This window comes from Methanobacterium sp., from assembly GCF_016217785.1.
Taxonomy (GTDB): Archaea; Methanobacteriota; Methanobacteria; order Methanobacteriales; family Methanobacteriaceae; genus Methanobacterium.
Map to the genome: position 1 here is coordinate 1 of NZ_JACRGA010000005.1, position 230686 is coordinate 230686.

Below are 230686 nucleotides of genomic sequence, written 5' to 3' on the forward strand. Positions count from 1 at the left end.
TGCTGATACGAAGTTTAGTCCGAGTGGTAGTGTGTCGGTTATGATTATGTTTGTGGCGTTGTCTGGTCCGTTGTTGTGTGTGGTTATGGTGAAGGTTACGTTGTCACCTACGTTGGCTTGATGGTTAGTGGTGTTGTCGGTCTTGGTCACAGAAATTATTGCAGCAGGATCCACATTCAAAGTGGCACTCCTGTTTACAGCATCCTGTGGATAAGTTGACTGGGTCAGTGTTGCGGTGTTGTTGAAGAATCCAGTGCCATTGACAAGGGCGATGATATCAAGATATACGCCCCCTGTAGCTGTTGTTAAGCTCCCTATACTCCATAATCCAGTTGTGTAGTCGTATGATCCTGCGTTGAGTGTGTGTGACTGGTAAACCAGGCCTGCTGGAAGCAGGTCAGAGACATTCACATCAGTGGCTGTATCCGGACCATTATTCTGCACCGTAACTATGAAATGAATCAGATCACCATAGTTTGGAGTGCTATCAGACACTGACTTAGTGAAATCTAAAACTGCCCGCGGTTCTACATTCTGATTAACGGTTACAATTTGATTATCCACCTTGACAGTGAATGTAGCAGGTCCTGAAGATGTTGGTGAGTAAGTAGTGTTAGCCTGACCATTTGAAGTGTACTGTGTTGGGTCAATGAGTCCCCTGGTGGCTGTAAAGTTAGCTTCAACACCATTAGGGATGTATCCTCCAACTGGGTTACCAGCACTGTTCTGGGTAAGGTCACCTATGAACTGTACTGGGATACCATTGTAGATATGATCCGGTACAATCAGGCGTAATATCACCCATGGGTCAGCGTCTACTCCATTGGACACACGTCCAGCAATAGATGGGCTGCTACCTTCAAAGTTGGTACCCCACCAGTTGTTTTCAGCGTTTACACTGATTCCATTGTAATTGGCAATATCAGGTAAGGTGTTATTCAGGATTCGGTTGTAGTTTATCTGGGGTAATGCTATATTGGTTGCTAAGTAAACTGCACCACCGGTACCATTTGTTCCAGCAGCACCTGCATTTCCATTAGAACCACCTTCTCCTGACCCTTTTAAACCTGCAGCTCCTCCATTACCTGGAGTTCCAATGATGTTGTTGGTCAGGTTGTTACTGGTAACACTTAAGTAGGTTCCACTGTGGTAGATACCAGCTCCAGAGCCGGAATTTCCACCGTTTCCACCGTTTCCACCGTTACCTGAAGGAACGTATATGTAATGATAAATCCACCAATATCTCCATCTGTCACTACCCTGACCCCCGTTTCCACCAGTTCCACCGTTTCCACTACGGTTGGATGTTACTGTAGATTCAGTGATGAGTAGATAGTTAGAGTTGAAAATACCTCCACCGTTTCCACCGGCACCTCCTTGGCCACCGTTTCCACCAGTGTATGGTACTGTTCCCAGTTCACCGGAATTTCCACCGTTTCCACCTTCTCCACCGTCACCGGCTTCATTGTCGGAGATTTCGGTGCTGTAAATTTCCAGATGGTTGGTGTTGTAGATTGCTCCACCAGAACCACCAACACCTCCATTATGTCCGGCGTAACCATTACTTAATAATCCATCACTTCCATCAGCTCCACTACCACCGTCTCCAGCGATGTTTTCGTTGATTTGGGAGTCAGTTATGATTGCAGTTCCGGTGTTGTAGATTGCTCCACCGTTTCCACCAGTTCCACCGGTACCTCCAATGATTACTTGGTAACCACCGGCGCCAGCATCACCTGCGAAGTTGTTGTGGATCAGGCAATCGGTTATAGTCATGGTTGCGGTGTTGTAGATTGCTCCACCGTTTCCACCGTTTCCACCATCACCTAATATCACACCGTTTCCACCGTTACCGGCAAGGTTGTTGTACAGTTCGCTGTTGATTATATTGAGGGTTCTGGTACTGTAGATAGCACCACCATCACCTCCTTGGAAACCATTGGAATGAGTGACGGGAACTCCATCAGTACCATCACCAGCGCGGTTGTTGTAGATCTCACAGTCGGTTATGGTTGTAGTTCCGGTGTTGTAGATTGCTCCACCGTTTCCACCAATACCTCCATAATCCCAGGCACCACCATCACCGGCCTGGTTATTTCTCAGGACACAGTCTGTAAGGTAAAGTGTACCTTCATTGTAGATTGCTCCACCATTGTATCCGTCAGGGTGTAGTGTGGTTCCATCAGAGGCATGACCATTTTCAAAGGTGATGTTGTAGAAGTAGACTGTGTAACCTGATGCAATGTAGATCAATCTATCGTTAGATCCTTGAATTGTTGCGGTTCCACCATTGGCTACAGTGAAAATGAGATTTTTGGCTATTGTAAAGTCAGTTAGCGTAAATACTCCATTTTCTTCCAGTTCAATGGTATACATCTGTGTACTGGTACCAGTTGCGGCGTTATTATAGGCCTGCTGGATTGTAGCATAGGAACCTACCAGATTTCCATTGTAATCGTAAAGTTTAGGGTCGGGTAAAGTTGAAGAAGAGTTGTTGGTTGTGTTGGTTTCATTCAAATCTGTTGTCGTGGTGAGGGATGATCCATCAGGTGATCCATCAGCCGCTGAAACAGCTCCCGCAGCTACCAGTGCAAATACTACTGCTACTAAAAGAAGTAAACTTGTTTTTTTGGTTATGTTTTCACCTCCTTTAATTTTTTCTACGCTTAAAATTTAATGCGTTTTTTAACATTTGTTTACTCTGAACATGCTTGTTTACATTAATCATGCATGTTGTTTGAAAACAATTTATGTCTGAATTGAATCAGAATGTCAACATTGTTTTCTCAGAATAATTTTGTATTGACAATATTAAAAGTTTTCTAAATTTTTTTAGTGATTACTATCACAATAAATGGTGAGCAATATCACAATATATATTGGGGTCTGTAAAAAAACCATTTTTTAGTAGGTTAATATGCTCTTATTTAAGTAAAAAATATAGTTGGCTAAATTAATCTCTAATTTAAGTTTTTTGAGTAATTTACTGGAATTTAAAAAGATAAAAATGCAATTTTATGAAAAGCAATTTTATGAAAAGATTAAGATAGAGCTAGTTCTAATGATAATGAAAATTAAGCACATCTAGAGGGTGTTCATAGGTTTTTGAAGAAATTATTTGGTGAAAATAATAAAAGCATTCAAATAAATTCAATCAATAAATTCAATATTCAAATAGAATGAGGATTATAAAAGAGCCTTCGCAGACCTAAGAACATTAAAAACCTATTTTTTATTTTTATGTCCTGTTTTCTCAATATGAATCTACGAAGAAGATCACCCAAACCACCACCAGTTAACACATCCATCAATAAATCACCGTATCTGGGATTATGGATTTGAAGGTTGCTTTCTAAGAATTTCTTAAGATTTTTTCGTCTTAGGAATGCTATAAGTAATGCAGTGATTATTAAAAGAGCCAGTACAACTAAAAACACTCCCCCTGTTCCCCAATTATGGGAATTAGCTATGTTACCAGCCAGTAGGGTGTATGTTATTCCCAGGCCAACACCAAAGGAGTGATTTCCCACTTCCCCCATCATTATCTTTCCCTGATAGTCCAGTGGAGCATATCCCAAACAGGTCACCAGTATAATCAGGGCAGAAGAGTAAGGATTACCTGTGGCCAGATAAAGGAGAATTGCCATAATCAGACTCATTATAATCGCAGTTGACGATGCTGTTCCTGGCTGCATATCTGCAATGTTCATGGGCTGGATCATCAATGCAATGAGGATGGATGCTGGGCCAAAATAGAAATATCCAACTACCATAACCATGAGCATCCCTATACCTCGGGACAATTGACCGAATTCAAAGGGGAGTCCTTTGATTTTTTTTCTTCCAATTATATCATCTAAAAATGCAAATATCCCTATTAAACCTATTAAATAGTTTCCTGGAGGTGGGAAAAATAATAATAGAACTAGAAAAGGGGCAATACCCACAGCGCGGGGTGTCCCCCCACGAATGGAAGTGTAAAGGTTTCCTCCTAATCGGGTGAACAGTTTCTGGAAGATGAAGGTTAAGATAATGGATAGAACAAAAGCAGTTAAGAGCATAATGTCAGAATTCATTCCAGTAATGTTCATTTAAATCTCCATTAAATCTATTCTTCTTCCTCAGATTTGTCAAATGGAATATTACTCTACTTTAACGCATAACGTAATAAAGCAGCCACTCCACCAAGGGCACTGAGCTGTTTTCCACCGTCGTGTTCACTGCTTAAAACCATAACCTTACCCCCCAGGTTCTCAGTAAGGTCCATGATTTTTTCTACATCTCGTTCCCGGAGTAATTCATCAATTACCAGTAACTCTTCCACTGCACCTGCTTCTGCAGCAGTTTTAACTTCTTTTTTCCCATAGGTTACCATGTTGGAAGTTTTACCAATTTCCTCCAGAACACGGGCCATCATCCGTATTTCCTGAGCTATACGTCCTTCAGTAGCCATCTCCTCCAGAATACCCTTCTGCAGTACCTCATGGATTCCTGATCTGCCTCCTGCACCGGTGCTTTCCAGTCGGGAGATGTGGGCAATATCAGGATATTTTTGACTTACAAACTGGTAGAAATCGTTTTTACCAAAACCGGGTCCGGCAATGACCATCCCTTCAATCCCTTCAATCCCTTCAAACTTTCGAATGGTGTTTACGATCTCGTCGTAAAAATTGTTAATCACCTGTTGACGGTTTTTTTGCACCATTCTCTTCCCGGATATCCCTCCAATGATGGGCCCGTAATATTCCACCCCGTACTGGCGCAGGATGCCCATATCGGCATTATCATCCTCTATTACCACCACCAGTGCTTTTGGTATTTTAGAGGCATCTATGGCTTCTTTGATCCGTTTCCGGTGCCAGCGAGACCATCTTTCCTTCTGTATCTTCACAGAATTGTTAAGCTTCAAATCCAGGGTGTGATGAGAACCAAGTGAAACCAGATCTTCCGGTCCCTTCTCAATAACACCTTTTGCCCGGAGTTTCCCTGTATATTTGTGGAAGTTAATGCTTTCAACTCTTATGCCCATGAAAAATGTTTTTTTAATGCCACGGTCACTGCGCAGGCGTTCCCCTGTAGTGTCCTGTATACGGCGGGTGGTTCTGGATGAGACCAGGTCTCCTGGTTCTATGAGATGGGAAAGATGCCAGAGATCATCCAGAGTTTCGGGAAATAACTCTATAATTCCTCTTTTGGCATCCTGGTGAACAATACGCATTTTAGTACCTTTTTTTTGATTTAATATATATCTGAATATTTTTATTTATTTTGAATTAATTTATTTATTTTTTTAAAACTATGAGTAAAATAATTTTTATGAAGTTTTTACCCTCATATTTTCCGTATTTTATGTTTAAATCTTTTTCCTACATCCCTTAATTTCTTGTATCTGACTCATAAGTTTTATTCCCTTAATCATAACTTATATATAAAAGGTATTACATATCATGGGGTGGTGATTATAGTGGACAGCCAGCTAGAAAGCAAGATAAAAGAAACCCTGGAAAATGTTAAACCATGGCAGAGAGTCCCAACGTCTCTTGAAGGAGTGTTTTTGATAAAGGCACCTACAAGAGGTGATCAGGAAAGCATAATGGTTGAAATAAACCCTTTAGATGAGTTTGGACGCCCCATTAAACGTAGGGGAATATTCATACAGCAAAAAATGCAGCTGGAAAGATTTTTAGAGGTGATGCAGAAACCTCGCCTCATGGAATTTTTGGAAACACTGGATTCCATGGCAGGAAGTGCAGGTAAAGAGAAGGTAGGAACACTGGAGATATAATCATGGATAGAAAATCCAAATATTGGATCTTAAAGGATGTTTAATATCTAAGGATGCAGGAGGAGGCTCATTGTAGAATGAAAGATTTACATTAACCATCTGTAAAATGATATGAAAAATTTAATATCCTTCTCCTCATAATAGATAACTCTATGCAGGTAGCGGTTATAGGCGGGACCCGTGGACTGGGAAACTGGATAGCTAATTTTCTTCAAAGAAGGGGATGTCAGGTTACCATCACTGGCAGGAATTCAATGATGGGGGAGACCATAGCCAGCAAAATGGGAGTATCATACACATCTGACAATATAAAAGCGGCATCCCAGGCAAAGGTAGTGATAGTGGCAGTTCCCATTGAAGTTACTCCTAAAACCATAAAAGAAGTAGCCCCGCACCTTCAGAAAGGATCTTTACTGGTGGATGTGACTTCTGTAAAAGAATTACCCGCAGAAATCATGCAAAACCACGCTCCTGAAGGCGTGGAAGTACTTCCCACCCACCCCATGTTCGGTCCCAGAATACGATCCCTGGAAGGACAAGTGATAGTCCTCACGCCTCTGGAGAAGGGGAAATGGTACCCTAAGGTGGTGGAGTTTTTAAATTCAGAACAGGCCAGAATCATGGAGACCAGTCCTGAACTCCATGATCGGATGATGAGTATTGTTCAGGGTTTAACCCATTTTGCCTACATCTGTATTGCCAGTGTCATTGAAAGGATGCAGGTGGATGTTAAAGAATCACGTAAGTTCGCAAGTCCTATCTACAGTCTAATGCTGGATATGATAGCCAGGATTGTAGCCCAGAATCCTTACCTTTGTTATTCTATACAGACACAGAACCGTTACATTCACGAGGTTCATGAAACATTCCTGGAAACATTCCATAACCTCAAATCCATGATAGACCAGGAAAATCAGGATGATTTTGTTAAAGCAATGAGTTCGGCTGCCAAACACCTAAATGATCTGGAAGCATCTCTGGGAAGATCAGACAAGGCCATATCCGCCCTGAATGCAGAGGTAACTACTCTTAAAAATTCGGTGGGATTGGAAGTGGGTTTGCGTCACATGTATTCTGGCAAGGTTCACCTTGGTATTCTGGAATCTTTATCTCCTGATTTTGTGATTTTAAATGAGAACAGCAAGGTTGTGAAACTTAAACTTTCCAACATTGAGGTTCTAAGCTTTGAAGAACTTCAGGCATGGAAGATGAGTAATCTTCCCCTGAAGATCTTTGATGTCTCTGTTGTTTTACCGGGAAGTTCCAAGCCAGAAATTATATCCCAAGCCATTAGTTCTCTGGAGGGTGTAGTTACATCCGAGGTTAAAGATGTTTACCATGGTAGTCAAATTCCTGAAGATAAAAAGAGCATCACCTTCACTTACCAGGTGATCTCCACCGAGTCAAAGAAAATGGTGGAGGGATTACTCACTGGTTTTGGCGGTATAATCCGTTAAAAATTATTTTAATCATTTTTTAGCAGGTAACTCTGGGGATAATGTTTTTTTGTGGGGGATTCTATTTATTTTCCAAGTTTAATTGATGATTTTTTTTAATTCATTTTTCCATAAGTAACATATAACCAAAACCTTTATATATTAGAATCTACAATGTTAAAGTAACATAAGTTAACTAAATACAAAAACGATTTATATTTATTTTTTAAGAGATAAATTATTTTTATTTAAGATATAAAAGAATTTACAGGGGGATTTATTATTAAAAGCGAAGATATGAAACTAAAAGTAGCAGAAGCCTTTTCACAGGCAGATGTTGGTCGATCCATAGCCCGTATAGATCCGGCATGCATGGAAAAGCTCGATCTCCTGGACGGAGATATGATCGAAATTGAAGGTCGAAAACTCACTGCCACCATTGTGGCTTCATCCCAATCGGATATAGGGCTGGGAATCATACGAATAGATGGATACATCCGAAAAAATGCAGGAACATCCCTGGGAGAAGAAGTAACCGTACGAAAAGCCCAGGTTAAAGAAGCACAGAAAGTGGTGCTGGCCCCAGTGGATCAGAAAATCATGATTAGGGGAGATGTTAAAGGAGCATTCCAGGGTAGAGTACTATCCAAAGGAGACATCATAGTAACTGGAATTCGTCAACAGCAACAAACAGCCATGCGCGGAAGCTTATTCGATGAATTCTTCCGGGACACCATGACCGATGTCAGCCCCATGGGGGAACTGAAACTAGCAGTTGTATCCACTAAACCAGCTGGAGCTGTTAAAATCACTGAAATGAGTGATGTGGATGTTCAAACCGATCCAGTGGACGTATCCAAACTGGAAGGAGTGAAAACCCTGGTGGACGTCACCTACGAAGACATAGGTGGCCTCAAAGAGGAAGTGAAAAAAGTCAGGGAAATGATTGAAATACCCCTGAAACGACCAGAACTCTTCGAAAGACTGGGAATATCACCACCCAAAGGAGTTCTGATGCACGGACCACCTGGTACAGGTAAAACCTTACTGGCCAAGGCAGTTGCCAACGAAAGTGACGCTCACTTCATTGCCATACAGGGCCCGGAAATCATGAGCAAATACGTGGGCGGATCCGAAGAAAACCTACGAGAATTCTTCGAAGAAGCAGAAGAAAACGCTCCATCCATAGTATTCATAGATGAAATAGATGCCATTGCCCCCAAAAGGGAAGAAGTATCCGGAGAAACAGAGCGACGTGTAGTTGCTCAGTTACTAACCCTGATGGACGGTCTTAAAACCAGAGGCCAGGTAGTGGTAATTGGAGCCACCAACCGACCCGACGCACTGGACACTGCACTACGTCGAGGTGGAAGATTTGACCGAGAAATAGAAATAGGAGTACCAGATAAGGATGGACGCCGAGAAGTCCTCCAGATACACACCAGGGGAATGCCCCTGGATGAAAAGGTGGACCTTGATGAAATAGCAGACACCACCCACGGTTTCGTGGGAGCGGACCTGGAAATGCTCTGTAAAGAAGCAGCCATGAGAGTCCTCCGCAGGGTGCTCCCGGATATCAAATCCGATGAAGAGATACCCAAAGAAATCCTCAAAAAGATGATCATCCAGAAATCAGACTTCAAAGAAGCTCTAAAAGAAGTCCAACCCTCCGCACTCCGTGAAGTTCTGGTACAGGTACCTGACATCAAATGGGATGATATTGGGGGTCTGGAAAGCGCCAAACAGGAACTTAAAGAGGCAGTAGAATGGCCTTTAAAATATCCGGAAAGTTTCGACAAGTTCGGAGTCAAACCTCCCCGAGGTGTGCTGATATACGGGCCACCTGGTACAGGTAAAACCTTACTGGCCAAGGCAGTTGCCAACGAAAGTAAGGCCAACTTCATAGCTGTCAAAGGACCTGAATTACTCTCCAAATGGGTGGGTGAATCAGAAAAAGGTGTAAGGGAAGTCTTTCGTAAAGCAAGGCAAACTGCACCCACAGTGATATTCTTCGATGAAATAGACAGCATAGCTTCAGCCCGATCAGGTTCCAGCACTGACAGTGGAGTTACCCAGAGGGTAGTAAACCAGCTACTCACTGAAATCGATGGATTAGAAGAACTGCAGGATGTGGCAGTAATCGCCGCCACTAACAGGGTGGATATCATGGACCCCGCACTTCTAAGACCCGGTCGGTTTGACCGACACGTGAAGGTGGATGACCCTGATGAGACCGCCAGACTGGCAATATTCAAAGTACACACCAAAAACATGCCACTGGCTGATGACGTGGACCTGAAATACCTGGCTAAAAACACTGAAAAATACGTGGGTGCCGATATTGAAGCAGTATGCCGGGAAGCAGTCATGCTGACCATGCGTGATGACCTCAAAGCCGAAGAAGTGAAGATGAAATACTTCAAAAAAGCCATGAAAAAGGTCAAAACCGAGGAAAAAGTCGACATGGTACAGTATCATTAGAACATCTACACAGACTAAGTCAGTAAAATCCCCTAAATGGAGGGGATTCCACACCTAAATGGAGGAGATTCCACAAATTCATGGAATCTTTTCCTTTTTTATTATTTCCTTATTTTTCGAACGTAATGGGTTTTCTTCATTTGCATCTACTTGTTTTATTCACTTATTGTTTTTGTTATGTTAATTCCATTTTGTCCTGTTAATTCCATGTTTTTAAATTAAAAAAGTAAATTATTATCATTAAACAGGGAGACTTATTATATGAGAATAGAGAATTAACATTTATAATCTAAATAAGTTTTTTTAATATCAATTTGACATGGGATGTAACGGTGATAACAATGCCTTATAAAGTAAAAGATATGGAATTAGCCCCTCAGGGTGTAAAGAAGATTGAATGGGTCCAGAGGCACATGCCAGTCCTGGAAACCATTAAAAAACGTTTCGAAAAAGAAAAACCCTTTGAGGGAATCACCATAGGCTCCTGCCTGCACCTGGAACCCAAAACCATCAACCTGGGTTTAACACTCCAGGCAGGAGGGGCAGAAGTGGTAATGACTGGTTGTAATCCACTTTCAACACAGGATGATGCCACTGCCGCTGGTGCCAGCCTAGGCCTTAACATGTATGGCTGGAGAGAGCAAACCACCGAAGAATATTACCAGACCATTAACATGGTACTGGATCATAAGCCAGATATCATCATAGATGATGGTGCAGATATGATATTCCTGATCCACCGAAAAAGAAGGGATGTCCTGGATAAGATCAAAGGGGCCTGTGAGGAAACCACTACCGGAATTCACCGGCTGAAGTCCATGCACGCTGATGGGGCTCTTGAATTCCCGGTAATAGCAGTTAACGACGCATACACCAAATACCTATTCGACAACCGTTACGGAACCGGGCAATCAACCTTCGACTCTATAATGGGCTCCACTAACGTACTAATAGCTGGAAAAAACATTGTAGTATGTGGATATGGATGGTGTGGTCGAGGGATCGCCATGCGCGCTGATGGACTTGGAGCCAACGTAATTGTAACTGAAGTTGATCCTATAAGGGCATTAGAGGCACGTATGGATGGTTACAGGGTCATGATAGTCCGTGAAGCAGTTAAACATGCCGATATACTGATTACTGCCACTGGAAACGTCGATGTTATCTCCGGAGATGACTTTAAAGTAATGAAGGACGGATGTATAATGGCCAACTCCGGTCACTTCAACGTGGAGATAAACCGAGAAGACCTGGACCAGATGGCTGTACAGCAGGGAAAAATGAAAGCGGACATTGATGAGTTTGTAATGGATGACGGCCGCAGAATATACCTCCTTGCCGAAGGAAGGCTGGTTAACCTTGCCGGTGAAAGAGGACAGGGACACCCTGCTGAGATCATGGACTTGAGCTTTGCAATGCAGGCCCTATCTGCCGAACAACTGGTGAACACATCAATGGAAGTGGGAGTACATAAAACACCTGACGAGGCAGACCTGCACGTGGCACGACTTAAATTAGAAGCTATGGGCATTGAAATTGATGATCTGACCGAAAAACAGGTTGAATACCTGGAAGGATGGGAACAGGGAACATAATAATATGGAAGTGAGTTTTTTAAAAGAAATTGGTGCTAAAGGAGGAACTTCACGCCTGTTTGCAGGTGGAGTGCACGGTAAGGAAGGTTCAAGCACCATCCATGCCATTGAACCAGCTAAAAATATCCAGGTCAATGAGGGGAGGTTGGTTTTGAGTAATTTCCCTCCCAGCCCCTACATGAGTACTCTGGATCCCCTTTACTACCTTTCTCTTGCAGGCAGCAAACTTATGGGTTTAATACAGAAGAATAAGCCGGATATTTACTTAGAGCTGCACTGCTACCACAGGGATAGTTATTTAAAACTCACGAGAAAAGATAGGAAAGAATTTTTCGGAGTACCGGGTCTGGTGGAACTTGAAAATAGAGTTTTAATTGGTTCTGTTTCTCCCCTTATTCGTTCTGTATTTTTTGATTTAGATGATTTTCCATTTATCCTGGAAATACCATGCAATCCATCGGAAGAATCATTACAAACATGTCACAAAATCATGGAAATACTTGCAGGATCCAGTAACCGTCTAGAAATAATGGAGAAACTAAGCCAGGTTTACCCACAACAGGTTGAAACTTTGAATACTTATTTTAAGGATTATTCCCTGAACTTCCACCCTGCATTTCAGGAAATTAAACAAAAGGCACTGGAAACAGATTTAAAGAATTATCAGGACCTTGAGAAATTAATAAATTATGTGATCAGGGAAGGGAATTTTAAGGTTAATCCCAAACAGATCAAGCAATTAGAAGGTGCATTTCTAATTTTTAATGAATATAACTCATTTAAATGCAATAAAAGAACCATGAACATTTAAAACCTTCTAAATGAACTAATCAGGTGATGATTTTTGGCATACTTTAAAATCATAGACAAAGGAAACGGAATTAACCGGCTTTTTATAGGTGGGGTGCATGGAAGGGAAGGTCTGAGCACTATTAAAGCCCTTCAAGAGATCCAGAATGATGATGTAGATGAAGGGAAACTGGTGATCCACAACTGTGACGTGAGCCTCTACCGGAGCACCCTTGATCCACTTTACTACGAATCCAAGGTTGGTAAAGAAATTCTTTATCTGATTAACTATTATAAACCCCAGATGTACGTGGAAGCGCACTGTTATAAAAAAGAAAGCTATAATAAACTGACCTCTCCTATGAGATGGATCAACGAAGGGGTTCCACCACTCATAGAACTGGGTAAAGGGATACTCTTGGGATCAGCATCCCCCAATATCAGAACCACCCTTTTTACCCGGGATGATGTTTGCATCACACTGGAAATGCCATGCAATCCTTCACAGGATTCTTTAGATGTTTATGGGAAAGTTTTAAGGATATTTGCTGGTTCAAATAGTCGAGATGAAGTGGAAAAAAGAATGAAAGAAGTATACCCTTCTCAGGTGGAAACAGCACGCAAGTATGCCCTGGAATTTTTCGGGGATTATCCCCCATTTTAGGATTTTTTAAGGACTGCTGCTTGATTTACAATTATTATTATTATTATTATTATTTTAATTTCTTCTTTTAATTGCAGTGTTTTTACAAATAGTTTGGGGTCTTTATCTCTCTAAAACCACTGTTCCAGGCTACTCTGGGTAGTTTGCAGTTTTTTGAGTTTATCCACCGCACTCAGCACTCTGTTTTCTGAAAAATCATGTTCTCCACAGAGGAAATCCACAATACCCTGCTCGTCTGCTTTCTGCCATTTCAGATCATAATCTGAATCCACATCATGGTTAAGGAACATGTTCCTTAGGATGTGGGGATCAACATCCAGCTGGATATCCAGTTTTTCCAGGATTTGGAATATGTCTCCATGTTTTTCAATGAGTTTCAAACCCTTTTTTGCTCCAATTCCCTTAATTCCCTGATTGAAATCTGTGCCCACCATAATGGCCAGATCTACCAGTTGTTCACGTGTTATATCCAGGTTTTTCAGGATCTTATCCAGTTCAATGAGTTCGGGGGTGTTCTGAGTTCCGCTGATGGTCAGGTTTTTAACCATGCGGGGGGCTCCGAATAACATGCAATCATAATCCTGGGATGCAACACACCATGCATCTCCACGTGCCACCATATATGATGCCTGGGCCTCTCCTTCCCCTTTAGCCTGGATATATGGAATTCCCATGAGTTTAATGAGTTTTTTGGAACCTTCCACGATTTCCGGGGACATCCGGGATGATCTAACTGCAAATTTTCGGGCATCATCTAAACGCCCTTCTTCCAAAGCTTCTTTCCATTTTCGCTCTGATTCTTCCTTTATTTCCTTTCGTTTTTTCTGGGTTTCTTTTTTAAGGGCACTGGACTGGCCGTCAAAAACGTAGATGGGTTTAATCCCTTTTTCAACAAGAGATGATGTGCGGTATAATATTCCGCTAAAATGAGAAGTTATTCTTCCATTCTGGTCCTTGAGAGGAGTACCGTCAAGCTGACGGATGCTGGAAAGAAACTGGTAAATGACATTGGCTGCATCCAGAGCCACTACTTTACCATCCAGATCCTCAAATCTAATTTCTTCAGGAGATACTATGTCCTTAAACTTCACACCCATACTAATCCAACCCCATTAGATTATGACAATTTAATCACTAAAATATCATTAATTTGGATTTAACTAAACATTATTTGGATTTATATTTCTCTTAAGTTCAATTTATATAATCTTTTTAATTTATTTTTGATAAAATAACGTCAATTTTAATTAAAATGAATTTAATCTTTAAACAGACTATGGGGGAAGGTTTCCATCAGCCAGATGAGCACCTGGTCTTTATGGATTATGTTGTAGGTCCGCCTTAACATAGGGCTGTTGGTTTTAAAGATTTCCACCATTTCTGGTCCTGGTTCTTCCACTGAAACTGATTTTATCTCCCTGCGGGATTCAATGTTATGTTTGCGGAGAATACGGCCAATGGGAATATCTGCCTTGATGAGATCCTCCTTAAAATCATTGTTCAACCTTTTGAGGGGTATCATGGAGATGGCATATATCAGGGGCTGGCGACCCTCAATAACCACCACCCGGTAGTTGATGGTGTCACCAACTTCAATGTCCAGGAGAGAGGCAGCTTCTTCATCTGCTTCCAGGAATTCCTGCACCAGGGTCCTTATATTCACATGCCCCTTAAGAACGTCCAGGATGGTGGTTACCGAGCCATCAGTAGCCAGAAGTATCTTTTGGGCGCTGGAAAGAGTTCCTAAGGTTTTTTCAATCTGTTTTATTCCTTCAAAGATTTTTTGGTCCATTTTTATTCACTAGGATTTCTTATTTCACCGTGAATGGCAGAGTAAGCCACCACCGCCGGGTTAGCCAGGTACACCTCAGATAAAGGATCACCCATCCGGCCCACGAAGTTACGATTGGTGGTGGACAGACACACCTCCCCTGCAGTTAAAACACCCATATGAGCACCTAAACAGGGTCCACATCCAGGGTTTATGATGATGGCTCCAGCTTCCAGGAATGTTTCTATGATTCCTTCAGCTATTGCTGATTGATAAATTCGGCGAGAGGCCGGTGACACGATGAGTCTAACATCCGGATGAACTTTTTTATTTTTTAGCACCTGGGCAGCCTGACGCAGATCCTCCAGCCGACCATTGGTACAGGAACCGATAAAGGCCTGGTCGATACTTTCACCAGAAACCTGAGAAACCGGGTGAACATTATCCACGTTGTGGGGACATGCTACTTGAGGTTCCAGGTCATCCACCTGGAAATGATAAGACCTTTCATAAACAGAATCCTCATCTGAATTGAATATCTGGAAATTATCCACATTCCGCTCTTTTAAATACTTTAAAGTGGCCTGGTTTGGTTCCATTATCCCATTTTTGGCCCCGGACTCCACTGCCATGTTGCACATGGTCATCCTACCAGACACACCCATATCCTGAACTGTGCTTCCACCAAATTCCAGGGAATTATAAGTAGCACCATAGGACCCTATTTTACCGATTATATGGAGGATAAGGTCTTTGGCAGTAACATGTTTGGTTAAAATTCCATCTACTTCAATTTTTAATGCTCCTGGGACCATGAACCAGGTTTTCCCGGTTGCATATACCACTGCCATATCAGTGGCACCCATACCAGTGGCAAAGGCACCAAAAGCTCCGTAGGTGCAGGTGTGGGAATCAGCACCAACCACTACAGTACCTGGTTTGATAAAACCCTCTTCAGGAAGTACCTGGTGGCATATTCCTTCTCCATGGGTGTAAATGTTTTTGATTCCCTGTTTTCTAGCAAAATCCTTGGTTATTCTCTGGAATTCAGCAGAACCAATGTTATTTGCCGGTAAATTATGGTCATAGACTAAGACGATCTTATCCGGATCCCACACCTTGCTGGCGATTTTATTGAAGGTGTTGATGGTGGGAGGTGATGTTCCGTCATGGGTCATGGCCAGATCTACCTGTACCTCAATGATCTCTCCTGGATGAACTTCTGCTGCTCCAGAAGCATTGGCCAGTATCTTTTCAGTGATATTCATAGATAAAACACCATTATATACGAGTAAATATGATTATTTATTCTACCCTTATTTTTGATTAATCGGTAGATTAATTCTGTTTAACAGTTTCATTCCAATTATGGATGTATTAAAAATTAAATGGTCCTCGCACTGAACGCACGATGTCGTTGAAAACGTTATCGTTAATGTATTTTCCTTCTTCCCGTTTTTCCTTTACCATTCCCACAATTTTACACAGTTCATCCTTGGTAACATCGATCCCGCATTCATCCAGTTTGGCCTTCACAGCTCTGCAACCTGAGTGTTTGCCCAGTACGATCCGTCTCTGGTGACCTATGAGTTCTGGGAGGAATGGTTCATAGGTTAAAGGTTCTTCAATAACTGCATCCACGTGTATGCCAGATTCATGTCGGAAAACGTTTTTACCCACAATGGGTTTGTTATCTGGAACTTTCATGTTGGTAAGTTCTTCCACCATCTGGGAAAGCTCATAGAACACGCTAATGTTGAAGTTCAGGTCCACTCCATAGATTAGAAGGAGTGTCATCACCAGTTCCTCCAGGGAGGTGTTACCTGCTCTTTCGCCTATCCCGTTGACTGTGGTGGAAACTGCACTGGCACCGGCCAGTAAACCTGAAATACAATTTGATAGGGCCATTCCAAAGTCATTATGACAGTGTAAAGCTATTTCTATGTTTATTTCCTTTTTTAACTCTCGTACCAGATAATCCATACCCTGGGGGCTTATTGCTCCCACGGTATCGGCTATGTGCACTCGATCAGCACCGTAAATCTCTGCTTTCTTGTAGATATTCTTCAAAAAGTCCAGATCAGTACGTGTTGCGTCTTCTGCTGAGAAAGCTACAAATAGGCCATGATCTTTGGCGTGTTCAATTGAGTTCATACATATATTCAGGGCATCTTCCTGGCTTACTTTAAGTTTATGTTTGAGGTGAAGGGCGGAAGTTCCTAGAAAAGTGATTATTCCATCTACATTACAATCCAGGGCTATGTCGATATCTTCTTTTTTGGTACGGGAAAGGGCTAATATCTTTGCATCCAGATTTTCATCTGCAATGGCCTTCACTGAACGTCTCTCTTCATGGGACACTACGGGGAATCCTGCTTCAATCTGGTGTAATTTCAGTTCATCGAGTTTTCGTGCGATTTGAAGTTTTTCTGGTGTTCTAAGACAGACACCGGGTGTTTGTTCACCATCCCGGAGTGTGGTATCGTAAACAGTGATATTTTCCGGAAACTTTAAATCAACTGACTGGTTAAAGGGACTCACGAAATATTTCAAAACATTACCACCTGTTCTTTTAGATATAATATGCAAAAATGTTGAATTCAATTCAATAATTATATGTGGGAGTTTTAATTTTTTAACACCTGTTTTCCTGGAAAACTATTAATTCCACTGGATTAATCCATGGATATAAAATATCTATAGACTTATCTTGGATCATTATTATTTAAATATAAATGAACTTTTCGTTTTTATCCTCAAATTCTCCGGCTAACATCTTCCGGCTGCCGGTGATAGTGGCATTCCATTGGTTAAACCTTCAATGTTCATATCCTGCTAAAAAAATAACTGTTTTTATGATATTACTGGAATTAAACATTATTTATTCAACATAATTTAATGGAGAGATTTTAATCTAGGAATTATTTGATATTATTTAATGAATATCCATCAATTCCAGGTAAGATCTTCTTTCAAAACCATCTTCTATCCCCATCATTGAATAGGTGGCAAAAATCTCATCCAGTGCTTCTTTGGTGTCCTCACCTTCTTCAATTTCTTTTTCAATCTCCACAAAATTACCCACTCCCTGAACTCCATCCAGGGTTATAATCAGATCATTCATGGTGTAAATAATTCGATTCTTTCGCACTGTTGCCACTGGACGGAAACTGAGGTTTTGGAAAATATCAGCCACTTTATGAGAGTCTTCCACTCCCACTTCGATTTCTTTCCTGGTTTTACTCACTTCATCCATCTTGGCACCCTTGTAGGTTATGAATATTTTTTCTGAAGCTCCACTTATGACTTTTCTTATTCTAAGGGCTTCATCAGTCTGGGCAAAGTCTCTATGAGGTGCGTTAAAATAAAGGTCCTCCTGAAATTCCTCCCCAACTCTCCGGGCACCAATTTTAACCAGTTTCTCTTCTAATGCACCCTGATCTTGGGGTGCGTGGGCTTTAACTTCCACTTCTATCATCTTAAACTCCTAAAAAATAATTTTATATTGAACCTATGCTTTAACCCGGTTCATCCCACTCGTCTTTCTATTGAATTTCTTATATAGATACGGGCATCATCTATCTGGGTCAAATAATTATCAATCATATTCTCTATAAGTTCGTAGGACTTTATTTTAGTATCTCTCTTTTTTAAAATGGATTTCTTCTTTTTTATTCTTTTTTGAATTTCCCGAGAGCTTTTTTTCCGGGCTTCTTCTGGTGAAGGATTCAATTCCTTTAAAAGCGACAAATATTCTTTCCTAATATTCCTAATATCCATCCTAATGTTGTGTCTCATCTTTTTCAAGATGTCTTCATACTCTTCCAGCTCATTAAGGGTTTGCATGGCCATTTCAATGGTCGAAACATCTATTTCCACTCCGTCAATTCCAAGTTCTTCGAGTTGTTGTTGGTAAACTTTGGGCCCAAACATTTGGTGTCACCCTAGATTTATAAAGATCAAGTAAGTCTTGATTATTATGTCACCATATTCTTTAATATGTTTAGTGTGAGCATAGGTTTATTAATGTAGAATATAGATTACACATGATCTGATAATTACTCATTTAATTCTATCCTGATTAATTGGTCTTACCCTCCCTGAGAATGGGGCTCTATTTATAGGGGAGAATATAATTTTTAGGGAGAATAAAAATCATTAGTAAGATCTTTATAAACCTATAATCGGGAAAACTAATATATATGGTCATGAACATACCATAGACGAAAGTGAGATAATGAGTCTTTTTATAAAAAATTGGTAGTATAAAACTAACTATTTTTATGTCCAATTCACGGTCATTTTATATAATTTATATAAAGCCTTTTATAAAAGAATAAAATAGCACATGGTTAAGTAAAGTAACCATGGGAGGATGTTAGATGACAAAAGTTGAAATCAAAGTGGAGAACATAGTGGCTTCCGCAACGCTCGGAAAGTCCGTAGACCTTCCCCAAGTCGCACCAGCGCTGGAAGGTGTAGAATATAACCTTGAACAATTTCCGGGATTAGTCTACAAGCTTAAAGAGCCTAAAACCGCAGCCCTAATATTTGGATCCGGTAAATTGGTGTGCACAGGAGCAAAGTCCATAGAGGACTCTAAAAAAGCAATACACATAGCAGTAGACAAGATGCGCGCCCTTGACCCTGATATACCCCACGAATTTGAAATTAAAGTCCAGAACATTGTCGCTTCTGCCAATCTGGAAAAAACTCTCAACTTAGAGGCAGTAGCCCTCGACCTGGAAAACACCGAATACGAACCAGAACAATTCCCCGGATTGGTTTACCGACTGGGTGAACCCAAAGTAGTATTATTACTATTTGGATCTGGAAAAGTAGTATGTACAGGTGCAAAAACCACAACCGACGCACAGCTTGGTGTAGAAAAAACGAAAGAAAGATTATCTGAATTAGATTTATTATAATTCTATCTTTTTACGTAAATATTTGGTGATCTTTTGATTAAACTTATCGCATTTGATCTTGATAACGTCCTTATAGACGGTGAAGTCATAGACGAAATGGCTAAATTAACTGGAGTAGACGAAGAAATTTCCAAAATAACCAGTCAAGCCATGGAAGGAAAATTAGATTTTGGAACCGCCCTGAAAGAAAGAGTTTCACTCTTGAAAGGAGCATCAGTTGAAGATATCAACAAGGTAATGCTGGAAATCCCCCTCATGGAAGGGGCAAAAGACAGTGTTAAAGAGCTCAAAAAAAGGGGTTACAAAATAGCAACCATAACCGGCAGTTTTGATGTCATTGCCCAGCGCATGAAAGACGAACTTGACCTGGACTACGTGTATTCCAACACACTCCAGGAAAAAGACGGCATTCTTACCGGTGAAGTAACCGGACCACTGGTAGATGGCTCTAAAAAAGAAATTCTCCAGGAACTAATGAAACTGGAAAAAATCTCAGCCGAAGAATGTGCTGCAGTTGGTGATGGTGCCAATGATATTTCCATGCTTGAAGAAGCAGGTCTAGGAATAGCATTTAACGCTAAACCAGTGTTAAAAGAAATAGCAGACGTCATCGTTGAAAATAAGGACCTAAGAGAATTACTGGAAATATTTGATAAAAGTTCTGATAAAAAAGCTTCTAAAAAGGCTGAAGAAGAACCTAAAGAAAGCTTCCCCGAACTTTTATCCAAGAAAAAGGATCTGGAAAAGACCCTTAAAGAACTCACAACCCAAAGAGACAAATTAAATGATGAGGCTAAAGTATTCCGTCAAGAACGGGATGAACTTAACTCCCAGATAAGAGGAAACCTGGACAATGCCCTGAAATACAGGGATGAAAGGGATCAGATTAACCAGGAAGTTAAGAAATATAAAAAACTACGAGATGAAGCCCATCAAGCCTACAAAAAAATGGAATGGACCTCCGGAAGAAGGGAAGCCGTTCAGATTGAGGATGAAATAAAACGTCTGGAAAAAACCATTGAAACCAGAGTTTTAGACATCCGAAAAGAAAATGAACTGGTTAAAAAGGTTACCGATCTCCGTAAGAAGCTTCAGGGCATGCAGGAAGATGAGGAAAGTCGTAGTGAAGCCTTAAAACATAAAGAAGTTTCTGAAACCCACCATGCTAAAGTGGTGGAGTTATCTGACCAGGCACAGGAAACCCATGAGAAAATGCTGGAATACTTCCGCAACATCGATGAAATCCGAAGCCAGGCAGACGCAGCTCATCAGAAATTCATAGAAACCCGGGAAAAGGCAAACAAAGTTCATGATGAGGTTAAAGCCACCTTTGGTAAAATAAGGAAAGCCAACAAAGGCATGGACAAAGTTAAAGCCAAGGAACGAAACGCCGAAGATGAAATCGTGCGTAAGAAAAACTCCGAGGAAAAGGAGAAAGCCGAAGAAATCTACCGTAAGTTCTTAGAGGGTAAAAAAGTTTCCACCGAGGAATTACTCCTCCTACAGAAACACAACATTGTCTGAGACCACCTCAGACACATCCTCCCTATTTTTTTTAATTTTTTTATATTTAATGAATCATTTTATCTGTTAAACATCTGCATTCCTATTAATCTTACATAATTCACTTAATAATCCTGCATTCCCATTAATCGTACATATTCATTAATAATCCTGCATTCCATTTAATTACTATAATTCATTAATCAAATCTAACAGAATATCTATAATTTAATAGAATACTAAATAGGTCTGGTGACTTTAATGGCCCCTAATGATAACTTTCCTAAAGTTAGTAATGATATTAAAATCGCTGCACTTTTAGCAGCCACCATAGCTTCTTTTTTCACACCCTTCATGGGTTCATCGGTTAACATAGCCCTACCAGCTATTGGACTGGATTTCGGTGCAGATGCAATTATTTTGAACTGGGTTACCAACGGATTCCTGCTGGCAGCTGCTATATTTGCAGTTCCCTTCGGTAGAGTGGCAGATATACACGGTATGAAGAAGATCTTCACATACGGAATTATCATATTCACCGTGGCATCACTGTTATGTGCCTTATCCCCCACTGCTTATGCATTGATAGGATCAAGGATACTGCAGGGTATTGGTTCGGCGATGATCTTTGTAACTGGGCTGGCCATAATCAGTTCAGTTTATCCACCCCAGCACAGGGGAAAAGCAATAGGGATCAACGTAGCAGCGGTCTATGTTGGTTTATCATTTGGCCCGGTTGTAGGTGGGTTCATGACCCAGTATCTTGGTTGGAGGAGCCTGTTCTTGTTGATGATACCATTCGGGTTGCTGGTTACAGCCATAGTCTTCTGGAAACTCAATGATGAATGGGCAGCGTCCAAGGGAGAAAAATTCGATTATGTGGGTTCCATACTCTACAGTCTCATGCTGTTTTTGGTGATGTACGGATTTTCCAGTCTACCCCAAATAGATGGATGGGTAATGTTAATCCTGGGTGTTGTTGGATTTTTTGCCTTTATTAGGTGGGAACTTCGGACTAAAAGTCCTGTTTTTAATGTTAGGTTGTTTAAAAATACAGCCTTCACATTTTCCAGTGTGGCTGCCCTTATAAACTACAGTGCCACCTTTGCGGTTACCCTACTTTTGAGTTATTATCTCCAGTACATTAAGGGACTGGAACCACAGACTGCAGGCCTCATACTGGTAGCCCAACCCATAGTCATGGCCATAACCGCACCTATTGCCGGTAGGATGTCGGATCGCATTGATGCTCGACTCATTGCCACCACAGGGATGGCCACAGTCACCCTGGCACTCTTTACATTGACATTCATCGACGGCAACACCTCCATCAATGATATAATTATAGGACTCGCAGTGCTGGGACTTGGATTTGGACTGTTCTCCTCACCCAACACCAACGTGATCATGGGTTCAGTGGAGCGTAAATTCTACGGAGTGGCCTCAGCCACTGTGAGCACCATGCGGCTCATCGGTCAAACCATGAGTATAGGAATAGCCACCCTGGTCTTCGCCCTCTTTATTGGACGGGTACAGATAACACCCAGCCAATACCCGGCGCTACTGGAAAGTATACAGCTATGCTTCGTAGTTTTCACTGCACTGTGCTTTATAGGAGTGTTTGTGTCATGGTGGAGGGGGAATAACAAGGGCTATCAAGAAGAAAAAGATGGGAGATAAAAAAAATACAAGTTAATGTTTCCAAATTTTTTTCAAAAAATCCTATTTTTTTTAAAAAAAATAACTGTTAGGACCAAAAGTGTATTTTATATAATTATTTAAATTCTTTTTAACATGAAAATTAACTACAACAAACCAGTACTGACCTTAATTATAATTGGAATTGGTCTGTGGGTTATCAATGCTTTAGATGTTTATTTAGGGTATTATTATACACATGGAAAAGGATTCCAGATTTTAGGAATCGGTTTGATGGTTATTGGATTGGTAATCTGGATAAAATCCCGTTAAAATGAAGAATGTATTAGGGGGATTGTTTGGTATTCTGTTTGTTCCTAATCTTTGTTTATTTTAACATTCATAATAATTAAAATGGAGTTTATGGACAATTACTCCAAAATCATACTTTTTCAGCTGAATAAATATCAATACCCAAATCTTCGGCCAAAATATCACCAATAGCCACACCAAATGCCTTAAAATGGTCAGTTTGCATGTGGGTATCTAATACTTCCTTGTTTTCCCATTGTTCGACCATCACCAGTGCATCTTCATTTTCAGTACTGGCATATAAGTTATAGTTGATGCAGCCAGGTTCTAAACGGGTTGATTTAATCAAATCATTGGATTTAGAAATAATTTCATTTCTTTTACCTGGTTTAGCAGTTATTGTAGCTGTTACAATGATCATTTGAATTTCTCCTTGAGGGTAATAGTATGCAAATTATTTAGTATTGCAACATTATTTAGTATGCAATACATTAATTGTTTTAATATTTCAAAGGTACTTTATTTGTATGAGTTTATGATCATTATATTTAAACATAGCGATTGTTCTGTTTGTAATGATTAGTAATGGTTTAAAATGGTTTAAATTTCAAGTAAATCTATAAAAAAAATAATAAACACTTATCAAAAGAAATTAATGAAATTCAACTAATAAAATATCGTTTCATTAATTTAATCCTCTTTTTTCATAGAATCCCATAAAATATCTAAATTAGACTGCATCCGCTCCCCTAATGGCATTGCAGGCATTCCTATCCACATTAGAACTGTTCCTACCATGGCAGTCTGGATAAGTAATGAATATTTGTTAGAATCAATATCTTCTCTCAGTATGCCTTGAGCTATACCATCATCAATTACTTCCTTAATGAATTCCAACAAGTTGTAATAGAATTCTGTGTAATTTTTGCTTATTATTTCATATTTCTGAACACCTTCAAACAAAAGGAGGTGTAGGGTCCGGTAATCTATTTTTTCCGCACGTTCCACCAGTTGAGTAGTGGTGTTAATAGTTGAATCGTCTCCTACAATTAACAATATCACAGTTTTTAGTTTTTCTTTGTGTGTGCCCTCAAAATCTCTAATTTGTTCTATGGTGAAATTAAAATAGTTGAAAATGTATTTCTTAATCACTTCGACCAGTAAGGTATCTTTACTATCAAAATGGTAGTAGAATCCCCCGGTAGTAATATCGGATTTTTTTATAATCTCATTCAATGAAACATCAGCAAATCCCTTTTCAAGGAAGAGTAAAAAAGCTGTTTCTAATATCCTCGATTTTGTATCCATAGACACACTTCTTAAAATTATGTAATAATTCCATTAAACCGGTTACGTATTTTATAACCCCGATGTTATAAATTACATTTGAAACAAGTTAATATATTTTCCTTTTTAACCGTACATGAAAAAATAGTAAATAACCTTCTTTTCCCATAATTTCAGGAGATTAATGATAATTTTCGTTAAAAAATGTTATTATAAAGGTTATCACTATAATCATTTTATATAAACCATTATAAATCATTATAAATTTAAATATGTGCTAATTACTTTTAGAAACTTTTATAATCATTTTAAATTAATTTTTATAGTTAATTAGAGTTATTTTTATTAAACTCCTCAATTATAATGCTAATTTATTGTAAATAAGATAATAAAAGTTGAATCAAACTTAAAAAAAAGAGAATACTCTCTATAAATATGTATTATTAATCATTGCAAACAGAACGTTCGCTATGTTTATATAGTATGATCTCTTAAGTGTGAATATTAATTCATTTAGATTCAAAGAGGTGAAGAAAATGAAAGGATTTGCAATGTTGAAAATAGGGGAAGTAGGATGGATAGAAAAGGAAAGACCAAACTGCGGACCAAGAGATGCTATTATTAGACCAACCGCATTAGCACCATGTACTTCTGATGTCCACACCGTTTGGGAAGGGGCAATTGGTGACAGACATAACATGATTTTAGGACACGAAGCTGTAGGTATAGTAGATGAAGTAGGTAGTGAAGTCCAAGACTTCAAAGTTGGTGACAAAGTAATTGTACCGGCAATCACTCCTGACTGGGATTCAGAAGCATGTCAGCGTGGTTTTCCATCACAAACTGGAGGTGCATGTGGAGGATGGAAATACTCCAACTTCAAAGATGGTGTGTTTTCAGAATATTTCCATGTCAATCTGGCAGACAACAACCTGGCAATCCAACCAGAGGGAATGTCCGATGAAGCAGCGGTTATGATCGTCGACATGTTGAGTACTGGATTCATGGGTGCTGAAAACGCAGCAATAGAACTTGGTGCAACAGTAGCTGTTCTCGGTATTGGAGCAGTTGGACTCAGTGCTATAGCTGGTGCAAAACTAAAAGGTGCTGGGAGAATATTCGCTGTTGGAACCAGACCAATCTCGGTTGAAGTGGCTAAAAAATACGGTGCAACAGATATAATCAGTTACAAAGACGGAGACACTGGAGACCAGATTTTAGAAGCAACCGATGGAGTGGGTGTTGACGCGGTAGTAGTAGCTGGTGGTGGTCCTACAATTTTATTAGACGCATTCAAAATGGCAAAAGCAGGATCTAAAATTGCCAACATAAACTACTTCGGTAAAGGACAAGGTGAAGAAGACACCGTACCAATACCTCGTGTAGAGTGGGGATTCGGTATGGCCGACAAAGACCTGATAACTGGGCTATGTCCTGGTGGAAGAACCAGAATGGAAAGACTGGCAGATTTAGTGACCTACAACCGTGTAGACCCAACATTAATGGTCACCCACACCTTCAAAGGCTTCGATAAAATAGGAGAGGCTCTCGAACTCATGAGAGAAAAACCACGCGACCTGATCAAACCAGTCGTCCTCTTGGAATAAACAAAAAAAATTCAATTCTTCCTTTTTTAAAAAACAAAAAAATGGAGTGTTAAAAATGGAGATAGCAATAATTGGTGGAACTGGTGGACAGGGTTTGGGAATAGCAATACGATTTGTACAAGCTGGAGAAGATGTTATAATCGGTTCAAGAACATTAGAAAAAGCTCAAGTAGCAGTAGATAAAGTTAAAGACCTTTTAGGGGATGTAGAAAATCTGAAAGCTGCTGAAAATGCTGATGCTGCAGCAGAAGCAGAACTACTCGTTTTAACTGTGCCATTAGCAGCACAAAAATCAACTTTACTCTCAATCAAAGAAGGTGCACAGGGTAAAACATTATTGGACGCGACTGGACCTTTAGAATCAGCTATCGGAGGGTCCCCCATAACCTATCTGGATCTTTGGGATGGTGCAGCAGCAGAAAGATCAGCAAAAATCCTGAAAGATGCCAATGTGATCTGTGCATTCAACAATATCAGTTCAGCGGCTCTAATGAATTTCACAGAACCAATAGACTGTGACTGCCTAATTTCAGGGGATGACGTAGATTCTAAAGTAGTGGCCACAGAATTGATAGAAAAAATTCCCGGTGTAAACGTTATTGACTGCGGACCACTGGAACGGGCTAAAATCATAGAAAAAATCACCCCGCTCCTAATTGGACTAAACATCCGAAACAAAACCCAATTCGGAGGAATAAGAATCACAGGATTAGGCAAATAACCCCCTAGTTATTCAACTCATGGAGGTAACAATGAAATTAGAAAACAAGGTGGTACTGGTTACGGGTGCAAGTTCAGGGATACGGAATGAAATTGCCAAACTCATAGCAAAGGAAGGTGCATCTGTTGTTGTGGTCGCCAAGAGGAACGAAAACCTGGAAAATCTTGTCAAACAAATAGAAACTAATGGGGGGCAAGCCATCACTGTTGAAGGAGATCTTAACCCCGAAGAAAAGATGCAAACTGCATTCAACGCTGCTTTAAGTAAGTTTGGGAAACTGGATATTGTCATTAACAGTGCAGGAATAGCAGATATAATTGCTCCAGTTGCGGATATGGGTGAAGGTATCTGGGAAGTTGATCTTAAAGTTGATTTAACCGGAGCCATTTAAACATTTATTAAAAAATTTAAAGACATATTATTCACTGGGTTGGAATACCTGTCCTTAAACAGGAACCCCAATGAATAGTCAAGTATTTCCATTTTCGCCTCCGACGATGCCAAATATTCGGGCAGTTTATGACCACCGCTTAAACTTGGAATACTTCCATGGCTAAATATAAAATGATAGGGCATTTAAATCATTCCCCGCTCAAATGTATCCCTTGATGCCCTATTAACTATTAAAATGTGTTTAAAGTTATATAAGGAATTTACGATATAAATTTACCTTAAAATTTACCAAATTTAACAGAATCATGGATTAAATGGTAGTGTGTGAAAAATGAACAAAACAGCGCTACAAGAAATCTTAAAAATAGAAAAAAATGAAATCACCTGGCCGAAATGCAATCCCAATGGATCAGTTAATTCCAATGGATTAGTAGATAATCCTCAAGATGATCCTGTGACTGTAGGGATCATAGGATGCGGGGCCATAGCCAGTATGATCACGGATTTTGCTTTAGAAGGCAAACTGGATGTTGATCTGAAATTCTTCTACGACCAGGATATAGAAAAGGCTGAGAACCTATCATCAAAAGTAGATGGGAAAACAGTCACTAATGTAAATGACATGGTAGATCATGTGGATATGGTGATTGAAGCTGCATCCCAGCAAGCAGTAGGGAAAATCGTTCCACCTATCCTCAAAAGGGGAAAAGATGTTATTATCATGAGTGTGGGTGCCTTAATAGATTTGGATCTTAAAAACCATTTGGAAAACATAGCATTGGAAAATAAATCCAGAATATACACCCCCTCAGGGGCTATTGTGGGGTTGGATGGGATTAAAGCTGCTTCAATAGGTAATATCACCGAAGTGAACCTGGTAACAAGGAAACCCCCGGAATCACTGGGAATTTCAACAGATAAAGAAACAGTGTTATACGAGGGCAAAGCCAGTGAGGCTGTGCGTAAATTTCCCATGAACATGAATGTAGCTGCTACTTTGAGTATTGCCTGCAACATGGAAACAAATGTGAAGATCATTGCGGACCCTGAAATCCAACACAACTGCCATGAGGTCCATGTGGTAGGGGATTTTGGTGAACTTAGAACCACCACTCAGAACAGGAGATGTAATACAAATCCAAAAACAAGTGTTTTAGCTGCTTATTCGGCAATAAAACTACTTAAAAGTTTAAATGAAAATTCGAGGATAGGTACTTGAATAGAGGATATTAAAGTAGCTTTTTTATCATGATTTACATTCTTTAATCTATTTCTTATTCTTAAATCCAAACATTACTAAGTAAATTATTTAGGATTCCACCAGAAAAGAAACACCCTCTTCTTTTTCGATCTTCATAATGTTATCAGCAGCATCTTCCAGGTCCGTATCATGGGTAACAATGATCATCTGGGGTATAATGGACATCTTCTTGAGTAGATCGATAAGTTCCTGTCGGCGATAGACATCCAGGTGTATGGTGGGTTCATCCAGCATTATCATCTCTAAAGTGCCTCCGGAGAGTACCTGGGTTATTCCTAACCTTAATGCAAGGGCCACTGCTATTTTTTCCCCACCACTGATCATGTCCAGGCTGCTTTCACCACCGGGGCCGTAGATGGTTACATCGTAATCCTCATCCAACCTCACATCAGAGTATTCAAAGTTGAACTTTTCAAATAACTCCCTAGTCTTTTCCTCAATAAGAGGTCGGGACAGGTTCCTTAAATCTTTCTGAACACCATCTTTACTATAAATGTCCCTTATAACATTTAAAAGCTTTAAAAAGTCTTTAAGATTCTTTAATTCCTTTTTATATTTTTTAAGAGAATCTAATTTCGCTTCTATTTCCTGAAGAGAGAGTGATAGCTGATCAAGTTGTCCAACCAGCAACTGCTTCTGGCCACCCAGCTCCATTAATTCCTCATTTTTCAAGTCCCACTCCTTTTTAACCCTTTCATGAGATTCTGGATTGTAATTTAATTCATTAATCACTTTTTCCACTTTGTTCAATTCTTCAATAGTTTCCTGGATACGTCTTTGATTTTCATTAATCCGCTGAAGTAGTGAATCTTTCTGACTGACTTCCCCCAGTAAGTGCTGCTGTTTTTTACTCAATTGTTCGAGGTAAGCTATTTCTTCAGGGAGGTTTTCCACACTGTCTCCTGCAATTTCCATAAGAGCACTGATATTTTTCTTCAAATCCCTTATTGGTACATTAATTTCCTCTAACTTTACCACTTGTTCTTTATAGTCGCCTAGGGACTCTAAAGAACCACGGGCAGTAAGATATTTCTCATAATTTCCTTTGATGGCTGCCAGTTGAGATTTATTTCGTTGAATATCGTTTTCAATATTCTCCAGAATAACTATCTTCTTTTGAAGTTCCTGAAGACTGGAATTGATGTTATCAATTTCTTTTTGATTATCATTTGCTGAGTTCAGGTATTCCTTTAGGATTTCCAGATTTATACTCTGAATTTTGGATTGCTGGGAGTCTAAAGTCTTCTTCTTATCTTCAAATTCCTTTAATTTTTCCTTTAAATCCTCTGATCTTAAATTGTTATCCTTTATTTCAGATTGGTAATCAGTTATCAGTTTCTCCCTTATATGGGGGGTTATATCTGATTTACAGATGGGACACAGGTCTTTAACATGCTCCAGTTCATTGATAGGTTTTTCCAGATTCTCATTTTTTACCTGTAAATTAGACAGCTCCCTTTTAATGTCCTGAATAGAATCAGAAGTTTCCCTGATCTGTGTCTCTAATTGCGGTTTAAACGTGGATAAGTGGTTTTCAAACTCTTCAGCAGAACCAAAACTAGTACCCAAAACCTGATTGGATTCTTCAAGAACATCCCTTATTTTTCCCAGGGATTCCTTCATTTTATCTTCAATTTTAGACTTTCTTACTGTGTACTGTTCAATAAGGACCCGACTTCCCTCAAACTGATCCTTAGCATACTGTAAATTATTAATTTCACTGTCTAAAAGAGAATAATCATTATAATACTGCTCATTTTCATTTAAAACATTTTCAAAATGTTTAATATCATTCAAAATTGTGCTTAACTTTTCTTTATCCTTTTGCAAAAGTTTTAATTCTTTACTTTTATCGGCAAGACTTTTCAAAACATCCAGTTTCTTTAACCTGGGGTTTAACCTGGCAATTTCCTCTTCTTTAAGGATAATTTCACTTAATTGTTCGTCAAGATACTGTCCGGTTTTCTCAAGCTGATCCTGAAAATCCTTCTTGGATTTCAGGAGAGTGGTAGCATTTTCAAATTCCAAACTTCGTTTATCCAGAATTTGCTTCTTTTCCCGGAGCAGATCAGACTCAATAATATTCTCCTCTATTTTAAGGTTAATATCTTTAATTTTCCGGGCTAATTCATCTTCTTTATTTTTTTTACTATTAAATTCACTTTCCAAGTCTTTAAGGGATTCGATTTTCCCTTCTAATCTTATTTTTTGTTCGTTGTATTTGTCCAGGATGATTTTCAAATTTTTCCAGGCTTTTTCAAGGGAATCAATACCCAAAAGTCTTCCAATCATCTGTTTTTTTTCAGATGATGTTTTTTCAATCAGGTCTGCTATTTCTCCCTGTCGGACGTAGACTGCATTGAGGAACAGATCTCCATCCATCTCCAGAAGGTTTTGAACTTCCAGTGTTACTTGTTTATCCCCTGAAATCAGTGACTGGAATCTTTCGCCCTCTTTAATCTTCATAATGGCCTTGGAAGATGTTCTTGTCCGCTCCCTCAGTACCCGGTAGGTTCGGCCATTGGTGGTAAACTGGATCTCAACTGACATTCGCTTTTGGCCAATGGTTATAAGCTGTTCAATTCTTTTACTGGTGTATTGTTTAAAAAGTGCAAAACTCGCTGCTTCAAGGATACTGGACTTACCAGCACCATTTCCACCTATTATTATGGATATTCCTGTATCAAACTCGATATGGGTGTTCCTATGAGATTTAAAGTTATTAATGTGAAGATTTTCAATGATCATATAAATCCTCGTAGAAATTCCGGACCATGGTTTCAGCTGTCTTGAAATCCCCATCAGACAGTTCTTTTAAGAGCCCGGTTGCAAGCTCATTAACCTTTTCACTGTTAAAATCATTAAGATTATGTTCAATCATCTTTTTAATGTCCAGTGCTTCTTTCCCATTTTCAAAGGGATTATCCTCATTGTTAACTGATGTTGGATGGTAGTTAGACCTCACCGCAAGACAGAAGTCAGATAATGACTGGTTCAAAGTTTCATACACTTCAGAACGATTGAGATCTCCCCCTTCCACTGTAACCATGAGTATGGGCTTCTTCTGGAGACTGCGGATGTACTGGTTAATCCGCGATAACTCTTCTTGAATCTTGCTGTAGAAGATGGTTTCCTTTATAAACTCCCGGGGAAGTTTGAGGTCAATATTTTCAATTTCAGGCATATCTCCACTGATATCCACCAGATAGAATCCTTTACCATTCTTTTTATAACCTTCAACCTCGTTGGAGCGCCATATCTCAGTGGAACCAGGATAGGCCAGTTTACCCTCCCCAAAGTCATCAACCACTCTTTCATGAATATGGCCAAATGCACAGTAATTGAAGCTTTTAGGCACATCTCCAATTTTAAGCTCATATTCATAGGGTATGTAACGGTCTATACCCTGATGGAGTACCAGAATTCTTTTTTCATAATCCATGGATGACTTTTCAATACTCTCAAGTCGTTCAACTAATTGTTTTGAATGATATTTGGATGTGTAGGGTGCACCTCCTATGAAAACGTTCCCTTCCAGGTAAAAGGGGTTTTTGGGACTTATTAGTTTCAAACCGAAGTCTTTGTACAAAATTTGAGGTGGAAGTGCATTTTTACGCATTACAACATCATGATTGCCGGCTATGGCATAAATTGGAATTTTTGATTCTTTTAACTTCAAAATACCTTGTTGTGCGGTGAGTAATGCTCTGGTGGGAGGTCGTGAATATTCAAACAGATCTCCGGAGTGAATGGCAAAATCAGGTCTTTCACTAACTATTTCATCAATGGCCTGGTTGAACACTTGGAAAAAATCATTTTCCCTCTCAGTAAGTCCGTACTGGCGGTAACCCATGTGTGTATCGGCTAGATGGGCAAACTGCATCAGTAATCTCCTCCCAGATCCTCATATTCCCTTTTCTCTTCTTCAAGGATTTTTTCCTGATTTTTGTGGGATTTCGACCACTCATCTACAATGTTAAGGTCTCCCCCTGATACTTTACCCTTAAATTCATCTATCTTAACCAAAGTAGGGATGCGGGTCATTAAACCAAGCACTATGGCTTCACCAATATTCAATGATGGAAGCTGGGCTATTAAGTCATCACTCAAGCTTTCACTGGCGCGTTGCACATGACTCTGGTCAGTGGGTTCCACCAGACGAAGAATTATCATGTTATTGGCCTGTGACAGGGCATCAGAGTCCAGTGACTTGGGACTTTGACTCACCAGGCAGAGCCCCACTGAAAACTTACGCCCTTCCCGGGCTATTCTACTTATCCACAGTTTAGATTCAGTTTTCCTATTTTGAGGAGCTAGAATATGCGCTTCTTCCATGATCAGAAATATGGGGAACTCCAGGCCATCACCAGTTCTTAAAAACTCTTTCCGGCTGCTTAAGACGTTTCGGAGGATATGGCTAACCACCACATCAGATGCGAACTCATCCACCGAGCCGAGGTTTAAAATATTTGCTTTTCCCACTTTCAGGCTGTCAATAGTGTCCTTTGCTTCCAGGCTGAGTATGTTCCCATATTTGTCCCGCATGTGGTCCAGTTTGTTTAAAACATCGGCTATAGATTTTTTATCTGCGGAATTGGTGGATTTAGCATCCGAATCCTCGGATTCGGCTAACCAACCTTCCAGTTTACTCTGGATCAGGCCAATGAAATCTTTTCCAGTGGGTGAGCCCTGCATGAGGCTTTTCCGTGCAGATTTATAGGCTTTTAAAAAGTACCTTTCCTGGACATAGGCATTGGGTGGTATGTTGGATAATTTTTTGATTTCACCAAATGATAGGTAGAGTGGGTTGATCTGGGGTCTCATTACATTGACTTTATCCTTACCAAAATCAGTGTTCACGTACTCCGAGTGCATGTCAAATATCAGAACACTGCCGTTAACATTCAAAAGACCATCTACAATTACTGAAATGGTATTTGACTTTCCAGCACCTGTCATCGCTAGAACTGCTAGGTGTCTTGAAACCATTTTGTTAATGTCAACTTCTATACTCACTTCTTCCTGAGTTATCAGATTTCCAAGCTTCAAACCGTATTTATCCACTTTGAATATCCTTTTCAGGACATCTGAATCAGCAACTTTTATCTCTGTTCCAGGGGGTGCTGGTGTTCGTGGAATGCGAAGGTCATCATCAATATCTCCCAGTATTTTAACTATCCCCTTCACATAGTGGTCGTCACCCTCTATGGCTTTGATTTTTTCAATGGTTAGGGGATCATATATTTGATCATTAATGGAAACACTGCCTCTTACCAGGGATTCGATCATCCCCAGGACGTTTTTACCATCGTATTTAAGGGAGACGTATTCACCTACTCTGGGCATTTCTTTGGAGATGAAACTCACATCCACCAGTGATGTTTCTCCAATGCATCTTCCAATAATTTTTCTCATAATTTTGGCCTCGCCTGTTTTTCTGAGAATCCTATCATGAGCGAAAGTCTTTCTAAATCCCCTTTCTTAATTACAACATCATTATGGGCCTTTTTTAAGAGAACGGGATATCCTTCTGCACTAATTTTTTGTACATGTTTCAAAATAGGTATTATATCTTTTTTATTAGCTTCATATGGAACTTCAATTTTTAAGAGGTTTTTATTATCTTCTAAACGAGCATAGAAAATAGTAAAAGTCAAATTTCTTAAATGTTCATTGCGAACTGGAAAATAATCTCTCTTATATTCTGAAACTTTAACATGTTTAGGTACTGAAAATCCTTGTTTTATAGTTTTTCTATCAAATATTGCAATATCCGGAAATTTTGATTTAGGAAAATAATCATTACTAGTTGAAGTTTTTGATATGGCGACAATTTTTTTCTTTTTGAGGAAATTACTAACTACCATTATGTTTTCTAAGTTTTCTAAGTATATCATTTCATTTTCACTTTCTAAATCATTAGAAAATTTAGATGATGATATTTCTACATCAGAACGTGTCAATTCTTTTTCAAGGGGCAGTGCATAGTTTTCTCTAATTTTTTCTTTTGCTTCGTTAGTAAGTTCTTTTTCAAGTGGGAATGGTCGGATAAGATTTCCAAGGAGGGAACCATCAAAGAGATATAAATCAACATCATATTCTTCAAATGATTTTAATGCATTTTTTATTTCAAATATTCCCATATAACTTCTTATACGGTCCTCAGCATGTTTGTGGTAATGCATAATGTCAATTTCAGAGCTTTCAACCTTCTGAAGGCCTTGTTTATTATAGATTAAACTTTCTGCATCAATGGCATAAAAAATAGAGCTCAAAAGTTTATGTTTTTTTAAACTTCCATCTCCACCAGCGATTGTGATATCCTCAGAACTTTCTTGGATAGGAAAATCATTCCAACAATTAGAGACATCTGCGTCGATGTTTTCGATTTCTTTTAATCGCTCATTAATCTCATTTTTCTTTTTTAGGGCCTTTTCATAGAGTAAATCCAGCATGTGATCCCTCAAAATTGATATAAAAGTTATTTAATAAGTTTTTAGGATAAATAAGCAGATAAGAATAACCGAACATTATAAATATATTTCACTCACCTTGATTTAAACTTTATTTATTAATACAGCGGGAACCAATCTATGACTATGAACATCCTCACACGCCAACAGAAAAGGGTCTTAAACGGCATCAAATACTTCAGCGCAGAATACCAGGGAGGAGTTCCCTACAACATCCTGAAACTGGACCTGGACACTTCTGAAGAAGACCTTAACCCCATTTTAGAACACCTGGAGAATGAAAATTACATATCACGTAGGGATGGGATGATCCTTCTGGAAAACAGGGAAAGTAATGGAAATAAGGCGAAAGGTGTCGATGTTCCTGAAGAAACACAATTAACGGAATCTCCAAAGGAAACAGTTGAAGCTAACATTCCTGATTTGCCTACTGATGATACAGAGGATGTAAATGATATTAATTCTTCTGTTGACACTGAGGATGTTAACGATACTAGCTCTGCTGCTGATCCGGAGGACGTTAACGATGCCGATGCTGGGGATGTGGGGGATACTGGGGAAACAGGGGAAGTTGAACCAAAGGAAGAGTTCTCTGAAGTTGAATTGAAATCTTTGGAAATAATTGAAAATCTGGTGGATGATTCTGGGAACCTTTCCCGTACGCTCCTGGAGGGCAACCTTCTCTACGGGGAGCTGGAGTTAAGCAGCATCCTCATGTACAACCTGATAACATCCCTTGAATATAGAGGAATTTTAAAGAAGTTTAAATTGACAGATGGGGAATATTATAAATTCACGCCCTGATTTTATTATAAGTAATATGACTCACAATTTCTTTTAGTTCCCTGTTTTCTTCTATTCATCTTCTATTAATTTTCAATTAGTTTCTATAATCACATCCAGCTGTAAGGATTAAACTCCGAAGGTGGAATGTACATCACCTCAGCATAACCCTTCTTCAAAAGCTCCTGGTTCAGATTCACACCATCCACATAAACCAATGCCAGTGTACGGTCATATTTATCCTTATTTTTTGCATTGTCAATGTCCAGTCCCACGGTTTTACCCAGACACATGCTAGTTACATAGTCTTTAGCAGTTTGATATCCTGCTTGCCCTCTCTCGGGGGTGTTAACTCCTACAAATCTTACTCTACCCACTCCTTCCACGTCTATGGTATCCCCATCCACCACTTTGTAACACTTACCACTCACCTCAACATGTTGATCACTGGAACCAGTAGAAGTGGTAGTGGTTGTGGGAACTGCGCTAGGACTGCTGTTTGAAGAAGATACTGATGAGTTGTTTAAGGGATTTGAATCATGACTGGTGCACCCTGAAACAGCCACTGCCATGATGCAGATGATAATTAAAGGATATTTAAAGCGCATTTTGTTCCTCTTAATATAATTATAATCCTAATCTGTTAAAAGCAATTTATTTCTTTATTAATAAGGTGGTTTTTAAAGATATAAAACTTTTTTAGCATATAAAACTATTTCCCATTACTCCTGAAGAATTCACGGGAGTCCCCTTGTTTTTTGCAGTTAGGATTCAGTACACGATGCAATTAAATGTAATAAAATCTAACCTTTATCCATGATACTGGTAACTGGAGGGGCAGGATACATAGGCTCCCATGCCAATAAGGAGCTTAACCTAGCAGGATACGAAACAGTGGTGCTGGATAACATGAGCTACGGGCACCAGGATTTCCTTAAATGGGGAGTCTTTGAAGAAGTGGACCTGGGGGATACAGAAGCAATCCGGAATGTATTCCGGAAATATGAGATAGAAGCAGTCATGCATTTTGCTGCATTCACCTATGTGGGTGAATCAGTGGAGGACCCCCAGAAATACTACCTTAACAACCTCCGAAATACCCTAAACCTTCTCCAGGTGATGAATGAATTCGAAGTAAGGAAGTTGGTTTTCTCATCGACATGTGCCACCTACGGGAACCCTCAGAAAATCCCATTAACTGAGGACCATCCTCAAAACCCCATAAACCCCTACGGTCAGGGAAAACTCATGGTGGAAAAGGTTTTAAAGGATTACAGCTCTGCTTATGGCCTTCGATATGTGTCTCTCCGTTACTTCAACGCAGCAGGTGCAGATCCAGAACAAGATATAGGAGAAAGACACCACCCGGAAACACACCTGATACCTCTCATTCTGGACGCTGCCATGGGTAAAAGAGAAGATATTAAGATATTTGGAACTGACTACCCCACACCGGATGGTACCTGCATCAGGGATTACATACACGTAACTGATCTGGCAGATGCCCATATAAAAGCCCTTAAATACTTAGAAACCGGGGGGGGTAGTGAAGTTTTCAACCTGGGAAACGGCAATGGATTCTCAGTCCGGGAAGTTATTGAGGAAGCAAAGAAAGTCACTGGTAAAAAGATAAAGGCCACAGAAACCGAAAGAAGGCCAGGTGATCCTCCGGTCCTGGTTGGAAGTTCTCAGAAAGCCCGTGAAATTCTCAAATGGCAACCAAGATATGATGATCTAACTCAAATCATCACTACAGCCTGGGAGTGGCATAAAAAAGATAATTTAAATTGATTGCAGTTTTTAAGAATTTCATTTTTTATTCTTATGTTAATTATTTAAATAATACTTACTTTTATTCAATTTTTTTGATTAATTGTTAAAATTTCCTAAAAAAGCTTATTTAATCATTTAAAAATTAAATAATAAATTATTTAATTGAATATTAGTTTTAAACCGAATTTTAGGCATTAAATATTAAATTATCTTTTTATAATAGAAATATTGATATTTTCTATGTGTAGGATATGAATAGAAAGTATTAAATATGAGTTTTAGTCCAATATCTGTAGGTTAGGCGGGTTCGAAGTGGCCCCATTGGTATCACATCTATTTTAGAACCCGGAGCAATACCATCCAAGTAATTGTTCAAGATTTATTTGCCTCTATGATAGGGTGCCCCGCATTGAGTTTAGTTCAGATGGCAGCTGTGGTAAATTACGATCAGCAAACCCATTTTGATCCTCGTAGACTAGCTATCAATCTTATCTATTCTGTTCTTTTTAACCAAAAGAAATGAAAGAAGGGAAATACTGGAATGATGAGCCTATATTATTAGGGGGTTTATGTATAACGGCTGGTTATTTTGTTTCTTCACTTGGGCCTGAATTGGTAATGCATGGGGGTGAGATGATAACATTGGAATGAACCAACATGCATTTAGGTTTTATATTCTCCGATGGTGAAGGTGATATTATTGGAAACAAAATATATTTATAAATTTATAGCAATTCTCATGGGTGTTGCACTAATTATTGGATTTTTAGCAAGTTTTTTACAAACTAGATCCCCTATTGACTTATTGATCATTACAATAGGTGTGATAATGGTCATAGTTGGATTTTATATTCAAGGTGAAAAAATTAATGAAACTGTTACTTACTTTGCAGCCGTATCGGTTGTTAATGTTTTCCAATGGTTAATTGTTATCTATATCTTATTATTTATGAATCAAATTAACCTACCAATGGATTTTCTTATTGTTTTGGCTTTTGCTCCAGTGACGACCATAACTTTACTTAACCAAATTCGCACAAGTGATCTGAAATGCTTTGGAAATAGACAAAAGGCAAATAAGGACGTGATATTATCAGATAAAATGAAAAGGATATTAGATGATAAGGCAAAGATTGTATTGATATTTGCAGGTTTTGTGATAATGTTGGTCTTTTTTGCAAGTTTTTTATTTTCTAGATCTCCTGTAGAACTATTTGGTAGTTCTGTAGGGTTAATGGTTATTATATGGGGATTTTATCGTGAAGGGGAAAATATTGAAACACCACCCAATTATACCCCTGGTTTGTCCCAAAACAGATATTATCGTGAAAGTAAAAAGGTCAATGTAACAGTTACTTATTTTCTGGTTATGTTTGGTGTTTTAATATCTCAATGGTTAATCATGTATTATATCAGCTTTATTTATCAATTTTACGTACCATATGAAGTATATAAAGGCGAATGGGCGTTTCTTCCTTATACTTTCACAATTTCCTTTTTTGCTACCTTCCTTTTTTATGTCCAAATTCGTGAAAGCGACCTAAAATACATTGGGAAAAAGAGAAAAACTAACAAAAAAAAGGAAAATAGGGGTTATTTAGTCTGTAATAAATGTAATGGATATTACAAACTCCAGTCAGATGAATCACCAGAAAACTTTGCCGACCAATGTGAATGTGGAGGAAAACTCGAATATCATGATAATATAAAGCCTTAGAATCTCATGATAATCTTAAAAATAGAATAAAGAATGTTGAAATATGGTATAATTTCTCAAAGTAAAACTGTATTTAGAAACAAACTCGTTAATAATCCATAAAACAAGCAAAACTAAAAGTAAAATTCTTCTTTCAACAAGAAAAATCTGAGGGATATCTTATATAAAATAGAATTAATGAAATGGCATACAAAAGGATTTGTTATTCCAAGACTTCCTTAAAAAGAGAATATTTATTTTAAAATATTCTTCAAATACTCCCTTAGCTCCTCACTAACCTCAGGGTCCTGCAGGGCTATCTCCAGGGAGCTTTTCAGCCATTCTACATTGTTTCCAATATCATACATTTTCCCATCGAATATGTGGCCGTAGATTTCATCCAGCTGCCTCATGGCATCGGTGAGCTGTATCTCTCCACCCACACCGGGTTCCACATTCTCGATATGGTCAAATATCTCAGATTCCAGTACGTATCGTCCGGTTATGGCCAGATCAGATGGGGCATCCTCTGGACGGGGTTTTTCCACCATATCCTCAATACGGTAAACAGAGTCTTCAACCTGCTGGCCCTTAATTATCCCGTAGCGTTCAATTTTATCCCGGGGCACTCTTTCAATTGCAATGGCAGATGCACCATATTTTTCATGCACGTCCAGTAATTGTTTGGTGCAGGGGACTGAAGATTGGGTTATGGTGTCTCCTAAAAGCACGGCAAAGGGCTGTCCATCAATATGTTTCTTGGCACAGTGTATAGCATCCCCCAATCCCTTCTGCTGCTTCTGCCGGACATAGTAAATATCAGCCATTTCAGATATGGCTTCCACTTCCACCAGGTAATCCATTTTACCACAATTACGGAGGGAGTACTCCAGTTCAAAGGAACGGTCGAAGTGATCCTCAATGGATCTTTTTCCTTTACCGGTGATAATCAGTATGTCATCAATTCCAGAGGCCACAGCCTCTTCCACCACGTACTGTATGGTTGGCTTGTTGTAAACTGGTAACATTTCTTTTGGCTGAGCCTTGGTAGCCGGTAAAAACCGGGTTCCGAGTCCTGCAGCAGGTATAACCGCTTTCATAATCTTGCCTCCTTTATGTAATTTAGATCCTTTTTTGAGCATGCCCAGCATCCAATCATAATATTATTTTCTGGGACATTATTATACAGATAATGATGAATCTTGAAGTATTATTTTAATTTCCAATTATTCTAAAATAATCTTTTGCACATTTATTTTTTTTCAAAGGTAAATATTCGGGAAATCAGTCTTTTAGTCCTGGAAATCAGTCTTTTCAGGGTTTATGATGATGAATATTATGGGTTTCTTACCACACCTGATGATCTGGTGACTCTGTAAATTCTTCTCATCATGTTCCCATAAGACGATCCATGGTAATGGTTAATAAGAGAGAGATATATAAAACTTTCCAAGAAGAATTAACGGTGTATTTATGATTGACGGCGTAAAAGTAAAGAATCTTAAAGTAATTCCTGATGAGCGGGGATGGCTCATGGAAATATTAAGGTGTGATGATGATATTTATCAGGAATTCGGACAGGTCTACCTGACCACAGCATATCCCGGAGTGGTGAAGGCATGGCATTTACACAAAAAACAGACCGACAACTTCACATGTGTTCACGGTATGATGAAGGTCGCATTATATGATAGTCGGGAGGATTCACCTACCTATGGTGAACTCAACGAATTTTTCATTGGAGACAGAAATCCAATGCTCATAAGTGTCCCCCCATTAGTTTATCATGGGTTTAAAGCGGTGGGTGATGAAACTGCCTTCTTTGTAAGCGTCCCCACATTGGCCTTTAACTACGATGAACCTGATGAGTACCGTCTTGATCCAGATACTGATGAAATCCCCTACGACTGGATACTGGATGAGAACAAAAAACACGGATAACTGGTGGTTTATATGAAGATAATGATTACAGGTGGTGCAGGATTCATAGGATCCAACTTCGTACACCATCTCTGTGCTAATGATGATTATGAAGTGGTGGTCCTGGACAAGTTAACCTATGCCGGGGACATGGAAAACCTGCGGGAAGTCCGTGACAAAATCGAATTTGTTAAAGGGGACATAGCAGATGAGGAACTGGTGTCCCAGGTAATGCGGGACTGTGATATGGTGGTTAACTTCGCTGCTGAGACCCATGTGGACCGATCCATAGAGGACCCTGGGGTGTTTGTCAAAACCGATGTCATCGGAACCTACAACCTCCTGGAAAATGTCCGCAAATATGATGTTGAACGTTACCTGCAGATATCCACCGATGAAGTTTACGGGAGCATAGAATCAGGATCATTCACTGAAAGCAGCAACCTGGATCCATCCAGCCCTTATTCAGCCAGTAAAGCCGGCGGAGACCTCCTGGTAGGAGCGTACTGGAGGACCTATGACACCCCAATAATCATCACCCGGAGCAGTAACAACTTCGGACCCCGTCAGTACCCGGAAAAGCTGATACCACTTTTCATCTTAAATGCAATGCAGGATAAATCCCTGCCAGTTTATGGGGATGGGAAGAACATACGAGACTGGATCTATGTAATGGATAACTGTAAAGGAATAGAAACAGCCCTACTTAAGGGTGAACTGGGCGAAGTTTACAATATCGGTGGGGGAAACGAGAAAAACAATCTGGAAATAACTCACCTCATACTTGAGCTGTTAAACAAGCCAGAGAGCCTGATAACCTTTGTAGATGACCGGTTGGGTCACGACCGCCGTTACTCATTGGACTCTTCTAAAGCCATGAAACTGGGCTGGAAACCTGAGTTTTCATTTGAGGAAGCATTAAGAGAAACAGTGGAATGGTATAAAGAGAATTATTCCCGGTATTTGAAGTAAATTCCACGTTACTTGACCAGAAACCTATTTCATATCCTTTTTTTTATTTATTTAATCGATGAATACTAAAAATTAGATTAAATCCTCTAAAATCTTATAAAACTCGTTTTCATCCATATCATATATGAGCAGGGTTTTCTGGCGGCTTTTATGCCCTGCGATAATATCAGTGGCATGACCAGTCAAAGTAGAAAATTCTTTCATGAGTTCTTTATTGGCTTTCCCCTTGGTTGGGGGTGATTTGAGTTTCACTTCCAATGTCTGCCTCCACTTGTTGTAACCAGCTATCTGGAACTTAGCTGATTTAGGGGATACCTCTATCATCACCATTATTCCCTGGGGAGTGGTTTGAACTGCCTGCATAATGAAAACATCCTGTTTATCAATTAATTTTATTGATTAACTTTTAATTGTTATTTTTTAGTTATTTGGAATCTTTATAATACTTGCCAATACTTGAAAGTACTTTGTAATAATTATAAGTTTTTTCTTCTTCATATAAGCTGCTTTTAAACCATTTAAATACTGTTCTAATCATTAACGGTAACCTTTAAATAGTGTAAGTGAGAGAAGATGGTATGCTTCACTCTCTTGTGTGAGAATCAGCACAGCAGGGGTGGTCGAGCGGTCAAAGGCGCTAGGTTGAGGGCCTAGTGAGTGAGTCTCTTCGCGGGTTCGAATCCCGTCCCCTGCACTTCTTATTGAACTCTTTTTGTTTTTAATTTAGGTTCAGACAATTATAGTAACCTTTAATGTTTTTCCAGAGGCAAGTTCGGTGATTAGATCACTGTCCAGATCCACAGATGCCTTGTCTGCGCGTATCATCAAGGTGCGACTGCAAGTATAATCACTCCTGCGGCACACCATATCTGTGGGATGATCCAGGGTCAGTGCAGGATGTCCATATCCGGTAATAACGTCCTTTGCATTTTCTGTTTCTAGAATAATTCGAATTTTTGTATCTTCATTCTGGATGGCCTCCCTCATCTGGAGGGGCAGGTCATTTAAGGAGACTTTTGATGACACTCCCACAATACAATCTGCTGCCAGTCCAATTTCGGTGTCCTGAGTTACTTCGAATGTGGTCTTGTGTTTGGAGGTTACGTTGTGATGTCCTTTGGCTTCGAATGTGTATTCCATTTAATCACCTTGATTGTTAATATGTAAGAAGTGTTGATGAATGGGTAGGTGTTATGTTCCCTTGAATTAACCTTTGAAACGTTTTCATCCCCTTGAATTTTGTTTCTAAATTAAGTTGATTCCCATTATCAGGGGTTGATCCCATTAAGGGGGTTGATCTCATTATCAGGGGTCATGATTTTAATATATTCAAAATGATATTTGATTAGTATATGTAGAATTGGTGTGCAGGATTATAATTATAATTGTAGAATAAGTTATGAATCAAAAATAATTGTAATAAAGTTAGGAATCAAATAATTGTAGAATTAAGTTAGGAATCAAAAAAATGTTCCCGGTGTTTCCATGAAGATCAATTGTGTAGTAGATAACAGGGCAGGACTCAAATCAGGTTTATATGCCGAGCATGGGTTTTCCTTACTGGTGGAAGGAAATGATAAAAAACTCCTGGTAGATACAGGACAGACACCCACGGTTTTGAAACATAACCTGGATCTCCTGGGAATTAACACAGTGGATGGGGTGCTGCTGAGTCACGGGCACAGTGACCACACTGGAGGCATCCCTGCAATTGTAGACAGTATCAATATTCAGGGTAATGAAACCAAATTTTACATGCATCCTGAGACATTAGGTCTTAAATATGCAGTACTGGATGGTAAAGAGCGTTACATTGGGTTCCCAAAAAGTGTTGATGTGGAAACTCTCAACCTGGATTGGGTAACTGAAAATACCAGAATCAGTGGTGATATGTGGATTTTCAACCAGGTAGAAGATCATTCTGGTTTTGAACCCATACCAGAATACCTGAAGGTTAAGGAAAATGGGAAATGTTTACCAGATAAATTCAAGGATGAATTGAATCTGGTGGTTAAAACTGATAATGGGCTGATTCTAATTTCGGGTTGCGCCCACAGGGGCATCGTTAACATCCTCTATTCTGTCAGTGAATATTTTCAGGATGATATATACGGAGTTGTGGGAGGATCACATCTCATGGACGCCCCTCAACAGAGGATTCAAAAGACCGTGGAATCCTTCAAAAAATTAAACCCTGAAATCATTGCACTGGGTCATTGCACAGGTTTTGATGCGTTATGCTTGTTTAAAAGGGAATTTGGGGAAAAATTCATCCCACTGGAGTCTGGTGCAGAAATCCTGATCTAGTGTAAAATACTGATTTAAGGTGTAGAAAATCCTGATCTGAGTGTAAAATACTGATTTAAGGTGCAGAAATCCTGATCTAAATTGTAAGGGTGAGAAGGTTCCATGGTCACAAAAACTATTTTAAAAGGAACATACTGTCTTCTAATAAATTTAAACAAAAATCAATCCATAGAAATCGGTAAAAAAGGAGAAATTCAGTTTAAAAAGGGTTGTCATGTTTATGTGGGATCTGCCCTCAATTCCCTGGAGGGGAGGATCAAAAGACACCTCAGGCAAAATAAAAAGATGCACTGGCACGTGGATTACCTCCTGGACAGTCCCCATACTCAAGTAACAGAAGTATTTTACAGTGATGATGGTGATAAACACGAATGTGAACTGGCAGCCCAAATAGCTCTAAAAGGAGCAGAAATAAAGGGTTTTGGTTGTTCTGATTGCAACTGCCCGGCACACTTATTCTATTTTCAAAATGAGTCTCAGGCCACTTTAAACTGCCTGGAAGGGTTTAAAAAATTAAAATTAGAGGTTAAGGCCCTTGAAGATTTGACCCTTGAAGATTTGGATTAAAATATATGGAAATAGTCTGATTGAGTTCTGGAAGTATTTGATTGAGTTATGGGAAATAGTCTGATTGAGTTCTGGAGTATTAATTGATATATGGATTAGATGAACTGGTTATTTATGATAATATTGTTTTATGGTCTCTTTGGTAACTGAAATCCCCTGAAAAATTCATCAAATTCATCAGCACCCATGGGTTCGGGGATAACAAAGTCCTGGTTATCTAAAATAGCTGAAGAAAGATCCCGGTATTTTTGGGCCTGTTCTGATTCTGGGAACTTTTCCATAACTGTCTTGGCATCTATCTCACTCTGTTGAACCAGTTCACTGCGGGGGATCACCCCTATAACCTTACTCCCAATACTGTGAGTGAATTCTTCCACGATCTCTAATTCTCGGTTGATACCTCTGCAGTTGCAGATAATGCCACCGAGATTGCTTTTAAGTTTTTTTATACCCTTGGAAATGTTGTTAGCTGCATAAAGAGCCATGTACTCCCCAGAAGTAACGATGTAAACTTCATCGGCAAAGTTCTCCCTGAGCGGTACTGCGAATCCTCCGCAGACCACATCCCCCAGCACATCGTAGATGATAACTTCTGGGTCCTGGCTAAAGACTTCCAGGTTCTCCAGGAGTTTCATAGCCACAATAACTCCCCTCCCTGCGCAACCAACACCAGGTTCGGGGCCTCCGCTTTCCACGCACATCACATTGCCGTATCCTGGGAAGACCACATCCTCCTCTTGAGCATCTCTTTTTTCTTTTAAGATGTCCAGGATGGTGGGGATTCTTCGCCCCACCAGGGTGCGTGTGGTGTCTGCCTTGGGGTCGCAGCCAATTACCAGAACGCTTTTATCTTCTGAGTAGGATGCAGCCAGGTTGGCGACAATGGTGGATTTACCAATACCACCCTTACCATAAATGGCAATGTGCTTGCTCTTACTCATCCCCTCACCATAGCTCCGATAATATCTCCCCTGGTGATTATACCCACCATTTTCCCATGAGAATCCATAACTGGTAATCGTTTAACATCATGGGTGTCCATGAGTTGGGCGGCATCACTAATATCTGCATCAGGGGTGATGGTCACCACTTTCTTGGTCATTATTTCTCCGATAAGCAGGGAAGCAGCTTTGTTCATGTCTTCGGCTATCTCATCCATCTCGTATTTCATACGTACCGGTAGTTCGATTAAGTCGAGTGGAGATGGCAGGATCAGTCTAATGTGGGGGGAGTGAACCTCTAGGAGTCGCATGATATCACCTTCACTGATGATTCCCACTAACTGGCCTTCTTTATTCATCACTGGTGCTCCGCTGATCTTGTTTTCACGTAGGCTTCCAGCCACATCAACGATTCGATCGTTCACTTGGAATTTGATTACGTTCTTTTCCATGGCGTCCTGAATTTTCATCATATCAACTCCTTTCCCTGAACAATTCTTAAATTACTATAATCAATTCTTAAATTACTATGATAAATCTATACCTTTTAATCTAACACATATCTCCTAATTAGTATAACCTTATAGGGAATAAAATTTTTCTATTTTTGCTCATGGTGAGTGGTTATTATCTATTTTTTTATCAACTCATCCAATATCTCCTTCTTGGATGTGTATGCCTCATCACTATTAATGGACTAACCTTCACCCCATCCCAATACTTCTAGGAAAGATTTCAGATATTCATAGTTATAAAAGGATCTATGTTTTTATGCAACGCCTATTTGCATTTACTTCACTCATTTTTTGTGTTGTAAAACTCTATCATAAGTAAATGATTAATTCAAAGATAATTGATGCAACTTTGATTATAGTTCTGATAATTGATAGAGTTTAATCCTCCTTAAGAATTTTTTTTGATAAAATTATAGTGGATTATTTTTTGATAAATTGTGAGTGGATTAACATTAATTTTTGAAAATTAAAAAGGTAAAATAAAATTAGCAAAAAATAGTATTTAGTATCCTATTTATTTCTTTTAATTCTCCGGTACACCAAATCCCCGGGTCGAACTTTATCTTCAATGAAAACTCCTACACTTTCTCCCCCTTCTGATTTTTCAATGTTTCTCCCCCTTATCTGCATGGAATCCACCTTCTTCATAACTGAACCCGTGGTAGGGCCTTGTATAATAATCTCATCACCCACTTCAAGGGGGTTCCAGAGTCTTAACTCCGCAGCTTTAACCTTAGAATAATAGTTAACCACTTCTCCTATATCCTGCTTGTAGTGGGTGGCCTGGTTGTAGCTGCTGGTCTGGTGGGGTGTTTGGAAGTAGAATCCAGTGTCAAAACCACGATTGTAAACCTTCCGGAGTTCATCTAACCAGCGGTCCTGAAATTTCCATTCACCACTCTGGTATGAATCAATTGCTTCACGGTAAACCCTGGTTACGGTGGCCACATAATCAGCAGGTCTGGCCCGGCCTTCAATCTTAAAGGAAGATATTCCAGCTTCCATAAGTTGAGGTATGTATTCCATCATGCAAAGATCACGTGGACTTAAAATATGGCCTTTAAATCCATTAATTTCATCTAATTTCCCTTCAATTTCTTCCAAACCCTTATTTCCTGGCATTCCAGTGGATAATGCATCACCATCGTTGGAAATTAATCTCCACTCCTTTCTACAGGGTTGCAGACATTCACCGCAGTTGGCATTCTTCTGGTAAAGGAAAGAACTTAGAAAACATCTCCCGGAGATGGCCAGGCACATTGCACCATGTATAAAAACCTCCACTTCAATGGGACTTTCACCAGCCATTTCTTTTATCTCGTTTAAGGATAGTTCACGGGAGAGAATCACCCTTTTAACACCCAGTGCATGGAGGAGTTTTAAAGATTCCAAATTGGATATGTTAGCTTGAACACTGAGATGAACATCAATACCTTCATCACCGGCGATTTTAAGAACTCCCAGATCAGATGCGATTACTGCATAAGCTCCGGCATTTTTGATTTCTGGTAAAACAGTTTTAAGATGTTTTATATCGTTATCTCGCATTACGGTGTTGGTGCAAACATAAAGGCGAGCCCCATAATCATGGCAGCGTTCCGTGGCTTGATTAAGTTTTTCTAAAGTGAAGTTGGCTGTATGGGCACGCATATTGTAGTTATCTAAACCTATATAAACTGCGTTGGCCCCGTTTTTCAGGGCTGACTCCAGAGAGGCAAAGTCCCGGGCAGGTGCCAGTAATTCTACCATAAAAAATCACCTAACTTGTTAAAACCAGTTTATTATTGATATTTAAGATTAGTTAAGAGTTAAAATTTTAATCAGTGAGATATATTTGAATTGTTTTACTATTCTATCTTTTCATTGATTTAATTATAAAAATATTAATAAAAAATATTTAATGAAAATTAGTTTTTAAAAAAGTCTAAAAACCCTGTAAACTTAACATTTACAGGATTTAACATCTACAAGATTCGTATTCTTCAATATTAGCCGGTAGTTCTGTGGGGTACTCTCCGGTGAGGCATCCCAGACACAGTTCATTCCGTTTGATCCCAATACATTCCACCAGGGAGTCTATACTGAGGTATCCCAGTGAATCAACACCCAGAGTTTGTCTTATTTTTTCTATGGTCTTATCTGAAGCTATGAGCTCTTTACGGGTGGCCATGGCAATACCATAATAACAGGGGGAGGTTATGGGTGGTGATCCCACGCGTAAATGGATCTCCTTTACCCCTGCTTCACGAAGAACGTTCACCAGGGCTTTAGAAGTTGTCCCTCTCACTATACTGTCGTCCACCAGTACTATGCTTTTACCCTCCAGTTCAGACCGTATGGGGTTCATCTTCAGTTTGACGGATGTTTCACGCTCTTCCTGGGTGGGCATGATGAAAGTACGTCCTATATAACGGTTTTTGATCAATCCTTCCCCGTAGGGAATTCCCGAGGCTCGAGAGTAACCTATGGCTGCAGTTATTGCAGAGTCAGGCACTGGCATGACCACATCTGCATCCACAGGGTGTTCCTTAAACAGGGATTTGCCAATGTTCTTCCTTACATTGTAAACAACCCTCCCATCCAGTATACTGTCTGGACGGGCGAAATAAACGTATTCAAACATGCAATGGGCCCTGGGGGTACCTGGGTTTTGGGGGATTTTGAAACTATGGACTTCATCGTTGATAAGCAGTATTTCCCCTGGTTCCACATCACGAACGTATTCTGCCCCTACCACATCAAAAGCAACAGTTTCTGAGGCAACCATGGTAATTCCTTCCTTTTGTCCCAGGGATAATGGTTTGATACCGATTGGATCTCTTACCACCATCAAGTCATCGTTAACCAGTAGAACCAGTGAGTAGGAACCAATTAATTTTTTGGAAACCTTCTTTATAGACTCCACCATATCATGGTTTTTGGAGTACTCCCTGGTTAAGAGGTGACAGATGACTTCAGAGTCAGTAGATGATTGGAATTTTATTCCTTCTTTCTCCAGATCTCTCCTGAGTTCCATGGAGTTGATAATATCTCCGTTATGAGCTATAGCAATGCTTCCCATGTCAAATTTACTTATAAATGGCTGGGAATTTTGAATTTGTGATTTACCTGTTGTAGAGTAACGTACATGGCCTATTCCCACATTCCCATCCAGTCCTTCGATGTTACCATTGTTGAACACGTCACAGACCAGCCCCATACCTCTATAGGTACGCATTTCCTCACCATTATGAACAGATATGCCTGCAGACTCCTGTCCACGATGTTGTAAAGCATATAGGCCGTAATATATTTCTCTGGAAATGTTATGGGACTTATTATGAGAATAAGCACCTACAATACCGCATTTATCCTGCACTTGGAATTCTCCCTTATTATCTTAGGCATAGGTAATTTTCTAAAAAGAGATGGAAAAATTCATAATTCCACTACTCCTTGAGTAGGTGTGGGTTGAATTTATCATCACCTATTTCTTCCTTAAGATCTTCAATTTTTGAATCGTAAAAAATGAGCACCGTACGAATAACCTTTAACCAATCCACTGCATCTTTGCGAGAGGGGGCGGTTATGAAACCTTGCCCTAAAACAATGTTATCTGGTTTAAATTCTCCGGTAATAAAAGTAATATGTTCTTCTTCATCTAAGGTTTCATTAAAGGTTTCCTTCCACAGTTCGCTGAGAGAGAATCTTTCATACAGATTTTTGTTTATTAAAATTCCGTACTGGTTCTTCACATCAGCGTAACGCTGTTTGGTAACCTTAAACTCTTCCTGTAAACTTGACTGCTTTAATTTGAGCCTTTCCTGGGAATCAGTTAGTTCCTGATTCTCTAATATGAGTTCGTCCTTTTGTGAAGAGAGGTCTTGAATTTCTTTATTCAATTCCTTAATTTTAGCTTCAGATTCTTTGAGCCGATCTTTAATTTCCTGGAAACGTCCCAGGTTAGCTATGGATAGTAATCCAGAACGAATTATGGCATTTTTAATTTCCCTTCTTATAAGTACGGGGTCAATGTACTCCACGTCATGGCCGAAGGGGAGTTTCATCCGTTCTATATGGCCCACTTCTTTTTTGAGAACTTTCTGGAATTTTTCGGCCAGTTCTCTTCCAGGGGCATCCACATCAGTGGCGATTAAAACAATATCTGCACCATTAACAGCTTTTTTGGCTATTTCTATGTTGGTGGTGGGTATAATGGAGGAGATGGTTATGTGGTACTCCGCTCCCAGGGCAATGTTCTGCAATGCCCGGGAAACGTTTTCCACGTCTGAAGCTCCTTCCACAATGATACGCACATCGATGGGATTTCTAATTTCCATCTATTTCAACCTGTAGCCATTAAGTTTCTTGTTCTGCCAGCTGTAGGTCCTGACCCTTTTGGATCTTCCGAATCCACAGGCTGCACAGTAGCGCTTCCTGGCATTGTATGAATTTTTCCCACATCTTCTACAACGGATATGGGTTTTTTTGTTACGTTTACCAAATGATGGTGTACCTTTCAATTTAATATCCTCCTAATAATATCTCCCGGATCATTTAACCGGTACTTACGTTTATCCTGGTGATATGTATACTATGTTATCCCCACGTATGAGGACCACGCCTAATCTTCTTGATGATTCGCCGCTTTCTAATTCTTCAGCGTCATTCAGAACTAAATTCATATGCATATCAAAGCTTTCAAGAACTCCACGGAATTCTCTGCCACCTTTAAGTTTAATTAACACTTGAGAGTTAAGGGCTCGACCTAATACGTCTAATGGTCGGGATGTATTTACATTCTTCTGTACACTCACTATTATCACCTTTCCTATACCATGAATGTTGGTAAGATTTATATTTAAATGTACCGCCATCAAAAATATAAAAGTGAGAATGGAAACTAGAATTAGGGTGAATTGTAATTGAAAATAAAAAAGAGATACCATCTTAAAAAAAAGAAATTAAAAGAGTTTCAAACTAAATTAGGACCTTACAGCTCATTAATACCTTCTAAATCCAAAGTGGAGATCTTAGAAAGTGATCTTCCTGATTTAATCATGGTAGATGGCGATCCCCTTATCATAATCCTGGATGGCGAACCATTTCCCACCCTGAAAGGAGCTCTAAAACACCCCATCGAAAGTCATATGGTGGTGGTGGACATGGGGGCAGTGAAGTTCATGGCCAGTGGGGCTGATGTGATGTCTCCAGGTATTGTGGAGGCCGACCCCCAGATCCAGGAGGGAGATACAGTTATAGTGGTTGATGAAAACCACCGCAAACCACTGGCAATGGGAACTGCTATCATATCCGGAGAAGAAATGGTAGATAAAGATAAGGGCAAGGCAGTGAAGACCTTACACTACATTGGAGATAAGATCTGGAATCTTGATGTTTAATCAGAAATTTTGATGTTTTGTTTGATACGGTGGGCTTCTGCCTGATAAAAATAAAAGATTACTTAAAGCTAAGAATAGAACAACCTGAGTATTGAACTTAGTATTAGGTTTTACCTAATACAAAATGAATGGGGTAAGAACAATGGAAATGTGGTATATATTTGCAGGTGTGCCTCTTTTAGGTGCGGTAATACATTTTTTCTTGGGTAAAAAACCCAAATCACTAAACCGGATAACTGAATTATTACTATTATGGTATTTAGGTGTGGGAATTGGTGTTGGATCCCTTTTCAGTGGTCTGGCACAAGTTTTAAGTCCAGAAATGGTAGCTCAATCAACAGGATGGGCTTATTCACCATTTTTGCGTGAAGTTGGATTTGCAAATATTTCATATGGGATTTTAGGTCTTCTGGCAGTGCGTTTCAGGAATTTCTGGGCACCGGCCATCATTGCTTACGCCATATTCATGTGGGGTGCAGCCGCAGGCCACATCTATGAAATACAGCAAACAGCTAATCTTTCAGCAGGTAATGCCGGAGCAGTGCTCTACCTGGACATTCTGATGCCTCTGTTCTTGATAATATTACTGGTAATATACCATAAAACTCTAAAAGACAACACAGTCAGTGGGTCTGATAGTTAGTTAGCATATTAATTAGTTAGCAGTTTGGTTAGCAGTTTGGTTAGCAGTTAGTTAGTATATAATTATTTAGCAGATTACCCTCCCCCAGAAATTAGAGAATTTAATGGAATTTAGGGTATTTATGTAAATTTCATCATTATCAAAGTCGGATTATTAAATTGGTGTTGATTTATTATGGTAGAACTGAGATACTCCTCGGGCAGGGTGCTTTCACCAGAGGTTCATAAGATAGGAATCATGGCCATTGGTTCCCACCTGGAAAACCATGGTGCATCACTTCCCATTGACACTGATTCTAAAATCGCCTCTTACCTGGCACTTCAGGCATCTCTTCGCACTGGGGCTAAATTTATAGGCATATTATATGCTGCAACCGAGTATGACTATGTGAAGCATGGTATCCACCTACCCGTAGATGTTATGGTGGAAAAAGAACTCATTCCCACCTTAAAAAACGCCAGAAATAATCTAAATCTGGAAGCAGTGGTCCTGGTAAATGGTCATGGTGGAAATGTTCCCATCAAAGATTATCTGGACGATATTGAAGTGGAACTTGGCCTTGAAATCATTTTCAACAACAAAATTGTGGAAATAGAGGGGCCCCATGCAGGCACAGGAGAACTTTCCATGGGGGTGGTTTTGGGCATGGCCGATGAATCCCGTCTTAATGAACACTGTCATTTTGATGAATACCCTGAAGTGGGGATGGTTGGTCTGCAGAAGGCACGCCAGCAAAGTAAAGGTATTGATGATGGTGCCTGTGAAGTTCAAAGGCAGGGTGTTTGTGTGGACCTGGAATTAGGTGAATCCCTACTTGAAACAGCTGTTTGTGATATTATCAAGGATGTTGAGAGCTTATTGAGTTGAGTTATTTGGTGGGTGGTTCTAGAACTATTAGTAATGAAACATCAATTTATAGCCCACTCATTAAAACTATACTATATTAAGGACTTACTCTAAGTGACAATTGATTGAATTATTATTAGAGGTGTGAAAATGTTTTGTCCTAACTGCGGAACTGAAGTTAATGGAAAATTTTGCCCAAATTGCGGTGAATCAATGGAAACAGCCATAGACGAACCTGTTCAAAGCCCTGAAATACAACCATCAGCAACCGCTGCACCAGTTGCTGGTTCTTCCAGCAAATATTCGGTTAATGATTTCATCAACAAAACCATGGAAAAAAGTGGTTCTGGTGAAACATTCGAGATTGAAAACAACTACTTGCTGAACATAAACCTCAATGGCCAGGCATGGTCTAAAAAAGGGGCAATGGTTGCCTATACCGGTGATGTGAAGTTCAAAAGAGAGGGAACCTTCGAACATGGAATAGACAGATTCGTTAAAAAAGCAGTGACCGGAGAATCAAGCACCCTAATGAAAATGAAAGGCCAGGGAAAAGTTTACCTGGCAGATCAGGGAAAAGAAATCGTTGTTTTGAACCTCCAAAACGAAAGGATTTTCGTTAATGGGAATGATCTACTGGCCTTTGAGGAGCAGATTGAATGGGACATAACCATGATGAGTTCTGGTGTGGGAATGTCTGCCGGTGGCCTGTTCCACGTGAAACTGGAAGGAACCGGTATGGTGGCCATAACCACTCATTTCACACCCATCACCCTGGTGGTAACTCCAGATCAACCAGTATACACTGATCCCAATGCAACAGTGGCCTGGTCAGGCGGTTTAAGCCCCTCTATTAAAGCAGATGTGGACTTTAAAACCCTTCTGGGAAAAGATAGTGGTGAAACATTCCAGTTAAAATTCCAGGGCCAGGGATTCGTAATTGTACAGCCATTCGAAGAGTTTTAAGTGAGAGTTTTAATTAAAACTCTTTTTAACATAAACTCTTTTTAATAATAAGCTCTCTTTTTTTATAATAAACTCTTTTTTTAACAAATAACTCTTTTATTAATTATTTTATCCCAATAAAATTCATCCAGGATATTATTAATCAAAGTCAGCCCACCATTTAAATCAGTCATTCCTCTGTTTAAGTTGTATGGCCAACCTTGACCTTTCAAGAGCCAAACCAAGCTGTAATCCAATGGAGCTAAGATTTTCAAGGCTGGTTTGATTATAGGTCTTCACATTTCTACTTCCCATATTAAGAAGTCCGATTATCTTTTCCCCACTTTTTATGGGAAGTATGAGGAGAGTTTCTAACCCGTTCTTTTTTATGGCTGGATCTATCAGGTCATAATCGGCAGATTCTGAGGTAATGTAGACTAAACTTTGATTTTCCAGTGTTTTCCTGAAAAGATCCTTGAAAATCCCGGCTATGCACATGTTTCTCAGGTTTTCAGGTAAGTTCTTATGGACCTTTAAAGCCAGTTCCTCCTTATCATCAGTAAGATAAATGCAGCCCATTTCAAAACCTAGGGCATCTATGGTGCTGGTCACTGATTTTCCCAAAATCTCATCCTCCACTGAAGTGGAGTTAAGTACGGATGAAACATTATTCATGGCCACCAGAGTGTTAATGTATTCATTTTTTTCATGGGTCAACCTTTTTATCTTGAAAAACCCGGACAATTCATCTGCAACCATCTCCACATTCTCAATATTAACTGAATTCACGGATTCGGACTGGGTTAACAGTACTAGGGCACCAATGGCATGATCTGCACTGATAATTGGAACGGAGAGCATCATGGATAACGAACTATTTTTTAGGTGAGATTGAATGGTTTCAAAGTGAAAATCACCATTTGCTGCAGATAAGGTCTCCAAAGAATCCATACTCTTCGTTATGAATCCTTCCAGATCCACCAGTATCTGGGTGCTGTTTTTAAGTGCGGGAATATGGTACTGGAGATGCAGTTTCCCCCCATTTTTAAGGAATATTCCACAGTATTTATTGGGAATTAGGCTGTTAATGCCATGAACCACTTCTTTAAGGGTTTGTTCGCCGCTTTCTCTGGAACTGGTGGAACGAGCAACGGATAAGAGAATTTCTAATTCGCGTTTGGTGCGTTTTGATTGGGAAAGATCATCTCCAATGATTGTAGTTCCAGTAATTTCCTTATTTTCCCCTATTATGGGGTGCATGGAAATTTTGTATGGTCTATATACCTTTGATTTTTCCATAAAATCGATTTCAATAGTGGAGGTATGACCTGCCTTCAAGGAGCTAATGGCCTCATCCATTATAATCATTTCCTGTGGATTAACCAGTTCTCGCAGGTTATTTTTTCCCTTAAAAAAAGTCTCAAAGGTGTCATTGGTTGCTATGATGTCCTGATAATTGTTTAAGGTAAACACTAAAGTGTCAGGATTGTCAATAGATCTTTTAAGACCTGATTCTTTATAGATCAAGTTATGCAGCTGAGATGCAACACTCGCGAGTGCATCGATGCTTCCATCGGTATCTTCTGGTCTTATTATGGGTTCCGTGCTAATAGCTGTATTAGGAAATTCACTCAAACTCCATAATTTGCTCCTACCAACAAAACGGTAGTTGATAATTCCTTTAGCATTCAGGATTTCCAGATACTTTAACACTGTGGCCCGGCTCCTGCTGGTGCCCCGGGTTATCTTATCCAGCATGCACTCCTCTGGAGGATGGGAACTGATGTAGGATATGATCAATCTTTCGGTATCGGTTAGGTTTTTACCATGTTCAGTCATGATTTTTTTCTCCCCTCCTTTTTATACTATATAGTATAATGATCAGTTAATATATAAGTTTATAAATTATTCAAAAATAACGTATTACTCATATCTTAAAAGGTTATTATGGTCTATTATTCCTTTGTAAATGTGTTAATTTTTCTATTTTTGGTTGGATGACTCTAATGAAGATTATTTTTATTTCGTAGTGATTGGTAAGTATTGTTGTTGTTTTAGGCATGATTTTGGGTTTACAATATTTTCATTTTGTCCTCTAGTCTGTGTTCTCATTCGGAAGGTTTATATAATGTAAGTTATACTATACCTTATAGTTATACTATAAAGTATAGTTTTGGAGATAAAAAAATGTACTATGAAACTGAAACAAAAGAACTGATTCAATTACTGGGACTTAAAGGAAGCCCAGTAGCTGTTAAAATGGTTAAAACTCAGGATGATATTCCCGAAGGTTATGAAAAGATTCCTGAAACCAAAAGACACTGTGAATTCATCCAGAACGCCCGACTCAAAGGTGATACAGGATATGCCACAGCTCTAGAACACATGTGCAAAGGAGGAGCTGGAGTTATGGGAATTGGTCAGTTACCTCCCAGTGTTGCTGACGGCACTATGTACCACAAATTAGGAAACTTCAAAACACCGGAGGGGGCTCTGGATACAGTTGAAGCCATACCTAAATCAAGCGAAGAATACTACGCTTCATTGTACGCGCCACTGGAAACAGCAAACTTTGAACCAGATGTTGTGGTACTGATACTCAACCCAAAACAGGCATTACGAGTCAGTCAAGCATATCTTAACGCCAAAGGGGGTCGAATATCCAATGACTACTCTGGAATACAATCACTATGTGCTGATGCTGTGGTTGCAGTCAAAGAGCGCGGAGTGCCCAACATGACACTGGGATGTAATGGATCACGAGGATACGCTGGTGTCAGCGAGGAAGAAGTGATTATTGGAATCCCCCCAAAAAACCTCAAAGACATAATAGGAGCTCTAAAAACCTTCCAGGAAAAATGGGGATGAACATAACATCTCCATAAATCTTAAAATCATCAATATTGGAATTAACGAGAGCATTAAACTTATTAATGGGTGTAAAAGCATGAAAACAATCAAAGCCCTGGGAATAAAAGCCCCAAACGCAGCAATACTGGTAGAAAACATCTTAAAACAGGATTCTACAAGTGGAATTATAATAACACTCAGCCCGGGTTCAGAAGAAGGTCTGGAAAATATTGCTACCAAGTACGGGCTTGGAATAGAAGTGGAAAACAAAAAAGAGGAAGTAGTAGTAAGGATGGTCAGAAATTCTAGGGAAATGGAAGAACTGGATGTTACAGGCCAAACATGTCCCGGACCAATCATCATTGCCAGTGACAAACTGGGTTCTATGGAGAACGGAGACCGGGTTAAAATAAAAAACAACAACCTGGAAACCATTGAAGACATAGCCATAGCCATGCCTGAAATGGGTGGAAAAGTGTTGGATCAGGGTACTGATGGCGAAAACCATTACCTCGTAATAGAAAAAGTGGACAAAAAAGACTCAAAAGAGACTAAAAGTTCAGTTAACCGTGATAAAGTACTGGTGGTTCAAAGTAACGGAATTGGCAATGCGGAACGTGCTTATGCCACCTTCATATTTGCCAAAGCCGCTTTGAGCATGGGTAAAAAGGTCAGCATATTCTTACTTATGGATGGAGTAAGCATGGCCCGTAAAGGCAACGCAGCTACCGTAAAACATCCTGCCTTTGACCGATTGGACTATGTGATGAGGGAAGCAGTTGATGGTGGTGCAACCATCTACGTGTGTGAGTTAAGTGCTAATTTCAGGGGAATCAAACAGAAAGACCTGGAAGATGGTTGTAAACTGGCAGGAGCATCAACTTACGTTACATTGCTTTCAGATCCCACCTACGCTGTGGTTAACTTTTAAATTATAGAAAATTAATCTGACGCTTTGTTCAAAGATATACTTTCAAGATGAAATGAATGAAGATATTATTCGAGATTTTACTAATTTGATGAATTGAAATTTTTAAAGGTGAAAAAAATGCAGGTTACCTATCCCGTAATTATTCTAGCCATACTGGCAAGTGGACTTGTAAGTGGATTTATAACATTCCGGATGCATGGAATGCGACTGGCACCCCATTTCGTGGTAATGATCTTGGCTCTGGTGGCTACAATAATAAATATCATCAGTGGAAATTATTACATGCTCTACGGTGCTGTCTTGCTACAGATTCTGACTACCATAACCGCTTTTACCCAGACATGGACCACATTAAAGTATAACTTTCAAACTGCACCGGCATACGCCCCGCACTTGACTTTAATGACCATGTTACCCGTACTTGCGGTGGCATCATTGATTTGATTCTTTTTTTTATTATTATTTTTTATTGGATCTCATAGTCTAAAATCATTTCATGATAAATTTACATTCTAAAATCCATTTTACATGATTACCTGAATTTATTTTACATCAAATTCAGCCTTATCCAGATATTATACTGATCAATGACAATTAACTCTTAACGGATTAGGTGTACCAACATCTTAAGTTTAGAATTGCTTTGATCTTAAGAAAAATTATAATTAGTATTAAAACTTATATTTACTGGGGGGAACATGAAAAAATCCCAAAATCAAATTAAACCACGTTTTAATGCCTTTAGGATATCCCTAATTTATTTCATTGTTAGCATAATCTGGATTGTTGCTTCTGATCAAATCCTGGTCATGAATATGGCCAACAATCAACTATTTACAACCATAGCCATCTTCAAGGGAAGTTTATTCGTTATTGGTACTTCTATTTTAATATATTTCCTGGTGTACAGAAATTTAGTTTCCATTAAACGTTCTGAAGAAGATCTAACAGAAAGTGAAAAGAAGTTCAGGGAAATATTCAACAAAGCAAATGATATGATCTCGGTAAATAGGGTGGATGCAGATGGATTTCCTGGAAAATTCTTGGAAATTAATGAAGTGGCCAGCAAGAGGCTGGGATATGAAAAGGAAGAGTTACTGAATATGAGTCCTTCAGACATAGTTTCCCATGATAGAATGCATGAAATCCCAGAAAACGCTGCGAAACTTCTTGAAAAAGGACACAATACCTATGAGATTGTGCAAGTGGCCAAAGATGGAAAAGAAATACAAGTTGAGGTGAACAGCCACCTCATTGATTACGAGGGGAAAGAAGTATGTTTAGCAGTTTCTCGTGATATAACCGATCGTAAGAAAGCTGAAGAGAAATTAAAATCATCTTTAGAAGAAAAAAATGTGCTACTGCGAGAAATTCATCATCGAGTTAACAATAACCTGCAGATTATAACCAGTTTGTTTAATCTCCAGTCCAATTATGTTGATGAAAGTTCTAAGGACATTTTAATGGTCAGTCAGAGTAGAGTTAAGTCCATGGCAATGATTCATGAGAAACTCTACCAATCACCAGACATGACCCATATAAACATCAAAGATTACATCGAAAGTTTCGTCTCTGATTTATTCTATTTATATGATGTGAAAAAAGGAACTATTGAACCGCAAATAACTGTTGATAACATTAAAATGGGAATTGATACAGCAATACCATTAGGATTAATCATTAACGAGCTCGTAACCAACTCACTAAAACATGCCTTCCCTGAGGGAAAGGAAGGAGCGTGGATCCAGATTAATCTTAAAAAAGAAGGTGATTTGTTCACCCTGAAAATAGATGATAATGGTGTGGGAATACCTGAAGTGCGAAAAATTGAAAGTACAAAAAGCCTGGGCTTGCAACTTGTATCGAATCTTGTAAACCAGTTGGATGGAACAATGATGATAACTGGGAAAGATGGGACCGAAGTTAAAATTCTATTTGAAGAATTAAAGTATAAACAAAGAATGTGAAATATATTATCAGTATCCCAAAATTATTAAAAAATACAGACTAAAATAATATTAACACTATTAATATTAACAATTTAATCAAACAATATTAACTGAATAAATTACAGATATTTTAACGAAATAGGGGTGTTGTAGTTGACCAAAGTGATAAAAAAGAAAGGCACAATTGAATCGTTTAATCCCAATAAAATTAAAGGTTCAATCCAAAAAGCAACTATAGATGCAGGATACAGTCTGGATGAGAAAAAGGATATTATAAACCAAGTATTCACTAATATCAATAAAAAGATCGATGAGGAGAAGGAAATTAAAAGTGAAACCATAAAGATGTGTCTTTTAACAGAATTAGATAAATGCGAGCCATACATTGCTAAATCATGGCGTAGATTTGATGACAAATATAAATCAAGATAAAATATACACCAAATGTAAATATTTTAATTTTTTTTTTAAGCCTTTCAATCCTTCATTTAGGGATAAATCTTTGAAGATATAAATTTTGGAGATATAAAATATGGCAATGGCTGATCTTTACCCCCAAATATTCAAGAGAAAATCCATTAGAAATTATGATCTTACCCCCTTGGAGGATGGTGTTCTTGAAAATATTATCGAAGAGATTAACAATTTAGAACCATTGTATGCTGATATTAAAGTAGATTTTAAGATCATATCCCAAAATGATGTTAATCCACGAATGATGAAAAAGGCACCCCACTATATTGCAGTTTTCTCAGAAAATAAAGAGGGTTATAAGACCAACGTGGGGTTCATGCTTCAGCAGATGGACATATTCTTTTCTGCCAATGGCTTGGGCAGTTGCTGGCAGGGAATCCCCAAAACGAAGAAAAATGTTTTGGAAAGTTCAAATCTTGAATTCGTCATTTTAATGGCATTTGGAAAGGCAAACATACCATTACACCGAACCAGTACTTTAGAATTCAAGCGAAAACCTCTCCCCCAAATAACGGATATTAGAAATAAAGGATCTGTGGGGGCATTGTTGGAAGCGGCTCGTCTAGCACCCTCTGCAACTAACAGCCAGCCCTGGTTTTTTAAAGGCAATAATCATGTAATTCATGCTTATGTAGTTAAACCAAACATTTTTAGGGCTATTATGTTAAAAAAATATATCATGATTGATATGGGTATTGTAATTTACCATCTGAAGCTAGCATCAGAGCATTTCGGGAAAACAAGCCAGATTATTTTTGATGAAACTGCTGATGAAAACTCGCCCCACGGATATGAATATGTGGCCAGTTTGAAAATCGAGTAAACAGTTTGAAATCGAGTAAAAAATTGAGTAATTATTATTCTTGAGTAATTATTAGTCGTCGAACCATTATATTCAAGAAAAACCCTTTATATTCAATAAAAATAATAATATAAAAAAATAACTAAAAAAATTTCTTTTTTATCCTGTATGGGTGGATTATAATATTATTATAAGATTCACGCCAGTAAATGACCCCTAAGTTGGTTAAACTTTAGGAAATTTCCCAGAAAAGTTTAACTTCCCCGGCTATTTTTTGACCCTGCTTGCGTCCTGCTTGAGCAGATACACCACGGAAATTGGCATCAAGTGGGTTAGGTCCTTTAGCTTGCAGTGACTCTTCATCAGGGGTGATGACCATAACTTGGGAACCGGATGTTTCTAGCTGGGCAAGTTCCTCTTCAAAGGTGATACGGTGCATGGTGGGACCCATTGCCGGTGCAATCATGTTGGGTTCGGCAACAATTATAAAGACCTGATCATAACCACGGGCAACATCGGCATTGGTCCCGGAACTCATACCCCCATCAATATATCTGCGGCCATTGATTGTGGTGGGTGGATAGACACCTGGAACAGCTGAACTGGCAGATACAGCAAGTAAAAGCGGAACATTTGAGTCCTGGTCAAATTTAACCCATTCACCAGTCTCAGCATCAACTGCATTGATTATCAGTTTTCTCTCCTGATTCCATTCATGAACTGGCAAACGTGATGCCATTATTTTCAATCTCTCATCCTCTTCCATGGTTGGTGCGGCAAGTGCTGCTTCTCCAATAAGTGCCCTTGCTGTTTGTGAATCCGGGGAGCTCATAATGGCTGCAGCCATCATCTGGCGGAATTTATGCCCTTCAAAATCCACCTGTTTTTCCACGGTTTCATTCACTGGTTTCAACTGGAGGTTGTAAAGTTCTTCCAGGCTGAGGCCACTGGTGATCTGAGCCCCTACACTGGAACCCGCAGATGTTCCTACAATAAGCTCCGCGTGGGTTACATCAACTCCACTTTCTTCAAGTCCGAAAAGGACACCTAATTCCCATGCTGTCCCTGTGATTCCGCCTCCACTTAAAACCAGTGCTTTTGATGGTTTATCCTTTTTAGCCATTATTATTACCTCCTCTAACTAACTGATAACATTTTTACAGAAATTTCAACTGGAAATATGTACTAAATTTTACCATTATTTCAAATATTCCCATTTACTTGAACTTTTTGATGTTAATCACATTATTTTAAAGACAGGCATATGAATTAAGGGTATTTAATGGTTTAATCGGCTATTTCCCGGTATTTGGCAGCAATTTCGCCAAAAGAATTTGCTATGTAGTGCACCTGTTCCTGACTGTAACCGTAGGTACTGCATTTGAACCACTGGGTCTGTCCCCTTTTGATTCCCACAATATTCCTCTTTTTAAGCTCCTCATAGAGATAAAAACCTTTACGCGGATGTTTACTGGCAATACTATGGAAAAATGGGGTTTCAAACCGCACCAGATCATGTTCTGTGGGACGCACACCAATCTGTCGTACTCCACTTATTTTTTCCATTTCAGAAACGAAATAACGGGTTTTTTCCACTTCAACGTCCCATTGGTTAACCCGGTCAATTATGTGGGGTAAAGATGCCATTAAAGTTGCGATGGGGGCTCCACGGCTGGTGCATCCCATCATCTCCAGTTCCTTCACCTGATGCCGGTTTGATCTTTTTAAGACCAGATCTGCCCATTCCTCCTGAACTCCCAGGATACCTATGGGTCCTGAGGCGGCCATGCTTTTATGGCCACTTCCCACCACAAAATCCACATTCCACTTCTTGGCGTCTATGGGCATTCTTCCCATGGAGTAGGCACAGTTTAAGAGGAATGGGATACCTGCGTCATGGGCTATTTTACCAATAGCCCTGGCATCAGTCACATTACCGTAATCTCCATCCACATGGGTTAAAAGAACCAGACTAACATCTTCCCCCATGTCATTGACTTCATCAAGGGTTTCCTGATATCCTTCCGCATCAATACGATATTCAGGATCATCGCTGCTGGGAACTTCCACAATGTTAAGTCCGTTACGTTCTGCTGCCAGGTGACTGGTGTAATGGGCATTACCGTCCATCAATACGGTATCACCGGGTCGGCAAAGAGCGTGCATAACTGCAAATTTACCTTCCCTTGCACCATGAACAGTCCGTGCATGATCGGCACCAATAAAACTGGCCATATCCTCCAGAAAACTGTTTATGGATGGTTTTGATATCTGATCCAGACGACCGGCACAGTAATCACAGACACTGTATCCATCGGAAAATTCGTATAAAGCTTGGCGTGATTCGGGGGGAAGCACCCCTCCACGTTGAAGGGGATTAAGATTGAGGTTTTCTCTTTCTGTTTGGCGATTAAGGGAGTAATCCTGACATTTCATATAAATTCACCAGGTATAGGTTAATATTTAGTTGAAATTAGCCTATCTTGAATATCTAATTGTTAATCCAATTTTTTACTTAAAACTATTTCACATTCCATTCTCTCTTTTGGTTCTCATATATTTTCTCCAGGGTTAATGAATGATTCTTCAGAATATATAATGAATGAAGATAAAAAAATATGGGGCTATTTATATAGGTCTAGTCTTGTAGGTCTAGTTTCGTAGGCCTATTCTCTTCCAATTTAGGAGGTGCTGGTTTTGAATATGAATCCACCCGTGTTTAGATCTATTTTTTTATCTTTAACATCTGAATAGTAAACATTCAAACCATTAGGCAATTGGATAGTTTTAATTTCTATTTGGGATTGTAATTCCTGGAAAAATTGGGATCTGTCATCCATTATCCACACTATCTTTTCGGTGGATGAGTTTATGGGGATTTCCAGTACACTGGACTGGGAACTGGTGGAGGTATGGTTTTTCCCATAGGAATAGGAAACCTGATTATTCAGTTTGTTACTTTTAAGCTGGGAGTTATCAGAATCAAAAAGATAGTAAACATCGTATTCTGGAAGCTGGTACATGGCTTTTCTCCAACTGAAGCCCTGATCCTCCCGGATGATATCCCGTATAATAATCTGCGTGTTATTGGGGTTCAAATTGGATAAGTTCCCAATGATTTCCAGATGCCAATCCATGTTCCGGTCGTTAATCACAATTTTTTCATTGTTATACATGAAAAACATGTCCACTCCTAAAATAATCTTTTCTGTGGAGTTCATGTTGCTTATCTGGGTTTCCCATGTGCTTTCTTCATTTAAATTGTAAGGATAAAGGAAATAGAAACTGTTCAATACTATGTATATTATTAGTATGGCACTGCAGACGGATTTTGATGAAATATTAAATTTAAGGCCGATGTCTCTGGAAAAATTTATGAATACGTATCCCAGGATTAAAGTAAGTGCTGGAAGGAATGTTAGAGTGTAACCTGGTTTGGATAATGGTATGAAAACTAGAAAAAGGAATGAAGGCAGTATCCACAGGCTCATGAAAATGAATTTCGGATTTTTAAGTATTTTGCTGTTTAAAATTGTTTTCCTTCTGGTAAAGACAAACAGCAATATCAGGATTCCACCTATAAACCCCAGTCCTATCATCAGCCATGAAGCCAGCATTCCATCCATCAGCAGATGATTGGATGGTAAGGCTCCGAATATCACTGAACTGGTTTTGAAAGAGGCTGAAAAATGCCCTCCAGCGCTAAGGTAACTTTCCAGGCCTCCTGTCAGGATAATGCTTGGCACAAGCCAGAGAAGGATGGATGCAGCCAGAACCCCAAAAGCAGTGATCATCCTTTTCATCATCTGTTTGTAGTCCCGTTCAGGGTAAAACAGGCAAAACAACCATAATGGGAACATGAAAGGGATGAGATCCTGACGGAATCCGCCGGCCAGGCCCAGGGCAAGTGAGGAAAGATAGAAAAATATCTTTCTACCTTTAAATGCCTGGTACGATGTGTAGGCTATTAAAATAGCTAAAAATGCTTCACTAGGGTATATGGTTGCGATTTCCCCGTAAAACCAAAATATGGGGCTGAATATGAGTAGAATCGCCCCGGTTATTGCAATGTTTCTTGAGAATAACTGTTTACCCAGATAATATAATAAAATAACAGTTAGGGCACTGAACAGTATGCTCATGAATATTAGGGTGGTATTGGCATCGTGGATGATCTGATTTAAGACTTTTCCCAGTCCCACGAAGAGAATGTATCCTGGTGGTTGTGGTTGGTGCAGAAGTATATCATATTTATCCAGTGCAAGGGCAAAGTTTACAGAGTCCCATTCATAAAGGAATTTACTGGTGAAGGGTAGGCGAGTAATGAGTACTAAAAGGATTAATAACAGTGATACGACCATATCACCCCTGGAGTTGTCCTTAGTAATTAAAGATTTAATCTTTTCCTGCATTCAAACTCCCATAAATGTATTTTATTGATACTGAATATTATTGATATGAATGTAAATCAACAATTTATTTTTTTTACTCTTATGAAGAATTAAATTATTTGATCCCATTATAATTTATAATTTAATTATCTATTTCATTTACCCCAACCAGAGGTTCGCCATGTTTTAACCATTTTGGTCAGTACCAGGTTTACTATGGAAGTTTTTTCTCCAAAAACATTTAGATCTCCCTTGATAAGAGCATCTCTAATATTATCCTGTGGGGTGATAATACCCGCTTTTCCAACTTCCCGTGCGAAATGTGCGTCGCTACCTGCAGCCATGCTTAGACCATTTTCCCCGGCAAATTGAGCGGCTTTATCATTGTATTTCTGACGTAAACAACGGGAGTTGAAGGTCTCCACACAATCTATTAACTTGATATCTCCTTTTTCAGGATAAATACCAGTTCTCCTCACATCATCAAAGGGATGGGGAAGAACAACTATCCCATCCTGTTCTTTGACTTCCTCAACCACTTCCTGGAACGTGGTGGATTTAATTTCACTGGAGATGAATAGGCCGATAACTTCCCCTCTTTCTGTACTTATTTCCGATCCACATATAACCTTGAAATCCTGAGTTTCATATTTTTTTACCTTTAAATATCCCCTAATAGTGTCATGGTCAGTGATGGCAATTCCAGAGAGACCTTTTTTTTTAGCAGCCTTAACTATATTCTCAGGCTCTAAAACTCCGTCAGAAGAGTATTTTGTGTGGGTGTGGAGGTCGTATTTCATTTTTATTCAAATTCACTGCAGTTTAATACATAAATTGAACAAATTTTGATATTGATATCTTGTTTTGTTTATGGATAAACTGATAGATAAAGTGAATTTAGAAACAAAACTGATAAAAAATAATAAATTTGCATTAACGATTAAAAAGAGAAATAAAGAAGGTAATAATGGGTTTATCACATTATTCCCATATTTTTATTGGTTTTCTCAATGGATTTAGCTGGATCTTCTTCCATTTCCAGCATGGCACGGATACAGTCCACGTTTTCCGGAACAACATCAGATTCCTGGTGTATGGCCTGCATGTAGAACAGTTCACCATCTTTAACGTTCAGGGATTCTTTCCAAACTGCTATTTCATTTAGATCGCTTCTAGGTCTGCCTAAGTCTCGTGCGCATTCCATTATTTCTGCAGTTGAACCCAGTCCTTTATTTGCTTCCACTAAGAGAACTCTGGGGGTTGCTTCCAGGGTGTCGATGACATCATCCAGTGAGGGTGTGTTTTCCAGTTCCACCATGAGGTTGTGCTGGTGCATGAGTGTGGTTGGTACTAAGAGGGCCATGGTGGTAATGTCCAGGTCGTACATCACAGTCTGCACATCAGGGCCGTGGTGACTGGGTACCGTGGGTGGATTGGGGACAATGGCGTTTATAGGGCCAGATTTAATCTGTCCAGGGTCAGCTCCCCGGCGGACCATGACTGCCCTAACCTTTTTAATACCACAAAGATCATCTATTGGTTTTAAGGTACGGCAGAGTCCTGTGGTGTTGCAGCTGACCACCCTTACGTAGTCTGCACCCCAGTTATCTTTATAGTTGGCAAATGAGTTGAAAGACTTCCCGATTTGTTCGTGTTTTTCCCCGCCCTGGAATATTCCTTTAATCCCTTTTTCAGCATAGACTTCTTTGTTTTTAGCACCAATTCCTCCGGGTGTGCAGTCTACCATAACATCCACTTTATCGTAAAGATCATCAATGGTGCCAGTTACTTTTATTCCTGCATCTATGAATAAGTCTTCTCGCTCCGGTGCACTGATGTAGAGTGGGAATCCCTTCTCCACTGCCATCTGGGCTTCGAAGTTTGGAGTTCTTTTTGTTACTCCCACGATCTGCATGTCGTCCTGGCAGGCGACTGCATCTGCTACTCTTTTTCCAATAGTCCCGTATCCGTTTATCCCTACGTTTTTCATAATAAAATCCCCGTTATGATATTTATTAACAATTATGTATCTTTTTTAGAATATTATAAATTTTATGATTTAATTTTCAAAAAAAATACGCACAATCGAACTCTTTTATTCTTTAAATTAGTTAATATTCTTTTTTATTGTGAAACATTTTCTAAAATTAATCAACATACTAAAAAACAGAATAAATATTTGAAAAAATGGGAAAAAAATAATATTAGCCTTTTTTATTAAAGGCTGTTTGGTTTTGGTAGTTTATTCCATTGAATCGAGTTTTTCAGGTAAGTAAGTGTCAACCACGTACTCCAGTCCATACTTAGAGAAGGACTGCTGTTCTGCTTTTTTCCCGATCTTGAGCATCTTCTTGATCTCAACTTGCCAGTGTTCATCCTTGTAACGGGGGTCTTTGGAGAGTTCTTTAAGCCTTAAAACATCAATATCTTTAAGGGGGTCTGTGGGAAGGTCGTAGTTGATGATGTCTGAGGCGGTAACACCCAGGAACCTGGCATCAGGTGTTGCCAGCTGGTGGTTCACGTGGGCCAGTTTGGCACTTCCGCTGATGATAACCATGGCGATGTGAAATCCCCATGGGTCTCCGTCGTTCATGATATAAACTGGCAAGTCAAGTTCCTCATTAACCCTTTTAAGGAAACGGCGAGTTGCACGGGCAGCTTGACCCTTCAAACCAACAATTAATGTGTCGAATTTTTTGTAAGCTTCTTCTTGAACCATACGGTGGAACATACCCATGGTTTCCACGGCAATAACTCGTTTCACGTCATGTTCCAGGAACTTAACATCATCAATGGTAGGAGATATAGTGTAACCAGATTTACCAGATCTCAGGGCGTTGATCTCCACATCATCTTCTTGCATAGTGATTTTGCCGTATACTGATGCTCCGTCTTCTTCAGGCATTAAGCCCAGGTCTTCACGGGTCATTCCCAGGGTAACTTCCAGATCCTCTCCAACGATGTTGGACTCCTGCTGGTCTCCGAAATCTACGTCCCATCCTTCAGAAACGTAGTACATCTCCCTTAAAGTGGCGGTCTTGTTACGGCGGACCAGGTCCTTGCAGAAGTTGGCAACGTAAACCATCTGGGCTATTTTACTGATCTGTTTAACATTACCCAGGGATCGTTTCCCATAGCGATCTCCCAGTACGTAGTAACGTTTTTCAGTATCGTAGACTATGTTGGATGTTCCTCGTGATGGAACTTTAATTGCTGGGACATTGTTCTGGTGAACATCTTCCAGTATTATATCGCCCAGGCTTTTGAGTTTGTTAACGGCAATATCTTTCTTATTCATCTTGAACCACGCCTTCGTAGTTGGATCTGCGTGTAACTTTAGCTAGTACTACATCATATTCCGGAACATCTTTCTCGGCAAGCACTGCTGCCTCACGGATTATAACTGGAACCAGGCTTTCAAAGATCTTTGAACGCATTTCTTCTTCTTTAGCGGCTTTTTTAGCACGTATGTACTTTTGCATGCTCCTGGCAATTTTCATGGTGGCCTGTCTGACCTCATGGAGAATGTCTGGCTCTGGAGCCACACTCTGCTTACCTGTGGATAGGTATGGTACGTTGGTGGATACAATATTCACAAAAACAGTTATGGGTGCGTTGTCCAGGTCCCTTATACCGTAACGTTTCCAGTCCACACTTTTAAGTGCTTCAGTGATGGCACAGCTTCCCTGGTCAAAGGCAAGGGGAACTCGGTTAGCAAAACGCATGATCTCCGCCTTTCTCTGCTCACCAACCATTCTTCCGGAATCTCCACCATAGGAAATACCTGCTTCTATGATGAATGAAACTCCTCCACGGAATGTTTTTGGTTTTCGGGTGGTGGTGGCTACGAATTCAGGATTTAAAATCTCTCTAATTCCCTTTTCTATCTGCTCCTTACCTATGGGTATGAGACCTGAGGTGGGGGGTGCCATGAAATCCATCTTGGCGAAAGTTTCCACGATCTGTTCTGCTTCCTCCCATTTCATGTCCTTGGGACGTTTGTTAAGGTCAATACCAGTGATCCCCTGGATCTCGTTCACCCGTTTGGTGGACATCCTGGATAAATTACTGGTTAAAAGACTTCTAAAACGGCGTTTATCGGTGTGTTTGGCCATGAATATCAGATCATCAGCAGTAACTCCTTTTGGATGGGGAAGTACTTCCTTAGGTAAAGGTGGGATGATGTCTGCGGCCCGATTGAAGATGTATTTATGTCCAGTGGGGTCTCGGAAGGTGATCTTGGTATGTGGGTTGGCGATCATGGTCCGGCGGATGTACTCGTAGGCGCCCTGTTCTGAGAGGGAATATGAAACATCTTTAAAGTGGAGTTCAATTGAAACCCCGGTAGATTGCACTTCCACATCTTTCCTTTCTAAGACCAGGCCTTTGTTAGTTTTTACATCCATCTTAAAGGTCATCTCAACTCCTTTAAGCCGGTCACCCTCTTGATAGCCAGATATAACTTTGGCTGGTTTTCCAGTGGTCATCTGTGATAGTAAGACACAACCACTGCACCCTAATCCCTGCTGACCACGAGACTGGATGTTCCTGAACTTGGAACCGGCGAACATGGTACTGAATACCTTTGTAATGAATGGTTCGGGGATTCCAGGCCCATTATCAGTGTGTCTAAGTATGTAATGATCTTTATCTAAACGTTTGAGGTCTATTTTTATTTCAGGGAGTATTCCTGCCTCTTCTGCAGCATCCAGGCTGTTGGTGATCAGCTCGTGGAATACCATGGTCAGGGACCGGATTTTACCGGAAAAACCCAGCATCTGTTTGTTTCTTCTGAAAAATTCAGATGCGGTGAGTTCTTTAAATTCCTCAAATAGTTCAGCTGCTTCTCGCTCCAAACTATGCCTCCTTTAACTATTTTAATATTCCATCCATTTAATGGATTTTTATTTATTCTTCAATTAGTTTAAAATTATTCAATCAATCACAATTTAATTAGTTTTTGATTTTAAATAAGTGAATTAATCTTTGAGTATATAAGATGGTCCCATCTTTATTTCTCTTAGTTTCATTTCCTGTTTTTTACGTTCCAGGAATGAGTAAACTGTTTTGTGCCTAGCACCATCTAAAATCATCTCCACAGCCTCCTTGGCAATTTGTAGATGTTCCATTTCTCCAATGATGGACACAGTTTTACCATAGATTGACACGTAAGTACCTGTCATTTCTGTGATGATGTCTCTGGTTTTACCATCTTTACCAATAATACGTCCTTTCTGTCTTAAAACAGCCTTTTTAGACTTTCCCACGTAATCTGGCAAGTTGATGATCTCCAGCATCACATCATCATCAGTTAGTTTAAGGGCTATCTCCGGGTTAAAACCTCTACCTATGGCTTTAACCATATAACGAGCTTTCCAAACTGCTAAAGGATCTTCAGCATCCTCTTGGGGGGATATAGCTATGCTTCCGGCTTCGCTGTCTACATCAATACATGTTTCGGTGGTTTTTTCAATGATCTCTTTGGTTTTTCCGTGTGGTCCGATAAGTACTCCCACTCTTTCCTTGGGGATCTTCAGATATTCTGTATTGGGCAAAATTTCACCTCTAGTTCTAAATGATATTACGTTATCCTTTAAGATATACTTTTCTATCCTCATAAATCCATAATCTTTCTTTTAATCTCATCATGGGATATTTCAATACCCATTTTTTTAAAATCTTTACTTAAGTTCTCTATATCCCGGTTTAGAAGCTCCTCTGATATGGGATGATCAACTACTAAACCTTGGGACAAGTCAATTATAACTGGCTCATCCTCCTGCATGAGAATGTTAAAACCAGATAGGTCTCCATGAACCAGTTCTGCATCATTATAAAGCTTTTTAACATAATCTATTATTTTGTCAGAGACGTATTTTGGGTTAGAAATTTTTGACTGCCTCATAAGACGGGCTGGGCTTCCATCATCGTCTCCAATGAATTCCATGACCAGCACGTTATTTTTAGCTACAATTGGTTGGGGTACGCGCACTCCTACTTCACATGCCCGGTTAAGGTTCTTGAATTCCTTTAAAACCCAGTTATTTATTAACTGACGTTTGTTATTGCTCCTAACATTGAAACGTGGGTCTCCCTGGATGTAATATTGCATTTTCTTAAAATCAGATGTGGTGACCCGATAGATCTTAACTGCAACAATTTTACCATCCTCATCCGCTCCTTTGAAGACATTAGCCTCTTTCCCAGTGCTTATAGCTCCATTTAAAAGGTGAATATAACCTTGATTAGCCAGCTTGTACAGAGTTTTCAGGGTAATTCTATCAAAGACTTCACTACCCACCCTCCTATCTTCCACGCTTTTAAGACGCTTTACTTCCCGCATCTTCTGCAGACTAATATCTGATTTGGTTTCTTGGGATTCCATATGATGCACATCAGTTATTTTCCTTGGAAATGGGTAGAATTATCCAATTTACCCATTAAAATTAGCTCATAAGTAAGGAATAAAAATGTGTGAAATATGATCTTAACTTAAAAATTAAGCCAGAAATCCATTTCACCAGTGTATCCCAAAAAATGTAATTCGAAATATTATTTAAATTGGAATTCTTTGATGGAAAAATGAGGATGCGCTCATTACCGGGTAATGAACATTTGTTTTATAGTTTGAGAAATCCGCGACGTTCTAAGTAGTTGGATTCAGTTCGGGTATATCTCCAGATAACATCTGCTTTTTCATCAGTCTGGAAGGCCCATGGCTTGATTAGGACGACGTCACCTTCTCGAATCCAGATTCTTTTCTTCATCTTTCCAGGGATACGGCAAAGCCTTATTTTACCATCGGCACATCGTACCTTAAGTTTACCATGTCCCATGATCTGTTCCACCACTCCTGGTATTTCTCCCCTTCTAGGGGACCTGACCCTTCTTACTTCATGTGTTTGCGGACCGCGACTATTTCCTCTGCTCAAATACTCTCCTCCTTTTATTAAAATGATGACATAGATAAAAGATCAATAGATCATCAGTTATATTGTAAGATAGCTGTACCACTTATTCATTGGATATCTAACTAACTATTACCAATGACATTACCATTTGATCATTTAACATTAACCTTCTTTTTTATATTAGTGTTTTGATGTATATAAAAAAGCGCATTTATGCTTTTTTTAAAGTGAATGTGAAATATAGAAATATAATATATAAATATTCACCAATAAAAAAAACATAAACCATAAACTACTTTAAATAAGTAAGAAATTCAATTAAAGTTATCTTTTTAAAAAACATTGACAACTTATATATAAGTTATATACTAGAATATAAAAAAATATTAGTGATCTTGTATTCTAAATCATTGGAGAATAATAATTTTTCACTAGGTTTATAGACTAAAAAAAGAATATTAGCTGAAAGGGAATTAGCTGGCCAATTCTGTTTGAGAAATGAATTATATGGGTTGGATTATTAAGTCAGCTTACACTAAGTTAAATTATATTAAGTTTTTCTTAGTAAAATCTTTCAATACAATACATGTTAATAAAATATAAGAGTTGAGAAAATGGCAAAAGTGAAAGGAACTAAAAAAAGAACTAGAGCAAAACATGCAAAACTAGGAAGCAAAAGAGGAAGAGGAGTTAAACGCTAATTTGTGATTATAAGTCCGTTAGAGTAATTTCAGATAAACTTGCCCACAGGCACGGTTTTTGAAGACAAATTTATTAATTACTCTAAATTTCCTTTATATTACAGAATCTTTTTATAACAGAATCTTTTTATATTACAGAATCGATCATATTTTTACTTATTCTACCTTTAAAGAGTTAAAATCCTAATTTTTAGAATGAATACTCATCAAAAACTTGATCTACCCTATAATACATGTCTAGGTTAGAGTCTTCCCCTTATTTTTTTAAATTTTTAAAGTTTTTAAATCTTAAAGATTTTTCCCATTCATATTTTTCCATCAGTGATAATGAATGGAAATATCAACTAATAGAATATCAACTCAAAACCAAAACTAATTAATAAATGAAATAATTGTTTGTTATATAAGAAAAATAAAAAAACATAATCGATTTCACAAATAATCAGTTTTTTAAACCCCCTTTTTGAGGTGTATCATGGGCAAAGAATTCTTAAATCTAATGGATCCAGATGATGTGAAAAAAATCATAGACTCACTGAACATAAAACGGAAGATTGAAAACGTTAATTTGAGTGATGCCTATCAGCGAGTTCTGGCGGAAGATGTTTATGCAGCCATTGATCTACCCCCATTTGACAGGGCATCTATGGATGGATATGCTGTACGCGCCCAGGATACTTTCGGGGCTTCAGAGGATAATCCCATCACATTAGATCTGATTGAGAAAATCCGAGCCGGAGACGTACCTTCCAAAAAGGTTGAAAAAGGAACCTGCAGTGAAGTGGGTACCGGTGCTCCCATGCCAGATGGTTCCGATGCAGTGGTCATGGTCGAAGTCACTGATATCAAAGAAAACAAGGTGGACATACTGGAGGCAGTTACTCCTGGAACCAATTGGGCCATCAGGGGATCCGACATTGAAAAGGGAAAATTCCTCTTATCAGAAGGTACTCTTTTAACTGCCGATAAAATCGGGGCTTTAAGTGCAATTGGCCTCGATAAAATCTCAGTTTTTACCAAGCCAACCGTAGCAGTCATATCCACTGGTAATGAGTTGATAAAACCAGATGAAGAGCTTCAACACGGAAAATTATATGATATTAATTCTGAGTCCATATCAAATGCAGTTAAATCCTGTGGGTGCATACCTTTAGCTTCCACAATAGCAAAAGATGATTATATTTCCATAAAAAATAAAATAGATCAGTATAAACATGCTGATGTTATAATCACTTCAGGAGGAACATCAGCTGGTGCAGGGGATGTTTTGCGCCAAGTGGTGGATGATATAGGGGAAGTTTTGGTCCACGGAATTTCAGTAAAACCAGGTAAACCCACTTTAATTGGTACTTTACCCGAGGGGGATGTTGATGTCATTTTGTTTGGACTTCCCGGATATCCTGTATCTGCTTTGATGATTTTCCATGGATTCGTAGCTCCTTTCTTAAGAGGGGTTGCCGGTGTTAAAAAATTCATGGAGAAAAAAGAGGGATCTGTTCTCAAATTATCCCGAAGATATCATTCTGCCAGGGGAAGAAGTCACTTTGTACTGGTAAAAATAGAGGAGGATATTGCCCATCCCATATTAAAAGATTCCGGTGCAATAACTGCTCTTGCTGAGGCAGATGGTTATTTTGAAGTACCTAAGAATGTGGAGATCATTGAAAAAGATGAAGAAATAAATGTAATGCCTTTATCCGGGCTTTAAATTATTATTGGGCCGATATTGAATTTATTAAATCAATATTAATCAATAAAAAGATTAATAAACATCGAAAAGATCCCCTAAAACTACTTTTTTATTGGTTTCCACCAGGTCGGGGATTTTTCCCACTGTGCCTGCTGATTCTCCTACCACTACCAGAACACCCCGCAGATGTTCTCGGAATTCCTCTGCTTTCCCCAGGCAGTTCTCTACTTGCTCAACTTCACCATTTCCGGTGGCGTGGTTGGCAATGGAGGTGGCCAGTGCATCAGCTACACTGGCAGAAGAAGCAAACACGGTAACTGAGTCTGCCTGGCCAAAACTGATGGAATGACCCACTGTACCGGAAGATGTGCATATTCCCAGGGGAGTCTTGCGGGATTTGATCTTAAATCCTATCCTTCCAGATAAAGATGATTCACCTGCATATAAACCCATAATCACATCTTCATTAGTTTTAAGGGCGACATCTCCTCCATTATCCACGATTACATATCGAGCATCCTGATTCAGTAAAAAGTTAAGGGTAAGCTGGGATATGGTCCCGGCGACAGCAGCCATAGGTCCCACACCAGCTATATCAGTAGATTCTGCCATCATCTTCACAATTAGGGGTGCTTCACCAACTTTCAAGGGTTCCAGGCTTGTTTGAAATTCATTATTCATTCTAATATAAGTTTTCAGTTCTTCTCTACATTTGGTAATGAAACTAACCAGATAATGTGGTTCAATATCTGCTGTGAGTAAAATATTGGTTTCCTGGATAAGGATCCTTTTTTTTATCATTACCTAAAGATTAGTTAAAGGATGCAGATAAACTATTTAGATTGTGAAGTTTATACTAAAAACATAGTTATAATAGTTATAATAAGATGAAAAGTTTTCATAGTGAATGGTGGTAGAAATAGAATGTTTAACCGAAAGAGTAATTCAAATCCCGGGGAAAGGGTAGTATTCCAGACCCGACCCCGATTTTTAGCCAACCTGAAATCGACCATTCTTAAATTAATAATTACATTACTGATATTTTACTTTTTCAGGAGTATAATAGCATTAGCAATATCTATGCAGGAATATGTGGTGCAGATGGTGCAGATCCCCCTGATTCAAGCCACATTCTATGTTCTTATACTGATTATCATCCTCCTAATATTATCCATAATCTTGGATGTGGTATCCTGGAAGCGGAAGAAGTATCAGCTCACCAACCAGAGGGTGATAGTAAAAAAAGGACTGATCAGAAGGAAAAAATCATACATACATTACAGCAAGATTCAGGACATTGATGTTTACCAGGGTATAGTTGATCGGATATTTTCCGCAGGAGACATAGAAATTTATGGTGGCCATGAACATACCAACATCCGCTTAGAGGACGTTCCCAATCCAAGGGAAGTGGAGGATATAATTGACCGGGTTATGGTGGGAGAAGAGGTAGGTTTCAAACCCCAGCGCAGCAAAACACCCAAAAAATCAATCATCGAAGAATATGACCAAAAGTTTAAAAGATAGTCCTGTGAATATTAGAGTGTAATATATGCCCTATAGGTGTATGAATTCAAATTACTCCGAATTTTAATTTTTATATTTAAATTGCAAAATAAATCCTGATCCTAAGATTAACATGAGAAACTACGATGTGGCAGTGGTGGGTGGAGGGCCAGTGGGTTCAACCTTTGCCAGACAAATGGCTGAAAAAGGCTTTGAAGTAGCCATCCTTGAGAAAAAAAAGGAAATTGGTGTTCCACTCCAGTGTGCAGGACTGTTGGGTAAGAAAATCAAAAAAGTGAATATTTTACCCGACGAATTTATCATTAACCCAGTCCACGGAGCATTTCTTCACTCTCCTGAAAATACTGTACTTTCAGTCAGTAAAGAAAAACCAGAAGCATACGTTCTGGACAGGGTAGGTTACGATAAGTTTTTAGCAGACCTTGCCACAGATTCTGGGGTAGATATATTTTTAAACCACAGGGTTGAGAAAGTTGATTCTGTTAGCGGGGTTATAAATCTTAAGAACAATCCAAACGCCAAAATATCAGCGGATGTGGTGGTGGGAGCTGATGGTCATTCATCAATTGTATCCGGTGCGTTTAATCCTCCTGCAAAATCTTTCCAGGCAGCCCAGTACCTAATAGATGTAGGTGAAAAACGGTTCCAGAAAGATTACGTCCACCTTTATGTGGACTCAAGAGTATCTCCTGGTTTTCTGTGGGTTATCCCCTTATCTGAAACCACAGCCCGGGTAGGACTATTTGCAGATACCAGTTATCAGCAATTAAACGTGATTCTCAAGGAATTAATAACTAAACGCTCCGAACTTAAAGGAGCAACCATTTTAAAAAAGTATTATGGTGTCATCCCTAAACATGACCCCCAAAAACAGCTGGTCAAAGACAGGGTTCTTCTCTTGGGGGATGCAGCATCCCAGGTTAAACCCACCACCGGGGGTGGTCTTATAATGGGATTTGTGTGTGCAGAGATAGCTTCAAGAGCAGCATCAAAGGCACTGGAAAATGAAAACATGGAACTACTTATGAACTACTCGAAAGATTACAGGGAACAATTCAAAAAAGAGCTAAAAGTACAGTTAATGGTACACAAGATCTTCAAATCCCTTAGTGACTCTGATCTGGAATACATGTTCGGAAAACTAAAGCAGGAAGGTGCAGAAGACATAATTTCCCACTATGGGGATATGGACTCTCAATCACCCCTGATTAAAGAAATGTTCAAAAGAGGTATTATTTTTTCTATTCTTCCTAAAATGTTATCCTGGAGGATATCCAGCCTATGGAAATAGCCCTGATGTTGTCCAAGGAACATACCACCCTCCCCCGGGCAGAGGTTGAAGCTGTTCTTGAATGTGAGGGGATAAACTACCACATTAAAGAAGAGCGTGAAGGACTTCTCATTCTGGACATCCCAAATGAAACTCCAGATAATATGCTGGAGATAATAAAGAGGCTCTCATTCACTCATGAGGTATTCCAGATCCTCCTAGAAACTGATGAAGATAAATTAATCATGGAAATGGAAAAATATCCCTGGAATGATATTGTCAAATCTGATTATGCTGTTAGAGTTAAGAAGGTGGATAAAAAATCCCAATTTAACACTTCCAAACTGGAATGGGAGATGGGGGGCATTATCCGGGCTAAAGTGAAGCCAGATATTAGGGTAAATCTGGAGGATCCTTCTATTTTCATCAGGACTCTCCTAAGGGACGGTAAAGCTATTGTTGGACAACGTATAGGTCAAATATCTAAAAAACACTTCTTTAACCTCAAACCCCATAAAAGACCATTTTTTTATCCAGGATCAATGAGTCCCAAATTGGCCCGATGTATGGTAAACTTGACCCGGATAAAAAAGGGCCAAACCCTGCTGGACCCCTTCTGCGGAACAGGAGGAATCCTCATCGAAGCAGGAATTATCGGAACCCGGGTTATTGGGACGGATATCGATTATAAAATGGTTAAAGGAACCAAAGAAAATCTAGAACACTGTGGGGTCCACGATTATCAGGTTTTCAGGGAGGATGCCCGGAAACTGGAACTTCCCAGTAAGGTTGATGCTATAGTAACTGATCCTCCCTATGGTATCTCTGCATCAACCGGTGGAGAGAAGAGTGAAGATTTATACCAACAATCAATGCAATCTTTACAGGGATTATTAAAAGGTGATGGCCTTATGTGTCTGGCCACCCCTCATTACCTAGATTTGGATGAGGTATTGGCTGGTACAAAATTTAAAATAATAGAACAGCACCACATAAGAATGCATAAAAGTTTAACCCGGGTCATATCAGTCCTGGCGAAAATTTAACACAAGTTATCCCAATACTTTCAATAAAGGTCTCTTCAATTTAAAAAGATTTCTTTAAATAATAAATTCTAATTTGATTAAATATCCAATGTGTAATAATCCAGCGCGTGTAACTTTCAGTTACTAATTATAACCTATGAGTTTAATACTGGTATAATAAAATCCGCTTAAAACATATTTAATAAAATATATTACACTTAAAAAAACCATTATGGACTCTGATTGATTTTACATATCCTAAGATTGGTGATTCTATGAAAGCCAGAATATTTGATACCACCCTCCGTGACGGTGAACAAACCCCCGGAATATCCTTAACACCGGATGAAAAGCGTTTAATAGCCAGGAAACTGGATGAATTAGGAGTTGATGTAATTGAGGCCGGTTCAGCCATTACATCCGAAGGGGAAAGGGAAGGTATTAAAAAAGTAACTTCTGAAGGGCTTTCTGCGGAGATATGCAGCTTCACCAGGGCAGTTCAGGTAGACATTGACGCTGCCCTGGAATGTGATGTGGATAGCATCCACCTGGTGGTTCCCACATCAGACCTGCACCTGGAATACAAATTACGCAAGTCCCGCGAAGAAGTGAAGACCATGGCTATAGAATCAACCCAGTACGCAGTTGACCATGGTTTACTGGTGGAATTATCAGCAGAAGACTCCACCCGTAGTGATATGGAATACCTGAAAGAGATATTCCAGGCAGGCATAGATGCCGGGGCAAAACGTATATGTGCCTGTGATACAGTGGGAATGTTAACCCCAGAACGTTCCTATGAATTTTACGGGCAACTGGCAGAGTTAAAAGTTCCATTAAGTGTACACTGCCATAACGACTTTGGACTGGCTGTTGCAAACTCCCTCAGTGGATTAAGAGCAGGTGCAACCCAGGCCCATGTAACAATCAATGGAATCGGGGAAAGAGCAGGCAATGCATCCCTGGAAGAGTTAGTAGTTTCATTATATTCACTATATGATGTTAAGACCAATGTGAAACTTTCCATGTTATATGAAGTCTCTAAAATGGTGGCCAGGATAACAGGGATGTACTTACAGCCCAATAAGGCCATTGTCGGTGAGAACGCCTTTGCCCATGAGTCTGGAATCCACGCTGATGGGGTTATGAAGAAAGCTGAAACATACGAGCCTATAACCCCCGAACTTGTGGGACACAAACGTCGTTTCGTTATGGGTAAACATGTGGGTTCTCATATCATCAAAGAAAGAATCAGTGAGATGGGTTTCATAGTTGATCAGGAGAGGTTCTCCCAAATATTTAACAGAATAAAAGCACTGGGGGATATGGGAAAATGCGTCACTGATGTGGATTTACAGGCCATAGCTGAAGATGTTATGGGAGTAATGGCGGAAAAACCAGTGGAACTCCAGGAACTAACCATTGTATCCGGAAACAAGGTAATACCCACTGCATCGGTGAAACTGAAAATTGGTGATGTTGAAAAATTAGAGGCAGGAGTTGGTGTGGGGCCGGTTGACGCAGCCATAGTGGCTATTAAAAAGACCATAGAAGATGTTGCTGACATAGAATTTGAAGAATACCACGTGGATGCCATAACTGGAGGAACCGATGCACTTATTGATGTGGTGGTAAAACTCAAACACGACGGCAAAGTGGTAAGCGCCAGGAGCACACAACCCGATATTATAAACGCCAGTGTAGAAGCATTTCTGGCCGGTATAAACAAAGTTTTAACTGATAAAAAGCTTAAAAAGTCTGAAAAACTCTTATAAATATCAAACTAGTTATTAGAAATTCTATTATTTTTTAGTGAAAATTCATTAAAAATATTAAAAAGAATTAATTAAAGAATCATATCACGATGGATGAGAATTTAAAGAAATTATATCCCTAGAGACATTCAGGGGGTGATGTAAGTAATGGGACAGTACACTTTCATGAACCATGAAATACAAATAGCTGGTTTTAAAGGGGAAATTAACGATACAAACGAGATAATGGGCTATATACGGGATATAAGTTCAGAGTGTAACAGTGGGAAGTGTATAATCCAACTACTACAGGCCCGGGGAATAGCTGGTGAGAAACACATCTTACAGGCAACATTCCAGGCCATTAAAGCATTTGAACGGAACAATAACACGGCAAAAGACATGGGATTGGAAATATGTGTTCGAGCTTCATCCCAGAGGCAGATATCCAGAGCCCTTAAAATTTTAGGCATAGGAAAAGGTAAAATGGATATCTGTATGGTGGCGGTGGATTGTGAAGAAAATATCCAGAACCAGGTGGAGAAAGTTCTGGGTAGAAAGCACGACGAAGTACTCCAGGCAGATGTAGATGCACTGCAAGAATTGTATGAAATCTCCCCTCTGGAAATAACGAGTGCAGGAAACATTGAACGGGTTATGATAGAAAGAACCGCTCTTTTAAATCTTGAAATCTGATCTACGACATGGATTTAAGATTATAAACTTCAGTCTAAACTGGAATTTAAGCCAAATAATATATAAACGGATATTAAACTAAAAAAGTTTACACAAAAATTCAGGTTTTAAAAAACGTTTAAATAGTATTCTTCACAATTTCCACTATTTTCCTGAGATTTTCTTTTTTCAAGCATTCAATATCCAAATTTTTCACTTCTAAACAAACCGCAGGTTGATTAATTCTATCATAACGAGGACAAACAGTTATCATACCTCCGCCCATTACTTTAAGGTTATTTCTAAGTAAACGGGCTATGGATTTTGGTTCATCGTGTGGAATGGCTATGTTTATTCCTCGCTTTTCAGGGTGCAAAACATATTCAATTTCTTTTTTCAGAAATTCACAGGCAGCAATAGTTTTAACCAGATTTCCAGGAGTTTTTTTAATTTCTTCTACCAGGCCAGCACAAGTAACCGGGCTACTTTGGAGTGTTTTCAGGATGAAACCCGCATTATTAAAAATTCCAGGTTCATTGGTGGAGATAAACCCCCCATTACCCACATTAACAATCTTAGGGGATCCAGTGGAGGCCACCATAACATGGGAATGGTCACCACAGGCAAGGTTCTTCAGGGGATCACCAACTGATCCGGAAGCATCCTCCACCAGAATCACCCCATTATCCTCACAGATATCGTAAATCCCCTTAACTGGTTGCTCAGCCATGTAACCTGCAAAACTGGTAATGAAAAGAGACTCAGGACTTTTTAGTTTCACTTGTTCTTCCAGTGTCTCCAGATGAATAACACCCATCTTGGTGGATAAATATGTCAATTCAAGCCCATAAAACTCAGCAATCTTCCTAAAACCACTCCAACCGCCCTGGTCTGGAATCATAACTGGCCCTTTCATGGTGCTCATAGCAGCCATAATGGCCGCATTACCACTACCCATCACCCGGGCATGTTCATGACCTGTAACCTTTTTTATAGCATCTTCAGCATTTTTTTTATACTCATTACCCATGAACCGGTTTCCAAGTTCGAGGGAAGCATCACACATGGCTTCCCTGGCTTCTTTTGACGGCATTTTAAAGAAAAGTTCCATTCAATCACTTTTAATAAATCTTTTTTAGGCATTGAATTTTGATCATTTAAAGTAAGAATCCAGGGTGGTCTGTCTGGAACGGAGGATATCCTGCAGAAGATCACTTCTTTTGATGAAACTGTTTACCGGAAGCTTCAAACGGGTGTCAATATAGGTCAGGGCAGTTTTCATATCTTCAAACTCCAGGTAAGGTTGTGCCATTGCATTCCTAACATTTTCCCGGACGTTAAACACACCAAGAGGCACGTATCCAGAGTAAGCCTCCCTAAGCACAATAACTCCAGCCTGACGCTTTTCCTGAGCCAGTGCTTCTAAGACTGCCATTTTACAAGTGTAATAACAACCCCCAACCCGTGAATACTCTTTTTTACCATTATAATTCTCATAATCTGAGAATATGAGTTTTTCTTTCCCTAAAACTTCTAAAAAGGCTTCCATCCATTCATATTGCCATGGGGTGGGGAGTAAGAGCACAGCATAATAGTTCTGCAGGCTCTGGAACTCATACACTCGATGAACATCCACTGGTTCATAATGCTTCACTTCCTTAAGTAGCTGATCTCCAATAGTACTGTCACAGGCAGTTATGGACCAGCGGGTGGGAACCAGGCGTCTGCGTTTATCCACACCCATGGTGCCCACAGAAAAAGCCTTCTGCATATGAGAAAAGGGTATGTCCTTTCGGTGCAGATCCATAAGTGCTTCTCGGGCCCGTAGATCAGTGTCATAGTACACCTTCTCCAGTTCCCGGTCCCAGCGGACGTTATCAATTTCGAACTTTTCTAGAATAGCACTGGGGCCATGTGGGGCCTGGTATTCACTGAATGAAACTCCTCTGGGTTTTTTCCAGAACTCTGCTTCACTATCAATAGATCCTGAGGCCAGGGAGATCTCCTGGAGTTTCTCCACCATCCGGTTATCCAGATCAGTGATTCCAATCATCTTTTTACCCCGAACCAGACTCATCCGGTATGAAATAATATCCTCCTGGCTTTTATCACCAGGAATCCATGCTTCTGGAGTGTCCATAATAGCGGTATCTCCAGATACAGGGGAGATCATGGGACCTGCATATACCTTGGGATAATTCCAGCTACCAATGAATACTGAAGGGGGTGTACTACCCTCTAATTCTTTACCAACCTCAACTGAGGGTATCTGAAACTTGGAAGTCAGCTTTTTAAGGTAAGTTTTCTTACCCATCATAGTATTTAGATTATCTCCTCTTTTTTAAAAGACTTTAGCCAGCAGATGAGAACTAATTATCACAGACTATCTGGTTAAGCAATCAACTACACTTGTCTGAAATGTAAATAAATGGAATTAAATTTCTAATCCACGTATCATTTGATGGTTTGTTTAACAAGGTTCAGTGATGCTGAATTCATACAGTAACGCAGGCCAGTTGGTGCCGGGCCATCATCAAACACATGACCCAAGTGTGCATGGCAGCGGGCGCAAAGAACCTCTGTGCGCACCATCAATAAACTACGGTCAGTTTTGGTGGTGATGTTTTCACCAGCCACTGGTGCCCAGAAACTGGGCCAACCAGTTCCTGAATCAAATTTGGTCTGGGAGTTAAATAGATCAGTGCCACAGCACACGCACTGGTAAATCCCATCCTCATGGCAATCATGATATTTGCCAGTGAAAGCCCGTTCTGTCCCTTTTTTCCGGGCAACATCAAACTGTTTCGGGGTTAAAAGCGCTTTCCATTCTTCATCAGTCTTCACCACTCTTTCAACCAGCTTTATCTCCTTCAAACTTGCAAAATAAATAGGGACAAAATCCTTTTCAGGGGTTTCCTTTTTCATTATTTTCTCCTCATTGAATTTATAAACACTCATGAATTTAAATAATTATTTCACTATTTTTTTACCAATATAATAAAAACCATTGGATTTGTGACCATTCATGGTATTAAAAACAGTATTTTCCAAGTATAGCTTTTTGTAATCTTCAGTTAACTTTAAAATATGTTTTTTGGTGTGATGTCTTAAAATTACACCTTCAGGAAGTTCGAAAATTCCATAAATCCCATATTCATCTTCAAATTTTTCATAACGCTTGAGATTTCTCTCATCATCATTTAAGAGAAAATCACTAATGTAAAGTATTCCATTATCCTTTAAAACTCTTGAAATTTCTGAAATTAATTCTTCCTGTTTCTCGTTTTGAATGTTACTGGTTAAAACTCCAATGAGTAGCACTACATCAAATGAATTATCTGAAAATGGAAGATCATCTCCATTATTCTTGATAAGGTTAAGATGAGGATGCAACCTCAAACCCCTGTTTATCATCTTCTCTGAGAAATCTACCCCTTTTAAATTCTTAAAATCGTTTTTATGAAGTTCATTTAAGGTTCTACCGTAGCCACAACCTACATCTAGAATATTCATTTCAGGAGGGATATGTTTTTTAAATTCTGCCAGTGGAAATGGTGTGGGGAATTCTTTTTCCTCTGCAACCTCATCCCAGTATTCTTGCTGATGAGAAACCTTTTTACTATTCATAATCCTCTCCAACTTTAACAGATTATATCTCCTATTTAAGAATATAACTAAGTATCTGTTGACACAATCCTAAAACGCATTATATGTGATATTGGCATAAGTAAAATCAAAACCTTTTTTTATAATCTAATTCCTTGAATTTAACTGTGTACCTGGTCCCATTATTTGTATGCATTTCAATTTGACCATCTAACTGGTTTACCAGGCTGTTTATCAGTTGAAATCCTAAAGTTTCTGCCTTTTTAAAATCAATGTCTTCCGGGATTCCAATACCATCATCACTCATTTTCAGAATGAAGGCATTACCATCTCTTTCTAGTTCCACAATTATCTTCCCTTTCTGTTCATTGGGAAATGCATGGTTAACTGAATTGGCAACGATTTCATTAATAAGAAGTCCCAGGGGTATGGCAGTTTCTAATTCCATCCTGACATCTTCAACGTTGACAGTAAGTTTCACACGTCCTGGATCTTCAATATGTGATGTTAAAAGCTCTTTGGTAAGATTTTGAATGTATTCAGACAGGTTGATATGTGAAAAATCCTGTGAACTGTAAAGCTCCTCATGAATCAGGGACATGGTTTTCACACGGTTCTGACTGCTTTCGAAAATTTTCAGATCCCTTTCATCTTTAATGTGCTGGGTTTGAAGGCTTAAAAGACTGGATATGATCTGCATGTTGTTTTTAACTCGATGGTGAAGTTCACGCAGTAGGAGTTCTTTCTCTTCTAAAGATGTTCTGAAATTTTTTTCAGCAACTTTCAAGGAATCAATATCAGTCATGCTGAATACCACTCCTTTGTACTGATTTTCCTTATCAAATAATGGGTTTCCTAATGATTCAACCCATATGTAACGTCCGTCAGCCCGTATGAATCGATGTTGCACGCTTCCGGGTAAGTATGAATCATTAGCCTCCCTGAAAGCAGAAGCGACCATAAATTGATCATCAGGATGGGTTAAATTGATAAATTTGAAAACATTTTCACCCAGGATTTCTTCAACATCATAACCGAGAATAGTTTTAATTGAAGGGCTGATATACTGGAAAGTTCCTTCCGCATCGATCTGCCCCACCACATTCAGCATATTGTCTGTAACCAGACTTAAAAGTCTTTCGCGTTTTTTTAGTTCTTTTTCCGCCATTTTATTCTGCAAAACAACAGAGGCGATGTTAAGGATGGTTTCCACAGTGTTGATGTTAAGGGGTTTACCATTTTTTTTGGTTACTATATTCACACTCCCGAACATCTCCCCTTTGAATGAAAAACCCATCACATAGGTTTCATCAACACCGAATGCTTTTTCAATCATGCGATATGTTTTTGAAGGTAGTTTCCCCGCGGTGATGTAGGATAGACCATCCTCTACCTTTTGCAACTTCCCGCTTGATAAGAAATTTTTTGATCCTTGATCCAGGGTATCCTGGGGGAAGTTGAAATCATCTATTTTCACCCCAGTTAACTTCTCAGCAAGATCAGCCATTTTGGGGGTGATCCCCACTATATCCCGAACTTTAAAACTACCAGAATCTTCATCATAAGTGGAAATGATAATGTAAGCATCTTTAACTACTTCCTGAAGTTTTTCCAGTACAAAATCGTATATATCGGATTCTGTGGGCAGACCCAATAGCTCCATTACCAGGGGGGATAAAAATTTCAAAGCATCCTGAAAAGGTTTGTTTTCAGGTTTCATTAAATTAAAATCAGCCATATGGTCTTCTAATTCAGAATATAAATTCCTATATTTTGTTATTTCATCAATTAACTGTTCTTTAGATTTTTTTTCATCATTCATGATGATCATTTTCTAAGGATGGGTTAATAAAAATCTATAATAAATTTATATTCTCTTAATATTATAATTATTGCCATATAATTAAAGAAAGGCTATTAAAAACAGTTTATAAATAGATTTATGAAATCAGCTGAATGAAGGTAAATCTATGTTAAAGGTAATATTTATTAAAAATATATAATTTCAATAATATTACAATCAATCAACAGCATTTTCCCCTCTTTCGGTTGTTCTAATTCGTATAACATCTTCCACTGGTGATATAAATAATTTTTCACTAACATCTTCAGTTTTCACAGCTTCAAGGGCCTGAATAACATACTCAATTTCTTCCGTTCTGATGATCATCATCATTTCTATTTTTGGTGGTAATTCTAGCTCATAACTACTGCAACGGTATGTTTCCATTTTTTCATTATTATGGTCATGATACTTGATATCTATTGTAGTTATATTGGAAAATCCGAATTTTGCCAGGGAATTTTTCACATTGTCCAGTTCAATGGGGTGGAAAAAAAATCTTAATTTGTAAAATTCCGGGATAAACAATGGTAAAGGTTCAGGATCATCATATTCTTCATAGGTTTCATTGATCTCTGTGGTTTCATTGATCTCTCTGGTTTTGTAGGCTTTTTTGGGTTCTATTGCATTGTTTTCAGGAGGGGCTGTCTCTTTTTCATATTTGTCAATTAATTTTAATAACATTTTCAGGCCATCGTTTATTCCAATTCCATCCTGAGCAATGGTGGGAATAATCAAGACTCCTTCAACATGGGTATCCATTTCAAATTCGCCAAAATCATCTCTATTTGCAAATAAGACATGGGGTATGTTTTCACTGGTAATCAAATTAATTATTTCCAAGTCTGTTTCAAAAATACCAACACTGGTCTCTACAAAAACAATAACTCCGTCCACATCTTCAGATAACACTTGTTTTATGGACATGAATTCCGGATAGCCTGGTGAATTGAATAAATAATTTTTCCCACCGTCTATGAGTATCCTCCGATAATTAAAGACAGATAATTCAATTTTCTCCTCAGGCATAGTATTATCATTAAAATAGTCTATTATGGTTGCAGAATGATCCTTGCTAGAATTATAATTGCATAAAATAACGATTTTTTTAGGATTAATTAGGGGTTCATTTTCCAATGCAGTCACCTTAAATGATTAATAAAGAATTTTAAAGGGTATTCTATTCTTTTATGAGGATAATTAATTTTATATTTGATTATTTGACCTTTATTTTAGTGGATATATGTAATATAACATCAAAGCAACGTTTATAAATCAAACGTGGAAAATAAATTAAAAATGGTAGAATATCAGCAGCTAACTGCTTTGATCTTACTGATATATTCTGGTTCCATCAATTCCAATAATATGTTCACACCTTCCGAAATCCCTTTACCTGAAATTGCCTCGGTAGGAACTATCAGAACATCATGGTACTGAGTATAAATGGGAATATCACTTAAATCTTGTTTATTGGCAAATATGACATAAGGAACGTCTTTTTCTTCCACAAAATCAATCATTTCTTCACAGTTAAGGGTAATACCCTGAGTGTTATCGATAACTATGATTGCCCCGTCCATATTTTTGGATAATATGTCTTTCATAAACTTAAATCTCTCTGCACTGGATGGGCTGAATATTTGAAGCTTTTTATTGTTTTGTATGGTTTTCCCATAACTTGCAGCTTCAGTTTCTACCAGATTATTGCAAACATGTTTCAGGGCAGTCCTTTTACCCGAATCTGAATCTCCTAACACTAAAATTTTTTTGGTTTCCATAAGATCACCAGTCAACACTCCCCTTGTAGGAATACGGAAGCCTTCTTCCGATCAAATTCTTTGGATCTTTTTACTTATAAACTTATCCAAACATTCATTCAAAATTTCCAGAAAAAATTCACAATATGTCCAATGAAATATTAGTTTTCTTAAAATTCTTCAAATATTATGAATTAATAATATGTTTACTCTCTTTTAGTTTACTCTCTTCATGTTAGGGAAGTGGTGAAGAAGTGTAAATATATGACGCGTGTTAGGGATGAATTATTAACATATAACCTTACGGATGGTTATAGGGTTTAAAATAACTTGCGGATGCTTTATACGAGTATTTAATAATGAAAAATAAAAAAGGTTAAAAAAAAGTATATGCTTAAGTCCATTAACTTTCAGCAATGTTTTTAAGCAAGTTCAATTGTACTTGGGGGTTTGTCACTAACTGAAAGAGACACATGGGTGACTTCCGGGATTTCGGCAGTTATTCTCCGGGAGATTGTTTTCACCATTTCCCAGGGGAGTTCCGGAACATCAGCAGTCATGGCATCCAGTGATTCAACCATTCTCAGGACTACCAGGTATCCGTAGTCCCGTATATCTCCTTTAACCCCTGTAACCTTGGTGTTGGTGAGCACTGCGAAGTACTGCCACAGGGTTTTATCAAGACCCTTCTTTTGCACTTCTTCCTCTACTATGGCATTGGCTTTGCGGCATATTTCAATTTTCTGGGGGGTTATCTTTCCTGCTATGCGCACAGCCAGACCCGGACCCGGGTAGGGTTGCCGGTTCACCATCTCATCAGGCAATCCCATTTCAGCTCCAATGATCCTCACTTCATCCTTATAAAGTTCTCTTATAGGTTCCACAAGCTCCAGAACCATCCCATGGGGGAGGGCAACGTTGTGATGGGATTTAATATCTCCATGACTTTCGATCCAGTCAGGGGCAATAGTGCCCTGCACCAGGAATTCGGCACCCACTTTCTCGGCTTCCCTTTCAAAAACCCGGATGAAGACTTCGCCTATGATCTTTCGTTTTTCTTCAGGGTCTTCAACTCCTTCCAGTTTACCCAGAAATTCTTCGCTGGCATTGATGTACTTCAAGTTAAGCCGGTCATGGAATGTTTTTTGAACATAGTCTGCTTCCCCTTCCCGCAGGAGACCATGATCAACAAAGACTGCGGTTAAATTTTCTCCAATGGCATTTGAAACAAGAACTGATGCCACTGAACTATCAACACCACCGGATAAAGCAATTATTGCCTTTTTATTTCCTATGGTTTTTTTAATTTCATCTATTGATTCTTTAATGAAAGAAGACGGATCTAACATGTTTATCGACCTATAATGATTTTTTTTTGATTCAATAAAGCATAAAAATTCTGTCAATCAAGTTAAATATGTTAATTATTTTCCAATGGAATCTTAATAATTGGAATCTTTAATCATTTTTATGATATTTTTTGCAAACTTCATAAAAATTCTCAAAAACTTTAGGCCCTTCTGGGGTATGATAGACTTCAGGGTGGAATTGTATCCCGTATAAAGGCTTATCCATGTGTTTCATGGCTTCAATATCACATATGGGTGATGAGGCCAGAATTTTAAATTCAGAGGGGAGTTCGGTCACTTCATCCTTGTGGGAGGCCCAGACATCTAACTGTGGTCCCAGGCCTTTGAAGATGTCATTTTCATCTCGGATGTTAATCTGGATCTGAGCGTAACTTTCCGAACCCGCAGAACCGATTTCGCCACCATAGGCCTGTGCAAGGATCTGATGACCAAGACAGATGCCCAGAATAGGATAATCCAGTTTTTTAACGTATTCTATACTGTTACCTGATCTTTCCACTGAGGGTCCGCCTCCCAGAATCAATCCCAATGGTTTTTTATCCTTAATTTCCTCCAGACTGGTGGTGTTGGGAACCAGCTCTGAAGGTATTTTCAGGTAGTGCAGAGTCCGGTGAATCCGGTGATTGTACTGTCCATGATTGTTAACCACTAATATCATTTTAATTATCCTCTTATCTTATTTCCTTAAGTTATTCCCTATTTTATTCTTATTATTCTCATTAATTCTATCTTCTCCACTTTACAATAGAAGTGTAGATTTGCCAAATATTTTTATTAATTCGCCATTTCCGGGCTTGTAATTCCCATATGCAAATATTTTTATGTTAAAATGGTAATATAGAAAAATATGGAACTTCGAGACATTCTACTCATACTGGTGGCTCTGGTGCTAGCAGTGGTTTTCTTCTATGTATTCATATGGTTACTTCCGGTTATAATTATACTGGTGATAGCCTATATCATATATATATTTTTGAAGGGATCCTGAGAGTATAATGAACATTCAACTTTTAATGTTCTTAAATTTTAGAATTCCCCTAGTTTAAACTTTTTATTAAATTTTTTAATAACCTGAATATTTTTTTTAAAATAGATATTGGTGATGTAATGATGGAAACAGAAAAGTTCAGAGGATTAAACGGAAACCTGATGGCTTTCAAGAGGGAAGTAGAGGGTGCAGAAAAAGTTACTTTTGCAGGAATTCCTGGTGTTTGCAGCCCATTTGCAGAACTTTTTGCCTATGTAATTCGGGATAAGGAATCAGTTTTTGTTGCCAAAACTGATCTGGATTCAGCTCGGAAAATTGAACGCACACCATTAGGTATGCAATTTACAGAAGAAGCAGATCCCCACAGCAGTGTTGTAGCCCTTCTGGGCGGACTCTCCATGCCTCAATACGAAGTAGATGTAGCTGATGTGCAGAAAATGATTGAAGATATCCTGGCACCTGGTGGAAAGGTCATTGGCCTGTGTTACATGAACATGTTCGAAAACGCAGGTTGGGATGAGAAAATTGATTTTGACTGCATAATAAACGGTATTTTAACTGGAGAAATTTATAAAAACGATTAAATGATTATGGGATTATGGGATTATGGGATTATGGGATTATGGGATTATGGGATTATGGGATTATGGGATTATGGGATTATGGGATTATGGATTAATGGGTTAAAAGGTTAGATCATGTTGGACTTGTATTCTGTGGGTATGGAACGTGGTCTCCTCTACGAGGTCATAGTTACCACCCGAAACCCGGATGGAACCCCCAATGCAGCACCAATTGGTGTTATCTGTAAAGAAGATCGTGAAGTGGTTGTTTATCTCCATGAGGGATCAAAAACATTCGATAATGTGCGACGTGAAAAGAGTTTCTGTGTGAATATACTGCGGGATCCAATGGTATTTGTTGAATCAACCCTGGGAAATCTTGACAGCACAAAATTCCAGACTCATGACCAGGATTTAAGCATCAAAGGAGCAGAAGCCTTTTTCACAGTTGAAGTCACCCGTGAAAAGCTGGTTCAACGCCAGGATCATCTGGGAACTTCTACCCTAAATGTGGTAAATGCCAAGGTCCTGGAAGTGGTTAAGAATCAGGAACATGTTCATCCTTTAAACCGGGCCATTTATGGGATAATTGAGGCCCTGGTGTATCTTAGCCGGATAGATATTGTTTCTGAAGATGAAAAGAAGGCATACCTGGAGAAGATTAGTGAAACCTCCAGGGTGGTGAACAAGGTAGGCTCAGAGGACCATAAAAAAGCCATGAAGAAGATTATAGAATCCCTTGAAAAGTAAAATTCTAAATTAATTATAATAAATTTAATAAACCAAAACCTAAAAATAGAACTCTTTTCGTCTTGCTTCTAAGAGATAAGGCTCTTTACCAAGAAGTTCCGATGCTACAAGTACCTCGCCCTTTGATTCTTCCTTAACTGTTTTTATAAAATCAAAACAGCGAAGATCCCTTAAAAGATGATGATCAACCACCACCCGAGGAATTTTCCTGGCAATTTCAATCAAATTTTTCTGTGCACGTACCACATCCCTCTTCTCCAGAATGAAACCCTCCAGATAGATGGGTGGACCACTTAAAATAAGAGTATCTGGGTTTTCATTAAGTATGAGTTCCCTGGCACCATCCCCCATAGGTCCCTGCACATCAGAGGCGTGTATTAACTTCTGCCCCTCCCATTCAATGGTGACGGTTATGACAAAACCCACACGGCTGCCCTCTGCACCATGGGGAAGTGCGTTTGAAAATTTAAAAAGAGTATCCCCTACTTTGAATGAATTACCATCAGCATAATGAATATCCCTAGTCCCTAAACGTTTCAAATTCTTTAAAAAATCTCTGGCCCTTTTCTGCTGGTTTTTATTTATATTTTCCGTGGGATGTTTTATAAACAGCTTTTTATTCCGGTACATTTGCTGAGCATATTCCGGAGAGGAATCCAGGTATCTTCCCAGACTAAAAGGAGTAAAGTGATCATGGTGGTAATGGCTGATGGTTAGAATATCTGCTTTTTTAGCATATTCCTGTACTCTGGCCCGGGTCTCATGCAGAGCATCGAATTCATCCTTCCATGGAGGGAATCCGAACCTTTTAGGGGCGATGGATGTACCAGGGTCCACTAGTATCTTCTGGTCAGTTTCAATGTAGGTGGCCATGGAGCGCACACCCATACTTTCAAAGGCCAGGGGTATAACATTCATTCAAAAACACCCATTTTTAGAATTTATTCACCTATCAGGAAGTTTTATTCTCCTCAGCAAGTTTTATTCTACTTATCAGTTAAGTTTTATTCTCCTATCCTCAAGTTTTCACAAACATCAGATAACTTTTAAATCAAATAAATTAAGATTACTCTTATTTCTGAAACACCTAGCGTCTCATTTTAAAACATCCACAAACTGGAAACTTTCAACATCGAATAAGCCCTGGTCGCTGATTTTTAGTTTGGGAATCACCAGGAGGGCCATGAATGACATGGTCATGAATGGTGAGGCCAATTTACAACCCATATCCTTAACCACATCATGTAATTTAGTCAGCTGGTCAGATACCTCCCCCGCACTCAGGGTACTCATAAGACCAGCTATTGGGAGTTTAAGGGAATGAACCTCTTCATCACAAACTGCAACCAGCCCTCCTCTATTCTTTTTAAGGGTGTTAACGGCAGCTGCCATATCCTGACTGTTGGTACCAACCACAATGATGTTATGGGAGTCATGGGCAACACTGGATGCAATAGCCCCTTTTTCAAGCTTGAAACCATTTACAAAGGCATTGGAAATGTGATTAGCCCCATATCTTTCCACCACTGCAATTTTCAGGATATCGTTTTCATGGTCTACTTTTAAAACGCCAGCAGAAGATTCCAGGATTGCTTCAGATTCTTCAGTGAGAAGCTGTCCCTCAATCACTTTAATAACTCTCACTGTGACCTTTCCAGTTATGTTAGATTGTACTTCAAAATCCCATGGCTTTTTGTCACGTAATCTGAATGTATTTTCGATCATGGTGGGTTGGACTTTGAAAAGGGCCTTCCCTTCCCTGGCAACCATCTCTCCATTTATCAGGACTTTTTTAACGTTGAAATGTTCCAGATCATCCACCAGCACCAGATCAGCTCTTTTACCAGGGCTAATTGACCCGGTATCCAGATGGTAATGGGATGCAGGATTCAAGGTAACCATCCTGATGGCTTCCACAGGATCCATGCCAAGTTGCACCGCTTTTTGCAGGGTATGGTCTAAATGTCCCTCCAGAAGGTCCTGTGGGTGCCGGTCATCAGATACCAGGAAATCACCCCCCACACTCTGCAGTTCTTCTAGGTTCTTGGCTGATGATCCTTCCCGGATCATTATCTTCATCCCCAACCTCTTTTTCTCCTGTGCCTCCTCCAGCCTGCTGCACTCATGATCAGTGGATATACCAGCACCTATATACTTGCAGAGATCTGCACCGGATAAAAGAGGTGCATGGCCATCAACTGGTTTAGAATGTTCACGGGCGAGTTTAATCTTCTCCAGAACAACCTGCTCTTCTCCAATAACACCTGGAAAATTCATCATCTCCGCCAGTGCCACCACATCATCCATCTGGAGGATTTCATCTATTCCAGCAGGTCCCAGCACTGCTCCAGAAGTTTCAAAGGCTGTGGCAGGCACGCATGACGGGGCAGTGAAGAAAAAGTGGAGGGGAACTGTACTAGCATCCCTCATCATGTAGTCGATACCAGCAAGTCCCAGGACATTGGCAATTTCATGGGGATCAGCCACCACTGCCGTGGTTCCATGGGGCACCACCACCTCTGCAAAACGGGAAGGAGTGAGCATGGAGCTTTCAATGTGTATATGGGCATCGATAAACCCTGGGAGAATGTAGTTTTTAAACTCACCCTTAACTTCCCTGATACATTTAATCTCCCCATTCTGGATTTCCACCTCTGCAGGGTAGATTTCTTCTGTAAAGAGGTTTAATAGGTTTCCTTTCAACATGTGCATCCTCCGTGGGCCTGACAGTGTCTATGGTAAACTTTAATTTTTCCAGGATGAAATTAGTATCTAAGAATAATATTTGGTAGTTTCTAAGAATAATATTTAGTTTTCCAAAATAAAGGAATAGGTGGTTGTATTTCTAATCCTCTTTATCAAAATGATTGATTTCATGATAAAGCATGGGCAGAAACGCCCCCACATCGGTAACAATACCCAGTACCTGTGCACTACCCCGATCTCCTAGTTTAGTGACTGTTGCAGGGTTAATATCCACGCAAATACTCTTAACCTTGGATGGTAGGATGTTTCCCACGGCTATGGAATGGAGCATGGTAGCAATCATGATCACCATATCCACACCAGGAACATACTTCCTCATCTCATCCTGGGCCTCAATAACATCGGTTATAACATCAGGCAATGGTCCGTCATCCCGTATAGAGCCAGCCAGTACGAAGGGAACATCGTTTTTCACACATTCATACATAACTCCCTTTTTAAGAACACCCTGCTCCACCGCATCCTGTATGGAGCCCGCCTGGTTGATCTGGTTGATGGCGTAGATGTGATGGCGGTGCCCCCTTGCAACGGCTTCACCAGTCTTCACACACATCCCCAGGGATGTTCCATACAGTGCGCTTTCAATGTCGTGGGTGGCCAGGGCGTTACCGGCAAAGATAACATCAACTAATCCTTCTTTGATCATCCGGGCCAGCACTGGACCGGAGCCAGTGTGGATGATGGCAGGCCCACCAACCACTGCAATTTTACCCCCACGACTTTTAACTTCCCGTACTTCCTGGGCAATGCTTTTAATTAGAGTTTGGAGTGGTTTTTCCGAGGACGCATCACTCCCCATAAACTCAAATACTCCCTTCTTACCCCTGGGACGTTGAGGAGCCATAACCTTGATTCCCTCACGACCCACCACCACCAGGTCACCCTTCTTTATCTGACCAATAGGTTTAATGATGGCCTTTTGATTTTGGGGGTCAACCACAATCATACAATCCATTTCAATGTTTTCTACAGGTATCCATTCATTCTGGAAGCGGATGAAAGTGGGATGGTTGGTGGTGGAATAAAAATCAGCAGGTAGGGTTTTATCCTTGTTGGCAGCTTCTAAATTAACTTCCCTGATCTCCACTACCATGGCTCCTATTTCTGCCAGTTCATCTAAAATTTCACCCAGAAGGGATTCACTGTCTGCTGAAACTTTAATCCTGGCGATACTGGTATCCTTTTTACGTTTACCCACCTCAAATTCCAGTATCTGGAAGTCCCCTCCCATGTCCATAATAAGGTCCAGGGCCCTGGGAAGAGTAAGTGAATCAATAATGTGTCCAGTAAGCTTGACTTCGCGGTTATACATAATAATCCTCCTATTTTATCCAAGTACAGGGATTTTCATGATTTACTAGTATATTCTTCATAAATTTTATAATCATACTAGTGGATTATATTCCTGGAATACGTTTTATGAGTGTATTCAAATCTGATAAATTCTAAACATTTCTAGATTTGACTGGATATCTATAAATATTTATACGAATATTCCCTGGAAAGACATTTCATCCTTAATCTTGAAATTGATTTCATCCTTAAAAAGAATTAAACTAAAAATAAAAATAGTGCTAATGATTTCAAATAGATTCATTGCAGGAACAGGAAGTCTAAAATCGTTTTGGCGGCATTGATTGAGGTGATATCCCCAATGGAGTTTGATGAAACCTCAACCACATCCAATCCAATAACTTCTTTCCCTGCCAGAGAAAAGATCAGTTTTTCCAGATCATGGGGGCTCAGCCCGCCTGGTGTGGGAGTACCAACACTGGGAGCATAAGCCGGGTCAAGCACATCCATATCCACGGTTACATATACCGGACCCTTTATCTTGTGAATGATATTTTTCATTCCATGAATATCCTCCTTTATCTCCGGAGGAGTGTAGTAATCTATTCCATTATCCTGAGCAAAGTGTGTTTCTTCAGCAGAGGCAGAGCGGATTCCCATCTGGATTATATGCCGTGGTTCAAGATCATGAATCCGTCGCATAACAGTGGCATGGGAATATTTTTCTCCCATATAATCGTCCCTGAGGTCCATATGGGCATCAAAATGGAGAATAGTAACGTCCCGCATATTATGGGTCCCGGTAGTGTCATAAGACTTCACAACACCATAACTTATACTGTGTTCTCCGCCGATGGTTATGGGAACAATTCCTTCCTCTAAAATGGAGGATATAACAGATTCCAGGTTTAAACAGGTATTATTAAAGTTTCCAGGAACAGATTCCAGGTTTCCAATGTCCTGGACATGTGTATTAAGACTTTTATCCAAAAATAAGTTGTATTTTTCAAAATTATAGGATGCCTCTCTTACAAAAAGAGGCCCATAACGTGCCCCAGGTTGGTAGGTGGTGGTGCTGTCAAAGGGCACCCCTAAAATACCAAAAACAGGCTTATCTTGAATTTCAGAGGAGTACTCAAACTCCGTCCGGGAAAAAGCAAATTTAAGAGGATTTTCAGTATATAAGTGCATTTATCCAAATCCTCATTAAATTTTTAAAATTATCTTAATCCTCATGGGGGTTATTTAATTCTCATGAGTTTCTTGTTACCCATGGCCACAATATAACCTACTTCTGCCCCTTCAATCAGTTTATCACGCAGATCATCTGGTATTGGGACTTCGAAGGTTTCGTAGGTCTCTAGATCCATGAGCTGGATGTCACTGCCCATTAAGGCCAGTACTTGGGCGGTTCTTTTATCAATGATAGGGACTTCTATTTTGGCATCCACTGGTTTTACCAGACCTCTTTTCTGGTTGTCGAAAACTCCGACGGCGTCCACCCTGGCCTTAGCTGCCCCGTGCTTACCTGGGGATGAAGTCTGGATACTCACTACTTTAGATGCTTCACCATCTAATACCACATATTTACCTACTTTAAGCGTTTTAACTTCCACTACCTTAGTCATGCTATTTACCTCCGTATTATACGTATAAACTTCAGATCGATGTGTGGGATCCATAAATTTTTAGAACCTAAGAAATAGAATCTATTATGATTAATATAACATCTGCTACTAATAACTCTGCTTGCAGGGTATAAATATATTTATAGATACCTCTCTCTGATATAGAAATGCCTATATTTTTTTCCCTATTTAAATTTTTAAGTGAATTTTGAGTGATATGATGAAAGTTTCAATAACATCAGGAAGATCAGAAGGACCCACCAGGCTAAATGCCTTTGATAATGCCCTTTTAGATGCGGGGATTGGTGACGTGAACCTAATAACAGTATCCAGCATACTCCCTAAAGACACAGAGATAGTTGAACTTCCTTACATTAAGGAAGGTAAAATGGTTAATTGTGTCCTGGCCTGCGCACATTCAGACCAGCCAGGGGATTTAATAACCGCTGCAGTGGCAGTGGCAATATCCGATGATTTTGGGTGTGTGGTGGAACACTCCGGGGTGAACCAGGACCCAGATGTCATCAAAGAAGAAGCGGAAACCATGGTAAAGTACATGATGCAGGTGAGGGGTCTTACCATCAGGGAAATCATCATAGCACATGAAAGTCATATAGTTAAAGAAGAGGCAGTTGCACTGGCTGCTGTGGTATATCTGGAATGACTCATGTGGCTACTTTAGATAGAATACTAATTACTAGTCCTTTAAAATAGTGATCATGAATGATACTGAATAAAAACCAACTTTGAAGTAAAATTCAAGTGTTTTATTGGGTTCAGGGGCCTAGAATAAGTTTTGATAGGAGGAGGGTAACTATGAATAGAGAAGATCAGGAATTTTGGGGTGAGGTATGCCAGGATTTAATTGAGGAATCTCAAAGGGCAATATCCCCTCTTATAGGATCCCAAAAGAGTGGAGAGATAGTTAAAATGGGTGCTGATGGAACTCCAACCACTCTTATTGACATGGTGGCAGAAAACAAGGTTATGGAAGTTTTGGAAGGTGTTGACAGACCATTAACTCTTATAAGTGAAGAAATTGGTGAAGTAACCATTGGTGAAGGCCCATCTGATGCCATACTGGTGGTGGACCCCCTGGACGGCACCAGCAATGCAGTGAAGAACATACCTGCCTACGGGATATCCGTAGCAGTGGCACCTATTTCCCCTGGAAAAAAAGGTTCTTTAACTATTCAGGATATTCAGATGGGTGTGGTGAAAAACTATGCTACAGAAGATATTTACAGTGCAGTTAAGGGCCAGGGGGCTTTTGTTAATGGGAATGATCTTACACCATCTCTTAAGCAGGATTTAGCCCATATATCTCTGGGAGCTTACGTTTACAGGATGGACATGGGAAAAATCGAAATTCTCTGCAAAAGTGTCAGAAGAATGAGAATTCTGGGGGCGGTGGCAATAGAACTCTCCTATGTTGCCGATGGAACCTACGATGCATTCGTTGATGTGAAAAATAATCTACGGTTGGTTGATGTTGCTGCAGCCAAGCTTATCCTGGAAGAAAGTGGGGGGATTGTGACGGATTCCAATGGAAAATCCCTTAATGGGAGGTTAAGTGTTCTGGAGAAAACTTCCCTTATAGCTACCTGTAATGAAGTTATTCATAAAAAGATAATGGATATACTGGAGGGGATTTAATGATCATGGGATTGGTGGCTCGTAGTGACATAAAAGGCGCAGTGGAACTTGCTCAGGAAATTGCTGATTTTTTAACCGAAAAAGAGGTGGATATTGTTCTGGACACTCCCCTGGCCATGGAACTGGAGAAATATCAGGACAAACAATGTGAACTGAAGGACATGGATGTGGACATGGTGGTTGCTATTGGGGGAGATGGAACTATCCTCCGCACCCAGAGTTACATTAGCCACAAAAAAATTCCATTAATTGGAATTAACATGGGAACTGTTGGATTTTTAACAGAAATAGATCCTGAAAACGCTTTCACAGCTATTGAAGCCGTTCTTGCCGGGAATTATTTTGTGGAAAAAAGAAACCAGCTTCTGGTATGGCACAATCATGAGTTACCCCCTGCCCTAAATGAGGTGGTGCTCATGACCCGTAAACCCGCCAAAATGCTCCACATCCAGATCAGTGTGGATGATGAGATAATGGAGGAATTGCGTGCTGACGGACTTATAATTGCCACACCCAGCGGGTCCACGGCCTATTCCATGTCTGCGGGTGGTCCAATTATTGATCCCAGGGTTGAAGCATTTGTAATAGTTCCTATATGTCCATTTAAATTGGGGGCCAGACCCACCGTTGTTTCCGATGGAAGCACCATAAAGGTTAAACTCCTCAGGGAAGGTAAAAAGGCCATAGCAGTCATTGATGGTCAGTTTGAGGAAGAAATAAACTACATGGATGAGATCATCTTCCATAAATCAGATAACTGCGCATACTTCGTGCGCCTCACCAAAGATTTCTACCGGAAAGTACGAGAAAAGTTAACCCAGGGCGGAATCAATTAAAATGAAAATTCTCATAGTAGACCTGACCCATGGTGGAACCATACTGGCCTCTGAATTTTCTAAAAAACAGGACTGTAAGGTTTTTGCATGGGACATCTACCACACCCTCTCCGAAGAAGATAAATCCGCACTGGAAGTCCAGGGAATAGAAATGGTTGATGAATCATTCTATGAAAGTTATTTCAATGAAAATCTTTCCTATGGCGATGATATCTCCGGAGATGATACCTCGAGAGATAATAACTCCGAATTACTGGTTGTAGCTCCGGTGCACTGTAATCTGCCCCATCCTCCCCACATGACCCACCACCAGGCAGTGGGATTTCTCTTGAAAGACCTGATAACAGTGCCGGTAATTGAAATCACCGGGGTGAAGGGTAAAACCAGCACAGCAGCCATGCTCAAGGAGATATACCGTGATAAAAACCCGCTGATATTAAGTAGTCTTGGTGTTGAAGTTGCTGGTGTAGGATGCCAAATCACTCTCCAGAAAGACATTAGCATAACTCCGGCCAGTATCATAACCGCCTGGAAACTTGCACAGGAATTTTATAAAGATAAAAAATTCGATAAGGATAACTTTTGTAATAAAATCCCCAGAGTAGATATCTGCATATTTGAAAGTTCCCTGGGAGGAACAGGACTAGCAGATGTAGGAGTTATCACCAATATTGCTGAGGATTATACCATAGCCAAGGGAAGTAGCAGTGCCAGTAAAGCCAAGCTACAGATGTTTGAAAGCAAACTAGTAGTCTGTGATAATAATTCTTACCAGGAAATTTATTCCCATCACGCTCCAGTAAACCAGAAAACGAATACATTCTCCATGGGTGGGGAAAAAAATGATAATGTAAATGTTAAAGTGCACAATATTAATTATGGGCTCCATAAGACAGTATTCCAGGTGGAAGTAACCGATCTTGTAACCATAGATGGGAAGTCAATAAACACCTCCTTTGAAGTTTCCACATTTGCCCCTGCCCAACACCACATTGAAAACACACTTTCAGCAATAACTGCATCTTTATCCATGGGAACTCCCCCCAAATCTGTGATTAAAGGTCTGGAAAACTTCAGTGGACTGCCTGGGAGAACATCCCTCAGTAAAAGAGGCAAAATAATGATTATTCAGGAGATCAATCCTGGAATAAACGTTACGGCAGTAAAAAAAGCAGTTAACATGATAAAAGGTTATGAAAAACCAGCACTGATACTGGGGGGAAGTTACGGTGTAACCTGTGAGGAGATTGATGAAAAATCTCTTTCAAACTTTTTAGCTGACCTGAATGATGATATCTTCCTGATATTAACCGGAGATCTGGGTTGCAGTGTAAGGGAAAGGATGGGAAAAAACTATAATTATCATAATAACATAGAACTGGCACTTAACGAGGCAGAAAAGGCCGGTGCAAAAAATATATTGCTAATATATCGTTCCAATTTTTCAGAATTAAGCAGAAGATAACACCAGAGAAGATAACTTTAAATCGTTCCATGATAAACAGAATAGGTGGTTAATTTTTCTCATGACAACATTTATTAAAGATCATAGGAAATCAATCAACTAAGGATTCTTATACAAGTCTGCTATCTTAGGCAGCAGCTTTTAAATGACAAACTTTTATGACTTAAATTCAGTAATTCGCCACACTCGGAGATGATGCATTGCAGGTAGGTACAAGAGGAAGCAGTCTGGCCATGGTTCAAACCAAAAATATAATCACCTCTTTATCAAAAATAACAGATGAGGAAACAAACATAACCGTAATAAAAACCACAGGGGATAAAATAAAAGACTCTCAACTTTATAATATGGATGTGAAGGGAATATTCACCAAGGAACTTGACAGAGCAGTCTTGGAAGAAGAGGTTGATTTTGCAGTGCACAGTTTAAAGGACCTTCCCAGTGAATTAAATGATGAACTGGAAATTGTAGCAGTCCCACCACGGGAATCACCTCACGATGTACTGGTATCACCCTATAAATGGGATGAACTCCCTGAAGGGGCAACATTAGGGACCAGCAGCCTTAGAAGAGAGGCATTCTGCAGGTATCATCAAAAAAATGTGGATATACAGCCCATCAGGGGTAACATTGACACCCGGATAAAAAAAATCACCAGTGGAGAATATCAGGCCACTTTAATGGCTGAGGCAGGTCTTAGAAGATTAGGGCTCTCTGAACACATCCAGCAAAGATTTCCATTAGATTACATAACTCCCGCAGCAGGCCAGGGGGCACTGGCAGTTGTTGCCAGGAATGATAGTAGTAAAAAAGACATTTTAAAAGCTTTAAATCACAAAGATTCTTATCAAGAAATCATGGCTGAAAAGAAAGTTTTAGAAGTACTCGGTGTGGGTTGTCAGTGGCCTCTTGGAGTTTGTGCACGGGCACAGGGAGATGAACTGGAACTTCAAACTATTTTACTTACCAAAGAGGGCGAACTCATCTCTAAACATAGTATGAGAGGCCCAATAAACCAGGCTGAAGATATCGGTCTTGAAATTGCCAGACGCATGGGGGAGGATTGCTAGTGAAAAAGTTAAATGTGGGAGTTGTTGGTGTAGGGGCCATGGGCCACAACCACGTAAGGGTATACACCCGACTGAAAAACGCCAACCTCCTGGCTGTCTCTGATCTCATGAAAGGCACCCTGGCAGAAGTTTCCAAGAAATACAACACCGTAGGATTTGTTGATTACGATAATGTGCTTAAAATGCCTGAAATAGATGCAGTAAGTGTTTGTGTTCCCACTACCTACCATTACGAGGTAGTGATGAGTGCCATTGAACAGGGAAAACACGTTCTGGTGGAAAAACCCATTGCCTTCACCCTGAAGGAAGCCAAGGACATGGTCAAAGCCGCCAGAAAACAGGGAGTGAAACTGGCCACTGGCCACGTGGAACGATTCAACCCAGCAGTTCTAGAAGCTAAAAAGCTTTTAAGAGAAAAGTTGATTGGTGAAGTTGTCTCTGTTTCCGCCAAGCGTGTTGGGCCTTTCCCTCCACGAATAAAGGATGTGGGTGTGACTATAGATCTGGCTATCCATGAGGTGGATGTTATGGCTTATCTTTTGGACAGCCCTGTTTCCAAGGTATACGCCCATGTGGGTAGTAGACTGGAAAAATGTGAATATGAGGACCATGCCGAGATCATGATGGAATTTTATAACAATGCCATCGGTATGTTGGAGGTTAACTGGCTCACACCATATAAAAAACGGCAGCTGGAAGTTACTGGTACTGATGGTATAATCTCCCTGGATTATATCGACCAGACTGTGGAGATTTTTGGTAAAAACGCCAGGAATGTCCGGGTACCACACCATGAACCCCTTATGGTAGAGCTGGAATCATTCTTAAATGCAATCATGCTTGATGAAAAGCCAAAAATAACCGGGGAAGATGGAATACACGCCCTTAAAACTGTCTTAGCGGCAATGAAATCAGCCAAAGAGAAAATTCCAGTTAAGATTGATATTGATTAATCCAGGTTATTCATCATTTCATTAGGTATTTGATAATCCCATTTGATTTGATTAATTCCATTGATTGTAAGATTCATGTTACATTGTGATAGATTTTAATTGGCATGAAGCATAAAATTTGTAGCAGACTACACTGGACAATTCAGGAGGGGTATAATGAACCAAAAACTCATTGAAAAAGCTCATGAACTTAGAAGCAGAGGTTTTACCACTGGGGAGATAGCTGACGAACTCAATGTCTCAAAAGACACTGCTCGGTGGCTGGTACTCCAGGGAACTGATAAAACTAAAGAAAAAGCTCAGGAAAAAGCACCAGTTGATTTTGCCATTAATTGGAAGAGTCTGGGTGGTAGTTCGAGGAGAATGTCCTATGTTTCTGCAGCCATGGCGGATATGGCACAACAGCATGGTGATGTGGAGGTAGTGGTGGGAATTACAGTAAGTGGAATACCATTCGCCACCATGATGGCCGAGTTTTTAGATGCAGATATGGCTGTATTCCATCCCATTAAACATCGCAAGGAAGAGGATGCTCGGGGAGCAGTGAGCAGTAATTTCGCGTCTGTCGAAGGAAAAAGAGTGATAATAGTGGATGATGTCATAACCAGTGGGGGAACCGTTGCCGAAGCAATAAAAGTCTTCCGAAGCCTGGGAGCAGACCCACTGGCAGCAGTGGTCTTAATCGACAAGAAAGGTCTTATAGAATTGGAGAAAGTCCCTGTAGAATCGCTTATACGTGTAAGTAGACTGGGATAACCTGATTATCTCAGATATTTTTTTTTATTTCGATAATTTATTTAATAATAAAAGCCCATTTATACAAAACCCATTTATACAGTTTTGTTGTTGATATAAACCAGTTATTTTGAATTTCTTTTTATTTCTTTTTAAAAATATTTTTTTAAAAAAAAGAGGAGTATAACGCAGTAAATAACGGCTATTTAAGCATTTATACTCTGTATCTTAATATAGCTCCAATACCTCCGAATGCACGGAGTAGCTGCATTCCTTCCTCGGTTTCAGTGGATATAATCTCAACTTCTGAACCAACTTCTTCAGCCAGGGCAACAAAGTCACTAACAACATCCTCGGAAGAAGAGACTTTCATTGTTTCACCACATTTTGCACAGGCCTTTTCTTTAACTTCACCCTCATTTTTAACGGTTTTTTCTTCCTGGTTTCCGCAGGAAGGGCACTGGTAGGTGTATCTTTTGGATTTAATGTCCTCTGAGAGTAATAAAACTTCCACTGCACCGTTAATCAGGTTTTGCCTTACTTCTGCTTCACCATAGGATGCCAGACCATTTTCATCCACCAGTTCCGTCAGGAAACGTTGAACCAGTTTCTTCTCACGCATGATGTCTATTTCAGTGAGGACATCCATGGATTTATCTATAACTTCTCTGATACCAAATTCTCCAGTGTATGAAGTGTCCACAGTGGTGATGATTTTTTGTTTGATTTCATGGTGCAAATAATCGCCGTTGACAAAATCCTCTTTAGTATGCCCTGGGCCTCCAATAATGACTCCTTTGAGGCCTTCAAGGTCTAAAAATGCATCGTTCATATGTTCCCCAATTCGTTTAAGGAATTCATGGGCTGCCAGTTCAATCAATCGATCGAAACGTCTCTGGGACTGTCCACCGGCCTTGTGTTTTCCAGGAACACCACTGGTGAGGTTTTTGACTATGTCTATTCTTTTACCCTTCATTATAGCTATTGTGGCTTCCTTTCGGTCAATAACTGCCAATCCATAGATTTCCTTATCTTCCAGGATTTCCTGCAGTGGTTCCAGGAAGAACTGGGAGTCACAATGATAAGTATATGTCTGAACAGGCTCTGGGGGTTCGAAAACATAGGTTTCCATCTTTTCCGTTCCAGGACCACCTTTGGGTATCATACCCACAAAGAGCACCAGGCCCCTCGCAGGCGGTTTTGGGAAAAGCCGCATACGTTGCATTATTACTTCAATGGCCGATTGAACATTCTTTTTAGTCTGTTTACTCTTGATATTAGCACTTTGACTTAGTTCTTCTCGCATGTGCTTTACCACATCGCTGATCTGCTTATTTGGAGGTATATAAACAGACACCAACTCGGTACCTCTCCCTTTTTTATCAGAGAGTTCCTTCAGGGTGCGCTTAACCTCATAAAGTTCGGTTGATGATGGTTCTGACATTTAATATCGCTCCTAAACTGATAAAAATTATAATAAGTACGTTTATTTTATGGATTCTCCAGAAGATTATTATCTGGTTACCATACTAATAATTACTGTTATTTCATTCTACAAATTTTCCTACTATAATCTTCTTGTAAAATATTAGAATTTATACTAATTAGATATTCTATCTAAACTTTATATTATATGTAAACTTACATTATCTTTGGTGATGAGATGCGCGTAGTGATCACAGTAGGTGGATCCATAATAATCAGGGACCACGATTATAAAAAATTTCAGGATTATGCAAAAGTATTGAAGAGTATGGCAGCCGAACACCAGATCATGGTGGTGGTAGGTGGTGGTAAAACCGCCAGGGACTACATTGGAATAGCCAGAGATCTGGGGGCATCGGAAGCCCTCTGTGATGATATTGGAATTGAAGTCACTCGACTCAACGCACGACTACTTATAACTGCCCTGGGTAATGATGCTTATCCACGGGTCCCTCACAACTTTGCTGAGGCACTTGAATTTTCCACCACGGGTAAGATCGTGGTAATGGGAGGCACGGAACCCGCACACAGCACTGATGCAGTGGGCAGTATCCTTGCAGAGTTTGTTGGAGCAGATTTACTCTTAAACGCCACTTCTGTTGATGGTTTGTATGATAAAGATCCCAACAAGTACCCTGATGCAAAAATGTTTCCGGAGATCACTCCAAAGGAGATGATGGGGATGCTGGCTGATAAGGAGATGAAAGCGGGTACCTATGAATTCCTGGATAAAACCGCCATACAGATCATAGCTCGTTCCAGGATAAAAACTGTCATTTTCAATGGAGAAAATGCTGAAAACCTAAAAAAAGCTTTGAACAATAATATGGGTACTTTAATTAAACCTAATATTGAATAAATCTATCCTGAACAGGTAATAAATGGAATAAACCTATTCTAAAAAAAATTAAAAGCTAAAAAAATATTTTAAAAAATTCTAAAGAGGTAATATTTATGATTGAACAACACAAACACTGTCCTGTTTGCGGGACCCCCATGCCCTTGAATGAAAGGTTTTGCTCACCCAACTGTGAGCAGATAGCCCTGGCCAACCAGAAGAAAGTCCAAAAAAGCAAGAGACTGCTTTACATTTTATTCGGATTATTCATAATAGTCTGGTTGTTTTTCATGTTAAGGGGCCAGCTAGGATTTTAGACGGATTTTTAAAATAATTTTTTTAAAAAAAATAAATAATGGGTTTAACTAATATTTCAGGTCCGAAAAACTGTCTATTGCAGAAGTTCGGGTATGAAATATTATAAATAACCGATTCATAAATAACGGATTCTTATAAATTCCGATTCTTTTTTACACTGACAATCCTATTCAGAGTATTCTTGTAATTTTGTAGATTTGTAGGATTTATTCCCTAATATTATTCCCTAATATTCAATATTCCATATATTAAGAGTCCAACTCCGGTTAAGACTCCTAAAATATCAGGGTTCACGTTGTAGAAACCTACAATAAGGAAGAGGAATCCGAATAATAGTCCGAATATTCCCGCATACACTTTGTAAGTTTTCCTTTCACCAACAAGTAGGGCAATGATTCCGGTAATAAGTAACAGGATCCCTGTAATTATATATGCCCAGAGACCGAGGCTTATTATCCAGGAGGTGTTGAACAGGAAGGTTACACCCATAACTATTCCCACTATCCCCACCAGGAAGGGGAATAACCATAAATCATTGGATGTTCTTTCACCAAACCCTAAAAGGGTTAACCAAATACCCATTCCCAGTATTAAAAGTCCAGATATGAGGCCAAGAGTGGCAAGCCCCACTACTGGTGCAGTTATCATTACAACTGCCACTATTATTGCAATAATTCCAACTATCGTGTTTTTCATTTAAAAAACCTCATTGATGTTTCCTTGCAATTATCTAAACCTTATTTTAACATAATTATTTGAATTAAACAAACTAATTGCAGTTTTTAATTTCTAATGGGAAGAAATACGTTTCAGTATTAACTTTTGTCCTTTGATTATAATAAATTTAATGGTACAGATCGGGTTAGGGGAACTAAAACTACCAGTTTATAACTTAACTTACCAAATTATAACTTAACTCAAATACTATAATGGAAATATAATTACTATAAAAAGATAGTACCATAAAAGAAAATATAAACTTTAGTAAGGAGGTCTACCATGCTCGTTTTAACCACTCCAACCATAGAGGGGAAAAAAATCAATGAATATTATGGTTTAGTCAATGGTGAGTCCCTTTTAGGGGCAAATGTTTACAAAGACATGTTTTCAGGTGTGAGGGACGTGGTGGGGGGCAGAACATCTGCCTACGAAGAAGAACTGAAAAAAGCCAGAGAAGTTGCTTTAGAAAGTATGAAAGAAAAAGCTGCAGATAAAGGGGCTAATGCGGTTATTGGCACACGTCTGGCCTATCACAACCTTGGTGGGACCATGGGGAATACCATTATGGTCACTGTTTTTGGAACTGCGGTTTCCTACGAGGAATAAAATTTCCTATCTATGAAGTAAAAAGTATATTCATATTTCACATCCATTAGGTCTTTAGCTGTTAATTAGGAAGGGATAGGATTGTTAACATCGGTTGTGAATTTTTTAAAAGAAAAACGATGGGCATTTGCTGCCATACTTATAGGAACCGGCACTGGCTTTTTGTCAGCGGTAATGTGTGTAATGTGGGATCTGGTCATTTTTGGGTTTAACATTATGTTCATTGTATCTCCACTCATAGCTGGTTTTGTGGAAACATACATAGCCCGACGTATGTACGGTAAAAGCACAGGAGCAATCAGCGCACTTTTAATATTTGTAATAATAAATGCTTATGCATGGATTTTCCCTCAAGACCCAATCGTGCTCAATTTTTTCACGTTAGGGGGCTTGGCGCTGATGATACAGGCAGCATTCCCCATACTCATTAATTATATACTTTTCGTTGTATTTTTAGGAGTTTTAACTTATGCCCTAGGATATCTGGGGAATTTACTATCTAAGGCTATGAATAAGGTCCGCAGAAAACCTTCTGAAGGTGAAACGAATGGTGAAAACCTTGAAGACACAGATGATTCATTAAAAACTCCATATTTGAGCTTTATGGATGATCTGGATGTTCCTATTGTGTCTATACCTCACATGGAGGGGGGTAAGATTACCAAACACATTGGTATTGTAACTGGAGAGGCAATGGTAAAGGAAAACTCAGAAGGTATTTCCAAGTTGTCTAAAAAAACCCAGTTAGATGATATGAATTTGGATGAGGCTAGGGAGGCAGCTATACTCAGAATGCTGAATGATGCTAATGAAAGGGGTGCCAATACTGTGATTGAAGTTTTGGTTGATTACAATTCTATTGGAGGATTAAAGGGAAGTGCAATTATAGTTACAGCTACAGGAACTGCAGTTGTGTATGAATAAGACAATAAAAATAATTGTATCTTTAATTTTTTTATTTAATTTATTAATTATTTCCTTATTTTAGTATTCCTTATTTTAGTATTCCTTAATTATAATATTTCTTTAATATAGTTCCTTATTTGGTACCTTCAATTCTATGAATCAGTAAATTTACTCGGTCCAATGCTCTTACTGGGACTTTGGTGCATATCTTACAAAACATATCACTCCTCTTTTCATATTACGTTGTATATTAATCTGGCTCGCTCTAGTAAAACAGTGCTTGTGGTTAAACTTTACTGAATTATCAATTGATTCTGTCTGGAAATTGGGGGAATTTATTTTTCTAATTCATGATCCCTCAAGCCAAGTGTGCATGTGATGTTTTGATTTTTATCATGGGATGGATTAATGGGATTGTTAAAGTTTGAGTACTCCGTATTCAAGTTCATAGTCTTGAAAGAATTGGTTAAGTGAATTCTGATCACTGGTCATAAGGATGGTAAGGTCATCCATTTTATCAAATAGTCCTATAAAATTCTCTGTTTCATCTTCATCAAGTTCTCCAGTTGGTTCATCGGCAAGTAGAAGTGTCGGATCATTAACAAGTGAACGGGCCAGAGCAACTCTTTGTTCTGCTTCAATGGATAACTCATGGGGGAATCGGTTCCAATCATCCAGTTCTACTTTTTCCAACAATCTTTTAGCTTTCTCTTCATCCGCTGATATCATGGGAAGCATCACATTTTCAAGAATAGAAAGATAGGGTAGCAGATTTGAACGACGAAAAATAAAGCCAATTTCATTTTTAATCAGGTTTGAACATTCTTCTTCGTTCAAATTTTGGGTTGAAATTCCGTTAACAAGGATCTCTCCAGCACTGGGTTTTTTGATAAGACCTGCAAGGTATATTAGAGATGTCTTCCCAGCTCCTGAAGGACCTTTTATTAGGGTATGGGTTTGGGAGGTAAGGGAAAATGATAAATTATTAAGGGCTACTCGTTCTACCCCTCCCTTCTTGTAAACCTTACTAACATCTTTAAATGTTAAAATATCTTCAGTATTCACAGAGAAGAGCCTCCTCTACATTGATTTGTGATGTGAACCAGGCAGGATACAGGCCGAGAACAAGGCTGAGCATGGTAGTCACGGTAATGGTTCCTATAAATAACCAGAAGGGGAGTAGTATTGTAAACAAACCTGGCTGGAAAAAGGTAGATATTATCCAGATACCTAAAGTTCCAATGATGACTCCTATAATCGATCCAATGAGGCCAAGTAAACCCGCTTCAAGAGTGCAACTAATAAGAATTTGTCTTTTAGTAAATCCCATGCACTTAAGGAGGCCTATTTCTCGTTTTCGTTCGGAGAGGTTGAATCCCATGGTATTCATAATTCCCAGAACACCAATTAAAAGGGCAATACTGGCTATTCCATCTAAAATGTAAACAACATTAACTAAAAAAGATTCCAGGCGATTTATAAGCTGGTTTTCAGTGAAAGTACTTCCTAAAAATGAATTTAAATAATTAACTGCTGATGATACTATGTTTGTCTGATTGTCGGTGCCAGATGTTTGATTTGATTTTTGCCCAGCCAGTATATTCCCATTTGATGTTCCAGACTTTTCAATGAAGCTACTTATCCCTAAACCTGAACTTACAAGGATAAGTAGTATTATAACCCCCAGGGAAATTCTCAAAACTGTGGATAGATTTCGCAACCGATTACGGCGTAAATTTTTCCAGGACAAGGCGTATATTCCCATGTAAACCTCAGCTCTATCTCTATAAAGTGTAATATCTAAGTTTAGGATATCAATTAGTTAAGATAATTAATATTTTTCTAATATGTTTTGAAGTTCCATTAATTTTATTGTTGGGAAAAAACCCGATTGATTGGTAAGATCACTAAATAATATGGGTAAATAAGTATTTGAATAATATTCCATAGAATTGTTTTGAATTTAATGATTAATTTTGGGTTAATTAAATTGTGGGGGCTTGTTTTCGGTTTTTTTTATTCAACAGGGTCTGTACTAACTTCTTTTCTAGGATTAATTATTTCAAAGACTCCGCTGATTATTAGCCAGATACCAATTAACAGTGCCAGATAGAAGGGATCCCAGGCATAAAATCCTAGAATTAAGTACATGATACCTATTATAATTCCTAGAACACCTACCCCCTTGGCAGATCCGCCTTCCCCAGCAAACAGTGTAATTACACCGGACATGAACAGGAAAAACCCTGCTAAATATAATATAAAGCTAGTTAAGAAGCTCAATGCTAGTATATTCCCTACCAATCCTATTCCTGCTATGATAGCAATAATTCCCAGGATTAAGTAGACTATACTAATTCCTTTACTGCTTTCCCAGACCGAAAAGGCCTGAACCAGAAACCAAATACCCAAAATGAGCACTCCCATTCCTGCCAGAACACTGAATGTGAAAACACTTATCAATGGAAACGCAATGACTATTAAACCTAAGATTATTGCTAAAATTCCTAACAAAACATTTTTGCCTGCAGCCATATCTAATCATCCTCCTAAAGGTTCCAAACAAGCCCCATACAATTCTATCTTCTATAGCTAATATTATAAGTTTTTTTCCTAAGAATAGTTCGTAAGATTAGATATAATCCTCGTTAATGGGCTCTTACTAATGTAAACTTTAAATCTTAAACAAAACATAGTAATTATTAATCATTCCCTCGATGAATATTTAAAATTAAGGCAATGGGGATTATTTTACAGTATATTTGGGAGGTTGTACAATGAATGAAGGAAAAAACACATTAATTGGTATTTTAGCCATAATTCTGGGTCTCGTAGTTATTGCTTTCCCACTGGTGAGCGTACTCACTTTCAGTGTTTTAATGGGTCTTGGAATAATCTTTTTAGGGATCTGGTTTTTAGTACAAAGTTTTCATATTTGGGAGAAGAATCTTGCAGCAGGAATAGCTGATCTCTTGCTGGGAATTATTGCAATTCTATTTGGAATAGTATTCCTGGGAGATGTGCCTGCATTCGAATTTTTAACATTTTTAGGACTTTATATTGTAGGGATTTTCTTGATAATCACTGGGTTAATGTCATTGGTGTCAGGAAAAGATCTCAAAGCAAGAGGAATAGGAATTATGGGAATAATATTCGGTATTTTATACTTTATACTGGGTGTGTATGTGGCTAATCCATTTTTCCTGGCGGTGATTATAGGAGCGTTCTTAATATTAGCTGGAATAATGGAGATTTTCATCAAAACCCCCGAAGAAGTGGAACCATCCAAAAAGTAATGCATGGAAAACTGTATTAATAAAAAACCAAATTTCTTTTTTTTAACTCAATTATTAATTTATATTTATTTTTATTAAAAACCCATGAGATTTTTCATGGAAATGGAAATTTTAGGGATTTAGGCTCTGTTTTGGATAATGTCCTGTATTATACTTTATATAACAATATTTTTATACTTTCAAGGACAAATTATTCCTGCTTAAATATTGATTTAGCTAAAAATAAATGGAGGGGTTTGATGAAAAACGCCGTATTAGGTATTTTGGCAATAATTCTTGGTTTGATAGTTTTAGCGTTCCCACTAGCAGGCCTTGTGGCTGCAAGTGTGTTGACTGGATTTGTAGTATTGATGATCGCTATCTGGCTTCTGATTGTTGGTGGATCTCAGATGGAGGTCAGTAAATCTGCGGGAATTATGAATGTAATACTGGGTATAATCGTTCTTATAGTGGGAATCGGTCTGATTTTCAGCCCGGCATTATTCGCATTCTTAGCAGGATTCTTACTGTACCTGGCAGGTATATTCCTGATAATAGCTGGAATAATATCCCTAGCATCCCGTAACGAATTTAAAAACGCTACATGGGCTGGTATCCTGGGAATAATACTGGGTATACTGTACATCATTCTGGGAACATTCGCCTTTGACCCAATTTACCTGGGAGTTTTAATTGGTGTCTGGCTGATAATAAATGGTATATTTGCTCTACTAGAATAAACGTACTATAAAAAGCTAAAAACCATAGAACAGAATCAGTAAACAAGGTTTAGGAAATATTTAAAAAAGGTTTAGGAAATATTTAAAATATTTCCTTTATTTATTTATTTATTTATTTTTATTCAATTATTATTTGTTAATTTTATTCAGCAAGTCTTTAATTTCATTTATTTCAGATTTAATCTCACTTAAATCATTTTCAATTCCCTTAACATTCTCTTCTTTCGCCATCTTTGATTCTAAATCCTGCACTCGTTTATCAAGTTTCTTTGCATAATTAACACTTGTTTTGGCGAGTTTTTCACGGTCATCACGTAGTTTATCCATTAAAGAAGAAGTGGTGGCTGCAGTTAACAGGCTGGAAATACCTATGGCACTAACCATGGCAATCACTCCAATTAAACGTCCCCACTGAGTGATGGGAACCACATCTCCGTAGCCAACAGTGGTTATGGTCTGAATAACGTACCATAATGAGTCCTCATAGGTAGTAACTTCAGGGTTAACTCCACTTTCAAGTAAAAAGAACCCTATTGAACAAACAAGAAGCACAACCACAAAGAATGCAAATCCATAGACCAGCCGGCTTTTTGAAACAAACCTATCTACTGCTTTACCCACCTGACCGGCAGCCATTATCAATGTAACTATTTTAATTAGTGCTAAAATTTTCAGGATGATTGAAGCGTCACTCAACCCCAGAATAACAATTCCGATGAAATAGAATGGTATAACTGCTATAATACCGTTCCAGTTTCTTTGGAAATATCCTGCTTTTGATTCATTTCTGCGGCGCTGGATCCAGTATCCGAATACAAGCAGTGCGCTGGTTATTAAATCAAAATAAGCGATGTTGGTGTATGTACCGGGTTTGAGGGGTAGAAATACACTGGTGAAAAGAAGAAAACTGTCCAGGAATATGAAGATCAGGAAAATTATCTCCATGACCAGTTCCAGCTTATGATGCAGCTTAGTATCCATGTATTTAACTTGATTAGTTCCATCAAATATTTTTTTCTATTATCATTTCACAAATCTCATTTTATCCAACTATTCAATTTAGATACGAGATTATATCTGTAAAATGTATATCTTGGGGCCCAATGGAGTTGTGTCTTTTTGCTACGAAGTCATCAAATGTCTTTATTTAAGTTATTATTAAATTAGTCATTATTTTAAGTTTTACTAGGGTTTATTCCCATATTTTAAGCTATTCCTATATTTTAAGCTATATTAATAGTCATGTCACTATTTTAAGACATTTCACGATATCTTTCCAGTGATCCGGTTTGGTGACCCAGTTCCACTCCTTCCTGCATGAATTTAACATCATTGGTGATCCAATCCAGGTAACTTTCCAGGTTTGATTCAACATCAGAATCATTATAAAATTTATTGATGTTCGCCCGGGGAAGTACCACGTTTTTATTCACAGAAAGAGCCAGTTCATTCAGAGCATCAATCAACTGTTCTTTAAAACGGGAAATGTCAGGTAAACTCGCACCGGATTCAATTAGAGTGGCCAGGGCAGAAATATCAGCTGCTAATTTTCGATTGGCTGCACCGAGTTCTTTATACAATGACACATCCTCCCCAACATTATTAAAGGTATCATCAACCTTTTTAATAGCGGATTCAAGGTTTTTTTCCTCCAACATGTATTTCCTGAAATGGGTGACTGCATTTTCATGATCGTAATCCATCTCTTCGTCTGGAATAACTGCTTTTGCATATTCTCGGTTGGCATGGATGGTTCTGGCGATCTGCCCAGGAAGATCTACTGTCATGCGGCTGGGCAGAATAAGGTAAGCGCAGATGAATGCTATAATAGCACCAATGGATATGTCGATTATGCGGGCAATTGCATTTTCCCATACTGGTCCTGTGGGCCATATCAACACCACGAAAATGGAAAGGAACATAACTGAAAGTCCCATGTAACTGGGATAAAATGCCCTGAATAAGAAAAGCATCAGGAAACCTAACCAGACTAGTGCATAATGAGGGAATAAGAATCCTAGAATTATAGCCAGGATTATAGCCACAACATTAAATGAAACCCTTAAAATAATGTTATTCAGGGTGCTGGTAACATCCGGTTTGATTATGATTAAAATACCCATGGTAACCCAGAGTGCGTCACGTCCATGGGTTAAATACACCACCAGAAGTCCAAGAGTAAGGGCCAGGGAGAATCTCAGAGCATGACGTATGTACATGTTCTTTAGATTAAAATTAGCTTCTAAAACATCTTTAAGAGAGCTTCGGGGTGATAATATCCTTAATTTTCCAGTGGAAGGATACTTCCCCACCAGGAGATCATTGGCCCTTTGAAGTAGAGTTTGGATGTTTTTGGATGCATCAATCAGGGTTTTGGTATTTGGATCTCTGGAATTAAAAGATTTTTCCATATTTTTAATCCCCTGATCTATGGATTCTAACTCCACGGGATGTGGAACATTGGTAATGTTCCTCGCAATCTCTAAACTGCTTTTATCAGCAGTAATCATGAAACTGTGGAATAATTCATGGGATTCACCGGATAAACGGGATAACATCAGTTTACTGTAACCTCTAAACCCGGTGAGATAATTTCCAATTCTGAAAAGTTCATAATCCCTTCCCTCAATAGGAATTCCGGATAATGTCTCTCTAATGGATAACACACGCTCGAGGGAGGTTTCGGGGACGAAAGAAGAAGCAATCATGTTTAAAATATCCTTTTTTTGCCCCCAAATTTTAGGTATGAAAAGGATAGATGCAACCAGATAGGCTAAAATTATGTAAAGTCCCCAGTCAAGTGTGGAAGCATCCCGGTTAACCAGAGCCACTGACAGGAAGTAACCACAGAATATTATAAAACCAAAAAGACCAACGCTTTCACTGAAAATGTACATGGAAAGGCTTAAAAAAGCCCAGATAACAGTAAAAAATAAAAAGACAGGCAAACTCGAGAGAGCCAGAGAAGAACTTATGAAAGCTAAAAAAGTCATTATAAAGCCAACGAAAGCCATGGGGATGATCTTACGAAGGGGCAGTGGCAAGTCTATGATTATGGTGGCTATCAGGGTAATAAACATGACTGCTTTAATTCCCTCATCAAAACCCAAAGACTTGGCTACTAATGCCGCTAAAATCATTAAAATTATAGATTTAACAGCTTGGCTCCACAGGGGTTTACCAGTAGGTTTGGATAATATTTTTAACCTTCCTACAAAACCCTTCTTTTCCACATACACACCTGCCCTGATAGTAATTTTTAACTAATGGTCTAACTGGATTTATTAGTCTAATTAATTAGTCTATTTATCTAAAATTTTTTAGTTCTAAATTTATTCATTCAAATCCCAGTATCATTTTAAATTTATTATAATAATCTTAAATTGATTTTTATCATAATCACTATTAAAACATTGTCTTAACAATCAGATTACAACTATTACACCTATATTCAATGGAATGAATTCCTATGAATGGATAAGTTCCGGTTGTTACACACGATTGTTCGAGATTATTTAAAATACTAAAAAACTAAAAAATAGAAAGAGTTAACACGGCAATTAAATCTCAGTTAAGAATAAAGCATACAATCTAAGTATAATTCAGATTCTTAAAAAATTTCAATTCAAATTTAAGTTATTTATATTAACACATGGGAGATTTGAGAAATGAGCTTTTTAAACCCAAATCCAGAAGACACAAGTCCTTTGCAGAGAAATTTGCTGAGAATAATGCGTATATTCCTTTTAGTTGCTGGTATTTACATCACCATTTTTGGTGGTGCCAATGGTGCAGAGAGAATTTTTGGAATTCTGATACTGGTGGCGCTGGCAATAATCAACACCCCTTCATTTTTCACTGGAAACAGAATACGTGCCCTACCTGTTGAAATAGAGATCCTACTCCTGGCCATGGTATTGTTTGAACTGGTAGGGGGCGATGCACTGGGTTTGTATGTTAAACTGCCCCACTATGATAATTTCATGCACTTCATGCTACCATTATACATTGCACTTATCGGCATGATGCTGGTTTACACCATGTACTACTATGGTAGATTGAAAGCTTCCTTAGCAGAGATGGCAATTCTCATTGTTATAGTAACCATAGGTTTAGGTGGAATACTGGAAATGGGGGAATATACCTATGATAAATATTTATCACAGGGCCCAATAGGTCAAATCACTGGAAACACTCAAATGCAGGGTTCACCAACCCAGGATGCTCATGATGACACTATGAATGACTTGTTTACCGACACTGCAGGTGGAATTGTTGGAGCTTTACTGGGAGTATTGCTCATTAGAAGAGCAGAGAAGAAAGGTGGACACTGGAGGGTAGCAGATGAAATCGAGAATATGTAATGTAAAGATCATTTATCTTAAAAAATCTATCTTTCCTTTATTATTTTTTAGAATGATTATGTCTTAAAAAAGTTGATAAATCGTCATTAAAGGATTTTAACAAATTTTATAATGGAGTACTACTAAAATCTTTTTATTAATATAATCCCTGGAGGTATATAATCCCTAGAGGTATATAATCCCTGGAAGTAGACTTTTAACATCCCTATTCGTCTGTCCTTCAAAAGAGAAATAGCATATTAATAAGGTTATATTTATGAAAGAAAAGGATCCCAATGCCCTGAAATATAGGCAGAAGCTGCAGAGGGGAATGACTCGCTGGCGTCATAAAATAGGAAACCCTGAATTCAACCATGAAGACTTCCAGCTGGAATACGTTGAAGTTATAATACCAGGACTTGATCCAGCTTTTCATAATTATCGCCTGTTAAATCTCTCAGATATACATCTGGGGCAGTGGATCACACCAGAACATCTTGAAGGTGTGGTGAAAATGGCAAATAAAGAAAAACCAGATTCTGTGACCATAACTGGAGATTTTGTTTCCTACATCCTGGATGATGTTGCGGAAGACCTTGAAAACTCATTAAAAAAGTTAAAACCTAAAGAGTTATCATTTGCAGTTTTAGGTAACCATGATCACTGGCTAAGCGCTGAAAGAATAAGGGAAATATTGCATCGGTGTAACATAATCGATGTCAGTAATGATTTTTACACTATTTATCATGATAAAGCCCCTCTGCACATCGCCGGAGTGGATAGTGTGATGTTGGGAAAGCACCGCCTGGATCTGGTAATGGAAAAACTCCCAGAAGAGGGCCCAGCCATACTCCTGGCCCATGAACCTGATTTTGCAGATATAAGCTCCACCACAGGACGTTTCAGCCTGCAGATATCTGGTCACTCACACGGGGGACAATTTTTGATACCAGGGTTGGGTACATTCATCAGAGGTCCTCATTTCCTGAAATACCCGGCTGGTAAATATATGGTAGGGGACATGGTTCAGTACACCAGTCGGGGCCTGGGAACCAATGTATTCTGGTTCAGGATCAACTGCGACCCGGAAATCACAGTATTTACATTAAAATCTCCAGAAAAGATATTGTAATGGAGAAAAATTCATTTATAATTTCAATAAATTAATTTGACAATCCAAAAAAATTTATAATCTAATGATAATGGGGAGAAGCCCTTCAGGAGGATAATCCAGATGGAAGATGGGGAAAAACAGTCGCTAGAGTGGTATGATCGGATTCAAGACCATTCTCGGTTCTACTGGTTAGGCAGAACCATGGTTATGTGGATCGGTGGATTTCTGGGATTCATGATTATTGATTATTTATCAGTGGGTTTGCATTTCGATGATTGGTTCACGGCATTTATAGCCGCAGGAGTAGTGGGAATCCTAAATGCCATGTTCTGGCCAGTATTGACCCGAATATTATTACCCTTTATGGTATTTACGGTGGGGATAGGTTCATTATTGTTAAATGCATTATTAATATGGCTGGCCAGTGATTTAATGGCGGGATTCACCATTGAAGGCCCTGCACTGATATTAACGCCCATTGCCATGGCAGCAATGACCGCAATTTTATCAGCTATTTTAACCATTGATGATGATGCTACTTATTACCGGAATGTTATCCGGAAGATTAAAAAGGGAAAAATCAAATATAACGAAAAAACAGGAGTAATATTCCTGGAGATCGATGGTCTTGCCTTTAACATTCTAAATGAAGCCATTGAAAAGGGGGCCATGCCAACCCTTAAAAAATGGTTAGAAAATGACTCACATAAGGTAATGCCTTGGGAAACTGACCTATCAAGTCAAACCGGGGCCAGTCAGGCGGGGATCCTCCATGGGAATAATCACAACATTCCCGCCTTCAGATGGGTGGAGAAAGATAAAAACAATAAAATTATGGTTTCAACAGGATTATCTGATGCCCCGGTTATTGAGAAAAGAATCTCTGATGGAAACGGGCTTTTAGCCTGTCACGGGGCCAGCAGAACAAACCTGTTTTCTGGAGATGCCGTTGATGTTATTTTCACTTACAGTCAGCTTAAAAACCTGGGAAGATTCTATACCCGGGCATGGTATTATGTTTATTCTTATCCCTCTAACTTCGCCCGTATTGTAGCATTGTTCTTATGGGATGTTTTTTTAGACTTTGCATCACAACTGGTCCACTGGATAAAAAATATCAAACCACGTATAAGGCGAGGTTTTATTTATCCATTTGTAAGAGCAGGAGCAAATGTATTCTTACGTGAGGTGACCACAGCTGTGGTTATTGGTGACATGCTGGAGGGTAAAGTTGATGTTGCCTACGTAACTTACCTGGGATATGACGAGATCGCCCATCACTCCGGAACCCGGGATTGGGATGTATTTTATGCTCTTAAAAAGCTGGATATGCAGTTTCATCGTTTGGATAACGCCCGAAAATACGCACCTCGACCTTATCAGCTGGTGGTTCAATCTGATCACGGTCAAACCAATGGGGCCACTTTCCTGCAAAGATATGGTCAGACCCTGGAGGATCTTGTTCGGGATTTAATGCCCCCAGAAACCCTCATCTACAGTGAACTTTCCTCCAACGAAGACCACTTTGGCCAGGCTATCCAGAGCCCTATAGAAGATGGTAAAATCTATATAAAGGATCGAAGCGACCATGTGGTGGATGAAAGCAGATATCTATTCGATACAGCAGTAAAAAAGGTTGATGAAGCTCCAGTGATTAAGGGTAAGGTTCTAGACTACCTAAAACGTCACGAAATTGGGGAAATGCCTGCCAAAAAGATATCTTCCGAAAATGCCCAAGTTATTGTACTGGCATCCGGAAATCTGGGACTGATCTACTTAACTGAACACGTTGAAAGGTTAACCTTTGAACAGATAAAAGCTACATATCCTGATGTGATCCCTGGCCTGATTCAACACGAAGGGGTGGGATTCGTAATGGTCAATTCAAAGGAACAAGGACCAATGGCAGTTGGAAAAGAAGGAATTCATTACCTTAAAGATGGAACCATTGAAGGGGAGGACCCATTAACTCATTTTGGGCCAAGAGCACCTAAACATCTATTGCGCACTGATGGCTTTAAATACGCTCCGGATATTCTGGTTAACAGTTTTTATGATCCTGAAACTAATGAAGTAGCAGCCTTTGAGGAATTAGTGGGTAGTCATGGTGGTTTGGGAGGTGAACAAACCCAACCATTCATCATACATCCATCCCAGTGGGATATGGGTTCTGAAGCTATAGTAGGGGCAGAAAAATTATACAACGTACTAAAAAAACAGTTAGAAACACTTTAAAAGTATTAAGCATCAGAGATTCAAAGCATTAGAGATTCAATCAACTGGCATTAAATGGGTGTTGTTTATGCCCAGGGATTTTATTTTATGCGCAGATTTTTTTGCAGGAGTGTAGGGGAGGATGTGGCCTTGCATTAATGGTTTATCCTTTTTAAGGAGTTCCACATTCTTAAGTGCAATTTCTCTCCAGATTTCAAGCCAACCACCAGAGTTTTTTTCCATTTTATTTAAACCCAAATGTTCACTCCAGAGTTCTTCCCGGAAGTTCTTCACATTCCCTGTTTTTACTGCTTCAGTATCCAGAATCACTGCGTTAATTTCCATGTTTAGATGGAGATCAGGATTGGTGATCTGCGTGAACTCCTCTGCTCCACTGAGACTACTACCATCCAGATTAGAAGTGCCAATGGTTGCCCATTTATCATCCACAATAGAAACCTTACTGTGAACGTAGAAAGGCTGCAAAGTATGAGGTTCTTTTTTTTCTTCCAAACCCCACAAATTATAAACACCAATACGAGGATGTTCTAACAATGGCCCATCCAAGTCTAATCCAATTTTTTTAAGGCGATGGTGCTGGTAGAAGCGATAAGTAGGAACATCCGGATTTCCATTAATAACTAAAATAAGTTGAAGGTCTTCATTATTTTCCAGAGCTGCTTTAATGGCTTTAACAATGTAAGGATTGGTGAAATACTGGTTTTCCATATAGATAAAGTCCTCAGCATTGGATATGGCCCTTCTGTACATCTCTAACACTCCTTTTTCCCCATTTTTGAGGATCGTTTGGGGGGTGATTGATCTAACCACCTGTAGTGCCTGTTTTCCCGCAGGAACTGGCTCTGCATGGGCTACCAGTTTATCTTTTCCCGCGTATTTCGTAGTGGATAGGTAGTTCCACAGTTCAACGAAGTATTCCTCAATATAAGTGGCGGCTCCTCCGTTAATCTGGATAGAAACATCGTGTACCGGTTGTTTGTCCTTAGAACCCCTGCGAAGATCGTGTAGGAAGTGTTTCACGGTGTCCCAGTAATCCTGGGTGAAGGGAGAACCTATGATAAATGCTTCCTTACCATCCACCATTAGAATTTTGGCATGCATGGCGTGCGGTCCCTGGGCATCGAATGGACGTACCACAACCTCTGTATCCTTAAATATTTCAGCTATTTCATCATAATCATCTGGTATAAGGAGGTTCTGGTTTATTAGAATCCTTACTTTCACCCCTTGCTTTGAAGCAGCAATCAGAGTTTCTGCCAGACTACTTCCATTAACCCCTTCAGGGGAAACATATGGCTTTGCCAGAAAATCAGGGCGAAACTGGAACTGAGTGAGATAAATATAGGATTTAGCCCCTTTAATGGCTTTCATTATTTCTTCAAGAGCCATTTCATTATCTATTAGTGGTTTGAAACTGTTATTGTCAGTCAGACGTTGGGGCTTATGATCCTCAAGGGTCACAAGCCATCCTTCGACCCATGATCTTGGCATTACAATATCTTCAACTTCTTTAACAATTTCACTTACATCCGGGTATTCATCACTTCTTTTAAGTTCAAAAACTCCTAATCGGTCATTTACTATAATTTTTATATCTGGCTCGCGGTCCAGAAGGCTGAGTGATTTTTTTATGATGGATACTGGATTAAGAGAGGTTTTCACTACATTTTCCTCATCAAGCTGAAAATGGTAACGGGAAGGATCATAGGTTATGAAATATTTCCCTTCGTCATCAGTCCAGTTGCAACCTAAAAAGTCATCAGGGCCTATGTCAATATCAAAAGCAGTTATCATCAAACCTTTTATAGGATTTCCATCCTCATCTACTACCCTCCCTTTAACTGCTATATTCTGGGAACTGGTTGTGATATCGCCTAGATCTAAATCTCCCTGAAAATCTGTCTTTTCTAAAACATGCAATAACTTTTCACCTTGATAAAAATGCAGCAAAATGTGGTCTGCAGATTCAGATAATTCAAAGTCAAAATTACCTTCAGAATCTGATTTAGAATAATTAATTAAGGATTGATGGCAATTTTCACTTATTTTAAGGGTTTTAATTGTTGTTTCAAGAGGAGTGCCTCTTTTATAAAGTATTCGCCCTTTAACACTTTCCATGTTCCCCACCAACTTACAGCCTAAAATTTACACCTTTAAAAAATGATTAATATTTTTGAATAACCAGAATACTTCAATACTCCAGAATACTATATTAATTAAATAAGAATACTCTTAAATGAGTAATTAGAATAAATATATGGAGTTAAAAATATAAATTTTTAATGGAATAGAATCATAAAGTCTTGGAATGGTAATTAATTCTGAAAATCATTTAAAGTTAATTGTGCACTTTTTAGTTGTTAATTATGATTTTTTTTAGACGATTTTTTAGAATTTAGAGATGGAAACTATGAGTCAAAAGAACGGTAAAAACAGGAAAGATATAAAAATAGGATCAGAAGTTTATATTATACTTAAAAAGGATCAGCGTAGTGGAAAAAGAACCAAAGGAATAGTTAAGGATTTATTAACACGTTCTTCTTCCCATCCACATGGAATCAAGGTTAGACTTGAAGACGGGAGGATCGGAAGGGTTCAAGAAATAATTAAGTAAAAAAAACTAAATTAAGATTAAGATGGAATTGAATTAATAATAAATAAAATTAAAAAAGTATTGTAAGGATGTTATTCATTCTGTTTAACAGGGATCTTCCAGAGATAACCCACTTTTTTACCATTTAATTGTTTATTTTTCCCTTTCTTTTTGGTTAGCTGGGCTTCACTACCTTCCCATGATTCAACGTGTTCGTCAAGGTATCTGGCTATTTCTTCACTGTATTTTTTGGTTCCAATGGTGTAATTATCACTTTTATTACGGATATAGCTGATTCCGTCACCTTTTTCTTCCATTACCTTTGATATTTCCATTATTTTTTTATAAAAATCTACAGACATAATAGGTCTCCTTTTTCTCATTGATTAAAAATTGTTCATGAATTTGTTGGTATTTTATTCATTTCGCAGTTCAATATATATAAGGTATATGTTTACTGAAAAATAAAATTTTGTGAAAATAGAGAAGATTTGTATTTCAAACTCATCTTTTCTTTTGTCACATTAACAAATTCGTTAGAGTGTAACACCCATATCCAACTGTTCTGTGAGTTCTTTGTACCTGTTACGGATGGTAACTTCAGTAACTCCCGCTATATCTGCCACATCGCGCTGGGTTTTTCTCTCACCGAGTAAAACCGAGGCAATGTATAATGCAGCGGCAGCAACTCCGGTAGGTCCTCTTCCAGAGGTTAAACCTTTTTCCATGGCCTTTTCTATGATTTCTATGGCCTTGGACTGAACTTCTCCAGAAAGGTTCAATTCACTGGCAAAACGAGGCACGTAATCCACTGGACTGGTTGGTGGTAGTTTGATGTTCAGTTCCCTGGTGAGGAAACGGTAAGTTCTACCCACTTCTTTCTTGCTTACCCTGGATACTTCTGCAATTTCATCAAGGGTTCGGGGAACATTACACCGTCTGCATGCTGCGTAAAGTGATGCTGCAACCACTCCCTCAATACTTCTTCCTCTGATGAGTTTGTTCTCCACGGCGTTACGGTATACTACGGATGCAGCTTCCCTAACACTTCGGGGAAGTCCCAGTCGTGATGAATCCCGGTCGAGTTCTGAGAGGGCAAAGGCTAGGTTACGTTCGGTTGCACCTGAAATCCTGATTTTCCTCTGCCATTTCCTGAGCCGGTACCACTGGGCTCTGTTCCTGGCTGGGATATCTCGACCATAGATGTCTTTGTTTCTCCAGTCGATCATGGTGGAAAGACCCTTGTCGTGTATGGTGTAGGTGATAGGTGCACCTACCCTGGTCCTCTTATCACGCTGTTCATGGTCGAAGGCCCTCCATTCAGGACCCATATCCACCAGATTGTCGTCAATAACTAGACCACAGGAACCACAAACGATTTCTCCACGTTCATGATCATTTATAAGTTTCTCAGACTGACATTCAGGACATTTAGTCTCGATTTTCTCAATCTCAGACATATCCTGTTTCATCTGTTCTTTTCCTGAAACTTCTACTTTTTCTTTAGCAGTTTCTGGAACTTTTTCAATTAATTCTTGCTTCGTTTCCGTCGCCCCCATTTCTTCTTGGCTTGTTTAGGCACATAAAGAGTCTCTCCAACTCGATTTTCAAAGTTTTTAGAAATTGATGCAAGGATCTTCACTGAGATATAGGGATCCTTAGTAGGTCCGAAGACATCGTGAATAAACCCTACTTTCTCCTTACGAGAGTTAAAAACAGACAATCCTAAAGCAGGTGTTTGGGTTGATCGGAGTATAATTCGCCCTCTGTTTGACAAATGTAGTATGCTTCCAAGTTTCTTCATGCACTAAACCGAAAATCTTATATACTATTGTTCTTCGTTTCATAGTATATAAATCTTTCGATAGCTTTATAAAAAAGATCACTAAATGTATCCTAATTTTCACTAATCTACGCGCTATGGGTCGGCTGATGGTAAGTTAGCACTTTTATTTTTAACTTTGCGCCCATAGTGGAGTGCTGCAAGAGCACCCAGTATGGTGGGAATAACATAACTGGCTAAACGGTCTATAAGGCTGGCTGCCATCACCACATCTGCTGAAACACCAACCACTGCAAAAAGGGCGATTAAAGTAGCTTCGCGTATTCCCCAAGCTCCTGGTAGTAGGGGCAGGAGTGAGATCAGAATTCCAATGGTGTATATTATTACCAGAGGTAGTATTGGGGGGTATACTCCCAATGCTCCGAAACAAACGTACATTCTCAGCATATCCAGACCCCACATAGCAAAGGATAGGATGAAAGCTACCATGAACACATTTCTGTCCTTTAAGGCAGTGATGAAACCTGTTGAAAATCGATTGATGTAAAATATAATTTTTTCCCTAATCTCATTAAAAGAAATGTCTTTTTTGCTTAAACGGAGAGCAGTGGGATAAATTGATTTAGCAATGGATATCATGATCCTTTGTGTGACTTCTTTCCTAAGACCTGCGTATATGAGTACCCCGAATATTAAAATGGATACAATGATCATGGCGATGACGAATATCCGGGTTACAGGGGGTATCTCCCAGCTTAGCAGAAACAGGGCCGAGATAATGGATATTAACACAAAGGGGAGAAATTCAAATACCCTGTCTGCGGTGGATGTTGCAAATCCAATTTCAAATGGTGTTCCTTCCACTTCACTTAGAAGATATGCCCGCAGTGGTTCTCCTCCTGCAGCGCTGGGTGTGACATTGTTTCCAAATAAGCTGGCCAGAAGCATCATCAGCAGAGTACTGAATTTTGGTGCGGTGTCCACCACATCCAGAATCAGCTTCCACCTTAAAGTCCACACCAAGATTATAGCCGCCTCCAGTATGAAGTTTAGGGCAATCCAATCCCATTTTGCCTTCTCAAGGGTGTTAAGAACATCATTAAAACCTATGAGGAATGTCATGGCGAAGATCAAAAAAGCAGCTACGGCAAATGTGGCAATGATCTTCCATTTATGTTTCCGAATGATTTCATAAGTGTCCTGCATTAAAACCCTCTATAAAATTAATCCTTTGAATCTGGATAATACCTACTAACAAGCGAATTAAACAAATGATTAAGCAATTAATCAAACAAATTTAATCTACAAATTTCAATGAGTTTAATTCCTAGTTTAATTCCTAATAATTAAATACCTAAAATATTGGATAAAGAAATTCCTTCTTCAAGTTGATGGAGTATTATATCTTCATTCTTTTTAATTTGAATTGCTTCATGGATTACCTTCTCTAAAATTTCTTCAGCCACTACCAACACTCCACAATCATCTCCGAAAACCCAGTCTCCGGGTTTTATTTCAATTCCACCACATTCAATGGAAATATTGATTTCTCCTTCAGCTCGGGGAGTTCCTGCATTGGGAACCACTGAACGTGAGAACACGGGGTAATTTAGTTCTTGGACTGCCTCTACATCGCGCATGGCACCGTAGATCACTGTGGATTGGACTCCTTTTTTCTGGGCGTACTTACTGAATAATTCGCCCCAAACTGCAATGTCATCCCCGTCACAGCATATAACAACTATTTCGCCTTTTTTAGCAGTTTCAACAGCCTTCAGTGAAGTTCCCCAATCATCCTGTTGGGTTTGAACAGTAACCACCCTCCCATTTATCCTTAGATGATCCTTAATAGGCTTCACACCAGGAATGACTCCACTTTCACCGGTCAGATTTTTCAAAGCATCAGAAATCTGAGATGTTGTAATATCCAGATTTCCCACTTGAAAATTAATTGTGTCCCTCAGTTTTTTTGATGAAAAATGCTCCAATAACGATTCAGCGGAAATTTCCATTTTTCTGACCATAAAATCAGTCCTGAGGAGTGGTTACTTCTTCAACCATGGTTCTTCCAGCTACAACTTCATCTACACTGTGTATAGAACCACCATACTGTTCAATGGCCCTACTTATTTCATCAAAGTCCAGGTCGTTGCCCTGCATAGTAACTTTAATGTTTTCAGTTTCCTTGTCAATTTCCATGAGAGTAACATTAACACCTTCCACACCACTTACTTCGCTTAAAAATTTAGCAAAATAGGGTAATGTGGGTTCGTGGGGTTTTAATATGTCTAACACGATTCTAATAAGACCTTTTGCCAATTTAGGCCCTCCAATTTTTATTTATAGTGTAGGTTTTCATTTTAAATTCCATGTGTAATTCCATGTATAAATTCTTTATTGGGAATATTATAAAACTTTATGCACATAAACACTCTAAAATCAAAATGATATATTTAAATAGACTAAAACGAATTAATAAAACTTTAAATTAATAAAAGAATCATTATTAAGTACATTGAGCCATATGATGTTGTTTAAACAATTTTCGTGGGAAAGAAGTATTGATGATTACTTCAATTTTATATAGGAGATGGGTTATAATATTCTGTAGATACTTATTAGCACCATCAAAAGGTTTAACATGAGTTTTATAAAGTTGTCCAGTTTAATCGAAGAGCTTAAAATCTGCGGGGAACAGGGAATTCCAGTTCTGATTGAAGGTCAAAAGGATGAAAAGGCCTTGAGAGAATTGGGGGTAAATGGTAATTTCATAAAAGTTTCCGGTTCAGGACTTAAACTCTTTGAAATAGCAGAGATAGCAGCTCAATCATCATCAAGAGTAGTTATATTAACTGACTTTGATCGAAAAGGCAATCAGCTTGCCAAAAGATTATCAGAGGATATTCAAAGCCTCGGTTCTCATCCAGACCTCCGTTTAAGGAGAACCCTTATGGGAATTACCCGTCGTTTTATTAAGGATATCGAGAGCCTCCCTCGGCACATGGAACAACTGGAACTTGAAGAAAACCCATCTGGTGGGCAATGGTATTACTATCATTAGTAGTATTATCCAGATACTGATACTTCAGGCTGCATGACTAAGCCTCATTTTATCAGCAGTATCTATACATTGATGGAGGCCCAAAAAATGGGAAAAGAAGAAATCAGTACAACTAAATATCTTATTCATGCTCAAATAAATGCTAACGGAATTGTGGAGAAACCGGATGTGGTGGGTGCCATATTCGGACAAACAGAAGGTCTTTTAAGTAATGATTTAGATTTAAGGGAACTGCAAAAAACCGGTAGAATTGGCCGGATCAAAGTAAATATCAACTCAAAAGCAGGCAGATCTAAAGGAGAAATTGTGATCCCATCCAGTTTGGACCGGGTGGAAACCGCTATTCTGGCTGCATCACTGGAAACCATAAACCGGGTAGGACCCTGCGAAGCCTACATACAGGTTAACAAAGTGGAAGATGTTCGGGCTGTTAAAAGAAGGAAAGTTGTGGACCGTGCCAAAGAACTTTACAAGGGAATGATGGAAGAAGTCACCCCTGAAAGCCTCAAAATGATTGAAGAGGTTAAAGAAGCCATGCGCATCCATGAAATCACTGATTTCGGCCATGACAAACTCCCAGCAGGTCCCAATGTAGCATCCTCAGATGCAATATTGGTAGTGGAAGGCCGGGCTGATGTGTTAAACCTGCTCCGATACGGTGTTAAAAATGCCATAGCTGTGGAGGGTGTAAGCGTCCCTAAAACAGTGGCAGAACTCACCAAGAAAAAAACCGTAACCGCATTTTTAGACGGAGACCGGGGTGGTGACCTTATACTCAAGGAACTTCTCCAGGTAGGGGAACTTGACTACGTGACTCGCGCTCCACGGGGTAAAGAAGTAGAAGATCTCACCAAGGATGAAGTAATGGTAGCTTTACGGGATAAAATACCAGTAGAACAGATCTACCATGACCTGGGAATAAAACTGGATAAACCCGAAAAAAAACCAGCAGACAAAACCCCTGATAAAGTCAAATTACTCAAGGGAATACTCAAAGATGTGGAAGGCTCAGGCAATGCTGAGATCCTGGACGATTCCCTGAACATCCTCAAAGAAGTTAAAGTGGAATCCCTCTATGATGAAATAAAAGCCTTGCAAAATGAAGGTGCCTATGCCGTGGTATTTGATGGAGTAGTAAGTCAGAGACTCATTGACATTGCCAAAGAAAAGGGATTAAAGCAGATTGTCGCGGTACGTATGAGCGAAGTTGTAAAAAAACCCAGCCCACTGAAGATCATTACCCGATAAATTAAAATAAACTTACAATGGTAAGTTACTTAGTGATATTAACCGTATTAAACTACAATTAAAGATAGCTATTGGTATACCGGTAGCTATCAACCCATTTATTTTCAGTTATTATAACTAATTTCATTTATTTTAATTCAATAGGACTTTTACTTGAGCCTGCAATGGATTATAAAATTTTCAAGGGGATATCATGTATATTAACATGAAAAAGGAATTTTTAAGAGATTTTGAGAGCACAGCAGATATTCAAATACCTCAAGACCCCATGGAGAGAGTAATTGGCCATGATGACATCATAAAGTATGTTAAAATAGCAGCCAAGCAACGTAGAAATCTCCTTCTAGTGGGTCCGCCAGGCATAGGAAAATCTCTCATAGCCCAGGCCATCTCAGTCCACCTTGCCGAACCACAGGAAGAAATAACTGTTGTTCACAATCCTGAAAGGCCAGAGAGACCTTTCGTGGAAATAAAAAGTAGAAAAGAAATAAAAAGTGAAATAGATGATTTAAAACGGGCAGAGGGTGATCTGGTCACCCCTCATGAAGTTCCAGAACTGGTAGCAGAACGATTAGGATTCCGCTGCCCCAACTGCGAAAGTTACACCAGCGCCTATCAAAGCATATGCCCCCAATGTGGAGCAGACAAATATTCTCATATGAATGCCCGCAGAAAAAACTTAGGCGATCTTTTAGGAATGTTCGAGATGAACAATGGGCCGGTGAACATCCCCCAGGACAGGGTTACCACCACCCGTATGAATCAAGGAAGGGAGGAAGTGGTGATCTACGAACGATCTGAGGGAGATAAAATCAAAATATTAGACCAGCACGCCCTGGAAAAAAGACGGGAGATGGTTGAAGAAAAACCCAAAAATATCATCGTCCCCCTGGAGCGTAAGAGTTTCATCCAGGCAACCGGTGCCAGTGAAACAGAGTTACTGGGTGACGTGCGCCATGATCCATATGGAGGTCATCCAGATCTCGGAACCCAGCCTTATGAACGAGTCGTTCCCGGAGCGGTTCATGAAGCCCATGAAGGGGTGCTTTTCATTGATGAAATAGTCCATCTAGCTCCCTTGCAGCGTTATATCTTGAGTGCAATGCAGGATAAGGTCTTTCCTATTGTTGGTAGAAATCCCCAAAGCGCTGGAAGTTCGGTTAAGGTGGAAGATGTTCCCTGTGATTTCATCTTTGTAGCTGCCTGTAACATCCGGGACATCCAGTACATATTACCACCCCTGCGTTCCCGTATCCAGGGAGAAGGATATGAAATGCTAATGCGTACCACTATGCCAGATACTGAGGAGAACCAGGCAAAAATGGCACAGTTTGTGGCTCAGGAGATTGAAATGGATGGGAAAATACCTCATGCCACCCGGAGTGCCGTTGAAATAATTGTGGAAGAAGCTAAAAAAAGAGCCCGTATAATTGATGACCAGAATGATGCATTAACTTTAAGACTTCGGGATCTGGGTGGATTGGTGCGAATGGCCGGAGACATGGCAGTTATGGATGGAAGCCATTTCATTGAGGATAAACACATAAATTTCGCTGTTAAAAATGCCATATCCATTGAAGACCAGATTTTAGAACGTTATCAATCATTTGAACAGGCAATGGATAATGATCTTTCCAGTTCACAGAGGATGCATTCTACCCGAAAAGGCACACCAAACGACCATGTGGATCGTAGCTACCTTTGAAGAACCCTTACCTCTTGGGTTTATTTTTTTGTTTTTATTATGAAATTTGTACTACTAATCTAATACTACGCTTGAAAATGAAAAGATTTAATTATTCTAAGGGCAATAGTGTTATAAAAATAGCCCGGATTTTAGTTTAAGCAATAAGAAAATTCATTATTGATACTATGAACCATTATTCCAACGGAAACTGGAAATCATCACAAGGGGATCCCACTGATATCAAAAGATTCGTGGGAAATGCTTCTGATTACCCTCAAGAGAAGAACTTTTTAGAAGCTTTCGATCTCCCTGAAATGATGGAAGATTACCTCTTTGAACTGGAAATACGGAACTACTCACGTAACACAATCAAAACATACAGATCAATCATCAATAATTTCCACAATTTTTTAAAGGATGAAAAAGAATTATATGATGAAAGGCAGGTTTTAAGGGGTTTTAAGCGTTACATACGCCACTTGAAACGTGAGAAGAATGTCTCACAGAATTACATTTATCTGGTTACAGTGGTGGTCAAGAAATTCTTCGAGTTTGGTGGAATACACATCCTGGAAGAGGTTAAAACTCCCAAAAGAACCAAATCTCTTCCTAAATCACTTAATGAGGATGAGGTCAAAAGTCTTATTAATGCCCTGGACACTTACGATCCAGTGGATTCATCTTCACCTACATCTGAGTCTCTAAAACTTAGAAACAAGTTGATACTGGCGTTATTATATTCTTCAGGTTTGAGAGTATCTGAACTGGTCTCACTTCAGACCAACCATGTGGATTTTGAGGAGCGAACCATTAGGATCAGGGGAAAGGGTGAAAAAGATAGAATTGTCCTGTTTGATGATGCAACCAAGGTAATGCTTGAGGATTTCCTGGAAAAAAGAACCTGTGAAAGTGAATATATTTTCGTGAATCGTTCTGGTAACCATCTCACACCGCGCTATGTGCAGATGATGATCAAAGACTACGCCCGGGTGGCAGGTATCAAAAAGAAGGTAACTCCTCACATATTGCGGCACTCATTTGCAACTCACCTTCTAAAGAATGGTGTGGATATTCGGGCTATTCAACAGCTTTTAGGACATTCTAATCTATCCACAACCCAAATTTACACAAGTGTGGATATGCAAACCCTTAAAAACGTTTATGACCGTGCTAAATTGCCTTGATAATCATAATTATTATAATTACTTATTATTTTTTTCCTAAATATTAATATAATTTCATGATTTCCTTAATCGGTTCTGGTAAGATGATATATTGTTCTTATTAATGTTTTATTTAATAAATTTTAATAATATTTTAATAAATTATTTTTTTCCAATTTTTGAATTAAAATAAGAGGTGTGTCTTATTGTTCTAGAAACAATCTTCTCATATATTTTTTGATTTTTTTTATTTTTTGAAAAATTTTGTAAAAATATATAATCAATGAAATAAATAAACGATATTGAAATAAGATATTTAAATTAGATATCGATAATCGATATTAATGGACAGCTGTACTAATGGGGAAATCAGTACTCAAACGAGGCATAAAATGACGTTAAATCGGAAATTCTTTTTAGGGTTTATTAGGATACACATACTCCACCATGCTAGTCATGAAGATATTTATGGAGTGCAAATGATACGGGAACTGAAAAATCACGGTTATGATGTCAGTCCAGGGACCATGTATCCTATTTTGCATTCATTGGAGAATGAAGGTTTCCTAAAAAGTAGAAAAGAAAACGTGAAGGGGAAAGTCAGGAAATATTACAAAATAACATCTAAGGGACAGAAAATCCTTCAAGAATCCAGCCAGAAGGTAAGTGAGCTCATCAGAGAACTCATGGATTAAAAACAGATTTTCATGTTTAAATAAATTAAAATTAAAAATTTTATGGATAACTTCGGGTGAATTCTATCATTAAAATTCAACGTTAATTATTCAGGTAGATTCAGAGATATGTGAGATATCTTTGAGAAGAAATATAAAGATCAAACATCAGAATAAAATTAATAATGATTAGGTTAAACCTAGCTTTAATAATGAAGATTGAATTATTTGGGATTATTAATTAGGATTAATTGGGATTAATAGAGATGAATAATATGGAAATAATAGGGGATAATCCGCCCATACCTCCGTATTAAAATATTTAATTGATAGTAAGGTGTTTTTCTTGTCTTCACCGGACTTCCCACAGCCACATCTGGTTTCAAGTAAATGTATAGAATTTGAGTCCTGCCGTTATAACGGCCTTATTATAGGAAGTAGTCTGGTGAAAAAGCTTAAAAACTACGCTGACTTCACACCAGTGTGCCCTGAGGTTGAAATTGGACTGGGAATACCTCGTGACCCTATTCACCTGGAAAAGGACCAGGACAAAATAGAATTGATCCAACCCTCTACAGGATACAATTGCACCGGTAAAATGTCAGAATTTGCAGATTCATTTTTAATGTCTGTGGGAGGGGTTGATGGGTTTATATTGAAAAATAAATCTCCTTCTTGTGGTGTAAAGGCAGTTAAAGTTTATCCTAAAGGTGGAATGTCAAGACCCTGGACAGATGGTGTTGGATTATTTGCTGCAGCGGTTTTCAGATGTTTCCCCTTTACTCCTGTGGAGGATGAAGGACGGCTGCGTAACTATCACCTGCGTGAAAATTTCCTAACCCGCATTTACACCCTGGCAGACTTCAGGGAAAATGTTTTAAATGGTGATTTTGGCGATATACTTGAGTTCCACAGAAAAAATAAGCTCTTATTTTCATCATACAGTCAGATACACTCCAGACAACTGGGAAGATTAGTATCCAATTTGAAGGAGACAACTTTCCCTGAGTTAGTTGAAAAATATAGAAATACCATGAAAAAGATGCTCCAAAATGATCCTCTACCTCCAGCTAATATTAACGTTTTGATGCATGCATTTGGTTATTTTTCCAATGATCTCACCTCTTCAGAGAAGGAATTTTTCCTGGAATCCCTGGAAAAATATCGTCAGGGAAGAGTACCTCTTTTAGTAAATCAGAACTTACTCAAATCATGGATTATCCGTTTTGACAACGAATATCTCGCTGATCAGACCTTTTTCGAACCTTATCCTGAGGAATTGATGGAAATAACATTCATTTAAACACTTTATTCAGTTTGTGAGATATCTTTTTTTTCATACGTCCTCTGTGAAGAATCAGCTTTAGAATAAAGTAAATTGCTAATGATAATTCGTTAAATCTTCATTACGAAGTTGATTATTAATGTGATAACAAAGTAAAATTATAGATTGAAATTAAAAAAAATCAAAGCGGAAATAAACAATCAATATATCTAAAACCGGAAAATGTTAGTTAATTGTGGAAATTATAGATTTTACAGTAAATTCTATAGCAGTTTCATAGAACTTTTCATAATCATTTAATTCTAAATGTATGGAATAATATTTGCCATTTTTTTGGAAAAAATAGTCTTGAAATGTGTCATTGCTTCTAGTGTTAGTAATATTTATAAATCTCACTTGTATTCTAGCAATACTTTTATTTTCAGTTTTTACATCGTAATTATCAGATGAACTTGATGAATTTTGGTATTTTGATTCAAACTTTGAAGCATCAGTATATTGTGTTAAAAGGAGAGTAATCTCATAAGGAACCCCCCAATCCACTGAATAATAATTAGTGAACTTCACGGAATCATTAGTACTACTGCTATTCACAAATGTCCACCAACTAGAGCCCACTTTGAAAGTTGAATCTGAAACATGGTATTCCGGGTTAGGGTTAGTATTAACTCCGCTAAATCCTCCAGCATATCCATAAACAGCTACACACAATACAATAATTATTGCAAATAACAACTTTTGACTAAAATCCCACATAAAAAAAATATCTATCACTAAACTACTTAAATATAAGGGGATATTACCTAATATACCATAACAACCCCCAGGTAACGAAACTATCCGATTGAAGTTGGATTATAAATTGAATTTTTTAGTTTAAACGATTATACCGTAAAAAAACTTCTCTATTACGCAGTAACTCAGAGAAAATATTCACAATAACTCTTGAAATTAATGAAATACATAGACATCTTCTAACACAGGCTGATTACTAAAAACCCTAATATGCACCTATTAAAAAAGTACCTACCTGTTTTTTAGTTCACGATTAAAACAAAATTCTCTGAGTATAATTCATCTTTTCATCTTCAATTTTAAAGGTTCATTTTCGCTTCAAACATTTTTTCCCTTATTATTCCCTCTGGAAAAAATTTGGTAACGTATCACAATTGAAGGTCCAAAAATAGAGAACATAATAACTAGAAACTTTATAAAATATGAGTAAATCGGGGTAAAAACTAAGGTTTTCGTATCATTAACTTTATATTGCTCATTGAATCTAATAAATAAAGGAGCTTCAATGGAGCTTTACCTAACTTTCTGAAGATTTTTTAATATTAGTATATGCAGATAAGAAGTAAGCAATATCTGCTCTATGAATGTTTAAGTACTGTATACAGATACAGAATTCATTACTATAAGAGTGATAAAAATGGAAATCAGCATTGATAATTATTTCCGGAAGAGATATTCGCTTTTCACCTGGCGTTCTAACACTTCCACGATAAATAAGGTGATCTTGGCCTTTTTCATGGCCTGTATCACTGGACTAATGGCTCAGGTGATAATACCCCTTCCCTGGACTCCAGTACCTGTAACTGCGCAAACCTTCGCTGTTTTAATGGCAGGTGTGGTTTTGGGTCGTTGGTGGGGTGGAATTAGCCAGGTAATGTATCTGGCAGTGGGACTACTGGGAGTACCCTGGTTTGCAGGACTCACTGGTGGTTATGAGATCCTTTTAGGTGCTACCGGAGGGTATTTCCTGGGTTTCATTTTGACTGCATTTGTAATGGGCTATGTCACTGATAAATATGCTCAGTCCAGAAACTTCCGCCCCATGTTTGGTTTGATGTTCCTGGTGAACTTCGCCTTTATCTATATCCCTGGTCTTCTGGGATTGGGATTATGGATGTACATGGTTAAAGGAACATTCCCCACCTTCCTAACCCTGATAAGCATGGGTCTTTTACCATTCGTTCTAGGGGACCTGGTGAAGATAGGTGGTGCAGCAGCACTCACCAAGGCAATAACCCCAAAAGAAGAATATTAAACCCTAAAACAGATTTTAAATATTGATAAAATCTATATAGGATTTTTTCATATGGTGAAAAACCAGGAGGATGCCTGTTCTGATCCATTAAGGATCAGAGCTCATCACATTCTGTGCATGCAGGGATTTCATGGAATTGGTTACAGTAGGGAATTCACCAAAAACATGACCCTGATAACTGAAAAAATCCGAAACAACCCTTCTTTTTTTATTAAGATTATAATTGGGGCCGATTCTATCTGCAAACACTGCCCCCATCTTTCAAATGGTGTGTGTGAAATGGAAATGGACTCTCTTAAATTTATTAGTTCTATGGATGTATTAGTTCTTAAAAATTTAAATATGGAGGCAGGATCTTTGATTTCCTCTGCGCAGATTAAAACTTTAACTGGGAATTTAAGTCCCAAAATAGTTAAAGAAATATGTGGTGACTGTAGGTGGAGGAATGATTGTCTTTATTTTCAGGAAAAATGTTTAATCTGAAAATGTCTTTAATTTTTATATTTCCTATGATATATCATCTCCAATAAACCGGAATTCGGAAGGTATAATTGATTAAGGAACGCAGGGAAAACATGGAGATTGGACACCAAAAATTCATGGTTGAAGCTTTAAAAGAGGCTCAGAAAAGTTTAAATAATGGGGGAATTCCAGTTGGTGCTCTTCTCGTTAAAAATGGTGAAATAATAGGGCGGGGACATAATAAAAGGATTCAACTGAACTCCAGTATTCTTCATGCAGAGATGGATTGTCTGGAAAATGCCGGCAGGATGAAATCAGATGATTATAAAAATTGTACCATGTACACCACTCTTTCACCCTGTGCCATGTGTTCAGGGGCGATGGTACTTTACAATATTCCCTTGGTAGTTATTGGTGAGAATGAAAACTTCAAAGGACCAGAACAATATTTGATGGATAACGGAGTGAAGTTGATTAACCTGAACCTGGATTCATGTAAAAAGATGCTGGTAACATTCATCCAAAACAATCCCGAATTATGGAATGAGGACATTGGGATATGATTGGGGGATTGTGGATTGATTGGTTGGGGTTTGCTTGAGTAATAGATTGGAACTATTTTTTTTAATGTCTTATAAAGGAAAATTATTTTACAAAAAATAACCAATTAATAACTACTGTAGACTAAGATCTTAAAATTCAGTAACAAAATTCTTAGTAAAAAAAAGAGTCTTAAAAAACTGGAAATATTTTAGTAAACTATTAAAAAACATATAAAAAAATATGGGGCGATAAAAATGGTGAAATGGGGACCTGTAATTGTGGGATTTATTTTAGCAATCATCCTGGGTAATCTGTTCGGGATGTATGTGAACCAGTATTGGGGTGTAAACCTGGGACTATTCATTGCAGGGTTTATTGTCGGATACTGGGTGCATGAAGGAATAATAGGTGGTCTATGGAATGCTACAGTAGCCGGTGCATTCGGATCTATTGTGCTGGCCATTTTATTAATCATAGGAGGAACTATCTTTGGTGGTGTTGCAGGCCTAGCAGCAGGGGCAGTAACCGGTTTCACCATAGTGATAGTATCGTTAATCGCCAACATTGTTTTCATGGGTGTTGGAGGAGCCATTGGTGGTATGCTCAGTGGAAGCGATTAAAACCAATCCATTTATTTAAAAACAAATAATTGATTTCTTTTTTTATTTTATTTTTTATTCAAACTAATATTTCCTCTTGATAAGGAGGTACATGAGTGATTAGAGATTTTCCAGGCATTCATCCATCAATATCTGTGCATCTTGATTTTTAGGGTTTATAATCAGAGCTTTCCTGAAGCATCTTACTGCATCCTCGAACTGGTTTAGTTCCATGAATGCCACTCCTTTGTTACTTAAAAAGATCTCGTTATCTGGTTCTAAGGAGAGTGCTTTGTCATAACACTCCACAGCTTCATCAAACCGGTCTAATTCCATGAGTGCGTTGCCTTTACGATTCCATGTGGAAGAATCTGATTCATCTTCCAGACAAAGCTCCAGGGAACGATCATAACATTCAAGAGCATCTTCTGCCCGGTCAATTTGAGATAGAAGGTTTCCTTTGGCGTTCCACGCTTCCACGTCCTGTGGATTTAATTTCAGGATTTTATCATAGCAGTTCAATGCATCCTGGAAATGTCCCAACATCTCCAAAATGAAACCTCTCCAGTACAACAACAGCATGTTTTCATCGTTGATCTCAAGGGCCTTGTCACTGGTTTTAAGTGCTTCTTCAGGCCTGTTAGAGTTTAAAAGGGCTATTGCTTTGTTATTCAGCACATATTCGTTATTTGGTTCCAGTTCAAGGGCCTGGTCGTAACATTTCAGGGCTTCTGGGAATTTTCCCAGGCGTGAAAGATTATCTCCTTTACGGTTTAAAAGGTAAACATCATCTGGATCGATTTTTAAAGCAGCACTATAACATACCACGGATTTGTCGAATTTTCCCACATCGAAGAGTATGTCTGCTCTTTTGGTGATCATGGCTTTTTCATTTATTTTAGCACCTTCCCATTCCTCCATGGGGAGTTTAAGGAATCTTATAACCTGGAAAAGAGACTCGTCACTGGTGTGTTCCGGGTACATTTTCCGGAATTCAGATTCTAACTCCGAAGCGTTGCGAAAACCTTCCTCCCGAGCCAGTTCATTATTTTGAATGAGATCTGCAAATTTCACCACCTCTACCTCTGTCACTTCAGCTTCAAAGAGTTTTTTCCGCTCCTTAGAAACCAAGTTCCAGTAACAGTGCAGGCGATCTCCCTGGGATAATGGTTTTTTCCATATCTTCCTGATGGTGGTGGTTTTTTTACCAGTTATAAGATCTAAATGACGACTTCCAAATAGCAGGATTGGTATTTAACACCCTCCAATTAATTGATCATGTTTTTGTTGGTGATTTTAATGGGTTATACTAATTAAGATATTGACATTAAAGATTAGATGTTTTAAGATTTATTGGCATTCAAGATAGACGATTCAAGATTTATTGGCAGTTAAGATTATTAGATAAGTAATAGGATTTGCTTAGATACTGTAATTGGTAAATTCATCATTATTTTAAACTTTGATGGATTATCTTCATTTAAATGATTGGTTATAATATTTCATCACCGAATTGTGATGTTTTAATCTTGATTTTTCCCAGTATTGGTTTAACTTGCATTGCAATGTCTCGGAGTTCTTTTGGATCGGTATTTGGTGTTTCCTTCAATTTTTCGTCCAGCACAGTCCGGTTCCGGAATTGCTGTAGAGTGTAAATATCGCACTTTATATTCTCGGCAATATCAATAACATCCTTAGGTTCCAGCAATCCCGGAACATAGGTGGTTCTGCATTCCAGAAAACATCTCGAGTTAGAAAGTATTTCCATGCTTTCCTTTACCTTTTCACCAATCTGGGCACCAATAACTTCTTCGTATTTTTGGAAAGGGGCTTTTATATCCAGGGCAACATAGTCAACCAGTTCAATTATTTTTAGAAGTCTTTCAGGATAACATCCATTGGTGTCCAATTTGGTTTTCAAACCCTTTTGTCGGGAATACTCCAGGATCTTACCAACCTCTTCAGTTTGCATCATTGGTTCTCCACCGGTGACAACCACGGCATCAATGAAGTCCAGAGCTTCATCAATCTCACTTTCAATATCTCTGAGTGAAGCACTTTCCCCGCCCTCAATAATCTCGGGATTGTGGCAGTAAGGACATCTTAAAAGACAACCACCTGTAAATATTACCAGGGATAACTTGCCGGGATATTCAAGGGAAGAAAATATTACTCCTCCAATTATCATGAAATTTCCCCCTGAGAAGATGTATAGTTAAAAGATGCATAGCATAATCTGCCAGTGAAAATGTTACAATTATTCATTAGCTTCAACCACTTTTCCATCCAAGAACATCACTACAACACCTTTTAATCGATAATTTTATTCATTATTCATTAGCCCTATAACTCTTCCCCTAAATAATTACCTACATATATACCATACAAGGTTCGTTATTATACAAGGTTCCGTTATATGGATAATGTTCATTTTAAAATGGTCTTTAAAACATTAATGAACTTTTCATCTTCTTCCATTGTGGCTACACTGACTCGTATCCAGTAATCATCCAATCCTCTGAAAGACTTACAGTCCCGGACTATTATGCCATTTTTCATGAGTTCTTCTGCGATTTCTCCTGAGTTCATCCCGGTACCACGAACATCCACCAGGATATAATTGGCCCAGGACTGGTAAACCTTCAACTCAGGGAATTTGGACATTTCCCGGTAAAGATAATCCCTGCTCTGGATGGATAGCTGGGTGGATTTTTCAATGTAATCCGGGTCATCTAAAGTGGTGACTGCAGCTATGTAGGAGAGTTTAATAAGGCTGAAAACAGGTTTAACCCGGTGCATGTACTGAATGAATTCTTCATGACCAATACCATAGCCAATCCTCATACCAGCCAGTCCCATTACCTTGGAGAAAGTTCGGAGGATGAATAGATTTTCATATTCATCCAGGAGTTCCAAGTTGTTAACTCCTGAAAACTCCCAGTATGCCTCGTCAACCACTACCAGGGCATCAGTACTCTCTAAGATGGTTCGAATATCCTGTTTATCAATCAATCCCCCTGTGGGGTTGTTGGGAGTGCACAAGAAGATGACCTTTGTCTTGGGGGAGATTGCTTCCAGTACTGAGTTGAGGTTCAGCTGGTTTTTCTCAATATCCCAGCGTGCGTAAACCGGAACTGCCCCGTGTATGTTGAAGGTGAACTCATAGTACATGTAGGATGGCGGATGGACAATGTACTCATCATCAGGTTCAATAAGGGTCTTGGCCAGGACATCCAGGATTTCATCAGCACCATCTCCCCCTACAATCACTTCTTCAGGGTTTACACCAGCGTAAGAAGCAATTTTATCCTTTAAATCATCAATATTTGATTCAGGATAAGTGTTAATCGTGTGAAGATTTTCTTCCAGGGCTTTGATAGCTAATGGTGAGGGTCCTAGGGGATTTTCATTGGATCCCATTCTAATTATTTTAGCAGGATCAAGACCATAAGTACGGGCCAGATCTGCATTTGACCTACCAGGAACGTATGGATCAAGTTCATTGACTGTTTTTTTTATATTAACCATTAAATCAATCCGTATCGTTTGTTATTAATAAATGTAAGTATTATGGTGTAATTAGTAATATATTATCAGACAACATTTATCAATAACAGCATTATTAGTATCTGTCTTATTTATCCTTAGTTATTTATCTATCATTATCTTGAGAATGATTATACAAGTTATTCATCTACCTCTGTACTGATTTGCTACATTTTGCTGATTTAGCAAGCTTTAAATAGCGTAAGGCGTTATCTTTAATTTGTTTTATTTCTTCTTCCCCTAGTTTGCGTACGGCTCTGGCAGGAACACCCATTATCAGATAACCTTCTGGGAAAACCTTTCCTCCGGGCACCACAGATCCAGCGGCCACTATACTGTCTTTTTTGATGTGGCTGCCATTTAGTAAAGTGGCATTCATGCCAATAATACAGTTATCTTCAACTTTGCAACCATGGAGCACTGCTGCATGGCCTACTGAAACATAATTTCCTATTTCAAGGGGGAAATCTTTTGAAGAGTGAAGTACAGCATTATCCTGTACATTGGAAAACCTGCCAATAGTTATGTTTTCGATATCTCCCCTTATCACCGCATTATACCAGATGGAAGAATTTTCACCTATAATAACATTTCCAATGGTGTGAGCACCATGGAAAATCTGGACACTGGGATGAATCATAGTCTAAACTATGATCTCTATTCATAAAAACATTTTTCACAAAGGACTGCAATTCCCATTTTTAAAAAATTATTCCAAATCCACGGAAATTTACAAACCATTTAAGAATTAAAAATCTTAAAATAAAAAAAATTGAAAGATGTATAATTGAGGATGTTTAATAGGGGTTAAGTTACTTTTTATCCATCATTTCCTGTTTTTGAAGGTGAATAACTATCTTATTATCCGGTATATCCCGATAGATTATGGCACCAGAGCCCACTGAAGAATTTAAACCGATGGTCACTCCTGGATTGAAACTGGAATTAATACCAGTTTTAACTCCATCAGCGAATATGACACCCATTTTACGCCTTCCACTATTGATTCTTTTTCCTTTAACTGTTACTTTTACCCCTTCATCATCAAAACGGAGGTTAGCAATGTTGGTACCGGCAGCAAGGTTACAACGAGCCCCTATTATGGAGTCACCAACATACGAAAGGTGGTTGACATTTGTTCCGTCCATAATAATTGAGTTTTTAATTTCAACTGCATTTCCAACGTTAACATCATTACAGATGGAAGTGTGTTTACGCAGGAATGTATTGGGGCCAATGTCACAGTTTTCTCCAATGTAAACCGGGCCCATTATATAGGTTCCGGAACGGATAATACTCCCTTTTTTGATTATTACCGGGCCGTGAATAGTAACGCCAGGTTCAATCTCACCATCAATCTGATTTTCGGATGCTTCTAAGTAATGTTCGTTTAATTCCAGGAATTCCCAGGGACGTCCCACATCGATCCATTTATCCTGAGACACCAGACCTAAAACCATTTTACCTTCTTTGATCTGGATTTTAAGGGAATCTGTTATCTCATATTCTCCTCGTTCAGATTTCCCGGTTTTTTCAATAGCCTGAAAAATACTGGGGTCAAAAAGATAGATTCCTGCGTTTATAAGATTACTGGGAGCCTCACCGGGGTTTGGTTTTTCTACAATGTCCTTTATACAATCCCCTTCCAGTTCCACCACTCCAAAAGAAGAAGGATCATCAACTTCGGTGAGAACCAGAATGGATTGTGCTTGGGACCTGTGATATTTATCCATTAAACTTTTTATTAGCTCATTTTCCAGGATTATATCTCCATTGGTAACGATGATGGCATCTTTATCGTCTCTTGCAACATTTGCAACCTGTCCTATGGCGTGGGCAGTTCCCAGACGTTCTTCCTGGGTTACATAGGTGATGTTAACTCCCAAATATTCTCCATCCTTAAAGTGTTCCATCACGGCTTCTTTCTGGTAACCCACTATCATGGTGATGTCTTTTATCCCCGCATCCCGTAGTGCTTCTACATTATACTCCAAGAGAGGTTTCCCACCTACAGGGAGCATTGTTTTTGGTCGGGTGAGTGTTAAGGGTCGCATCCGTGTCCCTTCACCTGCTGTAAGTATAACCGCTCTCATTTGAACTCCTCTTTAACATTCTATATTCACATTGAAATATGAAACTCCACATATTTTAAGATTTTATAAAAAGTAAGATTTTATAAGAAATCATGGATGAACTTTGCTGCCTTTTCATGTATAATCCGTGCTTTATCCTCTGTTTTTCCCTCTAAAGTTATCCGGATGAATGACTCAGTTCCCGAAGGCCTTACCAGAACCCAGCTACCATCAGTGAATGATATTCTAACTCCATCTTTAAGGTTAATATTTACCACATCTTCATAAATCAAGGAGAGTTCAGTCTCAGCTTTACGCATAATGGGATCCTTTTGATCTTCCTGGCAGTCAATTTTATCTCTTATGGTGGGATAACTGGGAATATCGTCCAGGAGTTTGGATAAGGGTCCTTTATTTTGAACTAATTCAATTACCCTTAGGGCGGATAATATCCCATCAGGACACATACAGAACTGGGGGTGTAGCCATGTGCCAGAGGGTTCACCGCCAAAGTTTGCACCGATTGTGTGGATCATCTCTGCCACATGCACGTCACCCACCTTTGTTCTTTCCACTGTGCCCCCAACTTCTTCCAGGGTACGGTCAATACAGGCTGAGGCATCCACTGTGGTAACCACACAGCCACCTATTTCTGCTGATACCAGGGCTAATAGTTTGTCAAAATCTGCCATTCTACCCTCGTCGTCCACTGCTATCATGCGGTCAGCATCACCATCATGGGCTATTCCTAAATCTGCGCCAGTGACCTTCACCACCTTCATCAGCTCCTGTAGGTTTGCTTCGGATGGTTCGGGCTTCCTTCCCGGGAAAAAACCATCTGGCTGAGCATTTAAACTCACCACCCTACAACCGGCCTTTCTGAGAATGAGTGGAGATAAGTGGGATGCAGCACCATTAGCACAATCAACAATTACTTTCAAACCGGGCTTAATATTCATCAATTCAAGGAGATCTTCAATATAATCATTCACAACCGGACTTATATCTGTGATTTTACCGATATCTTCCCATGATGCTTTATAAAAATTATTTTCATGGATTATTTTCTCGATGGTCCGTTCCTGTTCCTGTAGATATGCCATTCCATCCGGATTCCATAGTTTAATCCCATTATCTGGTGAAGGATTATGGGATGCGGTGATCATCACTCCGGCATCTGCATTTAATTTCATGGTGGCGTAGCCTACCACTGGTGTGGGGACCATTCCTACACTCAGGACATGACAGCCGCCCTGCAGGATCCCGGCACTGACCGCTCTTTCCAGCATCAGGTTGGAAGTTCGAGTGTCATATCCCACCACCACTTCATGTCCTTTACCGAGGTAGGTGGAGATGGCTTTTCCAACATTCAGTGCCAGTTCAGGGGTTATTTCTTCTGCTATTTTCCCCCGTATCCCGGAGGTACCGAAGAGTTTGGGAATCTCATGTTCCATGATTTACGCTCCAAATTTGGTGGATCGGTTCATGAGATCCATAAGTATGTTCATGATATCGCTGCCTCTTATTCTAGAAAGACCACCACTGGCAGCAGCTCGCTCATTGAACTGGGTAACCTGGTCCACCCTCACACCAGGACCTTTAATCACTAAGGGAACCGGGTCTCCGGTGTGATCCATCACTGAGATGGGAGTGGAATGATCAGCAGTAAGGATGAAGTAAACATCTTCCAGTTCCATTACCCTACCAATTACATCATCAACTTTTTCAATAAATTCAACCTTCTCCTTTAGGTTACCATCATGACCTGCTTCATCAGCACCGTCAATGTTTATGAGTAGGAAATCATAGTCAAGTGAAGCATTCAACAGGATACTGCGGGTGATACTGTCCAGATTGGTGTCCACTCCACCAGTTGCCCCTTCCACTTCAATGATATCCATACCTGCTATCTGTGCAATGCCTTGAATAAGTCCTGTTTCAGCTATACATGCAGATTTAATACCGTATTTGTCATTAAACGGTTCTGCATTTGGTACTGCACCAGCACCTCGGGGTAATACGATGTTTGCAGGGGGCTCTCCGTTTTCGATACGTTTAAGATTAACTGGATGATCCTTCAGTAGATCATAAGATTTCTGGATCACCTTGTTAAGAATAATAGCGGTTTTTTCAGCCTGGGGGGAGCCATCTAACCCTACCACTTCTTTGACTTTTTTCCCATCGTGTTTGGGATCAGCATCAGATATCTGATCGGATAAACCATCTCCCCTTAAAACCAGAACTGCTCTGTGACCGGTGGATTCTTTGAATATGACTTCAACATCTTTTTCTCGTCCAATGGAATTAAGTGTCTCTGCCAGCTCTTTGGTACCTGCTCTGATCCTTCCTGCCCTGCGGTCAGTGATGATACCATCCTCGTTGGCTGTGGAAAAGTTACAACGGAAAGCTATGTCTCCAGACATAACTTCTACTCCCACTCCCGCAGCTTCAAATGGCCCTCGCCCGGTGTAAACTTGATAGGGATCATATCCCAGTATGGATAGGTGGGCTGTGTCACTCCCTGGTCTTATTCCAGGTTTTATGGAGTCCATAATTCCATTAACTCCCAACTGTGCCATTCGGTCCATATTTGGGGTTTGAGCTGCTTCTAAGGGGGTTTTACCTCCTAATTCCTTAAGGGGGCGGTCTGCCATCCCATCAATTATCATTATGATTCCCTTCATTTTTATCACCATATCACCCATACCATGATATTTCCCAATAAAGCTCCGGCTAGGGTAGCTAAAAGATTAACATGTTCATTGGATAAGTAACCCTTTATTTCCAGCACTGCTCCCAGTATACTGTCTACGAAACACCCAAAAGTCCCTGCTATAATTGCGATTTCCATAGTTTTAACCAGATCAGGGTACACACCTAGGATATAAGCTGCTAATCCAATTAAACCTGCCCCAATTATCCCTGCGAATGTTCCAAGGACTGAAATTCCACCATCAGTACCAGGGGGAACTTTTTTAAGGTTAGTTATAAGACGGGGGGTTGTAGCCACTCCTACCTCGCTGGCCATTGTGTCAGCAGTGGCAGTGGCTATGGAACCAATGAATCCGGCATAATTGCCGAAAGCAGCCATTACAAAGGCCACAATTCCGTTGGAGACGACGTTTTTAATGGTTCGAGTCCCTTCATAAACTCCGATCTCCTTTTTATAATCGTGTTTATACCGGGTGAACGCAACTCCCAGAATAAGAAATAAAAATATTAATAAAAGCCAGTTTACACCGGCGGCGAAGATGATGATCACACCCATTATGATCATGAAGATGGATCCCAGGAGATCCAGGGCCTTTCTCTTGTAGGTAATCAGCCCTATGATCACCAGGAGGATCACATATTCCCAGATAATCATCTATCTCCCAGATTTATGATTTTTTATCGTCAACTACTTTGGTTTTAATTACTTCCACCCTTTTAAGGGGGTAGATCTTCTTGGTTTCATGGTAAACATAGGAGGCTAGTTTCCCACCTATTATGTCTTCCACCAGTTCCACGAAGTTTTTCTGAGCTGCGGCGTCCACTACCAGTTTTTCAACAGTTTCCCGGATGTAACGCTGTTGTGATGATTTGGCCCTTTTGATGGTGATGGCCAGGACGTGGATCTTCATTTTCTGCCCGTCTTTACTCTCGGCTTTAACTATAGCGTCGATACGGCTGGTTCCTCTCCTGATCATACTTCTTACGTAATCACTGGTAACCTGGTGGCCTATGAAACGGGTGGTGGCGGTGTCTCCGGCAACTTCACTGATCTGGAACTTTAATTTCACATACTGTTTACTGAAATCACCAGTAAGCTCTCTCATAGTGGATTCAACTCTTCTTTTGAGGAGCATCTCAGGTTCCCGGGCAGGGGTGGTGCCTATCTCAGCGTCTCCAAATTCTTTAGGAGTAGTAATAGTGTACCATTGTTTATCTTTCCATGTATCTCTTACTCTTCTGCGTCTTGCTTTAGCCATAATAATCACTTATTGTTACGTATCATTATATTCACGTATTATTTCGTAAGATTTCTATTTCATAGAACTCGCAGTTCTAAATAAATTCGAAAAATCACAACCAGTCTAAAAGTTTAGAATCATTTATTATAAATCTCATTCATGGTTTATAAATATTCCCAAAGGTTGAAGGATGGATAAAAATCATTCCTCCAGAGCTTATATTGTGGGGTTTATTATCTCTTGCATCTGTCACTTATCTACCTTTTGAACAGTTGTATCTACTGGATAAAAATATGGTAATGTAACCATTAAAGCCATGAAGGTAAAATATTTTCGGTCAAGAGATTTTCAAACCTTTCTGGGGGTTTCCATTATTACTTAAACCTTTAAACCTTACCATGCAAATAATATAATAAAAATCCCACTTAACAGGTTCGCCAGGAACCAACCCATTCTTCCAATGGTGCTCCGGTATTTATAGCCCCGATATTCCTGGTTTCGGCTCCAGAACCAGAAACTTATGCTGTGGTAGATGAATATCACCCCTGGGATCCAGGCCAGCTTGAAACTCCAGGAAATATCCAAAATCAGCCCCACACCTATGAGTACATAAACCCATCCCACGAGAATATCAGCCATGGCCATGCCCAGCTCATAATCCCGATACTCAGGTAATATTTCTTTTTCTGCTATTCCCAGTTTAACAGCCCTTTTCCAATCCAGAACACTGATTAGCTGACCTATGAAATGAAATCCAAAACCGATTATTAGAATCAGCACTCCGGCCAGGATATTGGAATAGGTGAATAATTCCATCATTTTCCACTCCCTAGGGTAATATTGTCACTGGAGCCAAGTAAAATTTTTTATTTGGGGATTATAAAAATAAACATGTATCAAAATAATTAATGAAAATTAATTTAAATTACCATTTTAGGCCAGATTAATTCTGGAAAATGATTCAGGATAACAGAAATTGGGGGAATATGAATGTGGAAAACATCTAATAAGTTGTGGATAATAACCACTGCACCATTGGTGATAGTTGGATTGGGTTTCATTTATTTTGGAATTATGGCCTCACCTGAGGCTCTCACTGATGATGGTTATTCTCTTAAAAATTTCTTTTATTTTATGGGTGGTTCGTTTATCTTTTTCCCGCTTATGGGAGCTTTAGGAGTTTATTACTATTACAAAAGGATTAACGATCGGGAGACATTTCTTATTAATGATGGTATAAGGGGTGAAGCAGAGATATTAAGCAGGGAGCAGACTGGAACTTACATCAATGAACAGCCACAAGTTAAATTCAAACTTCTCATCACCACTCCTGATCTGGAACCCTACGAGCTGGAACATAAAGAAATAGTAAATCTATTAGACATGGGGTCAATTCCCGAAGGTAGGAAAATACCAGTAATGGTACATCCGGATAATCCCAAAGATATTATGTTGATTTTTGAATAATGGAGTTATTCTAGGAACTGTATATTTTAGTCCTAGTTTCTGTTAGGCCTAATTTTTCATTAATATAGTTTTATTAATCCTATTATAATTCACTCATAAACTTTTCATGTTTAATGAAACGCTCTAAAACCTCTTCAACAGTTCCTTCATCCTCAACCAATTTTAGATTGGCCTTTTTTATACCATATTTGGCTTTCATCCCTGCCTGGGCCGCTATTATGACCTCACAATCTCCCAAAATCCTGAGACCTTCATGCCATTGATGTTTTTCTTGAGGGTTGATGTTAGTTTCCATGTATTTGATAAATTCCACTTTATCATCATTCCACTGGTATATGGCGAATCCTCTGGCCCGGCCGAAATGATCGGTATTTATTCGGTCTGAGGTTGCAATTGCAATCTTCATGACTTTCCTCCTATTATGACGATTTTAAACCCCTATTTGAACTGATCTAAAAGATGGGGCCTTTAAAAATATTTTTTACGCTCATATCCTCATTTTTTAGTTATTAAATTTTTTCAGAGTTATTAAATATATTGTGGCCTTAAATAGGTTGCGCGTCATGTTTTAACGCATACAAACACTGGCCTTTTATCTGATTCTGCATCCCAGGGAAGATCAGTGTAGTCACTATAGATGCGGGTTTCAAAGCCAGTGTTTTCCAGGATTTTTTTAACTTCAGGTGTGTTGAACACGCCAATCTGGTGCTGGTCAACTTCAAAATCCATATTCCCATCTTCCTTAATCAAAAACACGAAGTTGGCATTGAAAACCCCATCGCATAAACGGCTCTGGGATATTCGGGCCAATTGAAGATCTCCTTCCACCACTGCATCCACCAGCATCCTGCCTTCCTCCCAGTTCTCAGTGCAGAATCCCAGGTCAAATATTAAAACTCCTCCTGGTTTCAGGTGATCATAAAATCGTTTAAAGGTGGTTCCCAGTTCCGAGAGGTTGGTGTGGTAGTTGATGGAGGAGAATAGGCAGATGATAACATCAAAGTCCCTCTCCAGGTTCATTTCCTTCATGTTGCCCTGAATTAATTCCATTTCTGGGACTTTTTCTCGGGCTATTTCCATCATTTCAGGGTTAATATCCAAACCAACAACATGGAACGAGTCTACAAGGTACTGGGCATGGTTACCAGTACCACAGGCCACATCCAGAAGGTCACATCCGCCTGAGTGCGGGTGAAGTTCCACCATTTTCTCAATGAATTCTGCTTCGCTTTTGTAGTCCATCCACTGATAGATTAGATCGTAATAACGGGCAAATTTACGGTAAAGTTCCTGTTCTGACATTTTATTGGATCCTTCCCTTTTTCAAAGGTTTTTGGAGTTTTATCATGCTATTAGGGGGGTTTTGATACTGATTTTTTTTATTTTATTTTTTATTTTATCTTTAATATGAGTTTGGCAACATTGTCTGCAAAACGGATTGCTGTTTCCATTCCTTCTGTATCCTCTTTTGCTTCTCCAGGTTGATGTCCGAAAACCATGTTCCAGTAGGTGCTTCCAGGAACGATCATGTCGTTGATGAAATAGAACATCAATAGTTCCTGTATAGTGGCTGTGTGCCCTCCTCTGCGGGCTACAGCTATGGGACCTCCTACTTTCCAGGATAAGAAATTACCCGAAGACATGTTAACCATTCCAATCCTCTGCAGGGCAGACATTAACTCTCCCCGGGCAGTACCAAAGTACACTGGTGAACCAACAATGAAACCATCTGCTTCCTTTAACTTTTCGATTATGTCGTTAAGACCATCTTTAAGAGCACACTGGTGTAATTCAGAGCACTTTCCACAGGCAATGCATGAACGGATTTTCTTCTGGCGCAGGGATAGTATTTCAGCTTTTAATCCATTTTTTTCTATGGTTTTTGCACATTCTTCTAGGACTTGCATGGTGTTGCTTTCTTTCCGGGGGCTGGCACATATCATTAGAACTTTCTTCATAAGAAGACCTCCTAATTCAGATTTCATTTCTTGGATTGTTATTTGTTCAACTTACCTTTTTAAATTCAATATTCTTATTTATGTTATAATTTAACTTTAGAAATTTTTATTTTATCCGCTTATTCTTTGATATGGATTATATGAAGTCCCGTTGGATACATTTATTTGATTTTAATCATAGTGAAATCGTGGAACAATCACCCGTCCCTTAACATCAAAATGGACACCCTCATTTTCAAGTAAAACCTGTTTCATGTCCATTCCGCCTTGAAAACCACCTAGATAACCATCAGATCGTATGGCACGATGACAGGGGATTATTATAGGAAATGGATTTTTTGCCAGTGCATTACCCACTGCCCGTGCTCCGTTTTCTTTACCCAGATACCGGGCAATGAGTTTATATGTACTGACTTTTCCTCTTGGAATTTGATGCTCAGCACGCAGAACAGCTTTTTGAAAGGGGGGACATGAATCAAGGGCCACAACATCAAGGGAGAACTTGACATCTTTTCCTTCAAGAAAATCTCTGATTTTTGCAGATAGAGAATCTATCTTTCCACAGGAAGAAACCGCATAATGGGGGTAACTATTGGTTAATTGATCTTCAGCAGATATATCTGGTCTGGAGAGCAGTATTCTGATAACCTTAACCTTTCTATTGACTCTGGACCAGATTAGAACCACTGGACCAAAAGGAGTGGGTGTTATGATTTTTATTTTCATTCTAAACTTCTATTTATCATTTCAAACTTTCATTTATATTTCAACCAGCAATTATCCTTTGTCATGCTTTTTTTAATCTACTCTTTCTCAAAGTCCATTTACAAATTCCCCAACACTCCTCATGGATCCTTCACCCTCGGGTAAATGGGAGTAAAATAATTGCCAGGAGTGGAACATGTCCTGCCAGACTTCTAAACTCACTTTAACATCTTTTTTAACTGCTAAATCCCGGAAACGATTGATATCACAAAGAAGAAGCTCCCGACTGCCGGCCTGGATCAGGAGGGGTGGTAGTCCCTCTAAGTCTCCGTATATAGGGGAAATTAGGGGATTTGAAGGAGGTTTCCCCTGCAGATATAACTCCCGAATCTTTTCCAATCTTTTATAGGTGATCCAGTCATTAACATCCTTCAGGTGATTGTAAACCACTGGGAATTTAAAATCCACGACTGGAGACATACAAACCCCACCCAGAGGCAGTGTTTCTCCCATCTTTTTCAGGGCAAGTAAGGTGGACAGAGCCAGATTACCTCCGACAGATATCCCTGCAACCACCAGTTCACTGGCTTGAAAACCTTCATCACGCAGCCAGAGGTAAGATAGGATGCAATCTTCAACTGCTGCAGGGAAGGGATGTTCAGGGGCTAAACTGTAATCAACACTGAACACTGAAAAACCAGTGTATCTGGATAATCTCTGGCAGAGGTCCTGGTGACCATGGGTGGATCCCAGGTTAATGCCACCCCCGTGGAAAAATAAAATCACTTTCTTATAGCTACTTTGAGGAGTCACAATCCAGTAAGAAGGCACTGGCGCATCAGGTTCGCTTGTAATTTTTAGAGGACCCTTGGAACTAAAAGAAAGATAAAATTCATCAAAGTCCCTCTGAACTTTCTCTATATCTCCTTTTTCCTGGTTGAACTGGTTCTTTATAACCTTAAGCAGGTTATCAACATTTTCGTTCATTTTTTAAACCTTGCAAATTTTTTAGAATCAGGCACATGTTTTTTCTCTGAAAAAGAAGATAAAGTAACCGGGATCATAAAAAAAGAGCTGTTTTTTTAGTAGATCGAATATCATATGTCATGATTATTCTCCCTGTTGGAATGTCTAATTGAAAAGTTGATAGTGTAATTATAAGTGAATATCCTTTTTGGTTTTGATCATCACCATTCATTCACAATACCATTTCATCAATACCAGTTCATTAAATAATTTAGGTATAATTTTAATTATTTCTACTGTAATCATTTTAACATTTATCATGATTGTTCATGTATTCACGATGGAAAGTTTATTTTATATAAATTTAATTGGGTTTCAATCGCAATTAATAATTTATATTAATGACAAATATAACATTGTATTTGATTTCTGGTTAATGTAATTTCCATGAGTCTAAAAAAATCATGAGATAAACATTTATGGAAGAATTAATGGAAGATGAAAAAAATTGGGGAAAGATGAATATTATGGGGTAGAATAATAAAAAAGAGGAAAATAATGAGTATATGTTATTTTAATAATGTAAACAGGCGTTATATGATGTTTTAAGGATGGGAACTTTATGGCTGATACAAGTATTATGCTGGTGGAAGACGAGATTATCGTTGCGGCTGATGTCAAAAATCGACTGGAGAATATGGGCTATTCTGTTTTGGGGATTTTTGATACAGGGGAGGAAGCCATTCAAAAAGCAGGAGAACTGAAACCCAGCCTGGTTTTGATGGATATTGTGCTCAAAGGAGAGATGGATGGAATAGATGCAGCCCAGAACATACGCGAACTTTATGATATTCCTATTATTTATTTAACTGCTTATTCTGATGAAAAAACCCTGGAAAGGGCCAAGGTAACTGAACCATTTGGTTATGTCCTGAAACCATTTGAGGATCGTGAAATCCAGAGTGCCATAGAAATGGCCATATACAAACACCAGATGGAGAAAAAGTTGAAAGAAAGTGAAGAAAAGTATCGTAAATTAGTAGAAAAGTTCTTACGTGTCTCTACGGAGATATTAAATGAGTTAAGCAAACCATAATACTTTAAAACAAATTAAAATGCTTCAAAACAAATTAAAAGACTTTAAAAGCAAATCAAGGCTTTAAAATATATATTAAGTTTTATTTATGATTAATTCACTATTTTTAAACTAATTTTAATATTTTATTCTTCAAAAAACATGATTTTTTATTTTAGGAATAATTCTCATCTTTGTTTCTTTAGCTATGATTTATTCTTTTCTTATGCAAATCTATTTTTTATTATATATTTTGGTTTATTTTTTATCTTTATTGGTTAGGAGTCTATTTCGCTATTTTGTGAAATTTGTTATTTTGTAAACTAGTAGTTACATTTAGTAAAGTTTATATAACATAATGTATAGTTTACTTTACATGGAATAGTGGTGAAATTAAAATTTTTAAAAAAATCCTAGAGTCTTTAATAATTAAGAGTTGTATGATAAGTGGAGATTGAGGGAGAATAAATGAATAAAATTTATAAAATGGGCAAAAAGAAATTTTTTTTAGTCTATATGCTCATAGACACATTTTTCGCAGGAATAGGGATGGGTGTCCCTTTTTTGTGCATACTGTTGGGATTTCCAGTAGGTTGGTACATAGCTAAACATTCAGCACTCAATGAAAAAGATGTAAGCACAATCTTAAATGAAATTTTAAAATATTCACTGTATACTGCCCTTTTCACATTTATTTTGATGCTGTGTATTTGGGTGCCCCTAAGCACAATGCTCCTTAATCCTGGTGCAGATTTTGTAAATACTGGAATTCCAATGATTCTTTATGACCCTAAAATAAGCTTCATTGGATGGATGATTCTGATGATATTCATATCTCCCTTATTACAGCTACTTTCCACGGTTTTTGCTTCAAACGTGGCTCTATGGAGATTATTTAAAAAGATGATAGTTTGATGGATAAAAAAATGGATGAAGATAGTAGAAGGTGATAATTTGAAAGAAGGTGATAATTTGGATAAAAAGTCCGGAATAGTATTAAAAATACTGTCCATATTCGAATCAGGGTTATTTTTAAAAATACTTTCAGTGTTTATAACTGGTCTATGGATTGCTGGTCTAATACTGGGGAATATTTACATTGTTCTGCTGGCAATCATCCTTTTAATTGCATTATGCGCGGTATTGTACATCCATAGAGATAATTTACAAGAAATTTTCCAGAAAGACAACAGTGTTGTTGTGGAAGATGAAAGAACTCAATTAATCAACGAGAAGGCAGCTACAATGACGTTCGGAATATTTGTAGCGGTTATAATTTATGCTGGTATCATTCTTATTGCCCTGAGGGACAGTTACCCTCAATTATTGCAGGCAGGGTGTACACTGATTATAGCCGCAGTGTTCTGTTTTATCTTGTACTTCACATCTCGAGCATATTACAATCGGAAATTCTAGGTGTAAAAACTTATAAAAGGTGATCTTATGAAAAATTATCAGATTCTAAGAATAATTGTTGCTATATTCGTTGCAACTGTAGTGGGATTATCGGTTATCACTGAAAACCTCCTTCTCGCCATTCTTGCAATTGTAATTGGTACTATGATATCCTACATTTACAAAAAGAATACCGATGAAATCCTTGAAGATGAAAGAATAGCTAAAGTGAGTGAAAAGGCATCTAGGATGGCCATAGTGCTTTTTTCTATTTCCATAGCTTTTATTGGAATGTTCCTTATCATGCTGAGAAATGAGTACCCTGATTTTACCCAGGCAGGGTTTACCCTTTCCTATGCAGCAGTTGCCCTGTTACTGTTATATTACATCTTCTATGGCTATTACGATAAAAAATATGGGTCCTGATTTATATGAAGAATAATCTCAAGGTATATCGAGCTACGCAGAATTTAACCCAGGAAGAACTAGCCAAGGGATTGGGCGTAACTCGACAGACTATAATTGCCATAGAAAAGGAGAAATATGATCCTTCCTTGATTTTAGCTTTTAAAATAGCTAAATTCTTTAAAGTGCAAATTGAGGATATTTTTATCTACAAATAAGATTAATGAGAGGATGCTCATGGAAATTTTCCAAACTCATGAAGCCAGAAACAACTTCCTGAAGCTGGTTTTAAAAATAATACTGGTCTTGGCTGGTATACAATTTTTAAGAGTAATCCTTTTTGGAGTTTTATCGGCCATTACCCAACCATTGGTGTTATTACATATTATTTGGAATGGTTTAAGTTTTATAATAGTGGGTATGATCCTGCTTATCTATTTTAAACCGTCTTTAAATGATCTTGGATTGGGATATGACAGTATCGGGCTGAGAACAAGGATACTTTATATTACTGGTTTTTCTGTACTTAGTACACTCATTTTAAGCCAGTATATATCTGAATGGGAGCTTAGCGTTCTTATTTTCTCCATGGTATTCGGTATAATAACTCCTGTATTTGAAGAATTGTTATTTAGAGGTTATATCTGGAGTAAGTTAAATGAATCAGATGGAATTATTAGCCCAGATATTTTAACATTCTTAACAGTTACACTCCTTTTTGGAGTATGGCAATTGGGTTATATTGATTTTTTCATCCGAAATCCTGTGATTATGGGCAATGCAGGCATGTTAATAACCTTAAAAATTGGGATATCTTTAGTTTTAGGTCTAATTGTAGGCTTTTTACGTTTTAAATCAGACAAAACATATGCTTCAATTATTATCCATGGTTTATGGAATATTTTTGAACCATGAACAAACTATGAACTTTAAAACATTTGATAATGTTGCAATTCAAAAAAGGAGCTTTAAAATGAAATTTTTCAATTCTTTACCAGACAGAAACAACTTTTTAAAACTTGTGCTGAGAATTATTCTGGCATTGGTTATTATACAAGGTGTAAGGGCGGTTATATTTTGTGGCCTCTGGACTGTTGTCCAGCCAGGGACTAATATAGTCCTTTTCCAGTTATTAAATGGTTTGACTTATATAATCATGGGGATAATTCTGTTTTTATATTTTAAACCATCTTTGAAGAATTTAGGACTTAACTGGGATGATATTCGCCTGAGAACCAGGATATTATATATCCTGGGGTTAACATTGCTGGTAATTCTGGTAGTGAGTCCATATACATTTGAATGGGAGCTTCATGTCCTGATTTTGGGTTTGCTATTTGGTATAATAACTCCTTTATTTGAAGAACTCTTATTCAGGGGTTATATATGGGGCAAGATCTCTGAATCTGGAGGGATGGTCAATCCCAATGGGTTAACACTCTTCACTGTAACTATACTTTTTATGGTGTGGCATCTGGGATATGTGGATGTTTTAATGCTTCACCCTTTGGCTACGGGTAGTTTGACCATGATTATGATCTCTAAAATGGGAATAGGCCTAGTTTTAGGATTAATAGTCGGATATCTGCGCCTTAAAACTGGTAAAACTTATGCTTCAATTATTTTTCATGGATTATGGAATGTTTTTGCGCCATGAATGGTGAATCCATATGTTGTAAACATTCCACAAAGTCGGATATTAAAATAATTTTAAAAAAGAGGTTAGTTTGAGGGTTATAGTGATCCACGGTGTTCCGGTTCATTACTACACGAACTTCCTGATTTTTTAGGAGATTTACCCAGTTCAACCCCCATTTTATCCAGAACCATGCGTGCATCAACCTTGGTGTTTATACAACCATCCTTTAATAGGGGCACACCCTGACATGAAAATTTGGAGAGTTTCATCATACTCAGGTTAAGGTCCTGATAACAGGCAACCCCTAAAACGGCTTTGAAACTATTTTTTTCAACGATCTTTTTGAGGAAGGTGGAACCTGGTATTATGAAAACCTCATAACCCATTTCTTCCCCTTTTTCTTTTAAGACACCAATTACGCATAGGTTACAATTTTTACACACTAATCCGGAGGATTCAAGGGTGGCTTCACAGTCTTTATGCCTCAGACAGTGGGGAAGGACCAGTATCTTATCTTTGGGTTTTGTTTTCCTGAATATTTTTTCATTAACCTTGTTACGGACTTCAACCCCAATTTGATCCACGATCTTGGCATCCACTCCCAGATTTTCTGAAAACTTTTTAAATAACCCATAAAAAACGTCAATGGTGAATAGTAACAGTTTAGGGAAAACAAGTCTGTCTTTTTCAATTAGCATACGGCCCAGTATAAGGGTGACTGATAATAAAATCAGAAGAAGAATTCCAGCCACAAAAACAACCTGGCCAAATATCTGGTAAAACTCGGCAATAGTCATGTTAATCATCTAAAGTCATGTTAATTCATCTAAAAATTATATTTCTGTAGAATTTAAGAATCTGTCATATTTTTAAGAAGTATCCTTAGAGAATCATTTGGAGGTGTTATTATCAAAGGATTTATCATTTTTATAATCCTTAACTAATTATCCTTTTAAAATATGGAAATTAAATAGGGATATCAAGTACCTTATCATCTATTTATTATGTTATATTAAACTTGGTTATTAACTAACCATTCATTATACATGGTTATTTATATAGTAATCTTTAAGGATTAATCTAGAGAATTCTCTACTGGAATTTTTCTACTTTAAATTCCTTTAAGGGGCCTTTGATCTCTAAGCCGCCTTTAACTCCTTTAATCTCAACTCCAGAGAGATCATCACAGGCGCATAAGATATCCTGTTCCGGATGGGTCCCAGGGGTGATGTTGCAATCCAGGCGCACTCTCTCCCCACAACTGGCCACCATGGGCAGTCTTTTTGAAGTAGGGTGATCAGAGGGTAAGACCACCAGGGGTGCCCCTACATCCCTTAATAAAAAAATCAATGATTTTATTCCATCCTCACTGAAAGAACCAGATTTTATGGCAGAAACGGCAATGAGGTCTTCTTTTTCTAAGAACATCACAATTTCTTCTTTATCAGGGGTTCCAATAAATATGTGCCCGTTTTTTGCAAACTTAACTACCCCCACAGTCCCGGTGTTACCCTTCAAAAAAACAATTTCATCCGGTTGGAGGGGAATTTTCTGTACCATAATGCTCTTAGTGTAAGTTTTACTCTAGTGCTTCCACATTCTCAGACTGACATGAAGGGCATACTATCCTCCTTCCAATGCCTTTAAATTCATTGTCGCAGTCTAAACAACGATATCTTTTGGTTTTAAGTTCTTTCATTTTAATGTCAGCCATTGGGCCGCCTACAGTGCACATTATAAATCACCAAATTTGTTATGTAATCGATAATATTTAGTTTTTTGGAATTCCGGTTTTGTTAAGAAATAACTTTCACGATATGAAAAGTCGAATGCTCAATTGAATAGATTGCAAAAACCATAACACATTATTTATTCTATAAAACCAAATATTAATAACACTAAAACACTTTAAATATTCCACAAATTTAATTAGTAGAACTCATGTTTCTATTGCGATGGTGAGACTATTGAAAAACCTGATTTTCCCATTTTCAGCTATTGTTGGCCAAGAAAAAGTTAAAAAAGCCCTGGTATTGAATGCAATCAACCCCTCTATTGGTGGAGTGCTGATTAAGGGTGATAAAGGAACTGGCAAGACCACTGCAGTACGTGCCCTGGCAGATCTGTTACCCTCATTACGAGTTATTAAGGGATGTCCCTTCAACTGTGATCCCGATGATCCGGCCTCCTCTTGTGATTCCTGCAAAGATACAGAATCAGGAGAGATCCAAGTTGAGGAGAAGAAAATGAGGGTGGTGGAACTGCCCTTGGGAGCCACTGAAGACCGGGTGGTTGGATCAATAAACATTGAAAAGGCACTTAAAGAGGGTATGAAGGCATTGGAACCGGGTATACTTGCCGATGCAAATCGTAACATCTTATATGTTGATGAAATAAATCTCCTGGATGACAACCTGGTAGATGTCCTTTTAGATGCTGCTGCTTATGGAATTAACACTGTGGAACGTGAAGGTATTTCACTGGCCCACCCCTCTAACTTCATACTGGTGGGAACCATGAACCCGGCTGAAGGAGAGCTAAGACCACAGTTATCCGATAGGATAGGTCTGCAAATCTCAGTTCAGAGTATCATGGATATTGATGACCGTGTGAAGATCATGGAATGGAGAGAGGTATTTGAAAAAGATCCCAACACCTTCAGGGAAGAATTTCGGGAATATCAGGACCAGATCCTAGAAAATATTATTGAAGCCAGGAAACTTCTCCCTAAGATCAAGGTTTCACAGGATATGATGAAAGTGATAGCACATCTTTGTGTTGACATGGGCGTAGATGGTCATAGGGCAGACATTGCCATTTTAAAGACCTCAAAAACCCTTGCTGCATATTATAAACACCAGGAAGTTGAACCTATAGATGTGGAAGAGGCAGCTGCCCTGGTTTTAGGTGAAAGATTCCATAAAAAATCAGTGGACCAGGAAAAAATAAAAAAACAAATAGAAAATTCTGTAAATAAACTTTCCGAGGAGAATAACGGGGATGATAAAAAAAAGCCCCAGAGAAAATAGAAAGTGAACAGAAAAAGAAGGGAATGAAACTTAAAACCCTTAAAAAGGATGAGCAGAAGGTCGAAGCCCAGGAAGAAGAAGTGGATGTGAAAAAACTCCTTAAAATGAAGGGGAAAAAGAAAAAACGCCTTTACGGTAAAAGAATTGATTCAAAAACTCAAAAAGGACGTTATATCAAAAGTAAACTTCCAAAGGACTCTTCTGGAGATATTGCCATTGATGCAACATTAAGGGCGGCAGCTCTTAGTTCTCATGGTAACATTAATGTTAAAAGCGAAGATCTACGTCATAAAATCCGTAAACATGGTGCTAAGGCATCCATTGTTATGGTGGTGGATATCAGTGGGTCCATGTTCTCTGATAGAAAAGTAAATAGGTTGAAGGGGATTTTAAACAGTGTTATTGGCGATGCTAACCGTCATCAGGACAGGATAAGTGTTATCGGGTTTAAAGGAAATGAAGCAGAGGTAATTATTCCCACCACCCGCAGAGCCACCTCTTTCCGTGAACAAGTGGACAACATTCAAGTGGGAGGAACAACACCACTGGCTGCAGGGATGAAGAAAGGTCTGGAAATTCTAAAAAAGGAGAAATTAAAGGCAGAATTTGTACCACTACTCCTTATACTCTCTGATGGTATGCCCAATATTGCCCTGGAAGAGGGGCCCATGAAGGATGCCCTTAACCTTGCAGAGAAGATTAAAGAAAACGAGATACATACAGTGGTAATTAACTTTGAACGGTCTGTGCGTTATGGTCATGAAGTAAACATGGAACTGGCCCTTGCTGCGGGGGGACGTTACTATGATCTGGAAGAGTTAAAAGATCCGGGTATGGTTATTGCACGGATATTAGATCATGAACGGGAAGAACTTTAGTGAATATGAATGGTGGATTATAATTCAAGTTCCTTTTTTTTGCTTTGTATCTAGGATGATATTTTTGATGTAAATTAAGAAAAAATAAGAGAAATAAGAAAAAATAAGAGAAAAATTTATTTAAACAATCTTAAATGTCTGTAAAATCTGGTTATATGCTTCTTCAGTTTGATTCAATGCAGAAGGAAGGCATATGTATTCGATGGTGTAGTAGTAATTGTTTTTTTCAATAACAGTTGTTTTTTGCGCTATGTTCTGGCTGTAACTTCCCACTTGAATGGCGGTGAAATTGGAAACCCCTACTGTAACTGTTGAAGAATTACTGGCATTGGTGACTAGAGATGTTGCATTAGGAGTGTTGATTAAGCCCTGTGGCTTTGGTTGCAAATTCAGTATAATGAAAGCAGGTTGATCCTGTCCGTTGGCACTGGGGAAATTGGATTTGAATATGACTTCGGAATAGATAGTTCCCTGACTGAAATTTCCAGTAATATGGTCTTGGCTCCAGGCATTAGGGTATTCAAAATACAACTGGCCGGTTTGAAAGCTGTTATTTCCAGATAGGGTTATAGCAACAATAAAAGCCAATAATATTACTAATATAACCACGGCTGTTAAAATAAGGTTTTGCCTTTCCATTATTACATCCCCCTCCATTTAAATCTTCACATTTTATGATTATTATGTATCTCTGTTTAGAAATACCTTTGGGATAGAAATTTATGCTCTACTTGCCCTTTTTTTGACAAATCCCATTTTGTTTGACAAAAATAAAATATGAGTAAAAACATATAATTTCACATAAAAAACTGCATGAAATTACGTTCAGGGATAATTGGAGGATGGGTGATTTTTTGGCAAAAGAAAAAATTCTCCTGGTGGAGGATGATGGAATAGAAGCCATGGACATTAAGCGCACCCTGGAATCATTGGATTATGAGGTTCCTTATGTTGCTTCTGATGGTGAAGAGGCCATACATAAAGCCCTAGAGATTACGCCAGATCTTATTTTGATGGATATAGTTTTAAAAGGAGAAATAGATGGCATAGATGCTGCTTCTAAAATAAAAGAATTATTAATACCAGTAATTTATTTAACCGCTCATTCTGAAGATGTAACAATACAAAGAGCTAAATTAACCGAACCTTATGGATATATTATAAAGCCATATGGCTCTTCTGAACTTAAATATGCAATAGAACTTGCTCTTTATAAAAATAAGATGGAAAAAAAGTTAAGAGTAAGCGAAAAGCGTTACAAGTTTATTGTAGAGGCAGCTAACGAAGGAATTTGGAGTGTGGATGATGATTTTAATATCATCTATGTTAACCAGAAAATGGTGCAAATTTTGGGTTATACAGTAGAAGAAATGATGGGAAAACCAGTAACCACATTCATGTTTGAAGAAGATATATCTGTTCATGAAAAACGCATAAAAAAAAGTTTTGAAGGATTTTCTGAGAGTTATGAGCAACGTTTCAAGCATAAAAATGGTAGAGAAGTTTCAACTCTTACTGCTGCCACTGCTTTAAGGGATCTTAATGGGAAATTTAACGGTTCATTTTGCATGTTCACTGATATCACCCATCGAAAAAAAGTGGAAAAGCAACTTAAAGATAGTCAAAGACAGTTGAATGACATAATTAATAGTTCCCCCATATTACAATTTGTTATTGATAAAAATCATCGCGTTCTTTATTGGAACCAGGCCTTGGCATCATACAGTGAAATTTCTCCTGAGGAAATTATAGGCACTGACCAGCACTGGAAGGCATTTTATAGTGGAAAAAGGCCATGTTTGGCTGATTTAATATTAGATGAGGATATGGTAACCATTGATAACTGGTACTCTGGAAAATATAAGGAATCAGAGCATTTAAAAGGAGCATTCGAAGTTGAGGATTTCTTCCCCTCATTGGGAGAAACTGGAAAATGGTTACGATTCACTGCAGCCCCTTTAAAAGATTCGGAAGGAGAAATCATGGGGGCTTTAGAAACATTGGAAGACATAACTGATCGTAAACAGGCAGAAAACGCTGTTTCTAATGGTAAAAAACGATTGGAGAATATATTGCAGAGTATGGGTGAAGCATTTGTAAATGTGGATAAAGAATGGAAATACACCTTTGTAAATGACATGGCACTGAAGCTCATGGGCAAAACAAGGGAAGAATTAATGGGTAAAACCCTATGGGAAGTTTTTCCAGATACGGTTGGTACTAAATTTGACCAGGAATATCACAAAGTGATGGATGAAAGAATTCCCTCTTACTTTGAGTTTTATTATGAATCGTATGATAAGTGGCTGGAAATAAGTGCGTATCCACTTGAGGATGGAATTTCTATTTTTTATAATGACATTACTGAACATAAAAAAAGTGAAGAATCAATTATAGAGCAATATCATTTCCTACAGTATCTAATTAATACCATACCTTATCCTGTGTTTTATAAAGACATAAATTATGCTTATATTGGTTGTAACAAGGCATTTGAAGATTTTATAGGACTTTCAAAGGATGAGATTATTGGGAAAACTGTTTATGAAGTAACTACGAAAGAACTGGCAGATAAATATCACAAAAAGGATAAAGAACTCTTTGAAAATCCGGGTTCACAGTCATATGAGGCACCAGTTCAGTATGCTGATCATTCACGGCACATTGTGCTATTTAAAAAGACAACATTTAATGATAACCAGAGCAACATTGCAGGTCTTATTGGGGTTATGGTTGATATAACGCAACGTAAACTGGCTGAAAATGCGTTAAGGGAAAGTGAAGAAAAGTTCAGAGTGTTAGCCGACAATGCTCCAGTATCCATTATTGTTTATCAGGATAACAAAACTTTATATGCCAATGAGTATGCGGTTAAAATAAGTGAATACAGTAAAGAAGAGCTTTATGCAATGAATTTCTGGGATGGTTTCCATCCTGATGACCAAAAAATGTTAAAGGATCTGGGGCAGGCCAGATTACATGGAGAAAAAGTTCCTAATACCTATGAAGTTAAATATGTTACTAAATCTGGCAATGTACGTTATCTTGTTATTTCGGCAGGAAACATCATTTACGGGGGCAAACCCGCAGTTTTAGCTATTTTAATAGATGTAACTGAGGATAAAAAAGTGGAATTTAAGCTTAGGCGGAGTGAAGAGCGTCTGATGATGGGTATGGACATGGCCAAACTGGTTTACTGGGAATATGATACTGAAAGTGACATGTTCACCTTCGATGACCAGTTCTACTCACTCTACGGTACAAGTGCACAACTCCAGGGAGGTAACAAGATGTCCTCCCAGGAATATGCCACCCGATTCGTTCCTCCTGAAGAACGCACCCTGGTGGGAGAAGAAGTTGCCAAGGCTTTGGAAACTGATGATCCTGATTTTTCCAGCACACTCCAACACAGCATAATACGGGCTGATGGAGAAAAAAGATTTATAATAGTGCGTATAAGAATCGCAATGGATGAAAATGGGCGGAAAATAGGAACTAGGGGTGTTAATCAGGACATCACTGAACTGGTACTGGCAGAAGAGAAGCTAGCGAGATCTGAAAGTAAATACAAGGCAATATTTGATAATATTAAAAGTGCAGTGGCTGTTTATACTGCAATTGATAACGGTTCCGACTTTGTATTCAAAGATTTCAACCATGCTGCAGAAAAAATGGAAGAAATTAAGAGGGAAGATGTTATTGGAAGAACAGTTAGCGAAGTTTTCCCTGCAGTTGTGGAATTCGGGCTTTTAGAAGTCTTTCAGAGGGTTTGGAAAACTGGAAAAGGAGAAAAAAAGCCAGTTTCTATTTACGAGGATGAAAGAGTAAGTGGATGGAGGGAAAACTATGTTTATAAACTTCCATCAGGGGATATAGTTGCTGTTTATGATGATCTGACTGAAATAAAACAGTATGAAGAGGAACTTGAGCAAAACCAGAATCGTTTGAGAAGTTTGGTAAGGATACTTCAGTACCGATCAGAATCTGTACAGGACTTCCTGGATTATGCTCTTGAAGAGGCCCTGAAGCTAACTGAAAGTAAGTTAGGATATATCTATTACTACCATGAAGATAGGAAAGAATTTATTCTGAATACATGGTCAAAGGAGGTTATGGGTGAGTGTACCCTTACTGATAAACAGTCAGTTTATGAACTGGATAAGACTGGTATATGGGGTGAAGCAGTCCGTCAAAAGAGGCCAATCATTATAAATGATTTTAAAGTTCCCCATCCACTTAAAAAGGGTTATCCTAAGGGTCATGCACCTCTTTATAAATTCATGACCATCCCGGTTATTAGCGGTGATGAAATTGTTGCTGTAGTGGGAGTGGCCAACAAAGAGACTAACTACACAGAAACAGATGTTCTACAACTTGAACTTTTAATGGATGCAGTATGGAAGGTTTTGGATAGTCAACGGGCTGAAGAAGCTTTGAAAAAATCTGAAACCAGGTATAGGGCTATTTTTGAAAACACAGGGACTGCCACTGCAATCAGTGAAGATAACATGATTTTATCCCTTGTAAATGAAGAATTCGCCAATCTCACCGGATTTTCAAAGAAGAAAATCGAAAACAAAATGACCTGGACTGACTTTTTTGCAGAAGAAGAGTTACCTCGAATGAATGAATATCACAGGCTCCGCAGAATCAATCCCAATGCCGCTCCCCGAACTTATGAGAGTATTTTGAAGGATAGATGGGGAAATACAAAAGACGTGTATATGAGCGTTACCATGTTGCCGGATACTAAAAAAAGTCTAGTTTCCGTCCTGGACATAACTGAAAAGAAACAGTCACGTATTGAACTGAAGAGGGAGTTAAAAATTAACCAATCTCTTGCTAACATATACGTACCTCTGATTTCACCAGATACAACCATTCAGGATGTTTCTATTTCTATTTTAAAAGAGTCTTTAACACTAACTGCAAGTGAACATGGTTTTGTGGCCACAATTGACCCTGAAAACCAGGATCTGATAAATCAAACACTCACCCGAATGATGCCCCAGTGTGAAGTTTATGATGATGGCAAAATCCCGGAAGAAATAAGATTCCCCATTGGTCCTGATGGAATCTACCCCGGACTATGGGGGTACTGTTTAAACACAAAAAAATCTTTCTTTACCAATGATGCCGTAAATCATCCCTCGTCAAAGGGCGCACCAGATGGACATATAAATATAGAAAGATTTTTGGCGGTTCCAGTGATTGTGGGTGAAAAACTTGTGGGACAGTTAGCTCTGGCAAATCCAGACCGAGATTACACTGATAAAGATGTAAACTCCATTGAAAGAATTGCAGAGTTCTTTGCTTTAGCTATCCAGCGCAAAGATTATGAAGAGCGAATTAGCAAATCTCTTGATGAGAAAGATTTACTGCTCAGGGAGATCCACCATCGAGTGAAGAACAACATGCAGATAATATCCAGCATTTTAAACCTCCAGTCATTTGCAGTAAAGGATCCTAAACTGTTGGATATTTTAAAACAGAATCAAAACCGCATCAAATCAATGGCAATGATTCACGAAAAACTTTACCAGTCCAAAAATTTAGTGGAAATCGATTTCAGTGAATATCTGGAAAGTTTAACTGCAGACATCTTTTACACCTATTCAATTAGAACCGCGGAAATAGATATTGATTTGGATATAGACAAAAAAATCATGCTCAATATTGAAACTGCAATACCCTGTGGGTTAATCTACAGTGAATTACTTTCCAACAGCATAAAACATGCTTTTCCCAATGATCAGGGGGGGAAGATAATAGTAGAATTCAAGAGAAGTGATGATGAGTTAATGCTCAGGGTAAGTGATAATGGTGTGGGTTTGCCAGAGGAAATTGATTTCCAGAAAACCGAAACTTTGGGACTTCAATTAATCAATAATCTGGTTAAACAGATAGATGGGGCCATAAAACTTGATAAAACCCATGGCACATCGTTCAAGGTCAAATTCAAGGAACTTCAATACAAAGATAGAATGCAATATGATTAACGATTTTTATTATATGATAAAAAGACTAAATATGATAAAAAGACTAAATACCAGTAATTTTAAAATAAATAATTCAGAGGTTGTAATGAAATCACAATAACCTCGAATAAAAAACCAATCGAATAATAGTTAAAATCTTTAAATTTTGATTCCATGCCTCATAAAATAGTTATATACCATACAGAGCAGTGCGATCCAAAGAAGTGCACCACTCGTAAACTGGCCCGGCAGAGACAGATCAGGATGGTCAGCCGTCTTAACCAGATACCACGAGGGGCTTTAGTACTGGACCCATTCTCCCCAAAGTCAGTGTCACCTGAAGACCATGATTTAGTAGTTGAAAAAGGTATTGTGGGGCTTGATTGCTCATGGAAACGGATTGACAAGTCAGCCGCAATGTTCAGGGGTGCTGCAACCCATCGTTCCCTTCCTTTCCTGGTGGCTGCCAATCCCACCAACTATGGTAAGCCATGTATTCTGTCCACTGCTGAGGCTGTGGCAGCAACCTTATATATAGTGGGGCTTAAAGATAATGCTATTCAGATTATGTCCCACTTCAAGTGGGGACCTCATTTTCTGGAGCTCAATTATGAGCTCTTAGAGGCTTATTCCCAGGCTCGCAGTAGCAGGGAAGTTGTAGATATTCAGAATGAATTCATAGGAGGCTAAATAATGGCTAGATTCGAAGAAGCAGAAAATAGAATATTCAAGATTAAGATTTGTCTCAAATGTAACGCTCGAAACCCACCAACTGCCAAGACCTGTCGTAAGTGTGGATACAAGGGCTTGAGATACAAAGCCAAAGAACCAAGAGGATAAAATACTCCTCATCCCCCCATTCCATTTAATATTTGCGTGAGAATTTGGGGAAAATCCATTTTTTTTATTTATTTTTCATTAATTGGGTATATATCCACACACTGAGTAAAATAACCATGTTTAAATACAGTTTTCAGTGATGATACAATTTAGGATTTTTATAATTTTTAACATGTTTATAGGGCGTGATCTTGATGAAAGTTGAAGAATATTTAAAGGAATCCTTGAAGAAGGGGAAAGTTCACTTAACCCTTCTTGATCCAGAGGAACAGAACCCTCAAAAGGCCCTGGAGATCGCTATAGAAGCGGTTGCAGGTGGCACAGATGGTATTATGCTGGGCGGATCCACCACTGATTCTCAGGATCTGGATGAAACTGCAAAAATACTCCAGGAAAACCTGGATGTTCCCATCATACTCTTCCCAGGTAACACCACGGGGGTAAGTGGCTATGCCGATGCCATATTATTCATGAGTCTCTTGAACTCCAACAATCCCTACTGGATTATCGGCGCCCAAGCACTGGGCGCACCAAAAGTTAAAAAAACAGGAATTGAAACCATCCCCATGGGATACGTAATTGTTCAACCTGGTGGAACAGCAGGATGGGTAGGAGATGCCAAACTCATCCCCCGAAACAAACCCGACATTGCCACGGCTTATGCCATGGCAGCAGAGTTTATGGGAATGAGGTTCTTCTATTTAGAGGCAGGCTCCGGTGCAGAACAGATAATTCCTGGTGAGATGATTCAGAAGGTTAAAATGTTCACCAACCACGTGGTAATCGTTGGTGGAGGTATCCGAACCGGTGATGATGCAAAAAGGGTGGCTCAAGCTGGTGCAGATATTATAGTAACCGGAACAGTGGTTGAGAACACATCCAACATACGGGAAAAAATAGCGGAGATTGTGGAAGGGATCAAATCCATTTAAACTAAATCCATTTAAACATTATTTCCCAATTTTTTTCCTTAATTTTTCATTAGAAGCCCTAATTTACAAGAATTAGATTCAAATCACCATAGAATTTCTTCACCATCGAATTTTTATTAATAATTTATAATTCCTATTTTTTATCATAATCAGATTGGATATTCAAACTAGATACTAAAACTAGATACTAATTGATGATTTAGTTAGAAGTTATAGGAGCAATTTGAGTAGAGCTGTTTTTGTTTTTCTAAATGTTTAAATTAGAAAAATTATAATCTGAATAAGATTATACCATACATTATATGAAGAGGTGAAACTATGTGTGATTCAAATGGATACGATTTCATAGCGGATAAGTTAAAAGAAAATTTGGGCCTTGAAAAATCTCCAGTAGCCATAAAATTCGTTTTAAGAGAAAAAGATATTCCTGAAGGTGTCCAAAAAGTTGATGAAGCATTAAGACATTGTGAACTGGTGCAGAAAGCGAGTCAGGGGGATGTTTTCTATGCTACAGCCGAGGAACAAAAATGTAAGGGAGGGGCAGCTGCTCTGGGTCTTATGGAGACTCCTGAGAAGATCAAAACCGGGGAATTCTACTATGAATTAGGACGATTTTCTGGTTTAGGATCAGCCAAAAAGACCATGGAATCAATACCTAAAATCGATCCCATAATGTATGCTCTGGTATATGCTCCACTGGGGAAGGCTGATTTCGATCCAGATGTTATAGTGCTCATAGTCAACCCTGCTCAGGCCATGAAGCTTTCACAAGCCTTGGTTTATACCATGGGTGGTAGAGTGGAAGTGGACTTTGCAGGAATCCAGTCAATCTGTGCCGATGCAGTTGCAGGACCATTCACACGCCGCCAGCCCAACATTACCCTGGGATGCTCTGGATCCAGAGGATATGCGGGTATAAAAGATGAAGAGGTTATTGTAGGTCTCACCGGGGAAAATATTGGTTGTGTGGTCAATGCATTGGAAAATATGAGCTGAATCATTTAAACCATTTTTTATATACATTTTTTTTAGAATGATTTTCCGTGGATCTATGTCTCTTATTATGAAACTATTGATGGATCATATTAGGGAACTATTGACGGATCATTTTTTTTAACATCTTTAAAACATTAAGATAATCATCATATCGGTTGATATTCACCAGTTCCAACTCATTTTGCTCTGGTATGGCGTATAATGACACTCCATCAGATACCATCCTCCTGAGTATGGGATTCAAATTATCTTCCTCATCCTGAAGATAATGTTTTAAGAGTGAGGAGTGGCAGGCAAAGGGCATGCCCAGTCCAAGGGCATTATCCAGGTATCCTGTTTTACCACGGGATAGAATTGAAATTGTGTTTTCTCCTTCAGGACTATTCAAAAGATGGTTCATCAGGTTCTGCATGGTTTTTTTGGTAACAGTGGGCTGATCTCCCGCCAGACACAAACAATAATCATATTTAGAATTAACCACGCCATTTAGGAGAGTCTGGGATAATTCCACATCCACCTCAGGGTTTTCAATGATGCGGAGGCGGGAGTCCTGTATATCATTCAATGCAGGATATAACTCCTCCATAAAATGCCCCAGAACAACTATGCACTCATTTAAATCTGTTTGGAGTGCTTTTTTAACGGTGAAATTAATGATAGGATCTGCATTGATTTCAAGAAGCAGTTTGTGACGTATTTCCATTCCTTTATTTTGAAGGTCTTCCCTCATTCGCCTGTTTTTACCTGCTGCAGTTATAATACATGATACTCCTTTCATGGGTAATCCTCCTCTAAAAAAAAAGAAACCTCCCTTTAAAAAAAGAAATAATGGGGGGCTGGCTCGTCAACCGAGCCTAACTACCTGAGAATGAATCACCAGTCCTGCTCCACTTCCATCAGTCCACATAACAAGTTTTATGGGGTAATCATGGTTGTTATAGACTTTAACTCCCACTGTGGGGCTGGTGTCATAGGCTATGGCCAGTTCATCCCATCTAATTCCACTGGGTAATGGTAAGCCTGCGGATGTAGTTGCTCCCCGGAGTGATCTGGCTGCGGGGCATACTCCGTGGACTGCTGATCCGCCAGTGGCGTTGGGGTCGGGGCAGGGCTCAAAGCCAATGTTTTCTTTCCCATTGGATCCAGTTTTTGGCGGTATTATGGTGCCGTTCCATGCCCTGGCAAATGACATAGCATTGTAAGCCCGGGCTGAATCCCCATATTCGGGGTAGGATCCCAGAGCTTCAGTATAACTTGAGGTCACATTTTCACTGTGGGGTCCCATATAGGCCATAACTGGCGAACCAGCAGGATAGTTTTTCATATAGGTTACCACAGACTCTCCGAAAAAGGTTTTTATTTGATTTGGTGTGACCTGGTTTCGGCCATCATTGAATCTGGTGAGTGAATAATCAAGGTATATATAATCACCCTCCGTGGATTTGTTGTACCATTTCTTAAAGGTAGTTATGCTAACGTATTCATTGGGAATGGTGTCGTTTTTAATATCAGATTCAGCCACTGTTTTCACCAGTTCACCACTTTTACCACCATTCCTGATCTCCACACCATCCTTGGTCTTGACACCCACAGTGTATCCGGTTTTGTATCCCCATACAAATGTTTGAGGTGCGTTAACCACCAGTTGCTGGCCCTGAACACTTAAATAGCCGGGGCCTTCAAATCCCTGGGCTACTCCTTGGGCGGAAATATTGCCGTTGGCAAGTTGGGATAGAGGAGTTTCCAGTGATCCAGTTAAAAGTCCATTAATAATCGGCAGGTACTTTTCTTCCTCAAATAGATTCTTTAAATATTCAAAATTAAATAACACTGGCACTTTCCTTATTTTAGCATCATCAACCACTTTCATACCAGAAACTACAGTATCTCCAATGGACATTGCAGTGATTTCTTCTGGCTTTTGCGGAGGAAAATAGCCTTCAATGGTGTCACCAACATAAGAAAAACTGATTATCAATATTATCAAAACACCAAAGGCCAGTATCGGATTTAACAAAGATCTGCGCATTTTCTAATCCTCCAAATAAATAGATATTTTTTTTTATTTTGCCGAAATGGCCTCCTTTAAACTTTCCGTAATTTCTATGATCTTACGCTGTCCATTGCCACCGATGAATACATTAGGATACCTTTCTGAGCACTTGAGTGCGAATTTGACCACATCCTCCACATTACTCAGGTTATGGATTGTTCCCGGGTATTTTTCTTCTTCCAGGATCTTTCGAACATCATCTCGAGTGTCATCAAGTCCAGGAAAAATGGCAATGATCTTTGAATTGGTCTTTGAAGCTTCTCTGAAAATCTCCAAACGGCATATTTCACCTTTACGTGGAGTTCCAAGGATTATAACTTGGAATTCAGCTTCATTAAGCACTGCTGCAGTAGCATCAGCATTATCAGTTTTACCCACCACTATCCTGGAATGGGGAAGATCAATAATAGTAGCCCTCCCTGGTAAAACACTGAATTCCTTAAGGGCAGTTTCAATGGTTTCATCAGATATTCCAACTATTTTGGCAGTTTTTGACGCTGCAGCTGCATTTTCGCGATTGAAATCTCCGAACAAGTTCAATTTATAGGGAATCTTGCTAAAAAAATGAGTTTCCGTTGCTTTATCACTTAACTGTCCTAACTTTTCAGTGGTATAGTTTAAAACAACCTTTTTGCACTCCACAAATTCTCCCAGGGACTGTAGGTAGTTTTCAAGGGATTGGTGAAATTCAAGGTGATCCCTACCAACATTAGTCACCACAACTAGGTCAAAGTCAAAGGTATAATTACAAAAATCAAGAGTCATATCACAGACTTCTACCAAAAGAATGTCATAATTATCAGATGAAGCTTCTAAAATGACTTCAGTATAACCCTTAAAACCTCCCCCTGCATTTCCACCAATGAGAACTTTCATACCTGCCCTTTGCAGAATGCTGGCAATCATCATGGTGGTGGTTGTTTTACCATTGGTACCAGTGACACCTATAGTAAATAGGGAACGATGAGAAGTTATAACATCAGATAAAAGTTTTTTGTCAGATTTTAATTTTTGAAAAACAGGTTTATTCCATAATCCTGGGCTTAAAACAAGTGCATCCGTTTTTTCTATTTTTCCAAAATCATGAAATCCCAGATCTACATCCAGGCCCTCATCGGGATTTAATTCAATATTAAGACTAATGTCTGAAGCATAAACTTTATAACCGTGATTAAGAAGAGATTCAACGGCATTAATGCCTTCCACGCCCAGCCCAACCACAGAAACATCCATTTTAACAACCATTACCCGATTTTCTAAAAGGGCATCATTTATAGTATGCCTAAAAATAAGTTGATACTTTACATATATAACTATAACTCAAATACCCTCCTTCCCTTTTGAATAATTATTTCAAGGGAGTATAAGACTATTTAAGGTTGGATAGGCATTTTTAATGGAATAATAGTTATTTTAAATCTTCAATTTTCTAAAATAATCATTTTAAAACAGGATAATAATTAGGGGTGCTCTGTTTTAAGGATGTGTATCTATCTGCATGTATCTTGATTTATACTAAAATTTTAATGTAATATATCCCATAACCATATAACAGTATCAAAACTATAATTTCAAACAGTCATTGAGGAAAAATCAAAGTAAAGATTATCCTTAATATATTTTATAAAGGTTATTGATCGATTTAATGGATAGATATCGCTGGTTATAAGCCGGTATCAGAGTATTAGGTGTCCCTCATGAACACAATGAAAGACCTCTCTAAGGAAATTGTAAAACGCATTGAAAACATAGCCCAACCTGTAAAGATAATGCATGTCTGCGGATCACACGAACACACCATAATGCAGCATGGTATAAGAACCCTGTTACCTCCAGAGGTGGAAGTGGTGGCAGGGCCGGGATGCCCAGTATGCTGCGTACCTGCACGTGAAGTGGAAGAATGCCTCCAACTGGCCAAACAGGGAGTAACTATTGCAACCTTCGGGGATATGTTAAGGGTCCCGGGTGGATCAGGATCCCTGGCTGAGGCAAAGGCAGAAGGCGCGGATGTAAGGATAGTTTATGGGGTAAATAACGCAGTGGAACTAGCTCAAAAGATTGATAATGAAGTGGTTTTTATGGCTGCTGGATTTGAAACCACGGCACCAACCACCGCTGCAGAAATAGTTGCAGGTCCACCAGAAAACTTCTCAGTTCTGTCCTGTCATAGAATGATACCTCCAGCACTCCAGTTTTTGATAGAATCCGGAGAAGTGAATCTCAACGCTCTCATAGAACCGGGCCATGTTTCCACCATCATCGGAAACCGTCCCTATGATATTTTCTCAGAAAAATATGGAATCCCGCAAGTGGTTACCGGTTTCAACCCGATGGACGTGCTAATAGCAGTGTACCTGATTTTAAAACAGCTTCATGAAGGTAAAGCACTGGTTCAAAATGAATATAAACGAGCAGTCCGTGAAGAAGGAAATTTAAAAGCCCAGAAACTTCTTGAAGAAGTGTTCTACATAACCACCAGGGAATGGAGGGGTTTCCCACCGATACCTGACTCAGTTATGGAGATCAAAGATGAATTCAGTGATGTGAATGCCAGGGAGAAGTTTGATATTGAAGTGGGCAGTATCCCTGAAGTAGTCTCTGGTTGTATTTGTGGAGCCATACTCCGGGGAGTGGCCCGTCCTGAAGACTGCAAACTCTTCCGCAAGGAATGTAACCCCACCAATCCTATAGGGGCCTGTATGGTTAGTAAAGAAGGAACCTGCAACATAGCTCATCGATACGGTTCATTTTAATTTAATCAATCCATGAATCAATGGAACCCGGGATTGCTTGCTTGATTCTGGGCGTTCCCCTAATATATCAATGGATGATTTCAAGTAAATTGGGTAATGAATTAATAAAAACTGGTGAATGATTTGATCAAAGCAGTAGCAGTAGATGTTGATGGAACCATAACCGATGGTAAACGAAGATTATGTTGCAGTGCCATGGAATCAATACGTGCTGCAGAAGAATGTGGCATACCAGTCATCATTGTTACAGGTAACATCCTCCCAGTTACCAAAACCCTTTCCATATTCATCGGAACTTCCGGGGGTCTGGTAGCTGAAAACGGAGGAGTTATAGAATCATCCAAGGGTAGGATGGTGCTGGGAGATATTCGAAAGTGCAAAGAGGCCTATGAATTTTTAAAAACTAAACATCCCATTGAAAAGGTGGACTTTTCAGATCAGAGAATTTCAGAAATTGCATTTTACAGAACCATTCCCGTGAATTTGATTAAAGATACCCTTAAAGATTTTGATGTGAGAATATACGATACCAACTTTGCACTGCACATCACTGATCCGGCAGTGGACAAGGGCACATCACTGGTTCATGTGGCTGGTGATATGGGTATCCTGCCCGAGGAAATCCTGGCAGTGGGAGACAGTGAAAATGACCTGGAATTTTTAAAAGTTGCCGGGTTAAAGGTAGCAGTGGCCAATGCAGCCCCTGAACTAAAAGCTATTGCAGATTATGTAACTCAAAAACCATATGGAGATGGAGTTAAAGAGGCGTTAGAGAGGTTTTTATCATGATGAACGATTTAGCTAACCAGGCACTGGATCATGCCCTTAAAGGTGCTGATCAGGCAGAAATATACGTTGAAATCACAGAGAGTGTGGATGCCACCATCCAGAATGATCAGGTGGATTTTGCCAAGGAATCATACTCCCTGGGCATGGGCATCCGGGTTATCTGTGACAATAAAATGGGTTTTGCATACACCACCCAAACTGAAAAAATAACCGAAACAGTAGCCAGAGCGATTTCCAATGCCCAGGCCAACCTTGTTGACGAAAACTTTGCATTCGCATCCAGATCAGATTATCCCCCAGTTAAAGGTATTTTTGATAAAAAAATCAATACTCTGGAACTGGAAGATACCATAGAATTAGGAAAATCCATGATAGGCACAGTTCTGGAAAACAAGTGCCAGCCAACCTCCGGTGGGGTCTCTGCAGATTGTTCTAAAACTTTGATCATCAACTCGGAAGGTGTAAGTTGTGAAGATATGTCCACTTACTTCTCGGGATTCATAGCAGTTAATATCGCAGATGGTGCAGGTGTCTCCACTGCCAGTGAATCAGATTCATCCCGAAAACTGAACATAGATCCAGAGAAAGTTGCCCATAAAGCCTGCGAGGTTGCTTTAAATTCAAGGGGTGGTAAAACCATAGAAACCGGTGACACGAAGGTTTTGATGGATCATCATGCTGCAGCAGGTCTGCTCTCCACATTGTCCCAGGCAATCAATGGTGACAACGTCCAGAGGGGTAGGTCAATCTACGCGGATAAAATAGATACAGAGGTTTCATCACCCTCCCTGAGTATCTATGATGATGGAACCATCAGGGGAGGTCTTTACTCTTCTCATGGTGATGGTGAAGGAACACCCAGCCAGAAAACAACCATAATTGAGAACGGAATTCTCAAAAACTTTTTATACGACATACAAACAGCTAACAAGGGAAATGTCGCAAGTACTGGTAATGGGATGCGCGCTTCATTCAATGACATGCCTGCTGTAAATTTAACAAACCTAATTCTAGATTTTAAAGATTTTGAGGAACTTTCAGAAATCAAAGAGGGTCTTTTAGTCACAGATGTTCTGGGGGCGCACACTGCCAACCCTATATCTGGAGATTTCTCAGTAGAGGCCATGAATGCCTTTAAAATTGAGAATGGGGAAATAATTTATCCGGTTAAGAATGCAATGCTCTCTGGAAATATATTCTCCATACTGAAAGATTCAAAGGCAGCTTCCGAAAAAACCCGCCAATTAGGACCTTTCATCGTACCTCCTATAACTGTGTCCAGTTTACGTGTTGTGGGGCAATAAATGATATATTGATTTCTTAAAAAACATGTTATTCTAAGAGTAGGTCAAAGGGATTCTTATGGAAAAAAAGGAAGAAAATAAACCTGTTTCAGCTGAAGAAATATTCAATGATATTAAAGGGGATTATCCTGATGTGGAGAGGGTGGTTATGGAAGATGAGGAGACAACAGTTTTCTGCATCTATGCCTCTGATGATGTTCTCTGGAAAATATTTGAGGACTGGATGGAACTGGTAACCAGCATCGAGTTTAACGCTGGAACTAATGAAGAACATTACTTGAAGGTAATACCTTAATTTGAAGGTATACCTTATCCCTCTCTGATCGAATTACATATTTAAGGTCCAGTTATCAAATGGTTTTTAGAAATTCAAGCATGGCATTTATGGTTTGATTTTGCTGCTGGTCTCTGGTGATGGTGCTGTTGTTATCCCCTGATTGAATACCATAATCACCAAAGTTGAAGTGATTACCTCCCTGGATAGTGATGAAGGTGGTGTTTTCCGGGAATTTTTTGAGATTACCCGAGATATCCTCGGCCAGGGTAAGCCTATCCAGAGAGCCTCTAATTGACAGTGCCTTAAAAGTGGCGTTTGAGGCGTTGGTTGAAGGATAACTGGCTAAATATATCACTCCTTTTATTTTATCCTGATGGTTCACAGCGTAATCCGATGCAAAAACACCACCCAGGGAATGACCACCAATCACCCATGAATTTATCTCCGGATGATTTTCTATAACATCATCCGCCCGGTTAACACCGAAAAATGCCAGGTTAAATGGCATTCTCACAATTATGGTGGTGTAACCATTTTCAGCCAGTTTAGATGCTATTACTGAGTAGGATTCTGCCTGAACTTTAGCCCCGGGATAGATTATTATTCCAGTGGCACTTTCGTTGTTGGTGGGAGTGAAGGTAATGGAGTCATCTTTATTCAAAACAGTATAAGAGTCAGTTGAGTTTAGAGCAGTTAAGGCATTATTATCCGCATGATAATAGTCAGAAACATAATATGTGAATGCAGCCGCACCAATTAAGATTATGGCTAAAATGATTATCAAAATTAGTTTCTTTTTTGATTTTAGAATTATCATACAACCACGTCCTCATATTTCTCGCGGTATCAAACATTATTTTAAAAAGTGAAGTAAATATCTGGGTTTCAAATTAGATTAACCAGATATTTCCCAGATATTTCCTATTCTTTTGAATAATTTCATTTCCATTGATTTAGGGTGCGAATATGCCGATGAATGCCAGCCAGGCCAGGGCAGTTTTGGCAATCAAACTAAGGATTATGTACACCCGTTCACCATAAAGATAGTCTTTCCATTTACCCACACCCTTATACTGCAGGACCATGTTAATGGAGAAAGTGTTGAACATGATGAAGTAGATTAGCAGTATGGCGTAGACAAATGTGGGTGGATTGGTTTCGGTGGATCCCAGTGCCGCAATGAAATATGCTGCCAGAACTATCCATGGGGTGAATCCTGCCAGGGCTCCAAGTAGATACGCGGACCAGTCAGTATTTTTGGTGTAATAGTTGATCTTTTCCATTAAAAATCCGCACATGATCATCACGGCATTCAAGACGAAGATCATCACCAGTGACCACAGATCCCATACGCCTACAAATGTGGCTATTATAACCAGCATGATGGAGCTAGAGAAGAAATATTCATACCACCTGTAAGGGTTCATACCCTTCTTCAGGTTTTCATTGTAATTTTTAGTCTTTACAAAGGCAATGGTAAAGTGGGCAATAGCTGAAATCAACAGGAATGAAGCAAGTATCACTCCCAAATAGCCAACAGTGAATGCAACTGTTGGATCCGGTGCAATCTGAAAAGCCGGAGGACTAAGAGATAGTATTTTAAATTTAAGATAAAAAGTGTAGATATCCTGAGTCCAAGTCAACCACAAACCCAGGGCAATCATGATCAATCCCTGGATGAGGTGCAGTGAACCGGCACCTATGTTAAGTTTCCTCAACCCCCCAAAGGTTATTGGTGACTTGGCAATAATCTCCCTTCTCTGTTCATTATCCATTATCAAACCCCCTTTGTTACTATAATATTTGTTGGATAATGTTGTTAAATGATGCGTGTAATGGAAGTCATTTGAAAATATATCAGATATATACATCTATTACATTCATTCCCCCATTTCCGATTGAATATTTTTTCCCATTCCATAATCCTCCTTATTTCCACCGGAAAAGGATTTATGTATGTTTAGTTAAAATAATAATCACAGATCATATGAAATTGCATATAATGGTTTATATTTGCACAATAAAACCCAATTGAAAATCGCAATTCAAACTTCAACATATTTGGATTATTAAAACGAGGTTCAGGATGATATGTGAAAATTGTGGTGCTCGAATAGGGAAAGGGGAGAGCCAATGTCCTAAGTGTGGGATGGAACTATTTAATTTTGACCACAAACCCCTCCAGAAGAAGTATCTGAGGGGTGAATACTTGCAAGGGGATGAAAGCCTATCTGAACCATACTACTTGGAAGAGGAAAACCTTTCCAAGGACACACATCAACCGGAACCATATCAGAATTGGGATGATTCTGATAAAGATACCAATAAAGATTATAATCAAAATAAGGATGATAATCAGATAAATAATCCGAATAAAGATCATGAATATGAACAAAAGAGTAACTATAATAAACGATATAATAAAAAGAAGAGTTATAATAAAAAATATGAGGGTGAGGGGGGATATGATGAATATAATAAAAATAAAGGTCATAGGCGGAACTACAATCAGGAAAATTACCATAAGAAGGGCAAGCCAGTGAGAAGAGGCTATGATCTGGATGAATATTATGGTTCTGAAGAAAAAAAGAGTTCCATCCTGACAACTGCTATTCTCTTTTTAGTCCTGGCACTACTCATTGGATTCGTAATGGGATTCATTTTCTTTTCCGGGAAAATTCAGAACATATTGTGAACCCTTTATTTAATTTAATTATTTATTTTTTTTAGAATACCTATTGAAATGATCATGAAAATTAGTAACTGGGAACCAGTATCGTGGTACTATGAATGTTTTAATAACAGGTCCGCCTGGAGTTGGTAAAACTACTCTCTTAAACGAAATAAAAAATAAAGTCAGGGATAGTGGGTATTCTATTGGTGGAATGTACTGTCCTGAAATAAGAGAGAATGACAGGAGAACTGGTTTTAATATCATTGACATTGCTTCCAAGCGGAAAGGAATCCTGGCAAGTATACACAACACAAAAGGTCCAAGTGTAGGTCGATATAGGATTAATTTAGATGAAATCCAGGACGTGGGTGTTTTAGCCCTGAAAAATGCTCTGGAAACATCTGATTACATATTCATTGATGAAATTGCACCCATGGAACTAGCAAGCAGTTCTTTTTCTCATGCAGTATGGGAGGTAATGGAAAGCCAGAAACCAGTAATTGCAGTTATTCATCAGCGTTCCAATCACCCATTTATTTTAAAGGTTAAAAATAGGAAAGATGTCAGGATTTTTAGTTTAACCATGGAAAATAGGGATCACATTCTAAAAAAGATTTTAGAAGTTTTAGGAGATGACAAAGTATTATAATGGATATAACCACAAAGAATTGTTTATATTCCTTTATTAAAAAAAATTCATTTAAAAAAAGAGAAAGTAAAGTACAAGTGAACATGTTATTGAAGGGGTTTAATTAAGAACTTGCTCATTAAGGATTAAGTAAAAATTCTCCCTTTTCAATCCTGTTTTTAAGTTCTCTGGCCAGTTCACGGGCTCTTTTAATATCCGACTGGCGACAGCTCACTTCTAACTCTTTTCCCTGGCCCTTCCAATCTATTGTGACATGTCCTCGTTTCATCTGGAAGGTGCCGAAGGGACAGGAGTAGGCGCACATTCCACAACCGAAACACCGAACCGTATTCAATTCATGCTTCTGAAAGGCCCTGGTGGGGCATCTTTCTTCAACCAGACAGGTTCCACATTTCTGACATAATTCTTGTTCATAGGTTGGTCGTTCATCAACATTTCTCCACACTTCATAAGTGGTCTGGCTCAGGACGCTGTGACGACCTCTGATATCTGCAATGGGGAGCTTGATATCCTCATTTTTTATGAAAGTCTTCTGGAGGATTTCCTCATCCAGAATGGGTATGGCTGTGGCCACGCTGTTGTAAACTTCGGGTCCTGCTCCAGTGCGGAAGCCACCCAAATAATGGGGATCCATATCCTTCATATCTGCAGTTATCATCATATTGGGCTTTTCAGGACTGCTACGGGTCCCGGTGCCGATGAATAATCCTTCAGAGTTATTTATAAGCAATCGAGTTCCTTTACGTATGGAATTTAGTTGGGGGTCGTTCTGAAGTGGGTTGAGCTCACCACATCCTGAAAATGAGATTCCCTTAAATGGGCCATCCATGTCCACTGCGTTGAATATGGATGAAACCGATTCAGGGGTGGGGTTTATAAATGCAGTATAATTTTTAAAGGCGAAACGAGTTCCAATCATCTGGGCAGTGCCAAACTCATCCAGTGAAGCACTGGATCGGATGAGGTTGCCATCAATATCCTCCACTATGATCTCAATTTCTTCACCCTGGAGAAGGTCCTTGAACAGGAATCCTCCACCATACTGAGGATCGGTGATGCTATGTGAAGTTCCGTAAACCATTAAATCCACAGAACCCAACCATTCATTGGGGCAAGGTCCAGGGAATCCTGGAACACCGTTTAAGGTGATCTTTCCAGCTTTTTTGAATGATCCTGGTTCTGCAACCGGGAGGTGGAATATGGCTGCAGTTCCGGACATGATACCACAAGTGCCTGTAGTCACCACATCAATGTCTTCCATGGTGGGTTCTTCACCATCCATAACCAGACGGGTTACTTCCTCAGCAGTGAGGATGGTGGCTTCACCTTTCTTGATCTTTTGATTTATATCCTGGATGCTTTTTTTCAATTAAATTCACCTGTAAAAAATCCAAGCAAATGAGCAATGATTTTAATTATTTTTTTATGGTGTTAACTGGGTTAGAACGGGTAAGTTTATCCAAATCCATTAAGATTTTTCTGAGCAAGTTTGTCCTTTAAAGTACTACGTGCAAATTCAAGGGCTTCCGAGATTTTATTCATGTCTCGCCCTGCACCCTGGGCCAGGTTAGGTCTTCCACCACCTCCACCACCCATTATAGCGGCAGCTTCTTTGATGATCTCGTTGATTTTAATTCCTCTATTCATGGCTTTTACGGATGCAGCTCCCGCAATTTTACCTTCCCCATTACCCAGGACAACCAGATCCACTCCCCCATCATCAGTGAGCCGGGTTACCATTTTAACCAGTTCACCAATATCTGCATCCACTTTATCTGATAAAAAGGATAGGGAGTTGATTTCTTCGGTTTGATTAACAAGGGATTTGGTTTTAAGCTCTGCAATCTGTTTTTGCAATCGTTTAATATCATTCTTGAAGGCCTTCCACTCACTGAAGAACCTTTCACTGGTCTTGGGAAGCTGGTTTGCCTCTACTTTAAACACGGCAGCACTGTCCTGTAACAGAATATCGTTGGTCTGCATGGACTCCACTGCTGCTTCACCTGCGGAGAACTCCAGACGTTCCACTCCGTCCTGTATCCTTTCGGTTCGGTTAACTTTCACCAGTCCGATTTGGCCAGTGTAGTTGCAGTGTGTTCCGGCACAGGCCTGCACATCCACACCCGGGATTTGAACTACTCTGATGCTCTTTCCAGGCACAACTCCTCCCTGGTATAATATGAATCCGTATTTCTTCTCAGCATCAGTACGATCCATCCACGTTGTCTCCACGGGGATGTTTTCCATCACCCATCGGTTAGCTATGAGTTCGATCTGGTGGAGTTCTTCTGCACTGATACGTTGGTAATGTGATAAGTCTATTCTTGATTTTTTAACCCCTTTTTGTGCTCCGGCCTGCCAGATATGGTCTCCAAGAACCTTCCGGGCTGCTGCCACCAGAAGGTGGGTGGCGGTGTGGTTACGGGCCAGGGCAATTCTACGGTTCCAGTCAATGTTTCCCGTAAGAGTTGATCCGGTGCGATGTTTGAGTTTTTCCAGTTTTTCTTCTTCCACCCGGTGCAGAACAATTCCATCTAGCTTTTCAGCATGCAATACCTTGATTTTCTCTTTCCCGGTATCCAGGTAACCTACATCTGAGGGTTGTCCTCCTCCTTCAGGGTAGAAGAGAGTCTGATCCAGTATGATGTTGTTTTGGTATGATCCCAGGTATCTGGCAGCAAATTCTGTTTCCTGTGGTTCATCATAGAATTTGAGGACAGTTTCAGGGAAGTCCAGTTCAACTGGTACTTCTTCTTCCACAGCTTCCTCAGAGTGCTCGGCTGCAACCAGAGTGTAGAAGTTATCAGGCACATTCACGATGAAGTCCAGTTCCCTGGCAACTTCCTCCACGGTGTCCGGAGGTAAACCCTGGGAATCATAAAGTTTAATGAGCATGTCCAGGGGCATTTCATCCTTTTTATCCTTTTTCAAGTATTTGATGCTTTTTTTAACCATCTGGTGTCCTTTTTGGATGGTTTTACGGTAACGTTTCTCTTCAAGTTCAATTACCCTTAAAATGTGCTCCTGATGGTTCCGGATCTCAGGATAGGTCTGGGAGAGGAAGTTCAGTTGAATGTTCATTATATCCCCCAGTGACCTGTTAAGTCCTAATTTTTTTATGAAACGTATGGTCCGTCTGAGGATTAAACGGGCCAGATATCCCTCTTTAACATTGGATGGTATGACTCCATCAGCCAGCATGAAAGCCAGACAGCGAGTGTGATCAGCAATAACATAAATAGCTTCCATGGGTTCGGTGGCTTCTTTCAACTCTTCCAGGGTGATTCCCAGTCTCTCAGCCACTTTACTACGCAGTACTTTCAGATCAGCGATGTCTTCAATATCCATCATCCCTGCTACCTGGGCGTTTTCTCCCAGGATGCGATGGTTGAGCTGGACTCCTGCCATTTCCCGGAGTTCTTCTATGACCGGTCCGAAGGAAGCATCATAGGCAGTGGGTGTGCCCTGGCTTATCCAGGCAAACCTTTCTAATCCATAACCCGTGTCCACTATCTTCAGGGGTATTTCTTCCTTTTCCCCTCCCGGCAGGGTGCGGTATTGTATGAAAACCAGGGTGGCCAGTTCCACTCCCCTCACGCAAACTTCGTAACAGGGTCCTGAGTTACCTCCACCTTCCCACCATGATTCAATGAAGGTGATCTCTTCTCCATTTATTCCCAAGTGGGTTATGAAATCATGACAGTATTTCACGGTTTCGTCTTCCCAGTAAACCTGGTTATCTTCAGAATTGAAGGCATGATGTCCGCCCATGGTGAAGCAGGTCATGTGTCTGCCGGTTCGTCCCACATTATCCACGTCGTTCAGGCGGATGGATGGCTGGGCCACTACCAGTGGATTGGCCGGTGGTTTAACCTGTCCTGAGGTTACCCATGGTTGGAAGTTGTAGATGGATGCCCCTACCAGGAAAACATCATCTCTCCATCGTTTGGCAAGGACAGGATATCTCCTGATGGGTGTGTGGCCTCTTTCCTGGAAGAAGCGTATGAAAAGATCATGGATGGAGAATAAATCGTGTTTTTGTGGTGTGGCTGGATTTCCAATGAACTGGTATTCATCACAGGGTGCATCGCCACATGTTTCACGTTCACCTATGGACCAAAAATCATTTCCACAGGTTTTACAAGTTTTTTTGGTGTAACCAAGTTTTTCCAACTGGACAGACATAGTAATCATCAATAGAATTTCTAAAAAACTTTGTTGTAAGCTTAAAAATGGGAATATTATATAAATATGAGTATATTCGCCTTATTTAAGCTTATATAATAATATAAACTTTGTTTGCCTTTAATTGGATATAAGTTTAATCAATAAATAATTATTAATAATTATTAAAGTATGATTGAACTGGCAAAAAAAATATTAAGCCAAAAAAGCCCAGGGGCTTTTGGCTAAAAAAGAATTAACCGAAGAGTGCGCCGAGACCGGCAGCAGCTTCTTCTTCAGCTTCTTCTTCGTCTTCCTCTTCTTCAGCTTCTTCTTCAGCTTCTTCAGCTGCAGCTGGTGCTGCGGCTGCAGGGGCTGCGGCTGCTACAGCGGTTTTTTCAATAGCTTCTTCGATGTCGACATCTTCCAGGGCTGCAATTAATGCTTTTACCCTTGCGTCGTCTGCATCTGAACCTGCTGCTTCTAAGACTTTCTTAACACTTTCTTCATTAACTTCCTGACCTGCTGTGTGCAATAACATTGCTGCGTATATGTATTCCATGAGATCACCTCAAACTATATCCTTTTTTAACTTCAAACCTCTTGAATCGATTAAATTCAATTACCGGTTTTTATTCAATCTAATTATTTTTATTAGATTACGAGTCATTCAATACTATCATCCGAAGAGAGCACCTAAACCAGCGGCTGCATCCTCTTCATTATCTTCCTCTTCTTCCTCTTCTTCTTCCTCTTTCTCTTCTTCAGCTGGTTTAGCTTCTGCTGCACTTGCAGTTGCGCTTAGCTTCTCACGAAGTTCATCGTCAACAGCTTCAGCATTCTGTGCTGATGCTTCAGAGGCCACAGCCAGCATCTGAGAGTAGGCCTTGGCCAGTAAGAGGTCGGTTGTTTTGGAGGTGAGTATTTCTGCATTGAAAGCCAGGTTCAGTGCTTCTCCTGCTGCTTTGGATATGATAACAGGGGTTGATACACTGTTGAACACCACTGCATTCACTGAAAGGTTCAGTGCCTGAGTGTATGCTTTCTGTATGTCAGATACGGTTTTATCCTCATCTATGAATAGGATGTCAGAGGTGTAGACTGTTTCATCTTCATAAGCTGCCTTAAGGTTGATTCCCACTTCAAGGGGATAGATATCAAGACGGGTCAGCATACCGGCCACGTCACGTGAGATCACATCTCCCTCAGCAACTATGGTTTTATCTTCAGTTATAACTATTTTACCCTTTTCTATCTTGGCAGGGATACCGATTTTCTGCAGTTCTCCCAGTATGGGGCCGGGCATGAAACCAGTATCACCTTTAGGCACTACAATATCATCCATAGCTATGCTTCCAGCTCTAGCAGGAGCCGGAGTTTTACTACCTTCTAATATTTTGTAGAGCTTGAAGGGGTTCATGTCTGTGAATATTAAGGCTGGCTGACCATCCATATGATCTACAAGCACTTCGACATTGGTTTTGGCTGAATCATTTAAGGCCAGATCCATCAGGGTCTTCCTGGACATCTTGAGCTTGGCACTTCCACGCAGGCTCTGACGCATCTTCTGGAGCTGAGGGGCTGGTATATCGGAAAGATCTGCCATTCCCACTACAGGATGGCTTGAGATCAAGTCTTTAAGCTCTTTAACCTCTTCTTTTTTCCACTCGGCTACATGTGGCATTTAGATCACCCTCGCTACAGGGCCCATGGTGGTTTTCACGTACATGGATTTTATCTGGTTACGCCCTTTTTCCAGTTTCTGATCCAGCACTACTAGAATCGCTTCGATGTTGGCTGCTATGAGCTCATCATCCATGTCCTGTGTGCCGACTAGTGCCTGTATAACTGGCTGGTCTTTTATTCTCACTTTTACTGTGCTTTTAAGCCTCTCCATTATGGGTTCGGGTTTGATGGTGGCTGGAACTGGTTTTGGCATTTTCTTCCGGGGTCCCAGTACAGGTCCCAGGAATCTTCCTACCAGGGGCATCATATCGGCTTGAGCCACGAAGAAATCTAGCCGGTTGGCGATCTTCTTGGCTTCTTTACGATCTTTGCCCATTTCTTCCAGTTCTCCTTTGTTGATCACCATGTCTGCTCCGGCGTTCTTGGCCTGTAGGGCCAGTTCACCGTCGGCAATAAAGGCGATCTTCACATCTTTACCCCGTCCATTAGGGAGAAGAACTTCCTCGTCTATGCGGTTTTCAGGTTTTTTCACGTCTAAATCCTTGATGGTGATAACCACATCAACGGATTGTGTGAAGTTTCTCGGCTGGGATTCCTCCTTAGCCTTCTTCACCGCTTCTAAGATCTCTTGTTTCACGTAAATTCCTCCGAACTCTTCTGTGTGAAAAGTTCAATCTAATGGTTTGGATTTAGTGTTTGTATTTCTCTGTCGTGTTTGTTTTAAGATATAATTTGTGATATATGTTGTCACAATAATTATAATTTTATCCGAATTCAAGATCAGGCTTTTTCTACTAACTGTTCGTCGTAGACACCCTGACTGATTTCTTTCTGCACTTCCCGTGGATCTTTACCTTCCACAGTGATACCCATACTCACGCAGGTACCCACAACTTCTTTGGTGGCATGTTTGTAGTCTGCCGAAAGAAGAGCATCGAATTTCATCCTGGCGACTTTAAGAGCTTGTTCTATTTTTAGATCAGCTACTTTGTCAAGTCCAGGATCTTGAGATCCTTTCTCTATCTTCAACTCATCCATGATCAGTGCGGTGGTGGGTGGTGTTCCTACTGTAACCTCGAACTCTTTGCTGGAGGTATCCACTATGACTTTCACCGGTACTTTCATGCCTTCGAAGTCTGCTGTTTTCTGGTTAATCTGCTCCACCACTTGCATCATGTTGATACCCAGGGGTCCAATAGCAGGACCTAATGGTGGGCCGGGAGTAGCTTTACCGCCATCTATTAGTATTTCAACGGTTTCTGTTGCCATTAATCTGCCTCCTTCTGTATTAATCTAATCTGATCACCTTTAACTGTAACTGGGATGGGAACTGCTGCTTCAATAAGTTCCAGAACTACATCTTCTCTGGATTCATCAATACGAACCACTTTGGCTTTTTCTCCTTTAAATGGTCCGGATATCAGTTCCACAATACTTCCCTTCTGTATGGAAGCTATTATTGGTTCCGGCTTTAAAAAGCTTTTTATCTCTTCGTATGGGATGTCTCCTTCTATAGCTCCTTTCATATGGGGAACTTTAAATGCGGGGTTCTGCAGATCCAGCTTGGTGGATGATTCAACTAAGATATATCCACGTAAGCTTTCTGGAACCAGCACGGCGCTTACTCCAATCCCACTATCTTTAACATTCCTGGTAATGATTCGGGCCACGTTTTTTTCCTGGCCAACCAGGGTTCTTATTGCATAGATCAAAACTATCACTAACCTGCCAAAGCTCTTTTATCCTGTACCTTGAATAAGCTGACCAATTATACTGATCACAAAACCGATGACTCCAATCAGGATAATACCAATACCGGTTACCTTGGCCACATTTGTATATTCTTCTCTATCAGGCTTTTTAGAGACTTTTAGCACTCTTTGGCACTGTTTTATAAAACTTGCCACTGATTCTTTGTTTAAATTCATAAAAATCCCACTTCACATAGTTATCAATAGAAGGAGAAGTAAAAATTTAGATTATATTAAAAATAGGTTATTGCCCTGAGGACATATAAACCTTTGCATGGGGAAGAGGAAACAGACTAGGGTTAATGTTGGGGGGTTAGAGAAAGATTACACTCCCTAATCAATTACTTCCCCTTTTTGAAAGGATTTATTTAAAAAACACCGTCGATGAATTCTTCCAAGGATGATTCTGGCACTTTTTCTTTTTGTCTTTCTTCAATGTATTCTGGTTCACCATGTATGCCAAATATGTATGGTGATTTGACTCCAGCTACTATGATGGTGGTACGGATAGTGTTTTGAAGTTCTTCCTGGATCTGAGTACCCCAAATGATGTTGGCATCAGGGTCTAATTCATCAGCTACAATCTGGACGACCTTTTCAGCTTCGTTCAAGGTTAGGTCAGAGCTTCCAGAGATATTTATTAATGCTCCTTTAGCATTGGAAATATCCAAGTCCAGGAGTGGGCTGTTTAAGGCTTCGTGCACAGATTCAATGGCTCGATCTCCCGAGTCTGATTCACCCATTCCAATCATGGCCATGCCTGATCCCTTCATTATACTTCTGATGTCGGCAAAATCAAGACTAACCAGTCCGGGTTTGGTAATGAGTTCGGTTATTCCCTTGACTGCTCTTCCCAGGAGTTCGTCAGCTACCATGAATGCCTTGTTTATAGGTAGGTTTGGAGCTACTTCCAGGAGTTTGTCGTTAGGAATGACTATCACGGTGTCTGCAGTGTTTTGGAGTTTTTCCAGTCCTTTTTCCGCGTTTTCTCTGCGGCGTAGTCCTTCTGCACTGAAGGGCATGGTTGCCACAGCAATGGTCAGGGCACCGATCTTTTTGGCCATTTTAGCTATGACTGGTGCTGAACCGGTCCCAGTTCCACCACCCATACCACAAGTCACGAAGACCATGTCCGCGCCATCCAGTTTTTCTTTTATTTCCTCATCACTTTCTTCGGCGCATTCTTCTCCGACTTCAGGCATGCCACCGGCACCCAGTCCTCCGCAGGTATTTCTACCCATTAATATTTTTTTGTCGGCAACTGAGTAGAAAAGATCTTGAGCGTCAGTGTTCATGGAAATGGTTTCGGCTCCTTCGATACCGATCTCCATTAATCTGGAAAGGGTATTGTTTCCACCTCCTCCAGTTCCAACTACACAGATCTTAGCTCGACTTCGCTGAATGATGTCTTCTAATTCTTGGTCGATGCTACTATCATATCCACGTCGCTCTGCCAATGCCTTTCTATCTCTTCTTTTTTCGGATTCCTTTATGGTATTGTCTATAATAGATTTCAATCTCTACCCCCACAGTAAATGTTGGTTATCTTAAATGTGTTATTGTACTAACTTATATTTAAAAGCAACGGTTTTTTAACCAATAATTTACCACTAAGTAAAGAATTTTTGACTAATATCCGAAGATCATCTTCAACATCCAACCAGGAAGTGATTGTGAACTCACCCATTTCACAACTTTACCAACCGAACCAGTGGGGGTCAACATCAAGAGTTGGAATCACTAGACCCTAAGGTCGGGGCATAGCAATGATTTCATTTATCTTTAGGTCAAAGAAGTTACCCATGTGTGCGGGCTTCAAAACCACAGCAGTATCCACACCTCTAGCAGTTCCACCTATGGCTATAACTTCTTTATCTGTGGGTATGAGTCCTGCATCGGCACCCATAACACTGATTTCCACACAAACCTTCACTCCCTGTGAAAATAGCCTTAAAGTGCCTGCAATAATTTCAACAGGAGTGACACCTCCAAATTTATTGCTTATACCCCTTCCCACACCACTTAGAGAGTGGGATCCTATGTACACTGGTACACCTGCATTCTCCAGCTTTTCAATATATTTTGGATCCAGTTCCAATTCATCTCCACCCCGAAATCCTGCGTGGTGGGTGATGCTAACTATCTGTGCATCGGGCATACTTTCCAGAACTTTAACACTGGTTAGTCCGGATACTGAGGCCACCACGATGTTTTCAATCTCCAGTTCTTCTTTCCTTTCTTTGACCAGTTCTATTACTCTATCTGTATTTTCCGCACCTGAATTTTCGAAGTAAACGATCTTTTTTTCCATTATGTTACCTCCATTTTTATTATGGTGTTTAAAATACTTTAAATATAAACGACTATGTACATATGTGATGCAATTGTTTATGAACTATCTAAATTCAGGATTAGTTCATGCAGGTAACTAAATTAAAAACAAGTAACTAAAACTAAAGTAACTGAATTAAAGAATATACTTAATATTGAAGGGTGTTAACCCGTAGAAGTGTTAATTAAGAGAGTATTATAGTTAAAACAAACAACAGTGATATATTATGAACGCTTTTAATTTTCTCACCCCACAACGCAACCCTAAAACAGGCACAGGACTTACCATGATGTTAGATAAGGGAATGGGTCCAGTTCATGTGATAGATCTACTGGAAATCTCAGGAAAATATGTAGATCTGGCTAAATTTGGGTGGGGAACCTCTGCCATCCACAACAAGGAACTGATTCAGGAAAAAGTGGAAATCTACCATTCCTATGGAATTAACCCTTACCCTGGGGGGACTCTCTTTGAAATTGCCTATCTTCAGGATAAATTTGATGAATTCCTGGATGAAGCAGATAAACTGGGATTTGGTGCAGTGGAAATATCCGATGGAACCATTGAAATTCCTTCTGATGAAAGGGAGCAAATCATATCCCGTGTGAAGGATAATGGATTTCTGGTGATAACTGAAGTGGGAAAAAAGGATCCTGCACAGGATCATTTATTGACCCCTGAAAAAAGGCTTGAAATTGTTAACCGTGACCTGAAATCTGGTGCTGAGCTGGTGCTAATGGAGGCCAGAGAAGGGGGAAAAGGAATAGGTCTTTTCGATGATCAGGGCGTAGTTAAGGAAGATGAGTTAAAAATATTGAGTGAAGGTACTGATATTAAGAAAATAATATGGGAGGCTCCCCAGAAAAATCAGCAGGCATATTTCATTCTAAAGTTCGGAGCCAATGTTAATTTAGGTAATATCCCTCCTGATGAAATCACAGCCCTGGAAACCATGAGACTGGGACTAAGAGGAGACACTTTAGGAAAGGTGAATCTGGGATGATAGAAGAAATAACCATTTTGGGTGGTTTTGACAAGCAGGAAAATGCTGAGCCCGTGAAAAAGGTAGTAATAAAGAGGGGTGAAATATTTGGAGTGGTAGGGCCCACTGGGAGTGGTAAAAGCTCTCTCATTGGTGATATTGAGCAACTCTCTCAGGAAGACACTTTCTCCCGGAGAAAAATTCTGGTCAATGGTGAAGAGCCCAGCTACGAGGATCGAACCAACCCTCGGAAGAAGATGGTGGCCCAGTTATCCCAAAACATGAATTTCCTGGCAGACATGACTGTGGGAGACTTTTTAAGTTTGCATGCTAAATGTCGTGGAGCCAGCAGTAAATGTGTAAATGCAGTTATTGATCTGGCCAACACCCTAACTGGAGAGCCCATAAAAAAGGACCATGATCTCACTATTTTAAGCGGAGGTCAATCCAGAGCCCTCATGGTTGCAGATGTGGCAATAATCAGCAATTCTCCCATTGTACTCATTGATGAAATTGAAAATGCAGGGATCCGGAAACATGATGCTCTGGAAGCACTGGCTGGTCATGGTAAGATTGTGATGGTGGTAACCCACGACCCGGTACTGGCTCTGATGACTGATAAACGAATTGTAATGAAGAATGGTGGAATGCAGACAGTAGTAGCCACCAGTGAAGATGAAAAAGCCATATCCCAAAAATTGAATAAAATTGATGAGTTAATGTTAAGTTTACGTGATAAAGTCCGTAATGGGGAAATTATTCGGGATATTGAAATGGAATATCCTTGAATTTTAAATAGAATTTGGGATATAATTGGAATTGAGTTGATTTATAACTTAAAAATTAATATAAATAGATTAAAAACGGTGATTTTTCATGAGAATGGTAATTGTTGCCGGAACTCCGGGTTCTGGAAAAACTGCTGTTTTAGTTCATGCTCTACGCAGTTTAAATGAAAGGGGATTGAAATCAGCAGTGGTGAAAATTGACTGCCTCTACACTGATGATGATCGTAAATTTGCTAAAATAGGAGTACCCACCAAGGTGGGACTGTCCATGGACATGTGCCCCGATCACTATGCCATCTACAATCTGGAAGAAATGGTGGACTGGGCGGATGAAAACCAGGCAGAGCTATTAGTGGTGGAAACTGCGGGATTATGCCACCGTTGCGCACCTTTCACTATGAATTCTTTGGGAGTTTGTGTTATAGATGCCACCAGCGGTCCTAACACCCCCTTAAAGGTAGGTCCATTTTTGAGTACGGCAGATATAGCAGTGATCACCAAAGGTGACATGATATCCCAGGCTGAAAGGGAGATATTCCGAGAACGGATATTAGAAGTCAATCCTAACTGTAAAATAATAGAAGCCAATGGGTTAAGTGGTCAGGGATGTGCTGAACTGGCTGATGAGATCATGAAGTCACAGGAAGTCACTCTGGAAGGTGAGACTCTACGACACTCCGCACCCCTGGCAGTGTGCACCTTGTGTGTAGGGGAGACCAAGGTTAACAAGAAATACCACCGGGGCATCCTGCGCCGTATTGATGGATTCCAGAGTTATGAAGGAGAATAGGAATTAACGAGAATAGGAATTTAACTAATTATCAGTAACTAATCGTTAACTAATCATTCAGGTGTTATATAATGAGTAAAGTTCCGGTTGATATTGCTCAGAAGAACAAGATTTTGATGTTGCTTCCAGGTTACAACTGTGGTATCTGTGGATACGCACGCTGTGATGAATTTGCAGGGGCCCTCCTCAGGGGACAAGTCCCACTTGAAAAGTGCCGTTTCATGTCCCAGGAGATATTCCAGGATGATCTGGCCAAACTTAAGGAAATACTAAAGGAAACAAAAATAATCCCCGAAAAAGAGAAAATTGTGGGAGTCATGGATGGATATGAGGCGGACATTATTTTGAAACCTATTCCTGGGGAAGAATCATGCAGGGAAACTCTTTATCCTTTCACCCGAGAAGAAATAAAGCAGGGGGAAATCATAAGATACCGTCCTCTGGGCTGCCCAGTTACCCACTTTGCCAAGGTTCTTTCTGAAAACCATGGATTAATAACAGTCCATCTGGTGGGCCCCTGTCACCGTCTGGATTCAGAGACTGAATTCGATTATAAAGAGGTAGGGGTTTGTATGGTGGGTGGATTTGAGGGATTGATAGAAGGTGAACTGCCCCGAGTAGGTGAAACAGTCCGGTTCCTGCCATATCACTGTATGATGCAGAAAGTTCACTCTGGGGTAGTGGTTCAACTGGAAGGTAGAAGAGCAATCATTGAGGGTATAGACCTTAAGGTATGGGCACCCCCAGTTAAGGGATAAATCATATTATAAAACTAACTCTTCACCCCCCATAACTTTTAAATTTCTTTCCTTATTTTATTGATATCATGAACCATAAAAACCATGAATCTTATCAAAAACAGGAATATATGGAGTATTCTGAAGGAAACAGCAGTTATAGGTTAATAAACATTAACACAGGTTATATTAAACCCGGAGAACCCTATGATGTTATAATTGAAAATGCTGTAGGTCTTCTGGAGGATGGGGATTTTTTAGTGGTCTCTGAAACCCCTTTAGCTATATCTCAGGGAAGAATTGTGGATGAAGCTGAGTTTAAACCATCCTTCAGTGCTTATATCCTGGCAGATGTATGGTCCAAATATCTGTGGGGCTATATATTCGGCCCATTAATGGGTATTAAAAAAAGAACTATCAAAAACCTCCGAAAACTTCCTCCAGAGGCTCGTTCCCATAAAGAAGTTATATTATACTATTATGGTTGGAAGCACGCTTTAAAACCGGCTTCGGAGGCGGGTGTGGATTTGAGTAATGCTCCAGGGAGTTATGTCTCATTATTACCTGATGATCCACAGGGTCTTTCCGAGGAAATAGCCCGGGAAATTCAACGTATATCTGGTAAAAATATAACTGTGATGATCATAGACACTGATGCAACTTACAAAATTGGGAAAACAAAATTCACATCTCTCCCAATTTCCATAACTGAGATCCGGAATAATTGGGGAATGTTCGGATATTTATTAGGACGATTGGGACACATAGTAGGTCCCACTCCACTGGGGGTTTCCCAGGACCATAACCTTGATGAACTTCTGCAAATCGCCAGAGCAGCCGAAGAATACCAGAAAATTCATGAGAACAACATGGAAACAGTATATGACATGCAAGAACTACTTGAGGGAGATGTTAATACCATAACCCTAGACATGCTCGATTCGATAACCCACACACCTGCGGTGATAGTTCGAAAAGTATGATAAATAATTTTAAACTCTTTTATTAATAGGGGGTTATCTGGTTTTTGGTTTTAGGAGGGGTCATTAAAAAAATATAAATACTATCTTGCTCCATATAGATAGTTAACCCAAGATATTTTTAACACCCATATACATAGCTCTATTTCAATGAACACTAGCTAAACGTGGTTATTGTTATAAAACACGAATGGGTCTTTTAGGGGCGGAGAGAGACATTTTAGCTTTTCAAATTTAGGCGGCTAATTCACACCAAGGCGGGTGATATTTGATTAGCATTGCTTGGTTTGACCTATCCATTTTATGGTTGATTTCTTTCCCTCCATGTGAGGAGATTTAAATGCTTAAACTTAATGATCCGGAAATACAAGAGCTGCTAAAAATGTCAAAACATGAAGGAGGAAACGAGATGCTTGCAGATCCTAACGTGCAGGAGATTCTCATTGATGTTACTAAAGATGATGAGAATAGCATCCCTATTATTCAATGTTTATTGAATGGTAAAACAACTGATGAGGAAATTGCAGAAGAAACCGAAATTCGACTTAACATTGTAAGAAGAATACTCTACAAACTATACGATGCGGGTGTGGCCAGCTACAAGAGGAGTAAGGATCCTGAAACTCAATGGTATACCTACAGCTGGAAATTTGAAGAAGAGAAGATTGCAGAGATTATATCAGAGAAATTTGAAAAATTCTCCCGTGAAATTCACCAATCTCTGGAATATGAAGAAGATAACATGTTTTTTGTCTGTCCCAATGGGTGTCGCTATAATTTTGAAGAAGCTTCTGAAAGAAACTTCATATGCCCAGACTGCAATACTAACATGGAGTTCCAGGATAATTCCTCAATCATAACGGAATTAAAGGAATTAAAGGAAAAAATGAGTTAATATTTTCCTGCTTATTCCATTTCTTACCCTATTTTCAACATGACAGTTATGGAACATTCACTCTAACTAAATCACATTCTAATTAATATTAACTTATAAAACACTAAATAATATTAAACTATAAAACACTAAAAAATCACATCCCCTTTTACATTTTAAACAACTTAAAAAAATCGCATTCCTTTTACACTTTAATAAATTAAATTATCTAATGATTCATTTGATCATTAAACATGATTCCCATCAAACCATCTGGGTGAATACTTGATTTTGAATGAACATGTTTCTCACAATATTTTAAAGGAATTTAACTGCCCCCTTTTCGTGATTGAACATTCTAAAGCAGTCATGTTGAAGGCAATCCGATTAAAAACGGATTTTGACTTGGAAGTGGACCTGGATTTAGTTAAAACAGGGGCCATTCTCCATGATGTTGGTCGTTCCAAGACCAATAGAATAGATCATGCCATTGTTGGGGCAGAACTAGTTGAAAACAAGGGATTCCCCCAGGAAGTGGTTAATATTGTCGAAAAACATATTGGGGCGGGGATAACCAAAGAAGAAGCAACAATTCTGGGATTACCGCCTAAAGATTACATGCCCCTCACATTAGAGGAAAAACTGGTTGCTCATTCTGATAATCTCATACACGGTACTCAAGAGGTTGATCTGGATTTTGTAATAAAGAAATGGAAGAAAAACCTTGGGGAAAACCACCCCTCCCTACCTAAAATTATAAAACTTCACTCTGAAATTACCGGGGTCCCCGTCCTGATTACAGAAGTATAAAAAACCAACTATAACCTCACTTTGTCAAGTTATTAATTGGAATAATGTCTATTAATTGTTAGTGGGATAATATCTATTTATAACATCTATACATCTATTGATTTTATTAATGGGATTACAATGTCTACTTCAATATTAATCCAAATTGTAAAAGCCACTTCATTTATCACCATTCCCTAATATTTCAATAGCTTTTTTTTAAATATTTAATTCCCCCAACACAACAACAACTATAATCAAGAAAGTTAGATAAATGTAAAAATAATATTTTTGTTGAGAAATAATTGGCAAATAATACGCATTATACTCATGGAAAATTACCCCCATTATACTCCTGGAAAAATACCCGATTATACTCAGGGAAAACGTTCCAATTAAAATAAGGGGCAACATACTAAAAAAAACAGGAATAAAAAATTAACTGGAGTAAGTAAAAATAGTCCGAGGCGCTAATTTGGATAAAAAAAGGATCGTAGTGTTTATAGGGCCTTCACTCCCATTAAAGGAGGCTAAAAAGATTTTGGATGCTGAATATCACCCTCCAGTGGCTAGAGATGATGTTGTTGTTCTTTTGAATGATCCTCCGGATATCATCGGGATAATTGATGGTGTTTTTTATCAGCAACCTGCTGTATCCCACAGGGAGATACTCCGAGCCCTGGAAGCCGGTGTGACAATCGTGGGGGGCTCTAGCATGGGAGCTCTTAGATCAGCAGAACTGGATTACGCGGGCATGATTGGAATTGGAACTGTTTACCAGAAGTACAGGGATGGAATAATAGAATCAGATGATGATGTGGCCATAGTTTTTAATCCCCTAACCCATGAAATTCTCTCCGAAGCCCTGGTAAGTATGAATCACAACTTTCAGATGGCTGAAAAAGAGGGTATAATCACCCTTAATGAGGTTGAAACCCTGTATCAAACAGCTAAAAATATATACTATCCTCAAAGAACATACCCTCGTATTTTAAAAGATTCCAAGCTGGAAGAAAACAAGAAAAAAGACCTTGAAGATTTTTTAGACAGTAAAGGAACTGACATTAAAGCGGAAGATGCCAGGAAAGTTTTAAAGTACATTAAAACCATGGTTTAAATATATATCCATGTAACAATCTCTGTATGTTCTTTTATCAACTTAAGATTAAGTCAACTTAAGATTGAGCAAAAAATCAATTTAAATTAGCAAAAATTTCAATTAAATAGCAATCAATTTGTTTATGGGAATTTATGCGAGTTAGCCTATTTGAGTACATGTAATTTGAATTGACGTGTTAGTGAATTTAATTATACAATAATAATATTATCAATAGAATTAGTATTGAATACAATTCCAGAAATTAACGTGGTATTTTTTATGGATATTGAAGGAAAAATGAATAGTTTAAGGAACTATTTTCGTGGAAAAAAGGTTCTGATTGCATTTTCGGGGGGTGCAGACAGCACACTACTGGCTTGGGTTGCCAAAGAAGAGGCAAATGAGGCCCTGGCAGTCACGGTGGATAATGGTGTTATGCCTTCAGATTGTGTTCAGGACGCAGAACTCATCGCCCAAAAAATAGGGATCAAACACCTTGTTATACATGAAAACTTCCTGGAGGATTCTGCATTTGAAATAAACCCCCCTAACAGGTGTTACGTCTGCAAGATGAAAATGCACCAGAGACTGGAAAAAATAGCAAAGGAAGGACAGTATGATGAGGTGGTTGACGGCACCAACATCAGTGATCTAATGGAGGACCGGCCAGGAATAATGGTTAACATAGAAAAAAATGTTAAAACACCCATGGTAAAGTCAGGAATCACCTCCCACGATGTAAGAACCATTTTAAATCAGTTTAACATTGATTATAATCCTTCAACCACCTGTCTTGCCACCAGAATCCCCACTGGAAAAGCAATCACTCCCCGTAAAATCAACCGCATTAGCTATGCTGAAAATCTCATCAAAAACCTCACGGGTCTGGATGTGGTTCGGGTGAGGGACGATGATGGTATGGCCCTTATTGAAGTGAAAGATGTGGATAAACTTATTGACCGAGGATTACTTCATCATCTGGATTTAGAACTGAAGTCAGTGGGTTTTAAGAGAATTACCATGGATATTGGGAGCTATGGTGATTTGAAAGATGAGATGGTAATTTATAAACCCTGTAAAGATGCGAAAAATAAGATAATGTTTGAAACAGAACTTCCATACCAGTTTAACATCTCTCTAACCTGTCAGGAACTGGAAACCCTGGGAAAGGTTAAGTGCTCCAGGGAGATGGGCATAGCCATGCTGGAAATGGATGGTAGGAACATCACCATATTTGCCAAGGGAAAAATTGTCGCCCGTAAAGTTAGAGACCAGGAAGATGCTCAGGAGTTGTTGCTTAAGGTTCTACCTTGTCTGCGCAGGCAAATATGAGAATAATTTTTGATATCAAACTAATAAATTTGGTAAAAAAACTAAATTTTGATAAAAGACTCCAGCAACATATCTTTTGAAGATAAAAACGGTATAAAAAATATTATAAAAGAAATAGTTAGTATAAATTAGATATTTGGTGAAGATATTGGCTGTTTAAAGAGATATCTAAGATGTCTATTTATCAAATTTCTCGATGTACATTCTCTTTAACTTTACGCCGGAATGCTGTGAGTTTTTTGAAAAAACCCCTACTATCGTTTCCAGAGAGAACAATAATATCTCCTTCCACTTCCAGTACCTCACCATCGGCTTCTATGTTCTCGATCTCAACCATGATCTCCGATGCATCTTCCAGAATATCATTGGCGGTGTAAGAATAATCTATAACCATTTTTTCATGGGGATGAACCTCTTGCAAGGCTCTTTTAATGGTCAATTCTAGTATCTGGAAGAATGTTTCCAGTTGAGGGTCCCCTTCCCACCACATGGTGGCCATAATAAATCTAAGATTGATATCCTGCAGGGAGACTTCCCCTCCTTTCTTACCAACGATACGGATAATTTCAGGATCGGCTTTTATTTTAATAATTGGTTTTACTATGGGAGTTGTTTCTGACATTTTAATCTTCAATAATGTTTTGTTTAATTGCTTATTTGTTTAATTGCTTATTTAATTAGATAAATAAAAAAATACAATAAAAAAAATTAATTATAAATCAGTTATGAATTTTTAATCAATTTTTTTAATCAATAATTGATTTAATGAGGTCACCGGCTCTTACTAGTCCAACCAGTTCTCCTTCTACATCAATAACTGGCATCTGTTCAATATTCCGTTGCCTCATTTTGTTGGCACAATCCTTGACTGGAGTCTTCGTGGTAACTATGGCCAGGTCACTGGTAGCCACGTCCCGTACTTCCTTATCAGAGAACTGTAAATGGTTTTTAAAAACATAAAGTACGTTTGTACTATCCCATGACCATTTATCCCCTTCGGTACCCACAGAAGTGTTGTGTACAGTTTGTTCTGATACCACTTCACTTTCTTCCAGGAAATCGGTTTCAGTTAATATTCCTGAAGGTTTTCCTTCGTTGTTAAGGGCCAGGAGTACCTTAAGGTTGAAGTAGCGCATTATGGAGAATGCAACATTCAGGGGAGTTCTCTCCCATGTGGTGGGTACATTAAGAAGTATATAGTTTTCAGCAGGGTCGTTAAGATCCATTTTCCACAGTGCCTTGTTAATAAGGTCTGATGCGGTGACTAAACCTACTAACTCTTCATTGTCCACTACTGGAACTCTTCTAATATTGTTTTCAACCATTTTTTTGGCTGCGTCTCTTATATCATCATCAGGAGCCACAGTTATCATTTCCCGGGTCATTATCAGGGCAATTTGCTCTTCATCGGGGTTTTCCACCAGATCAGTTCTGGTGAGTATGCCTACCAATGTTTTTGTACCCTTTTTTACTATGGGTAAACCTGATACATTGTTTTCTCGCATGATTTCCAGTGCATTGGCACGATTCCCGGGTACTTGAATGTAGTGTATTTCCTCTGACATTATGTCCTTTATCTGCATTGTCTCACCAGCTATAAGCTGCAATTAAAAGAAATATAAAAAATAGAATTATTTTTAGTGAACGGCTAAAACAGGGCATTTTGCGGATCTAACCACTTTTTCAGTTACACTGCCCAGTAAAAATCGGTCTAAACCGTGTTTTCCAGATGTTCCCATGACTACCAGATCCACATCTTCCTTTTCCACAGTTTTTAAGATGGCATCAGCAGGGGATCCTTCCTCAGTTTTAAGGGTTATTTTGATATCTTCTATTTTGGATTCCTTTTCACTCTCAGTAACCATTTCTGAAATTCTTTCCAGGGATCTTCGCCCCTCTTCTTTAAGCATCTCTTTAATTCTGACTATGAGGTCTTCTGCAGGGAGCCCCACAAGTGATGATGTTTCAATCACATTTAAAACGATAATTTCAGCGCCGCTTCTGCTTGCTATCCAGATGGCGTGCTGAGCTGCGTTTTCAGCAAATTTTGAGCCATCAGTAGGCAATAATATTTTCTGGTACATAGTTTCACCTAAGATATACTAAGTTACCATCTGTCACCAGACCTATTATGTTTTTCGATTCAGTGCGGTTAATCAGGGACAGTATGGGATTATATGATAACTGTTCCACTACCATAATATCTGCCAACATACCCTCTTCAATACATCCAAGGTTAAGGTCCAGAGCCTGACCAGCATTAACTGTAGCCATCTTCAGGATCTCCACTGGAGGAAAATATTCCCGGTAATATCCACGGGTAACTTTCAGAGCGTATTCCATCTCCCTGAACATATTGGGTGAATTGAACATCAGATTATCCGTGCCCAGGAGAAGGTTAATTCCCCTATCCCACATCTCTTTCATGGGAGGTATCCCAACAGAAAGAGCACCATTGGAACGCGGACAACAGACAACAGATTTATCTGTTTCTTTTAAAAGGTCCAGATCCAAGTTTATTGGTGCTGTAACATGGATCAGAATATCAAAACCAGCTTCCAGAGCCCTTTCGACTTCAGTTTTACCGGTGGTCTTAAGTGAGTTCTGTTGCACTTCTTCATATTCTGCAGCATGAATCGCCGCCAGCTTACCTTCACTGGAACATGTTTGGGTAATAACTTTCGCCACATCTTCATTGAGCTCGCCAAAACCACTTAAACCAACACCATCTGCAGAATCGAGGATTTCAAGAGTGTTTTTTATTATTTCATCAAAATCATGACTAAGAGGATGGGGGAATTGTTGGAAAAATGAATCATGACGTCCCAGAATCACCTTGCGCAGGGGAATATCTTCACCTGCCTTTTCAAGCAGAGATATCCCATTAACTCCTCCTTCCCTGAAATCAACTATGGTGGTGGTTCCAGTGTCCAGCATTTCCTGGAGGGAACTTCTCATGGAGTTGATGATATCCTGGGGTTTTGATCTAGCAAGTAACTGGTGTTTCAGGCCGTGTGGTGGTTTGACAATTTTTTCAATGGACTCTCCGTCACCAATATCTTTGACCACAGAGTCTCCCATGTGCACATGGCTGTTTATTAATGATGGGGAAACAATACAACCTTTGGCATTTATTTCCTTACCTCCTGATGCATGGGGAGAAACTTCCACAATGAGATTATCTTCAATCAGGATATTCGCTTGTGTTGGCTCCATTTGGGGGCCGTAAAGTACCAGGCCATTTTTGATGTTAAGCATACTAAAGAAAAGTATGTTCATGGGGATATTTAATCCTTTGAGACTAAATCTTTACTGTGATATCTGAATTGAAAATCATCTTAAAAAAATTTTCCCATGCGGTGTATTGAATTTAAACTTTATTTAGAAGGAAAACTTCAAAAAAAAGAATTTAAAAGAAGAATATATAAGATTTAACATATTTAAAAATTAAACAGTTCCATGGTATTCATTAAGGGATTTAACTCCAATTTTCCCTTTTTCAACATTTTCAATGGCGTTTAAAGCTGCTCTTGCCCCTGCAAGTGTGGTAACGTAGGGTATTCCTAGTTCAACAGCCATTCTTCGAATGTAGTAACCATCATCTGCAGATTGTTTACCCGAGGGCGTGTTAATGATCATGGCCACTTCCTTGGTGGTGATGGCATCACGGATATTAGGTGAGCCCTGACTGACCTTACGTATAATATTAATCTTCACCAGATCCTGAACTGCCAGAGCAGTTCCCCTGGTTGCAATAAGATTGAAACCAAGTTCCTCTGCCTTTTCTACAATATCCCTGATTTTATCCTTATCTGCATCACGCACACTTATGAAGATGGTGCCTTTTTGGGGAAGATCCATGCCCGCTGAAAGCTGTGCCTTATAGTAGGACACTCCGAAGTTTTCATCAATCCCCATACTTTCTCCGGTTGATTTCATTTCAGGTCCCAGGACAGAATCTGCTTCAGGAAGTTTTATGAATGGGAAAATAGATTCTTTAACAGCCACATGCTTTATTTTCACTTCATCACGCAGTCCAAAGTCTTTGAGTTTTTTACCCATCATTAGTTCGGCTGCGATTTTTGCCAGGGGCACACCTACTGCTTTACTCACGAAGGGAACGGTCCGGCTTGCCCTTGGGTTGGCTTCTAAGATGTAAACTTTAGGATCATCTTCATCCATTTTAAATGCATACTGGATGTTCATGAGTCCCACCACGTCTAGTTCAAGTGCCAGTTTGGTGGTATAGTCCTTAATGGTTTTTAGAACATCTTTAGGAATGCTTTGTGGGGGTATAACGCAGGCAGAGTCTCCGGAATGCACACCGGCTTCTTCGATGTGTTCCATTATTCCTCCGATGAAAACTTCTTCTCCATCTGAGAGGGCATCAACATCAATTTCAATGGCATCTTCCAGGAATTTATCCACCAGTATAGGATGTTCTGGTGATATGCGCACTGCTTCCTTCATATACTCCCTGAGCTCATCATCATCGTAGACTATCTGCATGGCTCGACCACCCAGAACATAGGAGGGTCGCACCAGTACAGGGAATCCAATTCGTTCTGCCACTTTACGGGCATCTTCAAAGGAATGGGCAATACCATAATCAGCCTGGGGTATGTCTAGTTTATTCAAGACTTCGGTGAATCTTTCCCGGTCTTCAACTCGATCTATGCTTTCGTGTGGTGTTCCCAGTATGCGCACACCTTCCTGAGCCAGGGGAACTGCCAGGTTAATGGAGGTCTGGCCTCCGAACTGCACCACCACTCCGTAGGGTTTTTCTTTATTGATTATGCTTAAAACATCTTCCAGGGTGAGTGGTTCGAAGTAGAGTTTGTTAGAGATATCATAATCAGTACTGACAGTTTCGGGGTTATTGTTAATGATAATAGTTTCAATACCAGTATCTTTAAGGGCCATTGCGGCGTGAACACAGCAATAATCAAATTCAATACCCTGACCGATCCTGATGGGTCCTGCACCAATTATTATAACCTTCTTCTCATTAGAAACAGCAACCTCATCTTCTTCCTCATAACAACCATAATAATAGGGAGTTTTGGCTTCAAACTCTGCTGCACAAGTGTCGACCATTTTATAAGAAGGGATTATTCCTTCTTTTTCCCGGGCCTTTCTGATGATATTTTCATCCAGGCCGGTGATCTGCGATATTTTACGGTCTGAAAAGCCCATTTTCTTGGTTTCACGCATTACAGCTGGTTGGAGAATTGTTTCGGAGTTTATATATTTTTCCCACTCTGCTATGTTTAGTATTTTGTGGAGGAAAAAGGGATCAATCTGGGTTATGTCCAGGATCTTCTCAACGGTCATCCCGGATTTTAATGCACTGTAAACCTGGAATAAACGTTCATCAGTGGCAATTCTAAGTTTTTCTTCATCAAATTCTACAGTATCAAACCCGAAGCTTCCTATATCCAGGCTGCGGATAGCTTTGTGCATTGACTCTTCTAAGGTGCGGCCAATGGCCATAACCTCACCGGTGGATTTCATTTGAATTCCTATCTCGCGGCTGATGCCCTTAAATTTATCAAATGGCCAGCGGGGTATTTTAGTAATGATATAATCCAGGCTGGGCTCGAAGGATGCTGGTGTTTCCTTGGTGATGTCATTCTGAATTTCATCCAGGGTCATTCCCACTGCGATCTTGGATGAGATCTTGGCAATTGGATATCCGGTGGCCTTGGAAGCCAGGGCACTACTCCTGCTCACCCGGGGATTGACTTCAATGACCTTGTATTCTCCGGTGATGGGGTGCACTGCAAACTGTATGTTACAACCACCCTGGATCTCCAGGGCACGTATGATTTTGATGGATGCATTCCTGAGTCGCTGGTTATCCACATCAGATAGGGTCTGTGAGGGGGCCACCACAATACTTTCTCCAGTGTGGATGCCCATGGGGTCCAGGTTCTCCATGTTACAGACAATGATACATGTATCATTTTTGTCCCGCATAACTTCGTACTCAAATTCCTTCCAGCCCATCACGGACTGGTCAATGAGCACCTGATTTATGTAGCTCATATCCAGTCCTCTGGTGGCTACTTCTTCCAGTTCTTTCTGGTTGTGGGCTACTCCTCCTCCAGTTCCACCCAGGGTGAAGGCAGGTCTAACAATAACCGGGTATCCTATTTCCTCAACAGCTGCCAATGCTTCTTCTAAAGATGATACTGCTTTGGCTTGGGGAACTGGTTCATTGAGTTTTTTCATGAAGTGGTCAAAAAGATCCCGATCCTCTACATTTTTAATGGTCTGGACTGATGATCCAATTACTTTAATTCCTTCCAGGGCACCTATTTCCTCCAGTCCGGTGGCAACGTTTAAACCAGTCTGTCCTCCCATTGTGGGAAGCACAGCATCCGGTTTTTCCTTGGCAATGATTTTGGCCACAATTTCTGGAGTCAGTGGTTCCACGTAAACTGAATCAGCCATGTCCATATCAGTTTGGATGGTGGCTGGGTTGCTGTTCACGAGCACAGTTTCAATACCCTCTTCCTGGAGGGATTTACAGGCCTGAGAGCCCGAATAATCAAATTCAGCGGCCTGGCCAATTTGGATGGGGCCTGATCCGATGATTAGTACCTTGTTAATGTCTTTGTCCCGCGGCATTTCTAATCCTCTTTGTCCTCTTCTATCCCTTTAGTTAAATTTAAAATATACTTATTTAATGCAATGATTTAATCCTAAGTATTTAATGCAATGATTAATCCTAAGTTAAACACCGTAAAACTTAACAACATTTTATTCAATAATTTTTAAGGTTTTCTACGAAGTTGTCGAAGTAGTAATCAGTGTCGTTTGGTCCGGGTCCTGCTTCTGGATGGTACTGTACACTGGATATTGGGAGTTCCTGGTGTTCAATACCCTCCACAGTACCATCGTTAAGGTTTATCTGGGTGACATTTATGGGTAGATCAGCACAGGCTTTATGATCAATGGTGAAACCATGATTCTGGGATGTTATGGAAACTTTACCCGATTTAAGATCCTTAACTGGCTGATTTATTCCTCGGTGCCCGAATTTCATTTTGTAGATCTTGGCACCAAAGGCCATGGCAATTATCTGCTGACCCAGACAAATACCAAAAATGGGTAGCCTCTCTGAAAGTTTTTGCACGGTCTGGATGGTTTCATTCACCCTACTGGGATCCCCTGGTCCGCTTGAAACCAGGAGAGCCCCTGGTTCATAATCCATAATTTCCTGGGGTGAAGTATTGTAGGGAAGAAGAACAACACCAATCTCCCTTTTGAGGAGGGCGTTGATACTGTTATTCTTTATCCCACAGTCTAAGACCACTGCCCGGTCTTTATATTCTTCCCCCAATATTTTGGGTTGGGTCACTGAAACTTTGTCTACCAGGTCAATGTATTCGATTCCGGGCTGATTTTGGGCCATGGCCAGAAGTTCCTCATCTTCAATCTCTTCTGTGGCCAGAGCACCATTAAGGGCCCCATATTTCCTGATCTTCAGGGTAAGTGAGCGGGTGTCGATTTTACTGATTCCAGGGATTTTATACTCTTCTAAAAATCCGGATAGGCTATTTTCAGAATGGCTGTGTGATGGATATGGATTTTCTTCTCTTACTACATATCCCTCAGCTTTTATTCCATTGGATTGGAACCACTCTTTGGATATGCCATAATTACCCTGTAAAGGATATGTGGACATCAGGATCTGGCCCTTATAGGATGGATCAGTAAGGGACTCCACGTAACCAGTCATTCCAGTGGCAAAAACTACTTCTCCTGTTTTGATTGTCTGGTAACCGAATCCTTCTCCTTTAATTATTGTACCGTCCTCTAAAGCTAATTTGGCCTCTTCTCGCATTCAATCACCATGTTATATTACTTTTCTGGCACCAACTTTTTTTTTATCTTCTGGTTGGTTTTATAATGTTCTTGTTGTATTTATTTCAAATTTTAGCTAAAATGGGTAAGATTAAAGTTCAGGCTATTATATTCCTTTTTAAATGCATCTCAATTAAATTTAAATGCATCTTCAATTAATATACTCAGTTCTAGTATTTTATCATTATGAATTTTCAATATCCCAATGGTTTCAGGGTTTAGATATGATTGGTTAATCTATGATATGTAACTAATTATTTATTCAAACTATCTATTTCCAGGATTATCTATTGATTCATGGAAATTATTAATTAAAGGAAATTATTATTAAAAAGTTATTTTAAAAACTTGCCCCAATTCATGATGAATCTGATTTTTAGTCCTTGTAATGTGGTTGGGAACTTTTTTTAATTACTGATGAGTATTCCAAATCTTCCAGTAATCTTTCCATGACCACGGCATCTTCTCCATCTTCATAGTACTCAAATAAATGGGTTTTTTCAACAAAGCCTAACTTCTGATAGAATTTACGGGCTTTATGATTTCCTTTCCGTACTTCTAGGTGTATATTTTTCACATTATATTTTTTGAAGATTTCCAGTGCTGTTTCCACCAGCTGTGATCCAATCTTCTTTCTATAAAATTTTCGATCCACTGCCAGGGAAATGATATGACCCTCATCCTCAAATCTGATCCAAAATATAATATACCCCACCACAATATTATCTTCCTGGGCCACCAGAAAACCAGCCCCCAAATTATAAATATCCACCAAAACATTGGCAGGATAGGGGTCATCAAAGGATGCTAATTCAATTTCCAGGACTCTTTTAAGGTCCTGACGTTTGAATTCTCTTATTATCATAAATTTCTCCATTTACGAGTGATAAAATGTGGAGCGACTTTACCGAATACATCATCAAATATTATTCCCAATCTCCCAGTATCGTGGAAGTGGCAGTGGGACACTTTCTGCAGGTTGGATGCAACTTGAAGGATCATCTTAAGGTGGATATCATCATGACTGATATTAAACCTTACCATGATTGGATCATCCTAGATGATATTAGACAACCTGACTTAAAAATATATAAGGATGCGGGACTTATTTATTCCATAAGACCCCCAGAAGAATTACACCCCTACCTGGAGAAAATTTCCAAAAAAACAGGGGCTGATTTAATAATAAAGCCCCTTTCAACGGATTCTATCCAAACTGGGGGAAAAATGGATTTAGTTAATTATAAAAAAGCAGTTTTCTATAAAAAATCTTTTAAATAGGGGTTTATAAAAGGTGGAAACATGCATAAAAACATCCATAAATATAGTATTAATATTCAATTCAACATAGTATAATATTCAATTCAAACATTATTCTAAAATATCAGTTAAAATATAATCATAAATATCATGGAGATCATATTAATTTTTTTATATTAAATATATTTAGTGCAAATTATTTAGGTGCATTTCCCATGAAATGGAAAAAATTAAGTGTAGATGAAACTTTAAAAACCCTTAATTCAAGTATTAATGGTTTAAGCAGTTCTGAGGCCCAAAAACGGTTATTAGAACATGGTAAAAACGAACTGATTGAGGAAAAGAAGGCAGGACCAATCCAAATCTTCTTTGGACAGTTCAAGGACATACTTATATTAATCCTGCTTATCGCTGCTGTTGCAGCATATTTCGTTGGAGACAGCCTTGATGCAATTGTAATATTGATAGTGGTTATCATAAATGCAGTGGTTGGATTCATCCAGGAATATCGTGCTGAAAAGGCAATGGAAAAGCTTAAGGGCCTTATTTCTACTGAAGCGGTGGTTTTAAGGGATGGTCAGGAGCAGAAAGTACCTGCAGGAGAACTCACCCTGGGTGATATTGTCCTTTTAGAGGAAGGAGATAATGTACCGGCTGATCTTAGGATAATCGAAAGCTACGACTTACTGGTGGATGAGTCAGCCATGACTGGGGAATCTCTATCAGTTGAAAAACATCCCAATACTCTGTCTGTTGATGAACACGGCACAGAAAACATGGCCTTCATGGAAACTGATGTTGCATCTGGCCGTGGGAGGGGTGTAGTGGTAGAGATTGGTATGGATACCGAGATTGGTAAAATCGCGGAGATGATCCAGGGAGAAGAAGAACAAACTCCCCTGCAACAAAAAATAGCTGGTCTCGGCAAGACTCTGGGGTTACTGGCGGTTTTAGTCTGTTCAGTTGTTTTCGTACTTGAGTATTTCCAGGGAACACCCCTGGTAGAAACATTCATGACTGCGGTTTCCCTGGCAGTGGCTGCTGTTCCAGAGGGACTTCCTGCAATTTTAACCCTTACACTAGCACTGGGAATGCAGAGAATGGCTAAGAGCAATGCAATTGTCCGCAAACTCCTGGCGGTGGAAACATTGGGGTCATGTAACGTGATCTGTACTGATAAAACAGGAACACTAACCCTTAACCAGATGACAGTCAGGGATGCTCGGGTAAGTGATTCAGAAATGGTTTACACCATATCCGCCCTCTGTAACAATGCCACTCAATCTGAAGGTAAACTATTAGGGGATCCCACTGATGCATCACTTTTACTCTACGCTGATGAAAATGGTTACAATCGGAAGGAACTGGAGGAAAAATATCCTCGGTTACTGGAAATACCATTAGACAGCACACGTAAAAGGATGACCACTGTTAACCAGATTGGAGAAGACAGATACATCCTGATAAAAGGAGCACCTGAGGTTCTTCTGCAAAAATGTTCCCAGATAGATGGTGAAGATGGTGTTTGCTCCATCAAACCAGAAGACACGGAAAATGCAATGAAAGACCTCCAGATGATGACTGGAAATGCACTCCGTGTTCTTGGATTTGCCTACCGTAAACTGGGCCCTGAAGAAGATTTGGATGATAAGGAAGCACTGGAAAAAGACCTTATATTCGTGGGATTAGTGGGTATGATGGACCCACCACGGGAAGAAGCTAAACTGGCCATTGCCCAGGCAAAAAAGGCAGGTATAAAAGTGGTGATGATCACCGGAGACCACAAGGATACTGCGGTGGCCATAGCCCGGGAGATAGGTATTGCTGAAGGAGAAAAGATCATAGCACTCACCGGCACTGATCTGGACCAGCTTAGTGACCATGAATTTGAAAACATGGTGGATGAGGTCAGTGTGTACGCCCGTGTGTTCCCGGAACAGAAGGTTCGAATTGTTGAAACTTTAAAGAAGAAGGGTAATGTTGCTTCCATGACTGGGGATGGAGTAAACGATGCCCCCGCCCTTAAAAAGGCAGCTATTGGTGTGGCTATGGGAAGTGGTACTGATGTTGCCAAGGAATCTGCAGACATGCTCCTTCAGGATGATAACTTCGCCACCATAGTCAAAGCAGTGGGTGAAGGACGTACCATATTTGATAACATCCGCCGGTTTGTTCGGTTCCAGCTTTCCACCAACATTGGAGCTATACTCACCATAACCTCAGCCTCTGTAATGGGTTTGCCAATTCCTTTTAACCCCATTCAGGTTTTATGGATAAATATCATTATGGATGGACCTCCTGCTCAGTCTCTGGGTGTGGAACCTCCTGAAAAGGGTGTTATGGAACGCCCACCCCTCAAGGAGGAGATCATTCCCCGAAAAAACCTCATTAGAATTGTAGTGGCCGGGGTGGTTATGACTGTGGGAACACTGGCCCTGTATTATTATCTGTTATCTGGTGGTGTAGACTTAACCAAGGCTATGACCATGGCTTTCACAGTCTTTGTAATGTACCAGATATTCAATGTGTTCAACTGCCGTTCTGATGGGGGATTTTCCAATAAATTTCTCTTTATAGCAGTGGGAGCTTCATTCCTCCTCCAGTTAGGGGTAATATATCTCCCATTCCTCCAGGGAGTCTTCCGCACTACTTCACTCGGTGCATTTGATTGGGTTTTAGTCCTGCTGATTGCCTGTACCATATTCATCAGTGACTGGCTGGTTGGAAGGTTCCTTAAATGAGGCCCCTTTAGGGTAAATTGATCCATTTTTAGAAGTTTAACGGGTTAGAAGTTAAAAAACCAGGTTAAGGTTAAAAAATGAATGTGTTGGTAATGGCAGGAACCAGTGATGCTGGGAAGATCATCTCTGATCTTTCAATGGCAGGAGGGGTCAATGTTCTGGCCACTGCTACCACACCTCATGGGGCGGGGCTGGCAAAAACTTCCGGGGCGAGTAAAGTTCTGGAAGGATTTTTTGATTCTGAAAAATTGGCAAATATCATACAGGAAAATGATATTGAACTTTTAATTGACGCCACCCACCCCTTTGCATCAAACGCCACTCAAAACGCCATAAAAGCCTCAGATAGTGCTGATGTTGATTATATTCGTTTTGAAAGACCGGCCACTATAATTCCAGATAGCCAACTCGTACATCAGGTTAATTCTTTTGAAGATGCTGCAGTTGTTATCAGGGAGATACTTAATCAAAATAGTTTTTTAAAGGAGGAAAATCCTTCAAAGGATAAAGTTCCTTCAAAAGGTAAAGTTTTACACTTGGCAGGGGTTAACACCCTCCATCATCTTACGGAGGTGATTTCCCCTGATTTGATTGTGGTCAGGGTTCTTCCCACTGTTTATTCTGTAAAAAAGTCTCTAGAACTGGGCATTCCCCATAATAACATTGTGGCCATGGAGGGAACCTTCTCCCCCAGGTTCAATGGTATTCTCATGGAAGAATTCCAGATAAAAGTGGTTTTGACCAAGGAAAGTGGTGAGAGCGGGGGGACCATGTCCAAGATCCAGGCTGCGCTTGTTGAGGAGGTGCAAGTAGTTATTGTGATGCGTCCAGAAATCGATGAGTTGGAAGGTAAGGTAGTGTTTAATGAAGTTCAACTTCTGGTTAATGATGTCCTTTCCAGATGCAAATAGTAGACAATAGTATTGGGAGAAAAAATTACCCTTTTTTGGATAATTTGCTGGAATGGTTTAATGAAAAGTAGATAAGAATTAGAATGAATTAAAATAAGCCTCAGCTCGCCCATCAGTCATCACAGTTCAGAGCTCATAGGGTTCATCATCGGCTTAGATTATTTATTTAATATTTTATTTTTATTAGTTTTATATTCTTTCAATGAAAATTAATTAATATAAAGAAAATTATGGCAATTACTGCACTTTAATACATATTAATATTCTACGTCAATTATTTTTATTTTTAATTGTTTTATAGACAATTCATATCAGTACAAATTTTACCATCCATGGATTAAGAGAAGGTGAATCCTTTATCATTTTTGTTATGCTATTTGAAGTTAAATTATTCATGAGAAAGTAAAAAAAAAGATGAATTATTGTTTTTATTTATATTTTCAGCAAAAATTATGGTTTTCACAAAGAAAAATGGAGTACTAGGTACCCCTACATTATTTTTTTTATCTGGTTAGATAAATGCTGGTTATCACATAATCTGAAGTTGTATTCATTGAGCTAACAGTTCTATCTCCTTTCATTATGGATGCAGATAATTGATCAGAGCTTTCATCTTTTTTATCAACTCTAACTTTTACACTACCACTGATTCTGCCCAAATCGATTGTTTTATCACCTGTACCTTCTATTGTGCGAGTCCCACTCTCGTCAGTTATGGTACCATTCCAGCTACCAGTATAATTTACAACAACTTTAACTGGATCGAATGAAGTGCATCCAGATACAGCAACAAAAAAACAAACAAACACTATTAATAAACCAATTCCCATCTTGTTTGACATCATACACCTCCCATCAAAGATAAAATCTATACAATAGTATGTTTTTGAATTTTTGGATTATTAAATGTATTATTGGGTAAGTTAAATGTGTCTGAATCTTACCTTTTGTCAATAGCACTTTTTGTTGGTATTGAAATACTATTTCACTGTTGAATACATTGCAATCTTTGATTTGTTCAGTGTATTTCCCAGTAACTTATTGATATGATCTTTAAACTGGCCAATTGCAGTGTTGTTTGGTTTTGTGATAAGAAAACAAGCAGTGAGACGGATGTAAGTCCAGGTATGCTTGTTTGTTAGTCTTCCGTAGAAGATTCCATTATCATAACTCACTTCCACTAGATAAACTGCAATAAATGAACCAATTATTGGCCCTAAGCCCCATTTTGGCATGTACAATCCATTAAATAAATTTATTACAAAGGCAACTGCAAATCCAAGTAATTGCCTTCCAATTTAACTTCATTTCTACCTCACCTATAACCATTAAATGGTTCTGATTATTGATTTTAATGTTTCATTGAATAATGCACTGGATGAGTTTATACTATAATCTGTGCCATTTTTTGAAAAATAACCAAACCTTACAATATAAAATTTACCATCTTTTTGGAACATATAATATTGTTGTAAATTATTGATTGTTTTTGAATCATTAGTGGTATTAAAAACAATATGTTTTTCATATAAAACTTCTATGCCTTCAATAACAATTTTACCTGCTTCCATATTGTTATTTTGGATTTCATGATCATCAATAGCAAAAGCAGCATAATACATATTGAAAAATGTAAAATAATATGTTGACATGTTAGTACTTTCTATATTTAAAATAAAAGTGCGGTTGTAATCATATGGTATGATTTTTTTATCTGGAGAGCTTATCTTTTCCCATCCAGTTGGTAATTGAACTGGAGAATTTTCCAAAGTATTTGAACTGGAATCATAATCCAAATATACTAATAATCCAATCACACTTAAAACTGCTAATGCACAAACAAAGAAAACTATTCTTTCAGATCTCATATCACTCATAAAATAATAAGATTTAGATATTAATAAATACCTACTATAATACTCCAAGATTAAATTTCATATTATCTGTTGTATTGATTAAGTAAATTGTCAAAATAACAAATAATTATCAGAATATAAAAAATTAGCAACAATAATATTTTTAAAAAAGGATTTTATTTTCTAGACAAACCTTTAATAGAATTAAAACCGTTATGAATTAAACTAAACTTAAATATAAGTTAAAAATAAAAAATAAGAGGATATTATCCTCCAAATAACCTGGATTTTATCCGTACATCACTCCAGCTTCTTTTCGTATTTCTTCGTCACGTTCCATGCCGATGATCTTATCCACGGCGTCCAGGAAGTCGTTCATAACCACAATGGGTCTTTCTTCCCTTATGGCGAACATACCTGCCTCGGTACAGATGGCTTTAAGATCAGCTCCGGAAGCACCTTCACTGAGGGTGGAAACCAGCTCTATGTCCACATCTTCCTCTAAGGTCATTTTTTTAGTGTGGATTTTGAGTATTTCTCTCCTACCATCCTCGTTGGGTATGGGTACTTCAATGAAACGGTCGAACCTTCCAGGTCTGAGTAAGGCCGGGTCCAGGATATCGGGTCGGTTGGTGGCGGCAACTATTCCCACATCTCCCCTTCCTTCAAATCCGTCCATTTCTGCTAAAAGCTGCATGAGGGTTCTTTGAACCTCACGGTCACCGCTGGTGGAACTTTTAAGTCTTTTAGCGGCAATGGCATCTATTTCATCTATGAAAATTATGCTGGGGGCTTTTTCCTTGGCCAGTTCAAAGACACCACGCACAAGGCGAGCTCCTTCTCCAATGTATTTCTTCACGAATTCAGATGCCACGATTTTTATGAAGGTGGCGTTGGTTTCGTGGGCCACGGCTTTGGCCAGTAATGTTTTACCAGTACCAGGAGGTCCATAGAGGAGTACTCCTTTTGGTGGTTCTATTCCAATATTGGTGAATAGTTCTGGTTTTTTAAGCGGTAATTCAACGGTCTCTTTTATCTCTACAATCTGTTCTTCGAGTCCGCCTATCTGTTCGTAACTTACATTTGGCTTTTCTTCAACTTCCATACCAGTTACGAGTGGATCTTTTTCGGATGGTAAAACACTGACAATGCTGAATGTCTGCTGGTTAAGTGCCACTCTGGCTCCTGGTTCCAGGGACTTTTCATCTAAGAAACGAGAGTAGCCAATTACAAAGTGGGGGCCGGTACTGCTCTTTACCACTACTTTCCCTTCATCTAAAACTTCAGTTACAGTGGCAATTACCAGTGGGGGTGATCTGAACCTTTCGATTTCCCCGCGGAGAGATTTTACTTCACGGTCCAGTCGCATCTTCTCGTTTTCAATCAGAAGCTTGTCTTTTTCCAGTTTCCGGACCTTCCACATCAGATTTCTTTTGGTCTTGGCATTATCCTCTTTCAGGATTTTTATCTCTTTTTTAAGGTCTTCTATCTTTTTTAAGATGTTTTGTGATGTTTTTTCCATCTTACAAGTTCACTCCTCATTAGGTTGGTGAAAAATAATATCGGCTTATATTGATATTATTTATTGGGTTTATTGTCCTTAATAATATTTAAGTATTGAGGTGTTCTAAGTATATACCAATTAAACCATAAAGATTACCAATTAAAACTAAAGGGATCATCATGAGATGTGAGATATGCGGAAAAAAGGTTATTGGAAAGCCAGTTAGGACGAAAATCGAAAATTCAATTATGTTAACATGTAATGATTGTTCAAAATTCGGCAAAGTACAGAGAGAACCCCCAAAGCCCCAGCGTGGTCCTGGTAGCAGGGCCCCTGCAGGGAGAAGACGGTCATTTAGATCTCAGGAACCGACACATGAAGTTATTGAGGATTATCAGAAGATAATAAGGGAAGGACGGGAGAAGAAAGGTTGGTCCAGGGAAGATCTGGGTGAAAAGATATATGAGAAGGTTTCAGTGATACACCGTCTGGAATCCGGGAAAATGGTCCCTGATCTGAAGCTGGCACGGAAACTGGAAAGAACCTTAAAGGTAACTCTCCTGGAAAAAACAGAACAGGCACAAATGGATGATTTGGGCGGCGCGCACATGCGAAAAGCCACCATTGGAGACATAGCCCGGATCAAAAAGGGATGATAAGTCCAGTTTATATCCCTTAAATACCCTTTTTTTAGTTAAAATAGTGCTATGCTAATTTTAGGAAGTAAATCCCATTAAAAAAAGTTTTTGTACTGACCCTAATAGTACAAAGATATTTTTTAACTTTTATTTTTTCTCGGGTCTTTTACATCTTTTTGTTTTTTGGCAGAATAATATCCTTTAAGTGGGGGAAGGGTGCTGAAAATTTTCTTCACCTTTTCCCATTGAGGATACTCTTTACTTATAACCACTATATGTGCTGGGGGGTGTATTTTTCTTATCTGGAGAATACTACGGGTCGTATCTTCTTGAACTGATACTAAAACAGCGATTTTAGATTTCGACCTCAATTTAGCATTTAATATGCTCCGGGCATATTTATCTGCCAGTTCGGTGTCAATAAGTTTAGGGGTGCCGTTGATCTTGAGCCCGGCATGTCTTTCAATATCCGCCAGACTGTTAAGAATTTTAGTCTGGTTTTCAGCACGAATAAGTATTAGAGTCATGGTTTTACCTCCTTTTTTTAAGGAAGGAACTGATTAGTGTGCTGCGGAATAACACCAGAATTATCAGTATCAGTCCAATTGCGGTTTGTATGCTTCCTACAATGTCCAGTATTGATGTGCTTATGGGAAGATTCCATGGTGGGGAGGTTCGGCCGTCAGGAAGGGGTTTGAAGTAAACTCCCACAGAACGGGTGCTTTCCACGATGTTTATATCCTTCGGTTCAATGTAATTCACCCCTACCAAAAGACCATTATCTATAGCATTGTTTATGGCAGTGGCTATTGTGGCACTATTATAACCATTCTTCTTAACTGAATAGGTGACGATCTCATCAGTGGTTTCACTAACACCAGCCGCATCAGTTCCGTATACTGAAACAGTGGTACTGTTACTGGTGACAGTTATTTTATCCTTCAGAGCATCGTAGGCGTAAACAGTTTTTAATGGTGTTCCATCATAGGGACAGGTTTGGTAGTTCTCTGCTGCAGGGTATGCAACGCTCCACCCATCAGTGGGACATTCTTTAGCGTATGGTTCATCCATGGGATAACCAGTTGTGTTCAGTTTGGATGGGGTGAACATGTCTCCGGTGGTTATGGAAGATACCAGGTTATTTCCTCCTCCACCATATTTTTCACCGGATTTCACGGCTACATTTTCAAATGCCGCACCTAAAATCTCAGTGGCAGGATATCCGTCACGAATCATTTTACCAATCATAATTGCAGTATCCTGACGAACTGTTTCAGCAGTTCCGTATAGGGGGTTACCGTGAGTGTTACGCAGGTGTATTATGGCTCCTTTCTGGCCTGCGGGAAGTGTGGCCAGTCCGGATGATACTGGTGTGGCAGTTATGGTTCCATCACCAGCCACAGTTACCACGTAGGCGTCAAAGGATCCTCCCACTGCAGCTCCGATGGTGGGGCCTCCGGTCATTACCCTTATACCAGAGTAACTGCTTGCTGCACTGGCGGCTTCTGATGCCGTTGCACCGTTATTAAGCCGGTTAATGGTTTCTACAATAGCTGCCAGTCGAGGAGTACTGTTACCTTCTCCCCCTGAGAGTACTGTGAAATGTTTCTCTTTGGACATGATGAAGGTGGACTGGAACATGTTCTCTGCAAATGACATACTGCCTGCTGCGGCCCCATTGGGGTCTGTTCCAGTGGGGTCGGTGATAATAACTATGTTGCAAGTTGCAGCTGCGGTGTTAACCAGCAATGCCAGGGTTACCAGAAGCACCAGAATTCTCTGTAAATTGTTCTGAATCATATTGTTTTCACCTTAATTCCTTCTTTCAGCCTCAAACTTCACCCGTCAGCTACTAGTTTCATTTATTTGTACAGTAGAAAAGTCTTCAATGACATTAACGGTTAATATACCTGTTGCTTTATCCAATTTCACATCAACCGCTTTAATAGGGGTTACCTTTGTACCGGGGATGGTGGAAAGCATGGCTGCCTGACGCGCATTTTCCAAGGCTTCATTCAAAGGAACCTTTCGTTTGCTGGTTATTAATGTGTCTCCCTGGATATAACTCCCACTTCTAAAACCCACGTTGGCAATGTTAGTTTTGATTGAGTCACTGGGCACTATGTCATTTCCCTTAACTATAACTCCTGATATTGCAACTCCATCTTCCGTTCCATTAGAGGAGGCATAGGACATGTATGACATCAGTCTTCCGGATGTGATAAGAATAAATGCCAACATCAGAATAATCAGGGTATCTCTTCTTACCTTTATGAACATCTTTTTTCACCTGCTATCTTTACGCTATCAATTCTTAATTAAGTTATCTTAAGTTATTTTGTAAAATTATCTTTGTAAATCCATCAAATTATCTTTTGAATCTATCAAAATTTTAATATTTTCCTTATATTTAACTGCTGCTTCACCAATGCATACTACTGCATCTGCATCGCATTCTAATCCTTTTTTAAGGCCTTCAACTACCTGTCCTTCGGTGGCTCCCAGGGTCCCTTCACGGAATTTCTCAGGTTCTACAGAGGGTACTATGATCTTTTCCGATGAAATATATTTTTCTGCAGCCAGTCGGGAGTAGTAAGATGCAGGTATAATGAAATCGGCATTTGTAATGGCAATCCGCATAATATCCATGTCTCCACTTTTCCCGGATTCAGATGAGATGGTTATGACTACTGCTAATTTATCATAGGTTTTATTAAGTTCTCTGAGTACTGTTTCAACTCCAGAAGGATTATGGGCATAATCTACAATCAAATCCAGATTTTTACCCTTATAAATGTATTCTAAACGTCCTGGAACTCCTTTAAATGTTTTAAGATATTTTTTAATTTCTTCCAGAGGTATTTTTAATAATTCATGGGCAACGGCAATGGCTCCTAGGGCATTGTAAACATTGTGCAGTCCGGGGATGCTCATTTCCATTTCAATCTTTTGGTGGGAAGTTTCCAGGATAAAACTGTTGTTTTTGATATTTGTAGCCAGATAATCAGGGAAGTGACGTTTCAAACCACACTGGCAGTCATAATAGCCTACTCCTGATAACGTTTCCATAAGGGTGATCTCTCTTCCACACCAGCATTCTTTCTTACTTTCACCCTGGGGGGCATGTTCAACTCCAAAAGTTACTACTTTCCCCTGATAATCCACCTTCGAAATGAGTCCTCCTATGACTGGATCATCTCCATTAATCACCACAGTTTTCCCCCGGAGTTCTTCCAGGAGTTCGCCCTTTATGAGGCTGTAATACATGAAATCACGCCCATTGTTCAGGTGATCCGGGTTAATGTTGGTAATAACACCACAGGAAGGATGACAACGGTCCAGTATGAACTTCAAATCTCCCTTATTTCCTTCCGTACCAGTTTCCACCACAGCAATATCTCCATCCAATCTGCACTGTAATGGTGGGATGTAGTCAATATTCCCTTGAAGAGTCATGAATCCGTGTTCTGTGGGTTTAAATCCTGCATTGTAGCAGAAATGCTTCAGGAGAGTGGTGGTAGTGGTTTTACCATTGGTTCCTGTGATACAGATCACTGGTTTATCAGGGGTAATTTGCTCTAGAAGATCATCCACTTCCATCAGTTGGGCGGGGCTGTCTTCTATCTTTCGGAACAACTTCGAAGTTCTCTTGAGGCTGGGAGGGGGGATTATATAATCAGATGAATTAAAAAACGATTCAGGATGTTCATTCAGGTAAATTTGGGTGTTATAATCCGTTAAAGTATAAAGGAATGGGCAATTATTTGAATTATGGATGTCGGTGCATATTACCTGATAACCATGATCCATCAGGACTCTGGCAACCAGGTTCCCCACAATCCCACAGACACCGATGACTCCGTAGGTTTCCATTCTTTTTTGAGGAATTTTCTCCACCTCAGATGAATGCTTGTCCATATCAGTACTCATTTTATTTTAACACCGACTTGTTTCTATAATTTCTTTTTACGTACCAGTTAATACTTCTTATTATCTTATATGTTGATTAAAGTGGTAATCATATCTTTGGAATAAAATATTTGTAATTTTTTAGTATGTGATTGTGTTAATATTGTATCTGGATTAACACTAAGAATAATTCAACAGGTTAATTTGGATTATTCCGTTAATGATATTTGATTTACAGTTTTATAGGAATTTATCAAGGCTATTTTTATTATTTGACCTTAATAAATTCATTTATAAATAATTTATTAATAAGGATGAATAGCAACTATTACTTTTTTTTGAGAGCGATATTGCAATGATTTAAAGATCACGATTAAATTTTGAAATTAATTAATTATAATGATCAAGATAATTACTTAGGCTTAAGATTGAAATAAAAACATTAAAATACTAATTTTTTGGTTAACCCAAAGTGAAAATATTAAGACCAAGGATTTATTCAGAAGCTATATTTTTTAAAACATCTGATGCAGGGTCCATACCTTGAGCACCGATTAGAAGTATGGTTTCATTCTTATGGGCTGATTTTAAAGCCTTTTTTAATGCATCCACCAGAGTTTCATAATAGGTGTAATTGATTTCTTCCTTTTGCAGTACCTCTATAAATACCTTTTTCTCAGAGGGTTTAACCCAGTTAGCATCATCCACCACATCCTGGCTGCTGGTCAATATTAAGTTATAATTAATCTTTTTTATGGAATCAGCAACAGCTTGGGCATTTAATTTGTTAAGGGAGTTTCCTCTGGAACCTCTGATGGCACAAACCAGATGAAACTTTCCTGATGCTGAATCGGCAGCACTTTTTATGGTGGCTTTGATACCCTCTGGATTGTGGGCGAAGTCATCAATGATGAGAGGTTCAGTTCCCAGTACAGCGAATCTTCTTTTTAATGGTTGGTATGATTTAACAGCGCTCCGGATGATTTCTGGATTAATCTTAAGAGCAAGAGCCGTGCTCACTGCTGCAAGGGTGTTCTGAATGAAATGAGGACTCTTAAATGGGAGATCTTCCAGGGGGATGAGTAATTTTCCTTCATGAACTATTCCCTCATTCCTGAATTCGACATCGGTTCCGGAGCCATAGAATATCACTTCTGAATCAGGGGGGACCATACTCTGCATATCACGTATCAATGGATCATCATGGTTTAAAACAACATAATCTCCTTTGAATCCGTTTAATGTGCCTGAGATTTCTTTCGATGCTTCTTCCAGCGAATTCACCAGGCCTATATGATCCATGGCAACGTTGGTGAGAACCACTACTTGTGGTTGGACGGCACGGGTCATGAGATGGGCATGGTCCGCCATGGTCCGGTCATCCCATCCCTGAACCTCTGAAACCTCCAGAACAACGGCATCAATGTTTCCCTCAAACTCGGCAATCTGTTTGGCTACCATGGGGTCTATCAGGGTGTTAAACTCTGATTCGGAATCAGTGTTGGTGTGAGCAGTGTATCCTGCTTCAGTAAGAATGGTGTGTATCATGTGGGTGGTAGTGGATTTCCCATTGGTCCCGGTTACCACTATTCTAAGAGAATCTGGGGTGTACGTATTAAGAGCCCAGCTGATGGCGAAGGCATTAATCAATTCGATTTTTCCAGTTAAAATAATTGGAAAATCAAGTTTTTTGGCTATTTCAATGGCGTTTCCACGGGCATCCTGGGTTATCACACAGGAAGCACTCTTACGTGAGGCTATTTCCACACCAGTTTCATCAATCCAGTGCCTTATTACCGCATCACCTTTTCCAGCATCCTTTAAAATATTGAATATGCCGCTTGTGATCCGGTTATTACCAATTAACTCTCCCTGGCATTTTTTAGCCAGGTCTGCGGTGGTAAGTTCTTTCATTGTATATTTCCTGTCCCTGAATTATTCCAAAAGATTTAATTCTCAGAATTTCGATTTTTTTTGTTATTTTTTTATACTAGTCTTAATTATTTCCATGAAACTACTATTAAAACCGCTTATGGATATTAAAGACTAAAGTATAAACTGGTAGGTGGCGATGGCAGTTACACAAATTATCAGGGTAATTAACCAGTAAAGGATTATTATCTTTTTCTCAGAGAGTCCCTTGTAATGTAAGGTGTGATGTAATGGTTCAACTGGTAATTTTATGATATGTGCCCGGTGCATAAGGCTGACAATTACGGAAATGATTGGTATGGTAAGGGCAATAACTGCAAAGTAGATTACATCTCCCAGAAAACCGGCAGTGATGTATCCGGCTCCCAGTGCAAAGGAACCTGTATCTCCCATGATTATACTTGCAGGATAACGGTTGAAAACCAAAAAACCAGCTGAAACTCCAGTTAAAATTGCAAAAGGAACTGCTGCAGTGGGGTTTCCGGTGATCATTGAGAAAATGGCACATGAAGCAGATGCAATGGTTAAGATACCTGCAGCCAATCCATCCATTCCATCAATAAGATTCACTGAGTTAATAGAACCGATAATACCAAAGATCACCACGGGTATGATAAAAATTCCTGCTTCAAATCCTAAAACTGCGCTGCTAACTGCGCCAGTAGCTGCCAGGAAAATTCCGATAATGATCTGGGCTATTATTTTATCTCTTTCTTTTCCTTCAGTTTTGATAGGTGTTTTCCCGGTTATCTCGACTTTTCCATCATTTAATAAATCAGGAAGATCACTTCTGGCCTTTTCTGTTGCAACTCTAGCTTCTTCTCCGGGTTTAAGGGTCAAACGCCCAATAGTTATAGGTTTGGAGGTGATGTTACGTGCCACTTTCTGCACTTCTTTGATCTTCAATCCTAAAAGATCATCAAGCAGCCCAACTAAACCCGCGCTTAACATGATCAGAACGGTGAGGACCAGATTTTTTTCATTAAAATAGAATGCTGCAGCCAGTGCTGCGCCCAGGAGCATGGCCAGGCCCCCCATGGTGGGGGTGCCAGTTTTATGTTTGTGTTCGGTTACTATGGGACTGTCAGTCACATCAGCATCCTTCAATATCTTACGGACGAAGTAAGTGAAGAATATCGTAGCTAAAAATGTTAGAATAAATGCTAAAATCAGTGTCTCTGTATTGCTCAATGTACCACCTGTAAATAATGAAATAAATACCCGGAAATTTCAATAAACTAAATTATTCTCATGAAAATTTCAATGAATTAAATACTTCTCTGAAATGAATACTCTAAATATTCATAGTATAATCTAAATGCATAGTCCAATTTGTAATTGATATAGATTAAATTGTAATATATGTGAATATCTCTTTTTAAAGATTACTTTATTTTAAGCAGTCTATTTATTATAACTATTTCATGGATTAGTATTTAAGCCCTATATTTCAAGAAATTTAGTATTTAAGCCCTATATTTCATGGATTAGTATTTAAAGTTCATTTAAAGTTCCATTTTTTGAAGTTAATTGAAATAAAGTAACTTAAATTTAGGTTATAAACTTATCAGATAACCCATATTATATTACTTAATTTTTGAATAATATTTGTTATTCATTGGATTTTTTCCAAATTCAAATTAAGTTTTCCCGCAGTTTTAAATGCATTGCTTTCGTCTTTGCCCCGAATTGTTATTCGCTGATGGTTTTTAGGACCGTGAATTATCCAGCTATTTTCTCCCTGAAATTCCCGGAACTGGTAACTGTTACGATCACTTGGATAGTCCCCCACTGGTATTTCCAGGGCAAAATACTCTTTTCTCTGTTTAACCACCTGATCAGCACTCCAGGAGCCAGTGGCCATATCCACCATTTCCTGCAATGGGTTTATGCCACATGATGCTGCGGTTAGGTAACGGGTCCCACTGGGTCTGGTGTTTATCTCCAGCACGAATGTTTCATTATCTGCCTGGTTTAATATTAGATCCAGGTCTGATGTGCCCTCAACACCCATAAGTTCCCCTATATCTCTGGTAATCATCCTAATGGTATGATTGAGTTCATGGGTATCGATATTTTCCACATTAAGTGGTGCTTTTTTTATTTTATGTAAGGGATGGATGCAGTCAAGGGTTGTTCTACCTTTATAAACTGGAACCAGGGGAACAGATTGCCCATTCCATCTTAAAATTTCAATGGATATTTCAATTCCATCTAGAAATCGTTCAGCCAGGGCACTATCATATTGTTCCAGGTAAGCTTGCACATCATCGGGGGATAATGCAATTTTAATATCTTTACCACCCTGTCCCTGGGCCTGTTTAAGAACCAAAGGAAATTCATTTAACTCCTGTCCCTGACCAGAATTGATTAAATTGTATTCTGGGGTTCTTATATTATTTTCCACCAGGAATTTTTTGGTTTTAACTTTATCCCCTGAGATTGAAACGGCATCAGGGGGTGATGCTACCACTGGCAAACCATAATCTCTTTCCAATTCTTCCTTAAGCAATGCCACATCAAAAAGGGGGCCGTCAATCCCTATAAGGGGGACTACTCCATCAACATCTTCTTTAATGGCGATTTCTTTAGGATGTTCCATCCCACGGGGGACAATGTAATGGGAATCAGCCAAACTCAGATTTGGTGATTCAGGGTTTGATTCAGTGAGAACAGTACTTATTCCATTATTTTTGGTGTACAGGGCCACATCATCAAACAGACGAGCCCCAATAAACATTAATTTCATATTCATGGCCTATTTTTTAGTTTTATTATCCTAATTGATGTAAAATAGATTTATCTAAATTCATTGATTTTAGCGAATCATACAGTAAATTTAGGGAATCATACAGTAAAAATTGTTTACTAATTCCAGTGTTATGATTTCCAGGTTATAATAAATTAAACTTCTGTTTTAATGATAACTTTTTTATTCCCCATATCTCTGGTGAAAATGGATATTAGGAGATTCTTTTACCTTTATGCAACATTAAGGCCGAAATAATTGATTTGAATCCTTTAATTCTTAAAAATAGTATTTTTGTGTATGGTCCTGATGTCATTTTGCTTTAATCATCTTAATCATTATTAGGATTTTAAAATGTTTTTAGTAGATGATTGAATAACTTTAAAACGTAATTTAGACTTTCCTGGACTTCAGGAGATGTTTCATAAATTAAATCCATATTTTTGGGTTGTATTCCCAGTAACATAATCTTAGTAGGGGTGGTTGATTCTAGATATTTGATGAGGAACGATAATGGCATGGCATGGGTGGATATGCTGTAGTTTGCAATTTCTTCCTTGGATACTAACCTTATATGGCCCGGTGTTTCATTCATTTCCACGGCATCTAAGAGGATGAGATGGCTGGGGGTTTCTCTTTTTATGGCACCAGTGAAATTTTCAGGTACGGTTTTCCCATCAAAAACAGTGATATTTTCATTTTCAAGTATGGATAATTTTTGGGCCAGAATAGATCCCAGACCATCATCGCCCCTCATTTCATTCCCGATTCCCAGTATCACTATTTTCTCTGAATTTTTAAGAAACTGGTTCAATTGAGGCTCTAAGAGTATCTAAACCACCCCCCATGGAATATTTTAATTTTAAAATAATTTCATCTCCCTTTTCCACATCCAACTTGTTTGTTGGGACGAGAAGAGGTGGATTTAGCATTGGTGTTGGTCCACAGATAAAATTAGGGGTTAGAAGGGTGAATGTTGTAATTTTAACCCCTGAAACTGTTCCTTTATTGTTAATGGGAATGGGGATGCTGTAATGAATTTTAGGGTTGATATATTTTTTAAAATCAATTTTATCATATATGATAAGTTTGCTCATTAATTGATGCTGTGGAGTTACTCCTTCATGGTAACAGAGGTGGGCAATGTTCGCATCCACAGCTTCCACTCCATTAAAAACCCCACAGGGAATGATATCTCCATCTTTTTTCAGATATTTTTGCACAGAATTAAGTACTGGAACCTGGTCTTCATCAATTAGAGCAGTGTCCATCATTTCACAGATTATAATATCTGCCTTTTCAGGAAAAAAAATTGTTTTTGCATCGCTTACCATTAGGGAAACGTTTTTAAATAGTCTAAGATTCTTCTGGGCGATTTGGGCTGTAAAAGGATCTTTTTCTACGGCGTATACGAAACGGGATAGTGGGGCCGCCCAGGAGCTTAGTACTCCTGAACCGGTCCCTAAATCATATATGATGCCCTTGGATTTTTCAGTTATTACTTCGTAAAATGCTGTCAGACGTTCGATATCTGAGAGCAAGTTTTGTTGATAGGATGTAATTTTCATCCTGTTTATCTTGTGTAGGAAATGTATTATTTTTTTTGTCTAATTTTGTCCGCTGGCGGTGCTGGTTAATTTAACGTGTTCTACTCCTTTGAGCCTCATGATCTTTTCGGTGAGGTCACGGATGTATTTAACGTCTCCTTTAACGACTACTACTTCCAGGCAGTGTTTTTCAGTCATGTGCACGTGCATAACAGCGTTGATATATTCTCGGAAGTCGTGCTGGATGTCAGTGAGGTCTTCCATTACTCCAGTGTAGTGATGGTCGTAGATAACAGCAATAATTCCTATACGGTCGCCTTCCATCTCTTTCATCCACTGGTAACGGACAATATAGTCTTTTAATGCGTCTCTGATACCTTTAGATCGGGATTGGTATCCTCTGTCTTTTAATACTTCGTCGAACTCATTTAACAACTTTTTGGGTAACGACATGCTTATTCTCATCATATTTGTTCCCTCCGGAATTGTTTAATATTATATTACAGTTTTATGGTATTTAAATGTTGCAGAATACTTCAAATATTGTTCATAGTCAACAATTTTTAATAGTGAGACATGAACATTTTTTTGTTTAATATAAAAATCTTGATATATAAACCTTAGCATATCTTAATAACTTCATACCACAATCAACTGTTTTCATGATCATCCCGTATTGGGCCCTAATTAACAGGTTTTAAGATTATTTTAATATTTTAAGAGTGTTAATTTTATACAAAATTGATAAATTTACTTATTATGCCTTTAATTTTTTTAAATTGCACTTATATCAAAATTAAACTTTGATTCAGCTGAATTGAAAAGAAAATTTCCAAAACTAGTTCATACTAAATTTGCATACTAATTAAAAATCCACTGGAATTTGCGGAAATTTTATGTTAATTTAAGGTTTTTCTAAGTGGGTCCCTCATAATTTCTTGGTGGTCCCTCATAATTAAATAATATTTTCTTTTAAAAATAAAATTAGTATGAAATAGTTTTACTTATCCATACTAAACTTTACTAATAATGTGAGGTATACTAATAACTTGAGTTAAAATGTAACTTGAGTTAATCATGATCCATTTTGTATGTTGTTCTAATAAGGGTGAGAAAATGAAAGTTAAAGAGGCAATGAACCAAGATGTTATAACCATCACTTCCAGTACTCGTCCACCAGAGGCTTTTCAAAAGATGTACAAAGAAGGGGTGCGAAGGCTTTTTGTTATGGATGAGGACGGTGAACCTTTGGGGGTGGTTTCTTATTCCGATCTTATTGGAGTTTTGGGAACCATCAAACCGTCGGCCAAAGATGCAGTTTCACTTCAAATCACGGATATAATGTCCAAAGAAGTCATCACCATTTCTGCAGAGGATGGAATAGAAGATGCTGCTAACCTAATGTTAAGGGCAGATATATCTGGTTTATTGGTGCTGGATAAGGATAAACCAGTGGGAGTAATCACCAAAACAGATATCTGCAGAATGGTAGCTGCAGAACTTTTAGTACCTTTCTGAGTATTTCCCAACTTCCTTTTTCCAATTAATTCCTTTTTTCATTTTTACTCATTTTTTACATTTTAAGCTTTTTCACATTTACACCTTATTTAATGAAAAACTTATGGATTTCCAGGATTATCATCCGAAAGTGATTTAAAATAAGATATTAATAAAAAATGGATATTTTAAATCGATATTTTGGTTTTAAAACCTAAAAAACTTATTTATCACCTAATCTCAAATTTACTCCAATAATATAACTCTAGTTTACATTTAGATTCTGGTTTACATATGGATTTATTTTTCTTGGATTTCTAGGGAAATTCTTATAGTGGATGCAAATCATGGGGTTAAGTGTAAATTAATTTGTGAGTAAGGGTGAAAATTTAAGTGAAAATTTAGTTGTATAAATATAAATTAGGTGAAAATTTTTTGAAAAAATAATGTCTTGAAGTAAAAGGTTGATGTTCTTAGGGGGATAACCATCGTAAAATAAGGAAAAAGTGCGGCTGCCGGGATTTGAACCCGGGTCGTAGGCTTGGAAGGCCCAAGTCCTAACCAGACTAGACTACAACCGCAATGCGGCGTCCGGGATTTGAACCCGGGTCGCTGGCGTGGCAGGCCAGTGTCTTAACCAGGCTGGACTAACGCCGCATACCCTGATTTTTCCGTTCATCTTATTTATATCTTTAGGTTTTCCATTGTATTTTATTGAAGTTTTTAGTGGGTATTAACTCAGAGAAAGATTATGATAGGGTCAGATTTGACTGAAAATACCTTTTAACCGTATATTCAATGGTTTAATTACAATTAAACTTTTTTATAACACCTAAAATATCATAATTTAGATTATACAACTTATATTAACCAAATAATCTGTAGAAATAAAAAATTATCCGTTAAAATGATCTAAATTCGGGTAATAACTTAAAAAAATGATAATTAAGAACATTTTTTTACTAATATTTCTTTTTAATTATTTTTTTTATATTTAATGCATTATAATATTTTTATATTAAATAAGGCACTGATTTGTGGTATAAAAATATGTAAAAATTATTTGTTTAGATTTAATGAGTTACTGTTTCTGTATTAAGAGTTATTTTCAGTATTAAGACTTATTGTAGTTTTGTTTGATTTGTGGATTTATTGAATTAGAGTCCTGTAAAATAATTAGAGTCCTGTAAACTGTATAACCAATTTTTATCCGTGTCCAAGTGATCTCACTGGGGTGATGTTAAATTAATTTTACAAAATCTATTTTTATTAAAATTTTTAAGGCTAATCAGGGTTAAATATTAATTCTTAAGATTACAATAGTAAACATGGAGGGATGAGACTGTATAAAAAAATATTACTACCCACTGATGGCTCAGAATATTCTGAAAGAGCTGGAGAACATGCTATATGGATTGCTGATAAAAGTTTTTCACAGATAATCATCTTAAATGTAATTGACACTTCTTATCTAAGATCCATACCTCAACAAGATCTAGAATTAAGTTTGGAAGAACAATTCAAGGCAGAAGGGAACATGGCAGTTGGAAAATTTTCAAGAAAGCTTGAAGAAAACCAATGTGATGGTAAATGTAAAAATGTTCAGGTTATTTCCCTGATTAAAAAGGGTAAACCTGCTGATGAAATATTAAAAACCATTGAAGAAGAAGGAATCGATCTGGTGGTTATGGGAGCTTCTGGTAAACATGGATTAAACCGATTATACCCCGGAAGTGTCACAGAAAGAGTGGTGCGATCTGCCAGATGCCCTGTTTTAGTGATAAAGTGATTTTTCATCACTCCTATTTTTTAACAAGCCTATAACAACATTATAATCTCAGATTACCCTAATTCTCAGCACATATAAATCTCTGAGCACATTACTCATCTTAATTACATACCCTCATTAAATTTAAATTTCATCATTTACTAAAAAGCATAAAACAAAACTATTAATCGTTTTAAAGAGAATTAAATAGCTATAACTTCTTTTAGATAGATCTTTATTCATTGAGTTTAATTATTCCTCTGCCGTAATCTTTATATTGTAGTTATTTCTATCAATACAAATTGAATTAGGAGTGTCTCTTATAAGTCCTGTTGTGGCTTAAAATGTTTAATAATAGTTTAGATTTAGTTCATAGAATAAATTGATAGTTCTGTAACTCTAAATTAATTTAATCATGAAATCAGGAATATAATGAAAATCCTCATAAAAAATCCTCAAAAACTTGAAAAATATGTAATAAAATCTATAAAAAATCATTTTTATAACCTTATTGTTCAATGATTGGATTGTAATTGGTGTTAATATGTATGTAGTTATAATGGGCGGCGGAAGGGTTGGTTTAACCCTGGCTAGTTACCTGGTGGCATCGGGGAATGATGTAGCTCTCATTGAGAGTAACAGTGGATTATGTGGGAATGCAGCAGCAGAATTAGATGCTCTGGTCATCTGTGGAAATGGGACCGATATAAAAATCCTTGAAGATGCCAGTATCGCTGATGCCGATGTTTTCGTGGCTGCAACAGGTCATGATGAGGCGAACCTGCTTTCCTGCATACTGGTTAAGGAATACAAAGTTCCCAAGATCATTGCCAGGGTAAGTAATCCTGATCATGAAGAGGCATTTAAAAAAGTGGGCATAAACCATGTCATCAGCCCGGAACTCACTGCTGCAGGGTACCTGGAAAAACTGATTAACCGTCCCAAGATCGCGGATTTAATTGTGGTGGGTAAGGGAAATGCAGAGCTTCTGGACATAAGTATTGAGAATTCCAGGATTGTAGGGAAAAGAGTGGGTGATCTGAGCCCTACTGATGATTATATTATTGCAGCCATCCATCAAAACGGTGAGATGTACATACCTCGAGATGATTGGGTTCTGGAAAAAAATGAAAAAATATCAGTACTGGTGAAAACCAGGTCAGTGAAGAAAGTTACCTCTATTTTTGTTTAAATTAGCTGTTTAAAATTACCCGCATAGTCGAACATGGATCCTAAACATGGATCCCATTTTATCCAATCTATTTTAAGACTTTTTAATATCTTTAACAGTATTCTACAACTCGTTATTATTCTAAAATTAACTAATTCTAATTATAATCATTTTTGCAGATTATAATTTTGATTTCAGTTGGTTATCTTGATTTCAACTAAAATTAGCCAATTATATTTTTCGTACTCGATACTCATTTGAATTACTTTTTATTTAAAAAAATCCAAGATTAAAGGTTTCCCATAAAGAAAAAAAGGAGTAAAAAGGAGTAAACTAATTTAAATATCGTAACGTAGCACCTTCTGGAGTAGGTCCATATCCAGATTATCTTCAACCAGGTTGGATAAACGTTGGATTGAGAATTTTTTCAGCTCCTGGAAATGGTCCTCCTGGTAACCTAGGGATTCAAGACCTTTAACTTCCCTCAGGTAATCGGTGAATGATCTGCGGAAACGGAAATTATGGAAAATTCCATGGAAATATGTCCCGGCAGTTAAACCATCCTGGGCACCGTCAAAACCAGATTGAGGATAGTTACCGCAACCCTGCAGAACCCTAATAAGAGGTTTGGATTTTCCCAGGAGGGAAACCCCTTCATGGAGTTCGTATCCATGCAGTATTTCGCCTTTAGATGCACTGAAAATTCCATTGCCAACTAAAGTACCCTGGCTTTGTCTGATTATTTTTTCAACTTCTCCAAAGTTGGTTTTAACATCCAGAATTCCCATACCCTCCACACTG

General features: G+C 39.0%; 226 protein-coding genes, 3 tRNA genes and 1 pseudogene (1 of these 230 cut by a window edge). 105 read left to right on the plus strand and 125 right to left on the minus strand.

From position 1 onward, the window contains the following. Positions 1-2517, minus strand: a pseudogene (locus HY987_RS01410) (hypothetical protein); the annotation flags it as partial. Here HY987_RS01410 and HY987_RS01415 point away from each other — a divergent pair. Continuing rightward, positions 2492-2677: a hypothetical protein gene (locus HY987_RS01415; RefSeq protein WP_292754773.1), complete on the plus strand. Its 186-nt coding sequence runs from the start codon at positions 2492-2494 to the stop codon at positions 2675-2677. The pseudogene HY987_RS01410 and the gene HY987_RS01415 overlap by 26 nt on opposite strands. 493 nt (positions 2678-3170) lie before the next feature. Here HY987_RS01415 and HY987_RS01420 read toward each other — a convergent pair whose 3' ends face one another. Both HY987_RS01420 and HY987_RS01425 read right to left on the minus strand, forming a co-directional pair. Then, entirely contained in the window at positions 3171-4091 is a 921-nt protein-coding gene (locus tag HY987_RS01420; protein WP_292754776.1) for a cell wall biosynthesis protein, read from the minus strand. A gap of 56 nt (positions 4092-4147) precedes the next feature. Further along, positions 4148-5218, minus strand: a complete 1071-nt coding sequence (locus HY987_RS01425; RefSeq protein ID WP_292754778.1) for an mRNA surveillance protein pelota — start codon at positions 5216-5218, stop codon at positions 4148-4150. A gap of 246 nt (positions 5219-5464) precedes the next feature. On the opposite strand from HY987_RS01425, the gene HY987_RS01430 reads away from it, so the two are divergent. From HY987_RS01430 to HY987_RS01455, 6 genes are all read left to right on the plus strand, one after another. Beyond that, a complete protein-coding gene (locus HY987_RS01430; protein ID WP_292754781.1) occupies positions 5465-5785 on the plus strand; it encodes a hypothetical protein in 321 nt (106 codons plus the stop codon). Between the two features lie 152 nt (positions 5786-5937). Next, positions 5938-7242 (plus strand): prephenate dehydrogenase, encoded by a 1305-nt coding sequence (locus tag HY987_RS01435; RefSeq protein WP_292754783.1) that lies wholly within the window; start codon positions 5938-5940, stop codon positions 7240-7242. Positions 7243-7503: 261 nt separating this feature from the next. Further along, positions 7504-9702, plus strand: a complete 2199-nt coding sequence (locus HY987_RS01440; protein WP_292755742.1) for a CDC48 family AAA ATPase — start codon at positions 7504-7506, stop codon at positions 9700-9702. 341 nt (positions 9703-10043) lie between these two features. Further along, positions 10044-11297 carry an adenosylhomocysteinase gene (gene ahcY, locus HY987_RS01445; protein ID WP_292754786.1) on the plus strand — a complete coding sequence of 418 codons (1254 nt, stop codon included), beginning with the start codon at positions 10044-10046 and terminating at the stop codon, positions 11295-11297. A 4-nt stretch (positions 11298-11301) separates the two neighbouring features. Next, positions 11302-12108 (plus strand): DUF2119 domain-containing protein, encoded by an 807-nt coding sequence (locus HY987_RS01450; RefSeq protein ID WP_292754788.1) that lies wholly within the window; start codon positions 11302-11304, stop codon positions 12106-12108. 33 nt (positions 12109-12141) lie between these two features. Further along, entirely contained in the window at positions 12142-12750 is a 609-nt protein-coding gene (locus tag HY987_RS01455; protein ID WP_292754791.1) for a DUF2119 domain-containing protein, read from the plus strand. Positions 12751-12860: 110 nt separating this feature from the next. Here the strand turns inward: HY987_RS01455 and fen are convergent, their stop codons facing one another. From fen to HY987_RS01485, 6 genes are all read right to left on the minus strand, one after another. Then, on the minus strand, positions 12861-13847 hold the full coding sequence (gene fen / locus HY987_RS01460; protein ID WP_292754794.1) for a flap endonuclease-1: 987 nt from the start codon (positions 13845-13847) through the stop codon (positions 12861-12863). 161 nt (positions 13848-14008) lie between these two features. Continuing rightward, positions 14009-14542 (minus strand): chorismate lyase, encoded by a 534-nt coding sequence (locus HY987_RS01465; RefSeq protein ID WP_292754796.1) that lies wholly within the window; start codon positions 14540-14542, stop codon positions 14009-14011. Positions 14543-14544: 2 nt separating this feature from the next. Next, positions 14545-15789: a homoaconitase large subunit gene (gene hacA / locus HY987_RS01470; protein WP_292754799.1), complete on the minus strand. Its 1245-nt coding sequence runs from the start codon at positions 15787-15789 to the stop codon at positions 14545-14547. A gap of 109 nt (positions 15790-15898) precedes the next feature. Beyond that, positions 15899-17074, minus strand: a complete 1176-nt coding sequence (locus tag HY987_RS01475) for a homocitrate synthase family protein (protein ID WP_292754802.1) — start codon at positions 17072-17074, stop codon at positions 15899-15901. Positions 17075-17456: 382 nt separating this feature from the next. After that, positions 17457-17999, minus strand: a complete 543-nt coding sequence (cyaB, locus tag HY987_RS01480) for a class IV adenylate cyclase (protein ID WP_292754805.1) — start codon at positions 17997-17999, stop codon at positions 17457-17459. 50 nt (positions 18000-18049) lie between these two features. Further along, on the minus strand, positions 18050-18454 hold the full coding sequence (locus HY987_RS01485; protein ID WP_292754807.1) for a hypothetical protein: 405 nt from the start codon (positions 18452-18454) through the stop codon (positions 18050-18052). Between the two features lie 449 nt (positions 18455-18903). Here HY987_RS01485 and HY987_RS01490 point away from each other — a divergent pair, with 449 nt between their 5' ends. The 3 genes from HY987_RS01490 (at position 18904) to HY987_RS01500 (ending at position 22632) form a co-directional block, all read left to right on the plus strand. Continuing rightward, positions 18904-19449, plus strand: coding sequence for a TATA-box-binding protein (locus HY987_RS01490; protein WP_292754809.1), 546 nt, complete (start codon positions 18904-18906; stop codon positions 19447-19449). A 33-nt stretch (positions 19450-19482) separates the two neighbouring features. Beyond that, the gene (gene serB / locus HY987_RS01495; RefSeq protein ID WP_292754812.1) at positions 19483-20973 is read left to right on the plus strand and encodes a phosphoserine phosphatase SerB; all 1491 of its coding nucleotides are present in this window, start codon (positions 19483-19485) and stop codon (positions 20971-20973) included. 240 nt (positions 20974-21213) lie between these two features. Further along, positions 21214-22632 carry an MFS transporter gene (locus tag HY987_RS01500; RefSeq protein ID WP_292754815.1) on the plus strand — a complete coding sequence of 473 codons (1419 nt, stop codon included), beginning with the start codon at positions 21214-21216 and terminating at the stop codon, positions 22630-22632. Between the two features lie 400 nt (positions 22633-23032). Here HY987_RS01500 and HY987_RS01505 read toward each other — a convergent pair whose 3' ends face one another. Together HY987_RS01505 and HY987_RS01510 are read right to left on the minus strand one after the other, a co-directional pair. Beyond that, positions 23033-23323: a putative quinol monooxygenase gene (locus tag HY987_RS01505; RefSeq protein WP_292754817.1), complete on the minus strand. Its 291-nt coding sequence runs from the start codon at positions 23321-23323 to the stop codon at positions 23033-23035. Between the two features lie 269 nt (positions 23324-23592). Then, the gene (locus HY987_RS01510; RefSeq protein WP_292754820.1) at positions 23593-24210 is read right to left on the minus strand and encodes a TetR/AcrR family transcriptional regulator; all 618 of its coding nucleotides are present in this window, start codon (positions 24208-24210) and stop codon (positions 23593-23595) included. 506 nt (positions 24211-24716) lie between these two features. Here HY987_RS01510 and HY987_RS01515 point away from each other — a divergent pair. The 4 genes from HY987_RS01515 (at position 24717) to HY987_RS01530 (ending at position 28129) form a co-directional block, all read left to right on the plus strand. Further along, entirely contained in the window at positions 24717-25796 is a 1080-nt protein-coding gene (locus HY987_RS01515; protein WP_292754822.1) for an NAD(P)-dependent alcohol dehydrogenase, read from the plus strand. A 55-nt stretch (positions 25797-25851) separates the two neighbouring features. Continuing rightward, on the plus strand, positions 25852-26517 hold the full coding sequence (gene npdG / locus HY987_RS01520) for an NADPH-dependent F420 reductase (protein WP_292754825.1): 666 nt from the start codon (positions 25852-25854) through the stop codon (positions 26515-26517). A 31-nt stretch (positions 26518-26548) separates the two neighbouring features. Then, positions 26549-26908, plus strand: a complete 360-nt coding sequence (locus HY987_RS01525) for an SDR family NAD(P)-dependent oxidoreductase (RefSeq protein ID WP_292754828.1) — start codon at positions 26549-26551, stop codon at positions 26906-26908. Between the two features lie 456 nt (positions 26909-27364). Beyond that, complete coding sequence (locus HY987_RS01530) at positions 27365-28129, plus strand: aspartate dehydrogenase (RefSeq protein ID WP_292755747.1); 765 nt, start codon at positions 27365-27367, stop codon at positions 28127-28129. A 90-nt stretch (positions 28130-28219) separates the two neighbouring features. Here HY987_RS01530 and HY987_RS01535 read toward each other — a convergent pair whose 3' ends face one another. Genes HY987_RS01535 through HY987_RS01550 form a run of 4 tightly spaced genes read right to left on the minus strand, consistent with a single transcriptional unit; the run spans position 28220 to position 34626 of the window. Further along, positions 28220-30919 (minus strand): AAA family ATPase, encoded by a 2700-nt coding sequence (locus tag HY987_RS01535; RefSeq protein ID WP_292754831.1) that lies wholly within the window; start codon positions 30917-30919, stop codon positions 28220-28222. Next, positions 30909-32054 carry a DNA repair exonuclease gene (locus HY987_RS01540; RefSeq protein ID WP_292754833.1) on the minus strand — a complete coding sequence of 382 codons (1146 nt, stop codon included), beginning with the start codon at positions 32052-32054 and terminating at the stop codon, positions 30909-30911. The genes HY987_RS01535 and HY987_RS01540 overlap by 11 nt, the downstream gene beginning before the upstream one ends. Then, positions 32054-33586, minus strand: a complete 1533-nt coding sequence (locus tag HY987_RS01545; RefSeq protein ID WP_292754836.1) for an ATP-binding protein — start codon at positions 33584-33586, stop codon at positions 32054-32056. The genes HY987_RS01540 and HY987_RS01545 overlap by 1 nt, the downstream gene beginning before the upstream one ends. Next, positions 33583-34626 carry a DNA double-strand break repair nuclease NurA gene (locus tag HY987_RS01550; RefSeq protein WP_292754839.1) on the minus strand — a complete coding sequence of 348 codons (1044 nt, stop codon included), beginning with the start codon at positions 34624-34626 and terminating at the stop codon, positions 33583-33585. The genes HY987_RS01545 and HY987_RS01550 overlap by 4 nt, the downstream gene beginning before the upstream one ends. A 138-nt stretch (positions 34627-34764) precedes the next feature. Here HY987_RS01550 and HY987_RS01555 point away from each other — a divergent pair, with 138 nt between their 5' ends. Next, positions 34765-35448 carry a hypothetical protein gene (locus tag HY987_RS01555; RefSeq protein ID WP_292754841.1) on the plus strand — a complete coding sequence of 228 codons (684 nt, stop codon included), beginning with the start codon at positions 34765-34767 and terminating at the stop codon, positions 35446-35448. A gap of 89 nt (positions 35449-35537) precedes the next feature. Here HY987_RS01555 and HY987_RS01560 read toward each other — a convergent pair whose 3' ends face one another. Continuing rightward, positions 35538-36035 (minus strand): thermonuclease family protein, encoded by a 498-nt coding sequence (locus HY987_RS01560; RefSeq protein ID WP_292754844.1) that lies wholly within the window; start codon positions 36033-36035, stop codon positions 35538-35540. Positions 36036-36243: 208 nt separating this feature from the next. Here HY987_RS01560 and galE point away from each other — a divergent pair, with 208 nt between their 5' ends. Continuing rightward, positions 36244-37218 (plus strand): UDP-glucose 4-epimerase GalE, encoded by a 975-nt coding sequence (galE, locus tag HY987_RS01565; protein WP_292754847.1) that lies wholly within the window; start codon positions 36244-36246, stop codon positions 37216-37218. A 682-nt stretch (positions 37219-37900) separates the two neighbouring features. Then, positions 37901-38917, plus strand: a complete 1017-nt coding sequence (locus tag HY987_RS01570; RefSeq protein WP_292754850.1) for a hypothetical protein — start codon at positions 37901-37903, stop codon at positions 38915-38917. Positions 38918-39150: 233 nt separating this feature from the next. Here HY987_RS01570 and galU read toward each other — a convergent pair whose 3' ends face one another. After that, a complete protein-coding gene (gene galU, locus HY987_RS01575; protein ID WP_292754852.1) occupies positions 39151-39996 on the minus strand; it encodes a UTP--glucose-1-phosphate uridylyltransferase GalU in 846 nt (281 codons plus the stop codon). Positions 39997-40369: 373 nt separating this feature from the next. Between galU and HY987_RS01580 the strand changes: the two genes are divergently transcribed. Next, positions 40370-40837, plus strand: a complete 468-nt coding sequence (locus HY987_RS01580) for a dTDP-4-dehydrorhamnose 3,5-epimerase family protein (protein ID WP_292754855.1) — start codon at positions 40370-40372, stop codon at positions 40835-40837. 12 nt (positions 40838-40849) lie between these two features. After that, on the plus strand, positions 40850-41788 hold the full coding sequence (gene rfbB, locus HY987_RS01585; RefSeq protein ID WP_292754857.1) for a dTDP-glucose 4,6-dehydratase: 939 nt from the start codon (positions 40850-40852) through the stop codon (positions 41786-41788). 72 nt (positions 41789-41860) lie between these two features. Here the strand turns inward: rfbB and HY987_RS01590 are convergent, their stop codons facing one another. Then, entirely contained in the window at positions 41861-42151 is a 291-nt protein-coding gene (locus HY987_RS01590; protein ID WP_292754859.1) for a DUF167 family protein, read from the minus strand. Positions 42152-42398: 247 nt separating this feature from the next. Between HY987_RS01590 and HY987_RS01595 the strand changes: the two genes are divergently transcribed. Further along, positions 42399-42482, plus strand: a tRNA-Leu gene (locus HY987_RS01595). Positions 42483-42517: 35 nt separating this feature from the next. Here HY987_RS01595 and HY987_RS01600 read toward each other — a convergent pair. Then, positions 42518-42928: a DUF371 domain-containing protein gene (locus tag HY987_RS01600; RefSeq protein WP_292754862.1), complete on the minus strand. Its 411-nt coding sequence runs from the start codon at positions 42926-42928 to the stop codon at positions 42518-42520. A gap of 345 nt (positions 42929-43273) precedes the next feature. Here HY987_RS01600 and HY987_RS01605 point away from each other — a divergent pair, with 345 nt between their 5' ends. Further along, positions 43274-44095: an MBL fold metallo-hydrolase gene (locus tag HY987_RS01605; protein ID WP_292754865.1), complete on the plus strand. Its 822-nt coding sequence runs from the start codon at positions 43274-43276 to the stop codon at positions 44093-44095. Between the two features lie 102 nt (positions 44096-44197). Beyond that, complete coding sequence (locus tag HY987_RS01610) at positions 44198-44662, plus strand: DUF123 domain-containing protein (protein ID WP_292754867.1); 465 nt, start codon at positions 44198-44200, stop codon at positions 44660-44662. A 128-nt stretch (positions 44663-44790) separates the two neighbouring features. Here the strand turns inward: HY987_RS01610 and cfbC are convergent, their stop codons facing one another. The 7 genes from cfbC to HY987_RS01645 all read right to left on the minus strand — a co-directional run bounded on the left by cfbC (position 44791) and on the right by HY987_RS01645 (position 50914). Continuing rightward, on the minus strand, positions 44791-45603 hold the full coding sequence (cfbC, locus tag HY987_RS01615) for a Ni-sirohydrochlorin a,c-diamide reductive cyclase ATP-dependent reductase subunit (protein ID WP_292754870.1): 813 nt from the start codon (positions 45601-45603) through the stop codon (positions 44791-44793). Then, the gene (locus HY987_RS01620) at positions 45600-46076 is read right to left on the minus strand and encodes a CBS domain-containing protein (protein WP_292754873.1); all 477 of its coding nucleotides are present in this window, start codon (positions 46074-46076) and stop codon (positions 45600-45602) included. The genes cfbC and HY987_RS01620 overlap by 4 nt, the downstream gene beginning before the upstream one ends. Before the next feature lie 552 nt (positions 46077-46628). Beyond that, the gene (locus tag HY987_RS01625) at positions 46629-47867 is read right to left on the minus strand and encodes a peptidase U32 family protein (RefSeq protein WP_292754875.1); all 1239 of its coding nucleotides are present in this window, start codon (positions 47865-47867) and stop codon (positions 46629-46631) included. A gap of 208 nt (positions 47868-48075) precedes the next feature. Next, positions 48076-49476, minus strand: coding sequence for an amidophosphoribosyltransferase (purF, locus tag HY987_RS01630; protein WP_292754878.1), 1401 nt, complete (start codon positions 49474-49476; stop codon positions 48076-48078). Between the two features lie 70 nt (positions 49477-49546). Next, positions 49547-50437 (minus strand): toprim domain-containing protein, encoded by an 891-nt coding sequence (locus HY987_RS01635; RefSeq protein ID WP_292754881.1) that lies wholly within the window; start codon positions 50435-50437, stop codon positions 49547-49549. After that, the gene (locus tag HY987_RS01640) at positions 50438-50620 is read right to left on the minus strand and encodes a 50S ribosomal protein L37e (RefSeq protein ID WP_008511958.1); all 183 of its coding nucleotides are present in this window, start codon (positions 50618-50620) and stop codon (positions 50438-50440) included. It abuts the gene before it with no gap. A gap of 51 nt (positions 50621-50671) precedes the next feature. Beyond that, entirely contained in the window at positions 50672-50914 is a 243-nt protein-coding gene (locus HY987_RS01645) for an LSm family protein (protein ID WP_004030252.1), read from the minus strand. A gap of 108 nt (positions 50915-51022) precedes the next feature. Here HY987_RS01645 and HY987_RS01650 point away from each other — a divergent pair, with 108 nt between their 5' ends. The 4 genes from HY987_RS01650 (at position 51023) to HY987_RS01665 (ending at position 53954) form a co-directional block, all read left to right on the plus strand. Continuing rightward, positions 51023-51499, plus strand: coding sequence for an RNA-binding protein (locus HY987_RS01650; protein ID WP_292754892.1), 477 nt, complete (start codon positions 51023-51025; stop codon positions 51497-51499). Between the two features lie 142 nt (positions 51500-51641). After that, positions 51642-52142: a DUF6790 family protein gene (locus tag HY987_RS01655; RefSeq protein WP_292754894.1), complete on the plus strand. Its 501-nt coding sequence runs from the start codon at positions 51642-51644 to the stop codon at positions 52140-52142. A gap of 174 nt (positions 52143-52316) precedes the next feature. Next, positions 52317-53009 carry a 2-amino-5-formylamino-6-ribosylaminopyrimidin-4(3H)-one 5'-monophosphate deformylase gene (arfB, locus tag HY987_RS01660; protein ID WP_292754897.1) on the plus strand — a complete coding sequence of 231 codons (693 nt, stop codon included), beginning with the start codon at positions 52317-52319 and terminating at the stop codon, positions 53007-53009. Between the two features lie 129 nt (positions 53010-53138). Further along, a complete protein-coding gene (locus HY987_RS01665) occupies positions 53139-53954 on the plus strand; it encodes an AIM24 family protein (protein ID WP_292754900.1) in 816 nt (271 codons plus the stop codon). Positions 53955-54119: 165 nt separating this feature from the next. On the opposite strand, the gene HY987_RS01670 is transcribed toward HY987_RS01665, so the two are convergent. After that, positions 54120-55772: a GAF domain-containing protein gene (locus HY987_RS01670; RefSeq protein WP_292754903.1), complete on the minus strand. Its 1653-nt coding sequence runs from the start codon at positions 55770-55772 to the stop codon at positions 54120-54122. Between the two features lie 348 nt (positions 55773-56120). Between HY987_RS01670 and HY987_RS01675 the strand changes: the two genes are divergently transcribed. The 6 genes from HY987_RS01675 (at position 56121) to HY987_RS01700 (ending at position 60960) form a co-directional block, all read left to right on the plus strand. After that, positions 56121-56801, plus strand: coding sequence for a DUF169 domain-containing protein (locus tag HY987_RS01675; protein WP_292754907.1), 681 nt, complete (start codon positions 56121-56123; stop codon positions 56799-56801). Between the two features lie 79 nt (positions 56802-56880). Next, positions 56881-57714, plus strand: coding sequence for a DsrE family protein (locus HY987_RS01680; RefSeq protein ID WP_292754910.1), 834 nt, complete (start codon positions 56881-56883; stop codon positions 57712-57714). 117 nt (positions 57715-57831) lie between these two features. Then, positions 57832-58158, plus strand: a complete 327-nt coding sequence (locus HY987_RS01685) for a DUF5400 domain-containing protein (protein WP_292754913.1) — start codon at positions 57832-57834, stop codon at positions 58156-58158. 254 nt (positions 58159-58412) lie between these two features. Continuing rightward, positions 58413-59681: a histidine kinase dimerization/phosphoacceptor domain -containing protein gene (locus tag HY987_RS01690; RefSeq protein WP_292754915.1), complete on the plus strand. Its 1269-nt coding sequence runs from the start codon at positions 58413-58415 to the stop codon at positions 59679-59681. A 144-nt stretch (positions 59682-59825) separates the two neighbouring features. Continuing rightward, positions 59826-60095 (plus strand): ATP cone domain-containing protein, encoded by a 270-nt coding sequence (locus HY987_RS01695; protein ID WP_292755751.1) that lies wholly within the window; start codon positions 59826-59828, stop codon positions 60093-60095. Between the two features lie 100 nt (positions 60096-60195). Then, positions 60196-60960 (plus strand): nitroreductase family protein, encoded by a 765-nt coding sequence (locus HY987_RS01700; protein ID WP_292754918.1) that lies wholly within the window; start codon positions 60196-60198, stop codon positions 60958-60960. A gap of 211 nt (positions 60961-61171) precedes the next feature. Here HY987_RS01700 and HY987_RS01705 read toward each other — a convergent pair whose 3' ends face one another. The 10 genes from HY987_RS01705 to eif1A form a co-directional block, all read right to left on the minus strand. Continuing rightward, positions 61172-62062: a patatin-like phospholipase family protein gene (locus tag HY987_RS01705; RefSeq protein WP_292754921.1), complete on the minus strand. Its 891-nt coding sequence runs from the start codon at positions 62060-62062 to the stop codon at positions 61172-61174. Positions 62063-62226: 164 nt separating this feature from the next. After that, positions 62227-63375, minus strand: a complete 1149-nt coding sequence (gene pscS, locus HY987_RS01710; RefSeq protein ID WP_292754923.1) for an O-phospho-L-seryl-tRNA:Cys-tRNA synthase — start codon at positions 63373-63375, stop codon at positions 62227-62229. Positions 63376-63620: 245 nt separating this feature from the next. Further along, on the minus strand, positions 63621-65351 hold the full coding sequence (locus tag HY987_RS01715; RefSeq protein ID WP_292754925.1) for a glycosyltransferase family 39 protein: 1731 nt from the start codon (positions 65349-65351) through the stop codon (positions 63621-63623). Between the two features lie 134 nt (positions 65352-65485). Continuing rightward, positions 65486-66130, minus strand: coding sequence for a PHP domain-containing protein (locus HY987_RS01720; protein ID WP_292754928.1), 645 nt, complete (start codon positions 66128-66130; stop codon positions 65486-65488). Positions 66131-66306: 176 nt separating this feature from the next. Next, positions 66307-67320, minus strand: coding sequence for a phosphorylating glyceraldehyde-3-phosphate dehydrogenase (locus tag HY987_RS01725; RefSeq protein WP_292754931.1), 1014 nt, complete (start codon positions 67318-67320; stop codon positions 66307-66309). A 252-nt stretch (positions 67321-67572) separates the two neighbouring features. Next, a complete protein-coding gene (locus tag HY987_RS01730) occupies positions 67573-68628 on the minus strand; it encodes a DNA topoisomerase IV subunit A (protein WP_292754934.1) in 1056 nt (351 codons plus the stop codon). Continuing rightward, a complete protein-coding gene (top6B, locus tag HY987_RS01735) occupies positions 68621-70186 on the minus strand; it encodes a DNA topoisomerase VI subunit B (RefSeq protein ID WP_292754937.1) in 1566 nt (521 codons plus the stop codon). Before top6B ends, HY987_RS01730 begins: the two co-directional genes overlap by 8 nt. A 123-nt stretch (positions 70187-70309) precedes the next feature. Then, complete coding sequence (locus HY987_RS01740) at positions 70310-70885, minus strand: KH domain-containing protein (RefSeq protein WP_292754940.1); 576 nt, start codon at positions 70883-70885, stop codon at positions 70310-70312. A gap of 59 nt (positions 70886-70944) precedes the next feature. Then, on the minus strand, positions 70945-71715 hold the full coding sequence (locus HY987_RS01745; RefSeq protein WP_292754943.1) for a serine protein kinase RIO: 771 nt from the start codon (positions 71713-71715) through the stop codon (positions 70945-70947). Positions 71716-71950: 235 nt separating this feature from the next. Then, positions 71951-72262 (minus strand): translation initiation factor eIF-1A, encoded by a 312-nt coding sequence (eif1A, locus tag HY987_RS01750; protein ID WP_292754945.1) that lies wholly within the window; start codon positions 72260-72262, stop codon positions 71951-71953. 1155 nt (positions 72263-73417) lie between these two features. Between eif1A and glp the strand changes: the two genes are divergently transcribed. Beyond that, positions 73418-74650: a gephyrin-like molybdotransferase Glp gene (glp, locus tag HY987_RS01755; RefSeq protein WP_292754948.1), complete on the plus strand. Its 1233-nt coding sequence runs from the start codon at positions 73418-73420 to the stop codon at positions 74648-74650. A 54-nt stretch (positions 74651-74704) separates the two neighbouring features. Here the strand turns inward: glp and HY987_RS01760 are convergent, their stop codons facing one another. Then, entirely contained in the window at positions 74705-75433 is a 729-nt protein-coding gene (locus HY987_RS01760) for a UPF0280 family protein (protein WP_292754951.1), read from the minus strand. A gap of 123 nt (positions 75434-75556) precedes the next feature. Between HY987_RS01760 and HY987_RS01765 the strand changes: the two genes are divergently transcribed. The 5 genes from HY987_RS01765 to cgi121 all read left to right on the plus strand — a co-directional run bounded on the left by HY987_RS01765 (position 75557) and on the right by cgi121 (position 80904). Further along, on the plus strand, positions 75557-76159 hold the full coding sequence (locus HY987_RS01765) for a PH domain-containing protein (RefSeq protein WP_292754954.1): 603 nt from the start codon (positions 75557-75559) through the stop codon (positions 76157-76159). 112 nt (positions 76160-76271) lie between these two features. Beyond that, positions 76272-77450: an NAD(P)/FAD-dependent oxidoreductase gene (locus HY987_RS01770; protein WP_292754957.1), complete on the plus strand. Its 1179-nt coding sequence runs from the start codon at positions 76272-76274 to the stop codon at positions 77448-77450. Next, positions 77441-78475 (plus strand): TIGR01177 family methyltransferase, encoded by a 1035-nt coding sequence (locus HY987_RS01775; protein ID WP_292754959.1) that lies wholly within the window; start codon positions 77441-77443, stop codon positions 78473-78475. The genes HY987_RS01770 and HY987_RS01775 overlap by 10 nt, the downstream gene beginning before the upstream one ends. A gap of 254 nt (positions 78476-78729) precedes the next feature. Then, complete coding sequence (locus HY987_RS01780; protein ID WP_292754962.1) at positions 78730-80229, plus strand: (R)-citramalate synthase; 1500 nt, start codon at positions 78730-78732, stop codon at positions 80227-80229. Positions 80230-80376: 147 nt separating this feature from the next. After that, positions 80377-80904 carry a KEOPS complex subunit Cgi121 gene (gene cgi121 / locus HY987_RS01785; RefSeq protein ID WP_292754965.1) on the plus strand — a complete coding sequence of 176 codons (528 nt, stop codon included), beginning with the start codon at positions 80377-80379 and terminating at the stop codon, positions 80902-80904. Between the two features lie 118 nt (positions 80905-81022). Here the strand turns inward: cgi121 and HY987_RS01790 are convergent, their stop codons facing one another. From HY987_RS01790 to HY987_RS01830, 9 genes are all read right to left on the minus strand, one after another. Further along, on the minus strand, positions 81023-81994 hold the full coding sequence (locus tag HY987_RS01790) for a DegT/DnrJ/EryC1/StrS family aminotransferase (protein WP_292754968.1): 972 nt from the start codon (positions 81992-81994) through the stop codon (positions 81023-81025). A 42-nt stretch (positions 81995-82036) separates the two neighbouring features. After that, positions 82037-83200 (minus strand): Nre family DNA repair protein, encoded by a 1164-nt coding sequence (locus HY987_RS01795; protein WP_292754971.1) that lies wholly within the window; start codon positions 83198-83200, stop codon positions 82037-82039. A gap of 137 nt (positions 83201-83337) precedes the next feature. Then, the gene (msrB, locus tag HY987_RS01800; protein ID WP_292754973.1) at positions 83338-83808 is read right to left on the minus strand and encodes a peptide-methionine (R)-S-oxide reductase MsrB; all 471 of its coding nucleotides are present in this window, start codon (positions 83806-83808) and stop codon (positions 83338-83340) included. A 45-nt stretch (positions 83809-83853) separates the two neighbouring features. Beyond that, a complete protein-coding gene (locus HY987_RS01805; protein WP_292754976.1) occupies positions 83854-84510 on the minus strand; it encodes a class I SAM-dependent methyltransferase in 657 nt (218 codons plus the stop codon). Positions 84511-84616: 106 nt separating this feature from the next. Further along, positions 84617-86311 (minus strand): histidine kinase dimerization/phosphoacceptor domain -containing protein, encoded by a 1695-nt coding sequence (locus tag HY987_RS01810; protein WP_292754979.1) that lies wholly within the window; start codon positions 86309-86311, stop codon positions 84617-84619. Positions 86312-86509: 198 nt separating this feature from the next. Continuing rightward, on the minus strand, positions 86510-87469 hold the full coding sequence (locus HY987_RS01815) for a P-II family nitrogen regulator (RefSeq protein ID WP_292754981.1): 960 nt from the start codon (positions 87467-87469) through the stop codon (positions 86510-86512). 173 nt (positions 87470-87642) lie between these two features. Then, complete coding sequence (locus HY987_RS01820) at positions 87643-88113, minus strand: GTP-binding protein (RefSeq protein WP_292754984.1); 471 nt, start codon at positions 88111-88113, stop codon at positions 87643-87645. A gap of 401 nt (positions 88114-88514) precedes the next feature. Continuing rightward, positions 88515-89441: a glutamine-hydrolyzing GMP synthase gene (gene guaA, locus HY987_RS01825; RefSeq protein ID WP_292754988.1), complete on the minus strand. Its 927-nt coding sequence runs from the start codon at positions 89439-89441 to the stop codon at positions 88515-88517. Between the two features lie 109 nt (positions 89442-89550). Beyond that, positions 89551-90120 carry a GMP synthase subunit A gene (locus HY987_RS01830; RefSeq protein ID WP_292754991.1) on the minus strand — a complete coding sequence of 190 codons (570 nt, stop codon included), beginning with the start codon at positions 90118-90120 and terminating at the stop codon, positions 89551-89553. A 189-nt stretch (positions 90121-90309) separates the two neighbouring features. On the opposite strand from HY987_RS01830, the gene HY987_RS01835 reads away from it, so the two are divergent. The 3 genes from HY987_RS01835 to HY987_RS01845 all read left to right on the plus strand — a co-directional run bounded on the left by HY987_RS01835 (position 90310) and on the right by HY987_RS01845 (position 91763). Further along, a complete protein-coding gene (locus HY987_RS01835) occupies positions 90310-90450 on the plus strand; it encodes a hypothetical protein (protein ID WP_004030295.1) in 141 nt (46 codons plus the stop codon). 119 nt (positions 90451-90569) lie between these two features. Next, complete coding sequence (locus HY987_RS01840; RefSeq protein ID WP_292754993.1) at positions 90570-91034, plus strand: DUF2124 domain-containing protein; 465 nt, start codon at positions 90570-90572, stop codon at positions 91032-91034. 114 nt (positions 91035-91148) lie between these two features. After that, positions 91149-91763, plus strand: coding sequence for a DUF447 domain-containing protein (locus HY987_RS01845; protein ID WP_292754995.1), 615 nt, complete (start codon positions 91149-91151; stop codon positions 91761-91763). A 39-nt stretch (positions 91764-91802) separates the two neighbouring features. On the opposite strand, the gene HY987_RS01850 is transcribed toward HY987_RS01845, so the two are convergent. The 5 genes from HY987_RS01850 to HY987_RS01870 form a co-directional block, all read right to left on the minus strand. Next, positions 91803-92681: an MBL fold metallo-hydrolase gene (locus tag HY987_RS01850; RefSeq protein WP_292754998.1), complete on the minus strand. Its 879-nt coding sequence runs from the start codon at positions 92679-92681 to the stop codon at positions 91803-91805. Between the two features lie 177 nt (positions 92682-92858). Beyond that, entirely contained in the window at positions 92859-94469 is a 1611-nt protein-coding gene (gene ade, locus HY987_RS01855; RefSeq protein WP_292755000.1) for an adenine deaminase, read from the minus strand. 139 nt (positions 94470-94608) lie between these two features. Further along, positions 94609-95841 carry a TIGR00300 family protein gene (locus HY987_RS01860; RefSeq protein ID WP_292755003.1) on the minus strand — a complete coding sequence of 411 codons (1233 nt, stop codon included), beginning with the start codon at positions 95839-95841 and terminating at the stop codon, positions 94609-94611. 281 nt (positions 95842-96122) lie between these two features. Then, positions 96123-97013: an agmatinase gene (speB, locus tag HY987_RS01865; protein WP_292755006.1), complete on the minus strand. Its 891-nt coding sequence runs from the start codon at positions 97011-97013 to the stop codon at positions 96123-96125. Positions 97014-97063: 50 nt separating this feature from the next. Then, positions 97064-97450 carry a translation initiation factor IF-5A gene (locus HY987_RS01870; RefSeq protein WP_292755009.1) on the minus strand — a complete coding sequence of 129 codons (387 nt, stop codon included), beginning with the start codon at positions 97448-97450 and terminating at the stop codon, positions 97064-97066. 220 nt (positions 97451-97670) lie between these two features. On the opposite strand from HY987_RS01870, the gene HY987_RS01875 reads away from it, so the two are divergent. From HY987_RS01875 to HY987_RS01905, 7 genes are all read left to right on the plus strand, one after another. Then, on the plus strand, positions 97671-98114 hold the full coding sequence (locus HY987_RS01875) for a pyruvoyl-dependent arginine decarboxylase (RefSeq protein ID WP_292755012.1): 444 nt from the start codon (positions 97671-97673) through the stop codon (positions 98112-98114). 152 nt (positions 98115-98266) lie between these two features. Beyond that, entirely contained in the window at positions 98267-99106 is an 840-nt protein-coding gene (locus HY987_RS01880; protein WP_292755014.1) for a bifunctional fructose-bisphosphatase/inositol-phosphate phosphatase, read from the plus strand. Next, entirely contained in the window at positions 99106-99942 is an 837-nt protein-coding gene (locus HY987_RS01885; protein WP_292755017.1) for an NAD(+) kinase, read from the plus strand. Before HY987_RS01880 ends, HY987_RS01885 begins: the two co-directional genes overlap by 1 nt. Before the next feature lies 1 nt (position 99943). Beyond that, the gene (gene cfbE, locus HY987_RS01890; RefSeq protein ID WP_292755019.1) at positions 99944-101407 is read left to right on the plus strand and encodes a coenzyme F430 synthase; all 1464 of its coding nucleotides are present in this window, start codon (positions 99944-99946) and stop codon (positions 101405-101407) included. 200 nt (positions 101408-101607) lie between these two features. Continuing rightward, positions 101608-102477 (plus strand): hydroxymethylbilane synthase, encoded by an 870-nt coding sequence (gene hemC, locus HY987_RS01895; RefSeq protein WP_292755022.1) that lies wholly within the window; start codon positions 101608-101610, stop codon positions 102475-102477. Further along, a complete protein-coding gene (locus HY987_RS01900; RefSeq protein ID WP_292755025.1) occupies positions 102477-103430 on the plus strand; it encodes a Gfo/Idh/MocA family oxidoreductase in 954 nt (317 codons plus the stop codon). Before hemC ends, HY987_RS01900 begins: the two co-directional genes overlap by 1 nt. A gap of 156 nt (positions 103431-103586) precedes the next feature. Beyond that, positions 103587-104186, plus strand: coding sequence for an orotate phosphoribosyltransferase-like protein (locus HY987_RS01905; protein WP_292755028.1), 600 nt, complete (start codon positions 103587-103589; stop codon positions 104184-104186). 193 nt (positions 104187-104379) lie between these two features. Here HY987_RS01905 and prf1 read toward each other — a convergent pair whose 3' ends face one another. Then, entirely contained in the window at positions 104380-105609 is a 1230-nt protein-coding gene (gene prf1, locus HY987_RS01910; RefSeq protein WP_292755031.1) for a peptide chain release factor aRF-1, read from the minus strand. Positions 105610-105828: 219 nt separating this feature from the next. Between prf1 and pyrH the strand changes: the two genes are divergently transcribed. Both pyrH and HY987_RS01920 read left to right on the plus strand, forming a co-directional pair. Beyond that, positions 105829-106509: a UMP kinase gene (pyrH, locus tag HY987_RS01915; RefSeq protein ID WP_292755034.1), complete on the plus strand. Its 681-nt coding sequence runs from the start codon at positions 105829-105831 to the stop codon at positions 106507-106509. A 95-nt stretch (positions 106510-106604) separates the two neighbouring features. Continuing rightward, on the plus strand, positions 106605-106805 hold the full coding sequence (locus HY987_RS01920) for a DUF2116 family Zn-ribbon domain-containing protein (RefSeq protein WP_292755037.1): 201 nt from the start codon (positions 106605-106607) through the stop codon (positions 106803-106805). A 220-nt stretch (positions 106806-107025) separates the two neighbouring features. Here HY987_RS01920 and HY987_RS01925 read toward each other — a convergent pair whose 3' ends face one another. After that, positions 107026-107502 carry a DUF308 domain-containing protein gene (locus tag HY987_RS01925; RefSeq protein WP_292755040.1) on the minus strand — a complete coding sequence of 159 codons (477 nt, stop codon included), beginning with the start codon at positions 107500-107502 and terminating at the stop codon, positions 107026-107028. 303 nt (positions 107503-107805) lie between these two features. Here HY987_RS01925 and HY987_RS01930 point away from each other — a divergent pair, with 303 nt between their 5' ends. After that, on the plus strand, positions 107806-108132 hold the full coding sequence (locus tag HY987_RS01930) for a YbjQ family protein (RefSeq protein ID WP_292755042.1): 327 nt from the start codon (positions 107806-107808) through the stop codon (positions 108130-108132). Positions 108133-108213: 81 nt separating this feature from the next. Continuing rightward, positions 108214-109056, plus strand: coding sequence for a heavy metal-binding domain-containing protein (locus HY987_RS01935; protein WP_292755045.1), 843 nt, complete (start codon positions 108214-108216; stop codon positions 109054-109056). A gap of 399 nt (positions 109057-109455) precedes the next feature. Here HY987_RS01935 and HY987_RS01940 read toward each other — a convergent pair whose 3' ends face one another. The 3 genes from HY987_RS01940 to HY987_RS01950 all read right to left on the minus strand — a co-directional run bounded on the left by HY987_RS01940 (position 109456) and on the right by HY987_RS01950 (position 111573). Next, on the minus strand, positions 109456-110103 hold the full coding sequence (locus tag HY987_RS01940; RefSeq protein WP_292755048.1) for an ATP-binding cassette domain-containing protein: 648 nt from the start codon (positions 110101-110103) through the stop codon (positions 109456-109458). Then, positions 110093-110803 carry an ABC transporter permease gene (locus HY987_RS01945; RefSeq protein WP_292755051.1) on the minus strand — a complete coding sequence of 237 codons (711 nt, stop codon included), beginning with the start codon at positions 110801-110803 and terminating at the stop codon, positions 110093-110095. The genes HY987_RS01940 and HY987_RS01945 overlap by 11 nt, the downstream gene beginning before the upstream one ends. Before the next feature lie 251 nt (positions 110804-111054). Beyond that, positions 111055-111573, minus strand: a complete 519-nt coding sequence (locus HY987_RS01950; protein ID WP_292755055.1) for a DUF308 domain-containing protein — start codon at positions 111571-111573, stop codon at positions 111055-111057. A gap of 242 nt (positions 111574-111815) precedes the next feature. On the opposite strand from HY987_RS01950, the gene HY987_RS01955 reads away from it, so the two are divergent. Both HY987_RS01955 and HY987_RS01960 read left to right on the plus strand, forming a co-directional pair. Then, on the plus strand, positions 111816-112334 hold the full coding sequence (locus HY987_RS01955; RefSeq protein ID WP_292755058.1) for a DUF308 domain-containing protein: 519 nt from the start codon (positions 111816-111818) through the stop codon (positions 112332-112334). A 239-nt stretch (positions 112335-112573) separates the two neighbouring features. Further along, positions 112574-113053: a DUF308 domain-containing protein gene (locus tag HY987_RS01960; RefSeq protein WP_292755061.1), complete on the plus strand. Its 480-nt coding sequence runs from the start codon at positions 112574-112576 to the stop codon at positions 113051-113053. A 129-nt stretch (positions 113054-113182) separates the two neighbouring features. Here the strand turns inward: HY987_RS01960 and HY987_RS01965 are convergent, their stop codons facing one another. Together HY987_RS01965 and HY987_RS01970 are read right to left on the minus strand one after the other, a co-directional pair. Beyond that, on the minus strand, positions 113183-114034 hold the full coding sequence (locus HY987_RS01965) for an ion channel (protein WP_292755064.1): 852 nt from the start codon (positions 114032-114034) through the stop codon (positions 113183-113185). Between the two features lie 272 nt (positions 114035-114306). Then, positions 114307-116286, minus strand: a complete 1980-nt coding sequence (locus HY987_RS01970; protein ID WP_292755067.1) for an FUSC family protein — start codon at positions 116284-116286, stop codon at positions 114307-114309. Between the two features lie 435 nt (positions 116287-116721). Between HY987_RS01970 and HY987_RS01975 the strand changes: the two genes are divergently transcribed. From HY987_RS01975 to HY987_RS01985, 3 genes are all read left to right on the plus strand, one after another. Next, positions 116722-117417: a hypothetical protein gene (locus HY987_RS01975; RefSeq protein WP_292755070.1), complete on the plus strand. Its 696-nt coding sequence runs from the start codon at positions 116722-116724 to the stop codon at positions 117415-117417. 256 nt (positions 117418-117673) lie between these two features. Continuing rightward, positions 117674-118528, plus strand: a complete 855-nt coding sequence (locus tag HY987_RS01980; RefSeq protein ID WP_292755073.1) for a metallophosphoesterase — start codon at positions 117674-117676, stop codon at positions 118526-118528. 102 nt (positions 118529-118630) lie between these two features. After that, positions 118631-120745: a phage holin family protein gene (locus HY987_RS01985; RefSeq protein WP_292755076.1), complete on the plus strand. Its 2115-nt coding sequence runs from the start codon at positions 118631-118633 to the stop codon at positions 120743-120745. Between the two features lie 36 nt (positions 120746-120781). Here HY987_RS01985 and HY987_RS01990 read toward each other — a convergent pair whose 3' ends face one another. Then, positions 120782-122863, minus strand: coding sequence for a phospholipase D-like domain-containing protein (locus HY987_RS01990; RefSeq protein ID WP_292755078.1), 2082 nt, complete (start codon positions 122861-122863; stop codon positions 120782-120784). Between the two features lie 292 nt (positions 122864-123155). Between HY987_RS01990 and HY987_RS01995 the strand changes: the two genes are divergently transcribed. Continuing rightward, entirely contained in the window at positions 123156-123359 is a 204-nt protein-coding gene (locus HY987_RS01995; RefSeq protein WP_292755081.1) for a YwbE family protein, read from the plus strand. A gap of 71 nt (positions 123360-123430) precedes the next feature. Here the strand turns inward: HY987_RS01995 and HY987_RS02000 are convergent, their stop codons facing one another. The 6 genes from HY987_RS02000 to HY987_RS02025 form a co-directional block, all read right to left on the minus strand. Continuing rightward, positions 123431-123700, minus strand: coding sequence for a hypothetical protein (locus HY987_RS02000; RefSeq protein WP_292755083.1), 270 nt, complete (start codon positions 123698-123700; stop codon positions 123431-123433). A 174-nt stretch (positions 123701-123874) separates the two neighbouring features. Next, positions 123875-124810, minus strand: coding sequence for a transcription initiation factor IIB (locus HY987_RS02005; protein WP_048199818.1), 936 nt, complete (start codon positions 124808-124810; stop codon positions 123875-123877). A 56-nt stretch (positions 124811-124866) separates the two neighbouring features. Continuing rightward, positions 124867-125142 carry an H/ACA ribonucleoprotein complex subunit GAR1 gene (locus HY987_RS02010; RefSeq protein WP_292755085.1) on the minus strand — a complete coding sequence of 92 codons (276 nt, stop codon included), beginning with the start codon at positions 125140-125142 and terminating at the stop codon, positions 124867-124869. 114 nt (positions 125143-125256) lie between these two features. Next, positions 125257-126327 carry a UPF0104 family protein gene (locus HY987_RS02015; protein ID WP_292755088.1) on the minus strand — a complete coding sequence of 357 codons (1071 nt, stop codon included), beginning with the start codon at positions 126325-126327 and terminating at the stop codon, positions 125257-125259. 140 nt (positions 126328-126467) lie between these two features. Continuing rightward, on the minus strand, positions 126468-127133 hold the full coding sequence (locus tag HY987_RS02020; RefSeq protein ID WP_292755091.1) for an RraA family protein: 666 nt from the start codon (positions 127131-127133) through the stop codon (positions 126468-126470). A 16-nt stretch (positions 127134-127149) separates the two neighbouring features. Further along, entirely contained in the window at positions 127150-127440 is a 291-nt protein-coding gene (locus tag HY987_RS02025; protein WP_292755094.1) for a DUF211 domain-containing protein, read from the minus strand. A 322-nt stretch (positions 127441-127762) separates the two neighbouring features. Here HY987_RS02025 and HY987_RS02030 point away from each other — a divergent pair, with 322 nt between their 5' ends. The 6 genes from HY987_RS02030 (at position 127763) to HY987_RS02055 (ending at position 134257) form a co-directional block, all read left to right on the plus strand. Beyond that, positions 127763-128182, plus strand: coding sequence for a toprim domain-containing protein (locus HY987_RS02030; protein ID WP_292755096.1), 420 nt, complete (start codon positions 127763-127765; stop codon positions 128180-128182). An 87-nt stretch (positions 128183-128269) separates the two neighbouring features. Beyond that, a complete protein-coding gene (dnaG, locus tag HY987_RS02035) occupies positions 128270-129430 on the plus strand; it encodes a DNA primase DnaG (protein ID WP_292755100.1) in 1161 nt (386 codons plus the stop codon). A gap of 193 nt (positions 129431-129623) precedes the next feature. Further along, positions 129624-131135, plus strand: a complete 1512-nt coding sequence (locus tag HY987_RS02040; RefSeq protein WP_292755101.1) for an ATP-binding protein — start codon at positions 129624-129626, stop codon at positions 131133-131135. A 167-nt stretch (positions 131136-131302) separates the two neighbouring features. Next, positions 131303-132301, plus strand: a complete 999-nt coding sequence (xerA, locus tag HY987_RS02045; RefSeq protein ID WP_292755104.1) for a site-specific tyrosine recombinase/integron integrase — start codon at positions 131303-131305, stop codon at positions 132299-132301. 371 nt (positions 132302-132672) lie between these two features. Beyond that, positions 132673-132975 (plus strand): PadR family transcriptional regulator, encoded by a 303-nt coding sequence (locus tag HY987_RS02050; protein WP_292755107.1) that lies wholly within the window; start codon positions 132673-132675, stop codon positions 132973-132975. A 316-nt stretch (positions 132976-133291) separates the two neighbouring features. Then, the gene (locus HY987_RS02055) at positions 133292-134257 is read left to right on the plus strand and encodes a DUF523 and DUF1722 domain-containing protein (protein WP_292755109.1); all 966 of its coding nucleotides are present in this window, start codon (positions 133292-133294) and stop codon (positions 134255-134257) included. A 207-nt stretch (positions 134258-134464) separates the two neighbouring features. Here HY987_RS02055 and HY987_RS02060 read toward each other — a convergent pair whose 3' ends face one another. After that, positions 134465-134995, minus strand: a complete 531-nt coding sequence (locus HY987_RS02060) for a hypothetical protein (protein ID WP_292755112.1) — start codon at positions 134993-134995, stop codon at positions 134465-134467. 676 nt (positions 134996-135671) lie between these two features. On the opposite strand from HY987_RS02060, the gene HY987_RS02065 reads away from it, so the two are divergent. The 4 genes from HY987_RS02065 to HY987_RS02080 all read left to right on the plus strand — a co-directional run bounded on the left by HY987_RS02065 (position 135672) and on the right by HY987_RS02080 (position 137914). Continuing rightward, positions 135672-136289 (plus strand): biotin transporter BioY, encoded by a 618-nt coding sequence (locus HY987_RS02065; protein ID WP_292755115.1) that lies wholly within the window; start codon positions 135672-135674, stop codon positions 136287-136289. A 51-nt stretch (positions 136290-136340) separates the two neighbouring features. After that, positions 136341-136772, plus strand: a complete 432-nt coding sequence (locus HY987_RS02070) for a DUF1284 domain-containing protein (protein WP_292755118.1) — start codon at positions 136341-136343, stop codon at positions 136770-136772. 92 nt (positions 136773-136864) lie between these two features. Further along, positions 136865-137314, plus strand: a complete 450-nt coding sequence (locus HY987_RS02075; RefSeq protein ID WP_292755757.1) for a nucleoside deaminase — start codon at positions 136865-136867, stop codon at positions 137312-137314. A gap of 234 nt (positions 137315-137548) precedes the next feature. Beyond that, positions 137549-137914 carry a DUF5518 domain-containing protein gene (locus HY987_RS02080; RefSeq protein WP_292755120.1) on the plus strand — a complete coding sequence of 122 codons (366 nt, stop codon included), beginning with the start codon at positions 137549-137551 and terminating at the stop codon, positions 137912-137914. Between the two features lie 99 nt (positions 137915-138013). On the opposite strand, the gene HY987_RS02085 is transcribed toward HY987_RS02080, so the two are convergent. The 10 genes from HY987_RS02085 to HY987_RS02130 form a co-directional block, all read right to left on the minus strand. Then, positions 138014-139147: a tetratricopeptide repeat protein gene (locus HY987_RS02085; protein ID WP_292755759.1), complete on the minus strand. Its 1134-nt coding sequence runs from the start codon at positions 139145-139147 to the stop codon at positions 138014-138016. A gap of 238 nt (positions 139148-139385) precedes the next feature. After that, positions 139386-140081 carry an anaerobic ribonucleoside-triphosphate reductase activating protein gene (locus tag HY987_RS02090; protein WP_292755123.1) on the minus strand — a complete coding sequence of 232 codons (696 nt, stop codon included), beginning with the start codon at positions 140079-140081 and terminating at the stop codon, positions 139386-139388. Positions 140082-140320: 239 nt separating this feature from the next. After that, a complete protein-coding gene (hisC, locus tag HY987_RS02095; RefSeq protein WP_292755126.1) occupies positions 140321-141421 on the minus strand; it encodes a histidinol-phosphate transaminase in 1101 nt (366 codons plus the stop codon). A gap of 166 nt (positions 141422-141587) precedes the next feature. Next, positions 141588-142079: a gamma carbonic anhydrase family protein gene (locus tag HY987_RS02100; protein ID WP_292755129.1), complete on the minus strand. Its 492-nt coding sequence runs from the start codon at positions 142077-142079 to the stop codon at positions 141588-141590. A gap of 172 nt (positions 142080-142251) precedes the next feature. Next, on the minus strand, positions 142252-143532 hold the full coding sequence (glmU, locus tag HY987_RS02105; protein WP_292755132.1) for a bifunctional sugar-1-phosphate nucleotidylyltransferase/acetyltransferase: 1281 nt from the start codon (positions 143530-143532) through the stop codon (positions 142252-142254). A gap of 80 nt (positions 143533-143612) precedes the next feature. Further along, complete coding sequence (gene glmM, locus HY987_RS02110; RefSeq protein WP_292755135.1) at positions 143613-144965, minus strand: phosphoglucosamine mutase; 1353 nt, start codon at positions 144963-144965, stop codon at positions 143613-143615. 3 nt (positions 144966-144968) lie between these two features. Further along, positions 144969-146195 carry a 2,3-bisphosphoglycerate-independent phosphoglycerate mutase gene (locus HY987_RS02115; protein WP_292755137.1) on the minus strand — a complete coding sequence of 409 codons (1227 nt, stop codon included), beginning with the start codon at positions 146193-146195 and terminating at the stop codon, positions 144969-144971. Positions 146196-146200: 5 nt separating this feature from the next. Next, entirely contained in the window at positions 146201-146878 is a 678-nt protein-coding gene (locus tag HY987_RS02120; protein WP_292755139.1) for a TIGR00297 family protein, read from the minus strand. Positions 146879-146891: 13 nt separating this feature from the next. Next, positions 146892-147482, minus strand: coding sequence for a 30S ribosomal protein S3ae (locus HY987_RS02125; RefSeq protein WP_292755142.1), 591 nt, complete (start codon positions 147480-147482; stop codon positions 146892-146894). A gap of 375 nt (positions 147483-147857) precedes the next feature. Continuing rightward, positions 147858-148283, minus strand: a complete 426-nt coding sequence (locus tag HY987_RS02130) for a hypothetical protein (protein ID WP_292755143.1) — start codon at positions 148281-148283, stop codon at positions 147858-147860. A gap of 171 nt (positions 148284-148454) precedes the next feature. Between HY987_RS02130 and HY987_RS02135 the strand changes: the two genes are divergently transcribed. Beyond that, on the plus strand, positions 148455-148931 hold the full coding sequence (locus HY987_RS02135) for a hypothetical protein (protein WP_292755144.1): 477 nt from the start codon (positions 148455-148457) through the stop codon (positions 148929-148931). An 82-nt stretch (positions 148932-149013) separates the two neighbouring features. Here the strand turns inward: HY987_RS02135 and HY987_RS02140 are convergent, their stop codons facing one another. The 5 genes from HY987_RS02140 to HY987_RS02160 form a co-directional block, all read right to left on the minus strand. After that, positions 149014-149337 carry a NifB/NifX family molybdenum-iron cluster-binding protein gene (locus HY987_RS02140; RefSeq protein ID WP_292755146.1) on the minus strand — a complete coding sequence of 108 codons (324 nt, stop codon included), beginning with the start codon at positions 149335-149337 and terminating at the stop codon, positions 149014-149016. A 155-nt stretch (positions 149338-149492) separates the two neighbouring features. Next, on the minus strand, positions 149493-150233 hold the full coding sequence (locus HY987_RS02145; protein ID WP_292755149.1) for a class I SAM-dependent methyltransferase: 741 nt from the start codon (positions 150231-150233) through the stop codon (positions 149493-149495). Positions 150234-150322: 89 nt separating this feature from the next. Then, on the minus strand, positions 150323-150889 hold the full coding sequence (locus tag HY987_RS02150; RefSeq protein WP_292755151.1) for a flavodoxin family protein: 567 nt from the start codon (positions 150887-150889) through the stop codon (positions 150323-150325). 171 nt (positions 150890-151060) lie between these two features. Then, positions 151061-151615 carry a methylated-DNA--[protein]-cysteine S-methyltransferase gene (locus tag HY987_RS02155; RefSeq protein ID WP_292755155.1) on the minus strand — a complete coding sequence of 185 codons (555 nt, stop codon included), beginning with the start codon at positions 151613-151615 and terminating at the stop codon, positions 151061-151063. Positions 151616-151702: 87 nt separating this feature from the next. Then, a complete protein-coding gene (locus HY987_RS02160; protein ID WP_292755158.1) occupies positions 151703-152581 on the minus strand; it encodes an alpha/beta hydrolase in 879 nt (292 codons plus the stop codon). Between the two features lie 601 nt (positions 152582-153182). Between HY987_RS02160 and HY987_RS02165 the strand changes: the two genes are divergently transcribed. From HY987_RS02165 to HY987_RS02195, 7 genes are all read left to right on the plus strand, one after another. Beyond that, entirely contained in the window at positions 153183-153656 is a 474-nt protein-coding gene (locus HY987_RS02165) for a response regulator (protein WP_292755160.1), read from the plus strand. Positions 153657-154103: 447 nt separating this feature from the next. Further along, complete coding sequence (locus HY987_RS02170; protein WP_292755163.1) at positions 154104-154550, plus strand: hypothetical protein; 447 nt, start codon at positions 154104-154106, stop codon at positions 154548-154550. Positions 154551-154565: 15 nt separating this feature from the next. Then, positions 154566-155051 carry a DUF2178 domain-containing protein gene (locus tag HY987_RS02175; RefSeq protein ID WP_292755165.1) on the plus strand — a complete coding sequence of 162 codons (486 nt, stop codon included), beginning with the start codon at positions 154566-154568 and terminating at the stop codon, positions 155049-155051. Between the two features lie 27 nt (positions 155052-155078). Beyond that, on the plus strand, positions 155079-155456 hold the full coding sequence (locus tag HY987_RS02180; RefSeq protein WP_292755168.1) for a DUF2178 domain-containing protein: 378 nt from the start codon (positions 155079-155081) through the stop codon (positions 155454-155456). Positions 155457-155461: 5 nt separating this feature from the next. After that, positions 155462-155653: a helix-turn-helix transcriptional regulator gene (locus HY987_RS02185; RefSeq protein ID WP_008512175.1), complete on the plus strand. Its 192-nt coding sequence runs from the start codon at positions 155462-155464 to the stop codon at positions 155651-155653. Then, entirely contained in the window at positions 155628-156350 is a 723-nt protein-coding gene (locus HY987_RS02190; RefSeq protein ID WP_292755173.1) for a CPBP family intramembrane glutamic endopeptidase, read from the plus strand. Before HY987_RS02185 ends, HY987_RS02190 begins: the two co-directional genes overlap by 26 nt. A 58-nt stretch (positions 156351-156408) precedes the next feature. Further along, positions 156409-157092: a CPBP family intramembrane glutamic endopeptidase gene (locus tag HY987_RS02195; protein ID WP_292755176.1), complete on the plus strand. Its 684-nt coding sequence runs from the start codon at positions 156409-156411 to the stop codon at positions 157090-157092. A gap of 77 nt (positions 157093-157169) precedes the next feature. Here HY987_RS02195 and HY987_RS02200 read toward each other — a convergent pair whose 3' ends face one another. The 3 genes from HY987_RS02200 to HY987_RS02210 all read right to left on the minus strand — a co-directional run bounded on the left by HY987_RS02200 (position 157170) and on the right by HY987_RS02210 (position 158809). Beyond that, complete coding sequence (locus HY987_RS02200; RefSeq protein WP_292755179.1) at positions 157170-157871, minus strand: DUF116 domain-containing protein; 702 nt, start codon at positions 157869-157871, stop codon at positions 157170-157172. Between the two features lie 295 nt (positions 157872-158166). After that, positions 158167-158634: a hypothetical protein gene (locus HY987_RS02205; RefSeq protein WP_292755181.1), complete on the minus strand. Its 468-nt coding sequence runs from the start codon at positions 158632-158634 to the stop codon at positions 158167-158169. A 19-nt stretch (positions 158635-158653) separates the two neighbouring features. Continuing rightward, positions 158654-158809, minus strand: coding sequence for a hypothetical protein (locus HY987_RS02210; protein WP_292755183.1), 156 nt, complete (start codon positions 158807-158809; stop codon positions 158654-158656). Between the two features lie 223 nt (positions 158810-159032). Between HY987_RS02210 and HY987_RS02215 the strand changes: the two genes are divergently transcribed. Further along, positions 159033-160103, plus strand: a complete 1071-nt coding sequence (locus tag HY987_RS02215; protein ID WP_292755761.1) for an ATP-binding protein — start codon at positions 159033-159035, stop codon at positions 160101-160103. A gap of 23 nt (positions 160104-160126) precedes the next feature. Continuing rightward, on the plus strand, positions 160127-160981 hold the full coding sequence (locus HY987_RS02220; RefSeq protein ID WP_292755185.1) for a VWA domain-containing protein: 855 nt from the start codon (positions 160127-160129) through the stop codon (positions 160979-160981). Between the two features lie 120 nt (positions 160982-161101). Here the strand turns inward: HY987_RS02220 and HY987_RS02225 are convergent, their stop codons facing one another. Next, positions 161102-161620 carry a hypothetical protein gene (locus HY987_RS02225; protein WP_292755187.1) on the minus strand — a complete coding sequence of 173 codons (519 nt, stop codon included), beginning with the start codon at positions 161618-161620 and terminating at the stop codon, positions 161102-161104. A gap of 215 nt (positions 161621-161835) precedes the next feature. Between HY987_RS02225 and HY987_RS02230 the strand changes: the two genes are divergently transcribed. From HY987_RS02230 to HY987_RS02250, 5 genes are all read left to right on the plus strand, one after another. Beyond that, positions 161836-166980: a PAS domain S-box protein gene (locus tag HY987_RS02230; protein WP_292755189.1), complete on the plus strand. Its 5145-nt coding sequence runs from the start codon at positions 161836-161838 to the stop codon at positions 166978-166980. Positions 166981-167133: 153 nt separating this feature from the next. After that, on the plus strand, positions 167134-167649 hold the full coding sequence (locus HY987_RS02235) for a DUF367 family protein (RefSeq protein ID WP_292755191.1): 516 nt from the start codon (positions 167134-167136) through the stop codon (positions 167647-167649). A gap of 3 nt (positions 167650-167652) precedes the next feature. Next, positions 167653-167799, plus strand: a complete 147-nt coding sequence (locus HY987_RS02240; protein WP_048085552.1) for a 50S ribosomal protein L40e — start codon at positions 167653-167655, stop codon at positions 167797-167799. Between the two features lie 191 nt (positions 167800-167990). Continuing rightward, complete coding sequence (locus HY987_RS02245; RefSeq protein WP_292755194.1) at positions 167991-168731, plus strand: geranylgeranylglyceryl/heptaprenylglyceryl phosphate synthase; 741 nt, start codon at positions 167991-167993, stop codon at positions 168729-168731. 318 nt (positions 168732-169049) lie between these two features. Then, complete coding sequence (locus HY987_RS02250) at positions 169050-169727, plus strand: DUF169 domain-containing protein (protein ID WP_292755195.1); 678 nt, start codon at positions 169050-169052, stop codon at positions 169725-169727. Between the two features lie 97 nt (positions 169728-169824). Here HY987_RS02250 and HY987_RS02255 read toward each other — a convergent pair whose 3' ends face one another. The 3 genes from HY987_RS02255 to HY987_RS02265 form a co-directional block, all read right to left on the minus strand. After that, the gene (locus tag HY987_RS02255; RefSeq protein ID WP_292755197.1) at positions 169825-170505 is read right to left on the minus strand and encodes an NTP transferase domain-containing protein; all 681 of its coding nucleotides are present in this window, start codon (positions 170503-170505) and stop codon (positions 169825-169827) included. 66 nt (positions 170506-170571) lie between these two features. Beyond that, positions 170572-171756: a hypothetical protein gene (locus tag HY987_RS02260; protein ID WP_292755199.1), complete on the minus strand. Its 1185-nt coding sequence runs from the start codon at positions 171754-171756 to the stop codon at positions 170572-170574. A gap of 33 nt (positions 171757-171789) precedes the next feature. Next, a complete protein-coding gene (locus HY987_RS02265; protein WP_292755201.1) occupies positions 171790-173013 on the minus strand; it encodes a Mur ligase family protein in 1224 nt (407 codons plus the stop codon). Between the two features lie 473 nt (positions 173014-173486). On the opposite strand from HY987_RS02265, the gene hypD reads away from it, so the two are divergent. From hypD to HY987_RS02285, 4 genes are all read left to right on the plus strand, one after another. Then, a complete protein-coding gene (gene hypD / locus HY987_RS02270; RefSeq protein WP_292755762.1) occupies positions 173487-174533 on the plus strand; it encodes a hydrogenase formation protein HypD in 1047 nt (348 codons plus the stop codon). A 123-nt stretch (positions 174534-174656) separates the two neighbouring features. After that, positions 174657-175322: a phosphoglycolate phosphatase gene (locus HY987_RS02275; protein ID WP_292755203.1), complete on the plus strand. Its 666-nt coding sequence runs from the start codon at positions 174657-174659 to the stop codon at positions 175320-175322. Continuing rightward, positions 175319-176626, plus strand: coding sequence for a TldD/PmbA family protein (locus tag HY987_RS02280; protein WP_292755205.1), 1308 nt, complete (start codon positions 175319-175321; stop codon positions 176624-176626). Before HY987_RS02275 ends, HY987_RS02280 begins: the two co-directional genes overlap by 4 nt. A 58-nt stretch (positions 176627-176684) precedes the next feature. Beyond that, the gene (locus HY987_RS02285) at positions 176685-176921 is read left to right on the plus strand and encodes a hypothetical protein (protein ID WP_292755206.1); all 237 of its coding nucleotides are present in this window, start codon (positions 176685-176687) and stop codon (positions 176919-176921) included. A 55-nt stretch (positions 176922-176976) separates the two neighbouring features. Here HY987_RS02285 and HY987_RS02290 read toward each other — a convergent pair whose 3' ends face one another. Next, on the minus strand, positions 176977-177720 hold the full coding sequence (locus HY987_RS02290) for an alpha/beta hydrolase (protein WP_292755208.1): 744 nt from the start codon (positions 177718-177720) through the stop codon (positions 176977-176979). 136 nt (positions 177721-177856) lie between these two features. After that, complete coding sequence (heR, locus tag HY987_RS02295) at positions 177857-178678, minus strand: heliorhodopsin HeR (RefSeq protein WP_292755210.1); 822 nt, start codon at positions 178676-178678, stop codon at positions 177857-177859. A gap of 311 nt (positions 178679-178989) precedes the next feature. On the opposite strand from heR, the gene HY987_RS02300 reads away from it, so the two are divergent. Together HY987_RS02300 and HY987_RS02305 are read left to right on the plus strand one after the other, a co-directional pair. Next, positions 178990-179598 (plus strand): hypothetical protein, encoded by a 609-nt coding sequence (locus tag HY987_RS02300; protein ID WP_292755212.1) that lies wholly within the window; start codon positions 178990-178992, stop codon positions 179596-179598. 91 nt (positions 179599-179689) lie between these two features. Further along, positions 179690-180226 (plus strand): NTPase, encoded by a 537-nt coding sequence (locus tag HY987_RS02305; protein WP_292755214.1) that lies wholly within the window; start codon positions 179690-179692, stop codon positions 180224-180226. A 118-nt stretch (positions 180227-180344) separates the two neighbouring features. Here the strand turns inward: HY987_RS02305 and HY987_RS02310 are convergent, their stop codons facing one another. The 10 genes from HY987_RS02310 to HY987_RS02355 all read right to left on the minus strand — a co-directional run bounded on the left by HY987_RS02310 (position 180345) and on the right by HY987_RS02355 (position 190138). Then, the gene (locus HY987_RS02310; protein ID WP_292755216.1) at positions 180345-181595 is read right to left on the minus strand and encodes a methanogenesis marker 16 metalloprotein; all 1251 of its coding nucleotides are present in this window, start codon (positions 181593-181595) and stop codon (positions 180345-180347) included. Between the two features lie 86 nt (positions 181596-181681). After that, positions 181682-184411, minus strand: a complete 2730-nt coding sequence (gene alaS / locus HY987_RS02315; protein WP_292755218.1) for an alanine--tRNA ligase — start codon at positions 184409-184411, stop codon at positions 181682-181684. Positions 184412-184646: 235 nt separating this feature from the next. Further along, positions 184647-184952: a 50S ribosomal protein P1 gene (rpl12p, locus tag HY987_RS02320; RefSeq protein ID WP_292755220.1), complete on the minus strand. Its 306-nt coding sequence runs from the start codon at positions 184950-184952 to the stop codon at positions 184647-184649. A gap of 117 nt (positions 184953-185069) precedes the next feature. Further along, on the minus strand, positions 185070-186074 hold the full coding sequence (locus HY987_RS02325) for a 50S ribosomal protein L10 (RefSeq protein ID WP_292755222.1): 1005 nt from the start codon (positions 186072-186074) through the stop codon (positions 185070-185072). Beyond that, positions 186075-186713 carry a 50S ribosomal protein L1 gene (locus HY987_RS02330; protein WP_292755224.1) on the minus strand — a complete coding sequence of 213 codons (639 nt, stop codon included), beginning with the start codon at positions 186711-186713 and terminating at the stop codon, positions 186075-186077. A gap of 143 nt (positions 186714-186856) precedes the next feature. Beyond that, the gene (locus HY987_RS02335; RefSeq protein WP_292755226.1) at positions 186857-187345 is read right to left on the minus strand and encodes a 50S ribosomal protein L11; all 489 of its coding nucleotides are present in this window, start codon (positions 187343-187345) and stop codon (positions 186857-186859) included. Next, positions 187345-187788 (minus strand): transcription elongation factor Spt5, encoded by a 444-nt coding sequence (locus HY987_RS02340; RefSeq protein ID WP_292755228.1) that lies wholly within the window; start codon positions 187786-187788, stop codon positions 187345-187347. The genes HY987_RS02335 and HY987_RS02340 overlap by 1 nt, the downstream gene beginning before the upstream one ends. A 27-nt stretch (positions 187789-187815) precedes the next feature. Beyond that, complete coding sequence (locus HY987_RS02345) at positions 187816-188004, minus strand: protein translocase SEC61 complex subunit gamma (protein WP_292755230.1); 189 nt, start codon at positions 188002-188004, stop codon at positions 187816-187818. A gap of 191 nt (positions 188005-188195) precedes the next feature. Then, positions 188196-189320: a cell division protein FtsZ gene (ftsZ, locus tag HY987_RS02350; protein ID WP_292755764.1), complete on the minus strand. Its 1125-nt coding sequence runs from the start codon at positions 189318-189320 to the stop codon at positions 188196-188198. A gap of 254 nt (positions 189321-189574) precedes the next feature. Next, the gene (locus tag HY987_RS02355; RefSeq protein WP_292755233.1) at positions 189575-190138 is read right to left on the minus strand and encodes a pyruvate kinase alpha/beta domain-containing protein; all 564 of its coding nucleotides are present in this window, start codon (positions 190136-190138) and stop codon (positions 189575-189577) included. Positions 190139-190385: 247 nt separating this feature from the next. On the opposite strand from HY987_RS02355, the gene comA reads away from it, so the two are divergent. The 9 genes from comA (at position 190386) to larE (ending at position 198530) form a co-directional block, all read left to right on the plus strand. Next, a complete protein-coding gene (comA, locus tag HY987_RS02360; protein WP_292755235.1) occupies positions 190386-191162 on the plus strand; it encodes a phosphosulfolactate synthase in 777 nt (258 codons plus the stop codon). Further along, positions 191159-191929 (plus strand): ATP-binding cassette domain-containing protein, encoded by a 771-nt coding sequence (locus HY987_RS02365; protein ID WP_292755237.1) that lies wholly within the window; start codon positions 191159-191161, stop codon positions 191927-191929. The genes comA and HY987_RS02365 overlap by 4 nt, the downstream gene beginning before the upstream one ends. Positions 191930-192017: 88 nt before the next feature. Continuing rightward, complete coding sequence (locus tag HY987_RS02370) at positions 192018-192719, plus strand: GTP-binding protein (protein WP_292755239.1); 702 nt, start codon at positions 192018-192020, stop codon at positions 192717-192719. A gap of 71 nt (positions 192720-192790) precedes the next feature. Beyond that, positions 192791-193477: a (Fe-S)-binding protein gene (locus HY987_RS02375; protein ID WP_292755241.1), complete on the plus strand. Its 687-nt coding sequence runs from the start codon at positions 192791-192793 to the stop codon at positions 193475-193477. A gap of 110 nt (positions 193478-193587) precedes the next feature. Further along, the gene (locus HY987_RS02380; protein WP_292755766.1) at positions 193588-194439 is read left to right on the plus strand and encodes a coenzyme F420-0:L-glutamate ligase; all 852 of its coding nucleotides are present in this window, start codon (positions 193588-193590) and stop codon (positions 194437-194439) included. Positions 194440-194845: 406 nt separating this feature from the next. Next, on the plus strand, positions 194846-195331 hold the full coding sequence (gene tfe, locus HY987_RS02385) for a transcription factor E (protein WP_048199831.1): 486 nt from the start codon (positions 194846-194848) through the stop codon (positions 195329-195331). Between the two features lie 264 nt (positions 195332-195595). Continuing rightward, complete coding sequence (locus HY987_RS02390) at positions 195596-196120, plus strand: TIGR00295 family protein (RefSeq protein WP_292755243.1); 525 nt, start codon at positions 195596-195598, stop codon at positions 196118-196120. A 454-nt stretch (positions 196121-196574) separates the two neighbouring features. Beyond that, entirely contained in the window at positions 196575-197216 is a 642-nt protein-coding gene (locus tag HY987_RS02395) for a TfuA-related McrA-glycine thioamidation protein (RefSeq protein ID WP_292755245.1), read from the plus strand. A gap of 261 nt (positions 197217-197477) precedes the next feature. After that, entirely contained in the window at positions 197478-198530 is a 1053-nt protein-coding gene (gene larE / locus HY987_RS02400; protein WP_292755247.1) for an ATP-dependent sacrificial sulfur transferase LarE, read from the plus strand. A gap of 184 nt (positions 198531-198714) precedes the next feature. Here larE and HY987_RS02405 read toward each other — a convergent pair whose 3' ends face one another. From HY987_RS02405 to rimI, 7 genes are all read right to left on the minus strand, one after another. Beyond that, positions 198715-199152, minus strand: coding sequence for a hypothetical protein (locus HY987_RS02405; protein ID WP_292755249.1), 438 nt, complete (start codon positions 199150-199152; stop codon positions 198715-198717). Between the two features lie 124 nt (positions 199153-199276). Beyond that, complete coding sequence (locus tag HY987_RS02410; RefSeq protein ID WP_292755251.1) at positions 199277-200113, minus strand: CBS domain-containing protein; 837 nt, start codon at positions 200111-200113, stop codon at positions 199277-199279. A gap of 54 nt (positions 200114-200167) precedes the next feature. Next, positions 200168-200614: a universal stress protein gene (locus HY987_RS02415; protein WP_292755254.1), complete on the minus strand. Its 447-nt coding sequence runs from the start codon at positions 200612-200614 to the stop codon at positions 200168-200170. Positions 200615-200618: 4 nt separating this feature from the next. Beyond that, positions 200619-201809: an amidohydrolase family protein gene (locus HY987_RS02420; protein ID WP_292755256.1), complete on the minus strand. Its 1191-nt coding sequence runs from the start codon at positions 201807-201809 to the stop codon at positions 200619-200621. Positions 201810-201977: 168 nt separating this feature from the next. Next, complete coding sequence (gene carB / locus HY987_RS02425) at positions 201978-205163, minus strand: carbamoyl-phosphate synthase large subunit (protein ID WP_292755259.1); 3186 nt, start codon at positions 205161-205163, stop codon at positions 201978-201980. A 136-nt stretch (positions 205164-205299) separates the two neighbouring features. Further along, positions 205300-206382, minus strand: coding sequence for a glutamine-hydrolyzing carbamoyl-phosphate synthase small subunit (carA, locus tag HY987_RS02430; RefSeq protein ID WP_292755261.1), 1083 nt, complete (start codon positions 206380-206382; stop codon positions 205300-205302). A gap of 396 nt (positions 206383-206778) precedes the next feature. Then, positions 206779-207267, minus strand: a complete 489-nt coding sequence (gene rimI, locus HY987_RS02435) for a ribosomal protein S18-alanine N-acetyltransferase (protein ID WP_292755263.1) — start codon at positions 207265-207267, stop codon at positions 206779-206781. A gap of 89 nt (positions 207268-207356) precedes the next feature. On the opposite strand from rimI, the gene HY987_RS02440 reads away from it, so the two are divergent. The 3 genes from HY987_RS02440 to cobK all read left to right on the plus strand — a co-directional run bounded on the left by HY987_RS02440 (position 207357) and on the right by cobK (position 211314). Further along, entirely contained in the window at positions 207357-207683 is a 327-nt protein-coding gene (locus HY987_RS02440) for a UPF0146 family protein (RefSeq protein WP_292755769.1), read from the plus strand. Positions 207684-207877: 194 nt separating this feature from the next. After that, positions 207878-210403, plus strand: a complete 2526-nt coding sequence (locus tag HY987_RS02445) for a calcium-translocating P-type ATPase, PMCA-type (protein ID WP_292755264.1) — start codon at positions 207878-207880, stop codon at positions 210401-210403. 77 nt (positions 210404-210480) lie between these two features. Next, on the plus strand, positions 210481-211314 hold the full coding sequence (gene cobK / locus HY987_RS02450; protein ID WP_292755265.1) for a precorrin-6A reductase: 834 nt from the start codon (positions 210481-210483) through the stop codon (positions 211312-211314). Between the two features lie 503 nt (positions 211315-211817). Here cobK and HY987_RS02455 read toward each other — a convergent pair. The 4 genes from HY987_RS02455 to HY987_RS02470 form a co-directional block, all read right to left on the minus strand. Next, a complete protein-coding gene (locus HY987_RS02455; protein WP_292755267.1) occupies positions 211818-212156 on the minus strand; it encodes a hypothetical protein in 339 nt (112 codons plus the stop codon). Positions 212157-212294: 138 nt separating this feature from the next. Next, positions 212295-212549: a hypothetical protein gene (locus tag HY987_RS02460; protein ID WP_292755269.1), complete on the minus strand. Its 255-nt coding sequence runs from the start codon at positions 212547-212549 to the stop codon at positions 212295-212297. 93 nt (positions 212550-212642) lie between these two features. After that, positions 212643-213182 (minus strand): hypothetical protein, encoded by a 540-nt coding sequence (locus HY987_RS02465; protein WP_292755271.1) that lies wholly within the window; start codon positions 213180-213182, stop codon positions 212643-212645. Positions 213183-213459: 277 nt separating this feature from the next. Continuing rightward, positions 213460-214692: a proteasome-activating nucleotidase gene (locus tag HY987_RS02470; protein WP_292755273.1), complete on the minus strand. Its 1233-nt coding sequence runs from the start codon at positions 214690-214692 to the stop codon at positions 213460-213462. A 161-nt stretch (positions 214693-214853) separates the two neighbouring features. Here HY987_RS02470 and HY987_RS02475 point away from each other — a divergent pair, with 161 nt between their 5' ends. Then, entirely contained in the window at positions 214854-215330 is a 477-nt protein-coding gene (locus tag HY987_RS02475) for a multiprotein bridging factor aMBF1 (protein ID WP_292755275.1), read from the plus strand. A gap of 122 nt (positions 215331-215452) precedes the next feature. On the opposite strand, the gene HY987_RS02480 is transcribed toward HY987_RS02475, so the two are convergent. From HY987_RS02480 to nikR, 10 genes are all read right to left on the minus strand, one after another. Continuing rightward, the gene (locus HY987_RS02480; RefSeq protein ID WP_292755277.1) at positions 215453-215839 is read right to left on the minus strand and encodes a DUF356 domain-containing protein; all 387 of its coding nucleotides are present in this window, start codon (positions 215837-215839) and stop codon (positions 215453-215455) included. A gap of 4 nt (positions 215840-215843) precedes the next feature. Next, positions 215844-217112: a hypothetical protein gene (locus tag HY987_RS02485; protein WP_292755279.1), complete on the minus strand. Its 1269-nt coding sequence runs from the start codon at positions 217110-217112 to the stop codon at positions 215844-215846. Positions 217113-217157: 45 nt separating this feature from the next. Further along, the gene (locus HY987_RS02490) at positions 217158-217592 is read right to left on the minus strand and encodes a hypothetical protein (protein WP_292755281.1); all 435 of its coding nucleotides are present in this window, start codon (positions 217590-217592) and stop codon (positions 217158-217160) included. 66 nt (positions 217593-217658) lie between these two features. Beyond that, entirely contained in the window at positions 217659-219242 is a 1584-nt protein-coding gene (locus HY987_RS02495; RefSeq protein WP_292755283.1) for a Mur ligase family protein, read from the minus strand. A 474-nt stretch (positions 219243-219716) separates the two neighbouring features. After that, complete coding sequence (locus HY987_RS02500) at positions 219717-221135, minus strand: Mur ligase family protein (protein ID WP_292755285.1); 1419 nt, start codon at positions 221133-221135, stop codon at positions 219717-219719. Positions 221136-221267: 132 nt separating this feature from the next. Further along, the gene (locus tag HY987_RS02505) at positions 221268-222344 is read right to left on the minus strand and encodes a phospho-N-acetylmuramoyl-pentapeptide-transferase (protein ID WP_292755287.1); all 1077 of its coding nucleotides are present in this window, start codon (positions 222342-222344) and stop codon (positions 221268-221270) included. A 424-nt stretch (positions 222345-222768) separates the two neighbouring features. Continuing rightward, the gene (locus tag HY987_RS02510; protein ID WP_292755289.1) at positions 222769-223902 is read right to left on the minus strand and encodes an acetyl-CoA carboxylase biotin carboxylase subunit family protein; all 1134 of its coding nucleotides are present in this window, start codon (positions 223900-223902) and stop codon (positions 222769-222771) included. Positions 223903-224251: 349 nt separating this feature from the next. After that, on the minus strand, positions 224252-224683 hold the full coding sequence (gene hycI / locus HY987_RS02515; RefSeq protein WP_292755291.1) for a hydrogenase maturation peptidase HycI: 432 nt from the start codon (positions 224681-224683) through the stop codon (positions 224252-224254). A gap of 16 nt (positions 224684-224699) precedes the next feature. Beyond that, complete coding sequence (locus tag HY987_RS02520; RefSeq protein ID WP_292755293.1) at positions 224700-225470, minus strand: methyltransferase domain-containing protein; 771 nt, start codon at positions 225468-225470, stop codon at positions 224700-224702. Between the two features lie 39 nt (positions 225471-225509). Then, positions 225510-225917 carry a nickel-responsive transcriptional regulator NikR gene (gene nikR / locus HY987_RS02525; RefSeq protein WP_048200335.1) on the minus strand — a complete coding sequence of 136 codons (408 nt, stop codon included), beginning with the start codon at positions 225915-225917 and terminating at the stop codon, positions 225510-225512. 648 nt (positions 225918-226565) lie between these two features. On the opposite strand from nikR, the gene HY987_RS02530 reads away from it, so the two are divergent. Then, a complete protein-coding gene (locus HY987_RS02530; RefSeq protein WP_292755299.1) occupies positions 226566-226967 on the plus strand; it encodes a CBS domain-containing protein in 402 nt (133 codons plus the stop codon). Positions 226968-227453: 486 nt separating this feature from the next. Here HY987_RS02530 and HY987_RS02535 read toward each other — a convergent pair. Next, positions 227454-227527, minus strand: a tRNA-Gly gene (locus HY987_RS02535). Positions 227528-227529: 2 nt separating this feature from the next. After that, a tRNA-Gly gene (locus tag HY987_RS02540) sits at positions 227530-227603 on the minus strand. A gap of 679 nt (positions 227604-228282) precedes the next feature. Here HY987_RS02540 and HY987_RS02545 point away from each other — a divergent pair. Both HY987_RS02545 and HY987_RS02550 read left to right on the plus strand, forming a co-directional pair. Continuing rightward, on the plus strand, positions 228283-228735 hold the full coding sequence (locus tag HY987_RS02545; RefSeq protein WP_292755304.1) for a universal stress protein: 453 nt from the start codon (positions 228283-228285) through the stop codon (positions 228733-228735). 523 nt (positions 228736-229258) lie between these two features. Further along, positions 229259-229906, plus strand: coding sequence for a TrkA family potassium uptake protein (locus HY987_RS02550; protein WP_292755309.1), 648 nt, complete (start codon positions 229259-229261; stop codon positions 229904-229906). A 317-nt stretch (positions 229907-230223) separates the two neighbouring features. On the opposite strand, the gene cobQ is transcribed toward HY987_RS02550, so the two are convergent. Further along, positions 230224-230686, minus strand: partial view of a cobyric acid synthase CobQ gene (cobQ, locus tag HY987_RS02555; RefSeq protein WP_292755311.1) — the end only. The gene runs 1070 nt beyond the window's last position; only the last 463 of its 1533 coding nucleotides appear in the window; the start codon falls outside the window, past its right edge; it ends in the stop codon at positions 230224-230226.

Excerpts from the sequence above, each read along its gene's own strand:
- HY987_RS02150 (WP_292755151.1), bottom strand. The coding sequence starts at position 150,889 with ATGAAGAAAGTTCTAATGATATGTGCCAGCCCCCGGAAAGAAAGCAAC.
- pscS (WP_292754923.1), bottom strand. The coding sequence starts at position 63,375 with ATGAAATGTCAGGATTACTCCCTTAATCGCCAAACAGAAAGAGAAAAC.
- hypD (WP_292755762.1), top strand. The coding sequence starts at position 173,487 with ATGAAAGACCTCTCTAAGGAAATTGTAAAACGCATTGAAAACATAGCC.
- HY987_RS01465 (WP_292754796.1), bottom strand. The coding sequence starts at position 14,542 with ATGGACCAAAAAATCTTTGAAGGAATAAAACAGATTGAAAAAACCTTA.
- HY987_RS01980 (WP_292755073.1), top strand. The coding sequence starts at position 117,674 with ATGAAAGAAAAGGATCCCAATGCCCTGAAATATAGGCAGAAGCTGCAG.
- HY987_RS02375 (WP_292755241.1), top strand. The coding sequence starts at position 192,791 with ATGAGTAAAGTTCCGGTTGATATTGCTCAGAAGAACAAGATTTTGATG.
- galU (WP_292754852.1), bottom strand. The coding sequence starts at position 39,996 with ATGAAAGCGGTTATACCTGCTGCAGGACTCGGAACCCGGTTTTTACCG.
- HY987_RS02005 (WP_048199818.1), bottom strand. The coding sequence starts at position 124,810 with ATGAAACAGGATATGTCTGAGATTGAGAAAATCGAGACTAAATGTCCT.
- arfB (WP_292754897.1), top strand. The coding sequence starts at position 52,317 with ATGGTAGAACTGAGATACTCCTCGGGCAGGGTGCTTTCACCAGAGGTT.
- HY987_RS01845 (WP_292754995.1), top strand. The coding sequence starts at position 91,149 with ATGTTGGACTTGTATTCTGTGGGTATGGAACGTGGTCTCCTCTACGAG.
- alaS (WP_292755218.1), bottom strand. The coding sequence starts at position 184,411 with ATGTCTGTCCAGTTGGAAAAACTTGGTTACACCAAAAAAACTTGTAAA.
- HY987_RS02520 (WP_292755293.1), bottom strand. The coding sequence starts at position 225,470 with ATGAAAATTACATCCTATCAACAAAACTTGCTCTCAGATATCGAACGT.
- HY987_RS02010 (WP_292755085.1), bottom strand. The coding sequence starts at position 125,142 with ATGAAGAAACTTGGAAGCATACTACATTTGTCAAACAGAGGGCGAATT.
- HY987_RS01610 (WP_292754867.1), top strand. The coding sequence starts at position 44,198 with ATGGTCACAAAAACTATTTTAAAAGGAACATACTGTCTTCTAATAAAT.
- HY987_RS02145 (WP_292755149.1), bottom strand. The coding sequence starts at position 150,233 with ATGTCAGAACAGGAACTTTACCGTAAATTTGCCCGTTATTACGATCTA.
- HY987_RS01485 (WP_292754807.1), bottom strand. The coding sequence starts at position 18,454 with ATGTTTGGGCCCAAAGTTTACCAACAACAACTCGAAGAACTTGGAATT.
- comA (WP_292755235.1), top strand. The coding sequence starts at position 190,386 with ATGAACGCTTTTAATTTTCTCACCCCACAACGCAACCCTAAAACAGGC.
- HY987_RS01955 (WP_292755058.1), top strand. The coding sequence starts at position 111,816 with ATGAATGAAGGAAAAAACACATTAATTGGTATTTTAGCCATAATTCTG.
- HY987_RS02155 (WP_292755155.1), bottom strand. The coding sequence starts at position 151,615 with ATGAAAATAAAAATCATAACACCCACTCCTTTTGGTCCAGTGGTTCTA.
- HY987_RS01670 (WP_292754903.1), bottom strand. The coding sequence starts at position 55,772 with ATGACTGAACATGGTAAAAACCTAACCGATACCGAAAGATTGATCATA.
- HY987_RS02165 (WP_292755160.1), top strand. The coding sequence starts at position 153,183 with ATGGCTGATACAAGTATTATGCTGGTGGAAGACGAGATTATCGTTGCG.
- HY987_RS02185 (WP_008512175.1), top strand. The coding sequence starts at position 155,462 with ATGAAGAATAATCTCAAGGTATATCGAGCTACGCAGAATTTAACCCAG.
- HY987_RS01675 (WP_292754907.1), top strand. The coding sequence starts at position 56,121 with ATGTACTATGAAACTGAAACAAAAGAACTGATTCAATTACTGGGACTT.
- HY987_RS01500 (WP_292754815.1), top strand. The coding sequence starts at position 21,214 with ATGGCCCCTAATGATAACTTTCCTAAAGTTAGTAATGATATTAAAATC.
- heR (WP_292755210.1), bottom strand. The coding sequence starts at position 178,678 with ATGGATAATGAACAGAGAAGGGAGATTATTGCCAAGTCACCAATAACC.
- HY987_RS02240 (WP_048085552.1), top strand. The coding sequence starts at position 167,653 with ATGGCTAGATTCGAAGAAGCAGAAAATAGAATATTCAAGATTAAGATT.
- HY987_RS01990 (WP_292755078.1), bottom strand. The coding sequence starts at position 122,863 with ATGGAAAGTGTTAAAGGGCGAATACTTTATAAAAGAGGCACTCCTCTT.
- HY987_RS02495 (WP_292755283.1), bottom strand. The coding sequence starts at position 219,242 with ATGAGTACTGATATGGACAAGCATTCATCTGAGGTGGAGAAAATTCCT.
- HY987_RS02290 (WP_292755208.1), bottom strand. The coding sequence starts at position 177,720 with ATGATAATTCTAAAATCAAAAAAGAAACTAATTTTGATAATCATTTTA.
- HY987_RS02040 (WP_292755101.1), top strand. The coding sequence starts at position 129,624 with ATGTATATTAACATGAAAAAGGAATTTTTAAGAGATTTTGAGAGCACA.
- HY987_RS01510 (WP_292754820.1), bottom strand. The coding sequence starts at position 24,210 with ATGGATACAAAATCGAGGATATTAGAAACAGCTTTTTTACTCTTCCTT.
- HY987_RS02015 (WP_292755088.1), bottom strand. The coding sequence starts at position 126,327 with ATGCAGGACACTTATGAAATCATTCGGAAACATAAATGGAAGATCATT.
- larE (WP_292755247.1), top strand. The coding sequence starts at position 197,478 with ATGGATATTGAAGGAAAAATGAATAGTTTAAGGAACTATTTTCGTGGA.
- HY987_RS02180 (WP_292755168.1), top strand. The coding sequence starts at position 155,079 with ATGAAAAATTATCAGATTCTAAGAATAATTGTTGCTATATTCGTTGCA.
- HY987_RS01770 (WP_292754957.1), top strand. The coding sequence starts at position 76,272 with ATGAGAAACTACGATGTGGCAGTGGTGGGTGGAGGGCCAGTGGGTTCA.
- HY987_RS01760 (WP_292754951.1), bottom strand. The coding sequence starts at position 75,433 with ATGATAAAAAAAAGGATCCTTATCCAGGAAACCAATATTTTACTCACA.
- HY987_RS01870 (WP_292755009.1), bottom strand. The coding sequence starts at position 97,450 with ATGACTAAGGTAGTGGAAGTTAAAACGCTTAAAGTAGGTAAATATGTG.
- HY987_RS02195 (WP_292755176.1), top strand. The coding sequence starts at position 156,409 with ATGAAATTTTTCAATTCTTTACCAGACAGAAACAACTTTTTAAAACTT.
- HY987_RS01805 (WP_292754976.1), bottom strand. The coding sequence starts at position 84,510 with ATGAATAGTAAAAAGGTTTCTCATCAGCAAGAATACTGGGATGAGGTT.
- HY987_RS02545 (WP_292755304.1), top strand. The coding sequence starts at position 228,283 with ATGAGACTGTATAAAAAAATATTACTACCCACTGATGGCTCAGAATAT.
- HY987_RS01700 (WP_292754918.1), top strand. The coding sequence starts at position 60,196 with ATGGCAATGGCTGATCTTTACCCCCAAATATTCAAGAGAAAATCCATT.
- HY987_RS02050 (WP_292755107.1), top strand. The coding sequence starts at position 132,673 with ATGACGTTAAATCGGAAATTCTTTTTAGGGTTTATTAGGATACACATA.
- HY987_RS02000 (WP_292755083.1), bottom strand. The coding sequence starts at position 123,700 with ATGTCTGTAGATTTTTATAAAAAAATAATGGAAATATCAAAGGTAATG.
- HY987_RS02470 (WP_292755273.1), bottom strand. The coding sequence starts at position 214,692 with ATGGAAAAAACATCACAAAACATCTTAAAAAAGATAGAAGACCTTAAA.
- HY987_RS02260 (WP_292755199.1), bottom strand. The coding sequence starts at position 171,756 with ATGCGCAGATCTTTGTTAAATCCGATACTGGCCTTTGGTGTTTTGATA.
- HY987_RS02550 (WP_292755309.1), top strand. The coding sequence starts at position 229,259 with ATGTATGTAGTTATAATGGGCGGCGGAAGGGTTGGTTTAACCCTGGCT.
- HY987_RS01655 (WP_292754894.1), top strand. The coding sequence starts at position 51,642 with ATGGAAATGTGGTATATATTTGCAGGTGTGCCTCTTTTAGGTGCGGTA.
- HY987_RS02030 (WP_292755096.1), top strand. The coding sequence starts at position 127,763 with ATGAGTTTTATAAAGTTGTCCAGTTTAATCGAAGAGCTTAAAATCTGC.
- HY987_RS02225 (WP_292755187.1), bottom strand. The coding sequence starts at position 161,620 with ATGGAAAGGCAAAACCTTATTTTAACAGCCGTGGTTATATTAGTAATA.
- HY987_RS01775 (WP_292754959.1), top strand. The coding sequence starts at position 77,441 with ATGGAAATAGCCCTGATGTTGTCCAAGGAACATACCACCCTCCCCCGG.
- ade (WP_292755000.1), bottom strand. The coding sequence starts at position 94,469 with ATGTTGAAAGGAAACCTATTAAACCTCTTTACAGAAGAAATCTACCCT.
- hacA (WP_292754799.1), bottom strand. The coding sequence starts at position 15,789 with ATGAATATCACTGAAAAGATACTGGCCAATGCTTCTGGAGCAGCAGAA.
- HY987_RS01995 (WP_292755081.1), top strand. The coding sequence starts at position 123,156 with ATGAGTCAAAAGAACGGTAAAAACAGGAAAGATATAAAAATAGGATCA.
- HY987_RS01945 (WP_292755051.1), bottom strand. The coding sequence starts at position 110,803 with ATGGGAATATACGCCTTGTCCTGGAAAAATTTACGCCGTAATCGGTTG.
- HY987_RS02445 (WP_292755264.1), top strand. The coding sequence starts at position 207,878 with ATGAAATGGAAAAAATTAAGTGTAGATGAAACTTTAAAAACCCTTAAT.
- HY987_RS01925 (WP_292755040.1), bottom strand. The coding sequence starts at position 107,502 with ATGAAAAACACGATAGTTGGAATTATTGCAATAATAGTGGCAGTTGTA.
- nikR (WP_048200335.1), bottom strand. The coding sequence starts at position 225,917 with ATGATGAGAATAAGCATGTCGTTACCCAAAAAGTTGTTAAATGAGTTC.
- HY987_RS02285 (WP_292755206.1), top strand. The coding sequence starts at position 176,685 with ATGGAAAAAAAGGAAGAAAATAAACCTGTTTCAGCTGAAGAAATATTC.
- HY987_RS02460 (WP_292755269.1), bottom strand. The coding sequence starts at position 212,549 with ATGCCAAAATGGGGCTTAGGGCCAATAATTGGTTCATTTATTGCAGTT.
- HY987_RS02210 (WP_292755183.1), bottom strand. The coding sequence starts at position 158,809 with ATGTGCACTGTAGGCGGCCCAATGGCTGACATTAAAATGAAAGAACTT.
- prf1 (WP_292755031.1), bottom strand. The coding sequence starts at position 105,609 with ATGTCAGAACCATCATCAACCGAACTTTATGAGGTTAAGCGCACCCTG.
- HY987_RS02530 (WP_292755299.1), top strand. The coding sequence starts at position 226,566 with ATGAAAGTTAAAGAGGCAATGAACCAAGATGTTATAACCATCACTTCC.
- HY987_RS02475 (WP_292755275.1), top strand. The coding sequence starts at position 214,854 with ATGAGATGTGAGATATGCGGAAAAAAGGTTATTGGAAAGCCAGTTAGG.
- cfbC (WP_292754870.1), bottom strand. The coding sequence starts at position 45,603 with ATGAGTAAGAGCAAGCACATTGCCATTTATGGTAAGGGTGGTATTGGT.
- HY987_RS01580 (WP_292754855.1), top strand. The coding sequence starts at position 40,370 with ATGATTGACGGCGTAAAAGTAAAGAATCTTAAAGTAATTCCTGATGAG.
- HY987_RS01975 (WP_292755070.1), top strand. The coding sequence starts at position 116,722 with ATGAGCTTTTTAAACCCAAATCCAGAAGACACAAGTCCTTTGCAGAGA.
- HY987_RS01540 (WP_292754833.1), bottom strand. The coding sequence starts at position 32,054 with ATGCAGTTTGCCCATCTAGCCGATACACACATGGGTTACCGCCAGTAC.
- HY987_RS01795 (WP_292754971.1), bottom strand. The coding sequence starts at position 83,200 with ATGATGGGTAAGAAAACTTACCTTAAAAAGCTGACTTCCAAGTTTCAG.
- HY987_RS01950 (WP_292755055.1), bottom strand. The coding sequence starts at position 111,573 with ATGGCTGCAGGCAAAAATGTTTTGTTAGGAATTTTAGCAATAATCTTA.
- HY987_RS02100 (WP_292755129.1), bottom strand. The coding sequence starts at position 142,079 with ATGATTCATCCCAGTGTCCAGATTTTCCATGGTGCTCACACCATTGGA.
- HY987_RS02380 (WP_292755766.1), top strand. The coding sequence starts at position 193,588 with ATGGAGTATTCTGAAGGAAACAGCAGTTATAGGTTAATAAACATTAAC.
- HY987_RS02345 (WP_292755230.1), bottom strand. The coding sequence starts at position 188,004 with ATGAATTTAAACAAAGAATCAGTGGCAAGTTTTATAAAACAGTGCCAA.
- HY987_RS01525 (WP_292754828.1), top strand. The coding sequence starts at position 26,549 with ATGAAATTAGAAAACAAGGTGGTACTGGTTACGGGTGCAAGTTCAGGG.
- HY987_RS01790 (WP_292754968.1), bottom strand. The coding sequence starts at position 81,994 with ATGGAACTTTTCTTTAAAATGCCGTCAAAAGAAGCCAGGGAAGCCATG.
- HY987_RS01590 (WP_292754859.1), bottom strand. The coding sequence starts at position 42,151 with ATGCAGGCAGTTCAAACCACTCCCCAGGGAATAATGGTGATGATAGAG.
- HY987_RS02410 (WP_292755251.1), bottom strand. The coding sequence starts at position 200,113 with ATGCAGATAAAGGACATAATGTCAGAGGAAATACACTACATTCAAGTA.
- HY987_RS02255 (WP_292755197.1), bottom strand. The coding sequence starts at position 170,505 with ATGAAAGGAGTATCATGTATTATAACTGCAGCAGGTAAAAACAGGCGA.
- xerA (WP_292755104.1), top strand. The coding sequence starts at position 131,303 with ATGAACCATTATTCCAACGGAAACTGGAAATCATCACAAGGGGATCCC.
- glp (WP_292754948.1), top strand. The coding sequence starts at position 73,418 with ATGGGCAAAGAATTCTTAAATCTAATGGATCCAGATGATGTGAAAAAA.
- HY987_RS02485 (WP_292755279.1), bottom strand. The coding sequence starts at position 217,112 with ATGATTCAGAACAATTTACAGAGAATTCTGGTGCTTCTGGTAACCCTG.
- HY987_RS01885 (WP_292755017.1), top strand. The coding sequence starts at position 99,106 with ATGATCATGGGATTGGTGGCTCGTAGTGACATAAAAGGCGCAGTGGAA.
- HY987_RS01840 (WP_292754993.1), top strand. The coding sequence starts at position 90,570 with ATGATGGAAACAGAAAAGTTCAGAGGATTAAACGGAAACCTGATGGCT.
- HY987_RS01860 (WP_292755003.1), bottom strand. The coding sequence starts at position 95,841 with ATGTATAACCGCGAAGTCAAGCTTACTGGACACATTATTGATTCACTT.
- HY987_RS01965 (WP_292755064.1), bottom strand. The coding sequence starts at position 114,034 with ATGGATACTAAGCTGCATCATAAGCTGGAACTGGTCATGGAGATAATT.
- tfe (WP_048199831.1), top strand. The coding sequence starts at position 194,846 with ATGCTTGCAGATCCTAACGTGCAGGAGATTCTCATTGATGTTACTAAA.
- HY987_RS01905 (WP_292755028.1), top strand. The coding sequence starts at position 103,587 with ATGAACCAAAAACTCATTGAAAAAGCTCATGAACTTAGAAGCAGAGGT.
- cgi121 (WP_292754965.1), top strand. The coding sequence starts at position 80,377 with ATGGGACAGTACACTTTCATGAACCATGAAATACAAATAGCTGGTTTT.
- speB (WP_292755006.1), bottom strand. The coding sequence starts at position 97,013 with ATGCACTTATATACTGAAAATCCTCTTAAATTTGCTTTTTCCCGGACG.
- HY987_RS02510 (WP_292755289.1), bottom strand. The coding sequence starts at position 223,902 with ATGAAATTAATGTTTATTGGGGCTCGTCTGTTTGATGATGTGGCCCTG.
- HY987_RS01830 (WP_292754991.1), bottom strand. The coding sequence starts at position 90,120 with ATGATATTAGTGGTTAACAATCATGGACAGTACAATCACCGGATTCAC.
- cfbE (WP_292755019.1), top strand. The coding sequence starts at position 99,944 with ATGAAAATTCTCATAGTAGACCTGACCCATGGTGGAACCATACTGGCC.
- guaA (WP_292754988.1), bottom strand. The coding sequence starts at position 89,441 with ATGTTAGATCCGTCTTCTTTCATTAAAGAATCAATAGATGAAATTAAA.
- HY987_RS01875 (WP_292755012.1), top strand. The coding sequence starts at position 97,671 with ATGAAAGTTTCAATAACATCAGGAAGATCAGAAGGACCCACCAGGCTA.
- HY987_RS01605 (WP_292754865.1), top strand. The coding sequence starts at position 43,274 with ATGAAGATCAATTGTGTAGTAGATAACAGGGCAGGACTCAAATCAGGT.
- HY987_RS02370 (WP_292755239.1), top strand. The coding sequence starts at position 192,018 with ATGAGAATGGTAATTGTTGCCGGAACTCCGGGTTCTGGAAAAACTGCT.
- HY987_RS01560 (WP_292754844.1), bottom strand. The coding sequence starts at position 36,035 with ATGCGCTTTAAATATCCTTTAATTATCATCTGCATCATGGCAGTGGCT.
- HY987_RS02405 (WP_292755249.1), bottom strand. The coding sequence starts at position 199,152 with ATGTCAGAAACAACTCCCATAGTAAAACCAATTATTAAAATAAAAGCC.
- HY987_RS02205 (WP_292755181.1), bottom strand. The coding sequence starts at position 158,634 with ATGGTACAGAAAATTCCCCTCCAACCGGATGAAATTGTTTTTTTGAAG.
- HY987_RS01780 (WP_292754962.1), top strand. The coding sequence starts at position 78,730 with ATGAAAGCCAGAATATTTGATACCACCCTCCGTGACGGTGAACAAACC.
- msrB (WP_292754973.1), bottom strand. The coding sequence starts at position 83,808 with ATGAAAAAGGAAACCCCTGAAAAGGATTTTGTCCCTATTTATTTTGCA.
- HY987_RS01765 (WP_292754954.1), top strand. The coding sequence starts at position 75,557 with ATGTTTAACCGAAAGAGTAATTCAAATCCCGGGGAAAGGGTAGTATTC.
- HY987_RS01490 (WP_292754809.1), top strand. The coding sequence starts at position 18,904 with ATGACAAAAGTTGAAATCAAAGTGGAGAACATAGTGGCTTCCGCAACG.
- cyaB (WP_292754805.1), bottom strand. The coding sequence starts at position 17,999 with ATGATAGAAGTGGAAGTTAAAGCCCACGCACCCCAAGATCAGGGTGCA.
- HY987_RS01600 (WP_292754862.1), bottom strand. The coding sequence starts at position 42,928 with ATGGAATACACATTCGAAGCCAAAGGACATCACAACGTAACCTCCAAA.
- HY987_RS01810 (WP_292754979.1), bottom strand. The coding sequence starts at position 86,311 with ATGAATGATGAAAAAAAATCTAAAGAACAGTTAATTGATGAAATAACA.
- HY987_RS01705 (WP_292754921.1), bottom strand. The coding sequence starts at position 62,062 with ATGGCTAAAAAGGATAAACCATCAAAAGCACTGGTTTTAAGTGGAGGC.
- HY987_RS01625 (WP_292754875.1), bottom strand. The coding sequence starts at position 47,867 with ATGGTAGAATTACTGGCACCTGCCCGGGACTTTGCCTCTCTGGAGTCA.
- cobK (WP_292755265.1), top strand. The coding sequence starts at position 210,481 with ATGAATGTGTTGGTAATGGCAGGAACCAGTGATGCTGGGAAGATCATC.
- HY987_RS02020 (WP_292755091.1), bottom strand. The coding sequence starts at position 127,133 with ATGGAAATTTCCGCTGAATCGTTATTGGAGCATTTTTCATCAAAAAAA.
- HY987_RS02305 (WP_292755214.1), top strand. The coding sequence starts at position 179,690 with ATGAATGTTTTAATAACAGGTCCGCCTGGAGTTGGTAAAACTACTCTC.
- rimI (WP_292755263.1), bottom strand. The coding sequence starts at position 207,267 with ATGATAATAAGAGAATTCAAACGTCAGGACCTTAAAAGAGTCCTGGAA.
- HY987_RS02120 (WP_292755139.1), bottom strand. The coding sequence starts at position 146,878 with ATGATTATCTGGGAATATGTGATCCTCCTGGTGATCATAGGGCTGATT.
- HY987_RS01665 (WP_292754900.1), top strand. The coding sequence starts at position 53,139 with ATGTTTTGTCCTAACTGCGGAACTGAAGTTAATGGAAAATTTTGCCCA.
- HY987_RS01725 (WP_292754931.1), bottom strand. The coding sequence starts at position 67,320 with ATGAAAAACGTAGGGATAAACGGATACGGGACTATTGGAAAAAGAGTA.
- HY987_RS02420 (WP_292755256.1), bottom strand. The coding sequence starts at position 201,809 with ATGAACATACTTTTCTTTAGTATGCTTAACATCAAAAATGGCCTGGTA.
- HY987_RS01435 (WP_292754783.1), top strand. The coding sequence starts at position 5,938 with ATGCAGGTAGCGGTTATAGGCGGGACCCGTGGACTGGGAAACTGGATA.
- HY987_RS01820 (WP_292754984.1), bottom strand. The coding sequence starts at position 88,113 with ATGGAAACCAAAAAAATTTTAGTGTTAGGAGATTCAGATTCGGGTAAA.
- HY987_RS02335 (WP_292755226.1), bottom strand. The coding sequence starts at position 187,345 with ATGGCAACAGAAACCGTTGAAATACTAATAGATGGCGGTAAAGCTACT.
- HY987_RS01745 (WP_292754943.1), bottom strand. The coding sequence starts at position 71,715 with ATGGAATCCCAAGAAACCAAATCAGATATTAGTCTGCAGAAGATGCGG.
- HY987_RS01985 (WP_292755076.1), top strand. The coding sequence starts at position 118,631 with ATGGAAGATGGGGAAAAACAGTCGCTAGAGTGGTATGATCGGATTCAA.
- npdG (WP_292754825.1), top strand. The coding sequence starts at position 25,852 with ATGGAGATAGCAATAATTGGTGGAACTGGTGGACAGGGTTTGGGAATA.
- HY987_RS02465 (WP_292755271.1), bottom strand. The coding sequence starts at position 213,182 with ATGAGATCTGAAAGAATAGTTTTCTTTGTTTGTGCATTAGCAGTTTTA.
- HY987_RS02365 (WP_292755237.1), top strand. The coding sequence starts at position 191,159 with ATGATAGAAGAAATAACCATTTTGGGTGGTTTTGACAAGCAGGAAAAT.
- HY987_RS01680 (WP_292754910.1), top strand. The coding sequence starts at position 56,881 with ATGAAAACAATCAAAGCCCTGGGAATAAAAGCCCCAAACGCAGCAATA.
- HY987_RS01960 (WP_292755061.1), top strand. The coding sequence starts at position 112,574 with ATGAAAAACGCCGTATTAGGTATTTTGGCAATAATTCTTGGTTTGATA.
- HY987_RS02175 (WP_292755165.1), top strand. The coding sequence starts at position 154,566 with ATGAAGATAGTAGAAGGTGATAATTTGAAAGAAGGTGATAATTTGGAT.
- HY987_RS02075 (WP_292755757.1), top strand. The coding sequence starts at position 136,865 with ATGGAGATTGGACACCAAAAATTCATGGTTGAAGCTTTAAAAGAGGCT.
- HY987_RS01720 (WP_292754928.1), bottom strand. The coding sequence starts at position 66,130 with ATGAAATACGACCTCCACACCCACACAAAATACTCTTCTGACGGAGTT.
- HY987_RS01545 (WP_292754836.1), bottom strand. The coding sequence starts at position 33,586 with ATGAGAAAAATTATTGGAAGATGCATTGGAGAAACATCACTGGTGGAT.
- HY987_RS01635 (WP_292754881.1), bottom strand. The coding sequence starts at position 50,437 with ATGGAAATTAGAAATCCCATCGATGTGCGTATCATTGTGGAAGGAGCT.
- glmM (WP_292755135.1), bottom strand. The coding sequence starts at position 144,965 with ATGGAACATGAGATTCCCAAACTCTTCGGTACCTCCGGGATACGGGGG.
- HY987_RS02325 (WP_292755222.1), bottom strand. The coding sequence starts at position 186,074 with ATGCCACATGTAGCCGAGTGGAAAAAAGAAGAGGTTAAAGAGCTTAAA.
- HY987_RS01420 (WP_292754776.1), bottom strand. The coding sequence starts at position 4,091 with ATGAACATTACTGGAATGAATTCTGACATTATGCTCTTAACTGCTTTT.
- HY987_RS01450 (WP_292754788.1), top strand. The coding sequence starts at position 11,302 with ATGGAAGTGAGTTTTTTAAAAGAAATTGGTGCTAAAGGAGGAACTTCA.
- HY987_RS02235 (WP_292755191.1), top strand. The coding sequence starts at position 167,134 with ATGCCTCATAAAATAGTTATATACCATACAGAGCAGTGCGATCCAAAG.
- HY987_RS02080 (WP_292755120.1), top strand. The coding sequence starts at position 137,549 with ATGGTGAAATGGGGACCTGTAATTGTGGGATTTATTTTAGCAATCATC.
- HY987_RS02135 (WP_292755144.1), top strand. The coding sequence starts at position 148,455 with ATGTGGAAAACATCTAATAAGTTGTGGATAATAACCACTGCACCATTG.
- fen (WP_292754794.1), bottom strand. The coding sequence starts at position 13,847 with ATGGGTGTGAAGTTTAAGGACATAGTATCTCCTGAAGAAATTAGATTT.
- carA (WP_292755261.1), bottom strand. The coding sequence starts at position 206,382 with ATGCGAGAAGAGGCCAAATTAGCTTTAGAGGACGGTACAATAATTAAA.
- HY987_RS01535 (WP_292754831.1), bottom strand. The coding sequence starts at position 30,919 with ATGATCATTGAAAATCTTCACATTAATAACTTTAAATCTCATAGGAAC.
- HY987_RS01505 (WP_292754817.1), bottom strand. The coding sequence starts at position 23,323 with ATGATCATTGTAACAGCTACAATAACTGCTAAACCAGGTAAAAGAAAT.
- HY987_RS02415 (WP_292755254.1), bottom strand. The coding sequence starts at position 200,614 with ATGTACCAGAAAATATTATTGCCTACTGATGGCTCAAAATTTGCTGAA.
- rpl12p (WP_292755220.1), bottom strand. The coding sequence starts at position 184,952 with ATGGAATACATATACGCAGCAATGTTATTGCACACAGCAGGTCAGGAA.
- HY987_RS01690 (WP_292754915.1), top strand. The coding sequence starts at position 58,413 with ATGAAAAAATCCCAAAATCAAATTAAACCACGTTTTAATGCCTTTAGG.
- HY987_RS02490 (WP_292755281.1), bottom strand. The coding sequence starts at position 217,592 with ATGTTCATAAAGGTAAGAAGAGATACCCTGATTATTCTGATGTTGGCA.
- HY987_RS02140 (WP_292755146.1), bottom strand. The coding sequence starts at position 149,337 with ATGAAGATTGCAATTGCAACCTCAGACCGAATAAATACCGATCATTTC.
- HY987_RS02265 (WP_292755201.1), bottom strand. The coding sequence starts at position 173,013 with ATGGATGTTTCTGTGGTTGGGCTGGGCGTGGAAGGCATTAATGCCGTT.
- HY987_RS02220 (WP_292755185.1), top strand. The coding sequence starts at position 160,127 with ATGAAACTTAAAACCCTTAAAAAGGATGAGCAGAAGGTCGAAGCCCAG.
- HY987_RS01850 (WP_292754998.1), bottom strand. The coding sequence starts at position 92,681 with ATGAATGTTATACCCCTGGCCTTTGAAAGTATGGGTGTGCGCTCCATG.
- glmU (WP_292755132.1), bottom strand. The coding sequence starts at position 143,532 with ATGAGAGCGGTTATACTTACAGCAGGTGAAGGGACACGGATGCGACCC.
- HY987_RS02060 (WP_292755112.1), bottom strand. The coding sequence starts at position 134,995 with ATGTGGGATTTTAGTCAAAAGTTGTTATTTGCAATAATTATTGTATTG.
- HY987_RS02170 (WP_292755163.1), top strand. The coding sequence starts at position 154,104 with ATGAATAAAATTTATAAAATGGGCAAAAAGAAATTTTTTTTAGTCTAT.
- rfbB (WP_292754857.1), top strand. The coding sequence starts at position 40,850 with ATGAAGATAATGATTACAGGTGGTGCAGGATTCATAGGATCCAACTTC.
- HY987_RS02115 (WP_292755137.1), bottom strand. The coding sequence starts at position 146,195 with ATGAAGGGAATCATAATGATAATTGATGGGATGGCAGACCGCCCCCTT.
- pyrH (WP_292755034.1), top strand. The coding sequence starts at position 105,829 with ATGCGCGTAGTGATCACAGTAGGTGGATCCATAATAATCAGGGACCAC.
- HY987_RS02500 (WP_292755285.1), bottom strand. The coding sequence starts at position 221,135 with ATGAAAGAACTTACCACCGCAGACCTGGCTAAAAAATGCCAGGGAGAG.
- HY987_RS02250 (WP_292755195.1), top strand. The coding sequence starts at position 169,050 with ATGTGTGATTCAAATGGATACGATTTCATAGCGGATAAGTTAAAAGAA.
- HY987_RS02455 (WP_292755267.1), bottom strand. The coding sequence starts at position 212,156 with ATGTCAAACAAGATGGGAATTGGTTTATTAATAGTGTTTGTTTGTTTT.
- galE (WP_292754847.1), top strand. The coding sequence starts at position 36,244 with ATGATACTGGTAACTGGAGGGGCAGGATACATAGGCTCCCATGCCAAT.
- HY987_RS02300 (WP_292755212.1), top strand. The coding sequence starts at position 178,990 with ATGATATGTGAAAATTGTGGTGCTCGAATAGGGAAAGGGGAGAGCCAA.
- HY987_RS01550 (WP_292754839.1), bottom strand. The coding sequence starts at position 34,626 with ATGCTGGATTTACTCTATGAAAAGGCCCTAAAAAAGAAAAATGAGATT.
- HY987_RS02160 (WP_292755158.1), bottom strand. The coding sequence starts at position 152,581 with ATGAACGAAAATGTTGATAACCTGCTTAAGGTTATAAAGAACCAGTTC.
- HY987_RS01930 (WP_292755042.1), top strand. The coding sequence starts at position 107,806 with ATGCTCGTTTTAACCACTCCAACCATAGAGGGGAAAAAAATCAATGAA.
- HY987_RS02480 (WP_292755277.1), bottom strand. The coding sequence starts at position 215,839 with ATGACTCTAATACTTATTCGTGCTGAAAACCAGACTAAAATTCTTAAC.
- hisC (WP_292755126.1), bottom strand. The coding sequence starts at position 141,421 with ATGGTTAATATAAAAAAAACAGTCAATGAACTTGATCCATACGTTCCT.
- HY987_RS01425 (WP_292754778.1), bottom strand. The coding sequence starts at position 5,218 with ATGCGTATTGTTCACCAGGATGCCAAAAGAGGAATTATAGAGTTATTT.
- HY987_RS02125 (WP_292755142.1), bottom strand. The coding sequence starts at position 147,482 with ATGGCTAAAGCAAGACGCAGAAGAGTAAGAGATACATGGAAAGATAAA.
- HY987_RS01730 (WP_292754934.1), bottom strand. The coding sequence starts at position 68,628 with ATGAATAAGAAAGATATTGCCGTTAACAAACTCAAAAGCCTGGGCGAT.
- HY987_RS01835 (WP_004030295.1), top strand. The coding sequence starts at position 90,310 with ATGGAACTTCGAGACATTCTACTCATACTGGTGGCTCTGGTGCTAGCA.
- HY987_RS02280 (WP_292755205.1), top strand. The coding sequence starts at position 175,319 with ATGATGAACGATTTAGCTAACCAGGCACTGGATCATGCCCTTAAAGGT.
- HY987_RS01715 (WP_292754925.1), bottom strand. The coding sequence starts at position 65,351 with ATGCAGGAAAAGATTAAATCTTTAATTACTAAGGACAACTCCAGGGGT.
- HY987_RS01620 (WP_292754873.1), bottom strand. The coding sequence starts at position 46,076 with ATGATGAAAATTCAGGACGCCATGGAAAAGAACGTAATCAAATTCCAA.
- HY987_RS02355 (WP_292755233.1), bottom strand. The coding sequence starts at position 190,138 with ATGGAAAAAAAGATCGTTTACTTCGAAAATTCAGGTGCGGAAAATACA.
- HY987_RS02070 (WP_292755118.1), top strand. The coding sequence starts at position 136,341 with ATGGTGAAAAACCAGGAGGATGCCTGTTCTGATCCATTAAGGATCAGA.
- HY987_RS02200 (WP_292755179.1), bottom strand. The coding sequence starts at position 157,871 with ATGACTATTGCCGAGTTTTACCAGATATTTGGCCAGGTTGTTTTTGTG.
- ahcY (WP_292754786.1), top strand. The coding sequence starts at position 10,044 with ATGCCTTATAAAGTAAAAGATATGGAATTAGCCCCTCAGGGTGTAAAG.
- HY987_RS01685 (WP_292754913.1), top strand. The coding sequence starts at position 57,832 with ATGCAGGTTACCTATCCCGTAATTATTCTAGCCATACTGGCAAGTGGA.
- carB (WP_292755259.1), bottom strand. The coding sequence starts at position 205,163 with ATGCCGCGGGACAAAGACATTAACAAGGTACTAATCATCGGATCAGGC.
- HY987_RS02065 (WP_292755115.1), top strand. The coding sequence starts at position 135,672 with ATGGAAATCAGCATTGATAATTATTTCCGGAAGAGATATTCGCTTTTC.
- dnaG (WP_292755100.1), top strand. The coding sequence starts at position 128,270 with ATGGGAAAAGAAGAAATCAGTACAACTAAATATCTTATTCATGCTCAA.
- HY987_RS02130 (WP_292755143.1), bottom strand. The coding sequence starts at position 148,283 with ATGATGGAATTATTCACCTATTCCAATATCCTGGCCGGAGTGCTGATT.
- HY987_RS01555 (WP_292754841.1), top strand. The coding sequence starts at position 34,765 with ATGACTATGAACATCCTCACACGCCAACAGAAAAGGGTCTTAAACGGC.
- HY987_RS01880 (WP_292755014.1), top strand. The coding sequence starts at position 98,267 with ATGAATAGAGAAGATCAGGAATTTTGGGGTGAGGTATGCCAGGATTTA.
- HY987_RS01920 (WP_292755037.1), top strand. The coding sequence starts at position 106,605 with ATGATTGAACAACACAAACACTGTCCTGTTTGCGGGACCCCCATGCCC.
- HY987_RS02090 (WP_292755123.1), bottom strand. The coding sequence starts at position 140,081 with ATGATAATTGGAGGAGTAATATTTTCTTCCCTTGAATATCCCGGCAAG.